The sequence below is a fragment of the Massilia sp. GER05 genome (assembly GCF_052056005.1).
GTDB classification, from domain to species: Bacteria; Pseudomonadota; Gammaproteobacteria; order Burkholderiales; family Burkholderiaceae_D; genus Telluria; species Telluria orientalis.
Window position 1 is genome coordinate 4,753,386 of sequence record NZ_CP178858.1, and the last position, 230,686, is coordinate 4,984,071.

Genomic DNA, 230,686 nt, shown 5'->3' on the forward strand with positions numbered 1-230,686 from the left:
GGAACCACCCGGCGAGTTGATGTACAGCGAGATGTCCTTGTCCGGATTCTCGCTTTCCAGGAACAGCAGCTGGGCCACGATGAGGTTGGCCATCTGGTCGTTGACAGGGCCGACCAGGAAAATGACGCGCTCCTTCAGCAGGCGCGAGTAGATGTCGTAGGCGCGCTCGCCGCGGCCGCTCTGCTCGATCACCATCGGCACGAGGCCGAGGGCTTGGGTATCCAATGCCGGATTACGATTCATACCTGTCAATTCCTTTGTAAAAGTTACGAAGCCGCACTATCTCAGACTTCTCTCAAGAACGTCGTACGGCTTCATCAAGGAAGTTAAGCCTGTGCAGCGCTTCCCATCAGCTCGTCAAAGGCGATGTCCTTGGTCGTCACCTTTGCCTTGCCGAGCACATAGTTAACGACGTTTTCTTCCAATACAAGAGCTTCCACTTCGCCCAGGCGACGACGGTCGCTGTAGTAGTACTTCAGGACTTCCTTCGGATCTTCGTAGCTCTGCGAGAAGTCTTCGATCTGGGCCTTCACCTGCTCTTGCGTGGCTTGCAGGTTGTTCTCCGAGACCAGCTGCGACAGGATCAGGCCCAGGCGCACGCGGCGCTCGGCCTTGGTGGCGAACAGGTCGGCCGGGAATGGCAGGCTCTGCACGTCCATGCCGCGCTGGGCCATGTCCTGGCGGGTCTGCTCGGCCAGGCGCTGCGAATCCTGCTCGATCATGACCTTCGGCACGTCCATTTCGGTGTGCTTGACCAGGGCGTCCATCACGGCTTCCTTGTTGCGGGCCTTGATGCGGGCGTTGACTTCACGCTCCAGGTTGACCTTGATGTCTTCGCGCATTTTCTCGATGCTGCCATCTTCGATGCCCAGCGTCTTGGCGAACTCGGCGTCGACTTCCGGCAGGTGCGCCCATTCCAGCTTCTTCAGCGTGATGGTGAACTCGGCGGTTTTACCGGCCACGTCCTTGCCATGGTAGTCTTCCGGGAAGGCCAGCGGGAAGGTCTTCGACTCGCCCACTTTCAGGCCGACGGTCGCGGCTTCGAATTCCGGCAGCATGCGGCCTTCGCCCAGCACGAATGCATAGTCTTCGGCTTTGCCGCCCGGGAATTCAACGCCGTCGATGACGCCGACGAAGTCGACGGTCACGCGGTCGCCGTTCGCTGCGACCGGCTCGCCGCCATCACCGTGCTCACCGGCTTCGCCCTTGGTGTGGTAGTGCACGCGCTGCTTGCGCAGGATGTCGATGGTCTTGTCGATCTCGGCATCGGTCACGTCGGTCTTGACGGTCTCGATCTCGATCCCCTCCAGGCCCGGCAGCGACACTTCCGGATAGACTTCGAAGGTCGCGTCGAAGGCCAGCATGCCTTCCGGTGCGTCCTGCTTCGGCTCGATTTTCGGCATGCCGGCAACGCGCAGCTGCGCTTCGTCCGCGGCACTGCTGAACGCCTGACCGACTTTGTCGTTCAGCACGTCGGACTCGATCTGGTAGCCGTACTGCGCAGCGACCATCTTCAGCGGCACCTTGCCCGGACGGAAGCCCGGAGCACGAGCGGTCTTGGCCTGCTTCTTGAGGCGCTTTTCAACTTCCGTACGTACGTCGCTCAGCGGAAAAGAGATCGTCAAGCGACGCTCGAGTTTACCCAGGTTTTCGACTGCAGTTGCCATTGTAAAAATCGTCCAAAAAAATAATTGTTCGTGGTGCGAGGAAGGGGACTCGAACCCCTACACCATTGCTGGCGTCAGGACCTAAACCTGGTGCGTCTACCAATTTCGCCATCCTCGCGCAGGATTGCTGATCTTGCCACAAAAACAAAGGGCGCCCGACAATGAAACCGGCCGCCCTGAATCCAATGTCTAGGGGCTACAACTTCAACCCGATATTTTACTGGATTTTCTGACACCATTGGGCAGATTTTAAATCGTATCAAATCGCCCGATATTTCAAGGATTTACGACCGCCTCCCGGGTGTGCACCGGCCGCTTTACCCGGAACCATGCGGCATACAGCGCCGGCAGGAACAACAGCGTGAGCGCCGTGGCGACCAATAATCCGCCCATGATCGCGATCGCCATCGGGCCCCAGAACACGGAACGGGACAGCGGGATCATCGCCAGCGCCGCCGCGGCGGCCGTCAGCAGGATCGGCCGGCACCGCCGCACCGCGCTTTCCACGATCGCTTCCCACGCCGGGTGCCCGGCCGCGATGTCCTTTTCGATCTGGTCGACGAGGATCACGGAATTGCGCACCACCATGCCGAACAGCGCGATCACGCCAAGGTTGGCCACGAAGCCGAACGGCGCATTGAACAGCAGCAGCCCCATCGCGGCACCCGCGATGCCCAGCGGCCCGGTGAGGAAGACCATCACGGACCGCGAGAAGCTGTGCAGCTGCAGCATCAGCAGGGTGAACACGATGAACAGCACCAGCGGGACGTTCGCCGAGATCGAGTCTTCCGCCGTCGAACTGTTCGCGGCCGCGCCTTCCAGCTTGATCCGGTAGCCGGCCGGCAGCTTCGCGCGCAGCGCGTCCAGTTTCGCATTGACCTGGTCGGACACGGTCGGTCCCTGCACGCCTTCGACGACGTCCGACTGGACCATGATCGCCCACTCGCGCCCGTAGCGCTGCACGACACCCGGTTCCCACACGAATTCGATGCGCGCCAGCTGCGACAGCGGCACGGCCCTGCCGGACGGCGTCGGCACGTTCGTGTTGGCGAGCACGGACATGTTCGAGCGCTCGTCCAGCGGCTGGCGCACGACGATGTCGATCAGTCGGTTGCTTTCCCGGAACTGGCCCACCGTCGTTCCCGACAGGAGGGTCGCGATCGTGCGGCGCACGGTCTGCGACGTGACGCCCAGCGCGCGCATCTTGTCCTGGTCCAGTTCCAGCCGCAGCACTTTCACGGACTCGTTCCAGTTGTCGTTCACGCCCACCGTGTTCGGGTTGGCGATCATGATCTCCTTCACCTGGTCGGCGACCTTGCGCACGACGCCGATGTCCGGCCCCATCACCTGGAACTGCACCGGGTACGGCACCGGCGGCCCGTTCGGCAGCAGTTTGACGCGGCCGCGCACTTCGGGGAAGTCCGACTTGAACCTGTCCTCGATCTTGCGCTTGAGGGCATCGCGCTGATGGACGTTCTTCGGCAGCACGACGAATTGCGACACGTTCGACGCCGGGAAGATCTGGTCCAGCGGCAGGTAGAAGCGCGGGCTGCCCGTGCCGATGTACGACGTCACGCTGTCCGTCTCCGGCTGCGCGCGGGCAAAGGCTTCGAATTTCTTGGCCAGCGCCTCGTTGACGGCGAAGCTCGTCCCTTCCGGCGCCCACATCTCGACCATCAGTTCGGGGCGGCTCGAATCGGGGAAGAACTGCTTCTCGATGAACTTGAAGCCGAACACGCCCAGGAAGAACACGGCGAGCGACAGCACGATCGTCGTCTTGCGCCATTCCACGCAGCGGTCGACGAGACGGCGGAAGCGCTGGTACATCGGCGTGTCGAACACGTCGTGGTGCCCGTCGCCGTGAGGTTTTACCCGCAGGAGGATGAAACCGATGTAGGGCGTGAACGTGACGGCGACGACCCACGACACGAGCAGCGCGATCGCGTTCACGGAAAACATCGAGAACGTGTACTCGCCGGCCGCCGATTTCGCGAGGCCGATCGGCAGGAAGCCGGCCGCCGTGATCAGCGTGCCGGTCAGCATGGGGAACGCGGTCGACGTGTACGCGAACGTGGCCGCGTCGAAGCGCGACATGCCCTCGTCCATCTTCCGCACCATCATCTCCACGGCGATGATGGCGTCGTCCACGAGCAGGCCCAGCGCGATGATCAGCGCACCCAGCGAGATCTTGTGCAGCGAAATGTCGAACACGCGCATGAACAGGAACGTAATGGCCAGCACGAGGGGAATCGTCAGCGCGACGACGAGGCCGGGGCGCACGTCGAGGCGCAGCTTCGGCTTCGTGTGCAGGCCGAGCGCGACGAACGACACGACCAGAACGACGACGACGGCCTCGATCAGGCTGTGCATGAATTCGCTGACGGACGCCGTGACGGCGGCGGGCTGGTTCGACACGCGCTCCAGTTCGATGCCGACGGGGAGCTGGCTGCGGATGCGTTCGACCGTCTGTTCCAGGCCCTTGCCCAGCTCGATGATATTGCCGCCCTTCTCCATCGACACGCCCAGGCCGATCACGTCCTTGCCGTTGAAGCGCATCTTGTCGTGCGGCGGATCCTCGTACGCGCGCTCGACTCTTGCGAAATCGCCGAGGCGGAACGTCGTGTTCCCCGCGCGCAGGCTCAGGTCCTCGAGCTGCTTGACGGTCTTCAGGCCGCCGGTAACGCGCACCTGCAGGTTTTCCAGCGGCGTCACGAGCACGCCGGCCGACTCGATGCCGTTCTGCGTGGCGATCTGGTTCACGATCTGCTCGAACGGGATGCCCAGCTGCGCGAACTTCTGCTGCGAGAACAGGATGTTGACTTTTTCCTGCTGCACGCCGAACTGCTCGACCTTCGACACGAGCGGCACGGCGAGCAGCTGCTGGCGCACGAAATCGGCGTAGTCGCGCATCTCGGCATAGGTAAATCCGTCGCCCGACAGCGCGAAGATGGAGCCGTACGTGTCGCCGAATTCGTCGTTGAAGAACGGCCCGATCACGCCGGGCGGCAGGGTCCCCGCGATGTCGCCGACTTTCTTGCGCACCTGGTACCACACGCCCTGCACCTCCGCCGGCGGCGTGGATTCCTTCAGTTCGATGATGATCGTCGTCTCGCCCGGCTTGGAAAAGCTGCGCAGCTTGTCGATGTGCGGCGTCTCCTGCAGCTTCTGTTCGAGCTTGTCCGCCACCTGCTGGGCCATCTGCACGGACGTGGCGCCGGGCCAGTACGCGGTCATGACCATCACGCGGAAGGTGAACGGCGGGTCCTCGTCCTGGCCCAGTTCGCCGTAGCTGATGATGCCGCCGATGAGCAGCGCGGCGATCAGGTAGCGGGTCAGCGGGATGTTTTCCAGCGCCCAGCGCGACAGGTTGAAGCCTCTCATTTCAAAACCTCCTGAGGGCCCCCGACCGGTGAAACCTCCTGAGGGCCCCCGACCGGTGCCCCCCGGGCACCGGTCGCTTCCGCCTCCGCATCGCCGCGGCGCGCGACGTCCGCGGTCAGCACCTTCACTTTCTGGCCTGGCTTCAGCAGATGCACGCCGGCCGTGACGACCGTCTGGCCCGGCTTCACGCCGCCCGCGAGCACCACGTCGTTGCCGGACACGCCGCCGACCTGCACGGGCACGAGGTGTACGGCGCCGTTCTCGATTACCCACACCGACGTCGCGCCCTTGTTCTGGTACAGCGCGGACAGCGGCACCTTGATCGCGGTACCCGTGTTCGCATGCGCCAGCTGGACGACGGCGGTCATGCCGAGGCGGATGTCTTCCTGCGCCGGGATCGCCACTTTCACGGTGTACGTGCGCGTGGCGGGATCGGCCACCGGCGCCACTTCGCGGATCTTGCCCGGAATGCCGCGGTCCGGATCCGCCCACAGCCGGACCTTTACCGTGCTCACCTTGCGCAGCTCGTCGACCTGGTCTTCCGGCACGCCGATCACCACTTCCTTCTCGTCCGTCCGCGCCACGCGCACGACCGGGGTGCCGGCCTGCACGACCTGGCCCACTTCCGCATCGATGCCCGTCACGACGCCGTCCGTGTCGGAAACGAGGTTCGCATAACCCGTCTGGTTGGCCTGCTCGCTCGACGCGGCGCGCGCCGCCTCCACGTTCGCCTGCGCCGAGCGTGCGGCCGCCACTTTCTGGTCGAGCACCGCCTGGCTGACGAAGCTCTGGCCGCGCAGGTCCTGGTAGCGCTTCAGGTCCGCGCGCGCCAGCTCGTACGTCGTTTGCGCCGCGCGCAGGTTCGCCTGGGCCTGGGCCTGCCCGAGCCGGAGGTCCTGCGGATCGAGCTGCATCAGCACCTGGCCGCGCTTGACGACCGTGCCCACGTCCACCTTGCGGGCGCTGATCTTGCCCCCGACGCGGAAACCGAGGCGGGATTCGTAACGGGGCCGGACGTCGCCGGAAAACTCCGCCGACGAACCGACCGTGCCCGTCGCGAGCGTGAGGGCACGCACGGGGCGTACGTCTTCGGCGGGGGTGTCGTTACGGGAGCAGCCTGCCAGCGATACGGCGGCCAGGACCAGGGTCAAAGGAACGGCGAACGAAAAAGCACGCATTGTTTTCCTCATGGTGGCCCGGCCGGGACGGCGAGGCACTGTCGTGGATTTAGCCTAGCAATTATAATCATGCAATTATCGCCAGTAAATGACTTTAGAGTCAGCAATCTACAGAGTCGCATGGCCGTCGACCATTACGAAAACTTCCCTGTCGCGTCGATCCTCCTCCCCCGCCGCCTCGTGCCCGCGGTGGAGGCGATCTATGCGTTCGCCCGCAGCGCCGACGACCTCGCCGACGAGGGCGACGCCACCCCGGCCGAACGCCTGGCCGCCCTGCAGGCGTACGAGGCGGCGCTGGACGCCATCGCGGCCGGCAAGCCCCCGGCCGAGCCCATGTTCCAGCGCCTCGCCGCCGTGCTGGCGGAATACAGGCTGCCCCTGCAGCCGCTGCGCGACCTGCTCTCGGCCTTCAAGCAGGACGTCGTCACGACGCGCTACCCGGATTTCCCGCACCTGCTGGATTACTGCCGGCGCTCCGCCGATCCGGTCGGGCGCCTGATGCTGGGGCTGTACGGCGTGGACGACGCGACGAGCCTGCGCGAGTCGGACGCCGTCTGCACGTCGCTCCAGTTGATCAACTTCTGGCAGGACGTCGCCATCGACATCGCCAAGGGCCGCATTTACCTGCCCCTGGACGATCTCGTTCGCTTCGGCGTGACCCAGGACGTCATCGAGGAGGGCCGCATGAACCCCGCCTGGCGTGCGCTGATGCGCTTCGAGGTGGACCGGGCGCGCGCACTGATGCTGGAAGGCGCGCCGCTCGCCACCCGCCTGCCGGGCCGCATCGGCTGGGAGTTGCGCATGGTCGTCCAGGGCGGCATGCGCATCCTGGAAGCGATCGAACGCGTGGATTACGACGTGTTCCGGCGCCGTCCGCGCCTGAAACGCCTCGACTGGCTCACGGTAGGCTGGCGCGCACTACGTATGTAACGCCTCATCGGCTAAGATAGCGGACTTGCTCCGCGCAATAACAACCTAATTATGTCCCCCGACGAATACTGCCAACAAAAGACCGCGCAAAGCGGCTCCAGCTTCTACTACAGCTTCCTGTTCCTGCCGCCCGAGCGGCGCCGGGCGATCACGGCGCTGTACGCGTTCTGCCGGGAAGTCGACGACACGGTCGACGAAGCCACCGACCAGTCGGTCGCGCGCATCAAGCTGGCATGGTGGCGCAACGAGGTCGCGCAGATGTATTCGGGCACGCCCACGCATCCCGTGATGCTGGCGCTGAAGCCGCACATCCAGCCGTACGACCTGAAACAGGAACACCTGCAGGCCATCATCGACGGCATGGAAATGGACCTCGACCAGTCGCGCTACCTCGACTACCCGAACCTGAAGAAATACTGCTGGCACGTGGCGGGCGTCGTCGGGATCCTGTCGGCCAGCATCTTCGGGGTGACCAATCCGCAGACCTTGAAGTACGCGGAGACGCTGGGTCTCGCGTTCCAGCTCACGAACATCATCCGCGACGTGGGCGAGGATGCGCGCAAGGGCCGCATCTACCTGCCGGTCAACGAACTGCAGCAGTTTGGCGTGACGGCGGCCGACCTGCTGAACGCGCGCCACAGCGAGAAGTTCGAAGCGCTGATGACATTCCAGGCCGCCCGCGCGCAACAGCTGTACGACGACGCGTTCGCGCTGCTGCCGCAGGAAGACCGGCGCGCGCAGCGCCCCGGCCTCATGATGGCCGCCATCTACCGCACGCTGCTCGACGAGATCGAGCGCGACGGCTTCCACGTCCTCACCCAGAAGATCTCCCTGACGCCGCTGCGCAAGCTGTGGCTCGCGTGGAAGACGTATGTCCGCGGCTGAGAAACGGCAGGTCGCGGTCGTCGGCGGCGGCTGGGCGGGATGCGCGGCGGCCGTCGCGCTGCTGGACGCGGGCTGCGGCGTCACCCTGTTCGAAGCCGCGCGCACGCTGGGCGGCCGCGCCCGCGCGATCGAGACGAACGGGCGCCTGCTCGACAACGGCCAGCACATCATGCTGGGCGCCTATGCGGATACGTTGCGCCTGATGCGCCGCGTGGGCGTCGACCCGAAACAGGCGTTGTTGCGGCTGCCGCTGCAGATGCGCTACCCGGCGGGCGGCGACGGCATGGACTTCGTCGCCCCGCGCCTGCCCGCGCCCCTGCACATGCTCGTCGCGCTGCTGCGCGCCCGTGGCCTGGACCGCGCCGACAAGCTGGCCCTCGCCCGCTTCACGACGACCGCGCGCTGGATGGGCTGGCAGTTGCACAACGACTGCAGCGTGGCGGAACTCCTGGTCCGCTACGACCAGACCGAACGCCTGAATCGCCTGATGTGGCGCCCGCTGTGCCTGGCGGCGCTGAACACGCCGCCGGAACGCGCGTCCGCCCAGGTCTTCCTGGCCGTGCTGCGCGACAGCCTTGGCGCAAAGCGCGCCGCGTCCGACATGCTGATTCCGCGCGTGCTGCTCGACGCCCTGTTCCCGCAAGCGGCGCGCCGCTACCTGGAAAGCCGCGGCGCCGCCGTGCACACGGGCCGCCGCATCGATGCGCTGGGCCCCGACGGCGGCACGTGGAGCGTGCACGCGGGCGCCGACGTGCAGACGTTCGACGCCGTCGTGCTGGCGGCCCCGCCGTGGCAGGCGGCGGCACTGCTGCGGCCTCTCGACGGCACCGCCGGCATCGTCTCCCGACTCGATGCGCTGGCCTATGAACCGATCGCCACCGTGTACCTGCAATACGCGGCCGGGGTCCGCCTGCCGCTGCCGTTCTGCGCGCTGGCCGACGCGCCGCATGACAACCGCTGGGGCCAGTTCGTGTTCGACCGCGGCCAGCTCGATCCCGGCCAGGACGGTCTGTTGGCCGTCGTGGTCAGCGGCGCGGATCCGGCCGGAGACATGGGCCAGGATGCGCTGGCGGCAAGCGTGGCCGCCCAACTGGCCGCTGCATTCGCGCAGCCGGGCCTCGCGACGCCGCAGTGGAGCCGCGTGATCACGGAAAAGCGCGCCACGTTCGCGTGTTCCCCCGCGCTGGACCGCCCGGCCAACGCCACGGACTTGCCCGGCCTCGCGCTGGCGGGCGACTACACGGCCTGCGACTATCCGGCCACGCTGGAGGCGGCGGTGCGCAGCGGGGTGGCCGCAGCCAATGTCATCACAGGAGTCGGACGATGAGCGGCCAGAAGCCCGCGGCCTCGAGACCGTCATCCCCGCGCAGGCGGAGGTCCAGGTTCTGCGTCCAGGGCCGACGAAATCGGGTTCCCGCCGGCGCGGGAACGACGCGCTGGGGCAGCCGGTCATCCCGCCTGATCGCACCCTGCCCCGCATTTTCCGCAGCCTGTCGCACCCCGGTGGCGCACGCCGTCCCGGATCCGTACAGTAGCAACATCGAAACGAGTGTTAGCGGAAATGCAAATGAACATCCATCTCGGCGTACGTACCCTTGCCCTGCTGGCCGTCGTGGCGGCCGCGACGATCGCCCTGGTGCACGCGGGCGAGGCCCCCGATCCGGCACTGAACGCCATGCTGTTGCTTGGCCGAAATTAATACCGCCCTGCCAGGAGTAACGATGGGCAAACTGGAATACCTCGAGGCGCTCAAGCGGGCCATGCTGGGCCTGCCACCCGACGTCCAGGCCAGGACACTGGCCTATTACGAGCAGCGCTTCGTCGACGGCGTCGCCGCCGGACGGGGCGAGCCGGACGTGGCGCGCGAGCTCGACGATCCGACGAAGATCGCCATGACCCTGCGCGCGAGCGCCCACCTGAACGCGTTCGCGGAGAAGAAGAACCCGGCGAACGGGTTCGCCGAGAAGACGAACCCGGCCAACGTGCTGCGCGTCGCCATATCCGCCGTCGGCCTGGCCATCTTCAATTTGTTCATGATCGTGCCCGCGATGGTCTACTCGGCGCTGCTGTTCGCCCTGTACGTGTGCGCGCTGACGTTCTACCTGGCCGGCATCGCGACGACGGCGAGCGGCCTGGCCGGCGCCAACGAACTCGTACTGGACTGGCCGAGCCGCTTCGTCACCATCGACGACGACGGGCGCGGGCGCCAGATGCGCATCGAGATCGGCAGCCACGGCATCAACGTCACGCAGGAACGCCCGCAGGTCGCGGACCCGCTGCCGCCCGCCGGCCCGGACGCGGAAAGCGACCGGAGCAGCCGTCTCGAACGCTCGCGCGCCATGCGCAGCGCCGAGGCGCTCGCGGACAGCACGGTGCGCATCAGCACGGAGATGGACGCGGAATCGCGCACGACGCAGACGCTGTTCGGCTTCGGCCTCGTGCTGGGCGGGATCGCGCTGTTCCTGCTGTCCCTCGTGATCACGCGCTATACCTTCATCGGCCTGAAGCGCTACCTCCAGATGAACCGTTCCCTGCTCAAGGGGAGCTGAGCCACCATGTGCGCATTACTCAAAGTGGGCTTCACCCTGCTCCTCATCGCCTTCCTGCTGATCGGCGTCTCGTACAGCATGCTGCGCGCCCACGGTACGAATGGCCCATCGAACCCGGGCGGCCGCCTGCTCACCACCGAGCGCCGCACGCTAGCCCAGCCGGTTGCCAAGGTCGACCTGTCCGGCCCCGTCAACCTGACCCTGCGCCAGGGCCCGACGCCATCGCTGGAAGTGCGGGGCGAGCAGCGCCTGCTGGCCAACATCGACACGACCGTCGACGGCGACATGCTGCACATCGGCCCGCGCGGCATCCTGCTGCGCCACCGGACGCCGATCGAGGTGACGGTCACCCTGCCGTCGCTGGAATCCCTCAGCATCAACGGCAACGGCGAGCACACCGTGAGCGGCTTCGCGGGCGACCATCTCGACGTCGCGCTCGACGGTTCCGGCCGCATGCGCTTCAACGGCCGCTACCGCGAGATCATGGCCGCGATCCACGGCAGCGGAGACATGGAACTCACGGGCGGCACGAGCGACACGGTGGATGCCGCCGTCATCGGCAGCGGCCGCCTCACGCTCGTCGGTTCGACGCGCGCGCTGCACGCGGAGCTGCGCGGGTCCGGCGACCTGGATGCACGGCACCTGCGCGCCGACGAGGTCGACCTGGCGCAGCAGGGTTCCGGCGACAGCGCCGTGTATGCGCGCAAGCGCCTGCATGCGGACCTGACCGGCAGCGGCGACGCGCGCGTCTTCGGCAATCCGGACGAACGCTCCGTCAGCCGCAACGGCAGCGCGACGGTCAGCTTCGACGACAAGGATTGACGGCTGCCGGCGGCAGCGCGCCCCGGCGATCACGCCGCGCGCTGCCCCAGCGCGATCACCGCCGCGCCGCACAGGGCCAGGGCGACGCCCGCAATATCCGTCCACGTCGGCCGCAGGCCATCGACGAGCCACAGCCATCCGAGCGCCGTGGCGATGTACACCGCACCGTACATCGCGTAGACCCGGCCGGCCGCGGCGGGATGCAGCGTCAGCAACCACACGAACATGACGAGGCTCAGCGCCGCGGGCGCGAGCAGCCAGACGCCGCCCTTGCCCGTCCACCAGAGCAGCGGCAGATAGCAGCCGACCAGTTCCGCGATCGCGGTGGCAAAGTAGAGCCCGAACGTCCGGGCCAGACCCGACCCGGCCATCATGTCCCCAGCGCCGCGCCGGCGCGCGACCCGAGCCACTCCAGCGCCGCGCGTCCGGCCGCGCGCCCGCTGCCGAAGCAGGCCGTCAACAGATAGCCGCCGGTCGGCGCTTCCCAGTCGACCATCTCGCCCGCCGCGAACACGCCCGGCAGGCCGCGCAGCATGGCGCCGTCGAGCGCGCCGAAACGCACGCCGCCCGCGCTGCTGATCGCTTCATCGATCGGGCGCGGACGTTTCAGCACGAGCGGCAACGCCTTCAGCGCCCGCGCCAGCTTGACGGGGTCCGCGTAGTCGGCCTTGCCCAGGCACTCGTGCAGCAGCCCCGATTTCACGCCCTTGATGCCGAGACGGCTCTGCAGATGGCTGGACATCGAGCGCGTGCCGCGCGGCCGCGTCACCTCGTCCAGCACGCGCCGCGGGTCATGGTCGGGCAGCAGGTCCAGCAGCACGGTCGCCTGGCCATCCTGCGCGATGCGGTCGCGGATGCCTGCCGACAGCGCATACACGAGGCTGCCCTCGACGCCGGTCGCGGTGACGACGAACTGGCCCTTGCGGAACGGGCCGCCCGCCAGCGCCAGCGCGACGGTCGTCAGCGGCGCGCCCGCGTGACGCTGCGCGAAGTGTGCCGACCAGTCGGCGTCGAAGCCGCAATTGGCCGGCACGAGGGGCGCCACGTCCACGCCGCGCGCGGCCAGCAACGGCACCCATGCGCCGTCGGACCCGAGCCGCCCCCAGCTCGCGCCGCCCAGCGCCAGCACGGTCGCGGCGCCCGTCGTCCGCACGGCCGCCTCGCCATCGGGCGTGGCGAACATCAGGGCGCCATCGCGCCAACCCGTCCAGCGGTGGCGCATGTGGAACACGACGCCCGCCTCGCGCAGCCGGTGCAGCCACGCCCGCAGCAGCGGCGCGGCCTTCATGTCGGCCGGGAACACGCGGCCGGACGTCCCCACGAACGTGTCGACGCCAAGGCCGTGGATCCATTCGCGCAACTGCGCCGGCGGGAACGCGTCCAGCCACGGCTTCACCGCATCGGCGCGGGCGCCGTAGCGTCCGACGAACGCGTCGTAGGGCTCCGCATGCGTGATGTTCATGCCGCCCTTGCCGGCCAGGAGGAACTTGCGGCCGACGGACGGCATCGCATCGTACAGGTCCACGCGCACGCCGCCCGCGGACAACACCTCGGCCGCCATCAGGCCGGCGGGGCCGCCGCCGATGACGATGGCGCGATGGGGACGGGTTTCGGTGGGCTCGGACATGGCGGCGACAGTAGACAACGGAGGCGAGCATTGTAGTCGAACGGGGGACAAAAATGGATGTAAAGGAAGCTTGACATGGCCACGAACCCGTCCTACGATGTAAAGCATACTTTACACGAGGAGGTGTGTGATGCATGAGAAACGTGTCGGCCGGGCCTACCGCAGCGATCTGTTGACGGCCATCGCCGTGTATGTCGTGCTGCTGCTCGCGTCGATCCGGTACGGCCGGCCGCTGGACGACGGGGTGCTGCGCACTGCCGCCTTGCTGTCGCCGATGATCGGTTTCTGCCTGATGATCCGTGCCATCGCCCGCCACGTGGCCCGCATCGACGAATACCAGCGCATGCGCCTGCTGGAAAGCCTGGCGCTCGCGTTCGGAATCACCGGCGCGGTCACGTTCAGCTACGGCTTCCTCGAGACGGCGGGCTTCCCGAAGCTGTCGATGTTCAGCGTGTGGATGGTGATGGGCGTCAGCTGGGGTGTCGCGAGCACCATCCTGTCGCTGCGCGCCCGCCGGGCCGTCGAATCATGAAGAACGCCATCCGCGACCTGCGCGCGACGCGCGGCTGGAGCCAGGCGCACCTGGCCGAGCTGCTGGACGTCTCGCGCCAGACCGTCATCGCCATCGAGACGGGCCGCTACGACCCCAGCCTGCCGCTGGCCTTCGCGCTCGCGAAACTGTTCGAACAACCGATCGAATCCATTTTCTTCCCCGACCAGGAGACCGCATGAACCTCGTACGCAACCAAGCACTGTTCGCCGCCATCGTCGTCACGCTGTGCATGAGCGCCGGCCACCCGAGCCGCGCCGCCGATGCGGCGCCGGAGACCAACCGCTACGCCGCCACCATCGCGCCGGCCGAGCGCTTCGAAGTGGGCGGCGTGCTGGTCGAACGCCACGGCAAGGCGGGAAACGGCGGCCGCGCGCTGATCCTGATTCCGGGCCTCGCGAGCGGCAGCTGGGTGTGGCAGGACACGATCCGCGCCTTCGCGCCGGACCACGCCGTCTACGTCCTGACCCTGCCCGGCTTCGACGGCCGCCCGCCGGCCGGCCCCGCGCCGTTCGCGGCCGCGCGCGCCGCCGTCGAGGAACTGATCGCGAGCCGCCGGCTCGACAAGCCGGTCATCGTCGGCCACAGCCTGGGCGGCATCCTCGCGCTGGCGGTCGCCGAGGACAAGCCGTCCGCGGTCGGCGGCATCGTCAGCATCGACGGCCTGCCCGTGATGCCCGGCGCGGAAGACATGACGCCACCGCAGCGCGCGCAATTCGCCGAGCGGATGCGCGCCCAGGTCGGCAACCAGCCGCCGGCGCGGTTCGCGCAACAGCAGCAGGGTTATATGCGCACGATCGGCGTGATGGACATGGCCAAAGCGGATGCGCTGGCCGGGCTGACGGCGCGCAGCGATCCGGCGTCGGTCGGCACGTGGGCCGCCGACGTCGTGACCGTCGACCTGCGCCCCGGCCTCAAGGCGATCCAGGCCCCGGTGCTGACGATCGTGCCCTACCTGGACCTGGACAGCAGCCAGCAAGGCCTCACGCCCGCCGCCAAGGCCGACTACTACCGCGCGCTGATGGAAGGCACGCCGAAACTGCAGGTGGTGACGGTCGCGCCGGCGCGCCACTTCGCGATGTTCGACCAGCCGCACGCGGTCAACGCCGCGATCCGCACCTTCCTCGACACGCTGTAAGTGCGTGCGCCGCCGTCAAGGCCGCGCTGGCATCATGACCGTCATCGATATCGGGGAGACGGCAGGATGGAGATGACATGAGCTGGGACGACGTGTGGGGCACGGTACGCGAGGAATTCACCGACATCGGCGACGGCGCGAGCATCGTGCGCATCGTCGTCCGCCTGCTGGTGGCGGTGGTGCTCGGCGGGGTGCTGGGCTGGGAGCGCGAATCCGTCGGCGCGCCCGCGGGCCTGCGCACGCACATGCTCGTGTCGCTGGGCTCCGCGCTGTTCGTCCTGATCCCGCTGCAGGCCGGCATGAAGATGGAAGACCTGTCGCGCGTGCTGCAGGGCGTCACGGCGGGCATCGGCTTCCTCGGCGCCGGCGCGATCCTCAAGCAGCGCGACCGCAACGACGTGCGCGGTCTCACGACGGCCGCCAGCATCTGGCTGACGGCGGCACTCGGCGTCGCGGCGGGCATGGGCCGCGAAGCGACGGCGCTGCTGTCCACGCTGTTCGCCCTCGTCATCCTCGCCATCCTGCGGCGCTGGTCCAAGACCTGACGGTGTAAAGATTTCCCGGTTTGCCGCCGTCGGGTACAGTGCATGGCGGCGACGCCCGCGCATCCGCACGTCGCCCATCATACAAAAAGCCCAACCGGCCAAGGAGTCCCATGCATCCCGTTCACAAGACCGCCCTCCCCATCCTGCTGCTGCTCGGCGCCGGCGCCCATGCCGCGCCGCCCACGGACGCCACGCTGCCCGCGCGCCAGGCCGACGTCGACGCCATCGTGCGCGAGATCTCGCCGCAGCGCATCCACGCCTACGTCGAAAAACTCGTGAGCTTCGGCACGCGCCACACGATGTCCGAGACCGAATCGAACACGCGCGGCATCGGCGCCGCGCGGCGCTGGATCAAGGCCGAGCTGGAACGCTGCGGCGCCGGCAGGCTGGACGTGCAGTTCCAGAGCCACGTCCACCCCGTCGCCAACCGCATCACGCGCCCGACGGAGATCGTCAACGTGGTGGCCACGCTGCCCGGCACGCAGCCGGCGTCGAAGGACCGCTACTACGTCGTCAGCGGCCATTACGATTCGCGCGTGACCGACGTGATGAACACCACGGCCGACGCGCCGGGCGCGAACGACGACGCCTCGGGCACCGCCGCCGTCATCGAGATGGCGTGCGTGATGTCGCGCCACAAGTTCGACGCGTCGCTCGTATTCATGACCGTCGCGGCGGAAGAGCAAGGCCTGTACGGCTCCGGCGACTACGCGGCGAAGGCGAAAGCGGCCGGCATGAACATCGCGGGCATGCTGAACAACGACATCATCGGCAGCTCGCACGACGAGAACGGCAAGCTGGATAATGCGGAGGTGCGCCTGTTCGCGGAAGGCGTCCCGCCAGTGAAGGAGACGACGCCGGCGCTGCGCACCCTGCTCCAGACGGGCGGCGAGAACGACTCGATCACGCGCCAGCTCGCGCGCCACGTCAAGGAGACGGGCGAGCGCTATGTCCCGAACTTCAAGGTGAACATCATCTACCGGCGCGACCGCTACCTGCGCGGCGGCGACCACAGCCCGTTCCTCGACGCCGGCTACGCGGCCGTGCGCTTCACGGAACCGCACGAGGACTTCAACCACCAGCACCAGGACCTGCGCACGGAGAACGGCAAGAAGATCGGCGACCTCGTCGAATACGTCGATCCGGACTACGTGGCCCAGGTCGCGCGCGTGAACGCGGCCTCGCTCGCGTCGCTGGCGCTGGCGCCGGCCGCGCCGCAGGACGTCAAGGTGAAGACGGCGAACCTCGACAACGGCACGGACCTCGTGTGGCAGGCGAACACGGAACCCGACCTGGCCGGCTACCGCATCGTGTGGCGCGACACGACGGCGCCGCTGTGGCAGGGATCGAAGTTCGTCGGCAACGTGACGACGTACCGCGTCGACCTGTCCAAGGACAACCTGCTGTTCGGCGTGCAGGCCGTCGACAAGGACGGCAACGTGAGCCCGGCCACGTATCCGTTCCCCGCACGCTGATCCCCGCCCCATCATGCAGGGCGCATGACACGCCCCGCATGCCCTGTCAAAAAACGCCGCCGGCCGTCTGGCGACGGATGTCACATTCGCGGCGCCGCAGCACGCCGCACTTCAGATCCGGCGCACACCTCCTCGACTCTGCCGCGCGATACTGCGCCCTTGACGGCGCCCTTGTGCAGCCTGTGTTTATGCTGCGCCGCATGGTTTTTTGGCGCAATATTTTCTTGACAAGGCCACTGCTGAGCCTATTCTTATAGGCTACAAAAAATGTAAAAAGCTCGAACGATGTGCGCCCATGGCGGTCGTCAAGAGGCGTCCACGATTCGTAAGGTAGTCCGTAATATCATCTTGGAGGATGTGTATGTCGGTTATCACCCGTAGGACAATGCTGGTTGGAATTGCGGCCAGCCCGCTCTTGTTACACGCTGCATGGGCCCAGCCCACGAACCTCAAGATTTCCCATCAATTCCCCGGCGGCAGTGTCGCCGAAGGTGATTTCCGCGACCGCCTGTGCCGCATGTTCGCGGCCGAGACGGAGCGCCGGACCAAAGGCAAAGTCAAATTCTCGATCTACCCCCGCTCCACCCTGATGAAGAGCGATGCGCAGATCCCCGCCCTGGCCAAGGGCGCGCTGGACATCTCGCTGGTGCCGCTGTCGTACGCCGGCGCCGACCTCCCGGAAGTGAACATCGGCCTGATGCCCGGCCTCGTCACGTCGTATGAACAGGGCTATGCCTGGAAGAACGAAGAGATCGGCAAGGAATTCAATCGCGTACTGGCCGACAAGGGCCTGATCATGCTGAGCTGGATCTGGCAGGCCGGCGGCATGGCGTCGCGCGGCAAGCCGATCGTCGATCCGGAAGACGCGGCCGGCCTGAAGGTACGCGGCGGCTCGCCAGAAATGGACATGATCCTGAAGGAAGCCGGCGCCACCGTCGTGACGATGCCGTCGAACGACATCAAGGGCGCGATGGAAAAGGGCCAGCTCGACGCGGCCATGACGTCGTCGTCGTCGCTGATCTCGTTCCGCCTCGACGAAGTGAGCAAGTCCGTGACAACCGCGCGCGGCGGCACCTACTGGTTCATGCTGGAGCCGCTGCTGATGTCGCGTACCGCCTTCGAGCGCCTGCCGAAGGACCAGCAGGCCGTGCTGCTGTCGGTGGGCGCCGACCTGGAAGCGTTCGCGCGCAAGTCGGCCCAGCAGGACGATGCGGCCGTGGCCGCGCTGTTCCAGGGTGCCGGCGGGCGCACGGTGGACCTGAACCAGGACTCGCTGCGCAAATGGCAGGAGCTGGCACGCGCGACGGCGTGGCGCGACTACGGGGAGCGCAATGCGAATTGCGCGAAGCTGCTGGCGCTGGCGGAGAAGACGATCGTCTGAAGGGCCCCATAACCTGAAACCGTCGTTCCCGCGAAGGCGGGAACCCAAGTAAAGCGAGCAGTACTGCAAACCATGCGGCACCGCTACGTAATTGGGCCCCCGCCTGCGCGGGGGCGACGCTGATCTGGAGCAGGGTAACACACACCCGCGTGGCTTAGCCGCCCGTAACCGGCGGGAAGAACGCAACTTCCCCGCCTTCAAGCACCGGCGTCCCCGGCTCGCACATCACATGGTTGAACGCCATGCGCAGCGCGCGCTCGTGCGCGAGGGCCTCGGCCCATGTACCGCCGCGCGCGATCAGGAAGTCGCGCACGGCGCCCACGGTCGCCACACCTTCGGGCAGGTCGACCGACTCGCCCGACGTGCCCAGCGCTTCACGCACGCTGGCAAAGAATCGCAAATTGATCTTCATGACATCTCTCAGTACTGCAGCGCCGCGAACGGAATGAAGCGCACGATGTCGCCCTTCGCGATCGCCTGGCCCGGCGGGTTGTCGATCAGGCCGTCGGCCCATACCGTCGACGTCAGCACGCCGGAGCCCTGGTTCGGGAACAGGTCCAGCCCGCCGGCGTCGTTGATGCGGGCGCGCAGGAATTCGTTGCGGCGGTCCGGCTTCGTCCAGTCGAAATCCGCGCGCAGCGGGATCGCCTTCGGTGCGACGCCACCCGTGACGCCCTGCAGGCGCAGCACGAACGGCCGCACGAACAGCAGGAACGTGATGAAGCTCGACACTGGATTGCCCGGGAGGCCCAGGAAGAACGCGGCGCCTGATCCTTCGCGGTTCACTTCGCCGAATGCCAGCGGCTTGCCCGGCTTGACGGCGATCTGCCACATGTTCAGGCGCCCTTCCGCTTCCACGGCCGGCTTGATATGGTCTTCCTCGCCGACCGAGACGCCGCCCGACGTGATGATCAGGTCGTGCTCTGCGGCCGCGGCACGCAACGTGTCGCGCGTGGCCCGCAGCGAATCCGGCACGATGCCGTAGTCGCTGATCTCGCAGCCGAGGTTGTCCAGCAGCCCGCGCAAGGTAAAACGGTTCGAATTGTAGATGGCGCCCGGCGCCAGCGACTCGCCCGGCATCGCCAGCTCGTCGCCCGTGAAGAACACGGCCACGCGCACGCGCCGGCGCACGGGCAGGCGCGCGAGGCCGACGGAACTCGCCAACCCCAGCTCCTGGCTGCGCAGCCGCGTACCTGCCGGCAGGATCACGGAACCGGCGACGATGTCCTCGCCGGCGCGGCGGATCCATTCGCCCGATCGGGGCGCGTGCCTGATCGTGACCTGGTCGCCGCTCGCCTCGCACTGCTCCTGCATCACGACGGCATCCGCACCCTCCGGAATCAGCGCGCCCGTGAAGATGCGCGCCGCGGTGCCCGGCACCAAAGGCTGGCCGACGGTGCCGGCCGGGATGCGCTGGGCGATGCGCAACGTGGCCGACCCGCTGGCGCAATCGGCCGCGCGCACGGCATAGCCATCCATCTGCGTGTTGTCCGCGGACGGCACGTTCAAGCCCGACACCTGGTCGCAAGCGAGCACGCGGCCGTTGGCGGCAAGCGTGTCGACGTCCTCGACGCCGTCGACGGCACGCGCCGCCGCCAGCAGGACGTCCAGCGCCTCCCGCACCGGCATCAGCGGCTTGCGTGCAGGCTGGTTCACTTGTCCAGCCCCGTGTGCGCCGCGATGAACTGCTTCATCTCGGCGACGTTCGGCTGCATGACGACGAAGCGCTGCGGCAGCGACTCGATGTCCTGGAAGCCGGCCGGACGCGCGGCGTCGGTGCCCAGCGCTTCCAGGATCGTCTCGTTGAACTTGGCGGCCAGCGCCGTCTCCAGCACGATCATCGGCACGCCCGGCTCCACGTGTTCACGGGCGACCTTGATGCCGTCGGCCGTGTGCGTGTCGATGGTGATGCCGTAGTCGTCGAACACGTCGCGGATCGTCGCGAGACGGTCTTCGTGCGTCGAGCAGCCCGACTGGAAGCCATAGTTCGCGACCAGCTTGAACTCGTCGCCGTCGCTGCCCGGCGCCCCCGACAGGTCGAAGCCGCCGTGCGTGTCGACCTTGCGGAACAACGCGTGCGTGCGGTCCGCGTCGCGGCCGACGAGGTCGTACACGAAGCGCTCGAAGTTCGACGCCTTCGAGATGTCCATCGACGGGCTCGACGTGTGGTACGTCTCGGACGATTTACGGACGCGGTACACCCCGGTGCGGAAGAATTCGTCCAGCACGTTGTTCTCGTTCGTCGCGACGACCAGCTTCGCGATCGGCAGGCCCATCATGCGCGCGATGTGGCCGGCGCAGATATTGCCGAAGTTGCCCGACGGGACGGTGAACGACACTTTCTGGTCGTTCGACGTCGTCGCGCTCAGGTAACCGCGGAAGTAGTACACGACCTGCGCCACGACGCGGGCCCAGTTGATCGAGTTCACGGTGCCGATCTTCTGGCGGACCTTGAATTCGAGGTCGTTCGACACGGCCTTGACCATGTCCTGGCAATCGTCGAACACGCCTTCGACGGCGATATTGTGGATGTTCGGGTCCTGCAGGCTGAACATCTGGGCGGTCTGGAACGCGCTCATCTTCTTGTGCGGCGACAGCATGAACACGCGGATGCCGCGCTTGCCGCGCATCGCGTACTCGGCCGCGCTGCCCGTGTCGCCGGACGTGGCGCCGAAGATGTTCAGCTCGTCGCCGTTCTTCGCCAGCGCATATTCGAACAGATTGCCCAGCAGCTGCATCGCCATGTCCTTGAAGGCCAGCGTCGGGCCGTTCGACAGGCCCTGCAGAATCAAGGTGCGTTCCGGCGACTGTTCCAGCATGCGCAGCGGCGTGATCTGGCTGGCGGACTCGTCGGCGCGGGCGTTCCTGTAGACCTCGGGGGTGTACGTCTTGGCCGTGAGGGCCTTCAGGTCGGCGTCCGGAATATCGGTCGCGAACTTGCGCAGGATCTCGTACGCGAGTTCCGCGTAGGACAGCTTGCGCCAGGCGTCGAGCTCGGCGCCGGTCACCTGCGGATACTGTTCGGGCAGATACAGCCCGCCGTCCGGCGCCAGGCCGCCCAGCAGGATGTCGGAAAATTGTTGGGGATTACGTGCTGCGGACGCGCTCGTTGCGCGGGTGGACACATATTGCATACGGTAGAAAAGATCGGGGTTGGCTGGCGTTGGACAATTATTATAGTCCGGACGGGCAATATTGTCTTTTTACCGAATATTGTTTTGTTATTTCGGCCGATGATGGTGCGGTGCGGCGTGGTGGGCACATGGTGCCCACCCTACGACGGGCGAACGACACCGACGTCGAATAATCAGCAGGCGGCGTGATTCACCGTCACCACGTGGATCGCCAGGCCGCCCAGCGACGTTTCCTTGTACTTCGCCTGCATGTCGAATCCGGTCTGGCGCATCGTCTCGATGACGTCGTCCAGGCTGACGAAGTGCGTGCCGTCGCCCTTCATCGCCAGCGACGCCGCCGTGATCGCCTTGATCGCGCCCATGCCGTTGCGTTCGATGCACGGGATCTGGACGAGGCCGCCGATCGGGTCGCAGGTCATGCCCAGATGGTGTTCGATGCCGATCTCGGCCGCGTTTTCGATCTGGCCGTTGGTGCCGCCCAGCGCGGCGACGAGCCCCGCCGCCGCCATCGCGCACGCGACGCCGACCTCGCCCTGGCACCCGATCTCCGCGCCGGAGATGGAAGCGTTCTTCTTGCACAGCATGCCGATCGCGGCCGCCGTCAGCAGGAAGTCGTGGATGCCGCGCCGCGCATCGGTCGGACGGCAATCCTCGGCGTAGTAGCGCAACACGGCCGGGATGATGCCGGCCGCGCCGTTCGTCGGCGCCGTCACCACGCGGCCGCCGGCCGCGTTCTCTTCGTTGACGGCCATCGCGTACAGGCTGACCTGGTTGACGGCGTCGTGCGGCAGGTGGTTCGTCGCGTTGCGCGCCGCCTGCTCCTGGCGCCACAGCTTCGCCGCGCGGCGCTTGACGTTCAGCCCGCCCGGCAGTTCCCCTTCCGTGACGAGGCCGTGCTCGATGCAGCTGCGCATCACTGCCCAGATGCGGTCCAGGCCGGCATCGAGCGCGTCGTTGGTCATGCGCGCGCACTCGTTCGCGCGCAGCATGGCCGGGATCGTCAGGCCGTCGCGCTCGCCCTGCGCCAGCAGCTCGCGCATCGTCGAGAACGGGAACGGCACCGCGACCGTCTCGCGCGCCGCCTGCGTTTCGCCCGGGGCCGTGATGAAGCCGCCACCGACCGAATAATAGATGCGCTCGATGACGCTGCCGTCGGCCAGCTTCAGCACGAAGCGCATGCCGTTCGGGTGGTCCGGCAGCGTGGACTGCTTGTGCCACACGAGCCCCGTGCCGCGGGTGAACGGCACAGTCTTGGTGCCGAGCAGGTTCAGCACGCCGTCCAGTTCCGCTTCCGCGAGCTTGTCCTCGACGGTGTCCGGGTCGACGTCCTGCGGCGTCTCGCCCATCAGGCCGAGGATGACGGCCTTGTCGGTGGCGTGGCCGACGCCCGTCAGCGCCAGCGAGCCGTACAGGTGTGCTTCCACGCCCACGACATCGATGAGCGGGCCGCATTCGACGAGGAAGCGGCGCGCGGCCACCATCGGGCCGACGGTGTGCGAGCTGGATGGGCCGATGCCGATCTTGAACAGGTCAAATACGCTCATGTCCATGAGCTGTCTCCTTGTTGTGTAGCGGGCTGTTGGAACGTCTCGTGGACGCCGCCCTCAAAAAGCGTCATTCCCGCGGCAGCGGGAATCCATACTGAATCGGCAATGCCAGCTCAGCTCGGATTCCCGCCTTCGCGGGAATGACGGTGCATATGTTGTCCACTTATGGTGAATCCACACATGCGCATAGTGTACTCAAGCCGCCTTGCTCAACCCGACATCGACATTGGCCAGCATGTCCTCGACCATCTCGTCGACCTTGACGCGCGCCTTCCAGCCCCAGTCCGCGGTCGCGCGGCTATCGTCGAGGCTCTTCGGCCAGGAATCGGCGATCTGCTGGCGGCTGTCCGGCTGGTACGCGATGCGGAACGCCGGCAGTTTTTTCTGGATCGCGGCGGCCAGCTCGCGCGGGCTGAACGACACGCCGGCCACGTTGTACGAGGAACGGATGACGACCTGCTCCGCGGGGGCCTCCATCAGCTCGATGGTGGCGCGGATCGCGTCCGGCATGTAGATCATCGGCAGCGTCGTTTCCGGGCCGAGGAAGCATTCGTACGTCTCGCCGCGCAGGGCCGCGTGGAAGATGGCGATCGCGTAGTCCGTCGTGCCGCCGCCCGGGGGCGACTTGTAGCTGATGATGCCGGGGTAGCGGATGCTGCGCACGTCCACGCCATACTTCGCGTGGTAGTACTCGCACAGGCGCTCGCCGGCCAGCTTGCTGATGCCGTAGATCGACGTCGGATCCATGATCGTGGTCTGCGGCGTGGCTTCCGCCGGCGTATTCGGGCCGAACGCGGCGATCGACGACGGCCAGAACACCTTCAGCGGCTTGCCGGCGTCGCCCCGCTCGCGCGCGATCTCGAGGATGTTCAGCAGGCCGTCCATGTTCAGCGTCCACGCCTTCAACGGCGCCTTTTCGCCCGTGGCCGACAGCAGCGCCGCCAGCTGGTAGACCTGCGTGATGTCTTCGGCGGCGATCAGGCGGGCCACCCCGTCCTTGTCGAGCACGTCGACGCGGACGTAGCGCGCGGCGCCGTAGACGTTGTCCGTACCGATGTCCGCTGCGATCACGTTGGCCGCGCCGTGCTGCTGCGCGAGGGCGGTTACCAGTTCACTGCCGATCTGGCCGTTGGCGCCGATGACGAGGATGCGTTCCATGCTTGTTTTCCTTGCTCTTTTTGCGGCTTCGTGAGCCTGTTCCCGGCGCTTCGCTTCGTGGGCGGCGCATCCGGTCGATCGATGTTCCAGCGGCCGCGGTCAGGCGGCCTTGATGATGCCCAGTTCGCGGCCGGCCTGCTCGAAGGCGCCCAGCACCTTGTCGAGCTGTTCGCGGGTATGCGCGGCCGACAGCTGCACGCGCACGCGCGCCTGCCCCATCGGCACCACCGGGTAGAAGAAGCCCGACAGCAGCACGCCCAGTTCGAACATGCGGGCGGCGAATTTCTGCGCGACGGGCGCGTCGAACAGCATCACCGGCACCACGGGGTGCGTGCCCGGCTTGATGGTGAAGCCGATGCGCTCGATCTCGCGGCGGAAATAGGCCGTGTTCTCGTGCAGGCGGTCGCGCAGTTCGGTCGACTTGCCGATGCGGTCCAGCACCGCGAGCGACGCGCCCGCGATCATCGGCGCCAGCGTGTTCGAGAACAGGTACGGACGCGATTTCTGGCGCAAGGTCTCGATGACTTCCTTGCGGCCGGAGGTAAAACCGCCCATCGCGCCACCCAGCGCCTTGCCGAGGGTGCCCGTGATGATGTCGATCCTGCCGATCACGCCGCAGTGCTCGTGCGTGCCGCGGCCCGTCTTGCCCATGAAGCCGGACGCATGCGACTCGTCGATCATCGTCAGCGCGCCATATTTCTCGGCCAGCGCCACGATCCTGTCGAGCTGCGCGATCGTGCCGTCCATCGAGAACACGCCGTCCGTGACGATGATCTTGTGGCGCCTGCCGGCTTCCGTCGCGGCCTGCAGCTGCTTTTCCAGGTCGGCCATGTCGTTGTTGGCATAGCGGTAGCGCGCGGCCTTGCACAGCCGGATGCCGTCGATGATCGACGCGTGGTTCAGCGCATCCGAGATGATCGCGTCGTTCTCGTCGAACAGCGGCTCGAACACGCCGCCGTTGGCGTCGAACGCGGCGGCGTACAGGATCGTGTCTTCCGTGCCGAGGAAGTCCGACAGCTTCTTCTCGAGTTCCTTGTGCACCGTCTGCGTGCCGCAGATGAAACGCACGGACGACAGGCCGTAACCGTATTTCTGCAGCGCCGCTTCGGCGGCCTTCTGCGTCTCGACGTCGCCCGACAGGCCGAGGTAGTTGTTGGCGCACATATTGATCAGCGTGCGGCCATCGTCCGCGACCACTTCGGCGCCCTGGCGCGAGGCAAGCACGCGTTCGGGCTTGAACAGGCCCTCGGTCTTGAGCGTGTCGAGTTTCTGCTGGAGGCCGCTATAGAATGCTTGATCGCTCATGTTTCCTCGTCCTTGTCGGTTGGCGAATGGTATAGTGTGGATTCGTTCGATGTATGGAACTTGTTCTGTATTTCGAACAGAAATTCAATATATTGAATATTACTCCCAGCCATTGAACTTGGCAAGCAAGCTCCATGAACAACAATACCAGCGCTCCGCCCGAAGTCGGCGCCACCCTGCAGCGGCTGCGCCTCGCACGCGGCCTGACCCTGGAAGACCTGTCGCGCATCGCCGGCGTCTCCAAATCGATGCTGTCGCAGATCGAACGCGAAAAGGCCAACCCCACCATCGCCATCACGTGGCGCCTGGCCAATGCGCTCGGCGTGCAGATCGGCGAATTACTCTCCTCCGAAGTGCGCGCGGTCGACCTGATCCGTGTCGTCGACGCCCACGAAATCCCCACCTTGCCCGGCAGCCACGCGGGCTACTCCCTGCGCATCCTGGGACCGATGGACCTTGCCGGCAAGTATGAATGGTATGAATTGACCTTGCAGCCGGGCGGCGAACTGGCGTCGCAGGCCCATGATCCTGGTACCAACGAGCACTTGACCGTGGTAACTGGGACGGTGGAATTGGAGGTCGGGGCCGAGAAGCGAAAAATCAAGCACGGCGCGACGGCGCGTTATCCGGCCGACCAGAATCATGCCATCCGGAATGCCGGCAAGACGGAGGCGAAGGCATTGCTGGTGGTCGTACACCGCTAGCTGGGCGGCACTTCCGTTTCACTCAACACGCGAACCTCTCGTCAAAAGGTCGATCTTACGCTGTACATTTGCGCACGCCGTTCATATAACTCACAGCAACCGCCAGGCCGGGCTTTCCCAAGTCAATCTCGTCATTGATCCGCCGTCAACAGAACTCATCCGACTGCGTTCCCATCGACAACCGCCATTGCCGCCGACCGCCCGGCACGATGCGGGTTGCAGCCCGCGTGCCGTCCGTTTGCAGCATGGCAAAGACCAGAGAGGTTAGCCATGACCGACCAAGCTCGCGGCGATACCGTGATGTTGACCATCACAGGGCGTCAGCTTGAAACGAAACCGATGCCCGCAGCCTTCGTGCGCGTCATTCCCCGCGCCGCCGGTCCCGGACAGGAAGCCGACGACGAGCTGCTGCCACCGGGCCTGGAAACGGTGTGGGCAATCGACGTGAGTCCCGCCGCGCGCGACACCGAAGCGACGACGAAGACCTTCTCGGTAGCACCCGATCATATCGTCGTCCTGGAGTTGGCGGACGGGGGGACGCTCGTGGCCAACCCGGCCCGCCTGAAGGAGGCGCTGGACCGCGCCGGCGACAGCCAGTTGCAGAAACAGAAAGACAGCCAGCCCGACCTCGACAAGCTGGGCCCGGATACGAACGCGCAGCGCGGTGCGGTGGCCATGCTGAAGGGGTTGATCAGCAGGATCACGCTGCTCGCGGTGCCGGAGTCGGGTCACGACGACCTGCTGCGCGACGTCGCCGCCGGCGTCGGCATGGCCCAGGCCGGCGTGCCCTGGCTCGGCACCATGGCCCTGATGAAAGCCATCGAGGCGCGCCTTGACCGCCCTGGCCTGTGTCGCCTCGAATATGCGGGTGGCACACCGCACGACCTGGCGGAGTTGAAATTGACTCAAGCGAATCTGACGGGCCCTGGTTCCAAGCCATTGTCGCCGGACACGCACCTGCTCGTGTTTATCCATGGCACCGGATCGAGCACCGCAGGCAGTTTCGGCCACCTGTGCACCGCGGAACCGGACCTTTGGAAAAGCCTGGTCAATCGCTTTGGCGAACACATCTACGGCTTCGAACACCGGACGCTATCGCAAAGCCCGATCGAAAATGCACTCGACCTGGTCCGCGCCCTGCCGCACGGCGCCCAGGTCTCGCTGGTCTCGCACTCCCGCGGCGGCCTGGTCGCCGACTTGCTATGCCTGGCCGATTTCGGCGCCCAGATCGAAAACTATTGCTACCGGTTTCCTTCGCCGGGAACGCACGACGAGAAGTTGGGCAAGGCCATCCTGGATGGGTTGAAGGACGCCTACGGCGACCAACTCAAGATGCTGCTGAATCTCGCCGGCGAACTTCGCGACCGCAAGCTCGTGATTCGCAGGTATGCGCGCATCGCCAGCCCCGCCAACGGGACGCTGCTGGCCAGCGGTAACTTCGACGTGTTCCTGTCAAGCGTGCTGACCCTGCTCGGCGCCGTGCCCTTCCTCTATTCGAGCTTGCTGTACCGGGAGTTCCGGCGCGCCGTCATCGAAATCGCCAAGCGCCGCACTGACCCGCACATGGTGCCCGGCATCGAGGCCATGCTGCCGGATTCGCCCCTGACCCAGTTCCTGTGCGTGGCGCCGGTCCAACCCGGCATCCAGATGGCGGTCATCGCCGGCGACGCCGAGGGCGGCGACATGCTGAGCCGGCTGCGCGTCGCGCTCACCGACTTCGTCCTGTTCGACAAGGAAGACAACGACCTTGTGGTCGACACGCCCGCCATGCTGGCGGGGATCGCTCCCAGAGCCAACGCGCGCATATTGTTCGAACGGGGGAGCAACGTATCGCACTTCCGCTATTTCACCAACAGTTCCAGCCGCATCGCGGTGCGCGATTGGCTGCTGAGTCCCGACGTCGACAAGCTGGACCGTTTCATCACGCTGCCCGAACGCGAGGACTACGCCGCCGCCATGGCAAAGGCGACAAGCTGGCGGGGCCGCAGCGGCGCGGCGCGGCTGCCGATCGTCGTGGTCCTGCCGGACCTGATGGGATCGCACCTGAAGACCAGGCAGAATCACATCTGGTTCCCGCCCCTGCCAGGCGCGCGCGGGCTGGAACTGCTCGAGCTCCCCGATGCGAACTGCTACGACACCGAGGCGACGGACATATTCGACATCTTGTACGGCAACCTGTGCCGCCACCTCTCCGACAGTCACCAGGTGGAGCCGTTTCCTTATGACTGGCGGCTGTCGCCGGAAGACCTTGGAAAGCGGCTCGCCGCCTTTCTCGAGCGCTTCCGCGACAGCCAGGTTCCGGTGCGCTTCCTCGCCCACGGCATGGGCGGCCTCGTGGTGCGTGCCTGTGCCTGCCTGCCCGCACAAAACATCCTCCGCATACTCATGGAGCGCAAAGGTGCGCGCATCGTCATGCTCGGCACACCCAACCGCGGCACCCATGCGATAGTGGCCGACCTGCTGGGCAAAGGCGACGGCTTCCGCTCACTATGGCGGCTCGACGTCAACGGCCCCTCCCTCCGGAAGCTGCTGGACACCTTCGCGCGCTTTCCAGGTGTGCTCAGCCTGCTTCCTGCACGTGACTTCGCCGAAACCGTCGGCATGATACCGGGCAGCAGAGAACACGATTATTACGACGCACAGGAGTGGAAGCGCCTGGCCGGCCTCGTTTCCGACCGCTGGTTCGGCGCCGGATGCAGCGCCACGCCATCGCAGGCACTACTGGTCCAGGCCGCGTGGCTGTCCGACAAGAATGCCGAGCTGGAACGGGAGCGCGTCGGCAAGGCGCTCCCGACCGCGAGTTCGGATCCGACCACGATCTATGTGTTCGGCGTCGCACCCAGCACGCCTTGCGGCCTCGTGGAGCTTCCCGGACTTTCGCATCCGGGCATGATGGCGACCCCGTCCGGCGACGGCATCGTGACCTGGGAATCCGGCCGGTTGCCCGGCATCGACAGCTATTACTTCATGCCGGCCCGTCATGGCGACATGGCGGCAACGCAGGAGTACTTCCCGGCGCTTGCGGAACTGCTGAAAGCCGGCACGACCCGCCACCTGTCGCACGAACCGCCGCTGCGGACGATCGAGAAGATGGGTCCCGTCATGTACGACGCGGCGCCCCCGACCGCGGCCGACACCGAGGCGGTGCAGCGCTGCCTGCTCGGCGGCTCGCTGCGTAGCCGGCTGCCGGCCGCGCCGCCGCGCCGCCTGGACGTCAAGGTGCGTGCGATGGACCTGCGCTTCCTCTCCATGCCGATCATGGTCGGCCACTACGAACAGGATCCGATCTCCGGACCGGAAGCCCTGATCGACCGCGAACTCCTCGGTGGCGACCTGAGCAAGCGCTACAACCTCGGCCAGTACGCAGGCGCACGCGGTTCCGCGACCGTCGTGCTGCGCGGCGCGCGCGCCGGCGAGCGCGCGGCCCGCCTGAGCGGTGCGGTGGTCACCGGACTGGGGCGCTACGACGTCTCGCTCAGCGCCTCCGAGCTCACCGAATCGGTGCGCGTGGGCGCTCTGCGTTTCCTGCTGCAGGTAATGGATGTGCTGGGGAAGGATGAACGTGAGCTGGCGCTGAGCTCGCTGTTGATCGGCTTTAATTCCTCCGCCAACCTGTCCGCCGCGGCGTCGGTCGAGGCATTGGTCCGCGGCGTGGTGCTGGCCAACGCCCGCTTCCACGAGCGGACAGGTACCAACATCCACATCGCCACGCTCGATATCGTCGAACTGTACCTGGACACGGCCATCAGCGCCGTATACGCGTTGCGCGACTTGCGCGAACGTATGAAGCAGTTCGCCGCCAGCCACAACACGGAACTCGTGACCTGCGATGAGCTGGTCAGCGGCGAAGGGATGCGCCAGCGCCTGCACGATACGGCGGAGGCCAGCTACTGGCCGCGCATCATCGTCACGGACGCGGACCGGACCGAGGAAAATGCACTCGCCCCGCCGGCCCTCAAGCCGACAGAACAGGCAGAGGCGCCGATCGCCGATCGTCTCCGCTTCATGTACGTCGGCACCCGGGCGCGCGCCGAGACCATCGTCCAGCAGCGCCAGCCGAGCCTGATCGAGACGCTGGTCCGGCGCCAGATCGCGAGCCACAAATGGGACCCGGAGTTCGGTCGCATGCTGTATCAACTGATGGTGCCGCACGATTTCAAGGATGCGGCGCGCCAGCTCGACCGGCTGGTTCTCGTCGTCGACGGGTATACGGCCAACCTGCCATGGGAACTGATGCTGGCCGAGGAGCCGCCGCGCGAGCGCACCGGGGCCGAGCGCGAGAACATGCCGCTTGCGGTACGCGCGTCCGTCGTACGGCAGCTTGCCTCGCTGCGCTACCGGCCGCAGGTGGTGCAGGCGATGGCATACACCGCGTTGGTCATTGGCAATCCATCCGTGCGGGGCTTCCAGGACGGATTCGTCCCGACCGACGGTGACGCGGCCGCCTGGCAACCGGCGCCGCTCCCCGGCGCCCGCGACGAGGCACTGACGATCGCCCAGGTCTTGAAAAAACATAGTTATGAAGTACAGCAGCTCATTGGCTACGAGTCCGGCGTGGCGACCTTCACGGAGGACGCCGCCGTCACGGCGCGCGGCGGCCCGATGCGCCTCGGCCCACCCGTTCCGGAGGAGGCCGGCAACGATACCGACGCGGCCCATGTGCTGGCCGCGCTGTACCGGCAGCCGTGGCGCATCCTGCACATTTCCGGGCACGGCGTGTTCCGCATGCAGCACAAGGACGGGCGGCCGCGCAGCGGCGTGCTGCTATCGGACGGTTTGCTGATCACCGCGGCCGAAATCTCGGCGATGGAAGTGGTACCCGAACTGGTGTTTCTGAATTGCTGCCATACCGGGCAATTCGACGATGGACGCCAGAGCAACCGTCTGGCCGCCAGCATTGCCCGCGAACTCATCGAGATCGGGGTGCGTTGCGTGCTCGTGACGGGCTGGGCAGTCGACGACGCGTTGGCGCAGCGCTTCGGCACCTGCTTCTACAATCAGCTGCTAGGGCAACGTCAACAGTTCGGCGAAGCAGTCAAGGTCGCTCGTTACGAAGTCTGGGAGCGCAATCGGAACGATCTCACCTGGGGCGCGTTCCAGGCCTACGGCGATCCTGGCTGGACTGCGGAATCTACCACCGACAACACCGACGAACCGGTACTGCAGGATACCCCGTTCGTTGCGCTGGAAGAACTGTTGGAGGCCCTGGCGGATGCCCGGGTGCGCCTGGCGCACCAGCGCGATACGTACGCCGAGCAGGAAAGCGCCCTCATCGCGAAGCGGGTCGACATGCTCGTGGACAAGCGATGCCAGCCCAAATGGCGGGTGCGTCCCGAGTTGCATTCGGCCCTCGGCGCCACGAGGCGGGAGCTGAACCAGATCGAAGAGGCCTACGATGCCTTCCTGCGCGCGGCCCAACTTGAGGATCAATACGGCAAATTGTCGGTCCGTGACATCGAACAACTGGCGGAGGTCGAGGCCCAGTACGGCGAACAGTGCGCCGCGCGCGCGCTCCCGCCGGAGAACGGCAAAGGGCCGGACCAGGCGCAGTTGCGCAAGGCACTGGCGCGCAGCGACGCTTTGCTCCAGCGTGCGTTGGCACGCGTCGATTCGCTCGACCATTTGTCCGACATTGCCGTCGGGCCGGACGCCAACCGGGCCACACCGGCCGGGCCTGGCGTGGCACCGAATTGCCTGCGCCAGGCCTTGCGCGGCAGAATCCACCGCCGTATGGCCAGCGTGCAGGCGCGCCGGCTGCTGGCCCTGTCCGAAGACCGCACCCAGGAAATCGCAGATGCCGCGACCAGGATGGAAGAGCAGTTGCGCCTGGCCACCGACGCTTACCGGAAAGCCGAAGGCAAAACAGCCCTCGGCAATATTGCTCCCGACCTTGCCCTGAGCAGGCTGGCGCTGGAGGCGCTGGCCGGCCTGTACACCGCCGACAAGACGCAAGGCGCCGCCATCACGTTCGCCCGGCTGTGCGGCGCCTACGCCTGCGAGACCGATCCATCCACCGATACCGCGTCGACCCTGCTACGGGCCAAGGCCCTGCTGGTGGAGACCCTGATCACGGGCACCCTCGGGGATGACGGCGCCAGCGGCCAGGCCAGCTTCGACAACGTGCTGCTGGCCTATACCGACGCTACCCATGGCGTCGCGCTGAAACCGTCGGAGATGGATGTCATCGTGACCGACATCGAGGCGCTGGCGCGCCTGTACCGGGCTTTGAGCACGCGCCGCGAAGGCCCGGACGAAAGCTACAAGCGGATCGCCAGGACACGGGAACAGATCGCCGACAACCTCAGAAAGCTGGCGCTCAGGCTGCAGCCTTCGCGTATGCAGCGGGCGGAACGGCAGAGCGCGGCGAGCCTGACCCGGCCGGAAAGCGCGGAGGTCGCGAAAAGCTTCTGACGGCCCGGCAGGCGGGCACGGCGCCAAACAAAAACCCCCGCAGGCGGCGGGGGTTGTCGGGTGCTCCGGGGCACAGTGCCGCCACAGCGGGACGGCGGCGCAAGCGCGACTTACATCGGCGGCTGCAGGCCGTTCTGGTACGCGGCGCCGACGGTTTCGATGGCGCGGCGCATTTCCATGCAGAACGTGCGGAACATGCGGCTCAGTTTGCTGTCGCCGGCGGCGGTGTTGCGGGTCGAGATCGTGGTGTAGGCGTTCATGACAGCTCCGTTTTCAATATCGTTCGTTGATGATTGAAGTCTACGCCCACATCAGATATCAATCCAATTTCCTTTTCCGATTTCCGCAATAGGTTTTCGTGATGTCTCCCCGCTGTCATATTGCAGGCGCTGACAGCGGGGATCACGCAAACTTATATCTCCGCGCCGCCCGCGACGGTGGGCGACACCTCCACGTTGAGCGCCTTCGTCAGGAAGCCCCAACGGTCGGCCACTTCCTCGATCTGCTTGTTCGTCGGCTTGCCCGCGCCGTGGCCGGCTTTCGTGTCGATGCGGATGAGCACCGGATTCGGTCCGGCCTGCGCCGCCTGGCCCGTCGCGGCGAACTTGAAGCTGTGCGCCGGCACCACGCGGTCGTCATGGTCGGCCGTCGTGATCATCGTGGCCGGGTAGCATGTGCCCTGCTTGAGGTTGTGCAGCGGCGAATACTTCACCAACGCCTTGAACTCATCCGGGTTTTCCGACGAGCCATAGTCCGACGTCCAAGCCCAGCCGATCGTGAACTTGTGGAAGCGCAGCATGTCCATCACGCCCACCTGCGGGATCGCCGCCGCGAACAGCTCGGGCCGCTGCGTCATCGCCGCGCCCACGAGCAGGCCGCCGTTGCTGCCGCCGCCGATCGCGAGTTTCGCGGGCGACGTTACCTTGTTGGCAAGGTGCCATTCCGCCGCGCCGATGAAGTCGTCGAACACGTTCTGCTTCTTGAGCGTCGTGCCGGCCTCGTGCCACGCCTCGCCGTATTCGCCGCCGCGCAGGTTGGCGACAACGTAGACGCCGCCCATTTCCATCCACGCCAGGTTGGCCGGCGAGAAGGCCGGGGTCAGCGAAATATTGAAGCGGCCGTAGCCGTACAGATAGGTCGGACTGTTGCCGTCCAGCTTCAGTCCCTTTTTCGACACGATGAACATCGGCACGCACGTGCCGTCGCGGCTGGTGAAGAACTGCTGGCGCGTTTCGTAGTCGTTCGGGTCGAACTGGACCTTCGGCTGGCGGAACACGGTACTGGTGCCCTTCTTCATGTCCAGCCGGTAAATCGTCGTCGGTGTCGTGAAGCTGGTGAACGAGAAGAAGGTTTCCTTGTCGCCACGCTTGCCCGTGAAGCCCGCGACGCTGCCGATGCCCGGCAGCACCACCTCGCGCACCGGCTTGCCCTTCAGGTCCGTGATCCTGACCACACTGCGCACGTCGGCGAGGTATTGCGCGATCAAGCGGTCGCCGACGAGGTGCGCCGCCACGAGCGTCTGCTCGCCTTCCGGCACGATCGTCTTCCAGTTCGCCACCCGCGGCTTGCGGGTGTCGATCGCGACGATGCGCTGGCGCGGCGCATCGCGGTCCGTGCCGAAATAGGTGTCGGTCTGGTCGACTTTCTTCGCGACCGGATAGGTCAGCGGCGTGCCGCTGCCCTGGCAGGTCTGGCTGGTGGCCGGACCGGCGAGCGCCGCAGCGAGAGCGACGAAGGCGGCGACAAAGGTGGCATGTCTCATGTGCATGGTTGTTGCCGTTGTACGATGGGTAGTCGGCGGATGCCGCTGAGCATGATAGCGCGATTCTGCCGTCAGGACGACAACACCGCAGGGCTCACGCGGCACGCCGCTCCGGCCCCGCGTACGACCGGGCACTCTGCCACTGGCGCCGCATGTCGTCCGCGCTCGCGATCTGTTCCTCCGACAGGCGGCGCGCGACGATCGCCTTGTTCGCGCTGGCGGCCGGGTCGCCGGCGTCGGCCGCGAGCAGCATCCACATGTACGAGCGCACGGTATCGCGCGCGACGCCGCGGCCGCTGTTGTACATGCCGCCCAGGTTGTACTGGGCCAGCGCGTGGCCCTGTTCGGCGGCGAGCCGGTACCAGTGCACGGCCTGCGCGTCGTCCTGCGGCACGCCCTGGCCGTTCGCATACATGACGCCGAGATTGTTCTGGGCGCTCGCATCGCCCTGCTCGGCGGCGCGCCGGTACCAGGTCGCCGCCAGCGCCTCGTCGCGGCGCACGCCCTGGCCGTTCGCGTATATCACGCCGAGCGTGAACTGGGCCTTGGCGGCGCCCTGCTCGGCCGCGCGCCGGTACCAGTACAGCGCCTGCTCCGGATCACGCGCGACGCCGCGCCCGTACGCGTAGCGGTTGCCCAGGTTCACCTGGGCCAGCACGTGGCCCTGCTCGGCCGCAGCCAGCGTCCAGGCCAGCGCGGGGCCGCTCCAGCGCGCCCCATCGCCCGCCCCCGCGAGTGCCTCGGCGTCGGCCGCGCCCAGCAACTGGGCCAGGCTGAACTGCGCTTCCGCGTCGCCCTGCTCGGCGGCGCATTCGAGCCAGGCGCGCGCGCCCTGCGCGTCGGACGGCAACCCATGCCCCACCAGGTACGCGAGCCCCAGCAGGCGCTGCGCCGGCGCATGGCCGCGCGCGGCCGCGCGCCGAAACCAGTACAACGCCTCGGCCTCGCTGGGCGCCACGCCCTCGCCGCCGCGGTACATCAGCCCGAGGCAGACGGCGGCCTCGGTATCGTCCAGCAGCGCGGCCTTGCGGAACCACGCCATCGCGAGCGGCAGGCTGCGCGCCACGCCCGCGCCGTCCCGGTAGCACGTGCCGAGCAGCCGTTGGGCGCTGGGCAGGTCCTGCTCGGCCGCCTTGTAGTACCACGCGACGGCCTGGGCGGAGTCGCGCACGACGCCCCGCCCGGCCCGGTACAGGTCGCCCAGGTTCTGCTGCGCCGACGCGTCGCCCTGCGCGGCGGCGAGGCCGAACCAGTACGCCGCTTCATGGTCGGACTGCACCACGCCCCGCCCCAGGAAATACATGCTGCCCAGGTGGTTCTGGGCGAACGCGAGACGCTGGCGCGCGGCCCGCTCCAGCCACCGGCAGGCGGCGACGTCGTCCTGCGGGGCACCGTCGCCTTCCTTGTACATCATGCCCAGGTTGAACTGCGCATAGGCATCGCCACACGCGGCGGCGCGGGCGAACCAGGCGAGCGCGCCGGCGCGCGGGAGGGACTCGTGACTGTGCATGCGGTAGCTCCTGACGGACACGCGTTGAGGCCAAGAATTGCAAAAATTGTAATGACGAGATGCATTACGGATTTGACTTGCAACAACGTGAAGGGGATGGACGACGGCAAAAACGACGCCGGCGCGACGGCTCGGCCAGCGGGGACAGTGCCACGCGACGAAGCCCTACTGCATGCAGGAAATATAAGGCCGGATCAGGCCGTTGCGCGCCGCCCGGCCGCGTACACGCCCATGAACGCGCCGACCTTCGCGGCCGCCACGCGGTTTAGCGAGACGAGCAGGTCCGGGTCGACGCCCGCCAGCCCGTAGGCGTCGCCGAGGTGCCGGCCGATGTGCAGCAGCAGCTGGGCGGCCACTTCGGCGTCGGCCTCGGCCCGGTGGGCGTTGCCCTTGAACACGATGCCGAGCGCACGCGACAGCTGGCCCAGCTTGTAGCTCGCCATGCCGGGGAACACGCGGCGCGACAGCTTCAGCGAGCACACGAGCCCGGCATGCCGGCAACCGTGGCCCAGCAGCGCGCCCTCGGCCTTGAGGAATTTCTCGTCGAAGCTCGCGTTGTGCGCGGCCAGCACGTCGTCGCCGATGAAGTCGATGAGCGCGGGCACGACCTCGGCGGCCGGCGGCGCGCCGTCGACCATCGCCTGCGTGATGCCCGTCAGCTGGGTGATGAACGACGGCACGCGCACGCCGCAGTTCACGAGCGAGACGTAGCGCTCGACGATCCGGCCGTCCGCGATGCGCAGGGCCGCGACCTCGGTGATGCGGTCGCCGCCGTCGGGCGACAGGCCGGTGGTCTCGAAGTCGAGCATGACGATGGGGCGTTCGAACACGGTGATCCTTTCTTTGACCAGATCGCTTCAACCAAACTTCCGGGCGGCGTCGATCGCCAGCCCGGCGCCGATGCTGCCGAACAGGTCGCCTTCGACGCGGCGCGCGTCCGGGACGATCGCGGCGATCCGCTCGCGCAGGCTCGCCACGCCGCTGGAACCGCCCGTGAAGAACACGGTATCGACGCGCTCCGGCCCGATGCCCGCTTCGTCCAGCAGGCGCTGCACGGTCGCGCCGACGCTGTCGATCATGCCGGCGATCGCGTCCGTGAACAGGTCGCGGTGGACGCGCAGCAGTTCGGGCGGGGCGAGGCGGTCGAGGTCGAGCGCCACTTCGGGCGTGTCCGACAGGCCGATCTTCGCTTCTTCCACGCGCATCGCGAGCCAGTGGCCGGCGCGATCGTCGATCAGGCGCTGCAGGCGCTTGAGCTTGTCGGGCTCGGCCGCGTCGCGCACGAGGTCGGCGAGCTGCGCGACGCTCTTGCGCGTATAAGCCTGGTTGATCGTGTGCCACGTCGCCAGGTTGAAATAATAGCTCGACGGCACCGAAGCGCCGGACAACAGCGCGCTGCCATGACCCAGCAGCGGCATGACGGACGCGAGGCTCAGGTATTTGTCGAAGTCCGTGCCGCCGATGTGCACGCCGCCGGTGGCGAGGATGTCGTCGCGGCGGTCCAGGCGGTTCGCGCGATCCGGCCCCAGGCGCACGAGCGAGAAGTCGGACGTGCCGCCGCCGATGTCGGCGATCAGCACCAGCTCCTCGCGGTCGATGCGGGATTCGTAGTCGAACGCGGCCGCGATCGGTTCGTACTGGAAGCCGATCTCCGTAAAGCCCACGGAACGGGCGATGTCGGCCAGCGTGTCCTCGGCGAGGCGGTCCGCCTCCGGATCGTCGTCGACGAAGTACACGGGGCGGCCGAACACGGCACGGTCGAACCCGCGGCCCGCCTCGCACTCGGCGCGGCGCTTGACCTCGCCGATGAAATGCCCCAGCAGTTGACGGAACGGCAACGCGCGGCCCGCAACCTCCGTCTGGCCATCCATCAGGCTGGTGCCCAGCAGGCTCTTCAGCGACCGCATCAGGCGCCCGTCATAGCCTTCCAGATAGTCGGCCAGCGCGGCGCGGCCATAGCGTACCTGCTCGTCGTCGGCATTGAAGAACACGACGGACGGCAGGGTCGCCTTGCCGTCCTCGAGGGGCAGCAGCGTGGGTTGGCCGGGCCGCACCCAGCCGACGGTGGAATTGGACGTGCCGAAATCGACGCCGCAAGCGTTGGCCATGGAAGTCTCTCGATGAAAGGGGCGAGATGTTACCAGATTCCGGGCGCGGAACCAACGCCGGCCCGGCTTGTCTCATGCAAACGACGCCAAACGGAGCAGAGATGTCGACGACGGCAGGCAGTTCCGAGTACCCCCCCGGCAGCCATGCCGGCGGGCACGCCCACCCGCACGGGTGGCGCCGCTGGCTGTTCGCAACGAACCACAAGGACATCGGCACGCTGTACCTGTGGTTCTCCGTCACCATGTTCATGGTCGGCGGCGTGCTGGCCCTGCTGATCCGGCTGGAACTGTTCCAGCCCGGCCTGCAATTCTTCCAGCCGGAGCTGTACAACCAGTTCGTCACCATGCACGGCCTCGTGATGATCTTCGGCGCCATCATGCCCGCCTTCGTCGGGTTCGCGAACTGGATGATCCCGCTGCAGGTGGGCGCGGCCGACATGGCGTTCGCCCGCATGAACAATTTCTCGTTCTGGCTCCTGCCGCCCGCCGCGATCCTGCTCGTGGGCTCGTTCTTCGTCGCCGGCGGCGCCAACGCGGCCGGGTGGACCATGTACCCGCCCCTGTCGGTCCAGATGGGGCCGGGCATGGACATGACGATCTTCGCCGTGCACATGATGGGCGTGTCGTCCATCATGGGCGCCATCAACATCGTCACGACGATCCTGAACCTGCGCGCGCCCGGCATGTCGCTGATGAAGATGCCGATGTTCTGCTGGACGTGGCTGATCACCGCCTACCTGCTGATCGCCGTGATGCCGGTGCTCGCGACGGCCGTCACGATGATCCTCACCGACCGCCATTTCGGCACCACGTTCTTCAACGCGGCCGGTGCCGGGGACCCCGTCATGTACCAGCACATCTTCTGGTTCTTCGGCCACCCCGAGGTCTACATCATGATCCTGCCCGGCTTCGGCATCATCTCGCAGGTCATTCCCGCATTTTCGCGCAAGGCCCTGTTCGGCTATGCGTCGATGGTCTATGCGACGGCCGCCATCGCCATCATCTCGTTCATCGTGTGGGCGCACCACATGTTCACGACCGGCATGCCCGTCACGGGCCAGCTGTTCTTCATGTATGCGACGATGCTGGTCGCCGTCCCCACCGGCGTGAAGGTGTTCAACTGGGTGGCCACGATGTGGAAGGGGTCGCTCAGTTTCGAAACGCCGATGCTGTTCGCCGTCGGCTTCATCTGGGTCTTCACGATCGGCGGCTTCACGGGCCTCATCCTCTCCGTGGCGCCGATCGACGTCCAGGTGCAGGATACTTACTACGTGGTCGCGCACTTCCATTACGTGTTGGTGGCGGGGTCGCTGTTCGCCCTGTTCGCCGGCTATTACTACTGGGCGCCGAAATGGACCGGACACATGATCGACGAACGACGGGGGCGTTTTCACTTCTGGAATTCGCTCGTCTGGGTCAACGTGACGTTCTTCCCGATGCACTTCCTCGGGCTGGCGGGCATGCCGCGCCGCTACGCCGACTATCCCGTCCAGTTCACGGACTTCCACGCCATCACGTCCGTCGGCGCCCTGCTGTTCGGCCTGTCGCAGGTGTACTGGCTCTTTTGGGTCGTGATCCCGAACATCCGCGCCGGCGCGCCCGCACCGCCGAAGCCATGGGAAGGCGCGGAAGGCCTCGAATGGACCGTCCCCAGCCCGGCGCCCTTCCACACGTTCGAGACGCCGCCGCTCGTCAAGTGAACTCGGGAGTGCCTCCATGACGCGTGAATGGACATTGCGGCGCAATTGCTCCCTGTCCCCGCGCCAGGTCGCGCGCGCGTATGCCGTCCTGTGTCTCGGCTCGCTCGCCGTCGCGCTCGGCTTTCTCCTTCACGGCATCTGGTTCGTCCTCGCGTTTTCCCTGCTCGAGCTGGCACTCGTCGGGCTCGCCCTCCTCGTCTATGCGCGCCACGCGACGGACCACGAGCGCATCGCCCTGTCCGAGTCCGGCCTGCTCGTCACCTGCGTCCAAGCCGACCACCGGGAACTCGTGCGGCTCGATCCACTGTGGACCCGCGTCGTCGTGCCGGACGAACGCCGCCGCACGCTGATCCAGCTGGAATCGCGCGGCGTGAAGGTCGAGATCGGGCGCTTCGTGGACGATACGCGGCGCCGCCAGGTGGCGCGCGAACTGCGCCAGGCGCTGCGCAGCGTATCCGCGATGCGTTAGCGCAACGCTGTCAAAACGCGTTCCCGGCTGAAACGAAGCGCGCCGGGATACCCGTATTCCCACTCCTACGGACAGCTCTCTCGTCAACCTGATCCGTGTAAGCCGCGTCCGACAACCACACGGCGACGCGACCGATGTTTCTATTTTTTTATGTTTTGCATAATGCGGTATCCGCTTTGCCGCACCGCGTTGGTGCGCGCATCGCACAAGTTTCCCAGGAGAGAAGCACAACATGAGCGTTACCCAAGGATATGCAATCGTCGTGCACGGCGGCGCCGGAAGCCCGCGCGCGTACGACGACGGCTGCGAGCGCGCGGCGCAGCGGGCCGTCGAGGAGCTGGCCATCAGCGCCGACGCGCTCGAGGCCGCCATCGCGGCGGTCGTATCGATGGAAGACGACGGCCGCTTCAATGCCGGCAGCGGATCGGTCCTGTGCCTGGACGGCGCGACCGTCGAGATGGACGCCTCCATCATGGACACGCGCGGCCGCCTCGGCGCCGTCGCCTGCGTGCAGGGCGTCAAGAACCCCGTGCTGCTGGCGCGGGCCGTCGCCGAGACGCCGCACTGGCTGCTGGCCGGCGACGGCGCCGCCCGGTTCGCCGCCGCCATCGGCCACCCGACGCACACCACCATCTCCGACCACCAGCGACAAGCACACGAGAAAGTCGTGCGCGAACTGGCGGGCAGCGTGCCCGCCATGCCCGGGATCCCGGAAGAAGCGAAAGCCTTCCTGCGCTTCTGGAATTACCAGACGCCACTCGACCTGCCCGCGCATGCCGCATGCGACACGGTCGGCGCCGTCGTGCGCGGACCGGACGGCCACTTCGCCGTGGCGCTGTCCACCGGAGGCTCGGCGCCGTCGCTGCTGGGCCGCGTGGGCGACACGCCGATCATCGGCAGCGGCTTCTATGCCGGTCCGCAAGGCGCCGTCGCGGCCACCGGCATCGGCGAACAGATCGTGCGCCACCTGCTGGCCCGCACCGTCTATGGCTGGATCGAGGACGGCATGCCGCTCGAACAGGCCCTCAAGCGCGGCGTCGACCTGTTCGATCCAAAAGTGCCCGTCGGCCTGATCGCCGTCACCCGCACGGAAGCCGCGTCGCACAGCAACCAGGACATGCCCCACGCAAGGATAGTCGCACCATGACCGCACAGGACAAGAACGCCATCGCCCAGGCCGAACAGGCGGAACGGGTCGCCAAGAGCCACGGCCACCTCGTCATCATCGGCGGCGGCGAAGACAAGCAGAACGACATGGCGATCCTCAAGCGCTTCGTCGAGCTGTCCGGCGGGCCGGCCGCGAAGATCGTCGTCATCACGGCGGCGAGCAGCGTCGCGGAGAACATGTGGGAAACGTACGACCGCGCATTCGCGGACCTGGGTGTCACACGCCACTCGCACCTGCACCTGCAGAGCCGCCATGACGCGAACGACGAAACGCATATCCGCGACGTCGCCGACGCCGACGGGATCTTCATGACCGGCGGCGACCAGAAACGGCTGCTCGCGATCATCGGCGGCACGGCGCTGGACGCCGGGATGCACGCCGCGCTCAAGCTGCGCGGCGCCTGCATCGGCGGCACGAGCGCCGGCGCCTCCGCCATGTCCGGCCACATGCTGGCACAGGGCCGCGCCGAACTGCATCCCGAAAAGGGCTCCGTGAGCCTGGGCGCGGGCCTCGGCTTCCTGCACAAGGTCGTCATCGACCAGCATTTCTCCGAACGCCAGCGCCTGTCGCGGCTGTTGTCCGTCGTCGCCCAGAACCCGTATCTGCAGGGGATCGGGATCGACGAGGACACGGCCCTCGTCGTCGAGCGCGGCGTCGGCATCGAAGTGGTGGGCCAGGGCGCCGTCACCATCGTCGACGGCCGGACGATGTCGACGAACGTGGCGGAGATCGCGAACCACGAGACGCCGGAACTGATCGACGTCCGCCTCCACCTGCTGCCTGCCGGCAGCAAATACACACTACCCGGCGACGACGCAAAACGCATCCCGCCGCCATTGCTCGAGTTTTTGGAAAACATCACGAAACGGAATCCAATCACATGAACATCGTAGAACAACGCTTCCTGCGCGGCCCGAGCCTGTATGCCGCGGCGCCCTGCCTGCTCGCCGTGATCGACCTCGCCGCCCAGCAGAACGCGGCCGGCCTGGGCGCGCGCCTGCTCGCCCTGCTGCCCGCGATGCCGGCCGAAGCGGCGGCGCGCCTGTCGGACTGCCAGGCCGCGCACGAAGCGCTCGAACCCGTGGTGATGGAATTGCAGCGCCTCGCCGGCGCGGCCGGCACCTTCGGCATGACGAAGACCGATCCCGCCAGGCCGGGACAGGCCCGCGTCGTCTGCGGCTACACGGTGGAACAGGTGGCGGGCCAGGCGCTGCGCACGGCCGCGGCGCTGATCGATGCGTGCGCGAGCCACGTCCCGTTCGACCTGGACGCCGCGCTGGACGACCTGCGCGACACCGCGCACCGCCACGCCATCGGCACGAGCACCGCGGCCGTGCTGGCGGCCGCGCACCGGCGCGGCATCCCGAGCCTGCGCCTGACCGAGGAAGCGAATTTGTTCCAGCTGGGCTGGGGCAGCCGCCAGAAGCGCCTGCAGGCGACGATCACGGGCGCGACGAACCACGTGGCCGTCGGCATCGCCAGCGACAAGCAGCTGACGAAGACGCTGCTCGACCAGGCCGGCGTGCCCGTGCCGGCGGGTTCCACGGTCACCACGCTCGAACAGGCGCTGCGCGAGGCGCGCCGCATCAAGGGTCCGGTAACGGTGAAGCCGCTGGACGCGAACCAGGGCAAGGGCGTGACGGTCAACTGCGGGACGCAGGACGAGATCGCGCGTGCGTTCGAATTCGCCCGCAAGTACGGGCGCCACGTCATCGTCGAGGAATTCCTGCAGGGCCGCGACTACCGTGTGCTCGTCGCGGGCCGCAAGGTGGCCGCCGCGTCATGGCGCCGGCCGCCGCACGTGACCGGGGACGGCGTATCGACGGTGCGCGAACTGGTCGAGATCGAAAACCGCAACCCCGCGCGCGGCGACGGCCACACGAACATCCTCACGACGATCCCGCTGGACGACCTCGCGCTGCAGGTGCTGGCGAGCCAGGGTCATGACCTGGACTCGGTCCCCGCGGAAGGCAGCGTGGTCGACCTGCGCGGCAACGCCAACCTGTCCACCGGCGGCACTGCCGAGGACGTCACGGACCTGCTGCCGGAAGAAACGCGCGACATCTGCATCCGCGCCGCGCGCACGATCGGCCTGGACGTGGCCGGCATCGACATCGTCTGCCAGGACATCGCGCGCCCGCTGCGCGAACAGAAAGGCGGCATCATCGAAGTCAATGCGGCGCCGGGCATCCGCATGCACCAGTACCCGAGCCGCGGCACGCCGCGCGACGCGGGCGCCGCCATCGTCGAAGCGCTGTTCGGCGCGGACGACGGCCGCATTCCCGTCATCGCCGTGACGGGCACGAACGGCAAGACGACGACGAGCCTCATGATCGCGCACGCGACGCGCCTCGCGGGCCTGCGCACGGGCGTGACGACGACGGAAGGCGTGTACATCGACGGCGAACGGATCGTGAAAGGCGATTGCACGGGCTACCGCTCGGCGCGCACCGTCCTCGCATCGCCGGACGTCGACTTCGCCGTGCTGGAGACGGCGCGCGGCGGCATCCTGAAACGCGGCCTCGCGTTCGACCACTGCGACGTCGCCGTCGTGCTGAACGTATCGGCCGACCACCTGGGCCTGGACGGCATCGACACGGTCGAGGAACTCGCGCGCGTGAAATTCGTGATTGCCGAGCGCGCGCGCCGCGCCGTCGTGCTGAACGCGGAGGACGACCATTGCGTCGCGATGTCGTCCGAGCTGGCGCATGGCGTGGAAATCCTGTACTTCGCGCTCGACGCGGACAACCCTGTCCTGCTGCGCCACCTGGAAAACGGCGGCCGCGGCGTCTACCTGGAAGACAACATGATCGTGCTGGCGACCGGCACGCGCCACGACGCGCTGCTGGACGTGCGCACGATGCCCTGCACGATGAAAGGCGCGGCGCGCTACAACATCGCCAACGCGCTGGCCGCCGCCGCCGCACTCAGCGCGACGGGCTTCGGCAACATCGAGATCGCGGCCGGCCTGCGCACGTTCGTCTCCGACTGGAAGCACAACCCGCTGCGTTCGAACGTGTTCGACGTCGACGGCGTCACCGTCATCTTCGACTACGCCCACAACACGGCCGCCTATGCCGCATTGGCCGAGACGGCGCGCGCGCTGACGCCGGGCCGCCTCGTCGGCGTCGTCGCGGCGCCGGGCGACCGCCGCGACGAAGACCTCGTCGCCATCGGCGAGACGTGCGCGGCCGGCTTCGACGAGCTGGTCGTGTACGAGACGGAGAACCGCGGGCGCGCATCCGGCGAGGTGGCCGCGCTGCTCGTGCAGGGCGCGCGCCTCGGCAAGTACGAGACGGATCACCTGCAGGTGGAACTGAACGTGCACGAAGCGATCCGCGCTGGCCTCGCGCGCTGCGAGCCGGGCGACGTGCTGGTGTTCGGCTGCGGCTCGGCGCTGACCGAGCTGACGGAAGCGATCCGGCCGACATCGCCCGCGACGGCGAGCCGCATCGAAGCGGAAGCGGTATGAAAAAACGGGCCCGCGGGCCCGTATTTCGTCGTAGCGTGGGCACCCCGTGCCCACGCGCGACGGATGCGATTTGTCGACGTCACGCGTGGGCGGAGGCCGCCCAACCCACTCAGATCGCGCGGCGTACCAGCAATTCCTTGATCTTGCCGATGGCCTTGTTCGGGTTCAAACCCTTCGGGCACACGTCCGTGCAATTCATGATCGAGTGGCAGCGGAACAGGCGGTACGGGTCTTCCAGGTTGTCCAGGCGCTCGTTGGTCGCCTCGTCGCGCGAGTCGGCGATGAAGCGGTACGCCTGCAGCAGGCCGGCCGGACCGACGAACTTGTCCGGGTTCCACCAGAACGACGGGCACGACGTCGAGCAGCACGCGCACAGGATGCACTCGTACACGCCGTCCAGTTCTTCGCGCTCTTCCGGCGACTGCAGACGCTCTTTCTCCGGCGGGATCGAGTCGTTGATCAAATACGGCTTGATCGAGTGGTACTGCTTGAAGAAGTTGGTCATGTCCACGATCAGGTCGCGGATGACCGGCAAGCCCGGCAGCGGACGCAGCACGATCGGCTGCGTCAGCTCGTTCAGGTTCGTCGTGCAGGCCAGGCCGTTCTTGCCGTTGATGTTCATCGCGTCCGAACCGCACACGCCTTCGCGGCACGAGCGGCGCAGGGCCAGCGAGTCGTCGACGTCGGACTTGATGCGCTGCAGCGCGTCCAGCAGCATCTTGTCGGTGTCTTTCAGCTCGACGGTGACGTCTTGCATATAGGGCTTCGAATCCTTGTCCGGATCGTAGCGGTAAATCTTCAGGTGGACTGTGCGTGCCATGTGTTACCTCATATTCTTTAATCGTAGGGTGGGGGGCCCCCCCCGTGCCCACGTGACGCCAACGAGCCGCGAACGTCACGCGTGGGCGGGGGCCGCCCACCCTACCGGGACAAGTTCTTAGAACGTGCGGGGCTTCGGTTTGAACGTGTCGACGGTGAGCGGCTTGGTCACGACCGGCTTGTAGTCGAGACGGTTGCCTTCCGAGTAGAACAGGGTGTGTTTCATCCAGTTCACGTCGTCGCGCTGCTCGTAGTCGCTGTGGGCGTGGGCGCCGCGCGATTCCTTGCGCGCCGCGGCCGACACGACGGTCGCCTTGGCCACTTCGATCAGGTTGTCCAGCTCGATCGCTTCGATGCGCGCCGTGTTGAACACCTTCGACTTGTCCTTGAACGAGACGTGCTTGCGGCGCTCGTCCAGGGCCATGATTTCCTTGACGCCTTCGTCCATCAGCGCCTGGGTGCGGAACACGCCGCAGTGCTTCTGCATCGTCGCGCGGATCGCGTTGGCCACGTCCTGCACCTTCTCGCCGCCGGTCGAGTTTTCCAGGCGGTTCAGGCGGCCCAGCGCGTAGTCCGCGAAATCCTTCGGCAGCGCGCGGTTGCCCTGCTCCTTCAGGTTCTGCGCGACGATGTGGTTGCCGGCCGCGCGGCCGAACACGACGAGGTCGAGCAGCGAGTTCGTGCCCAGGCGGTTCGCGCCGTGCACCGACACGCACGAGCATTCGCCGATCGCGTACAGCCCATTGACGACCTTTTGCGAACCGGTGCCGTCAGGCGTGACGACCTGGCCGTGGATGTTGGTCGGGATGCCGCCCATCTGGTAGTGGATGGTCGGGACGACGGGAATCGGTTCCTTGGTCGCGTCGACGTTGGCGAACTTGTGGCCGATCTCGAGAATCGACGGCAGGCGCTTGCGGATCGTGTCCGCGCCGATGTGGCGCAGGTCCAGCAGCACGTGGTCCTTGTTCGGGCCCACGCCGCGGCCTTCCTTGATTTCCTGGTCCATCGAGCGCGAGACGAAGTCGCGCGGCGCCAGGTCTTTCAGGGTCGGCGCGTAGCGCTCCATGAAGCGTTCGCCGTTGCTGTTGATGAGGATACCGCCCTCGCCGCGCACGCCTTCCGTGATCAGCACGCCCGCGCCGGCCACGCCGGTCGGGTGGAACTGCCAGAACTCCATGTCCTGCAGCGGGATGCCGGCACGTGCCGCCATGCCGAGGCCGTCGCCGGTGTTGATGAAGGCGTTGGTCGACGCGGCGAAGATACGGCCCGCGCCGCCCGTGGCGAACACGGTCGTTTTCGCCTGCAGCATCATGACGTCGCCCGTTTCCATTTCGAGCGCGATCACGCCGAGGACGTCGCCGTCGGCGTTGCGGACCAGGTCCAGCGCCTGCCATTCGACGAAGAAGTGCGTGCGCGAGCGGACGTTACGTTGATACAGCGTGTGCAGCAGCGCGTGGCCGGTACGGTCGGCGGCGGCGCAGGCGCGCTGCACCGGCTTCTCGCCGAAGTTGGCGGTGTGGCCGCCGAACGGACGCTGGTAGATCGTGCCGTCCGGGTTGCGGTCGAACGGCATGCCGAAGTGTTCGAGCTCGTACACGACCTTCGGGGCTTCGCGGCACATGAATTCGATGGCGTCCTGGTCGCCCAGGTAGTCCGACCCCTTGACGGTGTCGAACATGTGCCAGTACCAGTCGTCCTCGCTCATGTTGCCGAGGGATGCGCCGATGCCGCCCTGCGCTGCCACCGTGTGCGAGCGGGTCGGGAACACTTTCGACAGCACGGCCACGTTCAGGCCCGCTTCGGACAGTTGCAGCGCCGCGCGCAGGCCGGAACCGCCGGCGCCGACGATGACGACGTCGAAATGGCGGACGGGGATGTTGGTGTTGATTGCTGCCACGATTACACGCTCCAGAGAATTTGCACAGTCCAGGCGGCGCAGGCGAGCAGCCAGAGCACCGTGGCGATCTGCAGGGTCAGGCGGATGCCGACCGGTTTGACGTAGTCCATCCAGATGTCACGGATGCCCACCCACACGTGGTAGAACAGGCCGAAGAACGTGACCATCGTGAAAAGCTTGAACCACTGGCGGGCGAACAGGCCGGCCCAGCCTTCGTACGTAAAATTCTGGCCGGTCAGGAACGAGACCAGCAGGATGACGGTGAAGATGACCATCACGATGGCGGTGACGCGCTGGGCCAGCCAGTCGCGCATGCCGTAGTGCGCGCCGACGACGAGGCGGCGCTGTCCGATATTCTTGGGGGTAGCCATGATTAAAACACTCCGAACAGTTTGAGGGCGACCAGCAGGGTCAGCGCCAGGGCGACGACGAGCACGTAACGCGCGGTGCGCTGCGCCGCGTCCTTGTCCAGGGCCATGTGGTTGTCCATGAACAGGTGGCGGATGCCGGCGCAGAAGTGGTGCAGGTAGCCCCAGGACAGGCCCAGGATGACGATCTTCGTGAACGGATGGCTGACGATCCCGGCGAAGTGCGCGAACGAGATCTCGGAACGGATGCTCTGCTCGAACAGGTAGAGCAGGAACGGCAGGAACAGGAACAGCACGAAGCCGCTGATACGGTGCAGGATCGACACGATGGCCGACGGCGGCTGCTTGTAGTTCATCGTGATGTCCGTAATGTTCACGTTACGGATCGGCTGCCTTCGCTCCTGCACTTTTTTTATCGCTTCTGACATTCCAGCACTCTTCCAAAATTTAAAGTTATGGGCCCGCCGGAACGCGTCCATGCGGCTCTCGCCGCAAAAAACTTGTCCGTGGGATACCTGTATTATCGCGAAATCTCACTATGCTGTCCAATATATGGATAATCTAGGATCCATACTTTTCACAGATACCGCATGGAACTCAGACATTTACGCTATTTCGTCGCCGTCGCCGAGGAAGGCAATATCACCCGCGCGGCGGAACGGCTCGGCATAGGCCAGCCGCCGCTGAGCCAGCAGATCCACGCGCTGGAGCGGGAGCTCGACGTGAAGCTGTTCCACCGCACCGGCCACGGCGTGGTGCCGACCGACGCCGGCAAGGCGCTGCTCGTCGACGCCAAGCGCCTGCTGGGCGACGTGGAGCACGCGACCTTGAACGCGCAGCGGGCCGGACGCGGTGAGACAGGCCATTTGCACCTCGGCTTCACCGCGTCCGCCGCGTTCCACCCGATCGTGCGCGCGCTGGTGCGCGAATTCCGCAATGCGTATCCCGGCGTCGGCCTCACGCTCACCGAAGGCACGACGGCGCACCTGCTGGCCCAGCTCGAGGAAGGCCGGATCGACCTGGCCTTCCTGCGCCCGGGCGTGCACTCGTTCGCCGGCGTCGTCCTGCAGGACATCGCGAGCGAGTCGATGAAGGCCGTGCTGCCGGTCACGCATCCACTCGCGCGGCGGGCGAGAATCCCCCTGTCCGCGCTGGCGCAGGAGCCGTTCGTGCTGATTCCCCGCGCGGCGAGCCCGATGCTGCACGACGAGATCGTGTCGGCCTGCCGCCACGCGGGGTTCGAACCGATGCCGGGCCAGCAGGCGCCGCAGCTGTCCACCGTCGTCAGCCTCGTCGCGGCGGAATTCGGCGTGTCGATCGTGCCGGCGTCCGTCAGCCAGTTCCACGCCGAAGGGGTGACGTACGTGGACATCGCGGATGCAAAAGTCCGCTCGAAGCTGGCGCTGGCGTCGCTCGAAGGGAATTCGTCGACGAAGGTGGGGAATTTTCTCGAGATCGCGCGCCAGGCGGCGACTCGGCCGAACGGGAGATAACGACATGTCGACAGAACCAGACCGCCCCTCACAATATCAACGCGGCCGCTTCGTGCTGGTGCACCAGGCGGTCGTCGTCGTGGCCACGATCGTCTCGGCGCCCGCGCTGGGCCTACTCGGCGCGGTCACCGTACTCGCGCCCCTCCTCAAGCTGCGCGGCGCCACGCGGCGCGACGCGAACACGGTGTTGATCAGCGTGGCGCTGGGCGTGGCGACGATGGCGCTCGTGTTCGGCGCCGGCGTGGCCATGCTTGCATACGGCCTCGGGCACGACCGCAACTGGAGCTGAGCGGCTTTACCCCACCTGCGCCGCGATCCGCGCCGCGCTTTCCGGGTCCGTCTGCCGGATCGCCTCGACGAACACGTCCAGCGACGACCCGCACGCGAACACGAGCACGTCCCCGCGGCGGCACAGCGACAAGCCGAGGCGGATCGCCTCGCCCACGTCCAGTTCGCGGTGCAGGGTATCCGTCTTGCCGACGACTTCCTCGGCGCCCTGCAGGATCAGGTCGACGGCGCCGCCGTAAGCGCGCCCGCGGCTCGACGATTCGTACACGACCAGTTCGTCGAAGCGCCCGGCGCACACGCGGCCAACTTCCAGCAGGTCGGCGTCGCGCCGGTCGCCCGGTGCCGTCACGATGCCCACCAGCTGGCCGGGCAGCAGCGAACGCGCCATCTCGGCCAGCGCGGCATACGCGGCCGGATTGTGGGCGTAATCGACGATGACCGTCACGCCGCGCACGTCGAACACGTTCGTGCGCAGCGGGTTCGTCTTGCCGTCGCTGACGAACGTCGACAGCCCCGTCGCGATCTGCAGGTTGCTGAAGCCGGCCGCCATCAGGCCCGCCGCCGCCGCGAGACCGTTGGCGATGTTGTAGCGCGCGCGGCCGCCCAGGGCGATCGGCATCGCTTCCACGCGCACCAGCTCCTGGTGGTAAGTGGCATCCGCCACGACGATCGAATTGTCCTGGAAGTAGACGGCGCGGCCGCCCTCTTCCAGGTGGCGCAGCAGCACGGGACTGTCCGCCTCCATCGCAAAGTACACGATCTCCACGTCCGGATGCACGCGGCGCGCCATCGCCACGCACAACGGGTCCTCGGCGTTCAGCACGACGGCGCGGCTGGCGGACAGCGGCACCACGGCCTTCACCTGCGCGAGGTCTTCGATCGTGTCGACGCCGTCCAGGCCCAGGTGGTCGGCCGACACGTTCAGCACCATGCCGATGTCGCAGCGGTCGAAGGCGAGGCCGCGTTTCAGGATGCCGCCGCGCGCCGTCTCCAGCACGGCGAACTCCACGTCCGGCGAGGCGAGCACCGTGCGCGCCGACCAGTAGCCCGTGCAATCGCCCTTCGTGACTTCCTTGCCGGCGATGTAGACGCCGTGCGTCGTCGTCACGCCCGTGACCTTGCCCGCGAGGCGCACCGTGTGCGCCATCAGCAAGGTGGTCGTCGTCTTGCCGTTCGTGCCCGTGCACGCGATGATCGGGATGCGCCCGTCCGACTCGCCCATCAGGCCCTGGACGATGGCGTCGCCCGCATCGCGCGGCGTGCCGCCGCTGGGATGCTGGTGCATGCGGATGCCGGGTGCCGCGTTGACTTCGATGACGGCGCCGCCCTGGTCCGCCAGCGGCTGGGCGATGTCGCGGCAGACGATGTCGATACCGGCCACGTCCAGGCCGATCTTCGCGGCCGCGCGCACGCACAGGCGGCGCGTGGATTCCGGCAGCAGGTCCGTCACATCTTCGGCCGTGCCGCCCGTGGACAGGTTCGCGTTCCCGCGCAAATACACCGTCGTGCCGGCGGCAGGCACGGTGTCCGGGACGAGGTCCTGGCGCCGCAGCAGGTCTTCCGCATGGGCGTCCAGCGCGATCTGCGTGAGGATGTTCGTGTGGCCCGCGCCGCGCGCCGGATTGCGGTTCTCGAGATCGACGAGTTCGCGCACCGTGTGCGTGCCGTCGCCCACGACGTGCGCGGGCCGCCGCAGCGACGCCGCCGCCACCTTGCCGCCCGCGACGAGCACGCGGTAGTCCGCGCCTTCGATGAAGCGTTCGACGATGATGTGGCGGCCGAACTTGCGCGCGTACGCGTAGGCCTGCTCGACTTCTTCATCCGTGCGGCACGCGACCGTGACGCCCTTGCCCTGGTTCGCGTCCAGCGGTTTTACGGTCACCGGCGCGTTCAGCTTATTTGCCATGTGATGGGCGACGCGCAGCGCGTCTTCGACAGTCGTCACCGTCTCGCCCTGCGGCACCGGCACGCCCGCCTCGTGCAACAGCTGCTTGGTGAGCTGCTTGTCGCTGGCGATGCGTACGGCGATGGTGCCCGTGTCGCCCGTGATCGTCGCCTGGATGCGCTTCTGCTTCACGCCCCAGCCCAGCTGGAACAGGTTCGCGTCTTCCGTGATGCGCGTGACGGGAATGCCTCGCTCCTGCGCGGCGGCCAGCACGGCGGCCGTGCTCGTGCCGATCGCGTAGTGCTCTGCGATCTCGCGCAACTCTTCCAGGCGCGGCGCCAGGTCGAATGCGTGGCCGTGCGCGAGCGTGTCGACGATGTCCACCGCCAGCGCGAACGCCGGCTGCGCGACCTTTTCGAGCTGGTAGGCGCAGACGATGCGGTACTGGCCCGGCTCGCCCGTCACGGGACGCGTGCGCCCGAACGCGACGGGCGCGCCCGCGAGGCATTGCAGGCCCAGGGTCACATGCTCGATCACGCGCGCGAGATACGTGCCTTCGCGCAGGCGCTGGGCGAAGCCGCCCGGCTGGCCCGTCGGAACGAGGTAGTCCGCGAGCGATGGCAACAGGGCCAGCAGCGCCTCGTTGAATTGCGGGAGGTCGCGGGTCGAGATGCCGTACAGATCGTCCAGGTCGAGCACGGACAGCAGGCAGGGGGTGGCGGCGTGGATGTTCGGTCCGCGCAAGAAGCGTTGTTCGAGTATGTGCACAGGAATCCCTTGTTTGTCGGTCGTCGCGGCGCGCGCGGGCGCGCCGCTGCGTTCATTTCAAGCGTCCAGCAGCTGCGAATACATCCGCGTGGCCATCAGGCCGATCGCCGTGTGGTGCACGGACGGCGACATCAGCTGCGCCAGCATGGCCATCGCCTCCGGCTTGCCGGCGGCCGCCGCCACGCGCTGTTCCAGCTGGTGCAGTTCGGAGTCGCCGCCGGTGCCCGCGGGGCGGCGGCGGATCAGGCCCCGCTCCGGATAACCGCTGCGCTGCGCATGCTGCGTGAGGCTGTCGAGCGTGCGCTGGCGTGCGCGGTGGCTCAGCACGCGGGTCGTGCGCGCGGCGGCGCTGGCGTCGCGCGGCGTCGTGATCCAGTCGCGCAGCACCTGCTGCTCGTAGCTCGAGAACACGCCGAACATCTCCGCCCGCTCGCCCTGGATCAGGCGCCAGAAGCGGCTCTGCTCCACGTCTTCGCCGCGCTGGATCCAGCCGGACTCCTCCAGCTTCGTGAGGAAGTCGGGGATCTGCTGCGGATCGCCGAGCCAGTCGTTGACGGAGCGGCCGGCCACGCGGCAGTAATCCGAGTGCATGTTCTTGCCGATGGCCGCCTTGGCGCCGAAGATCTCGACCAGTTCGGCTTCGAGGTCGAAGGCGCCGATGACGGAGGTCGTGCACGCGCCCAGGTCGTTCAGCCGGTAGCCGTCCAGCACGCGCCGGAAGAACGCGGCCGGGTCGCCCGACTGCGCCATCAGGTGGCGCAGCGCCTGCACGGCCTTGTGCGCGTGGCCGCTGCCGGCGTTGTCCACGGTGACGTGCAGCGTGAAGTAATACGGATCGATCCCGAGTTCGTTCAACTCGTACGACGTGATCAGCAAATGCAGCGGCAGTTGTTCGTAGCCGAGGTTGTAGCCCACCACTTCCGGCAGGAAGGCGTCGGCGTTGTACGCGAGCGCGAGCTGGATGGCGCCCTGCACGAAGTGGTCCGGCGGCAGCGTCTCCCAGTGTTCGCAGCCGTGCGCCGCGAGCAGGCGGCGGTACAGCGTGACGTGGTTCTTGTCCGGCACGCCGTCGCCCAGCTCTTCGAGATAGGTCTTGATCAGGGGGTGGAAGTCCGGATTCTCCCAGCGCGACAGGGTGCCGTACAGCCAGGCGCCGTCGACGAGCTTCGTGGGCGCGACGCCCTTCAGGAAGTACAGCGCATGCGACTTGTTCGTGAAATAGCGGCGCGGCGCGCCATTCTTGCGCGCGGCGAGGTATTCGCGGTACGCGATGCCGACCGATTCGGCACGGCCCTGGATCCAGCCCTGCAGCTGCCACACCGCATCCGGCAGTTCGCACGGTTCGGCGCGCGCGACTTCGATCTGTGCCGCGAGGAATGCGCGGGACGCCTCGAGGGCCGCGGCCGGGTTGTCCATCAGCGCGAAGTACAAATCCCTGGCGGACGATACCTGGACCGGGCGGGTGTCCCGGCCCGTCGCGCGGGCCGGGCTGTCGACGACAAAAGTGGAGGTCATAACAAATCTTTTGGTAAATGTTCTACCAAGATTATGCGGACCCGGCCAACTTGGCGTAATCGGTACGCTTCCCTCCAGAATGTCGGACAGGGATTACAAAAAATATATCGTTGCAGAATAAAAAAGCGGCGCCGCAGCGCCGCTTCATCAAAGTCACGCCGAATTACGGCTGCGTCACGCCACTCAGCAAGGAACGCGAACGGGCATAGCCGAAATACACCAGCAGGCCCAGCACCAGCCAGATGAGGAATGCCACCCACGTGATCGCGGACAGGAACGACATCAGCGCCAGGCAGAACACGACGGCGATGCCCGGCACGATGGGCACGCCCGGGCAGCGGAACGCGCGCTTCAGGTCCGGCCGCTTCTTGCGCAGGACGATGACGGCGACGGAGACGAGGCAGAACGCGGCCAGCGTGCCGATGTTGACGAGCTCGGCCAGCACGTTCAGCGGCACGAACGCGGCAATCAGGCCGAACAGGATGCCGACCACCCACGTCGCGAAGAACGGGGTGCCGAATTTCGGGTGCACGGTGGACAGCTTCGCCGGCAGCAGGCCGTCGCGCGACATCGCGTAGATGATGCGGGTCTGGCCATAGGCCATCACCAGGATCACGGTGGTCATGCCGAGGATCGCGCCCAGGTCGATCCAGCCGGCGAACCAGTTTTCGCCCGCGTGCTGCAGGGCCAGCGACACCGGGTGGTCGATGCCCTTGAACATCTGGAACGGGACGATGCCGGTCATGATGGCGGCGACGATCACGTACAGGATCGTGCAGATGGTCAGCGAGCCGATGATGCCGATCGGGAGGTCGCGTTCCGGACGCTTGACTTCCTCGGCGGCCGACGTGACGGCGTCGAAGCCGATGAACGCGAAGAACACGACGGCGGCGGCGCTCATGATGCCCGTGCCGCCGAACGGCGCGAACGGATGCCAGTTGGCCGGCGTGACGTGCTTGAAGCCGACGGCGATGAACAGCAGCACGACGATCATCTTGATGACGACCATGACGTTGTTGACGCGGGCCGATTCGCGCACGCCGTACGACAGCATCGCGGTCAGCACGAGCATGATGACCAGCGCCGGCAGGTTCATCACGCTGTGCACGCCCGGCACCGCGCCCGGGGCGGCGGACAGGATCTCGGGAATCGTGATGCCGAAGCCGCCCATCAGCGACTGGAAATAGCCGGACCAGCCGACGGCCACCGCCGACGTCGCCAGCCCGTATTCGAGCAGGAGGTCCCAGCCGATCATCCAGGCGACGAGTTCGCCGAGGACGACATAGCTGTAGGTATAGATCGAACCGGCGATCGGCACGGTCGACGCGAACTCCGCGTAGCACATGGCCGCGAAGCCGCACGCGATGGCGGCGACGATGAACGACACCGTCAACGCCGGACCGGCCGTCAATGCGCCGGTACCGGTCAGCACGAAGATACCGGTGCCGACGATCGCCCCGATGCCCATGAGGATGAGGTCGGTTGGCCCCAACACTTTCTTCAGCCCGCCCGGGGTACGGGAGGCTGCGACCATGTTGTCGAGATTCTTGGTTCTGAAAAGACTCACTGCTTTCTCCAATCGATAGTAGATAGATCCCGGTCCCTGATTGTTATGCGCGGCGGGCAGGCGATAACCTGCACATTCATCCGCCGAAGGGGGTCTCCTCCTGGGCTCGGGCCGCCGGGACTGGCATGCAAGAACAATGCCGGTCGCCAGCCTGGCGGCGTCACATTATCGCCATTCTGTTATCCAGAATCAAAGGAAATACTCAATATTTCAAGGTGTAGAAGCTGGGAAACCGCGAAAAACGGCCAGGAACGCCTAGCGCAACGTGCAAATGAGGAGTTCCGGATCGGCATTCAGCCGCAGCGGAATGCCGGAACAGCCGATGCCGCGGCTGACGATCAGCGGGCCGTTGCCGGGCACGTCGTAGCGGCCGTAGCAGAAATCGCGCGAGCACGGGCCGCTGGGATGGAACAGCGGCGCACCATCCGGGAGCGCGATCTGGCCGCCGTGGGTGTGGCCGGCGAAGGCGACGTCGAAGCGCTGGCCCTGCAGGCGGTACAAGCCGTCGGGGGAATGCGTGAGGTAGATCCGGACGGCGCCCGCGCCGGCGAACGTGGCGCCGGCCGACGGCGCCCCGGTCCACGGATCGTCGATGCCGCACACGCTGACGCCGCCGAACGGCGCCGGCAGCGCGACGTTGCGGTTCACGAGCACCTCGGCGCCGCCCGCGCGCAGCGCGTCCTCGATGATGCCGCGGCCGTTCCAGGTGTCGTGGTTGCCGATGACGGCATAGGTGCCCAGCGGGGCCCGCGCGCCCGCAATGAAGTCCGCCAGGACGGCCACGTTCTCCGCATCGAAACACACGTAGTCGCCGCCCAGCAGCATCACGTCCGGCGCTTCCGCGCGGATCGCGGCCAGCAGGTCGTCGAACACGGCGGGATGCGTCGTGGGGCCGGCGTGGAAATCGGACGCGAAACCGATGCGCAGCGGCTGCGCCAGCCGGCGTTCCGGGCCCAGCTCCACCTGCTGGCGCGTCACCCGTACCTTGCCCAGGCCGCCGAGCCGGTAGCTCATCCCGGCCACGAAGCCCCTCAGCAGGGCGGCATTCAGGACGCGTTCGAACGCATTGCGCAGAGGTTGCTCGTGCTTGTGACTGGACATAGGACCCGCACTTTACACCAACTGCGCCCCCGGTGAGGTAACATTGCCTTTTTGCCCAGGGCTACCATGCTGACACCCGACCAGTTCCTCGCCTTCCTCGCCGCCGCCATCCTGCTGACCCTGTCGCCGGGGCCGGACAACATGATGGTATTGAGCGTGGGCGTGGCGAAGGGCCGAGTGCGCGGCATCGCGTTCGGGCTCGGATGCGCGTTCGGGTGCCTGTCGCACACGCTGCTGGCCGTCGTGGGCGTGTCCGCCCTCATCGCCGCGTCGCCGCTGGCGTTCACGACGCTCAAGGTGTGCGGCGGCCTGTATCTCGCGTGGATGGGCTGGCACGCCATCCGCAGCCGCGGCGGCGCCCGCGTCGACACGGCGCATGCCGCCGCCGACCCGGCCCGCGCGCTGTTCTTCAAGGGGCTGGTGGCGAATGCGATCAATCCGAAGGTCGCCCTGTTCTTCCTGTCGTTCCTGCCCCAGTTCGTCGTTGCCCAGCGCGGCGACGCCAACCTGCAGACGGCGCTGCTGGGCCTCACGTTCACCCTGCAGGCCGTCGTCCTGTTCGGCCTGCTCGGCTTCTTTTCCGGCGCCATCGGCCAGTGGCTCGCGCGCCGCCCCAAAGCCGGCCAATGGCTCGACCGCATCGCCGGCACGATCTTCATCGCCCTCGGCCTGCGCCTGATCGTGGCGCGCTGACGGCATCCCTCGGATACATAGTCGCTTTTCGTTTTAACGTTCGTCATATATCGAACGGCGAATATCTTCGTTCACGCGGAGTCCCCCGTTTGCCATACTGGGCCGACTCTGCTGAAGGAGATCGACCATGCATCTGGCACTACACCCGGTTCCCGCATCGTCGGACGGCTACGCCCACCCGGCCCTGGCGTCCGACCCGTATGACCCCATTGCCGCCGCCCACGACCTGGCGGCGCGCGGGCGGCAGTGGATCCGCGCTTCCGGCCTGCTCGCCCTCCCGGTGCCGCGCGAATACGGCGGCCTCGGGGCGAGCTGGAAGACGATCGGCGAGGTCGTGCGCATCGTCGCACGTGCCGACGGCGCCCTCGCCCACCGGCTCGGCCTCCACCACCTCCAGATCGCCGGCATCCGCCTGACGGGCAACGCGCGCCAGCAGCGCCGCCTGCTGTTCGAGACCATCGAGCACGACGTGTTCTGGGGCGAGACCCTGAACCCGCTGGACCAACGCCTCGTCGCCCGGCCGACGGCGGGCGGCTACGTGCTGGACGGCGCCAAGGCTTGTGCAGCAAGTTCGGTCGGGTCAGACCGGCTCACCGTGTGCGCCTGGGACCCGCTCGCGCACGGCACGCTGGTCGCCGTGCTGCCCACGCAGCGGGATGGCGTCGCCGTCCACGCCGACTGGAACGCGTTCGGCCTGCGCCACGCCGCCAGCGGCACCGTGACGTTCACCGGCGTGCAGCTGACGGAAGACGACGTGCTGCAGCCGGCCGCCCGCGCAGCCACGCCGCGGGCGGCCTTGCGCGCGCAGGTGGCGCAGATGATCGTCGCGAACGTGTACGTCGGCCTCGCCGAGGGCGCGCTGGAGGCGGCGCGCGGCGAGGCGCAGCCGTGGTTCCAGATGCTTGTGCGACCCGCGCAGGTGCTGGCCGAAGGCGCCGCCGCGGCGCTGGACGACGCGTTCGCGCGCGGCCACCATCTGACGGGACGCGAACGGCGCCAGGTCGCGCTGGCGGCCGCGGAAGCGAAGGTCGTCGCGCACAAGACCGCGATCGGGATCGGCCGCCACGCCCTCGGCGGCACGCTGCCCGAACCCGCCGCATACCCGTGACGGAGCCGCCATGAGCATCATCCGTCTCGACCGCGTGCGCACATCCTTCGGTGCCGACCCCGTGCTGCGCGACGTATCGCTGCACGTGGCGGGCGGCGACGTCTTCGGCATCGCCGGCCAGAGCGGCGCCGGCAAGTCGACCCTCCTCCGCACGATCAACCTGCTGGCGAGCCCGGACAGCGGCGCCGTCATCGTCGCGGGCCGCGACCTGACGCGGCTGTCGAAACGCGACCTGCGCGCCGCGCGCCAGAACATCGGCATGATCTTCCAGCACGACAACCTGCTGCAGAACCTGACCGTGTTCGACAACGTCGCGTTCCCGCTGCGCCTGCACGGCATGCTGAATCCTCCGCGCCTGCGCCGGCGCGTGCAGGCGTGCCTGGAGCTCGTCGGCCTGGCGGCGCGGGCGGACGAGTATCCGGCACGCCTGTCCGGCGGCCAGAGACAGCGCGCGGCCATCGCCCGGGCGATCGCAAGCCAGCCCGAGGTCCTGCTGTGCGACGAGCCGACGTCCGCCCTCGATGCGGAAGCGACGCGGGCCCTGCTCGCGACCCTGCGCACCGTGAGTGCGGATCTCGGCGTCACGATCGTCATCGTCAGCCATGAACTGCCCGCCCTGGCGGCGCTGTGCAACCGCGTGGCGGTGATCGAACACGGCGTCGTCGCGGAAACGTTCGCCCCCGCCGACACGACGGCCCCGCGCGTCACACCCCTCGGCCGCGAACTCGCGTTCCACGCCACCGAAGCCGGTGCGCTGTTCCATCCAGGAGTCCTCCATGCTTGAGAGTCTCATCGACCTGTTGCCCGACCTGGCCGTCGCGCTGGGCCAGACCCTGGCCATGCTCGGTATCGGCGTGTGCGCCGCCGTGCTGTTCGGCGGCCCGCTCGGCGTCGTCCTGTTCGTCGTCGGCGCCGGCCAGTCGCTGCGCAACCGTCCCCTCGCGCTGCTGCTCGGGTGGACCGTGAACACGATCCGCTCGTTCCCGTTCATCATCCTGCTCGTCGCGCTCGTGCCGCTTACCCGGCTGATCGCCGGCAGTTCGATCGGGCCGCTCGCGGCCTCCGTGCCGCTGTCGATCGCCGCCGTCCCGTATTTCGCGCGCCTCGTCGAACAGACCCTGCGCGACGTGCCGCGCGGCGTGATCGAGGCGGCGCGGGCAATGGGCGCGTCCGAGCTGCAGATCGTCACCCGCGTGCTGCTGGTCGAAGCCCGCTCCGGCCTCGTGCTGGCGCTGACTGCCCTCGCGATCGGTTTTCTCTCGTACGCCGCGGCGGCCGGCGTCGTGGGCGGCGGCGGCATCGGCGACCTCGCCATCCGCTACGGCTACTACCGCTTCGAGACGGACATCATGGTGTTCACCGTCGTCGTGCTGGTCGCGCTCGTGCAGGTCATCCAGCTCACGGGCGACCGCTTCGCGCGGCGGCTGGACAAGCGCCAGGCGGGCTACGCGAGGACAGATTGACCCCGCCTCTCACGATAAATGGAAATTTCTGCATAGAAATTTGATTGCCGGCCACGTTTTTTGCTACATTGGCGGTTTTATCTCTTCGGGATGGCTGCCATTCCCGCTTGCGGCCGCGAATGCGCGAATCCACTCTGTTCAAGCACCTGACTTCCAGCTCGATCGTTACCGCCTGCTGCGTGCTCGGTCTGCTGTATTTCGGGCGCGACGTCCTCGAACCGCTCGCGCTGGCGGTCATCCTCAGCCTCGTGATCGCCCCGCTGATCCGCACGCTGCGGCGCATCGGCCTGGGCCAGGTACCGGCGACGATTCTGTCCGTGCTGATGGTGGGCACGTGCGTGGTCGGCCTGGGCATCGTCCTCGCGTTCCAGCTCGTCGCCGTGACGGGCGACCTGCCGAAATACCGTGCCGCGATCCGCACCAAGGTCGCGGCCGTGCGCGAGATGACGGAGCGGCCGTTCGCCCGCATCGAGGCCGAGATCAGCGCCGTGCAGCCGCAGGCGCAGCAGAGCGGCACCGTCAGCAGCCGGCGCGGCATGAGCACCGTGACCGTCAGCCCGACGCAGCCGCTGCCCGTCGAGATCCGCCAGCCGCGCCTGACGACGCGCGATTCGCTCGCGCGCCTGTTCGCGATGGCGTGGGGACCGCTGGGCGAAGCGGGCCTCGTGCTCGTGCTGCTCGTCTTCATCTCGCTCGAACACGAATCGCTGCGCGACCGCCTGATCCGGCTCGCCGGCCAGACCGAAATCAACCGCACGATCCGCACCCTGGGCGACGCGGCCCAAGGCGTGTCGCGCTTCTTCCTGTCGCAATTCACCGTCAACCTGACGTTCGGCACCCTCATCGGCGTGCTGCTGTGGCTGGCCGGCGTACCGCACGCGGGCCTGTGGGGCGCGCTGTCCGGCATGCTGCGCTTCGTGCCCTACCTGGGCGTGATGGCGGCGGGCGCCGTCATCGCCGTGTTCGTCGCCGCCATCGACCCCGGCTGGCAGCTGGCCCTGTCCTGCATCGCCCTGTTCGTCGCGCTGGAACTGTTCGTCGCGAACGTGGTCGAACCGAAGGTCTACGGCCACAGCTCTGGCCTGTCGCCGCTCGCCGTGATCGTCTCGGCCGTGTTCTGGGGCGCGATGTGGGGGCCGGTGGGCCTGCTGCTGTCGACGCCGCTGACCCTGTGCTTCGTCGTGGCGGGCCGCCACGTACGCGGGCTGGAACCGGTGACGATCCTGCTGGGCGACGCCCCCAACGTCTCGGGCGCCCAGCGTTTGTACCAGCGCCTGCTGACGGCCGACAGCGACACGATCGTGCGCGACGCCCACGCCTACCTGCGCCGCGCCAGCTTCGCGCGCTATTGCGACAAGGTGCTGCTGCCGGGCCTCGCCCTGGCCGGCGCCGACATGCGCGCGGGCCGCATCGACGCGGGCCAGATGGAAACCATGCGCGCCGCCATGGGCCGCGTGGCGGCGACCCTGAACCCGGAAGGCCGCACGCCCGCGCGCACGCGGCGCCGCCGCGACGTCTCGCTGCTCGACGCCAACCTGGGCGCCTACCTGCGCCAGATGCGCGAGACCCGCCAGGGCCGCTGGCAGGGCTCGCTGGACGTGCCCGCGCACTCCGTCGTGCTGTGCGCCGCGCTCGCGGCCGAACGGGACGAACTGCTCGCCGAGCTGCTCGTGTCGGCGCTGCGGGACGCCAACATCGATGCGCGCAGCACCCTGCTCGGCACGGCCGACCGGCCCGGTCCGGAAAAGGCGGAGCTCATCTCCACCGTGATCCTGCCGTACCCCGTCGAGGACCGGCTCGGGGACTGGCTGAACGCCGTCACGGAACTGCGCACCCACCTGCCGGATGCGCTGCTCGCCACCGTCAAGCTGCCGTTCGACCAGTCGCCCGTGCCGCAGCCGACGGTCGAGGAGCATGTCGACATCGTGTTGCGCTCGTTCGAGGAAGCGCTGGCGTTCGTGGCGCCGGAGCGGGCGCCGCGCGGGTGAGCGCGTCGAAGAAATCGCTACACCATTTCGTTCATTATCTGATGTGATATTTCCATATGGCAACTTGATGTATAGACGCCATGACGACATGTTCAACCTGAACAAGGCAATCGATAAATAGACGATTCGCTATGCCGGCAACGATGCCCATCGTTCCCGGCTCGGCATTTCTCGCTGCTCACTCCGCCTCATTGAGCTGGTGGAACGGCAACCGGACAAATTTCCTTCCCAATCGGATCTCATCTGGTACAGAATCGGCTGCTAGCACAAGCGCGGTCGGCCGATTCCGCCCGACACGATCGGCGCTGCCAAACATGGCGTTTTCCGGTGCCGAGGCGTAACGCCCACTTGCAATCCCTCTACTTCAACACCGGGTGGACGGGCACTCTTCTACGTGGTTATCGGACGAATCGCGAAACTGCTTTCAAAGAGTTGCCTTGTCGCTATAATGTTTCCAAACATCACTTTTGCGGGTCATGGCAGCGTCTACTCATCCTGATACGACTGGCACATCGAACGTCGTTCCCGGCTCCGGTCGTCCCGAACACTACGAACTGCGCGCCCGACTCGGCGAGGGCGGATTCGGCGTAGTCTACGAAGCATGGGACACTCGCCTGCACCGCAGCGTCGCGATCAAGACCATACGGCACGGCTCGATGGCAAGCGCGGACCTCGTGCGTGAAGCGCGCCTGGCCGCGTCGCTGCATCATCCCGCCTTCGTGAAGGTGCACGCCATTGAGGATGACGGCATTAGTCAATTCATCGTCATGGAACTGGTGCATGGCCGCACGCTGACACAGATTCTGCGGGGAGGCCCAGTCAATCTCGCGACTGCTCTCGATTGGGTAGGCCAGGTGGCGGAGGCGCTGCGCGACGCGCATGCATCCGGTCTCGTGCATGGCGATATCAAGCCGTCGAACCTGATGATCGAAGACGGTGGACGCGTGCGCATCCTCGACTTCGGTCTCGCGCTACGCCAGGACGCGCTGGCCACCGAGACCGTGTCGCTGGGCGAGGTCGCAGCTACCGGCCAGACCGATCCCCAGGGCACGATCGCCTACATGGCGCCCGAACGGCTGCAGGGCGCGACGCCCGATCCGCGCGCGGACGTATATGCGCTCGGCGTCATCCTGTACGAACTCGTCTGCGGCAAGCGGCCGTTCGCGGCCCTGCATGGGCTGGCACTTGCCGCTGTTCTCATCCAGACGTCGTCGGATGGGTGGGATTATCCGGACAGCCTCGATACGAGATTGATCGCATTGATACGGGCGATGACGGCGCGACAGCCCGAGCAGCGGGTAACAACCATGGATGAAGCACTGCGGCGCCTAAGAGAAAAGAGGGGCAAGCCCGGCTCGGCCAGCCCACAAGAAGAGCACACTCTTCAGCTCAAGAACCGCCTTTCCCGCCGTGCCGTGCACATTGGTATCGCCACAACGATCGGGTTCGCGATTGCAGGCGGGCTGTGGTGGCAGGTTGCACCCAGGCTCGGGATGCTCAGCGAAGCGCTGGCCCCCTATTCTGAAGCGGTGGAGATGGAACAGGGCCTGGCCGCACTCAAATTGCTGGATCTTCCTGGGAGCCTCGAGAACGCAGAAACGCATTTCAACCGGATCTTGAAACAGAGCCCTGATAGTGCTGCGGCAGTTGCCGGCTTATCGCTCGTCAGTATTATCCGCTATGGCGGTGATCGCCAGGATGAAACATGGTTGCGCAAGGCTGATGCCGGTGCGCAGCAGGCGTTGAAACTGAACGATCAATTAGCGCTCGGGTACATCGCCCAAGGCTGGGTGCGCGACTTTCAGGGCCGTCGGGATGACGCTGTCGCAAGCTACGATCGAGCACTTCGCCTCGATCCCTCCAACTTTTTCGCGTGGTGGGGTAAGATCGAAACGTTGCGCCACGCCCGGCGCTATGCAACTGCGGAATCCGCGATCACGGAAGCGATCCGCCAGTTTCCACGCGAACGTGTCTTCCTCGACGCGCTGGGTTCTGTGTACTACGAACAATCTAATCTTCCCGCCGCCGAAGAGGCATTTCGTCGCAGCATTGCGCTGCAGCCGGATGCGGTGAGATCCTATTCCAATCTGGCCGCCGTTTTGATGCGCCAGAATCGCTCTGACGAGACGTTGCGCGTACTTCAACAAGGTCTGCAAGTACGTCCGTGCGCCGATCTCTATGCAACCCTTGGCAACATCCTGTTTAAACGCGGCGACTACGTCGGTGCTGCCGGCGCGTTCGAAAATGCCGTCTCGCCGACCCGCGGCGCGCCGGGATCCTACCTGAACTGGGCCAACCTGGCTGACACTCTGCTGTGGATCCCTGGACGAGGCGACGAGGCACGTCAGGCATACGACAAGGCACGACGCCTGCTGGCCGAACGGCTCGAGCACTCCCCGAACGATGTGCTGCTCGTATCCCGCATGGGACTGTATGCGGCCCGCTCTGGCCACCAGGAAGAGGCGCGGACATTGATAACACGGGCGTTGTCACTGGCTCCCGCGAACGCCGACGCTCATTTCCGCGCCGGCCTCGCCTATGAACTGCTTGGTGACCGTAAGCAGGCGCTCGCGGCAATCACAGAAGCACTCCGCCTCGGCTATCCGGCAAAGTACGTCGAAGCGGAACCAGATCTACTGGCGCTACGCCGCGATCCCAATTACCACCCAGACTGATCGCCTCACAGTTCAAACGAAAGGAACACCATGCCCCAAAAAACCCATCAACTTGTGGTCACCTACGTCAAAGGCCAGACCACGGCCACCTGGAGCCTGGACGGCGTCCCGCATCACGATGGCGACGCGCTCAAGGTTCAGTCGGGCGACAAAATCACATTCCAGTTCGATGGGCCTGATGACATCGCTGAATGTGTGCTGATCAGCGGGAAGATGGAGACAAAATGCCATGGCGGGTCGCCGTTTACCGAAGGCAACCGCATCAACCTTAAGGCGAACTCGACTGTCGTTGTCGGTCAGCAACATGGTCTTTGGGGATTCACGGTATCGTTCTCGACTAGCAACAGTGACGGAACCAGTTCGTTCTATTTCCTTCCGGACCCGGAAGTGGACGTCGGCACGATGCCGCCGATGTGCGACTAATCGCGTCGTCTACGTTGGCGTCAGGCGATCCAGCGTCAGGCGCCGCACTTCCCGCCGCAACGACTCCGTCGGCGTCCTGAGCACTTCCGCGCAGCGCCCGACGTCGCCCGCGCACGCGGCCAATGCGCGTTCGATCTCATCGGCGGGAATCCGCTCCGCCCAGCGGATCTCGCGGTGGGCATCGAGCAGCTTGTACATCGTCGGCCGCGAGATGCCCAGGTCGCGCGCCGCGGCCTGGATGTTCCACTCGTTCGCCGCCATCGCCCGCAATACTTCGGCCTCCGTGATGTCCGACGGCTTGCGGCGCGGCGTCCCGGGCGCGGCGGCCGGCGCCGGTGGGACTTCCGGCGCGGGCGCCAGGCGCGCCGCGCTGCCGGCCGGGGCCGGCGTCAGGCGCACCAGTTGTTCGAGCTGCGGCGTGCCGCCGTGCTGGACCAGCAGCGCGGCGCGGCGCAACGTGTGGCCCAGCTGGCGGATGTTGCCGGGCCAGTCGTGGCACGCGATCTCCACCACCAGTTCCAGCGGCAGCACCGGCTGCGCGCCATGCGCCTGCAGCAGGTGCACGATCAGCACGCCGATGTCCTCGCGCCGCGCGCGCAGCGGCGGCAGTTGCAGCGCGAATCCTTCCAGCCGGCGCAACAGGGCCTGGTTGAATACGGCCGTGTCGAGGTCCTGGTCCGTCGCCGCGATCAGGCGCGCCGTCGTCTTGCGGTCCTGGCTCGCGCCCAGCGGGCGGAAATCGCCCCCTTCCAGCACGCGCAGCAGCATCGGCTGGACGCTGGCCGGCGCATTGCCGATCTCGTCGAGGAACAGGGTGCCGCCGTCCGCTTCCGCGAACAGGCCACGGCGCTCCTGCGCGCCCGTGTACGCGCCGCGCGCCGCGCCGAACAGCTCGGCCGCCGCCAACGATTCGTTCAGCGCCGCCATGTTGACGGCGACGAGCCGCGCCTGCGCGCGCTGGCCCAGCGCGTGGATCGCGCGCGCCGCGATTTCCTTACCGGTGCCCGTCTCGCCCAGCAGCAGCACGGGGATGTCGGTCGGCGCCACCATGCGGATCTGGTCGCGCAGCGCGATCGCCGCGGCGCCCACGCCCACGAGCCCCGGCACCGGGTTGTGCTTGGGCAGGCAGTCCATCCAGTGCAGGCACAGGACGACGGCGCGGCCGAGCGTCAGGACCTGGCCGCGCGCGACGTCGGCCGCGTCGAACCGGACCGGCCCCGTCGCGGCCCGCCCGTTCAGCTCGACCGGCATGCGGGTCGCCGGGAAATACACCACGACGCCCTCGCCATCGCCGCCGCGCACGATCCGCACGGGGTCGCGCGAGATCGTGCCGTGGCCCAGCGGCAGGCCGGCCTGGCCCGGACGATAGAACAGCGGCGCGTAGCGGTTCACTTCCAGCGTGCCGGGATCGCCGACGAACTGTTCGCCGATGCGCGCCGGGTCGGGATGCCAGAGGATCGTCAGCGCCAGCAGCGGCCGTCCGGGCATCCCCTGCGCGGACAGCTGCAACGTCTGGGTATATTCGGTGGAGTCAAGCATGCGCGGAACGTCGACGTTATCGCTTTACATGTAAAAAACATGGCAATTTTACACGCAGAAACATCCGATGGGCCGAAATCGGGCCCGTCTCCCCGGATTTCGCCATGGCACGGCGTTTGCAATATGAGTAGCGCCGCCATCGGGGCGGTGCCTTTTCCCGGACGTGCAATGACATTCAACCTCGCTTCCTCGCCCATCCAGCCCTTTGACGCCCGCGTCATGCTCGACGTGCACAGCCTGAAAGCCCTGCGCCAGCGCCGCAGCGGACGCGAGGCGTTGTCCGAACAGTTCCAGGAACGCAGACTCTGCCTCACCCGCGCCGCCATCAAGCGCGCCGAATCCGGCAGGCCCGTACCCTACCGCACCGTGCGCCACCTGGCCGCGTTCTACGGCATCGGCGTCGAGACCCTGATCGACCCGGAGCCGACCCGCCAGGCGCCGCGCGCGCGTCCCGTGCCGGACGCGGCGGACATCTCGGACGTCGAGCGCCTGCAATGCCGTGCAGTCATCGACGCGGTCCATGCCGGCGGCCGCGGGCGGATCATCGACGTGCAGGGTGTCGCCGGCGCCGGCAAATCGCCGCTGCTGTCCTTCGGCGTCCGCGACGCCCGGACGCGCGGCTACACCTGCGTCGTACTCGACGGCGGTCGCGCCCGCATCCCCGCCGTCCACACGGCCGCCGACCTGATGCTCGGCCTGCTCGGCCTTCAGGCCGGCGCCGGCACGGACGCCGTCCCGCTGGCCGACCTCGTGCGTAGCCGTTGCGCCGCGCTGGGTGTGGCGCCGGTCCACGTCGACGCGTGCGTCGGCCTGATCGACGCCCCGCCCGAGTGGCCCCTGCCGGCCACCCAGCTGCTGCAGACGGCCGCCCTGTGCGCGCTGGTCCAGCATCGCGCGGCGAACCAGCCGTTGCTTATCTCTATCGACGACCTCCAGTGCGCCGACTGGCAACTCGCGATGATCCTGAACGTGGTCGTGCCGACGACCCTCGATTACCCCGTCCTGTGGATGTTCGCTACCCGCCTGGAACCCGGTCCGATGCGGCGTCCGCTCGGCGTGCGCATGGACGCGCTCGCCCGCACCACCCTGCACCTGGCGCCGCCCGCCGTGCGCGCGGACCGCGCCGATGCGGGCGGCGTGCACCGCCTTGCCCGCACGGCCGGCCAGGACGCCGGCTAACCGCCGCCGATCCCCGCGTCCGGGCGGTCCACGTCCAGCACGTGGTCGCGGAAAATGTCCGGCAACATCTCCAGCACGAGCTCGCGGCCCAGCAGATCCGCACCGCGGACCGCGCGCGCGACCATGTCGATATCGATGGCCGCCAGCGCCGCCCGTGCCGACGGCGCATGGCTCAGGTGCCATGGTTCCGGGCACATCCCGCGGCGGCGGGTGCGGTACGGACGAAAGAAACCGAAGCGCGCCGCGTGCATGTCGAGCCAGGCATGCAGGCGTGCGTACACGCCGTCCGGTCCGGCCTCGTGCGGCAGCAGCTTCGTCCGGTAGCCGGGCGGGTGCGCGGCGCGGTCGAACACGTCGATGTCCGTGCCCCAGTGGCGCCGCGTCGCGCCCGGCAACCCGGTCCAGTCGAGGATCGCACGGACGATGTCCGGCGGCGCCAGCGCCCCGTGGTCGCGCGCACCGCCCGCGCAATCGTACAATGTCGCCTGCCCGGAAAATTTGCGGTTCCAGTTGCGGGCCTGGGCCTCGAACGGCCGCCACGACGCGATCGGCAGCATGTCGATACCGTCCTCCCCGGCCGCCGCGCGCATCGCGAGAAACGCCGCCGCGACCTCGGGCCGCGCGGCAAAACGGGGCTGTCCCGGCATCTGCCCGTAATGCTGGACATGCGTGCGTGCGCGTCCCGTCAGCGTGAACTCGTCGAACGGCACGCCGCCGGGCCCCTCACCGCCGGGCTCAACGGGTCTCGATCGCATCGACGCGGTCCGGATAATCCGCTTCGCGCAGCGCGAGCGCGCGGTCGCTGCTGGCGAGCACGGTACCGCCGGCGCGCACCGTCACGCGGCCCGGCGCCGGCGTGATCGTGATCGGATGGTCGGGACCGGGTGTCTTCATGGCTGTCGGCATGTTTTCTCCTGTCGTGGCCCCCTACGATCTCATGCCGCCCGGTCCCGTGCAAGTGCGTCCCGTCCGCTCCAGCCGCGGATCCGGATCAATCGCGGTCGTCCCGCCCCCCGCGCACGATGCGGATGTACAGCACGGCGTTCAGCGCCAGCACGGCCGCGGCCAGTCCCCATTGCATGCCGCTCGTGAGACCGGACGGATAGATGAGTCCGACAAGATAATGGTCGACGAAACCGCCCGCATAGCCCGCCGTCCCGGCCAGCATGCGCAGGTGATTCTCCAGCCCGGTCAGTGGGCACGCCGCGCCGGTGGCCTCGATCAGGATGCCCCAGGCGACGGCGGCCAGGTGCAGCGGCAGCAGCCGGCGCCAGCGCGCGACGAGTACGGCACCCGCGACGACGAACAGGATGAAGCCCAGGTGCAATAACAGCACCATGGCGGCGAACAATTGATAGACCATGGCCCATGATACCGACCGGCGCACGACTGATACATGTCAAGCCCGCACCCTGGGGTGCTCCTATTCTCCACCATCATCGCCGATCCGTTCGGCCGAACCGAGGAGAACATCATGATGCACGTGATGCCACGCACGACGCCGCCGCCTCGCGCGGGCCGGCGCCGGTCCGCCCTACGGCATGCCCTGCTGGGCGCCGCCGCCCTGCTCATGCTCGCCTTCGCATTGCCGGCCGCCACCGCGCAGGATGCCCAGCCGACCCGGTCCGCGACGGCGGCGGCGGGCCAGGCGGCGCACGGCACCGACAACGACTCCGCCACGCGGCGCCAGCAGGCCGCCGTCAAGCACGTCAGCGACGCCGTGGGCGTCGTCCATACGATGAGCAACGAGACCGGCATGGCGGCCCTGCTGGGTCGCGCGCGCGGCGTCTTCATCGTGCCCACCTATGGCCGCGCCGCGCTCGGCGTCGGGGGTGCCGGCGGCGCGGGCGTGCTGATGGCCCGGCGCGCGGATGGCACCTGGGGCAACCCGGTGTTCTTCGACACCGGCGGCCTCAGCATCGGACTCCAGGCCGGCGTGGAAGGCGGGCCGATCGCCCTGGTGCTGCTGAACCAGAAAGCCGTCGACAGTTTCCGCAACCGTAACAACTTCTCGCTCAGCGCCGACGCCGGGCTCACGGTCGTCAACTTCGCGCGCATGGCCCAGGGCTCGACGGCGGGCGACGTCGTCGCGTGGTCGGGCAGCAAGGGCCTGTTCGGCAACGCGGCCACGGTGGGCATCAACGACGTCCGCTACAACCAGCGCCTGACCGAGGCCTACTACGGCAAGCCGATGACGGCGCTGCAGGCGATCGACAGCAAGGAGACCAACGCCCAGGCCGACGCCCTGCGCAAGGTACTCGGCAGTCCGCCGACGCCGGCCGGAAGCAGCGGCAAGGCGGGCGGACGGTAGCGGCGCGTCCGGCCCGCGCGGGTTCCCAGGCCCGATCGCGGTGGCTGCGCCCAACGGCGCCCCACCGCGAACGGTCAGGCCGGCCGGCGCCGCACTGCCGCCAGCATGCAGCCGGTCAGCGCCACCAACAGCAGCGTGGACGGCTCCGGAACGGCGCGCACGGCTGTGAACGCATTGTCCGGCGTGATGGTCAGGCGCCCGTCCGGCGCCGCGTCCGGATGGAGGGCGATGCTGCCCAGGTCGCCGTCGACGCCGAGGTAGTGCGTGTCGTCGAACAGCGACCAGCTGAACGTGCTGCCGTCGGTGCCGTCGCCGAACAGGAAGCTGACGTCGAAGCCGACGTGGCCGCCGAGCTGGATCGCCTGGAACCAGTCACCGCCGCCCGCCTCGCTCGTGAACGTCAGCGCGCCCGGCGGTCCGCCTGCCACGGAACCGGTGCCGACGGGCATGCCCAGCAGGTCGGCCGCGAGATTGGTGACCGACGCGCTGGCCGGCGTCGCGCCGCCCACGCTGAGAAACGACATGCCCAGGTAGGCGGTACCCGAGCCCAGCGCCGACGTATCGATGTCGACGTGGTGGACCGGCACCGCCAGCGCCACGCCGGCGCACAGGTACATCCAGGTTGCGGCCAGCATCCGGGCCGCGCGGTGAGTGATGGACTGCATGGTGTGTCTCCTAGTATTGTGCCTTGAACAGTTGTGGGGTATAGGCGATGGTGGCCTTCGCCGGGTTAGAGAACGTCGTGGTCACGGTCGCCGTCTGGCCCGGCGCAAGTTCCGCTTCGTTCAGGGTGACGTAGGGCACGCCGTCCTTCACGCCCGTCGCGTTGTCGAGCGTGACGCCGCTCGTCAGGCCGGCGAGGCGGAACTGCAGCGGTCCCTTGAGCGCCGTACCGCCCGTGTTCGTGAACGTCACCGTGCCGGCGTACTTCTGCGTGAAGCGGTTCATCGTCAGGCCGGACCGCGCGATCCGGACGTTGCCCGTCAGGTCCACGGGCGCCAGCAGGTCATAGCGGGTGCCGTAGAAGTGGAACTCGCCATACGATGAAATGCCGGGATACGCCGGATCCGTCGGCGGGCCCGGGTGGTCGACGCGTGCCATGAAGTAACGGTACTGTTGCGTCTCCAGGCCGGGCAGCACGGGGATGACTTCCATCTCGAAGTTGCGGCCGCTCGTGTCCGTCGTCTCGCGGCTCGTGAGCAAGGTCCAGTTCACGTTGTCGTTCGACCCGTACACGTTGGCGCCCTGCGAACGGTTGCCGAACATGTAGCGGGCCTGGATGCCGAAGGCACCGACCGCCACGCGGTAGTTCTCGCCGAAGTCGATGGTGATCGGCGCGCGCAGGTCGCCGGAATAACTGTTGTAGTTATTGTCGACGAGCAGCGCCGGACGGTCCGCGCCGAAGCCGATCGTCGTCACCATGTTCTTGCTCCAGTCGAGGCTGCCGTCGGAGGCGACCTTCGGATTGACCAGCTCCAGCTTGCGCACGGCCGCCTGCACGGCCTTCAGCAGGGCCGGGAAATCGGCATCGGACACGGTCGCCATCTGCTGCTGCAGCGGCGCCAGCTCCGTCTTGAACGTGGCCAGCGACGGCGTGGTGTAGGCGGCAGCGGGATCGTAGCCGTCGAGCGCGGCCCGGAATGCGGACGCGCGGTCCGGCTGCACGTCCAGGCGCGCCGTCATCGTGCTGACGGCGACGCCGTCGGTCGCGGCGACGACGATGTCGTGCATGCCCACCTGGTCCGGCGCCGGCGTCCAGTCGAACGCGCCGCTGGACGTGTTCACCGTCGCCCCGGCCGGCAGCCGGACGGCCTCGTACGCGACGCTGTCCGCCGTGTTGGCGTCCGCCGCGGCATAGGTCGCGCGGTACGGCATGCCCTGCACGACGATTTCCGTGACGGGGAACACGGGCATGGCAAAGCGCGGCGGCGTCAGTTGCGTGGGCGCGGCCATGTTCACATAGTCGACGTCCACCGTCGCGCCCTCGGGGCCGGAGAACTTGAAGAACATGATGTTGTCGCCGAGCGCGCGGCTGCCGATGGCGGCAGCCGACGTGTCCGGCACGATGTAGCGCCATGCGCCGTGCGTGTCGGGGACCGTCATGACGGACCACGGACTGGCGTCGCGGCTGGCGCTCGCGGACAGCGTGACCGGTGCGCTGGTGCGCACCATGATGCCGACCGGCGCGTACTTCGAGCGGTCCGCGTATTGCACGTCGTGGAACACGATGGTGGCGCCGGCCGGCGTCACGCCCGCATGGCCGAAGGTGCGGTCGCCCTCGGTCTGCATCGCCCAGCCGCCGTCGAGGAAGATGGATTTGCGCTCCGTCTCCAGGATGCCCGCCGTACTGGCCGGCAGCTGCACGCCGGTGAGCGCCTGCGGCAAGGTGAAGATGGCGGTCGGGCCCATGTCCTTGTTGTTGGGCGTCGCCGGTCCCCACGGGATGGCCGGGCCGTTCGCATGCGCCGCCGCCGTCGCCAGGTAAGGCGCTTCGGCGTCGACGTCCACCCCTTCCACGTATTTGTACGTGTTGTAGATCTCCGCGATCGCGTCGACCTCGTACAGGCGGCCGCGATAGGCGGGCGAGATGCCGGACGTGCCGCCCGTCGTGTCGGCCCACGGCGTGTCGTAGCCGAGCATGTATTCGGCGTAGGCGTTCGCGCCACGCAGCAGGCGGTCGTCGCCGAACCGGTAGACGCTCACGGCGTCGCCGCCGGACGACGGTTTGCCGGTGAACGGATCGACCTTCGTGCCCTGCGCGGTCACGAGGCGCAGCAGGCCGCCGAGGATGTCGACGTTGTCGCCCGCGTGCGCGCCGTCGCGCGACATCTCCTGCACTTCGTAGAACGTCTTGCCCGTCTTGTTGAGCGGGTCGTCCGCGTCGATGCGCGCGATCGCCGACATGATCGCGCCGTTGATGTCCTGGCGCGTCGAGGTGGCGTTCACGGTGAGCCATTCGACCGACTCGTCGTAGCGCGCACGGTTGTCGGTGAAGATCGCGCCGGCGATCCGGCCGACGAGCGAATACTGTTGCTGGTTCCTGAACCGCTCGTTACTGGAGAAGAAGGTACGCTCCATCGGATCGACCAGGTTGTCCTTGAGCTTCTGCGTGTCGGTGTCGGTCCACGCGAGCGGGTAATCCGTATAGGTCGGATCGGCCGGCGTATAACGCATGATCTCCGCAGCCATCAGCATGCGCGACAGCGGCACCCCGTTGTGGATGTGCGCGTCCGGGAAATAGGCGTACCCGTTCGGGTTCATGTTGCTCCACGTGCGCAGGATGCGCATCGCGTTGCGCCGGTATTCGTTGCGGCCCGTGACGTAGTACAGGATCGCCTGCGTCAACGCGCCCTGCGAATCGTTGATCATGCGCGTTTGTGCCGTCGTACTGTTGTAGTTCGGCGTGTTCGGCGTATCGACCTTCGTGGCGTCGCGGTTCGTGGGCTGCAAGTTGATGTTCGCATAGTTGCAGCACACGGTCGCGAGGGTGTTGTAATACGATTTATAGGGCTCGACGTCGGCGCGGATCTGCTGGCGTACGTACTCCAGCTGCTCCGGCGTGAAGCCGAGTCCCGGATGGCGGAAGCCGGTACCGCTTACGACCGGCTGGACCATCGGCGTGGCGACGAAGGTCACGGCCCTGGCGCCGCTCCCCACGAGCACCAGCGCGGACGCCAGTGCCAATGCCACCATCTTTCCTTTTGCGTTGCCGCGCAACGCATTCCACCTCTGACGCGAATGGTTATACATGATTGTCCTTATATGTTTGCTAACCAGTTCAATGGATGCCACCGACGACGCTGCCTCCTCCTTCGACTGTTGTGTTATCGATAGCGCTGGCGATCGTAACACGAGCACAACGGAATGGATGAAGATTTGTTATCGTTACCTCCACGTGTTGCGTCCGCGACAAATGCCCCGCAGCCGGGAACGAAATCGGGACGCAACAAAATCTGTTGATCTCGACGACAAGGTTTGTTATCGTTAACTTGCGCTGTACGCTCGGGCATAGCCGGTTCATGCCGGTATGGCGATCTCCTTGCGGGTACGTTCCAGTCCCGTATTCGGCCCGCCTCGACTTCGTCGGGCGGGTCATTTTTTTTGCGCCGGCGCGCCTCCTGCGGGGTTTTACTTTTCGAAATACCCTGATATGATTGTTATCGATAACCGATATTCATCGCGAGGAGACCTCCGTGTTCGACAAGACGTATTACGCCACCCACCCCGACATGATGGCGGGCGCCAGCAACGAGCAGCTGCGCCAGCGCTACCTCATCGACCGGATGTTCGCGCCGGACGCCGTCACGCTGAACTATTGCCACGACGAGCGCTTCGTCATCGGCGGCGCGGCGCCCGTCGCCGGCCCACTGGCCCTGCCCACCCACACGGAGCCGCCTTCCGCGGCCGGCCAGCCCTTCCTGGCGCGGCGCGAGCTGGGCATCATCAACGTGGCGAGCGGCGCGGGCCGTGTCACCGTCGACGGCCAGGCGTTCGAGCTGGCGCCGCGCGACGGCCTGTACGTCCCGATGGGCAGCGGTGAAGTCGTCTTCGAATCGCTGGACGCGGCCAACCCCGCCCGCTTCTACCTCGCGTCGACGCCCGCGCACGTCCGCTGCGAACTCGTCAAGATCACGCACGCCCAGGCGATCCCGCTGGAGCGCGGCAGCGCCGCGACGTCGAACGAACGCACGATCTACCAGTACGTGATCCCGGGCGTCTGCAAGTCCGCCCAGCTGCTGCTGGGCCTCACGATCCTCAAGACGGGCAGCGTATGGAACACCATGCCGCCGCACGTCCACGAGCGCCGGTCGGAGGTGTATTTCTATTTCGACCTGCACGACGACCAGCGCGTGTTCCACTTCATGGGCGAACCCGATTCGGCGCGCCACATCGTCGTGGCCAACGAGCAGGCCGTCGTGTCGCCGCCGTGGTCGATCCACATGGGCTCCGGCACGGCCAACTATGCGTTCATCTGGGCGATGGGCGGCGAGAACCTGGACTACACGGACATGCAGGTCCTCGACATCTGCCAGCTGAAATAAGGAAGGGGCCCCCCATGCTCGACCTGTTCAACCTCGCCGGCCGCACGGCGCTCGTCACGGGCGCCAACACGGGCCTCGGCCAAGGCATCGCCCTCGCGCTGGCCGCGGCCGGCGCCGACATCGTCGCGGCCGGTCGCACTCCCGCCGACGACACGGCCACGCAAGTCCGCGCGCTCGGCCGCCGCTTCCTCGACGTGCACGCCGACCTGTCGTCCACGGCGCCCGTGCGCGACGTCGTCGCCGCCGCCGTCGGCCTGAACGGCCGGCTCGACATCGTCGTCAACAATGCCGGCATCATCCGCCGCGCCGACAGCCTCGACGTCGAGGAGGCGGACTGGGACGCCGTCATCGACACCAACCTGAAATCCGTCTTCTTCGTGTCCCAGGTCGCGGCGCGCCACATGGCGAAAAACGGCGGCGGCAAGATCGTCAACATCGCCTCGCTGCTGTCGTTCCAGGGCGGCATCCGCGTGCCGGCCTACACGGCGAGCAAGAGCGCCGTCGCGGGCCTCACGCGCGCGCTGGCCAACGAATGGGCCGCGCAAGGCATCAACGTCAACGCCATCGCGCCCGGCTACTTCGACACGAACAACACGGCGGCCCTGCGCGCGGACCCGGTGCGCGAGCCGGCCATCCTCGCGCGCATCCCGGCCGGCCGCTGGGGCCAGCCGGGCGACCTGGCCGGCGCCGCCGTGTTCCTGGCCAGCCGCGCCAGCGACTACGTCCACGGCATCGTCCTGCCGGTGGACGGCGGCTGGCTCGCCCGATGAGCGCCCGTCCCGACCTGGAGGGCCGCATCGTCTGCTTCGGCGAGATCCTGCTGCGCCTCGCCGCCCCGCCGGGCCGCATGCTGCTGCAGACGCCGGCGCTGGACGCGTGCGCGGGCGGCGCCGAGGCGAACGTCGCCGTCGCGCTCGCCCTGCTCGGCCACCGCACCGCGATGGTCAGCGTCCTGCCCGACAACTCCCTCGGCCGCGCCGCGCTCGACAGCCTGCGCGCGCACAGCGTGGACACGGCCGGCATCCGCCTGCGCCCCGGCCGCATGGGCCTGTACTTCATCACGCCGGATGCCGTCGCGCGTCCGTCCGAGATCATCTACGACCGCGCCGGCTCCGCATACGCGCTGGCCGATCCCGGCCTGTACGACTGGCCCGCGCTGCTGGACGGCGCGGGGTGGCTGCACGTGTCGGGCATCGCGCCGGCCGCCGGCGACGGCCCCGCCCAGGCCGTGCTCGCGGCGATGCGGGCGGCGCGCGCCGCGGGCGTGCGCGTCGCGTTCGACGGCACGGCGCAGCCGCCGCTGCCGGAGGCGATGCGCATGGCCGACGTGCTGTTCGCCGCTCCGCGCGACATCGCCCTCGTGCTCGACCGCCCCGAACTGGCGGATCCCGCGCGCGAGCGGGATGCGGTGCAAAGCGCGTTCGCCGCATTTCCCGACCTGGCCATGCTGGCCTGGACCGGCCGCGTGGCGCACCGGACGGACGAGCACGAACTGTCGGCCGTGCTGCACACGCGCACGAAGTCCGTGACCGGCGGCAGCTACCGGCTGTCCGGCACCGTCGACCATATCGGCACCGGCGACGCCTTCGCGGCCGGCGTCCTGCACGGACTCCAGTCCGGCATGGCGACGGCGGACGTGGCCGGGTTCGCGCTGGCCGCCGCTGCCATGAAACACGCGATCACAGGCGACTTCAACGCCGCACACACGGGAACGTCCGCATGACCGGCAGCTGGCGTCTTACCTGGGACCACGGCAGCGCGGACGTGCAGTCGCTAGGCGCGATGCTCGGCCCCCTGAGCCTGCGCATCGGCGACGAGCGGGAACTGGAGATCATGCACGTGGCCCCCTGGGCCGGCATGACGCGCGCCGGCACCCTGCCCGGCATCATGCGGCGCCTGCGCGGCGAGTGGCCCTGCCTGCCGTTCGGCTGCACGGAAGCGCCGCCGGGCCTGCCCGCCGGCTGGGGCACGCGCGCGCCCGAGGATGCGTGGGACCACGGCTTTGCGGCCAACCACCATTGGCGCTGCGTGTCGGCGACCGACACCCGCATCCGCCTGGCCATCGACTATCCCGCCGGCTCGCCGATCGAACACATCGAACGCGAGATCGCGGCCGACCCGCACGCGCCGGCCGTCGACATCACGTTGCGCGTATGGGCCCGCCGCGCGGCGCGCGTGCCCGCCGGCCTGCATCCGACGTTCCGCCTGCCGCCGGCACCGGGGCGCGTGCGCATCGTGCTCGGGCCGCACGACGGCATCCACAGTTATCCCGCCCAGCCGGCGGGCGCGGTGTCGCGGCTGCTGACCGACACGCGCTCCGCATCGCTGGACAGCCTGGCCGGCGTCGACGGCCCCATCGACCTCGCGCACCTGCCGTTCGCCGGGCCGGCCGAGGAACTGCTGCAGGTGCGCGCGATCGGCGGCCAGGACGGCGCCGCGCCGATCGCGCTGCACTACCTCGATTACGACGCCTGCGTCGGCCTGTGGTGGGACACGGCGCAGCTGCCCGACCTGCTGCTCTGGGTGAGCAACGGCGGCCGCATCCACTTCCCCTGGATGAGCAGCCATCTGGCGCTGGGCGCCGAACCCGTGAACAGCCTGTTCGACCTGGGCCGCGTCGCGACGGCGCCCGCGAACCATCCGCTGGCGGACCGCCTCGGGATCGCCATCGGTCCCGACGCGCCGTGGGAAACCCGGTACCGCATCGCCGCCTGGCCCCAACCGTCCCTCCCAACCCAACGATAGAGAACCGCGCCATGGCACCCGACTTCCGTTCTCCCGGCTTCCTGCTCGACCACATCGCCCATACGATGCGGTTTTATCACCCGCGCTGCATCGACCCGAACGGCGGTTTTTATCACTTCTTTCGCGACGACGGCACGGTGTACGACCGCGCGACGCGCCACCTCGTCAGCAGCACGCGCTTCGTCTTCAACTACGCGACGGCGTACTGCCGCGTCAAGCGCGCGGATCACCTCGCGGCCGTGCGCCACGGCGTCGCCTTCCTGCGCGACGTCCACCGCGACCCGCGCACGGGCGGCTACGCCTGGCAGCTCGCGTGGGACGCGGGCCGCAAGGAAGTCCTCGACGGCGACAACCACTGCTACGGCCTCGCCTTCGTCATGCTGGCGTATGCGCATGCGCTGCGCGCCGGTGTCGCGGAGGCGCGCGGCTACCTCGCCGAGACGTTCGACCTGATGGAGGCGCGCTTCTGGGAACCCGGACACGGGCTGTACGCGGACCAGGCGAGCGCCGACTGGTCCGTGCTCGACGCGTACCGCGGCCAGAACGCCAACATGCATTCGTGCGAAGCGATGCTGGCGGCGTACGAGGCGACGGGCGAGGTGCGCTACCTGCACCGCGCCGAGACGCTGGCCCGCAACATCACGCTGCGCCAGGCCGCCCTCGCGGACGGTTACGTGTGGGAACACTATCGCGCCGACTGGTCGGTGGACTGGGACTACAACCGCGACGACAAGACGAACATCTTCCGGCCCTGGGGCTACCAGCCCGGCCACCTGACGGAATGGGCGAAGCTGCTGCTGCTGCTCGAACGCCACCGCGCCCACCTGGCGGGCGACGCCGAATGGCTCGCGCCGCGCGCCATCCAACTGTTCGACGCCGCGCTGCTGCGCGCGTGGGACGCGGAGCACGGCGGCATCTGCTACGGCTACGCGCCGGACGGCAGCATCTGCGACGGCGACAAGTATTTCTGGGTGCAGGCCGAAAGCTTCGCGGCCGCCGCGCTGCTGGCCGTGCGCACCGGGAACCCGGCCTACTGGAACTGGTACGACCGCATCTGGGCGTACAGCTGGGCGCACTTCGTCGACCACGACCACGGCGCCTGGTACCGCATCCTCGGCCAGGACAACCGCAAGCTGACCAACGAGAAGAGCCCGGCCGGCAAGACGGACTATCACACGATGGGCGCCTGCTACGACGTGCTGCACGCGCTGGAGGCGAACCCATGACCGCGCTGCCCCGCTTCGTCGCGGCGGGCGAAGCGCTGACGGACCTGCTCGCGACGGGCCCCTGCACGTGGACGAGCCAGACCGGCGGCTCGACGTGGAACGTGGCGCGCGTCGTCGCCCGCCTCGGCATCCCGAGCGCGTTCGCGGGCGCCGTCAGCCGCGACGTGTTCGGCCTCGAACTCGCCGCCGCCAACGCGGCAGCGGGTCTCGACCAGCGCTTCCTGCAGCAGGTCGACCGCCCGCCATTGCTGGCCGTCGTGCACGAACGCCACCCGCCCCGCTACTTCTTCATCGGCACGGACAGCGCCGACCTGCACTTCGATCCGGACCATCTGCCGGCCGGGTGGCAGGACGGCGCCGCATGGGTCCACTTCGGCGGCATCAGCCTTGCGCGCGCGCCGCTCGCCGGCACGCTCGTCGCGCTGGCCAGCGGCTTGAAACTGCGCGGCGCGAAGATCAGCTACGACCCCAACTTCCGCGCGCTGATGGACGCGCGCTATGACGAGACGTTGCGCACGATGGTGGGCCTGGCGGACGTGGTCAAGGTGTCCGACGAGGACGTGCGCGGCCTGTTCCGCATCGACGATGCCGACGCGGCGTTCGCAACCCTGCGCGCCATGAATCCGGCCGCGACGTACCTGTTCACGCGCGGCGCCGACGGCGCCCTCCTCGTGCGACCCGACGGCACCTGGCGCGCCGCCGCACCTGCCGTGGACGTCGTCGACACGGTGGGCGCGGGCGACGCCAGCATCGGCGGCCTGCTGTACAGCCTCATGACGTGGCCGGAGCGGGCCGGCGGCAGCCATTTGCGCGTCGCCGTCGCAGCGGGTACCGCGGCCTGCCAGGCGGCCGGTGCGCAGCCGCCGGCGCTCGACGCCGTGCTCGCGCTGGCGGGTACCATCGTGGTCCGGCGCGAGGAGGGAAGCAATCTTGCCCTTGACTTCGCGGCGTCCCGCCAACAGTATTTCGGCAAGCAGTTATAACGATAACCAGGAGACACCATGGCAACGCGCACATCGCAATTCCGCTTCCTGTGCGGCTACGTCTACATCTACTTCTTCGCCCAGGCGATGAGCATCTCGCTGCTCGCCGTCTGGCTGGGGCAGACGCTCAAGCTGTCGGGGACCGAGGCGGGCATCGTCTTTGCCGCCAACGCCTTTGCCGCGATGTGTTCGCAGCCGATCTACGGCTTCGTGTCGGACCGCGTGGGCACCCGCCGCAACATCCTGTGGACGGTGGCCGCGCTCGTCGCCCTGTCCGGCCTGTTCTTCCCGTTCCTCTACGCGCCGCTGCTGAAGACGAACATCCTGCTGGGCGCCGTCGTGGGCGGGCTGTACCTCGGCATCACGTTCAATGCCGGCAGCTACGCGATCGAATCGTACGTGGACCGCATCGGCCGCCGCGACGGCTTCGAATACAGCCGCGTGAGGCTGTGGGGCTCGCTGGGCTTCGCCAGCGCCGCCGCGTTCAGTGGCCGCATCTACAACGTCGACCCGGGCATCAACTTCGCGCTCGCTTCGCTGGCGGGCGGCGTGATGCTCGCGCTGCTGGCCGTCACGCGTGGCGGCCCGGCCGAACCGGGCGTGCGCGGCAAGGACGGCGTCAAACTGGCTGACGCCGTCGCGCTGCTGCGCATGCCGGGCTTCTGGCGCTTCATGGTGTTCGTGCTGGGCGTGACGAACCTGTACCTCGTGTTCGACCAGCAGTTCTCACGTTATTTCGCGTCGCTGTTCCCGGACCCGAAGACGGGCGTCGCGATGTTCGGCTACCTGAACTCCGCGCAGATCTTCCTGGAGGCGGGCGGCCTGTTCCTCGCGCCGCTGCTCGTGCGCCGCATCGGCGCGAAGAACGGCCTGCTGCTGGCCGGTTCCATCATGCTCGTGCGGATCGCCGGTTCCGGCCTCGCCGTCGGTCCCGTCTCGATCTCGGCGATGAAGCTGCTGCACTCGGTGGAACTGCCGATCCTCGCCGTCTCGCTGTTCCGCTACATCGCGCGCCATTTCGACAACCGCCTCGCCTCGACCGTCTACATGGTCGGCGTGAGCTTCGGCCACTCGATCGGCATCTTCGCGCTGTCGTCGCTGGCCGGCATCGGCTACGACCGCATCGGTTTTTCCGCGACCTACCTGATCCTGGCGGGCCTCGGCCTCGTCTTCCTGATCCTGTCCGCCGTGTTCCTGCTGCCGACGCCGGCGGAAACGTCCGGCGAGCAGGCCGCGCCGCTCGCCGAACCTGCCAAATGATCCAACAAGGAGCAAGCATGACCCCACCTCTGAACGCGGCCGCACTGGAGCCGCTGAACACCGGCGCGCTGCCGGCCCACTGGAACCGCGCCATCGACAAGGCCGCCATCGACCGCGCGATCGCGCGCGCGCTGGACGCCGTCGACCGCAACCTGGCGCACTTCGGCGACGCCTTCCCGATGCCGTCGTCGAAGGGCGGCGTCTATGAGGCGATGGACAACACGGAATGGACGAACGGCTTCTGGACCGGCATGCTGTGGCTCGCGTACGAGCTGACGGGCGCCGCCCGCTACCGCGACGCGGGCCTGCGCCACGTGGCGAGCTTCCACGCGCGCCAGCGCGACCGCATCAACGTCAACCACCATGACCTCGGCTTCCTGTACAGCCTCTCGTGCGTGTCCGGCTACCAGCTGACGGGCGAACCGCTCGCGGCCGAAGCGGCACTGGGTGCCGCGCGCATGCTGCTGGAGCGCTACCTGCCGGGCGCCGGCATCATCCAGGCGTGGGGGGAATTGTCCGACCCGGCCCAGCGCGGCCGCATGATCATCGACTGCAACCTGAACCTGCCGCTGCTGTACTGGGCCAGCGATTTCACGGGCGACCCGGCGTTCCGCGCGGCGGCCGACCGCCACATCGAGGCGGCCGCGCGCCACATCGTGCGTCCCGACGGCTCCACGTTCCACACGTTCTTCTTCGACCCGGGCAGCGGCGCGCCGCTGCACGGCAAGACGCACCAGGGCTACGCGGACGATTCGTGCTGGGCGCGGGGCCAGGCGTGGGGCATCTCCGGCTTCCCGCTCGTGTACCGCCACAACGGCGACGGCCGCCTCGTCGACCTGGCGAAGGTGCTGGCCAACTACTACCTGAACCGCCTGCCGGCGGACGGCATCTGCTACTGGGATCTCGTGTTCACGTCCGGACCGGAGCCGCGCGACAGCTCGGGCGCCGCCATCGCCGCCTGCGGCCTGCTGGAACTGGCGCGCAACCTGCCGCTGGCCGATCCGCTGCGTCCGGCCTACGAACGCGCCGCGGCCGGCACCGTACTGACGCTCGCGGGCGATTACGCCGACACGAGCGGCACGCCGGGCGCGGGCCTCCTGAAGCACGGCGTGTACCACAAGCCGAACGGCGTCGGCGTGGACGAGGCCTGCATCTGGGGCGATTACTTCTACCTCGAGGCCCTCGTGCGGTTGACCCGCACGTGGCGCCCCTATTGGTAATTACTCGTGGGCTTCCGTCGATTCGCGCTCGACCAGCGTAAACGGCATCAGCCGGTGCTGCGGCATGTACGACTGGCCGGCGCGGCGCGCGCGGATGTGTTCCACCAGCAGGGCGACGGCGCTGCGCGCCATTTCCGTGATCGGCTGGTGGACCGTCGTGAGCTCGGGCCACACGGTCGTCGCGACGGGCGTGTCGTCGAAGCCGCAGACGGCAATGTCGTCCGGCACCTGCATGTGCAGCCCGTGCGCCACCGCGATGACGGCAGCCGCCATGTCGTCGTTACTGGCGAAGATCGCGGTCGGCCGCGTCGGCTGCGCCAGCAGTTCGCGCGCGGCGAGCAGGCCGGAACGGTAGGTGAACATGCCCTGCGCCACCCGCTCGGCGGGGACGTGGTGGCCGGCGTCGCGCATCGCGTCGATGAACGCCTGGTAGCGCAGCTGGGCCGGCGTGTGTTCCGGGTCGCCCTTGATGAAGCCGATGTCCGTGTGGCCCAGGGCCAGCAGGTGCCTGGTCATCGTCAGCGCGCCTTCGTAGTCGTCGATGCGCACGGCCGACATCTGCGGCGACGGCTTCGCGGTCGCGACCGCGACGGACGGAATGCCCATTTCGGCCAGCTGCTTGAGCGCGGCCTTGGAGTCGCACAGCGGCGGCGGCACGAGGATGCCGTCGGCGCCGTCCGCGATCAGGCGGTCGATCGCCTTGCGCTGGCTGCGCAGGTTGTCGCAGTTCTCGAGGATCAGGTGCGCGCCCGTCTGGCTGCACTCGCCCAGGGCCCCGACGAGGAAGGCGCTGAGGAACGCCGCGCTGGGATTGCTGTACAACAGGCCGACGCGCAGCGTACCGATGCGCGCCGCGCGCGCCGCCACGTTGACCTGGTAGTTCAGTTCCTGGATGGCGCGGTTGACCTTTTCGCGCGTCTTGTCGCTGACGCTGGCGTTGCCGTTGATGACGCGCGACACGGTCATCGCGGACACGCCGGCTTTCTGCGCCACGTCCCAGACGGTCGCACCGGCGGCCGGGCGATCGCCCTGCTTGGTTTCACTACCCATTGAATTATTGTCCTGTAGTCTGATGGCCTGGCTTTGTTATCGATTTCATTCCCGGCACACGATGTCACATGATACCGCCGCGCCAGGGGAAACGCCACTTCTGACAACGCGGCATGGCAGCCCGTCTTGCGGCTCATCATGCAGCAAGGATGCCTTGATTGCATCAATTCAACAATGCTACCATGAGATCGATAACAACCCCAAGCTTCACCGAATGAAGAAGGAGACTGTCTTGCCTGCCTCTCGCCTCACCATCGCCGTGCTGCTCGCCGCCGCGGCCGTCGCGGGTTGCCGTACCATGGCCGCGCCCGCCCAGCAGCAAGCGGCCGCGGGCCTCGCCGCCGCGCCCTGGAGCGCGGACCTCGGCGACGGCCGCTACCGCAACCCCATCCTGCATGCGGATTATTCCGATCCGGACGTGATCCGCGTCGGTAACACCTTCTACATGACGGCGTCCAGCTTCAACAATACGCCCGGCCTGCCGCTGCTGGAGTCCCCGGACCTGGTGAACTGGACGCTCGTCGGCCACGCCCTGCCCCGGCTGGAACCGGCCAACGTGTTCGACCGTCCGCAATACGGCAAGGGCGTGTGGGCGCCGACGCTGCGCTGGCACGACGGCCGCTTCTGGATCTTCTACCCCGACCCGGACTACGGCGTCTACGTGATGACGGCCGAGCATTTCGCGGGCCCGTGGACGCCGCCGCGGCTGCTCCTGGCCGGGCGCGGCATCATCGACCCCGCGCCGCTGTGGGACGACGACGGCAAGGCGTACCTGGTGCACGCGTGGGCGAAGAGCCGCTCCGGCATCAACAACGTGCTGACCTTGCGCCGCATGGATCCGCAGGCGACCCGCCTGCTGGACGAAGGCGGCAAGATCATCATCGACGGCGGCCGCTACCCCGGCTACCACACGGTCGAAGGGCCGAAGCTGTACAAGGCGAACGGCTATTACTACGTGTTCGCCCCCGCCGGTGGCGTCGAGATGGGCTGGCAGGCCGTGTTCCGTTCGCGCTCGATCGACGGACCGTACGAGGCGCGCCGCGTGATGGACCAGGGCGACACCCCGATCAACGGGCCGCACCAGGGCGCGTGGGTGGATGCCCCGGACGGCAAGGACTGGTTCGTGCACTTCCAGGACAAGGGGGCGTATGGCCGCGTCGTGCACCTGCAGCCGATGCGCTGGCAGGACGGCTGGCCGGTCATCGGCGCACCGGGCCGCACGCCGGGCGTCGGCGAACCCGTGAACACGTACGCGAAACCGGTGCAAGGCTTCGGCCCGGCGGCGCCGGCGACGAGCGATGCGTTCGACGGCCCCGCCCTCGGCCTGCAATGGCAATGGGGCGCGAATCCGGCGCCCGGCTGGTACTCGCTGACGGACAACCCCGGCCACCTGCGCCTGGCCACGCAGGTGGTGCCGGAAGCCGACGGCTTTGTACGCGCCGCGGGCGCGATCCTCACGCAGAAGGTGCCCGCGTCGCGCTTCGTCGTGGAGACCCGCGTGCGCCTCAAGGGTGCCGTCGACGGCGACCGGGCCGGCCTGATCGTCAACGCCATGCAGTATGGCTGGGTGGGCCTGCGCCGCAGCGGCGGAAAGACGGAACTCGTGCGCACCGTGTGCGGACCGTTCGGACCGCGCTGCCGCGAGGAGTCCACCGTCGTGCTGCCGGACGCGCCGGACGAGGTGGTCCTGCGCATGTCGATGTACGAAACGGCGTTCGTCGGCTTTTCGTACAGCGTGGACGGCCGCGCGTTCAAGCCGGCCGGCGATCCGTTCCCGGTCACGCGCGGCACGTGGGTGGGCGCGCAGGTGGGCCTGTTCAGCGTCGGTGCGCGGGCGCGCACGCAGCCGTCGTACCTCGAAGCCGATTATTTCAACGTGACTGCGCCGGGGCCCGGGCCGTACTGACCGGCCGCGTTCAGGCGCCAATACACGGCATAGCGCTGATGGTGCAGGTCGAACAGCGGCCGGACGACGATGCCGCTGGCCGGACCTGCATCCTTGAACCTGAACGCGGACGGATCGCCGGGGATCGGCGCGAGCCAATCGGCGGGATTGCCGGAGTTGCCGACGATATCCGGAACCGGCACGGCCGCGATCTTCAGCCAGGCATCCTTGTCGCCCACGTCGCTGGCGGGCATGTTGTCCCTGCCGAGTTCTCCGGCCAGCAAGACGGGACCATGGAACAGGGAGACCGTCGAGGCGTCGTCCATGGCGTGCTCCAGCCGCAGCCCCGCCGGCAGCGTCAGGTCGATCACGTCACCGGCCTTCCATTGCCGCCGCAACGCGATATAGGTTGAGGGCTGAGCGTCCACACCTTGCGGCTTGCCGTTGATCCTGACCGTGACCGGTCCGGCGACCCATGCGGGAACGCGCAGATTCACCGTGACGGCGCGGGCTCCCGGCTTCACCACCGTCAGGCGCACCGGGTCGCCGCGCGTGATGTCCCCTTGCTGCCGCAATACGATCCCGGCTTGCCGCCAACCGAGCTCGGACGGAATATACAGGTTCACCCAGAGCGTATCGTCCTTGTGGAAGTAAATGCCTTCGTTGTAGCGTGCGGTGTTTTCGATACCGGAGCCGGTACAGCAAAAGCTGCCGTTGAGATAGGTGCGAAAGTCCCCATGGAACGGCGTGAAATACGTCATCGCGCCGGAATCGGGCGCCACCGACGCCAGCACGTGGTTGTACAGCGCACGCTCGTAGTAGTCGGCAAGGTCCGCACGGCGGTTGCGCTCGAACAGCCTTGTCGTCAGCTTGAGCATGTTGTGGGTGTTGCACGTCTCGGCGGTCGTCGGCGGCAATACCTTCTGGTTGTCGATCGACGGGCCGGCCTCCACGCCGGGTTGGTCGAACCATTCGTTCACCGACGTGCCGCCGTTGGCGAACGAATGCCTGTGCACGACCAGCCGCCAGAAATTCTCGGACGCCTTCAGTTCCAGCGGGTCGCCATCGACGTTGGCGGCGTTGGCCAGGCCCACCACCTGCGCGATATGCGTATTGGCGTGCAAGCCGCCCAGCCGGTCCGCGCCGTCGGCAAGCGGGCCGACGAACCACGCGCGGTGGAACATGCGGGCGGTGTCGAGGTGCCGGGGATTCTTGTCGATCTTGTAGAGTTCCGTCAGCACGTCGCTCATCGCACCGAATTCGTTTTGCGGATTGCGGCTGCCGTCCGTGCGGAAGATCCGGTCGACCTGCGCGGCATCGAGCCGCGCGAGCCGTTTGCCGAAGTAGTCGGCCATCCGGGTGGCCACGTCGAGTGCCTGCCGGTTGCCGACATAGGCATGGGCGTCGATGAGGCCTGACATGATCTTCTGGATTGTGTAGTAAGGCACTCCGATGCCCCCGGCGTCGGTCCCGGGCTTGCCTTCGAGCTGGTCGAAGGCGGCCGTGGAAAACGCGGCCAGGTAGCCATCCTGATTCAGGCTCTTCTGACATGCCGCGAGCTCGGCCACGAGGTAGTCGACCCGGTCGCGAAACAGCAGGCTGCCGGTCGCCGCCGCCATGCGCGACGCGGCGGACAGATAGTGCCCGGTCATGTGCCCACGAAGGAATTCACTGTCCCAGCCGTCGTAACCCTTCTCGATGCCTGCTTTCTGGGGAAGTTTCGCCAACGCCCGGTAGTGGTAAAGCAGTTTGTCGGGATCATAGGACGCGAGCACCCCTGTGCGATGCAGCTCCTGCCGTACGTGGAACGGACTTCCCGGCAGCAGGCGCACCTGATTGGCCAGGAAAGCACGCGCCGCATCGACGGGCACGGGTGGCGCAAGCGGGCCAAGGTCGCGGGCGACACCATGCGCCGGGAATGCCGCGAGGGTGGCTTTGAGCATCGAACGGCGGGTGAAGGACATCGAACAGCCTTTCGTAAAAAAAACGCCGCCAGCAAACACCGGCGGCGGGGCGAAAGCGGGCACGCGGCCCGCGACGAGAGAGAGGATTACAGGTTGCCGAACTTGTAGCGCAAGCTGAAACCGAAGAATCGGCCGTTCTCGTAGTGCTGGCGTTCGATGCCGCTCTCGTTCCCGAGGCCGCCGACGTTACGATTGAGCGTCTTGTTCGTGATGTTCGACGCGATCAGCGACAGCGCCAGGTTGTCGGTCAGCTGGTAGTTGAACGAGCCGTCCAGGATACCGTAGGCATCGATGTAGCGGCCGTCGATCGGGTTCGGCGAGAAGCCGAACAGCACCGACGGAGAACGCCACGTGTAGACCAGGCGCGCGGACGCCTTGTTGTCCTCGTACAGGGCGCTCACGCTGTAGCTGTTCTTCGAGGCGAACGGTTGCGGCGTCGAGATGATGTTCGGCGCGGCCTTCGTGCCCACGTTGAACGGATTATCCGTCTTCACGTAGGTGTACGAACCGGACACGCCGAAGTTCTTCAGGATGCCGGGAGCGCTGTCGAAGAAGTACTGGCCCGACAGCTCGAGGCCGCGCGCATAACCCTTCTCGGAATTCAGCGTCTTCGACACCAACAGCTGGCCGCTCGGGCAACCGTTCGAGACGGCGCCGCTATAGCCCGTCGCGAGCGAGACGTTCTCGCAATTCTGGACGTCGTTGAAGAAGCCGTTGATTTCCTTGTCGAACACACCGGCTGCCAGGTAGTTCGTCTTGCTGAAGTAGCGCTCCAGCGAGAAGTCGAAGCTGTTCGCGGTCAGCGGACGCAGATCCGGGTTACCGATTTGCAGCGTACCCTGGGTCGAATTGACGGTGAGGGATGGATTGAGCTGGTCGAGTCCCGGACGGGTCATGCCGCGTCCGTAGCCGAAGCGCGCCAGGAAGTCTTTCGCCAGGTCGTAGGTCAGGTTGAACGAAGGTAGTGCGTTCGTGTAGGACGTCGTGCGGCGGTACGGTCCGATGGCCCCGGTGATCGGGTCCGCCACCTGCGCCACGAATTCGCCATTGGTGCGGACGACGCGCACGCCGACGTTACCCTTGAGACGGTCATCCAGCAGTGCGAACTCGCCCACGAGGTAGATCGCCTTGGTCTTCTCGTTCGTATAGCGGCGGGACAGGAGTTGTTCCGTCAGTCCGTTCTCCGGCAGGATCCCGGCTTTCGGGAAGGCGCCGCTCACCTGGTTGCCCAGCAGCTGGTCCGGGTTGTAGACGACGTAGCCGCCCGAATAGCCGGCCAGGCCGTCCATGAAGTTGGTCGGCGACGATTGCGTATGGCCGCCGGTCGCCGCCGAGATGCCGTTGCTGCCGTCGGCAGCCAGCGCGAGGCCGTCGCTCGTCAGCGGACGGCCGCCGAATGCGAAGTTGTTGTAACTGCTCGACTGGCGCGCGGCGCGGGTGCCGAACTTGAAGCGGCTGAAGAACCAGCCGTCGTCCAGCGAGTACGTACCATCCAGGGCCACGGCGCCGCCGGTGTCGTGGTAACTCTGGTGCGTGCCGTTGCTGTACGCCTGGTACATGAAGTTGGACGGATCGGACAGGTTCGGCCCGGTGAACGTCAACTGGTGCGGTGCGCCATCGCTGATCCGGTTGGCCGTCCAGTACAGGCCCGGATTGGACAGCAAGGTCACGGAGCGGTTGTCCTGGGTCTGGTCGGCCTTGATGAAGTTGATGTCGGCCTTCAGGAACAGGGCCGGCGTCGGGTGCCATTCGGCACCGGTCGCGGCGATCCACGTCGTGTACGGACGGTGCTCGTCGCCGCCGGTCGTGGTCATCCTCGTGTTCAGGAAATTGCCGCTGAGGAAACGCTTGGTGGCGAGGACGTCGTTGCTGCCGCCGTTGAGGTTGCCGTTGGCCAGCTGTTCGGTCAGGTTGAACGGCGCCGTCTGCAGGTTCTGGACGTTGTTGGCCTGGTTGTTGTTGTCCGACGAGTTCAGGCCGCGGTAGTTCTGGTGATACAGGTAATAGGTGTAGTTGCCGTCGACGTAGAAGCGCAGCGTGTTGTCGACGCGCCAGTCCGCAGCCAGGTTCAGGCCGCGCCGGGTACGCATGATCGTTTCCTGGAACACGTTATTGGTGAGCGCAGGCGCCGCCATCACGTTGCTGACCTGTTCCGGAGTCAGGCCCGCCAGGTTCGGCATGTAGGCGCCGGCGGTCGTCGACGTCGGCAGCGTCGGCACGCCGGCCAGGTACGAGACATCCGTGCGGCCGATGTACTGCGACATCGGCTTGGACGGGTCGTTCGTCGTGTTGGCGCCGGCCAGGGTCGCGTATTCGGCGCTGTCGGCACGGACGGCGCGCTTGTAGTTGGCCCCGCCGTTGGCAGGGTTGTTGTCCGAACGGCCGGTGCTCTGCTGGAACACGGCCGCCGCCATCACGCCGATGCGGCCGCCGCCCTGCAGGTTCCAGCGGTTGGCGATCATGCCGAACAGTTCCGGGTTGCCCTTCTTGGCCAGGTCGTTGTAGCGGCCGCCGATGTTCAGGGCGCCCGTCAGGCCCTTGAAGTCGCTCGGATTGCGGGTGCGGATGTTGACCAGGCCGCCGATCGCGCCTTCGATGTGTTCCGCCGACGGGTTCTTGTAGACGTCGATGCCGGCCACCATGCCGGGGATGGCGCCTTCCAGGTTGAATTCGCGGCTGCCGGCCGTGAAATAGGCGCGGCCGTTCACTTCCGACGCCGTCTGGCCGGACAGGCCGCGGATCGTCACGCCGGAGCCGGTGCCCACGGGCGATGCGCCCTCGCCGCCGTAGCGGTAGCCCTGCACGCCCGGGATGCGCGTCATGGTCTCGGTGACGTTCGGGTCCGGCAGCTTGCCGATGTCGTCGGCGGTGATCGAGTCCACGACTTCCATCGTGTCGCGCTTGATCGCCAGCGACGACTGCGCGCTGGCGCGGATGCCCGTCACGACGACGGTGTTGGCGTCCGCCTGCTGCGCCCAGGCGTGGCCTGCGAAGGCCTGGGCGAGCGCCACGGCGACGACCGACATCTTCGGTCCGAAATTGCGGTGATTGTGCTTCATTTGGTTCTCCTCTGTAATCCGATTTGGCATGGTTTTCCCCGGCTCTGTACGGCCGGCGTTTTAGGTATCGATAACAAATCTAGGTTGAATTATAGGCCGCGTCCTTCCTCGTGGTAATACCTTTGCGAAATATCATTGTTGATGTGGTATTTACACGACGCCGTCGCTTGACGGGCGGCCGGCGTCGTGATCCGGGACGCGAATGCCCCGGTTATCGATCACTGCTCCGCCACCCGCTGGGCACGCACGGGGGCGAGCACGAAGCGATAGCTGGCGGGTGCGAGCGGGATGCGGTACTTCACGTGCGGCCGCCCGTCCAGGCTCCAGCCGGTGTCGCCGCCCACGCCCGCCTGGGCCATGTCGACGAGCACCGAGCCGTCGCCATGCGGCGCGATCTCGGAACTCTTCCACGTGCCGCGCGGCCGCAGGTACAGGTCCTCGTACGGGAACGCGAGCGCATTGAACGCGCTCGGCGCATCAAAGTCCACGCGGATGCCGGTGCCGGCGCCGTCCTGCAGCTGGAACCAGCGCACGTCCGTCTTGTTGCCGCTTTCCTGCGGGCGGATGTAGCCGTGGTACTGGTCCGCCACCTTGCCGGCGTACAGGCCCAGCGCGGATCCGGTCTTGCGGTCCGCGTACGATTCGTACGGGCCACGGCCGTACCATGACAGCGCATCGAGCGCCGGCAGGCTGTCGAAGCGCAGGCCCAGGCGCAGCGGGTCCGGCAGGTCGTCGCGCAGCGGCGTGAAGCTGGCCTGCACGTCGACGCTGCCGTCGGCGCGCATGCGGTAGACGTTTTCCCAGTGCGCCGCGCCGGCGCCGAAGCTGAACAGCACGCGCACGCCATCGGCCGTCGCGGTCACGTCGCGCACCTTGCGCTGGTCGGTGAACGTCCGCCACACCCCGTGGCTCTTGTCCACGCCGGAGCCTTCGTCATTGTCCGTCAGGCCGCGCCAGAAGTTCGGCGAACCGCCCTTCAGGACCGTGCGGCCGGCCACCGCGTAGGTCACGAGTCCCGTGTCCGGCGCGACGCGCAGTACGGCGTCGGCGGCGCGCAGCTCCACCGCGCCGTCCGTGCGGACGGGCGGTACGGTGGCGAGCTGTTTCTGCGGGGCGCGCGGCGACGCCAGCACGAACTGCGACCAGCCGACGACGGCGCCCTGCTCCACGCCCGGCAGCGCCGCACGGCTCTTCGCCCGCACGGTCAGTACACGCTCGCCGCCGGGTGCGACATCGGGCAATGCCAGCGCCAGTTTCTGGCGGGCGCCGGCCGGCGTGGCCGCATCGGCCAGCGTGCCGCGGGCGACGACGACGCCGTCGCGCGCCAGCTCCCAGTCGAACGCGAGATGCGACAGGTCGCGGAAATCGTAGCGGTTCACGACCTCGATGCTGCCTGCTGCCGGGTCGCCTTCGAACACGACGGGCGAATAGACCTTCTGCAGTTCATAGTATTCCGGATCCGGCGTGCGGTCCGAGCGCACGACGCCGTCGCCGACGACGCTGTTGTCGCCCCGCTCCGGGTTCAGGTCGAAGCCGGACGCCCAGTACGTGCGGCCCTTGTCGTCCTTCGCGATGATGCTCTGGTCGACCCAGTCCCACACGAAGCCGCCCTGCAGCTTGCGGTGCGCGCGGATGACCTGCCAGTAGTCCTCCAGGTTGCCCAGCGAATTGCCCATCGCATGGGCGTATTCGCACTGGATCATCGGCTGGCGGAAGTTCGGGTCGAGCGCGTAGTCCGCCATCTTCTCGATGTCGTCGTACATGGGCGCGTAGATGTCGACGTAGGCGTTCGGCAGGTGTTCCTCGCCGATGGTGCCGTGGCCGAGGTAGCTGATCAAACGCGTCGGATCGTTCTTGCGGATCCACGCGGCCGCGTTCTCGAAGTTCGGCCCCGTGCCGGCCTCGTTCCCCAGCGACCAGAAAATGACCGACGGCGAATTCTTGTCGCGTTCCACCATGCGCGAGATGCGGTCCAGGTGCGCGATGCGCCAGTGCGGCTTGTAGCCCAGCTGGATCGCGGCGCGCTTGCGCGGGTCGCCCGCCTGGTCGCCCTTCTCCATGTAGCCGTGCGACTCGAGGTCGGCCTCGTCCATGATGTACAGGCCGTATTCGTCGGCCAGGTCGTACCAGCGCGGATCGTTCGGATAATGCGACGCTCGCACGGCGTTCACATTTGCCCGCTTCATCAGCTCGATGTCCTTGCGCATCGACGCCATCGACATCACGCGGTACGTATGGGGGTCGTGCTCGTGGCGGTTGACGCCCTTGATCATCACCCGCTTGCCGTTCACGCGCACTTCGCCGTCCGCGATCTCCACCGTGCGGAAGCCGATGCGGCGCGACGTCGCCGACACCAGCCGGCCCTGCGCATCCGTCACCTCCACGAGCAGCGTGTACAGGTTCGGCGTCTCGGCCGACCAGGGTTTCACGGCGGGGACCGCGCCGGCCAGGACGACCTTGCGGTCGCCACCCGGCGTGCCTTGCACGCGCAGCACTTCGCGCGTGCCGTCCAGCACCCGCGCCTCGACGTCGACCTTGGCCGGCGCGCCCGCCATCTCGGCGACGAGTTCGAAGCGGCCGTCGCGGTAATTGGCCTTGTCCAGCCCCGCCGTCACGCGGTAGTCGCGCAGCCGCGTCTTCGGTTCGGCATACACGTACACGCTGCGTTCGATGCCGTTGACGCGCCAGAAGTCCTGGTCTTCCAGGTACGAGCCGTCCGCCCAGCGATACAGTTCGATGGCGATCGTGTTGCGGCCCGGGTGCACGTAGCGGGTCAGGTCGAACTCGGAAGGCAGCTTGGAATCCTCGGAATAGCCGACCTTTTGGCCGTTGACCCACACGTAATAGGCCGCACCGGCCGCGCCGATCTGCAGGAACACGTCGCGGCCGTTCCACGCGGCGGGCACGTCGAACTCGCGGCGGTACGAGCCGACTTCGTTCAGGTCATGCGGGATGAACGGCTCGTTGGCGGGGAACGGATAGCGGATGTTCGTGAAGATCGGCTTGCCGTAGCCTTGCGTCTGCAGCATGCCGGGCACCTGGATCTGGCCCCACTTGCTCACGTCGTACGACAGCTTGTAGAAATCCTTCGGGCGCGTTTCCGGGGTCTTCGAGTACGCAAATTTCCAGGTGCCGTCCAGCGACAGGAAATACTGCGACGCGGCCTTGTCGCCGGCGAGCGCTTTCTCGCGCGATTCGAAATTGAAGAACGTCGCCTTCATCGGCTCGCGGTTGACCGCGACCACTTCCGGCTGCTCCCACTCGGCCGGTTTCGGCTGCGCGGCCAGCGCGGGCAAGGCGGCCGTCGCCAGCAGCACGGCCGCGATGATGTTCGTGGATTCCATGTCTCTCCTGTGTCGTTATTGTTATGGTCGTTGTCGTGTCAGCGGAAGCGCAGTCCGTCGACGAAGCCGTTCACCTCGAGCAGCCCCGCCTCGGGCGCGGTGAGGCGCTTGCCGCCCACGGTCACGTTCTCGATCGTCACGTTCTTGACCTTGCGCGTGGCATCGAGGCCCGTGATGGCGGATGCGCTCGGCGAACCCTTGCCCGTGTAATGGATGTTGCGCATGGTGACGTTCTCGATGCCCAGCCCAGGGCTCGTGTTGTACTTGGCCGTGTACGCGATCTTCAGGTTGAAGAGCTTGCCTTCCTCGATACGGTCGACGCGGATGTCCTCGAACACGACGTCGCGCACCAGGTTGTCGTCGCCCGCCATGATGCCCAGGGCGCCCTCGTATTCCGGGTCGTCCTCGTCATGGTCGAGGATATCGATGTTCGAGAAGCGCAGGCGCTCCAGCACCTCGCTCTGCGGGTGCGCCGGCGTCGGCGTATTGCCGTGGATGCCGATCATCACTGCGTGCGCGATGTCGGCCCACAGGGTCGTGTCGCGGACCTGCACGTCGCGCGTATTGCCCCAGATGTCCCAGCGGTGGTTGTAGAACGTCAGGCAGTCGTCCGACGTGCGCACGAAGCTGTCCGCGATCGTCACGCGCTCGCATGCGAAGTGGCCGATGCCGTCCGACCACTGGCCGGCCCCGATCGTGCGGATATTCGTCTCGGCGAGGTCCTGCGACATGATGCAGCGCATCGTGCCGTGCGGCTGGTTGATGGCGATCGGACCGTCGATCACGATGTTGCGCGAATTCCGGATGGTCGTCACGTCGGTGCCGTCGAACAGGCCGTCGCTGAACACTTGGACGTCCTCGACGCCCTCGATCACGAGCGGGCTTTTCAGGATGGCGGCGCCGTGGATGTATACCTTCGTGTGCGAGCGCAGGCGGAAGTCGCCCTTGTGGATGCCCGGTCCGAAGAACACGATGGGCTGCGTGAAGTCGGGCGCCGTGCCCATTCCGATGTCGTTCGATGCCAGGTTCGCGGGCACGGCCGGCATGTCGGCCCGGATCGCGTGCGTGAACACGTGCAGGTTGTGCAGGCGGTCGTCGTCGAATTCCACGCTCAGGTTCTCCGGACGGCGCAGCGTGAAATACACGACGCCGTCGCGCACAACCGGCTTGACGCCCTTCGCATCCGGGCGCACCGCCACTTTCGAAAACGTGCCGTTGTTCTTCTGGACCGCCACTTCCACCGTGCCGTCGAAGTTGAAGTAGACCATCGAGGCGTCCTGCGGCTTGTCCAGGTCGACCTTCACGTCGTACTCGTACAGGTCCTGCCACTGCCCGCCGGGCACGCGCACGCGCACCGTGTAGTCGTCGTTATGGTGGGTGTAGCGGATGGGATTCGGGAACGGGTGCACTTGCAGCCGGTTCTCGATGGCGTGGGCGGCATCGGCAGCGAGGCATCCCAGCAGGACGGCAAGCGGCGCGGCGCAGCGGCGCGCGAACGCACGTAACGTGAACAACGGATCGTCTCCTTTGCCCGTGGTGCGGTTCGTGCCGCCGCCGGGCTTGTCATTTGATTTGGTATCGATAACTTGGCCAGTTATATCACATCCTGGAACGATGTCAAGACCTCTCCGAGCTCCTGGCGCCCGACCTACGATACCGGCACATCATAACGGTGGCGGTGGCGCCGCAGGCATGCCTTTTTTATCGAAATGGATATGTTTTGGACATGGCAGCGGGGTTGATCCAGGTCGCGGTTAACGATAACAAAGCAGATGCATACGTGCTAGCATCGGCGCGGCAGTACGGCAGCACCTTCGATCGCAGTTCAACATTCGCCTGCATGGCATGGAGACTACCAATGAAAAAAATGGAACCGAACGACTGCAACGCCCCCGCCCTGACATCCGCCCTGACCCCGGCCGAAGCCCCCGACGCGGTGTCGCGCTCCCTGCTGGGACGCCGCGACTTCCTGATGGGACTCGGCGCCCTCGCGCTCGCCGGCTGCGGCGCGGGCGGCGGCGCCGAGGCACCGGCCACCCGCACGCTCGCCACCGGCACGATGAGCGGCACGGGTGCCGCCACCGCCTTCGTCCATCCGGGCCTGCTGCACACGCAGGCCGACTTCGACCGCATGAAGGCGAAGTACAACACGTCGCCCTGGTCGGGCAGCTGGAACCTGCTGGTCAATAATTCGCACGCCAGCCTGTCCTACACGCCGCACCCGCAGACCGTCGTGTACCGCGGCTACGACGGCGTCCATCCGGAAAACTATTCGACCCTGTTCAACGACGTGGCCGCCGCGTATGCGTGCGCCGTCCGCTGGAAGATCTCGGGCGACACGGCCTATGCGGACAAGGCCGTACAGATCATGAATGCGTGGTCGTCCACCCTCGCCTCGATCCAGGGCACGACGGACGCCGCCCTTGCCGCCGGCATCTACGGCTACGAATTCGCCAACGCGGGCGAGATCATGCGCACCTACACCGGTTGGGCCGCGGCGGATCTCGCAGCGTTCCAGAACATGATGAAGACCGTGTTCTATCCGATCAACCACGACTTCCTCATCCGCCATAACAACACCGACGTCACGCATTACTGGGCCAACTGGGACCTGTGCCAGATGGCGTCGATCCTCGCCATCGGCGTGCTGTGCGACGACCGGGGCCTGTTCGACGAAGCCGTCGCCTATTTCAAGTCGGGCGCGGGCAACGGGGCCGTCGCTCAGGCCGTGTACTACGTCCACCCGGGCTTCCTCGGCCAATGGCAGGAATCGGGACGCGACCAGGGCCACAACACGCTCGGCATCGCGCTGATGGGCGCGCTGTGCGAGATGGCCTGGAACCAGGGCGTGGACCTGTACGGCTACGACAACAACCGCTTCCTGATGGGCGCGGAATACGTGGCCAAGGCGAACCTGATCCAGTCCGGCACGACGTACTACACGGTGCCGTACGTCCCCTACAACAACGCCGACAACGTCAACCAGGGCGTCCTGTCGACGAACAGCCGGGGCAACGTGCGCCCCTGCTGGGCGCTGGTCTACAACCACTACGTGAACCGCAAGGGCCTCGCGGCGCCGTATTCGAAGATGTTCGCCCTGCAGATCCAGCCCGAAGGCGGCGGCGGCAACTACGGCTCGACGAGCGGCGGCTACGACCAGCTGGGCTACGGCACCCTCACCTGCACGCGCGACCCGATCTCCGCCGGCGTGCCGCCCAGCGGCCTGAAAGCGCGGACCCCGGCGGGCGGCGTGGAATTGTCGTGGTGGGGCAGCGCCTACGCGACGAGCTACAAGGTCAAGCGCGCCACGTCGACGAGCGGTCCCTGGACCACCATCGCGAGCGGCATCACCGACCTGCTGACGTACACCGACAATCCGGGCGCGGGCACCTGGTACTACGTCGTTTCCGCCATCACGCCGGCGGGCGAGACGGCCGATTCGAACCGCGCCACCGCCAAGGTCGGCAAGACGCTGCACACGTACCTGGCGTGTAACGACGGCACCGGGACGACCGTGTCCGACGCCAGCGGCCAGGGTCACGCGGGCACGCTGACGGGCAGCGCAACGTGGGGCACCGGCAAATCGGGCAGCGCGCCGGCGCTGAACGGCAGCACGGATTACGTGAGCCTGCCCGCGAACCTGGTCACGGACCTCACCGATTTCACGGTGGCCTGCTGGGTATATTGGAACACGTCACGGAATTGGGAACGCATCTTCGACTTCGGCTCGGGCACGGGCCGCTACATGTTCCTGACGCCGCGCTCCGGCAGCGGTGTCGTGCGCTTCGCCATCACCGTCGACGGCGGCAAGGGCGAACAGGCCGTGACGGGAACGGCCGCGCTGCCGACCGCGCAGTGGGTGCACGTGGCCGTCACCCTGTCGGGACAGCTGGCCACCCTGTACGTGAACGGCACCGCGGTCGGCACCAATAGCGCGGAATTCCTGCCGCCGTGGCAGCTGGGCGGCACGACCCGGAACTGGATCGGCCGCTCGCAGTATGCGGGCGACCCATATTTCAACGGCCGCATCGACGAGTTCCGCATCTATCGCGGCGCGCTGGCGGCGGCCGACATCGCCGCGCTGATCGCCGCCAGCTGACCTTCCAGCCCGTCACACCCGGCGCCGGCGCGCGAGCGCCAGCGCCGACAACCCGATCGCCGCCAGCCAGTATCCCGCCGGTTCGGGCACCGCCGTCACGGCGGGATCCGACAGCGTGCCGGCGATCGTCCCCTGCCCTTGCGCGTCCAGCGCCGGCGTCCACGTGAAATCGGCCAGCGCGCCCGTGAACGGATCATAGTGGCCAAGCGGCGCGAACGTGTCGTCGAACGCCGCCACGACGAAATGCGACACATAGCTCGTCAGCGGATCCGGCGCGCCCGCGAAGGTCAGGTCGAACGACAGGATCCCGCCGAAGTCCACGGCGTGGAACAGGTCGTTCGACGTATCGTTGCGGAACAGGTAGCCGCCCGCGACGGGCGTCACGCCCCACGAATCGATGAACGCCGTGCTGTCGAAGCCCACCATGTTGCTGACCAGCGCGGTGGCCAGCGGCACGCCGCTGCTGGCGGACAGCTGCATGTCGACGTAGCCCGTGGCGGCGCCGAACGTCGACGTGTCGATCGCGACGTGGATCATTTCGGCCGACGCGGTGCCGGCGCTCGCCGCCAGCATCAGCGCGAGGGCGGAAACAAGGGATTTGAATCGGATGATCATGGCTGTCCTCAGAAATGGGGTTGGTACAGCGCCGGCACGTAGCCGATCGCGACACGGTTCGGATTGGTGAACGTCAGCGGCACGGTGAGCGTCGCGCCCGGATTCAGCGGCCCCGCGACGGCGACGTACGGTACGCCCCCCGTCGTGCCGCCCGCGTTGTCGAGCGTGACGCCGCTTGTCAGGCCGTTCAGCGCGAGCCACAACGGCCCCGCCAGCGGGGTCGTGCCGGTGTTCGTGACGGTCACACCGCCCACGTATTTGCCGGTCATGCGGTTCAGGGTCGCGCCCTGCTGGGTCATCCTGACGCTCGCGCCGACGTCCACCGGCGCGACGTTCACGGCCAGCGTGTGCTGCGCCTCGGTGTTGCCGGCCGCGTCGACGCTCCAGTAGGCGACCGTGTGGCTGCCGGTCGTGTTCAATGACACCGTCGTTCCGGTCTGCTGCGCGCCGCCGTCCACCGTGTAATACGTCGCCTTCACGCTGCCGCCCGTATCCGTGGCCGACAGCGTGACCGTCACGTTCGTCGCAGGTGTCGCGCTCGTGCTCGCGGTCGTCACGGGCGGCGCCGTGTCGGCGCCATGCAGCGAACCATGCAGGCGCACTTCGGACAGGTTGCCGTACCAGGTGCCGCCGTTATAGATACGGATGTAGCGGTACGGCGTCGGGCTGGCGACGGGGAACGATTGCCACTCGAGCGTCGACACGGCTGGCGTGGTCAACGTCGTCCACGTCGTGTTGTCGTTCGAGCCCTGGATCACGGTGCCCTTGATGCGCGCATAGTTGTTGTCCTGGCGCGGTGCCAGTTCCACGCCCGTCAGGTTCACCTGGTTGCCGGCCTTGAAGTCGAAGATCACATACGCGCCCACGCCCGAGTTGTTGCTGCCGGTGCGGAAGTCCGAGATCGAACCCAGGTTGGCGTCGAACAGGCTCGTGACGACGGCCTGCGTGGTGGCGGCCGGGCGGTTGACCGTGGAATCGATCAGGGTGGCGACGGTCGGCACGTTACGGATCGTGTCCGCCTCGTCCACCAGCGTCAGGCCCGTATTGTCGGTCGTGGCCGTGCTCGTGAAGCCGGGCTGGCCGTTGGCCTGGGTGTAGCCGATGGCGAAAGTGACCGCACCCGCCGCCACGCCCTGGGGCAAGGTCGCCGTGGCCGTGAAGTTGATGTTGTCGGTCGTCGTCACCGTGGCGGGCACGCCCTGGATCGTGACGCCGACGCCGCTGATCGCCTCCTTCGCCGTGAACGCCAGCTTGACGGCATTCCCGGGCACGATGCGCGTGCGCAGCGCCTGCGCGGAACTCATCGACACGGTCGCGATCTTGTTCGACGATTCGGCGACGCCGTACAGGCGCAGTTCTTCCATGTTCCCGTACCAGTTATTACCGTTGATGACGCGGATGTAGCGGTAAGGCTGCGGGTTCGCCACGGTCAGGGTCTGCCAGTCGGCCGTGTTCCCGGCCGCGTTGGAGAGTGTCGTCCACGCCGCGTTGTCGTTCGAGCCCTGCACGACGGTGCCGTTGATGCGCGACGAGTACTGGTCCTGGCGGCCGATCACTTCCGCGCGCTGGATCGTGGCCTTGCCGCCTTCCTTGAAGTCGAACATCACCCAGCCGCCGTAGCCGCTGCCGTTGACGCGGAAGTCCGTCCCGGTACCGAGATTGCCGTCGAACAGGGTGTTCACCGTCGCCAGCAGGTCGGTCGGGTTGCGGCCGCTGGAATCCCGCAGGCTCGTGATGGCCAGCAGGTTGCCCAGGTAGTTCGTCTGGTCCGCGATGAACAGCGACGAGCTGTCGGTCGTGAACAGCACGGGTTCCGCGTCGGCGCCGGCCCCGGTCTTGTAATTCAGGGTGAACTTGACGGTGCCCGGCTGCGCGTCGCCCGGCATGACGGCGCTGGCCGTGTAGTTCACGTTGTCGGCCGTCGTCACCTGGGCCGGGACGCCCTGGATCGTCGCGGCCACGGCGTTGATCGGCGCCGTCGCCTGGAAGTTCAGCTTGACCGTATTGCCCGGCACGATGCGCTTCCTGAGCGCCTGGTCGGACCCGATCGACACGGAGGACAGCAGGTTGACCGTCTCATGGCGCGTGCCGAAGATCCGGAATTCGCCCATCTCGAACATGGAGCTCGACGGCTGGATCATCTGCACCTTCAGGAAGCGGTACTGCTGGTCCTTGAGGTCGTCGCTGACGGCCAGGGTCTGCATGTCCTCCGTCACGACGGTCATGCCCGGCGTCAGGCGGACCCAGTTCTCGTTGTCGTTCGAACCGTAGGCGACGACGCCGCCGCCCCGCTCGGGGAAGGACGTACGCGCCTGGATGCCGAAGGCGGTGGCGTTGACTTTGTAGCCCGGGCCGAAGTCGAAGTAATAGGTGAGGTTCCGGGCCAGGTAATAACCGACGAACGAATCGGGCGTGCCGTCCAGCGCATTCGGCACCTGCGTGCCGAAGGTGGACGAGACGAACATGTTCGCGTAGTTCATGCTGCCGTCGGCCAGCAGCGGCGTCAGCTCGGACAGCCCTTTCAACGCCGTCTGCAGCGCGCCCAGCTTCTGGTAGAACTGGTCGTCGGTCGCCGTCGACACCGCATTCGTCGCGTCGGCATACGCCGCGTTGTAGGCGGCCAGGCTCGGGGTCGTGTACAGCGTGTCGGGCTTGTACCCGGCCGTCACAGCGGCGATGGCGGACTGGCGGTCCGCGCCGACGACGACCTGCACGGCCTTCGACGTGACGACCGTGCCGTCGGTCGTCGTGACGATGAAGCTGAAGGTGCCGGCCTGCGTGGGCACCCATGCGAACGCGCCCGTCTGCGTGTCGAACTGGGCGCCGGGCGGCAGGTGGTCGATCGTGTACGTCAGGACGTCGGTGGCCGTGGCGTCCGTCGCCGCGAAGCTGTACGACACGGTCGCCGTGGAGCCGGCGTTCGTGTACAGGCTCAGGTCCGCGTCGCCGCTCGTGAACACGGGCGGCGTGATCGAGGCGCCCGGGTTGACGTTGATGTGGTCGATGTCGACCGTCGTGCCGGCGCCCTTGACGGTGAGGGGCAGGTAGTCGCCGAGGCCCTGGTACTGGCCGAATGCATAGCTCACATAGCGCCACTGGCCCTGCGTGTCCGGCAGCAGGATGGTGTCGCCGAACGCGTCCACCGATGCTTCGCCGTTGGTCCGCACGCGGAATGCCACGCTGCGCGTCCCGTTGCCGTAACCGATGACGGCCAGCCTGCTGCCCGCTCCCGTGGCCGCGACGCGAATGAACGACGCGGTGTCGTCCTGCATGGCGGTCCCGAAGCCGTCCAGCGACGTGAAACGGTCCTCCACTTCGCGCACCGGATCGACGATGGGCTTGACCAGGAATTGCGTGCCCTCGCTTTCCGCAGCGGGCGGCATGAAGAGCCAGAAGTCGCCGCCGCCGTCCACGCCGTCCCAGTTGTAGACCGTGCGGTCGGCGAACATGCGGGTATAGTTGGGTGCGCGCTGGTTCATGTCCAGCCCGCGCGTGTACTTGTAATAGTAGTACGGCTCCCACGTATTCTGCGTGAGGCGGCCCCGGTAGCCCCCCTGCAGCGTCTTGTAAACGACGGTCGGCACGCCGTTGGCGTCCGTGTGCGCGGCCGTCGGCACCCAGGGCGTGTCGTAGCCCAGCATGAAGCCGGCGAAATACTCCGTGGCGTCGAGGATGCGGTCGTTCAGGAATTCGTACGGCCCGACGGCATCCGGCGCCGCCGATGGCGTGCCGTTGACGGGGTCGATCTTCTGGTTCTGCGACATCAGCAGGCGCGCAAGGATACTCATGTTCGTGACGTCGCCGGCGCCGTGCGCCTGGTCGCGTCCCATTTCCACGTGCTCCACCATCGGCGTCACGGCTTCGCCGGTCAGGTCGTTCTTCGTCACGAGACGGAACAGCTGCTTGATGGCCCCGTTCTGGCCCTGGTCGACGGCCGTCCTGTTGATCGTGAACCACTCGACGCCCTCGTTCCAGCGGGCCCGGTTGCCCGTGAAGATATAGCCGGACATGGACCCCAGCAGCGCGTACAGGTGCTGGTTCATGAAGTGATCAGGGCTGTGGTTGAACGTTTCCGTGACGGGCACGATCAGGTTGTTCGTCAGGTTCACCGTGTCCTGGTCGGTCCAGGCCAGCGCCGCCGTCTGGCACGTCGTGGTGCGCATGATGTCGGCCGCCGCCATCATCCGGCTCATGGGAATGCCCGTGTGGATGTGCGCGTCCGTGTAATACACGTACTGGGTGGGATCCATCTGCGCCCAGATGCGGATCAGGCGCATCGCGTTGGCGCGGTAGGTCTCGTCGCCCGTCACGTAGTACAGGATGGACTGGGTGTACGCGGACAGCGCGTCCGCGATGAATTTCGATTCCACGCCCTGGCTGTTGAACGCCACCACCGCCGGCTTCGTCGGATCCGCGCTGCTCTGGTTTTTCGATGCCACCGTCTTCGATGCCGCGCCGGACAACAGCATCATGTTGAAATAGGTGTTCCAGGGCTCCTTCTGCGCCTGCACTTCCGTGCGCAGGTTCTCCAGCACTTCCTTCGTGAGGCCGACGCCGGGATGTTTGAAGCCGTTCGCGTCGGTGAACTCGTTGATGGCGGGCTGGTAGCTCGTGAGGATGGTCTGGATCGTGTCGGCCGCGACGGCGTCGTGCGCGGCGGGCAGCAGGCTCGCGACGGCGAGCGACACCGCCAGCGCCGCTGCCCGCAACATGGGCGTGCGGGTACGGGATTTACGCATTGTAGTCTCCTGTTCGGTATTGTTTTTTCGGGATCCCCGACAACGCGGATGTTATCGATACCCCGCGAGAAGTCTAGCATGCGTAAACCGGTATAAAACCTGTCATTCCGAAATATTTGTGATCGATATCAGATTCGGTATCAGTCCGGCACGACCGCTGTCGCCTCGATTTCCACGCGGGCGCGGTCCTCGACCAGCGCACCCACTTCGACGGCCGTCATGGTCGGATAATGGACGCCGACGATCTCGCGATAGACGGCGCCGAGGGCACTGCCGGCGGCCAGGTATTCGCGCCGGTCGACCACGTACCACGTCATGCGTACGATGTGTTCCGGTCGCGCCCCCGCCTCGCGCAACACCTCGACGATGTTACGCAGCGCCTGTCCGGCCTGCGCCGTGAAATCGTCGCTGTCGAACTGCCCGTCCGCGTTCCAGCCGATCATCCCGCTCACGAACACGAGCCGGCCGCGCGCCGCGATGCCGTTCGCGTACCCGCGCGGGCGCGGCCAGCCGGGTGGTTGCAGTATCTCCATCATGGTTCTTCCTTTGCCGCGCGCAGCAGTTCGCGCGCGATGATCAGCATGAACGGCGCCAACAATCATGCGCTGTACTACTGGGATATCGCCTGCAAGAACCAGAGCAACTGCAACGGCGCGGATTCCTATGGCGGCTATGCCGGCTTCGTCCTGAAGTTCTGAGCACTGTCCACAACGCGGCGTCACGCCGAGAACCGGTCACGCCGCGACAAAGGCGTGGCCGGCCTTTCTACCTGATCGATACCACCATGATGTCATTCCACCAGCTCGTCGCCCTCGCGCTGCGCCTGATGGCGATCTGGCTCGTTCTTGCCGCGACACAGATCGCCTTGCTCGCGTATGCGATGCGCGGCGCCGCTCGCTACGGCGGCGAGTCAGCTTGCGCGCCCAGCAATTCAGTAACACATCCCTTGGAAGCGTGCAGCGGGAATTCCGGGTCGTGCTCGACATCGTCGACGCAATCAACCACACCCGCACTGCGCGTGCCTGGTTGACACAGGCCGCGTTGGCTGAAGCCAAGGGCGACGCGTCGACGTCGGACATAAACGTCCAGACGGCCGCTGCAAAAATGGAACTGTCGAAGGCAAGTGCCGCACGCTACCTGGCTTTGCCCAAGACCAATGCCGAGCAACGCTTGGCGCAGGATTTCGGGAATACATACACGCGTTACGTCGACGAGGGTGTGACTCCACTCATCGATGCCCTGCGTCGACACGATCTCCCAGCATATTACGCGGTATTGGCCGCCAGGACGCCAGTCCTGGACCGCGGCTTCGGGAAAGCGCTGCAATATCGGGAGCAGCAGTCACGAACTCTCAACGAGCGGATCAAGCGAAGTTTTCTTGTCGACCCGGTCGTCCTCGCCGGCCTTGCCGTCGCCTACCTCGTCGTCGTGTTGTGGCGATTCTCGAGGCGTACGCTGTCGCTGCCCCTTGAAGAGATGGCGACAGCGCTGGGCAATTTCGCCGATAAGCGATTTGCGCCCAGTTTGCCGCCGCTCCCGACATACGCCCCATCCGAAGTCGCCACGATGCGAAATAGCCTGACCGTCATGCAAGCCGAAATGAGCAGGACTGTTGGATCGATACGGGACAACGCCGAGAGCCTTCGCATCGCCGCAATGGAAATCTCCCAAGGCACGCACGATCTCGCGCAGCGCACCGAATCCCAGGCACACCAACTCCAGGCGAGTACTGCGGCGTTGCACGGCATGACGGCGCGAATACGTACCACCTCCGACGCTTCCGATGCCGCGCTGAACGCCTCGCTGGATGCCGCACGCGCCGCGAACGACGGCGGGCAGAATGTCGCTCGTGTCGTACTGACGATGGAATCCATCCAGGACGCCAGCCAACGCATCGGCATCATCGTGTCTACAATCGATTCGCTGGCGTTTCAGACCAATATCCTCGCCCTGAACGCAGCCGTGGAAGCGGCGAAAGAGATCGGGCAGCTCATCGAGGACACGTTGTCCCGCGTGGCATCCGGGTCCAGGCACGCAGCACAGGCAGGCGAGATCAGTCGAACGCTGGTCGACAAAGTGCACTCGGCGGCACGCTCGATGGAAGGCGTGAGGAATTCGATCGTGGCTTAGTCAAGCGACATCGAAAACATAGGCGACGCGATGACACAGCTTGACCTGATGACCCAGCAGAATGCGGCGATGACGGAAGACAGCGCGGCTGCATCGGAAAGCCTCAAGATGCTTTCCACTTCACTCGCTGCTTGCATGGCCGAGTTCACCACGCTACGCGGGCAAATTCAACCTGCAAGAGACCATCCCGCACCTGAATACAAAAACAAGTCTGTTCAATGACCAATTGGACGGCCCGCGCCTGCTGGCCGCGGGCACGCCCCTGTCAGTACGACACGTAGCCATCCCGTGGAAACGGCTTCTGGCTGTATGCCTTTTGCTGCGTCCACTCCTGCGCCGGGCTGGTCCAATAAGAGTCGTTCTCGGGCAATCCGAGCGCGAGGAAGCTCTCGGTGGCGATGTACATGCTGCCGCTGTTCGAATACACGTCGGCGATGCCTGGCTGGTGTCCCGTGAACCCCAGCGTGAGAAAACCCTTCGCCGAAAAATTGCTTGGGTGCGCCCAAGTGGCCTGATGGATGGACTGCAACGCAGCCCTTACCTGGCCTTCAGGCAGCGATGCCGGCAGCTGCTTGCGCCATGCCAGAAGCGCCAGCACCTGGAATGCGCCCGTCCGGTAGGTCGCCGACCGGCCGATCGGGGGAAACGTACCGATCGGGGAAACGAAGCGCTCGAGATGTTCGCCGAGACGCTGCGCGCGCTTGACCGCGAGGGCCAGCTTTTCCCCGGCGTTGCCGCGCACCTGCGCGTGATGGCGGCTGGCCTGTTCGAGGACCATGATCAGCATCGGGTAGATGACGAAGGAATCGTAGTAATCGAAGTGGAAATGCTCCCCGTCCTTGATCCATCCATCGCCGACATACCACTCTTCGACCTTGTCGATGGCGGTGTTCAGGCGCAGCGGATCGTGCGCTTCGCCGATGCTGAGCAGGAATGCTTCGTTCATCGCTGCGAACAGCAACCAGTTGGTGTACAGCGGCAGGATGCGCCGCAAGTCCTTGACCCTCGCGATGATCCGCTCCTTCGTCGTACGGTCGAGCGGATCCCAGAGGGCGCGTGGAGCACGCATCAGCGCGCTGGTGAAATAGGCCGAATCGACCAGCACCTGGAAGTTGTCGCCCCAGGCCAGGTAGTCGGGACTCTTCGGATCGACGGCATGCACGAAGCTCTGCAGCGCGAGTTCGCGCAGATGCTTGCGCACGCGTCCTTCGGCGCTTGCGTCGTCCGGCAAGGCGAGCCAGGGGGCGCATCCGGACATCAGCCGGCCGAAGCACTCAAGGTAACCGACGTTCCTGTCGCGGCCGTCCCAGACGGGACTCAGTTCCATGTCGAACTCGCGCTTCAGGGCGCCCCGCGCCATGCTGGACAAGACCGGCTCGGCGATCTTTTGCAGCAGGGCTGCCAGATAGGCCCGGTCCTGGCCCGGGCGCGGGGCGGGATCCGGCGCCTGCGCCAGCGCGCCGGCCGGCAATGCGCCGCCCAGCATGCTCAATCCGCCGCCGGCGACGAGCGTCCCGAAAAAATTCCGTCGTTGCATATTGTCTCCTGTATCTGCGCCGTCATGCCGGCGTTATTGGTCGTGCAGCCTGGACATCTCGGCCGCCGCGAGCAGCACGGCGCCGACACCGAAATTCGCGGTCGAAGCGCGGTCGACGACCTGCCCCGGAATCGCACGGTCGCCGATCGGCTGGACATAGCCGACCGTGCCGTCCGGTTGAACGGCGACCCTGGCGATGTAATGCCAGCCCTTGATGGCCGCGGGGAGATAGGTGGCGCGGTCGAGCAGGCCGTTGTTGACGCCCCAGAGCAGGCCATAGGTGAAGAACGCGGTGCCGCTCGTTTCCGGACCGGGTGCATGCGCGGGATCGATCAGGCTGCGCGTCCAGTAGCCGTCCGCCTGCTGCGTGCTTTTCAATGCGGCGGCCAGCGCCTTGAACTTGCCTTCGAACTCCGGTCGCAGCGCGCTGTCCGCGGGCAGGTCCGCCAGCACCCTGGCAAGGCCGGCAAAGACCCAACCATTACCCCGCGACCAGAAATCCTTCTTGCCGTTTACGCTCCTGTGTTTCGGATAGACGTAGCGCGCATCGCGGTAGTACAAGCCCGACTCGGCGTCGAACATGATGCTGTTCGTGTATTGAAAATACGCGTTCAACTTGTCCAGGTAGCGCGCGTCGCCCGTCAGCATGTACATCTTCGTCATCACCGGCATCACCATGTACAGGCCGTCGACCCACCACCAGTAGTCGTTGCGCGCGGTGCCGATCTGGTATCCCATCACCTCGCGGGCCCTGGCGACCTTGCGCGGATCCTTGTCGAGCGCATACAAATCAAGATAGGTCTGGAAACAGATCTGCCAGTCCCCGAACAGCACGTGGTCATCGGTTTCGCCGTACGTGTGCTTCCACTCGGCCTTGTTGTCGGACCTGGCGCCCTGCCACTGGTTGGCTTCCGCCCACCGCTCGGAGTAGCGGCGGTAGGCCTCGTTGCCGGTGGCCTGGTAGGCGGCGATGTTCCCGGTGTGATAGGCGGCGACGTCCCAGAACGCTCGTTCCGTCGCCGGCGTCGTTGCCTGCCAATGGTCGTTCACCCTGGCGATCACGGCCAGGGCTTCCGAGCGCAGCGCGGGGATGGAAGGCACCGTTGCACTGGCGGACGCCTGCACGCTGTCCGGTCCGTGGCCCGCCACGGACGCACAGCCTGACAGGATGGCCAGCGAGCCGGCAAAGATTGACATGAGTACTTTCTTTTTCAAAATCTATTCCTTGATGTGATGCGCCGTGAAGCGGCCGCGCCGACAGCCGCTTCACATGGGTGGTGTTGGAAGAAGCGACGTCAGAACTTGCCGCGAATGCCGACCTGGAACGTACGGCCGTCATACAGCAGGTTGTCGGTCCGGGCGTGGTCGTTACCGTAGTTGGGGCGGCCCATCATGTCCTTGTAATAGACGTAGCTCAGGTCGTTGGTCAGGTTCATGCCGTCCAGGCGAAGCTCGAGATTCTCCGTGATCTTGTAGGAGATCGACGCATCGACGAAACGGCGACCGGCGACCCACGGCGCTTGCCCGTTCAACGCCACGTTGATGCCGGGCTGGCTGCGCGCGAGGATGTTGCCGTCGCGGTAGTTATACGAAGTACGCAGCGCCCATGGACCCTTTTCGTAGTAAGCGGTGAGGTTGTAGGAATAGCGCGGCACTTCCCATACGGTCTGCTTCGTGCCGTCCGGGTTGACCCAGTCCGGCACCGGCCACTTGACGCGCGTATAGCTCGCCATCGCGCCCAATCCGTTGAAGGGCTCGGGCAGGAACGTGAACGCCTGCTGGTAAGCCAGCTCGATGCCGCTGACATTCTGCTTGGCCATGTTCACGTAGCTCGACACCGTGATCGGCAGGTTTGGATCCGGATGATTCGTACCGGGCATCCACAGGTTCGTGCCGAGTGCGGTGTCGGGCAGGCCGAGGGAACTGAACGGCACGACGGTGCGCTGCGCCTGCGTCAGGTCCTTCATCTTCTTGAAGAAGTAGCCCACGCTGACCAGGCTGCCCTTCTGGAAGTACCATTCACCAGTCAGGTCCACCTGGTCGGAAAGCTGTGGCTTCAGGTTCGCGTTGCCCGACGTCGCGTTGGGTTCGAACTGGTTCGGGATCGTCGTGTTGGCGGCGATGAGGGACAGCGCGGCCCGCGTGATGGTGCGGCCGACCGACGCGCGCAGGATCACGTCGTCGCGCAAGTCATACGCGGCCGACAGGCTCGGGAGCACGTTCGCGTAGCTGCTTTCCCGATGGTTCGGCACGTACTTCCGCGTACCGTTCTCGGTCACCTGCGTGTAGTTGTCGATCTGCGTCCTGGTACGCGCGTAACGCACGCCGGCATTCAGGCGCAGTTCGCGGCCGAACAGTTCGCCGGTGAAGTCCGACTGGACGAACAGCGACGTGACGGCTTCGTTCGTCTTGAAGCTGGACGCAAGGTCAGGCGGCGTACCCAGCTTCGCGCGACCCGGTTGCAGGACGTCCTCGATGAACCCGCGATCGAAGTGCGCGAACGAGGTCGGGAACGTGGCCGGGGCATCGGGCGCGAAATGTTGCAGCGGGGATCCCTGGACCATATAGGACGTGATCGAATTGCCCAGCGAATTCACCGAGCCGCCGATCGGCAGCCGCATCGTCTGGCCGAGTGCCGTGCCGTTGTAGCGGCCGACCTCCTTGCCGGACGAGACGTACGAGACGCCCGCTTTCAGCTTGCCGGTCCAGCCGCCCCACAGGTCGTAATCCCAGTCGACGGCCGTCTTCAAATGCTCGCCGGTGTCATACTCGTCCACGTAGTTGTACGTGATGATCGGATCCTTGTAGATGGACTTGTCGTTATAGTCGACTCCCGTCGCGGCCAGCACCGGATACACATTGTCCTGCGACGAGTCGAGCGTGCTCGTCACGCCATAGATGTTCGTGTAGATGCGGTTGTTGGTGAAGTATGCCTTGCTGCTGGAACGTCCCCCGCTGGCGGTGACTTTCAGCCGCGGCGAGAACGTGTATTTGGCATTGATCGAGCCCAGCCCGAAATTGGTCTTCGAGTCGTAGATGTAGTTCTCGTTGATGTACGACGTGTTCGCGAACGTGCCCTGCAGGATGTTATTCTGATCAACGAAGACGTTGAGCGGCACCAGGCCGTTGTGTCCGGGCAGACCGGATGGAAGGCTGGTGTTGGTCGTGCGCGAATTCCGGATGGCGACGCCGAACGTGTACTCGTCGCGCATGTCGCTCAGGCGCGAGAACAGGCCGTCCAGGCTGACGTCGAGAGGACCGTTCTTGTACTGCAGCGACGTGACGAGGCCGTCGCGCTTGCGCTTGTTGAGCGCGCCGTACACGCGGTGAAAGCGCGGCAGCAGGGCATTGTCGACCTGGTCGCGCGTCAGCCCGCCGAGATTGGCGCGCGGGTCGTTGTAGTCCAGGTCGTAATTGAACGGCAGGGAAAAACCGGCCGGCGCGTTATTGCGGCCTTGTGCCGGGCTCAGGTAGCCGCCGGTCGACTGGAAGCCCGACCTCATGTTGGTGCTCCCGCTGTGGGCGAACCCTACCAGCGCGCCAATATTTCCCCACGTGTTGCTGAGAATGAGCGAATAGCGCGGGTCGGTCTTGTCGGACGCAGAGTTGTACGAGGCCGAGGCGGCATAACGGATCGTGCGTCCCTTCTTGTCGAAAGGCCGGGGCGTTTGCAGGTCGACGATACCGCCGATGCCTCCCTCCTCCAGATCCGCCATCGGGCTCTTGTAGAAATCGACCCGGCCGAACAGGTCGGACGCGAACACGTCGTAATTGAAGTCGCGTACCGCCGCACCCGCATTGCTCGACGACGTCGTGTGGACGGGCGCGCCGTTGATCGTCGTCACCGAGTACTGGGGTCCCAGGCCACGGATGTTGATGCGCTGGCCTTCGTTGGACGCACCGTCCCGGATGACGTACACGCCGGGAATACGCTGCAGGGATTCGGCCACGTTCGCCTCGGGGAACTTGCCGATGTCCTCGGCGACGATCGAATCGCGCACGCCGATCGCCTGCTGCTTCAGGCTCAGGGCACGCTCCAGGCTGGAGCGGAAGCCCGTTACCGTCACGACCTGGGTTTCTTCCTTTGGCTTGTGCGCGGTGTCGGTGGTCGACGCGTCCTGGGCGAGGACCAGCGGTGTGTATGCAGCGGCGAGCGCCAGGGCGACCGCCCTGGAAAGTTGGGTTTGCTTCACTGTTGTCTCCTGTTTTTATTTCGCTTTGCATTCAGCGGCAGTGGCTGCCGCTGAGTCACGAGCAATCATTGCTTTCTGACACTGACAACGTTATCAGAAATATTTACGAGATTACAGCGCGACCACCATATTGCGGAGACAGGAACAGGAATGAGTTTCACTCTAAAGCGAGCGAATTAGTTATCACTAACGGGATAAATATTATCGGTAAACGTTGTCAGATCGAGACAGCCGGACACCGATGGCGTGGCCGGGCATGAGGGCCTCAAGTGAGCTTCGCGGGCCGGATGCGTTGCGGCGCCTTCCCGGTAGAGTCCCGCACCACCAGGCGTGTCGGCAGTTCGATGCGGGAGGGGCTGCGGCCACGATCGCCGATATAAGCGAGGACCTCGTCGACGGCGCGCGCGCCGATCTCGTCCAGCGGCTGGCGTATGGTGGTCAGCGGCGGCGTCACCGTGGATGCGGCGGGAATGTCGTCGAAGCCGGCAATCGACACGTCCGCGGGAACCTTGAGACCAAGTTCTTCGGCCGCCTTGAAAGCGCCCAGGGCCATCTCGTCGTTGGCGCAAAAGATGGCGGTCGGGCGATTCGGCAACGCGAGCAGCGTGCGGGCGCCTTCCCGGCCGCCGCCGAACAGGAAGTCGCCGGGAACGATGTAGTCGGCGTCGACAGGCAATCCGGCGTCGCGCAGGGCTTGCTCATATCCGCGTTGACGCTCGCGGCTCTGGCCCGTATGCAGCGCCCCTTCCACGAATGCGATCCGGCGATGCCCCAACCCGATCAGATGATTGACGAGGTCGTACGCCCCGCTGTAGTTGGCGCCACTCACCACGGGAAGCGCAACCGGGCGGGCACAAAAGTTGACGAGCACCGCCGGCATCTGTCCCGCTTCCAGCTTGCGCATCAACGAGTGCGTACCGCTCGGGAGCAGCCAGATGATGCCGTCGCACAGCTTGAGCATCATCTCGACACTCGTGGTGCGACCGTCGTCGTAGATGGCAACGTTGACGACGACCAGTTCATAGCCGCGACGGTGCGCCTGCTCCTCGATGCTGACGAGGAGTTCATGAAAGACCATGGAACGAAAGCCCAGCAGGAACACGCCCAGGAGCCTCGACTGCGAACCGCGCATGGTTTGGGCGACAACGTCCGGCGTGTAGTTCAGTTCGCTGGCAGCGGCAAGCACTTTCTCGCGGGTCGCCTTGGCGACGTGAATCGTGCCGCGTAACGCGCGCGAGGCGGTAATGACCGACACGCCTGCCCGTGCAGCAACTTCATTCAACGTCGCGATTTTCGTCATGATCGATCAGGGTGGCCAAATGACGAAGGATAGCATTTCGGTGTCGCTCGCCAAAGTGCTGGCCTCGCCCGGCGGCCTGGCTCCGATGCGCTCTTGCACCGCCTGGAGCAGGCCCGGGCCCCTGAACGACTTGCGAATCGCCACCGCAACCGATAACGTTGTCTGACAAACACAACGGAGATATCATGAAAATTCATTCATTTCTTTTCGCGAGCTTGGTTGCCACCACCCATTGCTTGGCATCGGCCAGCGAACGGTTGATCATCGACGTCGCTCACGACCTCGACGCGGCCCGGCCTTCCGAGACGATCGCAATTCCCTGGCCGGCAGTCAACAAGGCATTGCCGGGGGCGCTGTTACAGCACATTGCCGTTACCGATGCGGCGGGCCATGTCCTGCCCTGTCAGGTAACGAACATTCATCCGGAGGCCAAGGATCCGGGCAATGCGGGCATCGCGAAGGGCTGGACATGTATGGCGTCGGCACGACGGTCGGCGCCGGCGGTACCGGTGGTGAAGACACAGCCGCCGGCAAACAGTCACGCGCTGGCGCAATGGGTTACCCAACGCGGCCATGGCGACTTCGGCACCGCGATCACCATGCCGGGCGCCACCGCTGTGGCGTACGCCGAAGACCGGGACAACGCGCTTATTCTTGCTACGGCCGCGTCGGGAAAGCCATTACGCTATTACCTTGGCGCAGCGGCCGGCTGGTGGAAGAACGTCCATGACCAGGCGGACTGGCACCGCAAGGTCGACGCCAAGGCTGCGCGGATTGCGGCACCGATCGGCGTCACGCTCTCGACCGCAAACCAAAACACGGCAACGGATCCGCCCGCCGAGCTTCACATGGAGCGGACGTTGATGCCAACCATGATGCGGCGGCCCGAGTAAGCATAGTCCAGCAGGTTGGGCGTGCCGTCGGCAAACGGCGCAAAGGGGCCCTGGCTGGTCGACGTGATCGCGTTGCCAAGGTTTCGGCCTTCGATGAAGACGTCGACGTTCGGCCGGACCCGGTACGAGATCTTGCCGTCGATAAAGCGGGTACCGTCGCGGAAGTTCGGCGAGCCCGGGTTATACGGCAAGACATTGGTGATGCCGCCCGCCGCGCTCGGATAGTTGGCCATGCCGGGCTGGCCGCAACCGGCGACACAGTTGAAGAACGATGCCACGGCCTGCACCGCGACGCGTGCCGACAGCCTGCCGTCGTCGTACCACAGCGCGGCGTTGTACGAGTACCTGGATTCGCGCGCGGGCGGCAGCGGCGCGCCGGTCAGCAGATCCACGAGGCTCAGGCTCGAGGCGACCGAGCGCAATCTCGTGTAATTGCCGTCGAACCCGGTATGGCGCAGCATCCACGGCAGGAACGTGAACGCGGTCCTGGCGCCCAGCTCGAGCCCCTTGCGCGTGGTCGCGACGCCGTTCGAATAGGTCGAGTAATTGAAAGGGATACCCGATAATGCCGCACCGGTGCCCGGATCGACCATCGCCGAACCGCCGAACAACATCCCTTTGCCGACGCCCTGGGGAAGCGCGGGACCGGTCTTGCCTTCCTGCCTGAACGCCGCGACGGAGAACATCGTGTCCTTGTTCGGATAGTATTCGAGCGACAGGTCCTGGTTGACGTTCCTTTGTGCCTGCAGCGCCGGGTTCCCGATGGTGCCGCTGCACGTCTGGGGCAGCCCGGCGTCGGCGACGCGTTCGTCATAGGTACAGGTCCCGGCCGGAAGCAGCTGTGCCACGGAGGGACGTGCCACGGCCCTGGCGTGTCCGTAGCGTACGACGGCCTTGTCCGGAACGACCCACAGCGCCAGGTTATAAATCGGCAGGAAGTCGTGCGTCCTGCCGTCGACCGCCGTGTTTTGCGAATACGTACTGCTGACCGTGCCGCCCGCGGCATTCGGATTGGCCGGGTCATAGCCGGCAGTCTTGGCGATCGACGTGAAATTCATCGTGCCGATGCCATGCACCCTGGTCAGGATGTAGCGGTAACCCATGTTCCCTTCCAGCTCCCAGCCGAAAGGGAACGCGACCGAGGTGAACGGGATGTGGTCGACACCGAAGTCGCCCATCACATAGAACGCCGCCGAACGCTCGGTCAGCCTTTGCACCGGCTGGTCGTATCGTTTGCCGTCGCTGCCCATGCATTGCTTGAGGCAGTCGAAGTTCAGGTTCGGCACGCCCGCGAGCGCGAACACCTTGTCGACGTCGATCCGGGTCCAGTTGTCCGGCAGGCCGGCCGGGCGCCCGGTGGCGCCGCTGAACAGCCGGGTCGGCGTCGCCTTGCCAATGAGCGATTGCCCGATGATGTCCTGGAACTGCCCGACAGTCATCACGTTCTGCCCTTGCAGGGCGCTGCGCGGATCGGAACTCTGGCCATCACCGTACTTGCAGGCGTTACCGCCCGGCGCCAGCGAGCCGGCCGTGTCCTGGCAGCCGACGAAGGTGCCGCGCAGCAGGGCCGACGGGACGATCACGGGCGGTACATAGCCGGGTTTCCCATACGTGCCCGTGGGCGTCCTGACGACCCAGCCGCGGCTGTTCCCGGCATACGGGTCCCAGGCGTCGTTGCCGGTGTCGCGCAGGTTGAGGCCGGTCTTGAAACGCTTGAAGAACGGGATCGATTCGGGCGTCGCCCAGGTCAGGTCAAGCTTGGCGGTCCGTTCGCTGGTGGCGCGGATGGTCGGCAACCAGTACGTCTCCGGCGCCTGCGTCAGCAGTGGCTGCTGCGCGGCCGTGTAGGCCGGCACGTACGTCGTGTTGTACGCCCCGATCGGGACCGCGCCCGTTGCCGAGCCCGGGAACGCCGTCGCATACTGGGCCGGGTTCGCCTGGTCTAACGTGCTGCCTGCCGGCAGCGTGTATCCCCACAACCCGTTCGGCAGGACGTGCATGGTCACGGGGCCGTAGGCGTTGTCGAAGCTGGTGCGTTTCTGTCCGCGCGTCATGCCCGAACGGGCATCGCCGACGAAAAATTCGACGGCCATGGCGCCGTTCCTGTAGGTGCCGCCCAGCTGCAGGTAGCGTGTGGTGATCCGCGCCACGTCGTGCAACTGGTCGGTCGTGGCGGTGCCGTCGCTGATCGTGTACTGCGTGACGTGGTGATTGCCGTCGACGGTGACGGAGGCCGGATTCACATTGGCGACCGTGCCCGCGAGGACGTTGTAGCCCGACGTGCTGGGCTGTTCGTACCGGTAGTAGCCGGAACCCGGCACCGCGCTGCGCGTCATGGTGGCCGGGCTGTCGCTGTAGGTCGGGCCGGCATACGTCGGGCTGTACGAACTGGCCTGGTTGAGCTGAAGATTTCCCAGGCTGTAGGTGAGCTGGCTGATGTCGTCGTTGCGACGGTTATAGCTCCCTTTTGCGTACAGGGACAACCTGTCGTTCACCTTGAAGTCGGCACGCAGATCGAGGTTGCGGCGCCTGTCCACTTCGCGCTTGACGAAGTAGCGCACGTTCGAGGGCGTGTAGTCGTTCCATTGGTTCAGGCAACTGATCAGTTCGTTGCCTCGCTGGAGCACCGCCTGGCCGCGCATGGCCGCCGACGTGATGCCGGTCGTCTGGACCTTCGTGAGCGCCGGGAAAGCGGCGTAGCAATCGGCTTTCGTCTGCGCCGCCGCCGAGCGGCTCACCAGGTCGAGCGGTGTTGCCGAATCCAGGTAGCCCCCACCCGCGAGCGGCGCGCGCAGGAAAGGCGTCGTGGCCGCGGCGTCCGCCGTGTTGACCGTGCCCGGCTGGTAGGTAAAGGTCTTCCGGGGCGATTGATCGAAGTCGAGCAGGCGAAAGTAACCCTGCTGCGCAGACTGCGCGACCTGGGCCGCATGGGCTTCGTTGTCGAGCGTGGTCGACGTCGCGTTCAGCAGCAGGCCAAGGCGGCCGTCGAGGTATTGGTGGGCAAGGATGACGTTCGCGTCCGGCGCCCATTTCCTGTTCAGCGCGCTTTGCGAGGCCGCCGTGCGAATCGACACGAACGGCTTCCTGAAATCCAGTGCGGTGCGCGTCTTGATCACGACACTGCCACCCAATGAACCTTCGGTCATGTCGGCCGTCGAGCCCTTGACCACGTCTACACTCTTGATCAGGTCGGCGGACAGCTGGCGGAATTCCACGCCGCGGCCGCCGCCGCCGCCGTTCATGTCGATGCCCCCTGCGGACTGCACGCCCTGCCCGTCCAGTTCCACGCGGGTGAGGTTGGCTTCATTGCCGCGCACGGAGACGCTGACGCCTTCGCCGAAGGTGCCGCGGTCCAGGGCGACACCCGACATGCGCGAGATCGCCGCGCCGACGTTACGGTCAGGCAGCGAGCCGACGTCCTCGGCCACGATCGAGTCGATCAGGGTGGCAGCCCCCTTCTTGCGCTCGATGCCCGATTGTTGCGAGGCCCTGGTGGCGACGATCGCTACCTGGTACGGTTCGCCGACCGCAGTGCTGGCGGATGCCGGCTGCGCGTGTCGAGCCGCTTTCGCCGGGTCATGACCGACGGGTGCGCACGTTGAGGGGCGGTCCCTGCGCGCCTTCCCTGCGGCCACGATGAATACGGCACCGCCGGCGGTGACCCTGCTGTCGAGCCCAGTCCCGGCCAGGAGCGCCGGCAGCGCGTCGGCTACCAGGAAGCTGCCCCGCACCGGATTCGTGCAGATGCCGTTCAGGACGTCCTCGGACGCCAGGACGTTGATACCTCCCTGTTTCGCGAACAGGTTGATGGTGCTCGTGGCCGGTCCAGCGGGAATATCGAAGTCCTTTTTGGCGTCCTGGGCGCGGCCTGTAGCAGGACATGCTGCCGTACCCGCGACAAGGAAGACCGAGGCCAGGAGACCGCCATGACATCCGCGCATCACGGGTGTTTTGCACCGATGACGATGCGCTCGGCACTGACCTCGACCGGGACGTTCAGGTAGGCGCCGATATCCTTCGCAAATTGTTCGGGCGCGTCGATCCGGTACTGTCCAAATATACGTTCGCTTTCCAGTGCCCGATCGGCAATGACGATCTGCCTGGCGCTATAGCGATTGAAGTCGGCGACCGCCTCGCCGAGGGTCTGTCGCGTGAACTGGAGATTCCCGTCCCGCCAGGCCAGTTTCCTTTGTATTTCCTCGGGCTGCCTGGTAACGGTAATCCGCGCAGCATTGTAAGGAAGAAAACTACGCTCGCCGGCACCAAGACGTGCCCGGGCCCGGCCGGTCCATACCTCGACGGTTCCTTCCGTGACAAGCACTTCGGCACCATTCGGGAAGCGCCGGACACCGAATGCGGTGCCGACGGCGCGCACTTCCACGCCGGCCGCCGCCACGACGAAAGGCTTGTGCTTGTCCTTGGCCACCTCGAACCACGCTTCCCCCTTGACCAGGTCGACCTGGCGTCGCGCGGTCGTGAACCTGACTTCCAGCTTGCTGTCGGAATTCAGGTTGGCAATCGAGGTATCGGCCAATGCGACCCGCCTGAATTCGCCTGTGGATGTTGCCAGCGTCGTGACGCTATCGCGAGATTGCAGCGACACGCCCACGCCGAGTATGGCGACCCCGGCCGCCAAAGCGCCGTATTTGAGCCACGTGCGGCGGCTGGCCTTCGCGCTCCCGTACCCGTCCGACCGCAGCCCGTAACGGTCTTCCCCCGGGTGGACATCTTGATCCGACACGGCCTGCGAGATCGCGTTATCGATCACCAGCGCACGGACATACGCCCCCTTGTGACGGGTATCCGCTTCCAGCCACGCATCGAGAGCCGCCCGCTCGTCCGCGTCGAGCTCGCGTTCCGACTGCTTCCGCAGCCACGCGAGGGCCTGGTTATCGATCGCTGACATTGGCTTTCCTTCCCCGGTGGATCTTGCGAGGCTGCGCGGTCGCCGGGATGCAATCCACGCCCTGCCTTTTCATCATCTCGGAGATCAGTTCCATCGCCTTGGTGGACTCATATTCGACCGCTTTCTCGGTGACACCCAGCGAATCCGCGGTCTCCTTCTGGGACAAGCCATAGATCCGCCGCGCACGAAATACCGCCCGGCATCGATCGGGCAGCTTGCCGATCAGTCCCATCACCCAGCGCAGTTCGGCGCGGCCAAACGCGGTTCGCTCGGGGCCCGGACTGTCGTCCCACAGCTCCAGGTCGCCCAGGTTCGACATGACTTCGATGTCGACGACGGCGTCGCGCCGAAGCCGGTCGGTGACGAGGTTCTTCGCCATCTGGACAATATAGCCGCGGGGGTCGTTCACGTGCGCGACGTCGTCCATCTGCATCACCTTGCAGTACACCTCCTGGATCACGTCGTCCACGTCCGCAGCACCGGCACACACGCGCCGCAAGCGGAGACGCAGCTCCGCTTCGAACGGCAGCAGGTGCACGGTAAGCCAGTTGATAGTGTCTTTGTTCATTTCTTTTTATCGCCCCAAACAGTATGGACGAACGGCGCGGAATTTTCCCTAAAAAAAATTGAAGATAGTTCATGGAAGCTGTCCAGATTGTCGTTTCCAGGCCAAAACCGGTCTGTCCAGTTGCGAACACCTATTGAAACTGCAATGATCGCCAACAGACCAATTACAGATGTGGTCGGACCAAAGAATATTTTTGGATAGACCAGAATAAAGCTCATGGAGACTACGATGAAGCATGCCAACCACCCCGCAACGCCCCGACTTGCACTGAGTACGTTCACGCTGGCCGTGCTGACCCTCATGCACCAGGCCCAGGCCCAGCAGGCGGACACACCGATGGAAAAGGTGACCGTCACGGGTTCCTCGATCAAGCGGATCGCCACCGAGAGCGCGCTGCCGCTCACGGTCTACAAGGCCGAGGAATTGCAGGCCCAGGGCTTGACCACGATGTCCGAAGTGGCGACCTCGCTGGTGACGGCTTCGACCAACGAACCGGTCGGCGGCGGCAGCAGCGGCACAATGATCAACATGCGCGGCCTGAACACCAACCGCACGCTGGTCCTTCTCAACGGCCGGCGCCTGCCGAACGAGGCGAGCGGTGCCAGTTCGGTCAACGTGGACGTGATCCCGATGAGCGCCATCGAGCGCGTCGAGGTGCTGCGCGACGGTGCTTCCTCGATCTACGGCACCGACGCGATCGCCGGCGTGGTCAACTTCATCACCAGGCGCGGCTACGACGGCGTCAAGCTGACCGGCAGCTATGTCGACCCTGAGCGCCACGGCGGCGGGCAGCAGCCGCGCCTGGCTATCCTTGCCGGCAAGGGCGACCTGCAGAAGGACGGCTGGAACGTGTACGCCGCCTTCGACACGCAAAGGCGCTATTCGCTGATGCAGAAGGACCGCCCCAATATCTGGAATCCGGACGCCATCGTCGCGCTGGGCGGGACGGCGTTCACGACCAACACCTCGGGTTCGTCGTCGGCGCCGGCTAACTTTACGGTCTACAACAACGGCAAGGCGACGAGCACCACTGGCAACCCGTACTGGTCGAGCGGCTGCGCCAGCAACTACGACGCGAGGTACAGCCTGGCGTCGACGAGGGCGAAGAACACCACGTGCATCCTCGACCCGACCCTGTACCCGCAACTGCTGCCGGACGCGATGCAGACCACGCTGCTCACCAAGGCGTCGCTGCGCCATGGCCAGGACGGCCTGCTGACCGTCGAGATGCTCAACACCGAGTCGTATATCGACGCGACGCTGCCTCCGCAGATCGTCGGCGCGCAGACGGCATACTCCGTGCTGACGCCCACCTTGCGCAAGCCGCTGTTCATCACCAACTCCAGCAAGTGGTACCCGGGCGGCACCGGCGGCGTGCCGACCGTCGCCGGCGTCACGGGACAGGACCTGGCCCTGACCTGGAGCCTGGACGAAGCCGGCGCCGCCGTCACCGACGGCCGCCAACGCACCAACCGGATCGTCGTCAACGACGAGGGCGTCGTCGCGGGCTGGGACTACCGCGTCGGCCTGAACGTTTCGCAAAGCCGCGCAACCGTCAGCTGGAAGAACGGGTTCTTTTCCACGCCCGGTCTTTACCAGGGCGTGGCGAACGGCGTCCTGAACCCGTTCGGCAAGCAGGACGCGGACGGCATGGCCTACCTGGACAGCATCAGCATGGACGGCCAGACCTACCGCAGCGGACGCGTACGCTTCTATGGCACCGACTTCAACCTGTCCCGGTCCGTGTCCGATCTTTCCGGCGGCCCGCTGACGCTGGCCGTGGGCGGCGACCTGCACCGCGACACCTGGAACAGCGACGTCGGCATGAACGCCGAGGAGGTGGTCTACAAAGTGTCCGGCAACCCCGGCACGCATCCATCCGGCGGACGCACCGTCGGCGCCCTGTATGCGGAGATCGACGCCCCGATCACGAAGAGCCTGGACTTGACCGCCGCGGTGCGCGCCGACCATTTCAGCGATTTCGGCAACACCGTCAACCCGAAGATCAGCCTGCGCTGGGAGGCGAGCAAGAAAATCATGCTGCGCACCACCGCCAGCACGGGCTTCCGTGCCCCTACCCTGCCCGAGCTGTACGGCGCGGCACGCCAACTGGTGCCATCGACCCATCGCTGGGACGACCCGCTGCTGTGCCCAGGTCCCACGCCGTCGGTCGCGGCCACCGGCACGCCCAATCCGGCCTATGCCAACCTCGGCCTAGATCCGGCGACCGTCTGCAACACCCAGCTGACCACCCTGACGGGCGCCAATCCCGACCTCCAACCGGAAAAGTCGAAGACCTTCACCGCCGGCATCGTGTTCGAACCGGTCAAGAATGCGGTGGTCTCGTTCGACTTCTGGGATGTCCGCATGAAGGGCACGATCGCGCAAATGACCGAGGATACGATCTTCAGCAATGTGCAGAAGTACGCCAACCTCTTCGTGCGCAACCCGGACGGCACGCTCAGGTACATCGACGTCTCGCGCATGAACCTGGGCGGCCTGCATACGCAAGGTATCGACACCACGTTCAGCTACACGGTTCCGACCGCAAGACTCGGCAAGTTCGGCATCGCCCTGGACGGCACCTACGTACGCAAATACGAGACCCAGTCCGATTCGGGCGGGGCCTGGGTGGATGCGGTGGGCCAGCCGGGTGCACTCGCGACCGGCTCCACGTCGGCCAATACCTACGTCTTCCGCTGGAAGTCGAACCTGCGCCTGTCCTGGTCTTACCGCGGATTCGGGACCCAGCTGACCCAGCAGTACACCTCGCACTACATCGACACCAACGCCTTGCCCAGCCAGCAGCCGGGCCAGCCGTACTACCACGTGATCTCGTCGTACAAGCTGTACAACCTGAGCACCCACTACAAGTTCAGCAAGCACCTGACGGTCAGCTTCGGTATCAACAACCTGTTCGACGTCGACCCGCCGCTGTCGAACCAGCGCATCTCGTCGCGCGTGGTGTTCGCCCAGAACGTCGCCAAGCCGATCGGCCGTACCTGGCTGACGCGCGCGGAATACACGTTCTGATCGATGAATCGAATGACGGCCCGCGGGGGCTGTCTCCTTTGCCCAGGCCGGATGTTCCTGCCTGGGATTTTTTCGCCGACCATATGACACACCTCCCTCATCCGACTGCGGCACGCCCGTTCGCCAGGACGCGTCCTTTCGCACGCGCCGCCACGGTCGCTGCATGCCTGTTCTGGTGCGCGCTGCCCGGTCGGGCCGAACCGCAGGCGTCCCAGCCCGGCGTCGAGCTTCGCTACGATTTCACGAGCCGTCCCGCAACGGACGCGATCGCAGTCCAGGCCAGGCCCGGCAACGATGTCCCGCTGTATGACGCCGCCACCGGCTACGGCTTCGTCGGCGCGACGGGGGCGCTACCGGCCCGTCCCGTCCACACGGCGTCCATCCGGCGCACGGCCGCCGGCTATGTCGTCACGGAACCCGCGCTCGATCCGAACGCAGGCACCGATCATTACAACAACTTCGGCATGGCCTTCCGCATCAAGACGGGGCCCGGCGCGTTCGCGATCCGCGTGAAGACCACATCGGACGCGGCCGACACGACGGTTGCCGTGACCGGCATGCAAGCCAGCCGCCTGTCCCAGCCGGTCTTCTGGGACGCCGCGGGCCGGCTGCCGAACAAGACCATGGCGGTGGCGCAGGGACGCGACTGGACCTACCGCTACGTGAACGGCCGCGGCGCCATCGACATCGAGATCGAACCGAAGAAGGCCGGCGTGCCGGTCGGGCTCTCGGAAATCGTGTTGAGTCCGATCCCGCCGCAGGCGCGCCCCGCCGGCGTACTGCCCGCCATCTACACGCTGGGCGATTCCACGGTCAAGTCGTACACCTTCGACGAGGCCCCGATGAGCGGCTGGGGCCAGGTCATCGGCCGGCTGTTCGATTCGACCAGGGTTCGGGTCGTGAACTACTCGATGGGCGGACGTTCGTTCCGCAGCGCCTACGCGGAAGGCCGGCTGAACGACCTGCTGCTGACCGGGTACGCCGGCGACGTCGTCATGATCCAGTTCGGGCACAACGACGAGAGCCTCGATGAGACGCGCCGCTTCGGCCGCGGCGCCACCGAGGCGATGTACGAGGAAATGATCCGCGAGGTCTACGTGCCCGCCATCCGCGCACGCGGCATGGTGCCGGTCTTCGTCACGCCGATGTCGCGCGTGAACGGCGCACAAAAGCCGGGTCAGCCCTACGTCGATTCCTTCGACAAGCGCCGCTTTCCGGACCTGATGCGGAAGCTCGGCGCCGAACTGGACGTCCCGGTCGTCGACCTGAACGCGCGCAGCGTCGAGTACTACAACGCCACCGGCCAGCAGGCCATTACCGCGATGGTGATGTCGATCGAAGCCGGGGAGACGCCGGGCAAGACCAACGACGGCAGCTATGCCAACGGTCATCCCGCCAACAAGATCGACGGCACGCATTTCAAGGAAACGCTCGCCAAACAGTATGCGCGCATGGTGGTGACCGAACTGGCCCGCCTCGCCGGTGACGGCAACCCGGGCGATCCGGTGGCCGGCCGCATGGTGGCCCAGCTTCGTCCCGAGGTGCGCCGGGCGATCGCGGTGAACGACTGGTCGCCGGTCTACCCGGAAATCGCGGCCGACATCACGGACGGCGACGGCGCCTACTATCGCAACCAGATCGAGAAACTGCTGCAATTGGGCGCGCTCCACAAGGATGCGCAGGGCCGCTTCCATCCCGAGGCGCCGATGCGAACGAGCGAGTTCCGCGAGGCGCTGGCGATGCTGATGCGCTTGCCCGCCGGGCTGCTTTCCGCCTACGCGGACGGTCCGCTGTCGCGCGAAGTCATGGGGGCCATCCTGGACGATGCCTACCACGCGACGTTCGCGGCCAAGCCCGCCTACATGACCGACTACAACGGCAAGACCCTCCTTCCCGGCAGCCCGGGCTACGACCCGAACCTGGACACCGGCGCACGCGGCGCCATGTACTACCCGCTCGTGCGCTGGACCCAAGTGGTGGACACGGGCGACGCCGCGCCGGTCTACGCGGACAAGCTGCGCGACGCCTACGAGCTGGGGCTGATCCGGTCGGAAGCCGGGATCGCCCGCGGGCGCATGGTCAACGGCCGGCTGCTCGAACCGCGGGCCGGGGTGACAAGGGTCAAGGCGGCCAAGGTCCTGTATTTCATGTGGGTTCTCGCACAAGCGCCGAAGGAGGAAAACCAACGGCGCTGAAGTGTCGGGCACGACCGGTCGGCCAGGCGGCACGAACCGGTTGTTACTGTCCGGCGTCCTTAAGCACTATCAACTGCTCTGACAACAACAAGTGGAGACAAAGGAAGATGAAGCGCTTATTCATTCGTTTAGGCGGCACGCTGACGCTGTCCGCCGGCCTGATCGCCTGTGGCGGCGGAAGCGGGGTTGGTTCGACGTCGGCGTCCCCCAGGCTCCTCGCGACGGCGGAGTCGTCCGTTACGCCGACCGCGGCCAGCCCCGTCATTCATATGCTGGGCGATTCGACGATGACGATGTACACGCAGGATCGCCGTCCGCAAATGGGCTGGGGCGAAGCAATGCCGCAGTTTTTCGATTCGACAGTCAAGGTCAACAATTGGGCCCTCGGTGGCCGCAGTTCGAGAAGTTTTTACTACGAAGCCACGCGCTGGCCCGCCATCCTCCCGAAAATCAGTGCAGGCGACTATGTCATCGTCCAGTTCGCTCACAACGATCAAAAATCGGGCTCGGATTACGCCACGTACGGCACGTACGCCTTCTGCAGCGATGGGACCATGGATGGCGAGGCATGCGTGGGCCGCCCGGACAAGGTCGACCCAACGGTCGACATCTCGGAACACTCGTATTACCAGTGGCTGAAAAAATATGTCCAGCAGATTCGAGCAAGAGGCGCCAATCCAATCCTGATATCCCCCATCGTGCGCAAATACTTCAGCGGCACGACGATTACGCCGACTGGACAGCACAATGTCGGCGTGATCGGTGGAGAAACCTATGCTCGCGGAGATTATGTCGCCGCAATGAAAGCAGTGGCGGCCAAGTACTCCGTTCCTTTCGTCGATATCACTGCCGAGACCAGGAAGATCGTGGAAAGCTACGGCGACGCGGCGGCGACGGCAAACCTCTATATTGCGGCGGACAGCACTCACCCGCAGGTCTTGTTTGCCAATCTGATCGCCAAGCGCGCGGTCGAGGGGATGAAGAAGCTCGCCATTCTGAATGACCATATGGTACCGGTCACCTCGCTCATCGCCAGCCCTGGCACTCTGGACTACGCCACACGCTACGTGGGCATGCCGACGACAAAAAGCGTGACGCTGTCCGCATTCGACCTGGACCCCGCGGCGGGAACGGTCACCGTGACGGCCCCGACGAATTTTTCCCTATCGCTGGATAACGTCAACTGGACACAGAGTGTCGGCATCCCTTTTGCAAACGGAGCATTCATTCAACCGCTGGCGGTCCGGTTCACGCCGGGTGAAGCGAAGAGCTACGGCGGCAATGTCAGCTTTACCGTGGGTAACGTGCCTCTGAATACGACGCTGGCTGTCCAGGGAACCGGTATTTCCGCCGCCGGCGGCATCCCCTCGTATGCCAGCTGGTTTACCGCCGGCACCTCGCTCTCGCCGGTTACCGATGGGCTTGTCACCGGCAGCAATGCCAGCGTGAGCGGGCTCGTTGCGCAGTCATCGAAGGTGATTGCGGTCGATGGCCAGGACACGACGGTTGCCCGTTACGTGGCCGATTCGCCGGTACGCAATGACCGCCAGTTCCTGCAATTCGCCGTCTCGCCCGGAAATGGCACTTTTACGGTCGACACGATTTCCACCTACCTGACCAGCAGCGGTGGATCGACGGTGGTCGCCGATATCGAATACTCGCTGAATTCGGATTTCTCGGGTTCGACCAGGCTGAATACTGCACCCTTGAAGTTCGTGAAGGACACGTTCACGGCGAGGCTCGTCTACCCCGTCGTTGTCCAGGTACCGGCCGGGCGCACATTGTATGTCCGGGTATTCCCGTGGAATACGGCCGGCACCCTGGGAAAAATGCTGGCCATTTACGGCGTCAAAGTGTCGGGGAGTGCAAAGAACCCGGAGCCGACGTTTGTCGACGGCACATCCGGTTTCTCGTTGCTGCGCTCGGGCCTGACATGGAACCGGATCACCAATAAATATACGGCATCCATCACGCTGACCAATACGAGCGGAACCACGCTCACGGGTCCGTTTCAGCTGGCATTCAACCACCTCACCGCCGGCGTCACGCTCGACAACGCCAGCGGCACGCACGACGGCGTCTCTTACATCACCGCTGCCGCCGCTGCGCTCGCGCCCGGCGCATCGCTTACCGTGCCGGTCACCTATAGCAACCCGAACAAGGTCGCCATCGCTTACACGAATTCGATTTATATCGGCAATTTCTAAATCCGGAAAGACTCAATCATGCGTAATGTAAAAACGTTCGTTCCGCAATGCCTGTTCGCATGGGCGCTGTTTGCACATGGCGCTGCGCAGGCAGTCCCGCGCTACCACGTCACCGTGAACACCGCTGCCCATACCGGCCAGGCGCTGATGGATTTCACCTTCCTGGCAAATGCGGGGGCGACGCCGGCGACTGCCGTGCTGAACCACTTCGTCGGCGCGTTCGGCCCGGAGTTCGATCGCTCCACCGGGGTGACCGGCCTCGTGCCAGGGCAGGTCGCACTCGGCAATCAAGGCGGAGGAAGCTATTTCACCCAGTGGGTCAGCCTCGGAGGACTGTTCAGCTTCGATGTGCAGTTCGATGGCGACTTTGCGAGCACCGTCAATGTCGATGCGTCGCAGTTCAACGCCACCTTGTATAGCAGCGGCTTCGGCAGCTACATCGGCGGAGCCGGCAGTTTCGCCGCATTCGAATTGCTACCGCTTTCCAATGGCTCGCCCGGTCAGGTGCTGGTCTCCTCACCCAACGGCATGGGGACAGTGAGCGCCATTCCCGAACCGTCGGGATTGTTTTTGAGCGGATTGGCCGTGCTGGGCCTGGTTCGACGGCACAAGCGTCGCCGCGCGGCGGCATCGCGACATGCCCCGTCAACCGGTCACGACATCTAAATCGGAGCGTCCATGAAAACAATCATTCTGAAGACCCTGGTATTGGCAACCCTCGCCGCCGGGCAGGCCTACGCGGCGCCCATTTCCCTGGACAAGACTGCCAGCATCACCGCGAGGTATAACGGCAACGCCGCGGATATTGTCGGACTCGATCATGATTTCCAGGTCGAAGCCGGCAGCAATACGACCACCCTTGACCCCAGCAACACCGGCGTCGAATTCCTGACCGCCGACGCCTTGTTCGGATTCGATTTCTCGACAACCGGCCTGCTGACCGTCTACAACAACCTGCCGGCCGCCAGCAATGCCGACTACCGGCTGACCTTCGATTTCGGCAGCGGCCTGGCGCACCCGATCGCCAGCTTCACCCTCGTCGACGGCAGCGGCCTGGTGAGCGGCGTGCCGGGCCTGACGATCCTGGGCGACCACGGGATCGGGTTGGATTTGAGCGGACTCGTCTGGACCGACGGCTTCGGCCAGTTCAGCGCCCAGCTCGGCACCACCGCGGTGCCCGAACCGGCCAGCGCGGCCCTGTTGCTGGCCGGCGCGACCGGGCTGGCAGCTGCCCGCCGCAAGCGCACATCACGTGCCTGATCGACGACCGTCCCCTTCAAGGAGAATCGAATGCGATACCTGAACGTCAAGGCGGCGCTGCGCGCGACCGCCCTGCTTGCGGGCGCCCTGTGCGCGGCAGGCAATATGGCGACCATTGCACATGGCGCCACGACCGACCCTGCCCGTGCGACCGCGCCTCCAGATGGCTGGGCCAGCCAGGGCGGAGGCACCACGGCCGGCGCCGGCGCCACCGCCGACCAGATCTATACCGTCACCAACCGAGCCCAGCTGCTGGCAGCGATCGCCAACGGCGGCACGACGCCGAAGATCATCAAGCTGGCCGGCACAGTCGACATGACCGAGGGCAAGCCATACACCTCGACCTTCGACCAGGCGGCGCGCGGCGCCATCCGCCTCAAGAGCAATACGACGCTGATCGGCGACGGCGCGAGCGCCGGGCTCGTCAACGGCCACATCATCCTGTCGAACGTCAGCCAGATCATCATCCGCAACCTGAAGATCCAGAATCCGTGCGACGTCGGGCCGATCTGGGATCCGACCGACGGATCGACAGGCAACTGGAACGCGGCCTATGACGCGATCGGCATCTCGGGCTCGGATCACGTGTGGATCGACCACAACTCGTTCACCGACGCGCCGGTCACGGACAACTTCCTGCCGATCGAGAACGGCCACGTGAAGCAGTGCCACGACGGCGCCGTCGACATCACCAACGCGTCCGACTACGTGACGGTGTCGTACAACGTGTTCGGCGAGCACGACAAGAACAACCTGGTCGGCTCCAGTCCTACCGCCACGGCGGACGAAGGCAAGCTGCGCGTCACCTTCAGCAACAACGTGTTCCGCGCGATCCAGTCGCGTGCGCCGCGCGTGCGTTTCGGCCAGGTCCACCTCTTCAACAACTACTACGTGGGCAGCAAGACGGCCGACGTGTACAAGAACAGCTATAGCGTGGGCCCCGGCGCGAACGCGAAGATCCTGTCGAACGCGAACGTGTTCGAGATCGCGGGCGCGAGCGGCTGCGACAGCGTGGTCAGGAATCCGGGCGACGCCACGGCCGGCACCTTCAAGGACACCGGCTCGCTGCTGAACGGCGCGGCACTGGGCGCGTGTGCGGTGTCGAACGCGACGACGTGGACGCCGCCGTATGCCTACACACTCCGCCCCGCCGCGCTGGTCAAGGCGAATGCGCTGGCGCAGGCCGGTGGCGGCAAGCTGACGACGGCGATCACCGGCACCGGCAAAGTCACCGTCGACACGGGCCCCGTCCTGAACTGCCCCACGTCCGGCCTCTACTTCTGCGACGACTTCCAGAACGATACGGCCGACAAATGGGACCTGAAGCCGGTAGCGGGACCGAACGGCAGCTTCAGCGTCGTTCCGGAAGCAGCCGGCAGCGCCAGCAAGGTGTTGCAGTACACGGCCGCCACGACCGGCGGCGTGCTGGCCCTGGTCAAGCCTGGCGCATTCACCGGCGTCGCGTCCGCGGACTACTACCTGGAGGCGCGCATCCGCCCGATGACCAACGGCGCCACCAGCACCAAGCAGCTCTACCTGATCACCCGCTACGTCGATGCCGGGAACTGGTATGGCGCCGGCCTGAACGTGCAAAGCAGCACCACCAGCACGCAGGTCGAGATCGCCAAGATGCTGAACGGCTCGCTGAGTCGCGTGGTCCAGGCAAGGTCGCCGATTGCCATGGACGCCCAGTTCTATACCGTGCGTTTCGAGCTGATCGGCAGCAAGCTCACCGTCTACCTGGACGGCAAGAACATGGGCTCGGTGACCGATGCGTCGTTCACGCAGCGTGGCCTGATCGGCCTGTACACGACCAACAAGTCGTTCCAGATCGACGACGTGCACGTGGGCGACCCGCGCATGAAACCGGTGCAGCTGACCCTGAACCCATCGGCCCCGACCTATACGGCGGAAGCGGGGGATGCGCCGACACGCATCACCGTCACCGCCGTCGCCGCCGATGGAGCAGCCGACAGCTTCGCCGTCAGCTCCAGCAATCCGGGCGTGGTCAGCGCGGTCGCCAGCGGGAATACCGTCACGCTGACGCCGCTGTCCGCCGGCAACGCCAGCATCGTCTTCACCAGCGGTTCCGAATCCACGCTCACCCGTACCGTCACGGCCAACGTGGCGCCGCAATTCGTCCAGCCAACCCAGACTTACCGGCTCCAGGGCGCAAGTGCTCCGGCCGCACGGGCCAGCGCCGCCAACATCGATACCGTGCTCAAGCTCACCTTCGACAGTCCGCCGACGCTGGGCACGAACGGCAGCATCCGCGTCTTCCGCATGGCCGACGATAGCCTGGTGGACGTGATCCGCACTCGCGGGGAGACGGACGCGATCGGCTATGCCGGGCAGACCGTCGTTCGGCGCGTGAACACGACGCCGATCCGGATCGACGGCAATACGGCGACGATCGCACTGCACAGCGGCAAGCTGGACTACGGGACCGACTATTACGTCGCCATTGCAGACGGCGTGTTCACCAATACCACGCTGGGTGGCACGCCTTTCGTCGGCATTGGCAAGCTGGGCGGCTGGTCGTTCACCACGAAGGCGGCCGCACCGACCGCCAGCACAGTCACGGTCGATGACGACGACGATGCAGCGGATTTCCGCACGGTGCAGGGCGCGCTGAACTACGCGATGCAGAAGTTCTCGAAAACGGCGCCGGTGACGGTCAACGTGAAAAACGGCACGTACGATGAATTGCTGTTCTTGAAGGGCAAGGACAACGTGACGATCAAGGGCGAAAGCCGCGACGGCGTCCTGGTCCGCTACACCAATAACGACAGCCTGAATCCGGGCACCGGGGCGAGCCAGCCGCCGACCACGACCGGTTCCCCGGCCGGCGGGCGTGCGGTGATGCTGATCGAGTCTTCGGACATGCTGGTGCTCGACAATCTCAGTCTGAAGAACACGACCATTCTCTCGCCGTCGATCTCGGGCCAGGCGGAAACGCTGTACTTCAACAGCGACACGCGCCTGGTGGCGAAGAACGCCAGCTTCTACAGCGAGCAGGACACGCTGAACCTGAAGGGCTGGGCATGGTTCTACAATGCCCTGGTGGCCGGTAACGTCGACTTCATCTGGGGCGGCAGCCACGCAGCCCTGTTCGAGAACAGCGAGATCCGCAGCGTCGGCATCAGTACCAGCGCGACCGGCGGCGGCTATGTGCTGCAGGCCCGCGTGCCGTCCGCCAGCGACATCGGTTACGTGTTCCTCAACAGCACGCTGACCCATGGCCCGGGCCCCGGCCCCAATCACGGCGACATGCCGGCGGGTGCCACCTACCTGGCGCGCAGCCCGGGCGGCACCGCGTCCTGGGACAACATCGCCTTCATCAACTGCAAGATGGATACGCACATCGCAGCCGCCGGGTGGGCCGGGCTGGGCGTGAACGGCCAGCCTGCGCCGAACCCGACCGTGCCAAACGCCAGTTCCGGCTGGCGCGAGTACGGCAGCACGACACTGGCCGGCACACCGATCGACCTGCGCATGCGCGTAGGTGGCTACACGCTCAGCGATGCCGACGTTGCGGACAGGTTCGCAACCCGCGCAAAGGTATTCTCAGCCTACGGCGACGGTGTGGGCTGGAATCCGCAGCCGTAAGCGCACGCGAGACTTGGGAGCGCCCCGCACGTTCGCGGGGCATTCTTCTTGCGACGCTGTACAAGGACGCTGTGGTCCGACCGGTTCCGTCAAGCGGCTCGACACGCGGCGCATGTAGTCGCGTTCGCGCCATAAACCAATGGGGGATTCAGACCATCTTCGACAGTTGTGAAGCGTGCCGCAGACATAGACCAGCGCCACAGCGCCGATCCATAGAAATGCTGGAGGCGAGGACGGGAGTCGAACCCGTCTGGCGCGACTGGAGCGCAAGCAAGGACCAGCCAGCTGCGCCTGGGCGGCGCGGACGATGTCCTGCGGCTACACGTTACGCTGCCAGAAATGGTTCTGGATAGGTTGGCCAGCCCCTCGCACGTTGTCTCGCCAACCCGGAATCGCGGCAACAATACTAATGTGGCGTGTGCCGCACTAGCGACCGCGGCTCTCGAATACCACCTTCCCGCACCAGTAAGTCGACACCATGACCGCATCATTTTCGACTGACTTGGAACTCAGTGAATAAAACAATTGATATGGACTAAGATATTGTTGAACCGCTGTTGAATTGCAGCGTCAAATTGATGAATGAAAGGAATGGCGCCCAGTATACGGAAGACACACCAACCGCAGTCGCAGTGGAAACTCCAAGCATTGCCTGAGTTCGGCATCTGTCCTCCGACCATAATAAATCCAAAGCCTCTCGCAATCTGACATCTTTCCGAGTTTTTTCAAGGACTTCTGTCGAGAAGCAGAGTCAATTTCAATAGCCAGAATTATCTTCGAGTCGCGCAGCCACGCGACATCTATAAATCCGCGGTACTCTCCCTCCATTTCCGGCACTTCGAATTCCGCCTCCCCCACGCAGCCAAAGTCTGCCGCGAGCGCGACTAACATTCGTTGATAGTTACGATGGAATTCCATTTTCGAACGAGCATGTGCTTTGATGGTGTCGTAACAGGCCTCCACTCGCCGCACCAGACCGTCAAGATCAATCGATTCCATTTTCCGCGTTGGTCTCTTTGTTAATTTTCGCTCGAGTCATTCGATTTCACGGCGGCCAGTTCAGCCATCGTCATGTCGTTAACATGTTTGTATGCACCCTCGATCGGCGGAACACCAATCAGGCGGGCCATTGAATATTAACTGGAACTCTCACGGCGAGGGCCACCACCCAGCACATCTCCGACAAGGCCAATGACCGCCGAGCCGTCGTCCACAACTGCCCAGGCCGCCAGCGGGAACACGATGGGCTTGCCGCTCACTTCGTCCTTGGACACAAAGTGCCACCCATCGGCCGGTGAGGTTTGTTTGTACATTGCCTTCATCCCTTCCAAAAATATCGGAGCTGTTGCCATAGCTTGTTGAGGTCCCTCATTAACGTCGTGTTGCACTCGACTTCTCAGACGTTGATGCCCGGTTAGTCGAAGACCAGTTCACGAGAGAGTGTTTCGGTACATTTCGCAGCGTCAATTATCACTTGAGCGCCCTCGACGCGCGCTGCGCGAGCCGGTGCGAATGTTGACACCGTTGTGAGTCTCGTGGCGCTGAATTGCCTTGATGAGAGCCGAACCAGATCCGTAAGATCAACGGGAATCAAACTGACCTATCAAGTACGTACAACCGAATTCCAATTCGCCGCCATCCATTAAAATCACTTTTGCCTTATCGTCTCTTAATCCGGCAATATCGTCCAATAGAGAAAAGCCTCTCGCATCACGAAGCGCGGACTTCTGATGAACCAAGCCGCTTGAGTTAGAAGGTGGCGGAAGTTGGCATTCAAAATTGCATGACGTGAGTGATCCCCGATCTAATGGCGATTGCCCGGGGTTTGATTTACGTTGCCTGATCTCCGTCAAGCAAACCCCTTCGTTTGATTGCCAGCTACTAGGCTTGCGTGCAGACTTCCTCGAAACAATGGCTCTCAGTTATTCAGCAGCCAGACTACAAAATGACAGGGAAGGCAATCTCATGAGCGCTAGATGGCTTGGGTCGTCCCATTTCGCTTCACCAGGCAACGTATGCGTCGTGCTGGCATATTCAGCAGGCGGGGCAGCAATGATGAACACGTGGCTATTCATGGTTCACGCAAGCCTGCTTGCATACCTTCTGATGACGATACTCTTGCTCTCCCCTGCCCTATTATCGATGCTACGCATCCGACGGGCAAAATCTGAAGGCGGGGACGCCCTCCTCGTACACGTCAAAACGGACACCGGAATTTCCAACATTGGCTGGCCAATCGTGCTGCTGATGACTGGAAGCAGCCTCGGTCTCCTGATCGTACTGGGAAGTACTGTACTGCTCGGGGTTTTCGCCATTGGCTGCAGCATGGTCCCCTGGTACCGCATTCGTCTTTGTCGGGAACGCCCTGTTTGGGCCGGCCTGATCATGTGCGGCGGCGGTGCAATCGTAATCGCCATCTACCGCCACTATGTCGGATTTATGTTCCTGCCTCTCGCGGCCTGGATCCTTGGCGTGGCCGCCCTGAGCGTTCTCCTCGGATCGACACCCAAAAAACTTCCAGGGAAACAGTCCGAGCAGGCAGACCCCGTACCGGCCGAACCCTGACCAGGCAGATTCTGTTTGCCTTGGCACATGGACACACGTCACCCAACCGCATCGGCTCCACGCGTCGATGCGGCCGGGCATTGATAACACAAGGACTGACGAGGAACGAATGCCATCGAAGCGCAATACATCCTTGCGGTCGCCGGGTTGGCACGGCAGCGGGATGCCATCGAAGTCTCCGCGCATGTGTCCACCGCGCTATCGGCAAGGTGGCGCGTTCGCCATCATGGCGATGCCGCTCCTTCTCCTGATGATCGGAATTTGTGCGTTGGCGCTGGACCTTGGACAAATCTATAACCGCAAGGTGGACCTCAACGGGTTTGCCAAGAATATTGCCTTGGCGGCGGCACATGAGCTGAACGGCACCTCGGCCGGCATCGCTGCAGCACGGGCAAAGGCAAAGGAAACGGCGGAGAGTCTGAAGTACCAACACTTCAATCGCGGAACCTCGTTCGCATGGAACGACGCGGCCCTCACCTTCAGCACCGATTCTTCGCGCACGGGAACGTGGGTCGACGGTTCATCCCCGTCGGGTTTGTACTTCGCCAAGGTCGACACGTCTGCGCTCGACCCTGCAGCGGGCCAGGTCAACACATTTCTCATCTGGATACTCCCGTCGTCGCAGAGAACGGTACAACTCAGCGACAGCGCCATTGCAGGACGCAAGCAGATTTCGGTCACGCCAATCGGGGTATGCGCGATGGACTCGACCCCCGCCGTCGCGCGCACGAACACGGGCACCCCGGCCACCGAACTGGTCGAATACGGTTTCCGCCGCGGCATCAGCTACGATCTCATGCAACTCAACCCGAACGGAACCTCGCCGGTCCGCTACCTCATCAATCCTGTCATCGCGCCGGGCGTCTCCAGTTCGACATTCGACACTTCGCTGATCGGACCATTCATATGCACGGGAGCCATGTGGGTGCCGCGGCTTTCGGGCGGCGCGGTGCGCGTGTCCCCCTTGCCTTCGACTTCGCCTCTGGCCGACCTCTCCGCGCAACTCAACACGCGTTTCGACGACTTCAGCAGCCTGCAATGCGGCCCGTACGGCGCGCCGCCGGATTACAACATCAAGGCATATGCCTACGGAACGACTGGCGGTGCGCCCTGGATGGTCCCGACGACGGGAAGCGCGGCGGCCATGTCCACAACCGCTCGCGACAAGCTCGAGACGATCGCCGACCTTCCCGCTGCCCCAGCGGGCACCACAGCGGGATCCTACGGACCATTGTGGACGTTCGCGAAGGCGGCCAAGTATCCATCCTACGTGTCGCTAGGGAGTCCCGAACCTGCCACGGGCTACTCGACCTTTTCGACGAGCGACTGGACGAACCTTTATAAGCTTGGCCCAACTGCATCCGGCTACCCTTCGAGCTCGACGCCATATGCAGCCACGGGTGGCGCGAACTATCGTGCGCCGAGCGCAGCGAACCGGAACATCTCAACATCGCAACGTCGCGTCCTGAACATCCCCCTGCTTTCATGCCCCGTGCCGGCCGGCTCGAACGTACCGGCGACCGTCCTCGGAATCGGCAAGTTCTTCATGACCGTTCCGGCGACCGCGAACTCCCTGATCGCCGAGTTTGCGGGAACGCTCGCGGAACAGTCGATATCCAGCCAAGTGGAGATTTACCCATGACGACGTCGCCCGCAAAGCGGGTGTCCCCGAAGACGCGCCAGCGCGGCGTCGCTGCCGTCGAGGCGGCCTTGATCGTGCCGATCTTCGTGGTCCTGCTCACAGTCCCGATCTACTATGCACGATGCTTCTGGCACTACACCGTCGCGCAGAAGGCGGCACAGGATGCGGCGCGCTACCTTTCGCAGGTATCGGCTGCGGAGATGAAGGCACCGGCGTTGGCGCAGGCAGCCGGCAACATTGCTTTGCAGATAGCGCAAAAGGAAATGACGGAATTGGCGCCGGGTTCCGCGATGGGTGTCCCCGTCGTCCAGTGCGACTATCTGCCGTGCGGCACCGTCATCGGCACCCCCCCGGCCACCGTCCGTGTCTACGTCACGTTCAGCATGTACGACGACATTTTTGGTGTCATCGATGCGGGCAGATTCGGCCTTGTCGTCACCGCAGATATTTCCATGCGCTATGTCGGCAACTGACCGGAGAATCGACATCATGGACCGATCATTGCAACGCCACGTGGTACGTCCACTCACTTCCCAAGGGGGCACGGCTGCGGTCGAGTTCGCGATAGTTGCTCTCTTTTTTTCATGCTTGTATTTGGCATCCTCGAACTTGCACGCATCATGTATGTCTTCAATACCTTGCAAGAGGTGACACGACGTGCCGCCGCCGCCGCGGTCAACGTCTATCCGACCGATGCTGCGGCACTCGCCAGCCTGAAACAGGACGCCGTCTTCCGGAGTTCTCCAGGGGAACTGCCCCTGGCGCCGCCGATTACCGACAGCTACGTGCGCATCGAATACCTGGCGTACGACCTGTCCGTAATTCCAACAAGCTCCCTGCCAAGCTGTGCCGCCACCAACCAGCAAATCTGCATGGCGAACCCGCGTTCCGGAAGCTGCATCCATTTCGTGCAGGTTCAGGTCTGCGATCCGGGCGATACCAGCACCTGCGTCGCTGCACAATCACAGGCGGTGTTCCCGCTAGTAAATTTGCCGATACTCCTACCCAAGGCACCGACAATTTCCCCAGTCGAAACCTTAGGCTACAAGCAGGGCGTACCGCCTTGCCCACCGTGACCGATCGGTGATCAAGGCAGCCGGGCCACACTTGGCAAATCGTGCTTAACGTGGACCCGTCAGTCAACACACTTAGCCGGCTAATTTAAGCTGTGTCCGCTTCCACCTCAGCAGCTGTCGGCGCTGCCCCGTACTGCTATCTTTTTCCAGCTCCTGGTCGGCGCCACCGGTTCGTGCCCGGCGCCATGCGCGACCGGCCGGCAACGCTGTCGGCCATCGTCGAAGTCGACGAGACGTATCGGCTCGAATCGCAGAAGGGGGCACGGAATCTCGCGCGGCCGCCGCGAAAGCGGGGTGGCGTGGCCAAGCGGCGGGGTATCAACCGGGAACACGATTGCCTGCTCGTCGCGCGCGACCGCAGTGGCCGTACGCTCGATTTTCATACGGGGCGCGGCCAGGTGACGGTGGCGCAATTACATGAGTGCCTCAAACCCGTGCCGCCGGACGACGTCCTCTTGATCACCGACGGCGCCATCGTCTATCGGCATTTCGCGCAGCAGGCCCGCATCACGCATGAAGCGGTGAACGTGAAAGCGGGGCATCCGGGCGCGCGGCGCGATTCACATTCAAAACGTGAATAGCTGGCACAGCCGCTTCAAGACCTGGCTGGTGCGGTTTCGCGGCGTGGCGAGCCGCTACCTGATCCATGACTCGGGCTGGCAGCGCGTCCTGGACGATCGCCGGCTCACGAAGCCGGCCCATCTGCTGTGCGCTGCGGTCCAGCTCGGCTAGGCGAGCGGGTTACCGAATTATCGCGAACACAGCCATATTTTTTCGTCGCGCTTTCAGGCACAAGGCGGGGCGTCCCCAGGCAAGGGCCGCACTCCTTCATCACACAACCGCCGCATCTACGCCACGCCGCCTTGACCACAAGAGCTTCGCGGTCTTTCGCCCGCAAGAGTGCGCCCATGCTGGGCGCACAAACGAAAAAAGCCAGCTTATCGCTGGCTTTCTTTTTGGTTCCGCTCCCCCAAATTCCCAAAGTTGTTTTGCTCAACTCGCTGTTGGAATCTACGTGTTTGACTCGAAACCTGAAATTCTGGTGGGCGGTGCAAGTTTCGAACTTGCGACCCCAGCAGTGTGAATGCTGTGCTCTACCCCTGAGCTAACCGCCCTACTTTTTACTGCTTTGCTGCGATTGCGTCGCTGCAATGACGAGCAGTATAGGGGGACTTTTGCGTTTTGTCACCCCTGCGGAGAATATTTTCTCCAAACACATTCTCCCTTCACGCCTTTGTCGAGTGCGGCAAGGACGTTCTCATGCTCGGCGAGCTCGTCGGCAGCAGCCGGCAGCACGAGGATCTCGCCCAGCGGGCCGGCTTCCAGCACGATGCCGCCGCCGCCCGTCTCGACCTCGACGTCCATCGACAGCGTATTCTGGCCGCGCGTCATCGCCAGGTAGACGTCGGCCAGCAGCTCCGAGTCCAGCAGTGCGCCGTGCAGCTTGCGGTGCGCGTTCGAGATGCCGTAGCGGTCGCACAGCGCGTCCAGCGAGTTGCGCTTGCCGGGGTGAAGTTCCTTGGCATGGACGAGCGTATCGATCACGTTCGAGCAGTGTTCGACGAACGGCGGCAGGCCCATGCGCTCGAACTCATGGTTCAGGAACGCAAGGTCGAACGGCGCGTTATGGATGATGATCTCGGCGCCCTGCACGAATTCGCGCAGTTCGTGGGCGATCTCGTGGAACTTCGGCTTATCGCTGAGGAACTCGGTCGTCAGGCCGTGGACCGCCAGTGCCGCTTCGTCCGAGTCGCGCTCGGGGTTGATGTAGCGGTGGAAGTTATTGCCGGTCAGCTTGCGGTTGAAGATCTCGACGCAGCCGACCTCGATGATGCGGTCGCCGGTGCGCGGATTCAGGCCTGTGGTTTCGGTATCGAGGACGATTTGGCGCATGCGCGTGGAAACTCAAAAAAGCGTGGAAAGAACCGGTAAGTATAACAAAATCAGCGCAATATCAACGCTTTAGCGAAGCCGCACCCATGTTGGCGAGAGCGTCGGCGCGCTCGTTGCCGGGGTGGCCGTTGTGGCCGCGCACCCAGCGCCATTCGACGGCGTGCTGCTGCTGGGCGGCGTCCAGCGCTTTCCACAGGTCGTCGTTCTTGACGGGTTCCTTCGCCGACGTCTTCCAGCCGCGCGCCTTCCAGCCGTGGATCCATTCCGAGATCCCCTTTTGCACGTACTGGCTGTCCGTGTGCAGGACGACCTCGCACGGGCGGTTGAGGACGGTCAGCGCCTCGATCACGGCGCGCAGTTCCATGCGGTTGTTCGTCGTGTTCGGCTCGCCGCCGAAGATTTCCTTTTCATGGCCGCCATCGGCCACGAGCAGCGCGCCCCAGCCGCCGGTGCCCGGATTTCCCTTGCAGGCGCCGTCGGTAAAAATCTCAACTTTGGTCATGCTGCGCTTCTTCCTTATGTCTTACTTGTGATGTTCGTTGCGGTTCGTCGCCGGCACCGCCTGCGGCGCCTTGCTCGTCTTTTTATTCCAGGCCGGACCGATGATGCGCATGCCCTTCACGCGCTTGATCGCGTGGACCATGTACACGGCCCCGAGATACGGCCACCAGCGCTGCCCCGCCCCTTCGATGAAGGCGAAGCGGTTGAGCCATTGCGCGGTCCGGAACGGCGGCGCGTAGCAGCCGAAATGGCTGCGCGTGACGCCGAGATTCAACAATTTTAACCAGTCTTTCAGGCGGGGCATAGAGATGAACTCCCCCGCGGCCGGCAGGTAGTCGCTGCTCGTGATGCGCCCCATCCCCTGGCGCACGCCCCACAGGCTGGCCGGGTTGAAGCCGCAGATGATCACCTGGCCTTCCGGGATCAGCACGCGCTCGACTTCGCGCAGCACCTGGTGCGGCTCGGCCGCGAATTCCAGCACGTGCGGCAGCACGACGAGGTCCAGGCTTTGCGACGCGAACGGCAGGTCGGCGAAGTCCAGCGCGACGGCGATCTGCTTGCCGGTGGCGGCATAGACCAGTTCGTTGGCCGTCGACGTGCGCGTCGCCGCCTGCCATTTGTTGGGCATGCGGTTGGCGGCCAGCGCGTCGATCTGCGGCACGCCGATCTGGACCGCGTTGAAGCCGAAAATATCGACCGTCAGCTCGTCCAGGCACGCCTGCTCCCAGGCGCGCACGTACGCGCCCGCCGGCGATTGCAGCCAGCGGTCGAGCGCTATAATGGATTTTTCGGATGCCGCGCTGTCCATGCCCAACCTTTATCGTTACCCATATGATTCCCGTGCCCACTGAGCTGGCTGTCCTGACCGTGCCAGCGTTCAAGGATAACTATCTTTGGCTCATCCATGACGGCGTGCATGCGGCAGTGGTCGACCCCGGCGATGCCGAACCGATCCTCGCGGCCCTGCAGGCGAATGGCCTGACCCTGACCGCCATTCTACTCACCCATCACCATGCTGACCACATCGGCGGCGTGACGCGCTTGCTCGACCACAGCAACGTGCCCGTCTTCGGTCCGCGCAACGATGGCATCGCCGTCGTGAACCACCCGGTGGGCGAAGGCGACACGGTCGAGGTGCCGGGCCTCGCGCTCGAACTGGCCGTGCTCGACGTCCCCGGCCACACGAAGGGCCACATCGCATACATGCGCCAGGATGCGGGCGCGCACTGGCTGTTCTGCGGCGACACCTTGTTCGGCGGCGGCTGCGGCCGCCTGTTCGAAGGCACGCCGGCGCAGATGATGGCCTCGCTCGCGAAGCTGGCCGCCCTCCCCGACGATACGCTGGTGTACTGCGCCCACGAATATACACTGTCGAACCTGCGTTTCGCCGAAGCGCTGGAACCGGGCAACCGCGCGCTGCAGCTGCGTATCGCCAACGACAGCCAGCTGCGCGGCACGCACCTGCCCACGATCCCGTCCACGATCGCGATCGAAAAGGCGACGAACCCCTTCCTGCGCACGCGCGAGCCCGCCATCATCGGCAGCCTGACGGCGGCCGGCCGTCTCGCGCCCGGCGCCGACCAGGTGACCGTATTCGCCGCGCTGCGCGAATGGAAGAACGTTTTTTGACGACGGTCCGCTGCTACGCGGATCCCATCAGCCCGTATGCGTGGCTGGCCCTGTCCGATCTCGCGCGGATCGAGGCCGCGGGCGCGCGCGTCGTGGTGGTCCCCGTGCTGTTCGCGGGCCTGCTGGACGCCCACGGCACCGTCGGGCCGGCCGAAATCGATGCGAAGCGCCGCTACATGGCGCGCGACGTGATGCGCGAAGCGGCGCGCCGCGGCCTGCCCTTCGCCGGTCCGCCCGGCCACCCGTTCAATCCGCTGGCCGCCCTGCGCATGTGCACGGCCATCGACGATGACGCGCATCGGCGCACGTTGTTCGTCGCGTTGACGCGTGCGGCGTGGGAACGGGGCGAGGACCTGATGGATGCGGCGACGCTGGTCCGACTGGCGGACGATGCCGGGCTGGATGGCGCCGGACTGTTCGCGGCGGCGCAGGGGCCGGCCGTGAAGCAGGCGCTGGCCGGTGCGACCGCGCAGGCCATCGGCGAGGGCGTGTTCGGCGTACCGACGTTCCAGGTCGATGGAGAACTGTTCTGGGGTGCGGACCGGATCGATGCCCTGCTCTGGCATGTGCAGGGCAGCGGCATCGATGAGGACGCGTTGCGCGCGTTTCTCGGCAGGGCGCCGCGCGCGCAACGTCAACGTTGACGACTCAGATTTCTTCGTACAGCGGCAGCGTCAGGAACTCGGCGAATTCTTCCGAGGTCGACATCTGTTCGAAGATCTGCGCGGCGCGGTCGTAGGTCGGGCTGTCGCCGTTCGGAGCGGCCGCCTTCGCGTTGGCCAACTCCTGCGGGATCATCGCGCGCACCATCTCGGCGGTGACCTTGCGGCCGTCTTCCAGCACACCCTTCGGCGAGCGGATCCATTGCCACACCTGCGAACGGCTGATCTCGGCCGTGGCCGCGTCTTCCATCAGGTTGTGAATCGGCACGCAGCCGTTGCCGGCCAGCCAGGCGCCCAGGTAGTGGATGCCCACGTTGATGTTGTAGCGCAGGCCCGCTTCCGTGATCGGGGTCTCCGGACGGAAGTCCAGCAGATCCTTGGCCGTCACCTCGACGTCCGGACGCTGCTTGTCGATCTGGTTCGGGCGGTCGCCCAGCACCTTCTTGAACTCGGTCATCGCCAGTTCGACGAGGCCCGGGTGCGCGACCCAGCCGCCGTCGTAGCCGTCGGTCGCGTCGCGAGCCTTGTCGTTGCGCACGCCGCCCATCGCAACTTCGTTCTTTTCCGGATCGTTCTTGATCGGGATCAGCGCCGACATGCCGCCGATCGCCGGGGCGTTCCGCTTGTGGCAGGTCTTCAGCAGCAGCAGCGCGTAGGCGCGCATGAACGGCGCCGTCATCGTGACCTTCGGACGGTCGGCCAGGCAGAAGTCCTTGTCCAGCTTGAACTTCTTGATGCACGAGAAGATGTAGTCCCAACGGCCCGCGTTCAGGCCGGCGCTGTGCTCGCGCAGTTCGTACAGGATCTCGTCCATCTCGAAGGCGGCGACGATCGTCTCGATCAGCACGGTCGCCTTGATGGTGCCCTGCGACAGGCCCAGTTCGTTCTGGGTCATGACGAAGATGTCGTTCCACAGGCGCGCTTCCAGGTGCGATTCCATCTTCGGCAGATAGAAGTACGGACCGGCGCCGCGGGCCAGCTGTTCCTTCGCGTTGTGCACCATGAACAGGGCGAAGTCGAAGATGCCGCCCGAGATGCGCTTGCCGTCGACGAGGACGTGTTTTTCGTCCAGGTGCCAGCCGCGTGGACGGACGACCAGCGTCGCGACCTTGTCGTTCAGCTTGTATTGCTTGCCGTTCTGCTCCAGCGAGATCGTCTTGCGCACGGCGTCGCGCATATTGATCTGGCCGGTGATCTGGTTGTCCCAGTTCGGGGTGTTGGAGTCTTCGAAGTCGGTCATGTAGCTGTCCGCGCCCGAGTTCAGCGCATTGATGACCATCTTGCGCTCGACCGGGCCCGTGATTTCCACGCGGCGGCATTCCAGCGCCTTCGGGATCGGCGCGATCTTCCAGTCGCCATTGCGGATGTGCGCCGTCTCGGGCAGGAAGTCCGGACGCTCGCCGGCGTCCAGGCGTTTCGCGCGCTCGACGCGGGCGGCCAGCAGCTGCTGGCGGCGCGGTTCGAATTCGCGGCTCAGTTTCGCTACCAGCGCGAGCGCTTCCGGCGTCAGGATCTGTTCATAGCCGGGCTTGATCTCGGCCCGGATTTCCATTCCGGCTGGGGTGGCGATGGTCATTGCGTTCTCCTGTTCTAGTATGAAATGTGGACAGTGCCGATGTTCCTGGCACAAGCCAGCTTGGCGTTTGATATTGCTTCCAGTATATTCACTATTAATCGCCTAAACGAGACAAAAAATATATTCATTTATGCTTTTTTGTCACAAGTGACGAACAGAATCGAGGCATTCCTTTGGACCATTTCCGTCAGATATCTACCTTTGTCGAAGTCATTGCCCGCGGCAGCCTGTCCGCGGCCGCGCGCGCGGAGGGCATCGCGCCGGCCATGATCGGCCGCCGCCTGGACGCACTCGAGGCGCGCCTGGGCGTGAAACTCTTACAGCGTACCACGCGCAAGCTGGCGCTGACGGACGAAGGGGCGGTGTTCCTTGAGGATTGCCAGCGCATCCTTGCCGAGCTCGAAGAAGCGGAAGCGGCCGTGTCGGAACGGAGCGCGCGCGCCACGGGGCATCTCGTCGTGTCCGCCCCCGCCGGCTTCGGGCGCCAGCACGTGGCCCCGCTGGTCCCCTCCTTCCTGGCCGAACACCGCGAAGTGAGCGTGAACCTGAACCTGTCCGACCGCGTCGTCGACGTCATCGGCGAAGGCGTCGACATCGCGATCCGCATCGCGAGCCTGACGGACTCGAACCTCGTCGGCGTGAAGCTCGCGGACAATCACCGCGTCGTCGTCGCGACGCCCGGCTATTTGAAGCGCCATGGGACGCCGCAGACGCTGGCCGACCTATCGAAGCACAATTGCCTGGCAATCAGCAGCCAAGGCAGCCAGCGGGGCTGGACGTTCCGCGACCACGGCAAGATCGTCACGATGAAGGTGGGCGGCAATATGGTGTGCAACGACGGCGCCGTGCTGCACGACTGGGCGATGGCCGGGCGCGGGCTGGCCTGGCGGTCGATGTGGGAAGTGAGTTCGGAAATCGAAGCGGGCCTGCTGGTGCCCGTGCTGGAACAGTTCGCGGCGCCGGGCAACGATATCTATGCCGTATTCGCGCAACGCCGTCACTTGCCGCTGCGCATCAGAGTATTCGTGGACTTTCTGCGCCACGCGTATTCTCAGCCGGATTACTGGCGCAAACCGGGCTGACCGGCATGAAACGATAGGGCAAAAAAAAATCCTCGGAAGCTCCGAGGATTTTTTGTCATCAATTCAGCAGATTACAGCGGCTGAATGTTCGATGCTTGTTTGCCTTTCGGACCGGAGGTCACGTCGAACGAGACGCGTTGGTTCTCCTGCAGGGACTTGAAGCCCTGGCTCTGAATCGCCGAGAAGTGCGCGAACAGATCTTCGCCGCCTTCGTCCGGGGTGATGAACCCGAAGCCTTTGGAGTCATTGAACCATTTAACGATGCCAGTTGCCATTACAATTTCCTATTTCAGTTGAAGTGGACCGAAGTCCGTTTACGATCGTTTGAAGAAGCAAGAAACAAATGACAGACTAACTGCACTGCTACCGCGAATCCAACGATCCCTAATTATACCGAATAAACCCGCATGTACACGGTTTTCGCAAAATAAAACCGGGATCCGTGACAATTCCTGAAGCCAACCTTTTTACGGATCCCATTTGCGTCGGCAGTACGCAAAATATAGGGCATGGATGCGGATAAAGTTTGTCCTAAATCAAACGATTTCGGGACAGGTGCTTTGTTGTGGCGCTATATAGAAGACTCGTCGTTCGGGTATGCGGCCTTCGGATCGACGCTGCCCCACGCGATGAACACATCCAGTTCGGACAGCCACGCTTCCCACTCCTCCGGGGCGACGGCGTCGAATGTCGTCAGCACGCGCAGGCGCTGTTCCAGCATGCGTGCCTGCTGCCCGAGGATGCGGAAGCCGAATGTGGCGGACGAGCCGGCCAGCGTATGCAGCACCGCGTGCATCTGCTCGATGAGCGCGGCGGGCGGCCGTTTCGGCTCGAAGGCGTTGCGTGCGGCCGACAGGCGGCCGAGCGTTTGCGGCAGGCTCGCCTCGAATTTATCGTTCAGCTCCGCGAGGCGCGCGAAGAATTCGGCATCCGCACTCGAACTCATTTCGTGCCACTCATTTCGTACCAAATATACGATCGCCCGCATCACCAAGGCCGGGCACGATGTAGGCGTGGTCGTTCAGGTTGCTGTCGAGCGAAGCCACGTACAGCTTCACGTCCGGATGGGCCTTGTGGAACACTTCCACGCCTTCCGGCGCCGCGACGAGGGCCAGGAAGATGATCTGGTCGCCCGTCACCCCGCGCTTCTTGAGCACGTCGACGGCGTACACGGCCGAGTTGCCCGTCGCGACCATCGGATCGCACAGGATGAACGTGCGCTCGGTCGTGTCCGGCAGGCGCACGAGGTATTCGACGGGCAGGTGCGTGTCCGGGTCACGGAACACGCCGATGTGGCCGACGCGGGCCGACGGCACCAGTTCCAGCAGGCCGTCGCTCATGCCGACGCCGGCACGCAGGATCGGCACGATGGCCAGCTTCTTGCCCGCGATGACGGGGGCGTCGATCGTCATCAGCGGCGTGTCGATCTGGCGCGTCGTCAGCGGCAGGTCGCGCGTGATCTCGTAACCCATCAGCAACGTGATTTCCCGCAGCAGTTCGCGGAACGTGCGCGTGGACGTGCCGCGGTCGCGCATGTGCGACAGCTTATGCTGGATCAGGGGATGGTTCAGGATGAACAGGTTCGGGAAGCGCGGATCTTGTTTCATTTATGCATGGCCGGCGCTTGTGGCAGCGGCGTGGTTATCTGGTAAATGGCCAGCATTATCCCAGTTTGTCCCGTCATTTGTCGAAGTTTTATCGGGGCTTATTCCACCAGTGCCCGGACGAGGATCGCGTCGCAGTCGACCCCGCCCGGCAGCCGGCCGAACGCGCCGCCGACGTCCACGGCGATGCGCGACGCCACGAACGCGTCGGCGACGCATGCCGGTGCATGGCGCAGCAGCAGCCCCGCCTGCACGGCCACGACCAGGTGTTCCGCGAGGCGGCGCGCGCCGAATTCGTCGGCCGCGAGCGTGGCGAGGCCGTCCAGCAGGCGCGCGCAATACGCGTCGAAGCGGCTGTCGCGGCCGGAGGCGAGCGCCAGTTCCGCCGCCAGCGCGTCGCGCGTCTCCGGGCCCTTGGAAAACGCCCGCAGCACGTCGAGGCACATCACGTTGCCGGAGCCTTCCCAGATCGAATTGACGGGGAATTCCCGGTACAGGCGCGCCAGCGGGCCGTCCTCGACATAGCCGTTGCCGCCCATGACTTCCATCGCCTCGGCGCCGAACGCGGGGCCGCGCTTGCACAGCCAGTATTTGCCGGCCGGCGTCAGGATGCGGCCCAGCAGCGCCTCGCGCGCGTCGGCGGCGCCATCCGGGCCCGGGTCGAAGCAGCGCGCCAGCCGCAGCGCGAACGCGGTCGCCGCTTCCGATTCCAGCGCCAGGTCGGCCAGCACGTTCTGCATCAGCGGCTGGTCGGCGAGCTTGCGCCCGAACGCGCTGCGCGCGCGCGCATGGTGCAGCGCGTGGCACAGGGCGGCCCGCATGATGCCGGCCGAGCCGAGCACGCAATCGAGGCGCGTGTGGCTGCCCATTTCGAGGATCGTCGGGATGCCCCTCCCCTCCTTGCCGATCAGCCAGCCTGCGGCGTCGCAGAACTCGACTTCGGACGACGCGTTCGACTTGTTGCCGAGCTTGTTCTTCAGGCGCTGCAGGCGGATGGCGTTGCGCGTCCCGTCCGGCAGGAAGCGCGGTACGAAGAAACACGACAGACCCGCACTGCCGCCCTCGTCCGTCTGCGCCAGCACGAGATGGGCGTCCGATTGCGGGGCCGAGAAAAACCATTTGTGGCCGACGAGGCTCCACGCGTCGCGCCAGTCGGCGCCGAAGCGGGTCTCAGCCACGGACGGGCTCATGCGCGTCGCCCGCGTCGTGTTGGCGCGCACGTCGGTGCCGCCCTGTTTTTCCGTCATGCCCATGCCGATCAAGGCGCCCCGCTTCCGCCCGATCGGCAGCGAGCGCGGGTCGTAGGTGCGCGACAGGATCTTCGGCAGCCAGTGCGCCGCGATGCCCGGGTGCTGGCGCAATGCCGGAACCGACGCATACGTCATCGTCACGGGACATTGCGAGCCGTTCTCGACCTGGCCGAACAGCAGATAGGCGGCCGCACGCGCGACCTGGGCGCCGGGCCGCGGCGCTTCCCACGGCAGCGAGTGGGCGCCGTTTTCGATCAGCAGGCGCATCAGCTCATGCCAGGCAGGGTGGAATTCAACCTCGTCCACGCGATGCCCGCCGCGGTCGAAATTGACGAGGCGCGGCGGGTTGTCGTTCGCCAGCCGGCCCAGGTCCAGGACGGCGGCTGCGCCGAGTTCCCGGCCCAGCCGCCCAAGTTCGCCCTCCGCCCAGCCGGCGCCTTCGCGCACCAGGCCTTCGCGCAGCGCGGGGTCGCAGGCGAACAAGTCGACGTCACCGAACGGCGGCGCCTGGTTGAAAACCTCGTGGGTGTCGAATCGGTTCATGGCGTCCCTCCGGGAATGGCCGAGTTGTTGCAGCTGAGCATCATACGAACGGCGCAAAAGTTTCTACTTTGCACTGTATCGGCGACAATAACCCTTCAAGCCCACCGCCGGGTTATCGGTTAGACAACAAGGCTAGCCCAAAGCCGCGTGCGGGGCAAGCGGCACCGATTCGGTGCCGGCACTGCGACGTGTCAAGCAGCGGCAGAAAGTGACACGGCATTGTGCTTTTTGGTGCCGGCTGGAATCTTTCGGTGATACATTGCTTGTTGTTTTGGTACACTCCAGCATTAAAGGCAGTTCCTGCCTAGATTTGAAAGCAGATATTTCGACAATGCGCGCCAGTTCACCCGCAGTACCGAACGATCCGCGTCATGCGGCCCCGGCGGCGAGCCCGGACGGCTACATGGAGGCGGTGGGCGACGTTGCGTTCCGCCTCGACCCTTCCGGCCTGATCCGCCATGCAAGCCAGCGCGCCCAGCGTACGTTCGGCGCGCAGACGCTGGCCGGCGCGGTATTGACGACACTGGCCATCGAAGTCGACCAGGCCGCCCTGCGCAACGCCCTTGTCGATGCCGGCACGGCCAGCGATCCGATACTCGTCGAAGTGCGCCTGCGCTGCGCCGGCAAGGACGCCTGGTTCGAATTGCGCATCGGCCAGCTCCCGGGCAGCCATGAATTGCTGGCCGTCGGCCGCGACATGTCGGCCCAGCGCGCGACCGAACAACGGCTGCGCCACATGGCCACGCACGACGCGCTGACGGAACTCCCGAACCGCCTGCTGCTGTCCGACCGCATCCGCATGGTGATCGCCAATGCGCGCCGCTCGGGCCAGGGCTTCTGCGTCGCCACGATCGGCCTGGACGGTTTTAAAAAAGTCAACGACGGCCTCGGCCACCCGGTCGGCGACGCCGTGCTGCGCCAGGCCGCGATCCGCCTGCGCAAGACCTTGCGCGACAGCGACACGCTGGCCCGCGTCGGCGGCGACGAGTTCGTTGCCGTCCTGCCCGGCACGTTCACGCCGGACCAGATCAAGCTCGTGAGCGGCCGCCTGCTGGCCGCGCTGCAATCGCCGTTCGAGGTCGACGGGCATACCGTGTACCTGGGCGCCTCCGTCGGCGTGTCGATCTATCCCGACCACGCCGAGGACGAGATCCGCCTGATCGCCCTCGCCGACGCCGCCATGGGCCGCGCCAAGGAAACGGGCAAGGGCCGCGCAGTCGTCTACAGCGTGCGCGAGAACGGCATGCCGCAGCACGACATCTCGCTCGAAGCCGCAATGTTCCAGGCCGTGCGCGAAGGTGAATTCCTGCTGTACTACCAGCCGATCGTGTCCAGCCGCACGCGCCAGATCGAAGGCTTCGAAACCTTGATGCGCTGGAAGCATCCGACCCTCGGCATGGTGCCGCCCGTGCGCTTCATCCCTATCGCCGAGACCAATGGCCTCATCAACCTGCTCGGCGCCTGGGCGCTGAAGGCGGCACTGGTGCAGCTGCGCCAGTTCGAGGAAGTGGCCAAGCGCGACCTGTACATCTCGGTCAACATCAGCCCGCGCCAGTTCCGCAACGACCGCTTCCTGAACGTGCTGGACGACGCCCTCGGCTTTTCCGGCGCGTCCGGCGACAAGCTCGTGCTCGAGATCACGGAAGGCACGCTGATGGTCGATCCGGCGCACGCGGAGGCGATCCTGACCAGGATGGCCGAACGCAACGCCCGCATCGCGATCGACGACTTCGGCACCGGCTATTCGAGCCTCGCCTACCTGAAACGCTTCCCGATCTCGGTGCTGAAAATCGACCGCGCCTTCATCAAGGACCTGCCCACCTCGACCAAGGACGCGGCGATCTGCAACGCCGTGCTCGACCTGGCCAAGCACCTCGACCTGTCGGTCGTGGCCGAAGGCGTCGAGACCGAAGAACAACTGACCTACGTCGAGTCGCGCGGATGCGACTACGTACAAGGCTACCTGACCGGGAAGCCGATGCCGGCCCACGTGGCCATGGCCGCGCTCAAGGAAAACCTGTACACGGAACTGCTGCCGGACGAATTACGGGCGGGCCTCACATGAACCAGACTGCTACCATCGAACGATCGCCGAAAGCCGACGCCACCCTCGCCCTGCTGTGGGAGCGGATCCGGCGGCGCGGCGACATGCCCGGCTTCACCAGGGCCATCAACGCCATCCTCGCGTCCATGCGCGGCGAGGACGAGCGCGACTTTTCCATGACCCAGACGGTGCTGTCCGACCCCGTGCTCACCCAGAAGGTGCTGCGCCTGGCGAACAGCGGCATGTACTCGGCCTTCGGCCAGCGCATCAACACCGTCTCCAAGGCCATCCTCGTGCTGGGCACGGAAGCCATCGGCCACCTGGCGCTGGGCCTGAAACTGATCGAGGAACTCAGTAAATCCACGCCGGATTCGCTGCAGGCCCACATCGAGATGGAAAAGGCCGTGCTGGCCGGGATGGTGGCGCACCAGGTCGCGGCCGAAGCGGCCACGCGCGATCCGGAAGAAGCCGTCGTGTGCTCGATCCTCCATTCGCTGGGCCGGATGATGGTCACGTTCTACCTGCCCGAGCACTGGACCCTGATGCAGCAGGCGGCAGGCGCCGGCGACATCGACCCGATCGCCATCGCGCAACTGGGCCTGTCGCTCGAACAGATCGGCCGCGCCACCGCCGAACACTGGGGCCTGCCGCGCAACCTGATCGCCGGCATGCGCCGCGTGGAGCCGGGCTTGCGCGGCGCCGACTTTGGCCACGACGACTGGCTCGCCGCCCTTGGCACGATGGCGTCGCAATGCGCCGACAGCTTGTGGCACAACGACGAAGCGGGCGCCGAACAGGTGAAACTGCTGGCCGCCAGCTTCGCGCCGCTGATCGGCATCGAGCCCGACAACATCGTCGGCGCCATCGAAAAGGCGAAGGTCGAAGCGGCCGCGGACCTGTCGATCGCGCCGCTCGCGAATCCGCCCGAGAAGCGCGCCCGCACCGCCGCCGTCACGCGCATGCGCGAGGCCGGCAACAAGATCCTGCTCAGCGGCGTGGCCGACATGCGCGATGGCGCCGCGACCGCGACGCCGGGCCAGATGGTGGCGATGGCGATCGAGACGGCGTACCACGGCCTGTCGTTCACGCGCGCGTTCGGCTTCCTGCGCAACCGCCGCGACGGCCGCTACACGGCCAAGATCGGCCTGGGCGACAACGCCAAGACACTCGTGCCCAAGCTGTCGTTCGACGATACGTACGAACCGAACGTGTTCTTTGCCTCCCTCGGCAGCGACCGCGTGATATTCATCGAGAACGCGCGCGATCCAAAATTCTCGAGCAAGCTGCCGGGCTGGTGGAAAGGCACGCTGTCCGAGGCACGCTGCTTCGTCGTCATCCCGCTGTGCACGCGCGGCGAGCCGGTCGGCTTCATCTACGGCGACTGGGACGACCGCTTCCCGTCCGTCTACCTGAGCCAGACGGAGTTTTCGCTGCTGAACGAATTGCGCGCGCTCGTCGTGACGAGCGTGGAGCGGCGGCAGCCGGTGGAAGCGGTGGCGAGCCGGGCCTGAACGTCGTCCCTGCGAAGGTACGGACCCACCTTGCGAGCGGCGCCGCAGCGCGACGAACCTGGGTTCCCGCCTTCGCGGGAACGACGTGTCAACTGCTCCGGTATTTAACGCAGGCGCGGCGTATCCACGTGCACGTCGCCGCACTGGGCGCGGTTCATCAGGGCGTGATCGATCAACACCAGCGCCAGCATCGCCTCCGCGATCGGCGTCGCGCGGATGCCCACGCACGGGTCGTGGCGGCCGAACGTCTCGACCGTCACCGGATTGCCCTGCTTGTCGATCGAGCGGCGCGGCGTGCGGATCGACGACGTCGGCTTGATGGCGATGGACACGGCGATGTCCTGGCCCGTCGAGATCCCGCCCAGCACACCGCCGGCATTGTTGCCCACGAAGCCTTCCGGGGTCAGTTCGTCGCCGTGTTCCGAACCCTTCTGCGCGACCGAGTGGAAACCGGCGCCGATCTCCACGCCCTTCACCGCATTGATGCCCATCATGGCGTAGGCGATGTCGGCGTCGAGCTTGTCATAGATCGGCTGGCCGAGACCCACCGGGACGTTCTTCGCCACCACGTCGATGCGGGCGCCGATGGAATCGCCCGCGCGGCGCAGTTCATCCATTGCCGCTTCCATGCGCGCGATCAGGTCGGCGTCGGACGTCGCGGCGAAGAACGGGTTGGCGTGCACGTGCTTGAAATCCTCGAACGGCACGGGAATGTCGCCCAGCTGGCTCATGCAGCCCATGAACTCGGTGCCGTACTTCTCGCGCAGCCACTTCTTGGCGATGGCCCCGGCGCCGACGACGGGCGCGGTCAGGCGCGCGGACGAGCGGCCGCCGCCGCGCGGGTCGCGCACACCGTACTTGTGCCAGTAGGTGTAGTCCGCGTGGCCGGGGCGGAACATCTCGACGATGTTGCCGTAGTCCTTGCTGCGCTGGTCCGTGTTCTCGATCAGCAGCGCGATCGGCGTGCCCGTCGTCACGCCTTCGTAGACCCCGGACAGGATCTTCACCTGGTCCGCTTCCTGCCGTTGCGTCACGTGGCGCGACGTGCCCGGCTTGCGACGGTCCAGCTCGGGCTGGATATCGGCTTCGGACAACGTCAGTCCCGGCGGACAGCCGTCGATCACGCAGCCGATTGCGGGACCGTGCGATTCGCCGAAAGTGGTTACGGAAAACAGCTTGCCAAATGTGTTGCCGGACATGGAATCTCGTTGGGTTGTGCGAATGGAATGGAAGATTCTACCAGCATGGACAAAGGACCGGTGAATTGACTAGTTGCATCAATAAAAATGTTTCCACATGGAACTTTTTTGCCTGAATGGATAGCATTGCAGATATACTGATTCACAACTATCGAGCTTAACCTGGAGACGCAGCAATGCCCGCACCGAACACGCCTCCGGGCGCCGCACAGGACGATGACCTGGTGTTCGCAGACGAGACGCCGGCAGACCCAGCTGTGAAGGACGGCGGCGCGTGGCGCGTGCTGATCGTCGACGACGACGCCGACGTCCATTCGACGACCACGTTCGCGCTCGGTGCGCTCGAGATGCACGGGCGGCCGCTGGCATTCCTGCATGCGTATTCCGGCGCCGAAGCGATGGACGTACTGGCCCGCGAACACGACATCGCCGTGATCCTGCTCGACGTCGTGATGGAACAGGCCGACGCGGGGCTGCACCTCGTGCGCCACGTGCGCGACACGCTCGGCCGCCACGAGGTGCGCATCATCCTGCGCACGGGCCAGCCCGGCTATGCGCCCGAGATGGACGCGATCCGCGGCTACGACATCAACGATTACCGCACCAAGTCGGAACTCACCCGCGCGAAACTCTACACGAGCGTGGCCGCCGCGATCCGCGCCTACGAGCAGATCCGCGCGCTCGAAGACAGCCGCACGGGCCTCGCCGAAGTCGTGCGCGCCAATACGGAATTGATGGCCCTGCACACCGTCGGCGAGATGACGCTCGGCATCCTGCGCGAAGTGGCCGCCCTCGCCGGCCAGCCGGCGGACGGCGTGCTGTGCGCCTGCCCGCCGGGCACGGGCAACGTCGGCTGGCAGGTGCTCGCCAGTTGCGGGCCCAGCACGGATCTCGCGCGCGACGGCATGCTGGCGCCGGGCGGCCGGGGCCCGGCCGCCGCCATCGCGCGCGCGCTGGCCGAACGGCGCAACCGGTACGAACCCGACCACCTCGCCCTTTACTTTTGCGGCAAGTCGCACCGCCATTTCGCCGCGTGGCTGAAGTTGGCGCATCCGCTGGACGCCCTGCGCCGCGGCCTCGTCGACGTCTTCACGAGCAGCATCGCCGTCGGCCTGGACAACGTCGCGCTGATGACCGCCCTGCACCGCGCGGCGTTCTACGACGGCCTCACGAGCCTGCCGAACCGGACCCGCCTCGTCGAACTCATCGACGACAGCCTGCAGTCGCGCGCCGACGCCACCCTGTGCCTCGTCGACATCGACCAGTTCGCCGAAACGAACGACGCCCTCGGCCACCAGTTCGGCGACGCGCTGCTCGGCGCCGTGGCGCAGCGCCTGCGCACGCGCCTGGATGCGCGGGTGGCACTGGCCCGCATCGGCGGCGACATCTTCTGCCTGCTGGGCGAGGCCGGCCTGATCGATCCGGCCGCCGTGCAAGACCAGTTCGCGGCGCCGTTCTCGATCGAAGGCCAGGACGTGCAGGTGTCCGCCACGCTGGGCCTCGTGCGCCTGCTGGAGCATGACGGCAGCGCGGCCGATGCGCTGAAGGATGCCGACATCGCGCTGAAGCGCGCGAAGACCCAGCGGCGCGGCGGCCACTTCTATTTTTCGCGCGGCATGGGCGTGGAGATCCGCGAACGGGTGCGCCTGATGCACGCGCTGCGCAGCGGCTTCGCGCGCGGCGAACTGTTCCTCGCTTATCAACCCCAGGTCGAACTGGCCGCGCGCCGCGCGTTCGGCGCCGAGGCGCTGCTACGCTGGCGCACGGAAGACGGCCGCTTCGTCCCGCCCGACCGCTTCATTCCGATCGCGGAATACTCGGGCCTGATCATCGACATCGGCGCGTGGGTGCTGCGCGAAGCCTGCGCGGAACTCGTGCGCGTGCGCGCGGCGGGCCACCTCGACTTCACGATGTCGATCAACGTCTCGCAAGTCCAGTTCCGCCATCCGCATTTCATCGACATGCTGCGCCAGGCGCTGCTCGATACGGGCGCGCCGCCGCAGCGTGTCGAGCTGGAGATCACGGAATCGATGGCGATGGAAGAACCCGATCTGCTGATCGAACGCCTCGCCGAAATCAAGCGCACCGGCGTGTCGATCGCCATCGACGATTTCGGCACGGGCTTCTCGTCCCTCTCCTACCTGCAGCGCCTGTGCGTGGACCGGCTCAAGATCGACCGCGCGTTCGTGACCGAGATTACGGACGCGGCACGGGGCAGCAGCATCGCGGAGATGGTCATCGAGCTGGGCCGCAGCCTGGGCCTGTCGATCATCGCCGAAGGTGTGGAGGACGAGGTGCAGGCGCAGATCCTGCAGGCGCTCGGTTGCCCGCTCGCGCAGGGCTATCTGTTCGCGCGCCCGCTCGCGCCCGCGGCACTCATCGAGTGGCTGGGCAGCGACGCGCTCACGCGCGCCGCGTAATCACCGACGACCGGTCAATCCTCGGCCATCTGCTCGGCAGGCCAGTCGCGAATATAGGCCTTGAGCATGCGGTTCTCGAAGCTCTGCGCCTCGAGCACGGCCTTCGCGACGTCGTAGAACGAGATCACGCCCAGCAGCGTGCGCGCGTTCATGACGGGCAGGTAGCGCGCGTGCTTTTCCAGCATGATGCGGCGCACTTCGTTGACTTCGGTGTCCGGGGTGACGGTGATCGGGCTGTCGTCCATGTGCTTGCGCACGGTGCCCGCGGGTTCGAGCGAACCGCCGTGCGCGTGCAAGGCCTTGATGACCTCGCGGAAGGTCAGCATGCCGACCAGGTCGCCATATTCCATCACGACGAGCGAGCCGATGTCGCGCTCGGCCATGGTGGCGGCGGCGTTGGCCAGGTCGGTGTCCGGCGACACGGTGTAGAGAATGTCGCCCTTGACCTGCAGGATTTCCGATACCTTCATTTGGACCCCCTTGATTGGAGATGCGTGCTGCGTTGTGTATTTCATAAATTTGACTCTAGCCTAAGCTCCCCAAAAAATCCACCTTTTTGCCTTGCAACCGTGCACTCTGCACCATCTTGATGATTAAATGTAACGGTTAGCGCTATCGGATGCTAGCATGCGCCGTCTTCGTTTTCAGGATGAACCCCATGAGCGGTCCCCGCTACCCCGGCTTCAGCACGCTGGCGCTGCACGTCGCCGCCGCCACGCCGTCACCCGACCCGGCCGTCGCCACGCTCGAGGAGCGCGCCGCCGCCCTCGAAGGCGGTGTCGCGGGCATCGCGACGGCCAGCGGCCGGGCCGCGCTGCATCTCGCGCTGGCCACGCTGGCAGGCAACGGCCACCACGTGGTCGCCGCGGACAACCTGCATGACGACGCGCGCGCCCTCCTCGCACACGGCCTGCGCCGCTTCGGCGTGACGACGACGTTCGTCGATCCGCAGGCTCCCGACGGGTGGCGCGCGGCCATCCGGCCCGAAACGCGGGTGCTCGTCGGCACGGCCCTCGGGCTGGAGGGCACCGTTCTCGACATCCCGCGCGTGGCCGCCATCGCGCACGACCACGACCTGCCGCTGCTGGTCGACGCGACGCTCGCCACGCCATGGCTGCTGACCGTGTTCGACCATGGCGCCGACCTCGTGGTCCATGGTGCCGCCTTGCTCGCGGGACAAGCGGACGCGCCTGGCGGCCTGCTCGTCGACGGCGGCACGTTCGACTGGCATGTCGCGCACACGCGCACGGGCCGCTACGCCGACCTGTGCGAACCGAATCCCGCCTGCGACGGCCGCGTGTTCGCCGAAGAGTCGACGGTCGGCGCCTTCGCCCTGTGTGCGCGCCACGTCGGCCTGCGCGCTTTCGGCACCGCGCCGGGCGCGCACGATGCGGCCGCGATCCTGCGGGGACTCGAGACCCTGGGCATGCGCATGGACCGCCACGTCGCCGGCGCCCGCAGGGTCGCGGCGACGCTCGCAGGTCACCCGGCCGTCGCCAACGTCGCCTATGCGGAACATGCACTGCTGCCGCGCGGCGCCGGCGCCGTCGTCCCGTTCACGCTGCGGGGCGGCCCGGCCGCGGCCGGCCGCTTCCTCGATGCGCTGAAGGTCTTCGGCCGGGAGGATGCCATCGGCGGCCCCCGCTCGCACGCCACCGGCGCGGGCGCGGGCACCGTGCGCCTCTACGTCGGCCTGGAAGACCCGGACGACCTGGAGGGCGACCTCGCCCGCGCCCTGAAACTGGCGCAGAAAGGAGCCTGACATGCTGCTCGACGTGAACGGCAAGACCGCCTACGCCTACGCCGCCGGCAGCGCGCCTGGCCCGGAGGCCATCGTGTTCATCCACGGCGCCCAGAACGACCATTCCGTCTGGACGGCCCAGGCGCGCACCCTCGCGCACCAGGGCCACCGCGTGCTGGCCGTCGACCTGCCCGGCCACGGCCGCAGCGCCGGCCCCGCGCTGGCGGCGGTCGAGGAGATGGCCGCGTGGCTGCTCGACCTGCTCGATGCTGCCGGTGTCGGCAAGGCCGTGCTGGCCGGCCACAGCATGGGGTCGCTGATCGCCCTCGAAGCGGCGTCCCGCGCGCCCGCCCGCGTGCGTGCGCTGGCCCTCGTGGGCAGCACGTGGCCGATGAAGGTGTCGGACGCGCTACTGCAGACGGCGCGCACGAACGAACCGGGCGCCATCGACATGGTCAACCTGTGGTCGCACGCGGCCATCGCGCCGGCCGCGCCCAGCCGGCCGCAAGGTGTCTGGCTGGCGGGCGCGTCGCGCCGGCTGATGCAGCGCCTGTCGCAACTCAACCCGGATCAGCTGTTCCACACGGACTTCGTCGCGTGCAATACGTACGCGAACGGGGGCGCGGCCGCGCAGGCCATCGCGTGCCCGACCCTGTTCGTGCAGGGCCGGCGCGACGCGATGACGCCGCCCCGTTCGGCGCAAGGGCTCGTGGCCACGATCCCGCATGCGCGCGTCGTCGCGCTCGATTGCGGGCATGCGCTGATGACGGAACAGCCCGATGCGGTGAGCGCCGCGCTGGCGGACTTCGTGCGCGGCCTGGATTGATCTACACTGGACGGCAGGGAGACAACCGGGAGAGCAGCATGGCCGCCGTCCGCTACGACAGTTTCGCGCAGTTCTATCCCTGGTACCTGACCCAGCACGAGAACCGGATGTGCCGGCGCGCCCACTTCCTCGGCACGTCGTCGGCCATCGCGGGCATTGCGCAATACATCGACAGCCTGAATCCGTGGTGGCTCGTCGTCGCCGTCGTGACGGGCTATGGCGGCGCCTGGATCGGGCACTTCTTTTTCGAAAAGAACCGTCCGGCCACGTTCGGCTACCCGTGGTATTCGTTCCGCGCGGACTGGGTGATGTATTGGGAGATGCTGACGGGCAAGCTCAGCTGGTGACCTGTTCGAAATGCTCCGCCAGCGTCTCGTCCAGCCCCCGCTCGACGGACGCCTCGACCTGGCGGGCGAGCGCAGCCGTGTCCAGCGCCAGCGGCGACTGCGCGTCGTCGGCCGGCGGTCCGGCCTCGCTCTTGACGCCGCCGAACACGAACAGCCGGTAGACGTCCGCGAGCCTGACGAGGCGCGGATCGGCGAGCAAGACCCAGCAATCGGTCCCGGCCCGCGCACCTCCGCCTTTTCCCATCCTCCAGCGCAGTGGTACCTGCTCCTCGACGTGCACGCGCCCGACCCAGCCGGCCGCCACCATCCGCTCCAGCAGCTCCGTCATCTCGTCGTAGCCGATCCGCGTGCACGTACGGATCTGCGCACTCGACACCATCGCGGTCCCCGTCAGGCGCGCCCCGCCATGCAGCACCTTCAGCACGGCCATCGCATCGACGAAGGCGCCGCCGGGCACGGGTTCGTACCACCAGCGTTCGTACTTGACGATGGGCAGCGCGGCCGTCAGCAGCGCGCCGACCAGCGTGATCATCCACGACAGGTACATCCAGACGAGGAACAGCGGCAGCGCGGCCAACGCGCCATAGATGATGGCGTAGGTGGGGAATTGCCGGATGAAGATGGCGAACACGCGTTTCGCCACCTCGAACGCGATGGCGGCGACGAGGCCGCCCCACATGGCATCGCGCCAGTCGACGTCGCGGTTCGGCACCGTCATGTACAGCAGCACGTAGGCGCCCGTCGTCAGCGCGACCGACACGAGGGTATAGAACACGGCGCCCAGGAACGGCACGAGGCTCATCAGCCCGTTGGTGGCGGAAAACAGTTGCGACGTCAACGTGAGCGACAGGCCGAACGCGAGCGGCCCCAGGGTGACGAGCGCCCAGTACACGAGCACCCGCTGCACGACCGGACGGGGGCGGCGCACCTTCCAGATCTGGTTGAACGCCCGCTCGATCGTGCCGATCAGCGCGACGGTCGTGAACACGAGGGCGATACCGCCGACGGCCGACAGCCCCGTCGCCTTGCTGGCGAACTGCGTGAGGTTCGACGTGATCGTGTTGGCGATCGCCTTTGGCATCAGCATCTGGACGAAGTAATTGTCCAGCGCCGTGCGCAGCTTGCCGAACATCGGAAACGTGGTGAAGATGGCCAGCACGATCGTCAGCAGCGGGACGATCGCGAGCGTGGTCGTGAACGTGAGGCTGCCCGCCACCTGCGGCAGCTTTTCCTCGGTCAGGCGGCGGCGCGCGAAGCGCACGAGGTCGCGCGCCTCGTTCCATGTCAGTCCGCGCACCCGGTCGACGCCCGTGTTGATCATCTCGGTCGTGCTGCGGGAAAGATTGGTGACGGTCTTGGAAAGCATCGAAAAAGCGCCGACGGCGAGCGTGTCATCTTGTAAAGCGCCCTATAATACCAACGATGAACCCAACCAATCGGATTATCCTCGTGTTGTATTACTCGCGTCATGGAAAGACGCGCCGGCTGGCCGAACTGATCGGCCAGGGCATCGACAGCGTGCCGGGCATGGAAGCGCGGTTGCGGACTGTTCCCGCGGTGTCGACGGTGGCCGAAGCGACGGAACCCGACATCCCGCGTGCCGGCGCGCCCTACGTGGAGCTCGAGGATCTGGCGGAGTGTGCCGGACTGGCGCTGGGTTCGCCTACGCGGTTCGGCAATATGGCGGCGCCCATGAAATATTTTCTCGACGGTACTTCCGCGCAGTGGCTGTCCGGCACGCTGGCCGGCAAGCCGGCCGCGGTCTTCACGTCGACGGGCAGCCTGCACGGCGGCCAGGAATCGACCCTGCTGTCGATGATGATCCCGCTGCTGCACCACGGCATGATGGTGATGGGCCTGCCCTACACCGAGCCGGAACTGATGACCACCGCGAGCGGCGGCAGTCCCTACGGCGCGACCCACTGGTCGGGCGTGGACGGCAACCGCCCGGTGACGGAAGACGAGAAGCGGCTCGCGATCGCGCTCGGCCGGCGCCTCGCGATCGCCAGCCGCAAACTGCAGGGGACGGAGTAAGCGATGCAAACGCAAAGGGTATTTCATACGGGCGCGGTGACGAGTCTCGTCATCCTGTTCGCCTGGCTGCTGGTCTGGGAGATCGTCGTCGCGCCCCTCCACCCGGGCGGCTCGCTGCTGGCGCTGAAGGCCCTGCCGCTGCTGCTGCCGCTGCGCGGCGTCCTCAAGCGCGACCTGTACACGCTGCAGTGGTCGTCGATGGTCATCCTGATCTACTTCGTCGAAGGCATCGTGCGCGCCTGGAGCGACAAGACGGAAATCTCGCGCATGATGGCGCTGGGCGAAGCGCTGCTCGTCGTCTCGTACTTCCTGTTCGCCCTGCTGTACCTCCGCCCGTACAAGAAGCAGGCGCAGAAGCTGGCCAAGGAATTGCTCGACAAGGTCAAAGTACCGCATGACTGATGCTCATCGCTGATCACCTTATCGAGCGCTGCGCCGGCATCGTCGGCGCGGCCAACGTCCTCGTCGACGAGCACGACACCGCCCCCTATCTGACCGACTGGCGCGGCCGCTTCACGGGCCGTGCCCGCGCGGTCGTGCGCCCCGCCAGCACGGCGGAAGTGGCCGCCGTCGTCCGCCTGTGCGCGGAACTGCGCGTCCCGATCGTGCCGCAGGGCGGCCGCACCGGCCTCGTGCTGGGCAGCGTGCCGGATGCGGCGGGCGACGCCATCGTGCTGTCGCTGCGGCGCCTGAACCGCATCCGCACCGTCGATACGTTCAACCGCACGATGACGGTGGAAGCCGGCTGCATCCTGCAGGACATCCAGCAGGCGGCCAGCGAACACGGCATGCTGTTCCCGCTGTCGCTGGCGGCCGAAGGCAGCTGCACCATCGGGGGCAATTTGTCGACCAATGCGGGCGGCACGGGCGTCCTGCGCTACGGGAACACGCGCGAACTGTGCCTGGGCCTGGAAGTCGTCACGGCGCAGGGCGAGGTGTGGGATGCCCTACGCGGCCTGCGCAAGGACAACACCGGCTACGACCTGCGCGACCTGTACGTGGGCGCGGAAGGCACGCTCGGCGTCATCACGGCGGCCGTACTGAAACTGTTCCCGCAGCCGAAGGCGGCGATCACGGCGCTCGTCGCGCTGGCCACGCCGCGCGACGCGCTGGCGCTGCTGAAGCTCGTCGAAGGCGAATGCGGGCCGACCTTGACGGGCTATGAATTGATGAGCGACGTCAGCCTGCGCCTCGTCGCCAGCCACTTCCCCGACCTGCCGCAGCCGTTCCCGGAACGCTATCCGCAATACGCGCTGCTGGAACTGTCGAGCCACGAGTCCGAGGCGCACGGCGTGGCGCTGCTGGAGCGCGCGATCGAACGGGCGCTGGAAGACGGGCTCGCGCAGGACGCCGTCGTCGCGACGTCGATCGCCCAGTCGCGCGCGCTGTGGGCCATCCGCGAGCACATCCCGCTCGCGCAGGCGGCGGCCGGCAAGAACATCAAGCACGACATCTCCGTGCCGATCTCGCGCATCGCCGACTTCATCGAGACGACGGATGCGCAACTGGAAGCGGACTATCCCGGTGTGCAGGTGGTCTGCTTCGGCCACCTGGGCGACGGCAACCTGCACTACAACGTCGCGCCGCCGGAAGACATCCGCCACGACGATTTCCTCGCCGAGCAGGGCCCCATCAACCGCATCGTGCACGACAGCGTGGCGGCGCATGGCGGGTCGATCTCGGCCGAGCACGGGATCGGCGCGTTGAAGCGCGACGAGCTCCCGCGCTACAAGTCGCCGGTCGAGCTGCAGCTGATGCGTGCGATCAAGGCCGCGCTCGACCCGCTGGGCATCATGAACCCCGGTAAAATCCTGTGACCCGGAGACCTTCATGATGCGTTTTCTTCCCCTGCTGGCGGCCTGCCTGTTGACCAGCGCCCTCGCCGATCCCGTCTACAAGTGCACGCACGACGGCAAGACGGGTTACTCGGATCGCCCGTGCGCCCACGGCAAATCGGTCGAACTGCCGGCGCCGGCGGGCATCCGCCCGGACGGCGCGGAATCGGTGCCGACGCGCGACGCGCGCACGCTCCTCCAACTGGAAAAGCTGCGCATCGCGCGCGCGCAGGAACAGGAACGCAGCGACAAGGCCGACGCGCGCCGGGCCAGGGCCGCCGCCACGCACCGCAAGCAGTGCGCGCGGCTGAACCTGCGCAAGCGCTGGGCCGAGGAAGACGTCGCCCGGCTGACCGGCCGCGCCAGGGTGGCCGCGCTGCGCCGGTCGAAACGGGCGACGGAAGCGCTGGCGGTGGAATGTCCGGCGTGATCTTCGGCGTCAACCCGTTGTCGCGCTGGCTGCTGTTCGGCGAGTGGCGCGCGCACCCGATGCGCGCGGTGCTGGCCGTCGTCGCCATCGCGGTCGGCGTCGCGATGGGCTTCGCCATCCACCTGATCAATGCGGCGGCATTCAATGAATTCAACGCGGCCGTGCACAGCCTGTCCGGCCAGGCCGACGTCCAGGTCACGGGACGCGAAGCCTTGTTCGACGAAGGCATCTATCCGCGCCTGGCCACGCACGAAGGGGTCGCCCTCGCCTCGCCCGTGCTGGAAGTCGACGCCGCCCGGGCCGATGGACAGGGGGCGCTGAAGATCGTCGGCCTCGACGCCTTCCGCGCCGGCTATATCGCCCCCGACCTGATGGGCGTGCCGGATGCGTCCCACCCGTACGACGTCCTCGCGGACGACGCCGTGTTCCTGTCGCCGGCCGCGCAGGCGTGGCTGGGCAAGGCGCGCGGCGCCAGCATCGTGGTCCGCGCCGGCACGCGGGACCTGGCGCTGCGCGTGGCGGGGCCGATCCTGCGCGCGCGCAGCGGCCAGCGCCTCGGCGTGATGGACATCGGCGCGCTGCAGTGGCGTTTTCACCTCACCGGCAAGCTGTCGCGCATCGACCTGAAACTGCGCGACGGCGTCGACCGCGCCACGTTCGGGCGCGCGCTGGCGGCGGAGCTGGAGCGCGATTATCCCGGCCGCTTCACGGTCGGCCGGCCCGGCGATGCCAACCAGGAAAGCCGCAGCAATAACCTCAGCCGCGCGTACCGGGTGAACCTGACGGTGCTGGCGCTGGTCGCCCTGTTCACCGGCGCATTCCTCGTGTTTTCCACGCAGGCGCTGTCCGTGCTGCGCCGGCGCGGGCAGTTCGCGCTGCTGCGCGTGCTCGGCCTGGAACGGCGTGCGCTGCTGCGCCAGGTGCTGCTGGAAGGCGCGACCCTGGGCGTGCTCGGCGCCCTGCTCGGCATCGCGGCGGGCTATGGGCTCGCGGCGGCCGCGTTGTCCCTGTTCGGCGGCGACCTCGGTGCCGGCTACTTCCCCGGCGTGAAGCCGCGCGTGCAATTCGCGCCGGGCGCCGCCCTCGTCTACTTCGGCCTGGGCCTCGGCGTCGCGCTGCTCGGCTGCGCGGCACCCGCGCTGGAAGCGGCCCGTGCCCGTCCCGCCATCGCGCTCAAGTCCGGCAACGACGAGACGGCGCTGGAGCGCCTCAACCGCATCTGGCCCGCCCTGATCTGCCTGCTGCTCGCCGGCGCCTGCGCGTTCGCGCCGCCCGTATTCGGGTTGCCGCTGTTCGGCTATTGCGCCGTCGCCCTGCTGCTCATCGGCGGCATCGGCCTGATGCCGCGGCTGGCCGCCTCCGCGTTCCGGCTGCTGGACCGCGCGCTGCGCCGCCGCGAAGACCACTCGCCCGTACTGGCACTCACAATGGCGCGCCTCGCCAACGCGCCGGGCCAGGCCTCGATCGCGCTGGGCGGCGTACTGGCAAGCTTCAGCCTGATGGTCGCGATGGGCATCATGGTCGCGAGCTTCCGCGTCTCCGTCGACGACTGGATCCTGCACATCCTGCCGGCCGACCTGTACGTGCGCAGCAGCGCCGGCGGCAACACGGGCGGCTTCGGCGCGCCGGAACAGGCGGCGCTGGCCGGCGTGCCCGGTGTCGCGCGCACCGCGTTCCTGCGCACGCGGCCGTTGTCGCTCGACCCGGCCCGCCCGAACATCGTGCTCGTCGCGCGCGATATCGAAGCGAACGATCCGGGACGGATGCTGGCCCTCGTCGGCGACTCCGCCCCGGTCCCCGCCGGCGCCCGTCCCGTATGGGTGTCGGAAGCGATGACGGACCTGTACCGCGTGAAGGCCGGCCAGACGCTGGACCTGCCGCTGGGCGGCCGGCCGCGGCCCTTCTTCATCGCCGGCGTCTGGCGCGACTATGCCAACCAGACCGGCTCCGTCGTCGTGCGCCTGGATGACTATCGCGCGCTGACGGGCGACACGACCGTCACCGATGCCGCACTGTGGGCCGCGCCCGGCGCCGATGTCGCGCACGTCGAGGCCGCGCTCCGCAAACTGCCGTTCGGCGCGGCACTCCAACTGGCACGGCCCGGCGACATCCGCGCCATGAGTTTGCGAATCTTCGACCGCAGCTTCGCCGTGACCTATTTGCTGGAAGCGATCGCGATCGCCATCGGCCTCTCGGGCGTGGCCGCGACATTTTCCGCGCAGACGCTGGCGCGCGCGAAGGAATTCGGCATGCTGCGCCACGTGGGCGTCACGCGCCGGCAGGTGCTGGGCATCCTCGCCGTCGAGGGCGGCGCGTTGACGGCGCTCGGCGTCGTCACGGGCTTCGTGCTCGGCCTCGTCATCAGCCTGATCCTCGTCTACGTGGTGAATCCACAGTCGTTCCACTGGACGATGCAGTTGCACCTGCCGTGGCCCCTGCTGGGCAGTGTCGCGGGCGTGCTGGTGGCGGCGTCCGTCGCGACGGCGCTCGTGTCGGGCCGCTACGCATTGTCCGGCGGGCCGGTGCGCGCCGTGCGGGAGGACTGGTGATGAGCATATTCCGCACCCTGCTGCTGTGGCTCGTCGCGACGTGCGTCCACGCGGCACCGCCCGCGCCTGCACCCATTTTTGCGCCCGTCACGCCGGGACGTACGCTGACGTTCCCGGCCGACTACGGCGCCCATCCGGACTACCGGACGGAATGGTGGTACGCGACCGGCTGGCTCAAGACGCCCGACGGCAAGCCGCTCGGCTTCCAGGTCACGTTCTTCCGCAGCCGCACGGAGACGGATCCGGCCAACCCGAGCGCGTTCGCACCGAAGCAGCTGATCATCGGCCACGCGGCGCTGTCCGATCCGGCGCTCGGCCACCTCGTGCACGACCAGAGAAGCGCGCGCGCCGGCTTCGGGCTCGCCTACGCCGACACGGGCACGACGGACGTAAAACTCGACGACTGGAGCATGCGGCGCGAACCGGACGGCCGCTACCGCGTCGTCGTGCGTTCCGGCGAGCTGTCGTTCACGTTGCGGCTCACGCCCACGCAACCGGTGCTGCTGCAGGGCGAGGCCGGCTTTTCGCAAAAGGGGCCAAAGGCCGGCCACGCCAGCTATTACTATAGCGAGCCGCATCTGCAGGTCGACGGCGACGTCGTTCACGCGGGCCGCAGGCAGGCCGTGACGGGCACCGCATGGCTCGACCACGAATGGTCCAGCCAGGTGCTCGACACAAATGCCGCGGGCTGGGACTGGACCGGCTTGAACCTCGACGACGGCGGCGCGCTGATGGCCTTCCGGATCCGCGCCAGGGATGGTAGTACACTGTGGGCCCACGCAACCTGGCGCGACGGCGCCGGCAAGGTGACGCAATACGGTCCGGACCAGGTCCGCTTCATGCCGCAACGGAGCTGGACCTCGCCCCGCACGAACGCCGCCTACCCGGTGGCGACGCTCCTCGCCACAGGGACGACGCAATGGCAGATCGAGCCGCTGCAGCCGGACCAGGAACTGGATTCGCGCCGGTCGACCGGCGCCGTGTACTGGGAAGGCGCCGTCACCGTGCAGCGCGACGGCCGGGCCGCCGGAAGGGGCTACCTCGAACTGACCGGCTATGTATCAGCCATGAAGCTATAAGCGGCCATGACGCCGTAAGCACCCGGAAGAATACGAACGACGAACAACGAAGACGACATGACCAACGGTTCCACCAGCGCCACCCCAACCAACGACACCACCTCGCGCAAGGGCGCCCTCGCCGCATTGAAAGGCCTGCTGCCCTTCCTGCGGCCGTACCGCCGCCAGTTCCTGTTCGCCGGCATCGCCCTGCTCGTCGCGGCCAGCGCCACGCTGGCGATTCCCGCAGCCTTCAAGCAGATGATCGACCACGGCTTCGGCGCGAAGGGGGGTGCGTCGAATGCCGCCAGCGTCAACGCCACGTTCCTCGCGCTGTTCGGCGTGGCGGCCGTGCTCGCGGTCGCGACGGCCGCGCGCTACTACACGGTGTCGTGGCTCGGCGAGCGCGTGACGGCGGACATCCGCAGCGCCGTCTACCGCCACGTCGTCGAACAGAGTCCCGAATTCTTCGAGACGACGCGCACCGGCGAGGTGCTGTCCCGCCTGACGACCGACACCACGCTGATCCAGACCGTCGTCGGCACGAGCATCTCGCTCGCGCTGCGCAACACCTTACTGTTCATCGGCGGCCTAGCGATGCTGTTCGTGACGAGCGCAAAGCTCACGTCCATCATCCTCGGCCTGCTGGTGCTGGTCGTCGTGCCGATCGTGCTGTTCGGCCGGCGCGTGCGCAAGCTGTCGCGCGATTCGCAGGACCGCATCGCCGACGCGTCGGCCATCGCCGGCGAGATCCTCAACGCCATGCCCACCGTGCAGGCCTTTACCCACGAGAAGATCGAAGCCCGGCGGTTCGGCGCGTCCGTCGAAGGCGCGTTCGCGACGGCGATGCGGCGCATCCGCGCCCGCGCCGTCCTCACGATGCTCGCGATCGCACTGGTCTTCGGCGCCATCGTGTTCGTGCTGTGGCTGGGTGCGCACGCCGTCCTGGAAGGCGCCATGACGGGCGGCGACCTGGGCCAGTTCATCCTGTACGCGTCGATCGTGTCCGGCGCCATCGGCGCGCTGTCCGAAGTGATGGGCGAGGCCCAGCGTGCGGCCGGCGCCACCGAGCGCCTGCTGGAACTTCTGGCCGTCCGCTCCGACATCCGCAACCCCGCGCACCCGACGCCGCTGCCGAACCGCACGGCCGGCGGCGCCGCCCTGAATCTCGCGAACGTCCAGTTCTCTTACCCGTCGCGGCCCGAGACGGCGGCGCTGGACCACGTGAGCCTCGATGTAAAACCCGGCGAGACGGTGGCCGTCGTCGGCCCGTCCGGCGCCGGCAAGACCACGTTGTTCCAGCTGCTGCTGCGCTTCTACGACCCGCAGGCGGGCTCGATCCGCCTCGACGGCGTGGACATCCGCGACCTCGACCTGCACGTGCTGCGCGGCGCCATCGGCATCGTCCCGCAGGATACCGTGATCTTCTCCGCGAACGCGCTGGAAAACATCCGCTACGGCCGCGCCGACGCGACGGACGAAGAAGTGATCGCCGCCGCGAAGCTGGCCGCGGCCCACGAATTCATCGAACGCCTGCCGCAGGGCTACCAGTCCTACCTGGGCGAGCGCGGCGTGCGCCTGTCGGGCGGCCAGCGCCAGCGCATCGCCATCGCGCGGGCGCTGCTCAAGAATCCCCCGCTGCTGCTGCTGGACGAAGCGACGAGCGCCCTCGACGCGGAGTCGGAACGCCTCGTGCAGCGCGCGCTGGAAGCGGCGATGGTCGGCCGCACGACGCTCATCATCGCGCACCGCCTGGCCACCGTGCAGCGGGCCGACCGCATCATCGTGATGGAGGACGGGCGCATCGTCGAGACGGGCACGCATGCATCGCTGGTCGCGCTCGGCGGCATCTACGCGAACCTGGCGGCTTTACAGTTCCATAACGTGCAAGTCGAACATTGAGTTAGCGGGGCGACAACGCCGAGCGTCTTTACGTAACGATTCATGCCGTCCCGGCACGATTTTGTTGCATGAACACGTCGAAAAGACGACACAATTTTGTTTCCTAGGGGATACCTGACGTACCATATCGCAACGTCAGCTCATCCCCTATCTTCATGAACAAGAAATCGTTCAGCGTCGCGAACCTGACGGTCGGATCAAAGATCACGGCCTTCTCGTTCGCCCTCGTCGCCGTCATCCTCGCCGGCCTCGTCTTCACCATCACCTGGACGACGTCGTCGATGCTGCATGCCCGCGCGATCGCCAACGTCAACTCCGAGCTGCAGAGCGTCGTCAACGCCGTCGAAATGTTCGACAACGTGATGAAGAGCCAGGCCACGAGCTTCGGCCGCATCTTCGCCACGGATTTCGAAGGCGAGTTCGCGCTGGACCCTGACGCGGTCGTTGCCGTCGGCGACAAGCAGGTGCCGACGCTGACAGCGAACGGCAAGCCCCTGAACCTCGACTTCACGTTGCCCGACCGCTTCACGCACCAGACCGGCGGCAACGCGACGATCTTCGTGGCGAGCGGCGACGACTTCGTGCGCATCAGCACGTCGGTCAAGAAAGAAAACGGCGACCGCGCCGTCGGCACGATCCTCGCCCACGAGAGCCCCGCGTATGCCGCGATCCGCGCCGGTAAACCCTACGTCGGCCTGGTGAAGCTGTTCGGCAAGCAGTTCATGACGGACTACGAACCGGTGCGCGACGCGTCCGGCAAGGTGATCGGCATCCTGTACGTCGGCCTCGACGTCGACGCCAACATCGCCGCGCTGCGCGACCGCATCAGGAAGATGAAGGTGGGCGACACGGGCTATTACTACGTGCTCGACGCGACGCCCGGCAAGACCTACGGCGACCTGATCGTCCACCCCGTCAAGGAAGGCAAGAACATCCTCGCCAGCAAGGATGCGGGCGGCCGCGAATTCATCCGGGAGATGCTGGAAACGAAGCACGGCCTGATCCAGTACCCGTGGCAGAACGCCGAAGCGGGCGAGACGAGCCCGCGCACGAAAGTCGCCGCCTACACGCTGTTCAAGGACTGGAACTGGATGATCGCGGGCGGCACGTACGAGGACGAGATCACCACGGAAGCGGCGAGCCTGCGCAACCGCTACATCGTCATCGGCCTCGTGGCGCTGGCGATCTTCGCGGCGATCCTGCACACCGTGATGAAGCGCACCGTCACCCGGCCGCTCGTACGGGCCCGCGACGCCGCCGTCCGCATCGCCGAGGGCGACCTCACCGTGCGCATCCCCGTCGACCGCAGCGACGAGATCGGCCTGCTGGCCGACGCCATGAACGACATCAGCGGCAGCCTGTCGACCGTCGTCGGCCAGGTGCGCAACGGCGCCGAGCAGATCGCCAACGCATCCGGCGAAATCTCGAGCGGCAACCTGGACCTGTGCTCGCGCACCGAGCAGCAGGCCGCCAACCTGGCGTCCACCGTGAATTCGATGCAGGACCTGACGGAGACCGTGCGCCGCAACGCCGGCGATGCCCACGAAGCGAACCAGCTCGCGGTGAACACGTCGATGGTGGCGCAGGAAGGCGGCCGCATGGTGCGCGAAGTGATCGACACGATGGACACGATCAAGGCCTCGTCCGGCAAGATCGGCGACATCATCGGCGTCATCGACGGCATCGCGTTCCAGACCAATATCCTCGCCCTCAACGCCGCCGTGGAAGCCGCGCGCGCCGGCGAACAGGGCCGCGGCTTCGCCGTCGTGGCGACCGAGGTGCGCAACCTCGCCCAGCGCAGTGCCGCCGCGGCGAAGGAGATCAAGGGCCTGATCGTCGCGTCGACGACGGAAGTGGATACGGGCAGCCGCATCGTGCAGGAAGCGGGCGTCACGATGAACGAAGTGCTGGCCAGCGCCGAGAAGGTCACCGCCATCATGGCCCGCATCAGCACGGCCAATGCGGCGCAGAGCACCGGCATCGAGCACATCAACCGCTCGATCGGCGAGATGGACCAGGTCACCCAGCAGAACGCTACCCTCGTCGAGGAAGCCAGCGCGGCCGCCCAGGCCATGCAGGAACAGGCCGGCCAGCTGGCGCGCTCGGTACGGTTGTTCAAGCTGGACCAGCAGCAGGACACGAAGCGCCTCGCGCTCGCGCAGTACTAACTCAAACCACCGTCGTCCCCGCCTTCGCGGGGATGACGATGTAGCGACGACCGTCGCCCTTTCACCTCTATCCTCTTCGGTGTAGAGTAACGTCATCTACACCGGAGCCCCCCTTGACCGACACCGAACTGCTCGCCCGCTGCACCACCGTCTTCCCCGGCCACCGCGCCCGCACCCCGGCGGAGATGTTCGCCGCCATGGCCGCCTGGTGCGACGCCAACGGCATCGCCCACGACACCTACGGCGACGGCGCCCTGATCCAGGGCTTCGAGGCCCGCGTGGCCGAAGTTCTCGGCTTCGAGGCCGCCGTGTTCTGCATCAGCGGCACGCTCACGCAGGTAACGGCCTTGCGCCTCGCCGCCGACGCGCGCGGACGCGCACCGGTGGCGCTGCATCCGACCGCCCACATCTTCGTCCACGAACGTTCCAACTACCAGTTGCTGGGCCATTTCGACGCGCTGCGCACGGGCGACCCGTATCGTCCATGGACCGCCGCCGACATCACGGGCATCCCCGACCGCCTGTCCGCCGTCGCGCTCGAGATCCCGATGCGCGAGATCGGCGGCCAGTTGTCGGCGTGGGACGACCTGCAGGCCATCAAGGCGCACTGCCGCGCGCGCGGCATCCACCTGCACATGGACGGCGCGCGCCTGTGGGAAGCGGCGGCCGGCTATGGCCGCCCGGTGGCCGAGGTCGCGGCCGGCTTCGACACCGTCTACACGTCGCTGTACAAGGGCATCGGCGGCCTCGGTGGCGCCATGCTGGCCGGCAGCCGCGAATTCGTCGCGCAGGCGGCCGAATGGTTCAAGCGCCAGGGCGGCAACGTGATCCACCGCTCGCCGTACGTGGTCGCGGCCGCGATGCAGTTCGAGCAGCGACTGGCCGCGATGCCCGCGTACTTCGAGCGCACGCGCTTCCTGTTCGACGTGCTGCGCGACCACCCGGTGCTGCGCGCGAACCCCGCCCGGCCGCAAGCCAACATGCTGCACGTGCACCTGCCCGTGAGCCGCGAGCGCGCGCTGGAGATCCGCCGCGAACTGGCGCGCGACCACGGCATCTGGCCGTTCAACCGCGTCAATCACGGCGTGCTGCCGGACACCTCGTTCTTCGAACTGTACGTGGGCGACAATCTGGTCGACACGCCCGACGGCCGCGTGCGCGAAGCCGTGGCGCTGCTGGCGGCGGCGGTGGAGCGCGGCATCGGTTAAAATGCGCGGGTTTTCAACCTTTCCTCGATCCCACCGATGCGCCAATACCACGACCTGATGCGCCATGTGCTGGACCATGGCACGGTCAAGACCGACCGCACCGGCACCGGCACCCGTTCCGTGTTCGGCCACCAGATGCGCTTCGACCTGCAGGACGGCTTCCCGCTCGTCACCACGAAGAAGCTGCACCTGCGCTCGATCATCCATGAACTGATCTGGTTCCTCGCCGGCTCCACCAACATCGCGTACCTGAAGGAAAACGGCGTCTCGATCTGGGACGAGTGGGCGGACGCGAACGGCGACCTCGGTCCCATCTACGGTTACCAGTGGCGCAGCTGGCCGACGCCCGCGGGCGAGCACATCGACCAGATCACGCAGGTCATGGACCAGATCAGGAATAATCCGGATTCGCGCCGCATGATCGTATCGGCCTGGAACGTGGCCGACGTGCCGAAGATGAAGCTGCCGCCGTGCCACGCGCTGTTCCAGTTTTATGTCGCGGACGGCAAGCTGTCGTGCCAGCTGTACCAGCGCAGTGCCGACATCTTCCTCGGCGTCCCGTTTCTTTGCCACATGCCCTGACTGTACCCATAGATAAAACTATTTATAATCAAGTACTTGCGCACCCACCATCTATAGGTACAGTACCTATACTAGCGTCAGAATTTGTGTTACGCTATACAACGTTCGAGTTCGGATAATCCGGATGAATCTGGGCGCCCCGCCGGCATAGCGAGGCAGGCATCTCAACAAGCCATGAAAGACCACATACGATGGACAAGCAATACCTTAGCCTGCTGCGCGACGTACTTGACAACGGGGTCCATAAAGGCGATCGAACGGGCACCGGCACCCTGTCGGTCTTCGGTCGCATGTATCGACACGATCTGAGCGACGGCTTTCCGTTGCTCACGACCAAGAAACTTCATATTAAGTCCATCCTGCACGAACTCCTGTGGTTCCTGCGGGGCGATACAAACATCAAGTACCTAAACGATAATGGCGTTTCAATCTGGAATGAGTGGGCAACTCCGGAAGGCGAACTCGGTCCAGTCTACGGTGCACAATGGCGGTTTTGGAAAGGCCCGAACGGAGAAACCTACGATCAGATTGCAGCCTTAATCGATGGCATAAAAAAGCGTCCTGACAGTCGGCGTCATATTATCAATGCTTGGAATGTCGCATATTTGCCTGACGAGTCAAAAGCACCTGAACTCAATGCGCTTGAAGGCAAAATGGCTTTGCCGCCCTGCCACATCATGTATCAATTCTACGTTGCTAATGGGCGCCTTTCGACGCATCTAACGCAACGCTCAGGTGATTTGTACTTGGGCATCCCGTTCAACTGTACGAGCGTATCATTCCTTACTCATATGATTGCACAACAGTGCGACCTTGAAGTGGAGGAAATTATCCATTCGATCGGAGATTTGCATCTCTATTCCAATCACTTAGAGCAGGCACGCCTACAACTTACCCGCGAGCCACGACCATTGCCAAAACTTGTAATCAAGCGCAAGCCAGCCTCGATTTTCGATTACAAGTTCGAGGATTTCGAAGTTATAAATTACGACCCGCATCCGCACATTCCTGCTCCGATCGCTAAGTGATTCGCATCTGAATTCGACTTCGCAGGAACTTAGCGAAACGTCGACGCACCAGTAAAGTTTGCATGGGCTCGTTATAATGCGTCGACTCAGGCCGATTGTTCTCGCTGGGCAATATTACTGATTCGTTAGCGGCGACACTGGAATGAAACCTGCAGACCCTGACCTGACCCACCCTTACTTAGTCGTGCAGACGAAGGTACGAGACAAACCTGTTTCGCATGATTATTCTTCGTTTGCGAACCGACTCGGGCCCAACTTCGTTGAGAAGATTTGCGCCCTGGCCAAGCACGAGTTCGCCATGGCGCAATCAAAGGGCTACACGACCGAGTATTGCGTAGAGGCGTATGTTTCACATCTGCAGTTAGTCTTCACCACCATAGAGTCTGTTCTGAATAAAAAGAACATTGCCACTGCCAACGCTATGGAGATAGCCGACTGGAACGAATTCACCACTCGGTTAATTAGCCGTATCGAAAGCGACCAAACAAAATCCGACGTAAGAAAAAAACAGCTCAAGAGTCGCTACCTTGGAACGCTAACACGATATGCCAAGGCGGGCTTGATCCCCATGCGTTTTGATCCAAAGGTTCTGTCGAAAGATGGGCCGCACCATGTTTTGCAGACTACCCCTTGGAAGGGGGGGAATGCGGTCACGTACGACTACACCGATATCGCCGACATAATCGGAAGGGATTTTTTGGAATCCGCTTGTACTCTTGTAAAGAATTTGCGACAAACGGCAGGCGTAGAAGAAAGAACTTGGCTCGCCAATTATGCTAGTCGCTTTGATCATTTTATCCGAAGCCTCCATGCTTTTTTTGTCGAAGAAGGCTATGTGTCGGCTCAAGCGCTCAGTGAAGAAGACTGGCGGCTATTTGTGGAGCGGCTCGGGAATCTAATTCTTGCGGATCAAATTTCGGATCGGACAGGAGACTTACTCTCGCCGAAGACGAAGGATCGACATCGCCTATGTACGAACAATCTGATGGCGCATATGGCAGTTGCAGGCTTACTCCCGAAGAAATTCGAAATAGTTTCTCCCAAGGGACGAAAGCGAGCTGCGTCAGGAACCGCAAACGTTACCCGGAAAGCCGATCCCGATGAAGGAGCGGAGGCGGTGTCCTTATCTCCTTTCGCTTTTTTGATTGAAAAACACAAAAGGAAAATGCCGTATGACTACGGGACATTCCAACCTCTAGCTCGATATTTTTTACTAAGGGCAATACCTATACTCTATAGGCTTTATGGGGCCGGCTCAGAAGCGCTAGCGAAAGACTACCACCACGTCTTCACCTCGCTTCTGCTCTTCCTTGAGCAACATAAACAGAGCGGCTTCGAAGCGGAATTTTTCTCAACTCTTGCCACAGATGAATACACAAGTCTAGATTCCACGCGGTGGGAAAAGATGCTTTATGAGTGGCGGGACCACCTTATTAATTCTAGCACGGCGAAGCACGTACTAGACATCACAAAGCACATGAAGATACAGGCAATGAATCGGCTATGGGCTGCACTTGCCGATAGCCTACTGGTGCCTGCCGTGAAACTAAAGGGAATAAAAGGGGCAAAGTCGACATTAAAAACGAAGAATCGACCCTCGCTCGCGCAGCTCAGCTCCGCGAAAACTGCACTGTTAGACGAAAGCGCAATAGAACTACATGCCGCAACACATAAGATCAGCCAATATTTCGACGAGAGCGATAAGGAAGAAGCGCGTGAATTTATCAATGCTCTTTGCGCAAATTTACCTCCCGCCAAAGTACGAGCGTTAACTTTAGACGCCTTGGTTGTGGAGATTGCGCGGCTTAACGCAAACCGCCTGGAGGCGATTCGTCGTTGCGCAGAGAAAGACTTTCTTCATTGGCTCGAACATTGGAATAAGGGACAGCATGCACTGGCGAAGGCGTCACATTCGCCAGAAGAAATGGTAGATTTGCTGGACCGACCGGAGCGATCAGTTTCAGAGCGCAGTCGCAATAGGACGAGGCTCATATCAGGCAAGACGGATTGCCATTTAGGCAACGCTCTGAATCTCTTAATCGGAGCACTAGGCGGCAATGCCAATGGTATCAGTGGCCGATACCATCATATTAAAAGACAGTGGGGTGGCAACGAAGCCCTACATGCATATCTTCATCCTCATAAGCGAGCAACGGTCGCGTTGTGGACCATCATTCTCATAGATACGGGAGCGAACTGTGAGGTGGTGCGTGAGATGCCGCATGCGTGTCTTCGAAAAGCGGAAGATCCCAACCACATGATCGTGTCTTTCGGATTGAAAGCGCGGGCCGGATATAAGCGCATTAATGACTGTCTTCCGATTCAACCTCAGCCTGGCCACGAGCTCTCGGCCGTACAGGCTATTCAGCATTACGAAATCATGTCTTCCCGCAACCGCAAGATTGCGAATGGGGAAGTAGCAGAGCTACTATTCCTTGACACACGCCAGAACGATATTATTGGGATTACAGAATTTCGGGCACGGGACGATTTTAAAGAATTTCTACAGGATCATGCTGAGCTAAGAGATCTTCCTATACGCCCATCGTTCATAAGACCATCGTATTTGCTAAAGGTGCAGCATGAAGATCCAGCAGTAAGTACAGAGTCCGCTCAGGCGATTGCGGACCACGTGTTATCTTCAACAACAGGTAATAACTACACGCATCGAACGCATACGAAGCTCGTTTATGTTCAGAAAGTACGCGAATTCACCCGACTATTTCAATCTGTAATTATTGCTTCGATCGAAGGTGCCGCGGAGAAACTTGGTATTTCCCCAGAGGAGGCGGAAGCGCTATTTTCAGACGCTGCGAGATCAGGCCTCGGGATAGCATGTTTGAATCCAAAGGCGGGTGTCCAACCTGGCACACGTAGAGGGGAGAGTTGCACGAGACTCGACGCGTGCCCAAACTGCGAAATGCGCTACCTTGTTGGGACTGTAGATAACATAACCGATTTGATCCTTTTCGAGGAATATCTGAAGTCCCAGGAAGCCGAGGCTACGAAAGCGCATCCAGAAGCCTGGGAGACACGGTGGCTTCCGTGGCTTGCATTGGCAGAAGTAGCGCTTGCCAAGTTCGCACTAGGCGACACTGCGTCTGCATTTTTACAGGCGACAGAAAAGGCAAACGCTCGTCGTCCTACTTATAGACCATTCAAGTTATTCTAGCCATGGTGCATGCACAGTTGGTTCAATCAAGAGCGGTTGACAGCACTATACCGCCTATTCTCCACACCGATAAGGGCTATTCACCAGAATGGATGTTGATTGGCCCTTACAGCGCCCATGATTGGACAGTTCGGAATATTGGCAATAAGCCTCCCAGGGTGCTGACATTCAACGTGAAGATACCTAATGGAGGAGTTCTTTCTGACTACCCCAATCTCTACGAATCGATTAAACGCATCGCGTACGGCGTCCGCACTGGCCCCCTCGCCGAAGTCGAAAGTGCAGATGTTCAAGCAACAATCGTAAGCAACCTGACCACACTCGCGTGTTGGATGATAAGCCGCGGCATCAAGCGTTTCTCCGATCTCACTAAGGCTGACCGCGAGGAATACGCCTGTGCTGCGGTCTATGGTGTCCACAATGTCTTAAATACTGAATCGATTTTGGAACGACACCTTGAGAATCTAATTGCAGAAGCAAACTTTCAGGCTGATGACGATCTTGAAACGCGTCGGTGGAAAGCAATGCGTGTTTTCCCCGTACGAAAAAAAACAAACCAAAGTATCAACTCTGCAGTTCTCGACAGGATGGCTATTCTCAGCGATGCAGGGCTCGGCACATTTGCGGCAAACGGCCGGTCTGGTGTCCTAATAACGCTTTTAGACGAAACCGAAGCACTGTGCATGCTATACCAGCCAGGTTTCATAAAAGCAAGAACAAAGAAATCGCAGAGCAAAGAAGTGAATAATAACCCGGAACCTGAATTTTTAGGGAAGGGAAACGCGAATAACAGCGTCGATTCAGTGATCATCGATCGGGACACTTCCAGCAACCAATACATTGACCAAGCCGGAGCAACTAAAACGGACAATCGGAGAGTACCACGTCAGGGTAAGGCCAATACCTTAAGTGAAATAAGGCAACCGGATCAAACAGAGGCGGCGCTAGCGCAATCGAAGGACGATTATGACGACAAGCCCGTATCCGAAGAACACCTTCGTCGATTTCTCATGTCGTTCCAATACCTTTACGATCACCGACGGTATCTGGAAGATGCATTAACCAGCGCTCCGTTCTTTTCGACATCTGCGCGAGCCGAAGCACAGAAACTCGGCCGGGAAGTCGGTCGTACCGGAACTATTCCAGTCGCGCAAGCAACATGTCTTATTGAGCGGTCTGTACGGTGGGTTCTCGACTATGCTCCGACCCTGCTAGCGTTATACAGCCACGCTGAGATCGTATATGAGGCGGACCCGGGTCGCGCTGCCGTTAAATATGCTGAGCATCTAGACTCGTTTCGAACTTGGCCGACGGGTCCCGCCAGTCCGTTTCCTATAGTACCGACTCGGATTAGCGACACCGGAGAATCCTCGAACGAACAAACCCGTGCCGAATCGCTGCGTGATGGGATGAGTCTCCACTCTGCCATTCTATTTTTAATGACTGCCTGCGCCGTAGTTATCGCTGCCTTTAGTGCAAGGCGCGCCTCGGAGATTATAGGTCTCAAAGCAGGTTGTGTTCATATTGATGACTCTGGTCAACCTTGGCTTGAATGCTTCATCCATAAGACTTTGAAGACCGAATCACGTATTCCAGTTCCAGAGGTAGTGGTGGCTGCCGTAAACGTTCTTGAAAAATTGAGCGAGCGAGCCAGGCGGCTCACTGGTGAATCCTATGTCTTCCAGTACAATGTCCCAGGATCCGATAGAACCTACGGAATAAGCGAGATGAATTTTCCGGTTTTTCGCCTAGCCGAAAATTTGCGCAAATTCGGATATTTCGTAGACGTTCCTCGACTGGAAGATGGCACACCATGGACGTTCAAGCCGCATCAGTTCCGGCGATTCTTCGCGATTCTTTATATCTGGATTTACGATAAGGGCGATTGGGGCGCATTGCAGTATCATCTCAGACACTTCACCAGTGAAATGACCCGTCGCTACGCCTCGGAGAACGAAATCGGGCAAATCATCGCTCAAGTCGACAAGGAGCACACCGCAAACATTCTTGCCAGCGCGGCCTTAGGATTGACTTATATCGGCGGTTCGGAAGGCACGCGATTAAAACAAGTTGCACAACGACTTCATGCTCAGATGGCAAAACATACAGATGTTGTTTCACCTCGCAAGTACAAGCAGAAACTTGAGCGGCTAGTCGAGCGTACGGGCGTCTCATTGACAGGATTCCCTTGGGGCTACTGTGTGCTTCGAAAGGCAAACAAGAAGCGTCACTGTAACTGCACGAATTCCTCGGAACCGGATCACGGTCAAGCCAGCGAAATTACCTGCACCGGCTGCGCGTTTAACATGGTAACGCAATCTGCGCAGAGCTCCTTGATTAACGCCATCAAGTTTCATCAAGAGACTGCCGAATCTGAAGACTCTCCGGCAATCCTCCGCGAAGCCAGCCGGGCGATTCATCAGAAGCTTATTGCTGCCTTGGCCGAAACGCAATGCCCTTTACCACAGGGAGACCCTGATGACTAACACGAATGATGCCGGTACACCGCGAGCAAATAAACCAGCCATTGCGTTGAAGCGGCGGAACGACGCAATCAAGAAGTATGTTTTCAAACTTAATAAATTAGAGGAACTACTGGACACCAATGCTATTGAGTCGATTCCAAAGAATATGCGCCCCGCGACATTTGTCGCATGGATAGACGAGACACTTGGCATCGAAAGGTTTTCCAGAAACGCCCTCTACGAAACAGATGTGGAATACACTGCACTTCACGAGAAAATGGAACATCTTCTCGAACGATTGGCAAAGAAAAGGCAAAGTAAATCTAAAAAAGAAAGCGAGATCAGCAATTTGCGTGAACAACTCAAAACGGCAGAAAGGAGGATTCAATCCTATGTGGATGATTATACTGCCGCGAGAGCTGAGCTACAGGAGAAGGATAAGGAAATAGCTCGTCTTCTGCTCCAACTTAGTAGGATGAAGGACTACGACCAAAAGGTGACACCACTTCGGGCTGCTCGACGTTCACACGACGATAGCGATCGACATTAACTATGGAATGTCGTCTTGAATACACTAGCGATCGGTTTGTCTATGCTGATAGACCCTATCCTGGCATACCCCTGCTCGTGGACTCTCGGTTTAATTTCGTGGCGCCGGTGTGTGACTACTTACGCAACCTCGTTATACACGAACAACTTGAGACCAGTTCAGTCAAGACCTACGCGCAATATATTCAGCTTTTCTGGAACTACTTGGAAGGAGAAGGAGCGAACTACGCTGAGGTAACAGATAAGCAACTTCTTACATGGTTGAACCAACAGAGAAATCGCGATAATAAGATTTATGTGGCCACAGCTCGATGCGACGCAATTTTCGACATGTACTGTTGGCTTGAAGTAAACGGATATGTAAAAGACATCGTACGCATACCCGGGCATAACGATGGGCAAAATTTCGAACCGCTGCTATCCAGTAAGCGTGCTCGTCCTGGCAAATTTCGTCCTTCACGATTTGGGGTGGTTTCAGGTGTCCGTCCGAGGGCGAATGACGCCAATAGTGTTCAGCCTACTCCCACCAATGAAGACCTAACAAAATTGTATATTGCAGCCGATAATCCGAAGAACCCAAGCCTGACGGACCGCAACCATCTGCTTATCGATTGGTACGGCCAAACGGGCGTTCGTCGGATCGAGGCCCAGAATTTGACTGTCGATCAAATTCCAGAGTGGTCTGTAATTGATGATCTACGCCGAGACGGGTATATCTGCGAATTGCGTATCGTTAAGACCAAGGGTGGTAAGCCAAGACATATAGGCGTGCTACCAAGCTTATTGGAACGAACTCGGGAGTGGATAGAGGGCCCACGAGCAGATATCGTCGAGCGATTCAGGAGAAAAAGCTCGACCTATAAGGAGCCAAAAGAAATTTTTATTTCGGCAAAGACCGGTGCAGCCTTGACGTTGACAACCATGAGCAACCTATTTACTGCATTTTTCGGAAAAGCTAAAGTCGAGGGACATGGACATCGGATTCGCGCTCACTACCTCACCAATCTCCTCCACTCCGAAATAGACGCTGCGACAGCTCTTTTGATTTCAAACGGCGGAACGTTTAAAGATATTGATTGGGAACTTATTATAAGAAAAGTCGCAGAACGTGCCGGACATCGGAACGTAGATAGTATAAGAGACTACGTCACCATCCTAAAGAAAAGATATCAAAGACTTTCCGGACATGACGATTTGGTAACGATCGATCAGATGCTGAAGGCAAAGAAGCAAGAACTCGCATTGGTTGAACACCGGATTTCGAACGGGAAAACAGAACTTGAGGCGCTAACAAAATTGGGGGCAAAAACTGATAGTAGTACGAGATAAATCATACAACGAATAAGGCGAAGCCCGGCGTTTTTATTCCGTACCCTACCCATGCTTCTGAGACTCAGGAAATCTAAAAATGGCAGTGGATTACGGTCAGCAACGAGTCGCTCCCAGATGATCATCGCCCGGAAGCCATAAGGTCTACCTCGACACAATCGCGGTCGGAGGCAGGATCCTTTCAGCAGACACTTGGAACTGACGTCGTCCTTGGGGGGGTAAAGTCATCAATGTTTGCCGAGGTGATCGACAGCCTTCCCCCGGTTCACACCTCCTTGAACTCCTCGACGTTGGGCGCCGCCGACGGTCCGGGACGGTGTCCACTCAAGGTCGCGTGAGGCTACTTGCTACGCTTAGGCAAATCTGTTGGGATGGGGGATAGCGCATCTCCGGTACAAGGAATACGGTCTTTGATAATAGGAGATTATCAAAGACCGTAAACGGCTTCCCAGCGTCCTACAAGATGACAATACTTCTATAATGTCAAATCTCCTCAGGCATCGCCGCCAAGCGTCGCCGTATAACTTGCGTCAGCCGACAAATTCTCCGGATGCCAGCTGCTAACTCTTCCGAAGACAGCAAATACTTGGCAACAGGAAAAATTTCCTGTTGCCGGGATCGCTAAGTATTCGCTAAGTGTTTCTCCATACCATCGCAAGCCAGATGCTCATCATATCCTCCGTCTCGCTACGCTTTAGTGTGCACATGACGTCGAAGAAAATTCCGGGCGACGTGCGCCGACTCGTGTTGTTCGCAATTCCTTCAGTGCCATACCTAGAAGCCGGCCTACATTCGGGATCTGGAAGCAAATAAATAAGAAAGAGGTAGGAACCTGCCGGTCCCGTTTGCCCAAGGCTCAGGTTTTTAGATGGCTTCGACCGGCAGCAGAAGCTCGGCCTGTGCCGACCTGTGGCATCGCCCATTCGGATGTTGGTAAGCGGCTTAGTGTGCTTTGGTTTGCGTTTTCTGAGCTGCTCCCCATTAATAAGGCTTAGCGCGCAATTCCCGTTTTCCCTATTCGCCTCGGGTTGCCCGGCTGCATCACCGCCGTCACCGTGACCTTGACGCTGTGCTCCTGTTCGAACGCAGCGGCGGCCTCCTTCATCGCAGGGCCGGTCTGCCGGGGCCGTACACAAGGACGGCCTGTTGCGCGCACGCCAAGCCCGCACTCAGCGCCAGCAGTGCACCGGCGAAGCCGAGGCGGCCAGCATTCAAGGAAGGATTTGATTGCATCGAGAATCCCTTATTAGTGTGGCGTTAATAAAGAGAGCATGGTTGGTATCACACCGCCAGCAGCCTGATCAGTACGAAGCTGACCGCGCCCAGCCCCAGCAGCGACAGCACGACCACCGACGTCACCTTGCCGCCGGCCCGCAACACCGCGCGAGCGTCGACGCCCAGCCCCAGCGCGGCCATCGACATGATGGTGAAGAAGTTCGCAGCCTCGTGCGCCGGCACCAGGGCTGCCTCCGGAATCCAGCCCGCGGAACGTGCAGCCAGCAGCAACAGGAAGCCGACGATGAACCAGGGCACCAGGTGCGACAGGCGAAGACGCGCATTGCCGCTGCCGCCACGGCGTCCAATCATCGACAGCACCAGCACCACCGGGCCGAGCATCAGGACGCGCACCAGCTTCACCAGAGTGCCGATATGTACGCTCGCGGCCGATACCGAAGCGGTTGCGGCCAGCACCTGCGGCACGGCGTACACGGTCAGGCCGGCGAACACGCCATACTCGACCGGGGTGAAGGACAGCAAGCCGACCAAGAACGGCAAGCCCAGCACCACCACCACGCCCAGCACCGCCGTAAAGGCGATCGACGCCGCCACGTCCTTGCCGTCGGCGTCGATCACCGGGGCCACCGCGGCAATCGCGGAATTGCCGCAAATCGAATTGCCGCAGGCGATCAGCATTGCCATCTTCTTCGGCAGGCCGAGCCCGCGCCCGATGAAATAACTGAGCACGATAGCGATCACGACGACGCCGGCGATGCCGACGATCAGTCCCAGGCCGTTTTCCAGCAACGCACCGGCGCTGACCGAGGCGCCCAGCAGGACGACCGCAATCTCCAGCAGCAGCTTGGCGCCAACGTGAATACCGGACTCGAAGCGTGGGTGAAGCCGATGCAGGGTGCGCACGCCGGTGCCGAGCAAGATTGCCAGTACCAGACTTTCGAGCCAGGCGCGGCCGAAAACCCGGGTTTCAGCAGCCTCGAGGGCATAGGCTGCAAGCGTCACCGCGCCGCACAGCAGCAGGCCAGGGACAACGGGAAGGAAAGCGTTCGGCTCGTTCTTCATGATTTTTTCTCATATGTATATACGTTGACCGAGTTATTCTCAGCCAACACAAACATTCGGTCCATCTTATAATTTGAGACGAACCATTCGAATTGAATGAACAATGACCCTGGAACAGCTTCGCATCTTCGTGGAAGTCGCACAACGCCAGCACCTGACGCAGGCCGCCGCCGCCCTTCACCTGACGCCATCGGCGGTGAGTGCCTCGGTCAAGACGCTCGAAGACCGTTACGGCACGGCCCTCTTCCACCGCGTCGGCCGGCGTATCGAAACCAGCGAGGCCGGCCGCATCTTCCTGGACGAAGCCAGGCGCACGCTGGCCAGCGCTCGCGCGGCCGAGGCCACGCTCACCGAGCTGGGCGAGCTGCGGCGCGGGTCGCTGTCCATCCACGCCAGCCAGACCATCGCCAGCTACTGGCTACCGGCGCTGCTGGTGCGCTTTCGCCAGGCCTATCCGGCGATTGATCTACGGCTCGAAGTCGACAATACGGAGAACGTTGCGCAGGCAGTGCTCCAGGGCATGGCCGACCTCGGCTTCGTCGAAGGCGCGATCGACGAACCGGCGCTGGCGAGAGAGGTCGTAGGCAACGACAGGATGGTCGTGGTGGTCGCGCCTGGCCATCCGTGGGCACGCGGGCAGCCGTTGGAAGCGGCCGACTTGCTGGGTGCGCAATGGATTTTGCGCGAAGCCGGTTCGGGCACGCGCTCGGCCTTCGAAGCGGCACTCGACGCGGCCGGGATCCAGGCGGACGCGCTGCGGGTCGACATTGGCCTGCCGTCGAACGAAGCGGTGCGCAGCGCGGTGATGGCCGGGCCGTACGCCACTGCCGTGTCCGAGCTGGTGGTGGCTTCGCACCTGCAGGCTGGTCTACTGGCGCAAGCGAGCTTCGACCTGCCGGCACGCAGTTTTTCGATGCTGCGCCATCCTGAACGCCACCGCAGCCGCGCGGCCGCCGCATTCGAGGAGCTGGTGCGTGCCCATCCGGCCTGAAAAAATAATTGCGTTCACGTGGAATAAAGCACGGCCAGATGCGTTCACCCAGGTAAGAACAATTTTTTCCGAAGTCCTACCAGGGAGTTGTCATGAATACCAAGTACCTGATCATCCTGCTGGCCGGCAGCGCCGGCCTCACCACAAGCGCCCTGGCCGGCCCGGCCCTCGATGCAGCCCACGCGCATTTCGCCGCAATCGGCGCAGGAGACCGCACGGCCATCATGCGCGACTATGCCGACAACGCCCGCCTCACCTGGGTCGGCGGTCCGCTCGACGGCAGCTACGACGGTCCGGCGGCCATCGGCGCCGTATGGGACAAGTTCACCGCCGCCGCCGGACCGGCACGCGTCAACGTCATGGGGGCCGCCGAGTCGGCGAACCCGAAAGGCGTAACGGTGGTGGCCGCCGTCCATTTCGAAGGCAAGGTTCAGGTCAAGGCGCGCTATGTGCTGACCTACCGTGACGGCAAGCTGGTCAATGAGACCTGGCAGGTCGATCCCAAGCTGGCCGCTGGCGCTCACTGAAACAGGACGACGATGAGCTTCGTGCCTGACGATGCCGCCAACCACCTGCTGGCCTACGTGCCGCGCCTGCGCCGCTACGCGCGTGCGCTGGTCGGCGACCGCGCCGCCGCCGAGGACCTGGTCCAGGACACGGTCGAACGCGGCTGGGCAGGCTTGCGGAGCTGGCAGCGCGGCACCGACATGCGCGCCTGGTTATTCTCGATCATGCATAACCTGCGGGTCGACCAGGGCCGTCGCGGGACGCTGCAGACCGAGCCGCTGGACGATGAGACGCCGGTGACGGCAATGCACGGGCACGAATCGATCGGCCTCGAGCTGCGCGACCTCGACACCGCCCTGCGTCTGCTGTCAGAGGAACACCGCGCGGTCCTGCTGCTGGTCGGGCTCGAGGAAATGCGTTACGAGGACGTCGCGAGCTCGCTGGGGATCCCTGTCGGGACCGTGATGTCGCGCCTGTCGCGCGCACGCGAAAAACTGCGCGCGCTGATGGAGGGCCGTGCTTCCGTCGTTCCATTGAAAGTCGTCAAATGAACATCCTGCCCGTTACCGAAGCTGACCTGCACGCCTATGTCGACGGCAGACTGCCGCCAGCCAGGCGCGCCGAGGTCGAAGCTTATCTGGCCGCACGTCCGGAAGAAGCAACGAGGATTCAGGCCTACGCCTCTCAAAACGATGGCCTGCACGCCCTGTTCGATGCCGTGCTCGACGAGCCGGTGCCTCTGCGGATGGCCGCGCCAACGCGTCGGCGGAGCAGCTGGCGCGACGGCTGGCAGTGGAGCCTGGCCGCCGGGCTGGCGATCGCCCTCATCAGCGGCGGCGCCGGCTGGGGCCTGCGCGGGGCAGCGGACCACGACCTGCGCCTGGCGCAGTCCGACATGAGCCTGGCCTATCCGCAACAGGCCGCCTCCGGGCTTGCGCACCAGGCCGCGGTCGCCCACGTGGTCTACAGTCCGGAGGTGCGGCGGCCGGTGGAAGTCGGCGCCGACCAGGAAGACCAGCTGGTCGCCTGGCTGTCCAAGCGTTTGGGCAGCAAGATCCATCCGCCGCGCCTGGGCAAGCTCGGCTATGAATTGATCGGCGGGCGCCTGCTGCCCGGCGCCAGCGGGCCGGTGGCGCAATTCATGTACCACGACAGTGCCGGCCAGCGCCTGACCCTGTACGTGTCGACCGAGCAGGCACACAACAAGGACACGGGTTTCCGCTTTGCGAAGGAAGGCCCCGTGAACGTCTTTTACTGGATCGACGGCAAGTTCGGATATGCGCTCTCGGCCGGCATCGACAAGGGTCAACTGGCGCGCGTCGCCAGCGCCGTATACGAACAACTGGAGGGACCGGTTTGAAAAACCAGTATTTGATTGTTGCCTGCTTCTTGAGCGCCGCCTGCGCCGCCCAGGACATGCCGCATGCGCACGGGCGTGCAACTGCAGGCAGCGCGCCGCCCGCAGCTTTCGTCGCCAGCAGCGCCAAACCGTATGCCGCGCTGGCCGCGGACGCCATGGCCGTCATGGACGACGGCATGCGGCGCGCACCCATGACCGGGGAGCCTGGACACGACTTCGTCACCATGATGATCCCACACCACCAGGGCGCGATCGACATGGCGAAGGCCATCCTCGTGCACAGCACCGACCCAGAACTACGCAACCTGGCGCAGGGCATCATCGCCGAGCAGCAGAATGAAATCAACGTGATGCAGGCCTGGCTGCGAGGTCACCACGGCGGCGCAGCCACCACTACTCACCACAAGGACTCCCATGCACACCACTAAATCGCTCTGCGGCATTGCCCTGGCCGCTGCCCTCTCCGCCACCCTTGCGCCCGCCCACGCCCTCCCCGGCGCGCAGGACCGCGTCTATACCGCTGACCAGAACAGCAACACCGTCTCGGTCATCGATCCGTCCACGAATACCCTGCTGGGCCAGATCCGCCTCGGCAACCAGCGCCCGGACGTGCTCTCGCCGCTGTACAAGGGTGAAGTGAACGTGCACGGCCTGGGCTTTTCGCCCGACCACAAGACCCTGATCGCGATCGCTAACGGCTCGAATTCGGTCACCTTCATCGACACCGCCACCAACAAGGTCAAAGGCGTGACCTACATCGGCCGCTCGCCGCACGAGGGCTTCTTCACGGCCGACGGACGCGAGGTCTGGGTGGTGGTGCGCGGCGAAGACTATATCTCGGTGATCGACCCGGCCACCTTCAAGGAAAAGCGCCGCATCCAGACGACCGGCGGACCCGGCATGGTGATGTTCCATCCGAACGGCAAGCTCGCCTTCGTGGTGTCGAGCTTCAACCCTACCGTCGACGTCGTCGACGTCAAGTCGCACAAGGTCGTCAAGCACATTCCGGTGACCAGCCCGTTCTCGCCCTTCCTGCAATTCACACCGGACTTCAAGGAAGTGTGGATGACCCACAAGGACGTCGGCAAGGTCACCCGCATCGACACCGCGACGCTGGCGGTGAAGGGCGTCATCGACACCGGCTTCATCACCAACCACCTGGCCTTCGCGAAGACCGCCGACAGCGTGCGCGCCTATGTGACCATCGGCGGCGAGAACATGGTCAAGGTCTACAGTACCGGCGATTCGCCGGCGCCGGTGGCAAGCATTCCGACCGGCGCCCTGCCGCACGGCGTCTGGAGTTCGGACGACGGCAGCCGCGTCTACGTGGGCCTGGAGAATGGCGATGGCGTGGATGTCATCGACACTGCCGCCAACAAAGTCGTGGCCCACGCGCCGGTCGGGCAGGCGCCGCAGGCCCTGGTCTACGTGTCGCATGTCGTGCCGGCCGGCGCCGGCGCCGCCAACCTGGTCCAGCGCGCCAACACCGAGCCGGTGAACATCGCGCTCAAGCCGGCCGCCGGCGAGGCTAAGGGCTTCGTGGTGGCGCGCAACCTCGGCCTGACGGATGCGTTCGAGGTGTCGCTCTACAAGCTCAAGCCAGACACGGTGTACAGCGTGTATGCCAGCGGCCAGGCGGCGCCGGTCGCCAGCTTCAAGACCAACCCCAAGGGCATGGCCAACGGCACTGCCATCGGCCCGATGCGCGAAGTGGCGGGCAGCCTGTCGGGCAAGCAGGCCACGGCCAGCCGCATCCTCGTCATGGAGGGTGATGCGCCCGCGAATCCTGCCAAGGCGGCGTTGACGAGCGTACAATAACTCGGCAAGCCGTGGCACAGGTAGTCCAACCGTAAGAACGGAGACCAGCATGACCAAGCTTCCCCCGGCACCGGCACGCCGAACCTTCCTGCGCCAGGCCGGCGCCCTCGGCGCCGCCGGCGCCTTCGGCAGCCCGGTACTGAACGCACTGGCCGCCGAGTCCGGCCACGTGACCCTGCCCTTCGCCAACGGCGCGCGCCCGCTGGTGGCTTATCCGCAAAAGCGCCCGCTGATCCTGCTGACCGCGCGCCCGCCCCAGCTCGAGACGCCCTTTGGCGTCTTCAACGACAGCGTGATCACACCCAACGACGCTTTCTTCGTACGCTACCACTGGGCCGGGATCCCCACCTCGATCGACCTGCAGACCTATCGCCTGCGCGTTGGCGGCAACGTCAACACGCCGCTCGAACTGTCTCTGGCCGACCTGAAGCAACTGGCCGACGGCGTCGAACTGGTCGCCGTCAACCAGTGTTCGGGCAATAGCCGCGGGTTCTCGACGCCGCGGGTGAACGGCGGCCAGCTGGCCAATGGCGCGATGGGCAATGCGCGCTGGACAGGGGCCCCCCTGAGCAAGGTGCTGGAAAAGGCCGGCGTCAAGGCCGGATCGCTCCAGGTGGCCTTCAATGGCCTGGACAAGCCGCCGGTAGGCGACGGCCCGGACTTCATGAAGGCGCTCGACGTCGACCACGCTCTCGATGGCGAAGTCATGCTGGCCTGGCAGATGAACGGCGCCGACCTACCGGTCATGAATGGCTATCCGCTGCGCTTGGTGGTGCCCGGCTACTACGGCACCTACTGGGTGAAGCACCTGTCCGACATTACGGTGATGGACAAGGTGTTCGACGGTTTCTGGATGAGCACCGCCTATCGCATCCCGGCCAACGCCTGCGCATGCACCGAACCCGGCAAGTCGGCCGCGAAGACGGTGCCGATCGGCCGCTTCAACGTGCGCTCCTTCATCACGAGCCTGACCGACGGCGCCCAGCTAGCGCGCGGGCGCCAGACCGTCGTGCGGGGCATCGCCTTCGATGGCGGCTACGGCGTTACCGACGTGGCCTTCTCCAGCGATGCCGGTAAGACCTGGCAAGCGGCCCAGCTGGGCAAGGACCTGGGCCGTTACTCTTTCCGCGAATGGAGTACGGTCTTCACCCCGTCGCGCAAGGGCGAGCACGTGCTGCTGGTGCGCGCCACCAACCGTATCGGCCAGGGCCAGCCGTCTACCGCCCTGTGGAATCCGCCCGGCTACATGCGCAATGTCGTCGAATCCGTGCGCGTGGTCGCGGTATGAGGAACCAGTCGATGAAACCATTCCTGCTGTCCCTGCTGGTGGCCGCGGCTCCCGCGCTCGCCACCGAGATTCAGCTGCCGCCGGAAACGGCCCAGTTCAAGCCCAGCAGCCAGCCCGGCTACGCGCTGGTGCAGCGCAACTGCATGACCTGCCATTCGGTCGACTATCCGCAGACCCAGCCGCCGACTTCGCCGCGCAGCTACTGGGAAGCGACGGTCAAGAAGATGAAGCACCCCTACGGCGCGCAGTTCGACGATGCCGACATCCCGGCCATGGTGGACTACCTGACCAAGACCTACGGTGCCGAGCAGGGCAGCGCAGGCGCGCCGGCCATCGTACCTGCAGCGGCGAACAATCCTGCGGCTGCGCGCCTGGCATCCATTCCCGTACCCGCGAGAACGGGCGTGGCTTTGGCCGATGCCAAAGCGCTGCTCGCGGCCAACAACTGCCTCTCCTGCCACGCGGTCGACAAGACCGTCGTCGGCCCGGCCTACAAGGCGGTCGCGGCAAAGTATGCGCATGCCACGGACGCCGAAGCGACGGTAGCGAAGAACATCCGCGCCGGCGGCGCCGGCAAGTGGGGCCCGGTGCCGATGCCGCCTTACGGGCAGCTGAGCGAGGAGCAGGCTCGCAGCCTCGCGCGCTACGTGCTGTCGCAGTAAGCCCATGGCCATGATGCGGCTGCCTGCGCGGTGGCCGCTGCGTCCGGCGGCGATGCGGACAACACGGAACGCCGGAGGATCAAGGCTTGTTCGTCGCGGCGATCCGCGGTTCTGCGCTTCCTGGAAAATTGGTGCTATCATCGACCTCTGCTTTTGGAGATGGCATTCCTCCTGTAACCGCTCACCCCGAGCTGATGATGCCTACTTATTCCTGGTCAGGAAGAAGTAGGCACGCTCCTTCATGCCTGGCCAGGTTCATTCACCTGATTTCTGGCTTACATGAAGACATTCCGACAACCCGAACAAATCGATCTGCTGCCCTATATGGGCAAGTGGCTGGCACTTGCGTTACTAGTGGCGGCGCTGGCCGGTTCCGCATCTGCCTTTTTCCTGTTTGCGCTCGAACGCGCAACCTCCATTCGCGAAACGCACCCCTGGCTCATCTGGCTGCTGCCGCTCGCCGGCTTTGCGGTTGGATTGGCTTATCACGCCTTCGGCAAGCGCGTCGAAGCCGGTAACAATCTGCTGATCGACGAAATCCACGACCCGAAAAACACCATCCCGTTTCGCATGACGCCGCTCGTGCTCGGGGGCACCGTCATCTCCCACCTGTTCGGCGCCTCGGTCGGCCGTGAAGGCACCGCGGTCCAGATGGGTGGCTCGCTGGCCGATCAGCTGGCGCACCACTTCAAGGTGGACGCCCAAACCCGGCGCTTGTTGATCATGGCCGGCATCAGCGCCGGCTTCGCCTCGGTATTCGGTACGCCCCTGGCCGGCGCTATCTTCGGGCTCGAGGTCCTGGCCATCGGCCGAATGCGCTATGACGCCATCCTGCCATGTGTGGTCGCAGCGGTGATCGCCGACCAGGTCGGCCTGTCGTGGGGTGTGCACCACACCCACTACGCGGCAGGCGCCATTCCGCCATTGACCGGCAGCGGATTGCTGGCGACGCTTTGCGCCGGCGTCTTGTTCGGCTTGGCCGGCATGGTGTTCGCCAACGCCACCCACAAGCTGTCCGATTTCGTGAAGGCTCGCGTGCGCTACGCGCCGCTGCGCCCCCTGCTCGGCGGCCTGCTGGTCGCGCTGGCCGTCACGGTACTGGGCACCCAGCGCTACATCGGTCTCGGTATTCCGGTGATCCTCGAATCCTTTGCGCATCAACTCCCGGCCAGCGACTTCATCGGCAAGCTGGTCTTTACCGTCGTCTCGCTTGGATCGGGCTTCAAGGGTGGTGAAGTGACGCCACTGTTCTTCATTGGTGCGACGCTCGGCAATGCCCTCGCCCCGCTGTTGCACCTGCCGTTCGCGACCCTGGCCGCGGTCGGATTCGTGGCCGTGTTTGCGGGCGCGGCAAATACGCCGCTCGCATCGACCGTGATGGCCATTGAACTGTTCGGCGCGGAGATCGCCCCCTATGCCGCGCTCGGCTGCGTCGTCAGCTACCTGTTCTCGGGCCACACGGGAATTTATCGCGCGCAGCGCGTTGGACATGCGAAACCTCATCGCGACCTGCCGGAAGGCATCCGGCTTTCGGAAACATCGGCCTATCGCCCCGCCCACCCCACCGCCACTACGGCGGAGGAATGAAGAAAATGATTGACCAGACCATGAACGAACACTGCGCACTCCGTCTCTATTTTCCCACCTCCGCCAAGGCTCGCCGCACGCGTTTCTGGCATCGGCTCGGCGCACCCAGCCTGTCGCACCATTTGCTCATGGACGGTGGCGGAAACTGGGTCCGGACATTATTCCCATAATGTTGATTTACGCGGGTTGCCGCACAAGCATAAAGCTTCCCTATCTGCAGCCATGTTCACCGGGCTAGGCCTCCATCGTGCGAACCGGAGATTATCAAAGACCGTGGATCGGATTTTGGCTCCCTCTAAGCGACAGTATCTGAGTGCCGTTCGACGCCAACCTAACTTGTCTCGAACTCGATGCTGGCCGCAAGCGCGGGTCAAAGTTCCGGATTGCTCGTCTCATGCGAAGTGTGCAGAACATGCAGCGTAAACGAGGGACAGGAAACTGGACCATGCTGGAGGAGGCTGCGAAAACGCGACCTGCGCCTGATCATCGGCGGGATCGCCTTGCCGAACGAAGCCAGCGTGGGGGCTGCACGAAAAGCTGGGCTTTCGGAAGGCCCGCCAATTCACGGAGGTCGGCTTGAAGTTCGGGCGCTGGATCGATATTGGCTACTGGGAGCTCAAGTTCGGGAAGTGAGCGTGATGTGGGTACAGGCCCCTTTACGCTACAGCGCCCCGATAGCCTGTTGCAACTGCTTCAGCCGAGCCGGATTGACGCAGTAGCAGACCCTCTGCACATCGGACGAGCCCTCGATCAGCCCTGCTTCCTTCAGGATCGAGACATGCTGGGAAATCGTCGACGGCGCCAGCGGCAATACATCCGTCAGCTTCCCGAAGTAGCATTCGCCATAATCGATCAGGTGGCGGAGCAGCTGGATACGTGCAGGATGCGCGAGTGCCTTGCACATGCGTGCCAGGTCATCGGCATCGATGTCGGTATCACGCACGCGAGGAGTAGTTGGGGGACAGCAGGACTTTGACATAGATTTGTTCGTTGTTTGGCGAACGCAGAATAGACCTCAGGAGATACCTTTGTCAAAAGCTTCGGCGTACTGCCCCGGTGGTTCAGTGGCCACCGCTCGAAGGTAGAAGGCAAGCGAAGCGACAGACATGGCGAGCAGCGCGAACAGCAGTATCAAAGGACCGCTGTCGTAACGCAAGATTGCTGCCGCAGCGAGCGGCCCGGCCGCCTTCGAGAGGAGCGACGGACCTGCCATCGCGCCGGAGATTGCGCCGTAGTTCTCGCGGCCGAACAGCGCCTGAGGGACCGAGCCACGCACGATTGTTAGGATGCCGTTACTCAACCCGTACAGCACGCAGAAAGAAGCCGCCGCCCAGGCCTGCGAACCAAACAGCACGAGGACGAGCAAGGCCGCAGGGAGCATGGAGAACGTCAGCTTGCCGACCGTTTGTGGCGGCGTATTCCGCCCGAGCGTCATCTCCCCAATACGGCCCGCAACCTGCATCGGACCGATCAGCGTGGCCAGCATGACCGCCAGCGCCGCGGATTCGCCCAGGTGCCCGAGTAATGGGATCAGGTGGACCGACATGGCCGAGAAAATGAATGCATTGGCCGAGAATGCCAGTGCCAGCATCCAGAACGCCTGGTGCCGCAAAGCTTCCGCCAGGGTGTGACTCCGGGGCGCACCGACTGGATCCCTCAACTTGCTGCGGGCCGTATCGGCGCCCAGCCAGAGATGCAGCGGCACGCAGATCAGAAGCTGTATGGCCCCATACCAGAGGTAGGTGTCGCGCCAGCCGAGCATCGTATGCAGTTTGGCGGTCAATGGCCAGAACACCGTGCTGGCAAAACCTCCGAACAGCGTCAAGGTCGAAATCGCTTTTCTGGAGCCAATCTCGAGCTTGCGGTTGATCGTGGCAAAGGCGGCTTCGTAGAGCGTGAGCGCCATCGCCACGCCTATGAGCGTCCAGGCGACATAGTAGGATACGACACCGGTGCAGTGGCTGAGTCCAACCAGCCCAAGAGTACACAGGACCGAACCGGTCGCCATCACGTAGCGCCCGCCGTAGCGGTCCAGCAGGATGCCGACCGGCGTCGAGGCCAGTCCCGCAACGAGCAAGGCCCAGGAAAAGGCGCCGAACACTAGTTCCGGCGCGAGCGCCAGGTCACGCTCGATGTCGGGCGCCACGATGGAGAAGGCATAGTAAAGGGATCCCCACGAAACGATTTGGGTGACGGCGAGGATGCCGATGGTCTTCGATGGCTGTTGCACGCGAGGCTCCAGGTTGGCGCCGCCGGCTGGCACCGGCGGCAGTTCATTCAATCAGGCGCAGCAGCTGATCCTGGCCGGCGCACTGCAGCCGCAAGCGCCGGACGGCGACGGCGCCGGAACGCAGCAGCTCGCGGCCTGCGCCGCCGGCACACCGCAGCAGGAAGCGGCCGACTCGGATGCAGCATCTTCGTAGGCCAGCCGCGTATTGCACACGCCCGTTTCCGGCAGGTCGAGCTGCACGTCGTCGGTCGCAGCCATATCGCCGACAAGCGCTGCGACCACGGAGCGCACCTGCTCGTACCCGGTCGCCATCAAGAAATTGGGGGCGCGGCCATAGCTCTTCGCACCGACGGCGTAGTAGCCGGGTTCCGGGTGGGCCAGCTCGTTATGTCCGTGCGGACGGACGGTGCCGCAGCTGTGCTCGTTCGGATCGATCAGGGGCGCCAGCGCATCGGTGCTTTCGAGCCATGGGTCATGGCGCACGCGCAGTTCGCGCGTCAGCGCGAGGTCGGGCCGCGCCCCGGCCGCGCAGATAATCCGGTCGACCCCGTCGATCACCGGCGCGGCGCGGCCGAGCGGCTCTCCGGTCACGCGGATCCGGCCGTCGACTTCTTCCAGTTGCTCGATCCGGAAGTTCTGGCGCAATTCCAGTCCACCGGAGTCGCGCAGGGCCTTCAGGCGCAGCCCGAGCTGGCCGCGTGCCTGCAAGCCATCGGCTTCGCCGCCGCCGAACACCCGGGTCATGTTGCTGCCGCGGGTTGCCCACACGATGCTGGTCTTCGGATAATCCTCGGCTAGTTGCGCGAGCGCGAGCAGGCTTCCGGCTGCGGAGTGCCCGGCTCCGACGACAAGCACTCGCCGGCCCGCGAAGCGTTCGCGCGCGCCTCTAAGGACATCAGGCATGCCATAGTCGATGCGCGCCGCCAGTGCCGCTTCGCCATGTGCAGGGATGCCATCGGCACCTAGGGGATTCTGCTGCGACCAGGTGCCGGTAGCGTCAATCACGGCACTGGCCAGGTACTGCCGATTCCCTTCCGCCGTTTCAGTGCGGATCAGGAAGGGTGCGGCCTCGCGGCCCTTGGTCTTTACCTTGTCGAAACCGACGCGCGTGATGGCAATGACGCGCTGCCCGAGCAGCAGGTTGGCTGCAATTACGGGCGCCGCTGCGAGCGGAGCGAGGTAAGCGTCGAGTAATTCGCCGGCTGTCGGCAGCCCGTCGTCCGGCGGCGAAGTCCAACCGTGCTGCTGCAGAAGGCGGCGGGCCGCCTTGTCGACGTTGTATTGCCAGGGCGAGAACAGGCGCACGTGGCGGTAGGTGGACAGGTTGGCGCCTACCTTGGAACCAGCTTCGAGAATAAGCGGTGTCAGGCCCCGCTCGATCAGGTGCGCAGCCGCTGCAAGGCCTACGGGACCTGCTCCAAGCACCGCCACCGGCAGTTGTTGTTCTTCGTTGCTATTCATTCTTGTTCTCCTCGTCTAGTCAGGCAAAGTTCTGTTGGTCCGCAGCCAAACCTCGGCATTTCCTATTTCATCGAATTACGAATGCAGGGACCCAGCGATAGACCCGGCCGCGCTTGAACCGCTCATTCGTTAATCGACGAATATAGAATATCGTCGTTGTCATCAACCGGTCAAGATATTTCGATATATTTGGAAGTGTCGTATCAACCAACCGAACAGGTCGAGACCGCCATGACTGACAACAGAGTTTTCAACGTACTATTTCTTTGCACCGGCAACTCCTCGCGCAGCATTATTGCCGAGGCCATTCTCAACGCGACCAGCGCGGGCCAGTTTCGCGCCTACAGCGCAGGAAGCCATCCAGGCAGCTCGGTGCATCCCTTTGCGATCGAGCAGATTGAACGGCTCGGCTTCCCCGTCGACGGCCTGCGCAGCAAGAGCTGGGATGAGTACGCAGTTGCCGATGCTCCGCATATGGACTTCGTGATCACGGTATGCGACAAGGCCGCTGGCGAGGCGTGTCCCCGCTGGCCAGGGCACCCGATCACGGCGCATTGGAGCTTCGAAGATCCTGCTGCATTCGTGGGAAGCGACCAGGAGCAGCGCCAGGTCTTTGCCCGGACATGCCGCGAGATCAAGAATCGTCTCGACATCTTTTCCATGCTTCCATTTGCGACGCTGTCGCGCCTGGCTATCCAGAAGGAACTGATCGCCATTGGTCGTTCGGACGTGCCGCTTCCGTGAGGGCTTGCCGCACAGGCATCAGTTCCACTATACTGGAAATATCACATATTTAGACGAGATCATGGACACGAAACCCGCACTTGCCGCGCTTGCCGCCCTCGCCCAGGAATCAAGGCTGGCAACCTTTCGCTTGCTCGTGCAGGCTGGCCCTGCAGGACTTTCCGCAACCAAGATTGCCGAGGCACTCGGCACGCCTCCCTCATCGCTGTCCTTTCATCTGAAAGAACTTACCCACGCCAACCTGGTGATTCCGCGCCAGGAAGGCCGTTTCATCATTTACGCAGCGAACTTCGACACGATGAATCAGCTGCTGGGCTTCCTGACCGAGAACTGCTGTGGCGGCAATCCTTGTTCGCCAACGAATGGCTCGGGATGTGAGCCCATCGCTTCCAGCCAAACAAGCTAATTTCTGCGCTTATTTCCTCTCAACCTAAGGTCTACCGTGAACGTACTTTTTCTTTGCACCGGCAATTCGTGCCGCTCGCTCATCAGTGAAGCCGTCTTCAATCATCTGGCTCCAACTGGCTGGCACGCCATCAGCGCAGGCAGCCAACCGACCGGCAAGTTGAACGACAAGGCGCTCGCCCTGCTCGCCAGCAAAGGCATTTCCACCGAGGGCTACTACAGCAAGTCCTGGGACAATTTGCCCGTCACCCCTGACCTCGTGGTCACGGTGTGCGCCAGCGCTGCCGGTGAAGCCTGCCCGGCCTACCTCGGCCCCGTGCTTCGTACGCATTGGGGTGTCGAAGACCCGAGCCACGTCGTCGGCACCGAAGAGGAAATCAACGCCGCCTTCGAGAAGGCCTACGCGATCCTCCGCGCCCGTATTGAAGCCTTCCTCGCCCTGCCGCTTGAGGAATTGAATTCCGACCGCGCGAGGTTCAAGACCGAACTCGACCGCATCGGCCATATCGGCGCCTGAACGCCACCTTCCGTTACGTCGGCCGGGCCATTGTCCGGCCCATCCATGTGCCAGTCGCTCCCTGAAAGACTTCCGTGCTGATCGCTTTTCTCATCTTCCTGATAACCCTCACCTTCGTCATCTGGCAGCCGCGCGGCCTCGGTATCGGCTGGAGCGCCGCCGCGGGCGCAGCCGTGGCCCTGCTCGCCGGCGTCATCCACGTCAGTGACATTCCCACCGTCTGGCACATTGTCTGGAATGCCACCGGTGCGTTCGTGGCCGTGATCATCATTAGCCTCCTGCTCGACAAGGCAGGCTTCTTCGAGTGGGCGGCCCTGCACGTGGCGCGTTGGGGTGGCGGTAGCGGCCGGCGCCTGTTTGTGCTTCTTGTCTTGCTGGGTGCGGCCGTGGCCGCGCTGTTCGCCAACGATGGCGCGGCGCTGATCCTGACGCCCATCGTCATCGCCATGCTGGTAGCTTTACGGTTTTCGCCGAAAGCCACGCTCGCTTTCGTGATGGCTGCCGGCTTCATCGCCGATACCGCCAGCCTGCCGCTGGTCGTGTCGAATCTCGTGAATATCGTCTCAGCCGACTATTTCAATATCGGCTTCGCGCGCTACGCCGCGGTGATGGTCCCGGTGAACCTGGTGTCGGTAGCCGCGACGCTTGCCGCGCTGGTTTGGTTCTTCCGCAAGGACATCCCCGCCGACTACGACCTGGCGCAGCTGAAACGCCCCGAGGAGGCCATCCACGACCGCGCCACCTTCGTCACCGGCTGGTGGGTGCTGGGCATGCTGCTGATCGGCTTCTTTTGGCTTGGCGATGCCGGCATCCCGATCAGCGCCGTGGCCGCGGTTGGCGCAGTGCTGCTGCTGGCTGTCGCTGCGCGCGGGCACCGGATCTCGACCCGCGAGGTGCTGCGCGGCGCCCCATGGCAGGTCGTCGTGTTCTCGCTAGGGATGTACCTGGTGGTCTATGGACTGCGCAATGCCGGGTTGACGGACTATCTGACTGCCCTGCTCAACCGCTGCGCCGAGCATGGCGTGTGGGGCGCAGCGCTCGGCACCGGCTTCATTACTGCCATCCTGTCGTCGATCATGAATAATATGCCGACCGTGCTGGTGGGTGCGCTGGCAATCGACGCCACTACCGCACAGGGCGTGGTGCGCGAAGCGATGGTGTACGCGAACGTGATCGGCGCCGACCTCGGGCCGAAGATCACGCCGATCGGCAGCCTGGCCACGCTGTTGTGGCTGCACGTGCTGTCGGCGAAGAATATCCAAATCTCCTGGGGCTACTACTTCCGGATCGGTATTCTCCTGACCTTGCCGATCCTGCTGGTGACGCTGAGCGCGCTTGCCCTGCGCCTGAGCTGAAAGTGAATCAAATGAGCAAAATCCCGAACCTCCCCAACATCAAGCCCGAGCTGCTGGACCTGCCCACGCTCGCGAAGCTCGAACCGGCCGGCCCGATGGACCACCCGCCGCGCATCCTGATGCTGTACGGGTCCCTGCGCGAACGGTCCTTCAGCCGCTTCCTCACCTACGAAGCGGCGCGCATCCTGGAGCAATTTGGCGCAGAGGTGAAGATCTTCGATCCCATGGAACTGCCGATGGTCGGCAGCGTGCCGGAGACGCATCCGAAGGTGGTCGAGCTGCGCGAACTGTGCCTGTGGTCCGAAGGCCAGGTCTGGTGCAGTCCGGAGCGCCATGGCGCGATCACGGCGGTGATGAAGAACCAGATCGACTGGATCCCGCTGGAGATGGGCGCGATCCGGCCGAGCCAGGGCCGCACCCTGGCGGTGATGCAGGTCTGCGGCGGTTCGCAGTCGTTCAACGTGGTGAACACCCTGCGCCTGCTGGGGCGCTGGATGCGCATGTTCACGATACCGAACCAGTCCTCGGTGCCGATGGCCTACAAGGAGTTCGACGACGAGGGGCGGATGCGGCCGTCGGCCTACTACGACCGGCTCGTCGACGTGATGGAAGAGCTCTTCAAGATCACGTTGCTGATGCGCGGACGAACAGATTATCTGACCGACCGCTACAGCGAGCGGAACGAGCGTGCGCTCAAGGCAATCAACCGGCAAATCGAAAAGCTGTAACACAATCTGCACCTCGGCTGCGGCTGAGCTGCAGGTGCTACGTCCTGAAATCTGTTCAGGAGAGGCTGGCGTCGGGAAAGTGGTCGGCAGGCAGCCCGACCGGGACTTAACCGCCGCAAGCCCCTCTGCGGTTACCATATGGGCGTCGAGATGACCGTACAAGGGCGAACATGACCTGGATAGTAACGAAATACCTGATCACGGCTGCCATGGTCGTGGCTGTTTCGGAATTCGCAAAACGCAGCGACAAACTGGGAGCACTGATTGCCGCCCTCCCCATGGTGACGGTGTTGACGCTAATCTGGCTGCATGTGGAGAAGCAACCGGAATCCAAGGTGGCAAACCACGCTTGGTACACCTTCTGGTACGTCGTGCCGACGCTGCCCATGTTCCTCGTGTTCCCCGCCCTCCTCGCCCGGCTCGGATTCTGGCCCGCGCTGGCCGTTTGTGTCGTCCTCACCATTGCCTGCTTCGCGTTGTTTGCGCTGGTCGTCAAGCGCTTCGGCATCACACTCATGTAGCGGGATAGAGGAATATGGATCGGTGGGTACTCTACGGCTTCATTTCGATGGCATTCGCGGGCTTCACCTCTGTCATCGCAAAGCTGGGACTGACCGGCATTTCAGGGGATTTGGGACTGGCCATTCGCACCTGCTTCGTATTTGTATTTGTGCTGATGTTCGCTGCGGTAGTCGTGCCGGTATCGCAGCTTGAAGCGCTCTCGTGGAAGAACTTCCTCTGGCTCGGCCTATCCGGCGTCACGACGGCCGCATCCTGGGTGTTCTACTACAAGGCAATCAAGCTCGGAGATGTCTCGACGGTCGCTCTGATCGATAAAGGGAGCGTGATCGTCTCCCTCTTCCTGGCTTGGCTGATTCTGCAGGAGGCAATCACGTTGCCCAAACTGATCGGGGGAAGCTGCATTGCCCTTGGTTTATTGATAATCGCACGCGCTTAGGGCCGGAGAGGCCAACGAAACGCCGCCTCACCGATCCTGGTTACATCAGCTGTCGACCGACACGACGAATCGTGCTTGTGCCGCACGTCGACGCAATACCATCCCCGTAATCGCGGGTAGCACGAACAGCGTAAGCACGGTCGAAGTGATCAGCCCGCCGATGACAACCGTTGCCAGCGGCTTCTGCACTTCGGCGCCGGTCCCGGTCGCGATTGCCATCGGCACGAAGCCGAGCGACGCCACCAGTGCCGTCATCAGCACCGGACGCACCCGCTCCATCGCCCCTTCCACCACGGCAGTCGCCGCGTCCAGGCCGTCCGCCAGGCGTTTGTTGATCGCAGAGATCAGCACCAGGCCATTGAGCACCGCGACGCCCGATACCGCAATGAAGCCGACCGACGCGGAAATCGAGAACGGAATCCCGCGCAACGCGAGCGCGAACACGCCCCCTGCCAGGGCCAGCGGCACCGCGGTCAGTACCGTGGCGGTCAGCACCGCATTGCCGATCGCCAGATACAGCACGGCGGAGATCAGCACGAAACATGCCGGCACGATGATCGCCAGGCGCTTCGTTGCCGCCTCCAGGTTCTGGAACTGCCCGCCCCACGCGATCCACGATCCCGGCGCCAGTTTCACGTCGCGGGCCAGCTGCGCCTGCGCGTCCTTCACGTAGCTCCCCAGGTCGCGGCCCGACACATTGGCCTCGACGTAGATGCGCCGCTTGCCGTTGTCGCGGCTGACTTCATTGAGCCCCTGCGTGAACCGGAACTGCACCAGCTGTCGCAGCGGTACCGAAGCGCGCGGCTGGCCTTCCGCGCCGGGCAGCATGACCGGCAAGGCGCCCAGTTCGTCGAGGTTGTTGCGGATCGCGCCCGGCAGGCGCACCACGACGTCGAAGCGACGGTCGCCCTCGAAGATCTGGCCGGCGGCCCGCCCCGCCAGCGCGGTCGACACGGTGTCCGCCACTTCCTTGATGGTGAGTCCATAGCGCGCGATGGCAGCGCGGTCGAAGGCGATGTCGAAGGTCGGGAAGCCTTCGGTCTGCGCCACGCGCACGTCCGCTGCGCCCGGGATCTTGCGCAGGACCGCCGCGACCTGTTTCGCGCTGACCGCCAGCTGGTCCAGGTCGTCGCCGTAAATCTTTACGGCCACGTCGCTGCGCACACCGCCGATCAGTTCGTTGAATCGCATTTCGATCGGCTGCGTCACGTCGTAGTTGTTGCCGACCAGGCTGGCCGTCTTGGCGCGGATCCGTTCGATCACCTGTTCTTTGGTGGTGACGCCAGCCGGCCACTCGCTCTTCGGCTTCAGGATGATGTAGTTATCCGATGCGTTTGGTGGCATCGGATCGGCGGCAAGGCTGGCGGTGCCGGCCTTCGAATACACAGTCTTCACCTCGGGCAGCGTCAACACCGCGCGCTCGAGCGGCAGGTCGAGCGCGACCGACTGGTCGATCGAGGTCGAAGGAATGCGCACCGACGACAGGTTCAGGTTCTGTTCGTCCAGGGTCGGCATGAACTCGCGTCCAACGAAGCTGAACACCACGCCCGCCAGTACCAGCACAGCGGCACCGGCGCCAATGAATGGAAGCGGACGCGCCACCGCCAGGCGCAGCCACGGCGCGTAGCGGCTCTTGGTTGCGGCGATCACGCGAACCTCCTTTTCTGCCACCGGCTTGCGCATCAGCACCGCGATCAATGCCGGCACGAAGGTCAGCGAGAGCACAAAGGCCGAGGCCAGCGCGAGCATCAGGGTGATCACCATCGGCGAGAACATCTTGCCCTCCACGCCCTGGAACGTCAGGCACGGCAGGAACACGAGGAAGATCACGAGCTGGCCGTAGACCGTCGGGCGCAACATTTCGCGCGACGACGCCACTACCTCGTCCAGCCGCTCTCTCAGATGCAGCGTGCGCCCTTCGCGGTGCTGGCGCTCGGCCAGCCGGCGCAGCGTATTTTCGACGATGATGACGGCACCGTCGATGATCAGGCCGAAGTCGAGCGCGCCAAGACTCATCAGATTGCCGGAAATACCGAGCGCGTTCATGCCGATTGCGCTCAGCAGGAGCGACAGCGGAATGACAAGGACGGCAATCATGGCGGCGCGCCAGTTGCCGAGCAGTGCGAAAAGAATGACGCTGACGAGCAGCGCGCCTTCCGCGAGGTTCTTCCCGACGGTCTCGATCGTGGCCATCACCAGTTGCGAGCGGTCCAGCGTCGGAACGATCCTGACCCCCGCCGGCAAGGTCTTGCCGATCTCCTCCAGTTTGATGCCAACGGCATGCGCGACAGTCCGACTGTTGGCACCCACGAGCATGAGGGCGCTGCCCACCACCGTCTCGACGCCGTCGCGGCTGGCCGCGCCGGTGCGCAGCTCTCCACCGATACCGACCTTGGCAACCTGCCCGAGGGTGACCGGCACGCCATTGCGGGTAGCAAGCACGGCGCGGGTGATGTCGTCGAGCGTGTGCATGCGGCCGTCAGCGCGTACCAGGTAGGACTCGCCCGACCGGCGAATATAGTTGGCGCCGACTGAGACATTCGCCTCTTCCAGCGTACGTGCCAGGTCGGCATAGGCGACGCCGAAGGCCGCAAGCTTGGCGGAATCCGGCTCGACCACGTATTGCTTGACGTAGCCGCCAAGCGAGTCGACGTCGGCAAGCCCCGGCGTTGTGCGCAGCTGGGGACGAATGATCCAGTCCTGTACGGTGCGCAGGTAGGCCAGCCGCGCCACCTCGTCCGTCAGGCGTTCGCCTTCCTGGGTCAGAAAGCTGCCATCCGTCTGCCAGCCGGGCTTGCCGTCATGGCGGGGAGCACCCTTGCCTTCCGGATGGGTGTACTCGATGCTGTAATGGAACACCTCACCCAGGCCCGTCGAGACCGGCCCCATCTGCGGCACCGCACCGTCCGGCAAATCGGGTTGCGCGCGCGCCAGGCGTTCGGACACTTGCTGCCGCATGAAGTACAGGTCGGCGCTTTCCTTGAAGACCGCGGTCACCTGTGAAAAGCCGTTGCGCGAGAACGAGCGCACGCTTTCGACGCCGTTCAGGCCCGAAAGCGCGGTCTCGATTGAAAAGGTCACCCGCTTTTCAATTTCGATCGGTGTGAGTGTCGGCACCACCGTATTGATCTGTACCTGCTTGTTGGTGATATCGGGCGTCACGTCGATGGGCAAGAGGTTCAGCTGCCAGGCGCCAATGGCGCCGATCACCGCGGTCAGGAAAAGGATCAGCCAGCGCGAGCGGACCGAGCCAGTCAATATGCTGTCGATCATCATTCCGCCTCTGCACTCTTGATCATGTCGGCCTTGATCAGGAAGGCATTCTGCGTGGCGACGGGCGTTCCGGCCTCGACGCCGGCGAGAATCTGCGCCGTGCCGCCGCTGCGGATGCCGACCCGCACCTGCTGGGCGCGAAATCCTTCTTTGGTACGCACGAACAGCACGTCTCGGCCGTCTATGTTCTGGACGGCGTCTTCCGGCACGACCAGGCCCGCGCCCCCATTTTTCATGTGCAGCCGAACCTGGACGCCTTCACCGACGACCAGCCCGGATGCAGGCACTGCCGGCACCACGATGACGGTCGCGCTACGGGCGCTGCCGCTGACGGTCGGCGTAACGGCGCGCACGGTTGCCTCCACCGGCGTCCCGCCAGCGGTAACGATGCTTGCCTTGTCGCCAGCAGCGACGCGACCGATGTCCGCCGCGCCTACCGACACTTCGACCCGGACCTGGCCGGCGCCGGCAACACGGAACAGTTCCGTCTGCGGCTGGACGAAGCCGCCCAGCGTCGTCGATTGCGCGGTCAGCATGCCCGAGATCGGGCTCACCACGGCGATCGACCTGCCGTCGCCGTTCACGCGCGCGGCGCGCGCGACCGATGCCGCACGCTGCGCATCCGCTTGCGCAACGGCCAGCTGCGCCTGCGCCGTCTCCAATTCCTGACGCGGCGTGACGCCCTGCCCGAACAGGCTCGATTCACGCTGGTATTCCTTGCGGGCCAGATCCAGCTTGGCCGCCGTTGCGTTACGCTCGGCCGCCATCGCGGCCGCGTCCTGGCTTTCGACTTCGGCCAGCGTCTCGCCGGCACGTACCTTGTCGCCGAGCTGACGCGTGATGCGCGTGACATTGCCGGCCGCGCGCGCCATTACCACGGCTTCGCTGTTCGGTTGTGCGGTCACCGCGCCCGGCGCCAGGAGCTCGGCCGTGACGCTGCCGGGCGCGACCGGTTCCACGGAAATCTTTGCAGCGGCCAGATACTCTGCCGGGATCGGTACGACGATGTCCGCGCCGGCCTTGGCGTTTGCCTGGGCCTGCGGAGCTGCCGCGGCGGCCGCAGGCCGATTCCTGCCCGTCAGCCAATATGCCCCGCCAAAGCCCAGTGCCGCGGCGATCGCCACCAGTACGATGACCTGGAACCAGTTAGCAGGTCGTGATTTTTGTTCCATCATGGGGATACTCCAAATACGTTGCGGCCTTCGGCCATTGACAGGGTCGCAAGGGCCCGCACACGGGCGAGCTGCGCGTCGATCGTCTGTAGCCGGGCATCGTTCGCGGCACGGCGAACGGTGAGCAGTTCGAGCAGCGAGGTCTTGCCGGCCTCGTAACCGATGCGCGCCAGGCGGTAGGCCTCGGCCGCGGCGGTTTCGCCTTGTTCCGCTGCCTGCAGCTGCCGGCGCGCCGCCGCGACCTGGATCAGCGCCGAGCGGTGCGCGGCGGCCGTCTCGAGCCGGGCTGCCTGCAGGCGCTGCGCTGCGCTTGCGGCTCGCTCACGGGCTGCGTCGGCGCCATACTTGTTACGGTCGAACAATGGAATCGATGCGGAGATCCCGACAGTCGCGGACTTGTCGCTCGACCAGGCATATTTGCGCATGCCCACCGTGACGCCAACGTCCGGCAGCCACCTGTTCTGTTCGGCGCGGGCCTGGGCGCTGGCCGCCGCAAGGTCCGCAGCCGCGCTGGCAAGCAGCGGAGCATCGGCGGCCTGCCATTGCGCATTTGGCTGGATCAGTGCAGCCTTGATCAGGAAGGGCTGGCCGATGCGGGTGTAGGGTTCGGCGGCGCCGGCCAGGGCCGACAAGCGTTCCAGCGCGTCCGCCGCGGCCGCCGAGGCGACTTCAAGCGATGCCTCGGCAGCGGAGGTGTTGGCCTGGGCCTGGGCCAGCCGCAGCTGCGCCTCGCGGCCGGCGGTGACGAGCGCATGTGCCGCGCGGAGGTCGTCCCTCGCGCGCTGCAATTCGGCCACGGCGACCTCCCTGCGCAACTGCATCGCCTCGGCCGTCGCGTAGGCCATGGCCAACTCGCCGGCGTAGGCGAGCCGCGCGACGCGTTCGCGTGCGCCGACGGCAGCCGAACCGCGCTCTTCGGCTTCGATCCGTGCCGAGCGCTTGGCGCCGATTTCAAATACTTGCGTCAGCGAATACGTATCCTGGCGCTGGTTCTGGCCGCTGCTGCGCGGCGCGCCGATGTCCTCGGCCGTGACGCCGAGCGTCGGGTTTGGCCAGGCATGCGCCTGCCTGGCCTGGGCACTGGCGGCACGCACGTTGGCCGCGCTTTCCAGCAATCGTGGCGCGTTGGCCTGCGCCTGCCGCAGCAAGGCATCGAATGCCGGCGCATCTTCCGCATGCGCCAGCGCGCAGGCTGCGCTCAGCGCGACAACGAGTGCCAGCGTCCGCAATGGCGTTGGCGAAGCCGGATACCCATGTGTTCGACGGACGAGCGCGCCCGGCCGTCTCAAGACTATTTGCATAACTACCCCTGAAAAATTAGCAGATGTGAAATTGCGCGGGACGGCTTTTCTCGAATGGTGAGCCGTCCCGCGATTCAGGCGGTGTAGCGTGGCGGGCGCAGCGGATGAAGCGGAATGTGATCCGAATAAGATTCGCACCGGATATCCGGTGCGATGCGTGTGATCGTGACCTGAGCCAGCTGCACGTCCATCGGCAGCGGCATGAATGACGCGCATTGATGCTCGAAGTCGGTCAGGTGCTGTATCGACTGCGGCGAACCATCGTCATGGGGCGAGCCATGCGCGTCATGGTGATGGGCAACGTGCTCCTCATGTTCAATCAGGTGCTTGGCGAACACCTGCGTGCCGTACCCTCCTCCCAACAAGTGTGCGAGACCGCGCTCCATCGCAGCGAAGGCCTGCAAGGGAAGCAGTACGAGCATGATGATCACGAGCACATTCTTCATGGGGTAAGGCGGACCTACGCTGACGCAACAAGGCAACACATTAGTATATTCACCCAAAAAAATAACTTCAACGTGCCGGTTCCTAGCACTCAGTACACAACCGGCCATCCCGCTTCCGTCCTCGGCACGCTGCGCGTATCGGTTGAAGCCGTAGCACGCAGCTTCTGATATTATACCCCCTTACCCTATATTCCGAGGTGATCAGTTGTCGCACACCAGCCGAGAAAAAGCGAAATTACTCGCCCGCGTCCGCCGCATTCGCGGCCAGGTCGAGGCGATCGAACGCGCGTTGGAGTCCGAAGCGGGCTGCGCCGAAGTCCTGCACTTGCTGGCGGCCAGCCGTGGGGCCATGAACGGCTTGATGGCGGAAGTGATCGAGGATCACGTCCGGGAACACGTTGCCGCAGGCGAGCTGACCGAAGCCGCGCGCACCGAAGGCGCAGACGAACTTCTCGAAGTGATTCGAGCTTATTTGAAGTAGGCATCCATGGCCGTCAAATCACCCTGTGTCGAGCTATGCCAGTTCGACGGCAAGACCGGCTTCTGCACCGGATGCCTGCGCACGCTTGTCGAGGCGCGCGAGTGGAAGAAAATGACCGATCACCGCAGGCACCAGATCATCAACGAACGCGCACGGCGCGAGAAAAAACTGGCCGGGCGATAGTGCAGCCGGGAGAGGAAACCCAATGCAAGACTTGACTCATCACCACGGTGTCGACGAGCTGACACACGACCATATCTTCGACCAGGGCAGCAACGCGGCCGAGCGCGGCACGCGCCTGGTCATGTGGATCACCGCGGCCATGATGGTGGTGGAGATCGCCGCCGGCTGGTGGTTCAATTCGATGGCCCTGCTGGCGGACGGGTGGCACATGAGCTCCCATGCGCTGGCGATCGGCCTGAGCGCATTCGCCTACTCCGCTGCACGCAAGTATGCGAAGGATCCGCGCTTCACCTTCGGTACCTGGAAGATCGAAATCCTCGCAGGCTACACGAGCGCCGTCTTCCTGCTCGGGATCGCGGCATTGATGGCGTTCAGCTCGATCGAGCGCATCTACATGCCTGAACCAATCCATTATCGAGAGGCGATCATCATCGCCGTGATCGGCCTGGTCGTGAACGTTATTTGTGCGATGATACTTGGCCATGCGCACCACGATCACGGCCATGGGCAGCACCACCAGGGACATGATCACGGCCATGGGCACGACGACGGACATGGTCACCACGACCTGAACCTGAAGTCCGCCTACATCCATGTCATTGCAGACGCGGCGACATCGGTGCTGGCGATCGGCGCGTTGGCCGGCGGCTGGGCGTTTGGTTGGTCCTGGCTTGATCCGATGATGGGTATCGTCGGTGCGGTGCTCGTCGCAGTTTGGGCAAAGAGCCTCATCGTTCAGACTGGAACAGTCTTGCTCGACCGTGAAATGGACGCGCCGGTCGTCGAGGAAATTCGCGAAGTCGTGGCAAGCGCGTCGACTGCCGGCTACACCAAGCTGGTCGATTTGCACGTCTGGCGCGTTGGCAAGCAGTTCTATTCCTGTGCCCTGAGTCTGGTGACGAATGATCCGGCCCTGACGCCAGCCAAGGTCCGGGAGCAACTAGCAATTCACGAAGAAATCGTACACGCGACGATCGAGGTACATTACCGGTCCGGCAACCCAGCATGAGTCGGTCCAAGCGATAACACCAGCATCAGCCCCTGGACCAGCCGGAGACGATGTCGGCCATGCCGCACAACGCGATCGCCGCGCCGGTCCAGTCCAGGGCCGACAGCTTGACGCCATCGACCACCCGCAACCAGACAAGGGCTGTGGCGACGTACACGCCGCCGTAAGCCGCATACACCCGGCCGCTGGCCGCTGGATGCAAGGTCAGCAGCCACACGAAGAGGGCCAGGCTTGCCGCGGCCGGCAACAGTAGCCACACCGGGCCGCTCTTACGCAGCCATAAATAAGGCAGAAAACAGCCGACGATTTCCGCAACCGCCGTGGCAATGAACAACAGGCCGGTCTTCCAGATCATTTTTTCTTTCTTTTCTTTCGTCTACCAGAACCCGTCTTCTTTACATACCCGTGCCCGGCCGAGGTAGCAGAATTCTGTTGGTAACAATTTAACGCGGAGACCAAGGGACAGGTAAGCTTGTCAGCTTGAGCGTGCATTCACAGATGAGCTTTGACAACGCCGCTTCCTTCCTCATGAGGTCCGCCAAGCGGGTCAGAATCTAGAATTTAAATTCAAGCGTTTCTACTGAACTTGTGGCGATTCACCCTCATAATTTTTAGGTTGCAAAGCACGTTCTACAAGCTCAATCAGAATGTGGATGACCTTAATATGAAGTTCTTGTACACGGTCAGCGTATTGGCCCGCGCTGGTGCAAATGCAAATATCGGCATGTGCTTCCAATTTCGACTGGGAGCGTCCGGTCAGACCAATCACCTTCATCCCTTTAGCTTTCGCCGCTTGGGCCGCAAGAACTACTGAAGGACTATTACCGCTCGTACTGATGGCAAAAAGAATATCTTCCGCACTACCGTTACCTTGGACGAAACGAGCGAATACGTGGTCATAGCCGTAATCGTTGGCAACGCAGCTGATATAGCTCGGATCACTGATCGCTACTGCCGCCATTGCAGGACGATCGTCACGAAATCGCCCGGATAACTCTTCCGCCAAATGCATGGCGTCGCACATGGAGCCACCATTTCCACACGAAATCACGCGGTGCCCCCTTTCCAACGCGTGGACTAGAAGGCTTGCGCTGGCTTCGATATTGCCCAGTTGCGTACTGTTATTGATGAGACGGTCTAGCGCATCGCGTGCCTCGACAAGATTGCCCTTGATGTAGTCGATCATTGCTTTTTCCTCGGTGTTCGATGTTGACGATGCCATTCGCTTGACCGTGCTTCGCGGTCGAATCGAACTAATCTTTGCTCGCGTTGGCCGGATGTCTCCGTGAATTCTGCCAACCAGTGGTTCGATAGAAGATCGTGGCAACCTCATATCAGCATGTCGATGATAAATAGAAGGATGAAGCCCAGAAAAAACATTGCAGTCTGCACCGGTGTCTCGATTTCCTCGTGAGCCTCGACCAGCAATTCCTCAGTCACTAAATACAGCAACGCGGCGACGCCAAAAGCGAGCATGGCGTCTACATAGACCGGCGTGACGGAACTTAATAGAATTGCACCGGCTGCAGCACCAATCAGTAGTGCGACAACAAGCATTGCCGTCGTTCGGATGATTACTGAGCGGGCCTTTCCTGCACTGCGAAGGGAAGTCGCGCAGGAGACGCCAAGGAAAAGCAGCTCGAGTACCAGGCCCACCGTCAGCAGCAATCCCTGTTTTGCTCCGGCTGCAAAGGATAAGCCAATCAGTGTGCCGTCGAGGCCGACATCCACGCCCATGGCTGTAACCAGGCCGCGTGTACTACGCTCACCTTCCGCCTTTTCCGCTCGGTCGCCAATCCATTTCAGCGTCAGCATCAATGCCACACCAAGCGAAAAGCCGATCAAGGTGGGCCACGGCATCCGGCGATGCATCAGATCGGGGAGTAGTTCTACTGCGAGAACACTGAACACCGTGCCGGCGGCAAAATGCTGAACACCACTGCGCAAGCCGGCACCGGGCTCACGTATGGCTGCGATGACAGCGCCGACCACTATGGCGACAGCCGGAAACGCTGCATATGTCAACACTTTCAATAACAGCCCAGTCATGACGGAACCTTTGGTGATTCAGACGACTTCGTTCCAGGAAAATTGCCGGCATCCCGCTCGGCACGTGCCGTGGGTTGCTGCCCATCGGTTACTTTAGGCGTTCCTGGATAGGCCAGCAGGCGCAGCGCATTGATCACAACAAGCAAGGTCGAGCCCTCGTGAAACAGAACTGCGGTACCGATGTTAAGGCCGAGAATCGTCGCCGGGATCAATACCGCAACAACACCAAGGCTCACCCAAAGGTTTTGTTTGATCACCCGTTTGGTCCGCCTCGAGAGCCCAACGGCAAATGGCAACTGGCTGAGGTCGTCGCCCATGAGTGCGACGTCGGCCGCCTCAAGCGCGACGTCCGAACCGGCTGCGCCCATGGCGATGCCGACAGTCGCGTTGGCCATTGCCGGGGCGTCGTTGACGCCATCACCAACCATCGCAACCTTGCCATGGCGCTCACGCAAGGCTTTAATGGTTTCGACTTTTTGCTCAGGCATCAGGTCGCCTTTAGCCTCGGTCAGGCCAACCGTACGTGCTACCGCATCGGCGACCTGCTGGTTATCACCCGAGATCATCACCAGCCGTTCAATTCCCAGCTCACGTAGCTGCGCCATCACCGCCGTCGCGGCCGGGCGCGGCGTATCCATCACGCCGATCACGCCGAGGAATCGCTCCCCTTTTCGTACAACCATCGTGGTCCGCCCGGACTTGACCAAGCTGCCATTGGCGTCGACAAGCTCGGACGGCATCTTCATGCCGTCCATCTCGCCGAAGAACACTGGCTTGGCGATGAAGGTCTGCTCGCCATCAATCATCGCCTGGACGCCCCGTCCAGTGATGCTGCGAACGTCTTCGGCCTGCGCAACCTGAACACCCGGCTGTAAGCGCTTCTGTCCACCCTCGACCAGCGCCGTAGCCAAGGGATGGTCGCTATGTGATTCGACGGCCACGACGACGGATAGCAACTCGGCTTCGCTCACACCGCCAGCTGTCGTCACATCGGTGAGCTTGGGACGCCCCTCGGTGAGGGTACCGGTCTTGTCGAACGCGATCGAACTGAGACTGCCGAGATTTTCAAGAGGGCCGCCGCCCTTCACCAGGACACCGCTGCGCCCAGCTCTCGCGACTCCGGACAGAACGGCGCTCGGCACAGATATCGCGAGCGCACATGGACTGGCCGCCACCAGCACCGCCATCGCCCGGTAAAAGCTGTCCGAAAATGATTCGTCGATCACGAGAAATGCAAGCATCAGCAGCGCTACCAGCGCGAGGATGACGGGGACGAAAATGCGTTCGAACTTGTCCGTAAACTGCTGGGTGGGCGAGCGCTGGGCTTCGGCCTCTGCAACCATTTGGACGACCCGCGCCATGGTCGACTGTGATGCAAGGCGCGCCACCATCACTTCGATCGCGCCAGCGCCGTTGATGGTGCCGGCGAACACCCTGTTACTTGCGTCTACGCGTTCGAATGCAGCGATTGCCGCCTGTCCATCCTTGACGGCGACTTTATCGACCGGAACGCTTTCACCCGTTACCGGGGCCTGATTCACGCTGGATGTTCCCTTTACCACGACGCCATCGGCCGGCAGCCGTTCGTTTGGTTTTACCAGCACGACGTCCCCCGGCTTGAGGGTTTCGACTGGAACCTCCTCGGTGCCGTCGCCGCGCTTGACCAACGCTTTTTCGGGAGCAAGCTCAGCCAACGCCTCTATCGCGCGGCGCGCGCGCCCCATGGCGAAGTGTTCCAGCGAGTGGCCGAGGCTGAACAGGAAGAGCAGCAGGCCGCCTTCAGCCCATTTACCCAGGGCGGCAGCGCCGACTGCCGCTACCAGCATCAGCGTATCGATTTCGAAGCGGCGCTCACGGATGTTCTCGATGGCTTCTTTCGCGGTAAAAAAGCCGCCGCAGAGGTAGGCCCCGATATACAGTGCTAGCGATACCCAGTCGGGCGCAGATCCGCTCCGCTCGACCAGCCAGCCGGCCAGGACGAAGATGCCAGCAAGGACAGCAAAAATTAATTCGGTATGTTCGCCAAATATCCCACCGTGGGAATGCGCATGTCCCTCATGGGCATCCTGATCACCATGAGCATGTGCCTTCCCTTCCTTTTCGTCATGCTCATGATCGTGGCCGGCATGGTCGCCATGCTCGTGTTGATGGCCGCGATGCGTGGACAGGTCGGTGGCGCCAGGCGATTCAGTGACTTTCTCGACAGGCGCATCGTCATTAGCCAGCGCTGCGCCGAGCGACCGTATCTGTCCTTCCAACTCCTTCTGCGTGATTGCAGAGCGCTCGTATTCGATACGGATGGCTCCGGACGGAGATACTTCTGCTTCCAATACACCCGAGGTCCGGCGTAGCCGAGCAGCGAATACCCTGGCACTCCGGGCATGCAGCGGCACTGGCGTGCGACCAATGTAATGCGCAAATTGTTCCGTCAAGCGTGCTCCAATCGCCCTCACCAGTTCGCGTAATCTCGACACGTTGATCACTGCGGGATCGTAATGCAGACAGAGTACAGGTCGTGCGTCCTCAAGCGTTTTCATATGAACGCGCTCGACTCCGGGCCGGCCCTCAAGCAGACCGATCAGCCGGTCAATGCACGGGTCGTTCGGATCGTCTACCGCTGGAAGTACCAGCGGTAGTTCCAGTCGTACTCGTTCGGCAGTTTTCATATCGTCACCTTTCGTCGATGCCAGCAGTATGCAATTCAGCTACTGCCCGGTCCGTGCAGAAGCGCACTGAAGCGCACGCATGAAGTTGGTTCGTCTTACTTTCTTTTTTTCTTGCGCGCTGGCCCTAGCTTTGCGCGGCTGGCGCCGCCTTTCGACCCGCGCTTATTGCGGCGTTCGATCCAAAAAAAGAAAATCAGCAACGCGAGGACGCCGCACAGTGCAACTGCAAACGCAATAAGAATTGTCAGGCCATGAAAATCCGCGTGCGCATCCATATCGTGTTTCCTCTGCAGGTTCAACTGGTTGCCATGAACCTTAGTTCAATCAAAAGTGGCGCTTTGGATGCGGCCTCTCGTTCGGACCTTTAACACGTACGCCGCCAGCAAGAGCCCGCAGCGTACGCTCCGTCTTCCTCTACACCGGCACCCGAACCGGCTCCGACTTGATGTCCGCCACGTCATCGTTTCGGTGCGTCAGCCGGTACAACAGTGGCAGCACCAGCAGCGTCAGCGCGGTCGACGACAGGATGCCTCCAATCACAACGGTAGCCAGCGGACGCTGCACCTCGGCCCCCGTGCCGGTGGCCAGAGCCATCGGCACGAAACCCAGCGACGCAACCAGGGCCGTCATCAATACGGGCCTGAGCCTGGTCAGCGCACCGTGGCGAATCGCCTCTTCCAGCGCAATGCCGCCCTCTCGCAGCGACCGGATGAACGAGATCATCACCAGGCCGTTGAGCACCGCGACGCCAGACAAGGCGATGAAGCCGACTGCCGCCGAAATGGACATTGGTATGCCACGCAATGTCAACGCAAGGACGCCGCCGGTCAGCGCGAACGGAATGCCCGTAAATACCAGCAACCCGTCCTTGACGTTGTTGAACATGACGAAGAGAAGCGTGAAGACCAAGAAAAGGGCCAGCGGCACGACAACCTGCAGGCGGCGCGTCGCCGACTGCAGCTGCTCGAACGTACCGCCCCAGGTCGTCCAGTAGCCGGACGGGATCTTCACGTTCTTTAGAATTGCGGCCTCTGCCTCCGGCACAAAACTGCCGATGTCGCGGCCTTGCACGTTCGCGCTGACGACCACCCGGCGCTTGCCGTTTTCGCGGCTGATCTGGTTCGGCCCCGGTGCAAACGACAGCGTGGCGACCTCACCGAGCGGGATGAAGGAAGCCGTGCCGTCGGGTGAACTTGGCGGACGCGAGATCGGCAGCCGCTTGAGCGCATTCAGGTCGGCGCGTAGCGTTTCCGGCAGGCGAACCGTGATGTCGAAGCGACGGTCGCCCTCGAACACGGTACCGGCTTCACGGCCTCCCGTGGCAATCGCAAGCGTTTCCTGGACATCGTTGATGTTCAGGCCGTACCTGGCCGTCTTCGAGCGATCGATCTGGACGGTCAGCATCGGCAGACCACCGGTCTGCTCGACCTTGACTTCGGTTGCGCCCGGCACGCGCCCGAGCACCTCGGCGATCCGCTGCCCCGTGTCGGCCAGCACATCCATGTCGTCGCCGAACACCTTGATGGCCACGTCGCTGCGAACGCCCGAGATCAGCTCATTGAAGCGAAGCTGAATCGGCTGCGAGAATTCATAGCCATTGCCTGGATACTTCTCGGCCTCTTCCTTGATGGCCGCAATCAGCTCGCTGCGGCTTTTCTTTGGCGCCGGCCACTTGTCTTCGGGCTTGAGCATGACGTAGCCGTCCGAAATGTTCTGGGGCATCGGGTCCGATGCGATCTCCGCCGTACCTGTTCGGGCGAAGACCCGGTCGATCTCCGGGAACTTCGCTTTCAGCCCGGCCTCGAGGCGCTTCTGCATGTCCAGCGACTGTGTGAGGCTGGTCGCCGGAATGCGTAGCGACTGAAGGGCGATATCGCCTTCGTTCAAGCTCGGCACGAACTCGCTACCCAGGCGCGCCGCCAGCAAACCCGACAGCACTACCAGGACGATCGCGCTTGTGACGACCAGCGCGCCGTTGCCCAGCACCCTCTCGAGCATTGGCGCGTAGCCCTGGCGCGCCCAACCCATCAGCCGGTTCTCCTTCTCGGCTACGCGCTTGCCGATGAAGAGCGCGACCGCGGCAGGAACGAAGGTGATCGACAGGATCATCGCCCCTAGCAGCGCCGCCACGACTGCGAAGGCCATCGGGTGGAACATCTTGCCTTCCACGCCGGACAGCGCAAAGATCGGCAGGTAGACGACCATGATGATCAGCTGTCCGAACAATAGTGGACGGCGCGACTCGCCGGCGGCCGCGAACACCTCATGGAAGCGCTCTTGCAGCGTCAATTCTCGACGGCGGTGTTCCTGGGCGTGGGCCAGGCGCCGTACGCAGTTCTCAACGATGACCACGGCGCCATCGATGATGATGCCGAAGTCCAGCGCGCCAAGGCTCATCAGGTTCGCGCTCACCTTGTACGTGACCATGCCGGTAAAGGTGAACAGCATCGCCAATGGAATGACCATCGCGGTAATCAGCGCCGCGCGGAAGTTGCCGAGGAAAAGGAATAGGATGACGATGACCAGCACCGCTCCCTCAAGCAGATTTTTCTTCACCGTCGCGATGGCCTTGTCGACGAGCACGGTCCGGTCATATACCGGCACTGCGTGAACGCCTGCCGGCAATGTGCGATTAACCTGCACCATCTTGTTCGCAACCGCCTGCGCCACAACCCGGCTGTTTTCGCCGATCAGCATGAACACCGTGCCCAGCACGACTTCCCTACCGTTCTCGGTCGCGGCACCGGTGCGCAGCTCAGCGCCGAGGCCCACCTCAGCGACGTCGCGCACACGGATCGGCACGCCGCGGACGTTGTTCAGTATCGTGTTGCGAATGTCGTCGAGGGTACGCACCTGCCCGGGCGCGCGGATCAGGAGCTGTTCGCCGTTCCGTTCGATATAGCCGGCGCCGACGTTGCCGTTGTTCTGCTCGATGGCCGCGACGACGTCCTTGAGCGTCAGGCCATAGGAGCTCAGCTTCGCAGGGTCCGGCGTGATGTGATACTCCTTGGCGAATCCGCCAATGGAATTGATCTCGGTAACGCCGGGCACCTGGCGTAGCTGCGGCTTGATGATCCAGTCCTGGACTTCGCGCAGGTCGGTCGGTGTGTACGGCGTGCCGTCCGGCTTCTTCGCGCCCGGTTCGCTTTCGACCGTCCACAGATAAATTTCGCCCAGGCCGGTCGAGATTGGCCCCATCATCGGCGAAGCACCCTGCGGAAGATTTTCCCTGGCCTCCTGGATGCGCTGGTTGACCAGCTGACGGGCAAAGTAGATGTCGGTGCCGTCTTTGAAAATCACGGTCACCTGGGACAGGCCATAGCGTGAGAGCGAGCGCGTTTGTTCCAGGCCCGGCAGGCCGGCCATCACGGTTTCGATCGGGAAAGTGACGCGTTGCTCGACCTCGAGCGGCGAATAACCGGACGCCGAGGTGTTGATCTGGACCTGGACGTTGGTGATATCAGGCACTGCGTCGATGGGCAGCTTCTGGTAACTGTAGACGCCGATTGCGGCCATGCCGAACACAGCCAGCATGACAAGCCATCGGTGCTCGATGGCGAAGCGAATAATTCGATCAAACATGGGGCAGCCTCCTGTCAGTCTTCATGCTCGGCGCTGCCCTTGCCCTGCTCAGCTTTCAATACGAAGCTGCCGGTCGTGGCATACACAGCCCCGGGTTCCAGCCCGGAGACGATCTCGACAAACTTGCCATCGCTGGCGCCCAAGCTCACGTTTTTCTCCTGGAAGCCCTGGGGAACACGCACAAAGACGATGGATTTGCCATTCTCCGTTTGGACTGCGTCGGAGACGACCGCAACGGGAACCTCACGCGCTCCGCGTGTCATATTGACGTTGACGAAGAGCCCCGGGCGCCAGGCCAGCTTGGGGTTAGGCAGAACCACGCGGGCATTTGCTGAGCGGGTTTCCTCGCCCAGAAGCGCGCCCACATAGCTGACCTTGCCGGTTGCCGACGAGTCCGATGCAGTCGATTTCACGGTGGCAGTCTCGCCAACGCGGATCGCTTCCAGATCCTTTGCCGTCACCACGATGTTGACCCACACCGTGGAGAGGTCGGACAGCAGGAAGACATTGGTGTCCTCCTTGAACATTTCGCCCTGCGTGATGTGCTTTTCCACGACCACGCCGTCGAAGGGAGCCCGCAGGACATACCGGTTCAGCGGGCCACCCGAACTACTGGCGCCCAGCGCGGTGAGTTTCGAGTTCGCCGTCTGGGCAGCGATTTCCGCTTCGCGATAAGCCTGTTGGGCCTGCAGGTAATCCTGCTCGGCCGAGATCTTGTCCAACCACAGCTTCTTTTCGCGCTCGTAGGTCACCTTCGCCAGGCCGAGGCGCTTTTGCGCCGCCAGCGCGGTGCTGCGCAGATCGGCAAGCTCGGGGCTCGAGATCACGGCCAGTACCTGGCCCTTCCTGACGGTCTGCCCGAGGTCGGCAGAAACGGACTCGGCCACACCTGCCACCCGAGGCACCACGTGGGCCGTCCGGTCTTCATTGAAACGTACTTCGCCAGGCAACTGGACGACGTTGCCGATAGTCGCAGGCGCCGCCCTGACGGTGGCAATGCCGGCGGTACGAATCTGCTGCTCGGACAGCACGATCAGGCCGTTGCCGGCTTCCGCGCGCTCCCCTCCCTTTTCTTCTTTCGAAGCGCCGGCCTGTTCGCTATGCGCTTCCTGCACGCCTTCGGTCTGTCCGTCTTTTTTCCAGAAAATGATGGCGGCGCCGAGCAGAATGCCGACGAGTACGACGCCCAGAATGGACTTCCGGGACTTTTTATCGATATTGAACTTCATGTTGAGATTCCTGTGAAATTACTTGCTCTGGTCCGGCCTGAGCTGGACATAGCGCCCGAGGTCGGCTACCGAGCGGTAGCGATCGGACAGCGCTCGCAAATATTGGGCACGCGTCTGGAACAGGGTCCGCTGGGCATCGAGCACATCGAGGAAGCTGAATTTGCCGGCCTCGAAGCCTGTTACCGCGGCGTCATATGTAGTTTGCGCGACCGGGAGGATGTCGGCCGTGATGCTGGCGATTTCCTGCTGCGCCAACTGGGCACGCTGATAGGCCTCGCTCAACGCCTGGCCCACACGCAGGCGTTCGGCATCGAGATCGCTGCGCGCTTTGTCGGTGCGGCGCAGCGCGGCCAGCATGTTGCCCTGATTACGGTTGAACAGCGGCAAAGGGACCGAAACGCCGAGGACCGCCTGGTTATGGCCGATCTGCTCATCGCGCTTGCTACCCACGGTGACCGTGACATCCGGTACACGCTGCGCGCGTTCAAGCCGTACCTGGGCCTCTTCCCGCTCGACTTGGTTCCGGGCCCGGCGCAGTTGCGGCCCTGCTTCGAGCTGCCGGCGCAGCGCGTCCAAAGGCGGTAACGCCTGGACATCACTAGCTGGCCGCTCCAGCGACAGCGGCCCTGCGTCGGTGCTGCCCCAGAGCGCGCCGAGCCGCTGCTTGGCCAGGTTTAGCTCGGACGACGCTTGCGCCAGTTCGAGCCGCGCACCCGCTTCCGCAACCCTCGATCGGGATTCTTCAATGGGTGAGATGCGGCCCGCAGTGACGCGCTTGGACGCCGCCAGCGTGGCCTTTTCGGCGACCTGCACCGATGCCCGTGCCAGCTCCAGGCGTTCCTGGGCAATGAGCGCTTCGAAATAGGCGGTGGTGACATCGGCACGTAACTGCGCCAGCGTAACCGCGACGTCCTGAAGAGCCACCTGCCGCTCACGCTCCGCCACATCGACGCGCGCCGAGCGTTTGCCGCCCAATTCGAGGCGCTGGTTGATCTGAACGGTTTGTGTCCGGTTGGTGCGATCCATACCCTCGCGTAGAACGGAGAGCTCAGGATTGGCGATGAGACCGGCCTGTGACTTGGAGGCGTCCGCAATCGCGACACTTTGCGTTGCAGAACGCAGTGTCGGGTTCGACGCCAAAGCCAAGCGTATTGCCTCCTCCAGGTTGATGACTGTCGCCGTGGTCGACGGCGCCGGTGCATACGGGCGCGCGCTTACTGAAATTGTTTGCTGATCACTTTGCTGTACAGCAGCTGCGAGCAACGGCATGGATAATGCCGCTGCTCCCAACATGATGAATCTTGGTCGCATGGATAACTCCGAAAATGAAAACGAAGGTCATCCGGCGGTGGCATAGCAGGACTTGGGCTGCACTGAGCGCCCGAAGTCAATCTGCCAAATCAGGAAAAATATGGCTCCGCCGGATCTACGCGGCGGAATTCCATTGAGGCCGTTCAGGCGGCGAAGTGTAGATGGTGGACAGCGGGACAATATCCGTGTCCGGAGCAGCGCTAGCCCATTGCAGATACAGCGGGGCATGCCACGTATCGATCGCAACCGTGGCGTGATGACACGATGCGCAGTGGGTGTGTACGGCGAATTTTTTCACTACGGACGAAGTATCTTTGGCAGCGACCGGAAACTCGTCACCGTCCTCGACGTGCTGGTGATGGCCGAAGTGCTGCGCGGCGCGGCCCGTCTCGTGCATGCAATACGCAGCCACCGTCGTCCAGCTGAACTGGAGAGCGACAATGGCTGCAATGATGTACACGAAGCGACGGGTCATGGGCGGAATATAGCATGGCCCGACGATGGCCTGCCAGACAATGCGCGCGCCGCCGCGACGTGTCGCCCTGTGTCGCATCTGATTATGCTCCCTTGGCCGAGCCTGCAGCCTGACGGAACCGCAGCAGCCTGAGCTCGAACGTGATCGTCGAAACGTGGTGACGCTCAGCAGGTAACACGACCGAGTCCGACGGAAGGTAAAGAACATGTCCGAACACAGAGGCTGGGCAGTGAGGCTCTGCCAGGGCCGATCTGTCGTCGTCGGCTACGAATATGGCTTCAGCAGCGACGGCGCCGGCCTGCCCGACGCTGTGATGGGTAACGCCCGCGGGTGTCGTCACGCAACACTTGTCCGCCGCTGCCAGGGCAACCTGGAGCGGATAGACAAGAAGAAGGAGGATGATGACCCAGCGGCGCATTGATAGTCTTATGACGTTGAAGTGCTCAAGCCGCGCAGTTCGGCACGGGCACGCCCAATGATGTCGCGTGCTCCCGAAAGGCCGAGCACGGCCATGATACTGGCAACCGCGATATCGGGCCAACCAGCTTTGGTGCCGAAGACCCCGATGGCGGCCAGCAGCACAGCCAGGTTGGCGATCATGTCATTACGGGTGCAAAGCCAGACCGAGCGCATGTTGGCGTCTCCATTACGGAAGGCGTACAGCAGGAACGCGACCGCACCGTTTGCGACAAGAGCCACGATGCCGATTACGCCCATGGTTTCTGCTTCCGGCACGTGGCTGCCCAGGCCAATCCAGAGTGCACGCGCCAACACGAGCACGCCGAACGCGCCCATGACGATGCCTTTGACGTAGGCCGCGCGCGAACGCCAGATCGTGGCCATCCCGAGCACGAACAAGGAGACAGCATAATTGCCGGCATCCGCCAGGAAGTCAGCCGAGTCCGCCATCAGGGCAACAGAGCCTGATTTCACGCTGCTTACCAGCTCGACGCCGAACATCATGAAGTTGATGAGCAACGCGATCCAGAGAACCTTGCGATAGCGGTGGTCCGGTGGCGGCGATTGGGAACTGCACGATCCAGAACAGCAAGACGACATGGAAACCTCCAAAGCCAATGACCGTATTAAAATCCCTCTAGCTACTACAAGGTCAAGTGGAGAGTTACATGAATATGCGAATTGGTGAGCTGGCGAAACTGACGGGATGTCAGCCCGAAACTATACGGTTCTATGAGCAAAAAGGACTGCTGCCACCGCCGCTCAGGTCCCAGGCAAACTATCGGATGTATGATGCCGCCCATGTCGAGCGCCTGCACTTCATCAGGCGCTGCCGCTCCTTGGGAATGTCGCTGGATGAAGTGCAGACCCTGCTCGGCTTTCAGAATCAGCCGGATCAGCCGTGCGGCGGCGTGAATGACCTGGTCGACCGACATATTATCTCGATTGATCGGCATATTGCCGAGCTGCAAGCTCTGCACGCTCAGCTTTCCGAGCTGCGGCAGACATGCGACTCGGCTCGCCCTGCGGGACAGTGCAAAATCCTGAAGCAGCTCAGCGATACAACCCCACCGTTACCAGCGAATGAATCCATCATCTAGCCGAGGGAACTGCCGAAACCGCAGCAGCCCCCCCGATGGACGCCACATATAAAGCTCCTCCTCTAGCTCCGCCGATTCTTCCGTACCGGACGAGTCAGCTTTCGCTGACCTCCGTCCTTGCGAGGTTTGCACTTATCGCTCCATCGAAGCCATGCAAGGAAAAATAGCACCGCGACCAGAACGCAAGCAGATACAACGAACGCAAGAAGAATTGTCAGGCTGTCGAAATCTTCTGGCGCATGCATTTGTAGCCATTTTCCCTATTTTGCCTTGCGCGACGACCAATGGAAGTGCGTGACTGCCCAGGTGTCGCCTATTTTCTCGAGCACTGCGGTCTCGGTTCCAAACAAACGAACCGCCGAACCTTTATACGTGCCTTGCGTCTCGGTTTCCTGAATGACGACGGCCATGTCGCCAGCAATCCGCTCGCTTCCCTTTATCACCTTCCGGCTTGTGTTCTTTGCGAATGCGACATCGGCGGGAAGATGGTGCCCTGCGTACTCGTCCTTGGACTGCTCGACATGACCACTCTCGAAGATCTGGACTGCGGGACTGAGTAGCGACAGCGCCCTTGCGGTATCACCGCTGGCGACCGCTGCATGGTATTCCCCAACGACCTCGGTCGGACTGGCGGCGAAGACGGAAAGTGATGTCGCGGCAAAAAAGGCGAGGCAGAACAGTCGGCGCATCGAGGCTCCTTATAGACCGAAATTACAAGCCTGACATTACACCAGAGATGGGTAAGCACCTCAAATTTTTTTTCGACAGTCCTACCTCGATACTTTGTCGTCATGGCCGGCAACTGGATTCCCAATCACGTCCGAACTGCACGAACACGTGCAAATAGCTGCATCTTCAGCCACTGACGCACACGCGGCGTGTTCGACTCAAAAGGCAGATAGAACAGGTAAGCGCCGCCAACAAGCACCAGATACATTCCGGCGTACATGAGGTAATGGGACAGCCGGTAGGGCGAGAGCTGGCCGAGACCCAACATTGACCCGAGCAGATGCCCCATCAACAGGATCAGTGGCACGTGCAGCACGTACAAGGTGAATGAAAAATTCGCGAAGAACCGTCCGGTCCGGTCCAGCCAGTCCAGCTTGGGCCCCAGGCGGCGCTTGAACTGCATGCTCGACAGGAATAGTACGAACAGCAGGCTGAAAACTAGATACTGCGGAAAGCCTTCCGGCGTGATGTCGGTTTTACCCTTCAGCCGGATGACGACGGCGCTGCCGACGAACAGGAACAGCAAGGTCCAGCGCCATAGCGGGCCCGCCTCGATCTTCACCCGTGAGAACGCAGCGCCTAACAGCCATATCGAAAAATAAATTAAGATGCTGCCGTGCACCAACTGGAAGATGGCGCCGATCGCCAACACCGCCGCGGCCCGCGTCGCGATTGTCCTGCCGCGAAATACCAGCACTAGAAGCGGGAACAGCACGTAGTACCAGGTTTCATTCGCCAGGCTCCATAATGGGAAGTTGCCGCCGAATGGAGGAACGACAATTGTCTGCAGCCCGATCATGTTCCCGAAAAACGTGCTCATCGAGTACAGCTCGGACGTCGAATACGACACGTGCGCCGTATCGAGGGCACCAACGGCAGCACCTGCAAGCAACACGGCCAGGAAAGTCGGCACAAGCACGACCCACAGCCGTGAGACCCTGTCGATGGTGTAATTCTGGAACGCCCGATCCGAGTCCAGTTTGTTGAGAAAGCTTCCGCCGACCAGCCAGCCACTGAGCACGAAAAAGACGATCACGGCCAGGTAAGCGAAACCGGCGCCGAACGCCAGGCCCTGAAACAACAACGGCGGGCTCGTTACTGTACCGAAGCCGGGATACATCTGGGCACGCAGATGTGCTGCGGCCACCACTAGCGCTGCGAGTCCCCTCAACAGGGAGATCAACATCGAGTGCCAACAGTCTTCCTGCAGATTCGTCTTTTCAAGAATGGTGATTTTAGGCATGACAGCCTCGCTATTTGTGAAAAACCCGAATAATGATATAACCCAGCCATTGTTGATGTCCTGACTAGCCCCAAGTGCAGGTGACACTTACGGGACATCGCTAAGGTCAGGGATTCCGAGCCGCTAAAAAGCTGTGCCTTGATGCATTCTCTTGATTTGCGGTACCATGCTTGGACGATGCGCACGATCTTTCGCCTTCTGCTGTGGCTTTCAATCACGGTGCTGTCCCTGCAGGGCGGCGCTGCGATGGCGGTCGGGCAGCCTGAACAGGCCGTGCACGAACCGGTGGTCATGCCCGGCCACCAACACCATCGGGCCGCCGTGCAAGCAGACGGCGAGCACTGCACCGAGGCTGGCTCGAAGACAATGGTTTCGTCGCACGCCAAGTGCGCCGCTTGCGCAAGTTGCTGCGTTGGCGCCGCCGCGCCTCCTGCACTACTGCCGACCTTTCACGCACCGCCGTTCTCTTCTTCGCTGCACGCGCTCGCGGAGGCCGCGATGACCTCCTTCGTCCCTCCCGCCCTCGAGCGACCACCACGCCTCGAGCTCGTTTGATTTTCCGGGCGCGCTGACGGCGCGCATCCGGGCTGCCTGGTGCGGCCCTCATCAACACGATACAAACCATGAAATTTTCAGACCTGCTGCTGTTCGCAGCTGGCGTGTCGCTGCTCGCTTGCGCGCAAGCGCAGCAGACCTTGGCGTCCGCCGCCGACGCGAATGCGCCTGTCGCGCCCCTGCAGTACCAATCCGTCTTCGGCGATGTCGCCGCGTCGAAGGAAGCGCCGCAACCACCCGATAAACGCTGGGCGCGCGCTAACCGCGTCGTCCTCGGCGAGGAAGCAGAAGCTCCCATATCGGGCGAACAGTCCACTGCTGGCGTATCCCAGAAGGTCTCCACGCAGGAACCGATGCACGGCAAGCACGAACACAAAGGAGCGCACCAGTGAACTCACCTGTACGACCTGGCCTGCGCCGATTGGCCGTAGCACTCAGCGCCGCGCTGCTAGCAGGCTGCGCGAGCTTTTCCCAGGATGGCGGACTCGATGATGTCGCCCGGATGACGCAGGAACGCATCGCCCAGCCGGCACCGTTGAAGCGGGACCGGGACTCGCGGGCCGAAGTGACCGCCCTGCTCTCCAAGCCCCTCACTGCCGACGCCGCGGTGCGCATTGCGCTGCTCAACAACCAGGGCCTGCAGGCATCCCTGGCCGAGCTCGCGATCGCCGAAGCGGACTTCGTCCAGGCTGGGCGTTTGCCGAACCCGGGCTTCAGCTTTGGCCGGGTTCGCGGCGGCGGCGAGACCGAAATCGACCGGGGTCTGTCCTTCGACCTAGCGGCGCTCGTGACCCTGCCGGCCCGCACGCGCATCGAACGCCGCCGCTTCGAACAAGCCAAGCTGCAGGCGGCAATGCAGGCCGTGAACCTGGCGGCCGACACGCGCAAGGCGTACTACTCAGCCGTGGCCGCAGCGCAGGCGTCGGCCTTCGCGGACAAGGTACGCGTATCGGCCGAGGCGGCCGCCGAGCTTGCCGCGCGCATGCGCGCCACAGGCAACTGGAGCACTCTCGACACCGCGCGTGAGCGCGCCTTCTACCAGGACGCGTTGACCCAGCAGGCCCAAGCCCGCCTGCAGGCCTCGACCGCACGCGAGGAACTGGTCCGCCTGCTGGGCCTGTGGGGCCCTTCCCTCGCATTCACCCTGCCGGACCGGCTGCCCGATCTGCCCGCCCAGCCAGACCAGCCGGCCAATGCCGAAGCGACCGCGCTATCACAGCGCCTCGACGTCCTCATCGCGCGTCAGGATGCGCAGGCGACGGCACAGGCGCTCGGCATGACCAAGACGACTGGCTTCATCAATGTGTTCGATGCGGGTTACGCCAACAAGAGCACGACCGGCGCGCCCCGCGAGAACGGCTACGAAGTTTCGCTCGAGTTGCCGCTGTTCGACTGGGGCGGCGCGCGCGTCGCGCGGGCACAGGCAACGTACATGCAGGCGGTCCACCGTACCGGCGACATCGCCGTGAAAGCGCGCTCCGAAGTGCGCCAGGCCTATGCGAGCTATCGCACTGCCTACGATATCGCCCGCCACTATCGCGACGAGGTCGTCCCTCTTCGCAAGCAGATCGCCGATGAAGTGCTGCTCCGCTACAACGGCATGCTGGCCAGCACCTTCGAACTGCTTGCCGAATCGCGCGAACAGCTTGCGGCCGTCAACGCCTCCATCGCAGCGCAGCGCGATTTCTGGATCGCCGACACCAATCTTCAGACCGCCATGAATGCAGGCGGCAAAACCGATGCAAGGACAGCACAATGATTTCCCGTCGAGATTTTTTCAAAGGCGCCGGCGCCGTCGCGGTAAGCAGTGCCGCGGTCAGCCGTGTGGGCGCAGCATCGCTGCCCGAAGCGATGGTAATGAACAATGCAAAAACCCATGTGCCGCCTCCGCCCGCCACCGGGCGTCCGTTCAACCCGGTCGTAACCCTGAACGGCTGGTCCCTGCCCTGGCGGATGAACAACGGCGTAAAGGAATTCCACCTGATTGCCGAACCGGTGGTGCGCGAGTTCGCTCCCGGCATGAAGGTCAACTTGTGGGGCTACAACGGCCAGTCCCCGGGCCCGACCATCGAGGTCGTCGAGGGTGACCGGGTGCGTATTTTCGTCACCAACAAGCTGCCTGAGCAAACCAGCGTGCACTGGCATGGTCAACGCCTGCCGAACGGCATGGACGGCGTGACCGGCCTCACCCAGCCGGGCATCCCACCAGGCAAGACCTTCGTCTACGAATTCGTGGCGCGGCGCCCGGGCACCTTCATGTACCACCCGCACGCCGACGAGATGACCCAGATGGCGATGGGCATGATGGGCTTCTGGGTGACGCACCCGAAGGACATCGCGCGGTTTGCCGTCGACCGCGACTTCGTGTTCCTGCTCAGCGCCTATGACATCGAACCGGGCAGCTATACGCCGAAGGTCAACACCATGCTGGACTTTAACCTCTGGACGTTCAACAGCCGGGTCTTCCCGGGGATCGACGCGATGCCGGTACGCCAGGGCGACCGTGTGCGCATCCGTGTCGGCAACCTGACTATGACCAACCACCCGATCCATCTTCACGGCCATGAGTTCGAGGTGACCGGCACCGATGGAGGCTGGACGCCGCCCGGCTCGCGCTGGCCGGAGGTGACGACGGACGTCGCCGTCGGCCAGATGCGGGCAATCGAGTTCATCGCCACTGACCCGGGCGACTGGGCATTCCACTGCCACAAGTCACACCACACGATGAATGCGATGGGCCATAACGTGCCGACGCTGATCGGCGTAGATCACCGCGGCATCGCCGAAAAGATCAGCAAGATCGTGCCGGACTACATGGTCATGGGCGAAAAGGGAGGGTCGATGGGTGGCATGGAAATGCCAATCCCGGAGAACACCCTGCCGATGATGACAGGTGACGGGCCGTTCGGCGGCGTCGAGATGGGCGGCATGTTCACCGTGCTGAAGGTGCGCAAGGACCAGAAGCGTGGCGACTACTCTGACCCGGGCTGGTACAAGCATCCGGCGGGTACGGTCGCCTACGAATGGACTGGTCAGTTGCCTGAGCCTGTACGCAGCAGCGACGCCGGACGCAGCCTGATGCCGTCCACCAGCAAGCCCGACGTCGAGCTGCAGGTGCGCAAACCCATGGGACACATGGATCACTAATTCGTCAGGGCTGCACGCACGGGCGGTGTTCGAATCTGCGAGACGCCGCCCTGCCTGAGAGCGATTCTTACTTGTTCTGGTGCTTTTGCAGCCAGGCGTCGAACTTCTGGATGTCCTTCTGTTGCGACGCGATGATTTTCTTCGCCTCCTTGACCATCTCCGGGTTTTTTCCGGATTCCACTTCGGCCTTGGCCATGTCGATGCCGGCCTGATGGTGGGCCCGCATCATCATCGCAAAGTCGTGGTCCGTGTCGCCGGACATCTGCATATCGCCCATCTTCTTCTGGTTCTCTTGCATTGCCATGTGCATCTTCATGGACCCGTCCGACCCGCCCGACTTCATCTGGTCGTGCATGCCGGAACTCGATTGCGCCAGGACCGAACCGGATCCGGCGAAAGCAAACACGGCGGCAAGGGCCGCATGCGCAAACGGCCGGGTGAGAGGGCTCTTGGCGAATAAGGCATTGGTTTTCATCTTTTCTCCATTGGGTGAAAGTAGTGTTCTACACAGCAGGCGTATCAATGCGCACCTGCGCCCATGCCTGCCGGCTGAGCCTTGCTCATCGAGCCCATCCGGCGGCACTCGGCCGCGCACCGGCGGCAGGCATCCGCACACGCCTGGCAATGCTGCATCTGGTGCTTGCCGCATTCCTCGGCGCACATGTCGCACACCTCGGCACATGCTTGGCAGATGGCCGATGCCGCTTCGCCGCCACGCGCCATCACGGACGCAGCCAGCCGACACAGTTGGGCACAGTCGATATCAAGCGCGATGCAGCGCGCCATCATCTTCACGTCCTCTTCCTGCAAGCAGGCAGCGGCGCACATGTCGCAAGCGTCGGCGCAGTCGTTACAGGCCTCGATACAGGATTCGAATTGCTGGTTTTGCATGATAATCTCCTTTGAAAAATATCGACGAACTCCCTTTCAGAACCGCCCTCTTCCAGATCTGCAGGGTTGACGAAGCCACCCTGCATCGTTATCAGAACCAGATACGCACGCCTGCAACGATCTGCGTATTCTTGTTTCGTTCTCTCCTCTCCCGTGCATAGTCGGCGGTGTCGCCGAAATTGCGCGCCCAGGTCACGCCGACATACGGGGCGAACTGGCGCCGGATCTCGTAGCGCAGGCGCAGGCCAAGTTCGAGATCGGACAGCCCGCTGCCCACGCCTCTGGCCGGATCGGCGCGGCTGTACAGGTTGGCCTCGACTTCGGGTTCCAGGATCAGCTGCTGCGTGAACAGCAGTTCGTAGCGCACGTTGAAACGGGCGGCAAGCCTTCCACCGGACCAGTAGGCGGTCGCTTCCGTATCGAACCAGTATGGCGCCAGGCCGCGCACGCCGAAGGCCAGCCAGTTGCGCGAATCACCGCCCCCGCTGTCGTGGCGTACGCCGAGCTGGGTACTCCAGAACGTCGCGAAGGTGCGATCCCACAAGGCTTCCGTGCGCAGGGACTGCAAGTGCCCTCCGCGCCGCTCACCCTCGGCCTTGAACCAGGCCTTGTTGTAGTCGTTCCCGTACCACGCGTCGGCGTCGAGGTTCTGGCCGTGTTCGCCGTCACCCTTCGCGTATTCGAACTTGTCGAGCAGGATCCGGCCGAAGCGCATCTCGTCGTTCATCTCGTTGCCAGGCAGGCGCGCGAAGCTCGTGCCTTCAGCATAGGCGTCCGGATCGCGTGCGTCGGGCGGTGGACTGCCGCCCTGCATCGGGCCCATCTTCATGTCGTGGCCCATTCCACCCATTCCGTCCATGCCGCCCATCGCTTGTCCCATGCTGTGGTCCATGCTTGGTTTGCCCTGTTGCGGCGCAGGCTTTGCGCCCTGCACTTGGCCGTCACCCGCATGATTCATCTGCGAATGATCCATCCCGGACTGGTCCATCTGCGATTTTTCCATCTGGGTATGGTCCATATGAGAATGATCCATCTGGGAGTGGTCCATTCCTTCCATCGTTTTGGACCGGCCCGTGCCGGATGCCTGGCCGGTGCCGCCCTCCTTCGGCGGCTCGGTCGTCTGAGCCGATGCCGCGTCCGCAGCCACGAGGCCAAAGATCAGCAGCGCGACCGCTGCACCGGTTTTCGTCGTTGCGGTTTTCATGAGACGACCACCTCCCTGAACATGCCTGCTTCCATGTGATAAAGAAGATGGCAGTGGTAAGCCCAATGGCCTGGGGCGTCGGCCGTCACCCGGTAAGTGACGCGCTGGGCCGGCTGCACGTTGATCGTGTGCTTGCGGACCAGGAACTCCCCGCTTGGCGACTCGAGCTCGCTCCACATGCCATGCAGGTGGATCGGGTGGTTCATCATGGTGTCGTTCACCAGCACGATGCGTAGCCGCTCGCCGTGCCTGAAGTGGACGGGCTTGGACTCCGAAAACTTCTGGCCATCGAAAGACCACATGAAGCGCTCCATGTTGCCGGTCAGGTGCAGTTCGATCTCGCGGGTCGGCTCACGGTCATCGACCGGTCCGCCGATCGTGTGGAGGTCGGCATAGGTCAGCACGCGCCTCCCGTTGTTGCGCAGATTGACACCGGGGTCGTCGAGATTGGTGCGAGGCATGTCGACGTGCATGTCGACACCCGGGCCATACTCGGTGCGGGCGTGGGTGACTTTCGGAGGCGTGCCCTGGGCCATTGGCATCGCGTGACCGCCGCCATGGCCAGCGTGCTGCATCGGCATCTGCATCTGCCCGTGGCCCTCGCCCATCCCGCCGTGGGACATGCCCGGCATGTTATGCATGCCCTCCATCGAGTGCATGTCGTGCGGCGCCTTCCCTTCCTTGCCCGGCGCCTGGTCCATGCCCGACATGCCGCCCATGCTCCCCATTGCCATCGCGCCCATCATGTCCTGCATGGCCAGCCATTGGGGCGGATCCATCTCGGGCACCGGGGCAGACATGCCCGCGCGCGGCGCGAGCGTCGCGCGCACGAAGCCGGAACGTCCGATCGACTGCGCGAAGATGGTGTAGGCCTGGTCGCCGGTTGGCTCGACCAGCACGTCATAGGTTTCGGCAACGGAAATCCGGAATTCATCGACCGGCACCGGCTCGACATCCTGTCCGTCCGCGGCGATCACCGTCATCTTCAGGCCCGGAATGCGAACGTCGAAGATCGTCGTCGCCGAGCCGTTGATGAAGCGCAGCCTGACTTTCTCACCCGGACGGAACAAGGCGGTCCAGTTCCTGTCCGCAGGCGTACCATTGATCAGGTAGGCCATCCTCACGCCCAGGTTGCGACTGGCGGTCACGTCGCTGAAGTCGGTCGGCAGCATGCGCATCTGGTTCCACATCTTGCGCTTGTCGAGCGCGGCCCCGAGGCCGTTCTTCCGTATGTCGCTCAAGAACTGGCCGACGGTCGGCTGGTTGGTGTTGAAGAAGTCGCTCGTTTTCTTGAGCTTGGCGAAGACCTTGGCGGGATCGCCATCGACCCAGTCCGACAGCATGACGACATAGTCACGGTCCGCCTTCACCCGTTCGCCGTTCTTCGGCTCGATCACGATCGAACCGGCCAGGCCGCTCTGTTCCTGAAACTCGGAATGGCTGTGGTACCAGTAGGTCCCGCACTGCTTGACCTGGAAGCGATATGTGAAGGTCTGGCCCGGAGGAATTCCGGTGAAACTGATGCCGGGCACGCCGTCCATCTCCGCCGGCACCAGGATGCCGTGCCAGTGAATGGAACTCGTGACCGGCAGCCGATTGGTCACGCGCAGCGTCACGGTGTCGCCCTCGCGCCAGTACAGGACCGGCCCAGGAACCTGGCCGTTGACCGCGGTGGCGACCTGGGGTGCGCCGGTGAAGTTGACCGGTGCCGGCATGATCTCGAGGTCGAATTCGGTGCCGCGCAAGATCGGCTGCGCGGACTGACCGGCTGCCAGCAGTCTGGCTGGCACCAGCCCGGCGAGAGCGGCGGCTCCAGCGCCCTGCAGGAGCCGCCGCCGCCACCGGTTCACGGCGCTCCCCTCAAAAACACGTTGCTGCATGAAGTATTCCCCTAGATGAAGTGGTGAAACAATTGCCGCAGTACGGACCCGCGTCGCGCACACAGGCGCACTCGCAACAAACCTCGCTGCGCACCTGCAACTACTTGGCGAATGCGGCCTGCGCGCACTCCCAAAGCGTGCGGGCTCCGCGCGTGTTTCGTCGATATCGAAATTCGAATGAAGATGGATGGCTGGTAGGCGTCGATCGATGGCATGTCGCGTGCATCCCGCATGCGCGACGTCTCCGACGGATGCCGAGAGAGCGTTCAGCCAATCTGGGAAGTCAAGCGCGTGGCGGTCGCTCTATGCGGGATGGGATCCAGCCCGTGAAGGAGGAGATTGGGGAAACGGAGTTAGTTGCAAACTGCTCTGCAGGAAACCCAGCAACCGCGAACGGCGGGGGCGCCGAGGCGCCGATATAACCGGCACTGCACGCCCGGCAGGAAGAATGCTTTTGGTGGGCGCCACTATCGCAGGGCATGTCATGATCTGCGACGACGCTGGCGTGCGCTTGTGCGGTCGACTGGGTCATCGACAACGCCATCTCATGCTCGTCGCAGTCATCCATGACCGCAGCTTCCGGGCTTGCCGACGTAGTATGCGCCATTCTGCATGGCGATGTGATCGTGGCGGCGATGCCCTGCATGGGCAGCGACACGATCAGTATCCATAGCATGAGGACTCGAACGAATGGGCGCATGTAAATCAATCTAGCACATGCAAAAATGACATGTCCGCACGATACGGCACCGCAACGTTCGAAGCTTACCTACCGATGGGATTGCCGATACATTCGCATATGCTAGAATCGACGTGTGAAAGCCATCCTGAAAGTCTTGATCGTCTGGATGACGTTGCTGGCGGTGCCGCTCCAAGGCTTCGCTTCCGCGACGATGTCCTTTTGTGTGCCGCCAGTGGCGGCACAGGACAGTCACGACCACGAATCGATGGCCGACGACGCCGACATGTCCAGTGCTCACGCCCATGACGAGCACGCGGGTTCGGATATGCAGGCCGATCATCATCCCGCGTCTCATCATCAGGCCGGCAAGTGTGCCACCTGTTCGACATGCAGCGCCTGTTTGTCGATGGCACCGTCGTTCGTTGCCGTGCTACCGGCAACTGCTTCTTCGTCAACAACCATTCCCTTTGACCGGCATCTCTTGCCATCGGTCTACCTTGCGCTTCTAGAGCGACCTCCACGCGTCTGACCTTTCACACTGCTGAACGTTTCGTTCCTGCCAAGGCACGGACATACCTGGCTACGTCTTCGTCGCCGGCACCTCAGCGTGCACAGCCCTTCTTTATCTGTAACTAAAACGGACCGCGTCAGGCCGGCAAGCGCCGTCGCGCGTCCACTGCAATTGAATTTTGACTGTTTTGGAGCTTCAAATGATTCGTTTTTCTTCCCTGTTCAGCACCCTCCTCGTTTCCGCCGGCCTTGCACTGGCAGCGGCCAATGCATCGGCACAGATGCAGATGCAGGACCACAGCCAGCACCACGCCGTGCCTGCCGCTTCGCAGGATGATGCGAATGCGCTGACCGATGGTGAGGTCAAGAAAATCGACAAAGACACCGGCAAGCTGACGGTGCAACATGGCCCGCTGACCAATCTCAACATGCCTGGTATGACCATGTCCTTCAAGGTGCAGGATCCAGCGATGCTCGACCAGGTGAAAGCTGGAGACAAAATCCGGCTGCGTGTCGAACGCATCAACGGCGCCTTCACGGTGACCAAACTGGAAGCGGCCAACTGAAGCTGCAGGCGTTCTGTCGGCGCTGCGGGCAGAACGCCGCACATCCATACCTCGACCTAACCACCGAATCAGGAATAAAAACATGTCCATCAAACACATCCTTGCCTTGGCCACTTTCGCTTTCGCAAGCACCGTAACTTCGGCCGCATTCGCACACGCCAAACTGCAATCGTCGGACCCTCAGACCGGCAGTACACTCGGCGATGCACCGAAGCAGGTGCGCCTCAAGTTCAACGAGGCGCTCGAGCCTGCGTTCAGCAAAATCAAAGTGATGGGACCCCAAAATAACGAAATCCCAGTCACCGCGACCACCGTCGACAAGGCGGATCCCACCGTCATGACGGCGCCGCTCCCGCCGCTGTCCTCGGGCGAGTATCACATCCAGTGGTCGACGATGACCCACGACGGTCACAAGGCAAAGGGCGAAGTCACGTTCAAGGTCAAGTGATGGGGCTGGAGCTGCAAACTGTCCAGCACCTTGTCACTGCCCTCCTGA

190 protein-coding genes, 2 tRNA genes, 4 pseudogenes and 1 riboswitch (2 of these 197 only partly in view) are annotated in these 230,686 nt (G+C 64.8%); of the genes and pseudogenes, 110 read left to right on the forward strand and 86 right to left on the reverse strand.

Annotated elements, in window-relative coordinates:
- The 5 genes from clpP to ACL58G_RS21110 form a co-directional block, all read right to left on the reverse strand.
- On the reverse strand, positions 1–243 hold the 5' portion of the coding sequence (gene clpP, locus ACL58G_RS21090) for an ATP-dependent Clp endopeptidase proteolytic subunit ClpP (protein ID WP_166861694.1). Its footprint begins 375 nt before the window's first position; 243 of the gene's 618 nt are visible here — the first part of the coding sequence; it begins with the start codon at positions 241–243; its stop codon lies beyond the left edge, outside the window.
- Between the two features lie 83 nt (positions 244–326).
- Entirely contained in the window at positions 327–1,667 is a 1,341-nt protein-coding gene (gene tig, locus ACL58G_RS21095; RefSeq protein WP_413388542.1) for a trigger factor, read from the reverse strand.
- A gap of 31 nt (positions 1,668–1,698) precedes the next feature.
- Positions 1,699–1,785 (reverse strand) — tRNA-Leu (locus ACL58G_RS21100).
- A 158-nt stretch (positions 1,786–1,943) separates the two neighbouring features.
- A complete protein-coding gene (locus ACL58G_RS21105; protein WP_440963042.1) occupies positions 1,944–5,048 on the reverse strand; it encodes an efflux RND transporter permease subunit in 3,105 nt (1,034 codons plus the stop codon).
- Positions 5,045–6,226 (reverse strand): efflux RND transporter periplasmic adaptor subunit, encoded by a 1,182-nt coding sequence (locus tag ACL58G_RS21110; RefSeq protein WP_440963043.1) that lies wholly within the window; start codon positions 6,224–6,226, stop codon positions 5,045–5,047. Before ACL58G_RS21110 ends, ACL58G_RS21105 begins: the two co-directional genes overlap by 4 nt.
- 120 nt (positions 6,227–6,346) lie before the next feature.
- Here ACL58G_RS21110 and hpnC point away from each other — a divergent pair, with 120 nt between their 5' ends.
- From hpnC to ACL58G_RS21140, 6 genes are all read left to right on the forward strand, one after another.
- Positions 6,347–7,156, forward strand: coding sequence for a squalene synthase HpnC (gene hpnC, locus ACL58G_RS21115; protein WP_440963044.1), 810 nt, complete (start codon positions 6,347–6,349; stop codon positions 7,154–7,156).
- Positions 7,157–7,207: 51 nt separating this feature from the next.
- Positions 7,208–8,041, forward strand: coding sequence for a presqualene diphosphate synthase HpnD (gene hpnD, locus ACL58G_RS21120; protein WP_413339138.1), 834 nt, complete (start codon positions 7,208–7,210; stop codon positions 8,039–8,041).
- Complete coding sequence (hpnE, locus tag ACL58G_RS21125; RefSeq protein WP_413388539.1) at positions 8,028–9,368, forward strand: hydroxysqualene dehydroxylase HpnE; 1,341 nt, start codon at positions 8,028–8,030, stop codon at positions 9,366–9,368. Before hpnD ends, hpnE begins: the two co-directional genes overlap by 14 nt.
- A gap of 240 nt (positions 9,369–9,608) precedes the next feature.
- The gene (locus tag ACL58G_RS21130; RefSeq protein WP_413388538.1) at positions 9,609–9,740 is read left to right on the forward strand and encodes a hypothetical protein; all 132 of its coding nucleotides are present in this window, start codon (positions 9,609–9,611) and stop codon (positions 9,738–9,740) included.
- Between the two features lie 22 nt (positions 9,741–9,762).
- The gene (locus ACL58G_RS21135; protein ID WP_413388537.1) at positions 9,763–10,590 is read left to right on the forward strand and encodes a DUF1700 domain-containing protein; all 828 of its coding nucleotides are present in this window, start codon (positions 9,763–9,765) and stop codon (positions 10,588–10,590) included.
- 6 nt (positions 10,591–10,596) lie between these two features.
- Positions 10,597–11,412, forward strand: coding sequence for a head GIN domain-containing protein (locus tag ACL58G_RS21140; RefSeq protein ID WP_440963045.1), 816 nt, complete (start codon positions 10,597–10,599; stop codon positions 11,410–11,412).
- A gap of 29 nt (positions 11,413–11,441) precedes the next feature.
- Here ACL58G_RS21140 and ACL58G_RS21145 read toward each other — a convergent pair whose 3' ends face one another.
- A complete protein-coding gene (locus ACL58G_RS21145) occupies positions 11,442–11,786 on the reverse strand; it encodes a YnfA family protein (RefSeq protein WP_413388535.1) in 345 nt (114 codons plus the stop codon).
- Complete coding sequence (locus tag ACL58G_RS21150; RefSeq protein ID WP_440963046.1) at positions 11,783–13,039, reverse strand: TIGR03862 family flavoprotein; 1,257 nt, start codon at positions 13,037–13,039, stop codon at positions 11,783–11,785. The genes ACL58G_RS21145 and ACL58G_RS21150 overlap by 4 nt, the downstream gene beginning before the upstream one ends.
- 130 nt (positions 13,040–13,169) lie before the next feature.
- On the opposite strand from ACL58G_RS21150, the gene ACL58G_RS21155 reads away from it, so the two are divergent.
- From ACL58G_RS21155 to dctP, 6 genes are all read left to right on the forward strand, one after another.
- On the forward strand, positions 13,170–13,571 hold the full coding sequence (locus ACL58G_RS21155) for a hypothetical protein (RefSeq protein WP_413346030.1): 402 nt from the start codon (positions 13,170–13,172) through the stop codon (positions 13,569–13,571).
- Complete coding sequence (locus ACL58G_RS21160) at positions 13,568–13,771, forward strand: helix-turn-helix transcriptional regulator (protein WP_440963047.1); 204 nt, start codon at positions 13,568–13,570, stop codon at positions 13,769–13,771. The genes ACL58G_RS21155 and ACL58G_RS21160 overlap by 4 nt, the downstream gene beginning before the upstream one ends.
- The gene (locus ACL58G_RS21165) at positions 13,768–14,727 is read left to right on the forward strand and encodes an alpha/beta fold hydrolase (RefSeq protein ID WP_413388532.1); all 960 of its coding nucleotides are present in this window, start codon (positions 13,768–13,770) and stop codon (positions 14,725–14,727) included. Before ACL58G_RS21160 ends, ACL58G_RS21165 begins: the two co-directional genes overlap by 4 nt.
- Before the next feature lie 77 nt (positions 14,728–14,804).
- Positions 14,805–15,272 carry an MgtC/SapB family protein gene (locus tag ACL58G_RS21170; protein ID WP_056129476.1) on the forward strand — a complete coding sequence of 156 codons (468 nt, stop codon included), beginning with the start codon at positions 14,805–14,807 and terminating at the stop codon, positions 15,270–15,272.
- Positions 15,273–15,382: 110 nt separating this feature from the next.
- Positions 15,383–16,747: a M28 family peptidase gene (locus tag ACL58G_RS21175; RefSeq protein WP_440963048.1), complete on the forward strand. Its 1,365-nt coding sequence runs from the start codon at positions 15,383–15,385 to the stop codon at positions 16,745–16,747.
- A gap of 361 nt (positions 16,748–17,108) precedes the next feature.
- Positions 17,109–18,128, forward strand: coding sequence for a TRAP transporter substrate-binding protein DctP (gene dctP / locus ACL58G_RS21180; RefSeq protein WP_440963049.1), 1,020 nt, complete (start codon positions 17,109–17,111; stop codon positions 18,126–18,128).
- Positions 18,129–18,282: 154 nt separating this feature from the next.
- Here the strand turns inward: dctP and moaD are convergent, their stop codons facing one another.
- The 6 genes from moaD to ACL58G_RS21210 all read right to left on the reverse strand — a co-directional run bounded on the left by moaD (position 18,283) and on the right by ACL58G_RS21210 (position 25,272).
- The gene (moaD, locus tag ACL58G_RS21185; protein ID WP_413388529.1) at positions 18,283–18,540 is read right to left on the reverse strand and encodes a molybdopterin converting factor subunit 1; all 258 of its coding nucleotides are present in this window, start codon (positions 18,538–18,540) and stop codon (positions 18,283–18,285) included.
- A gap of 8 nt (positions 18,541–18,548) precedes the next feature.
- Complete coding sequence (locus ACL58G_RS21190; RefSeq protein WP_440968080.1) at positions 18,549–19,757, reverse strand: molybdopterin molybdotransferase MoeA; 1,209 nt, start codon at positions 19,755–19,757, stop codon at positions 18,549–18,551.
- A 23-nt stretch (positions 19,758–19,780) separates the two neighbouring features.
- Positions 19,781–21,262, reverse strand: coding sequence for a threonine synthase (thrC, locus tag ACL58G_RS21195; RefSeq protein WP_440963050.1), 1,482 nt, complete (start codon positions 21,260–21,262; stop codon positions 19,781–19,783).
- 173 nt (positions 21,263–21,435) lie between these two features.
- A complete protein-coding gene (locus tag ACL58G_RS21200) occupies positions 21,436–22,812 on the reverse strand; it encodes an L-serine ammonia-lyase (protein WP_440963051.1) in 1,377 nt (458 codons plus the stop codon).
- 192 nt (positions 22,813–23,004) lie between these two features.
- Complete coding sequence (locus ACL58G_RS21205; protein WP_413388526.1) at positions 23,005–23,967, reverse strand: NAD-dependent epimerase/dehydratase family protein; 963 nt, start codon at positions 23,965–23,967, stop codon at positions 23,005–23,007.
- A gap of 99 nt (positions 23,968–24,066) precedes the next feature.
- Positions 24,067–25,272, reverse strand: coding sequence for a glycine C-acetyltransferase (locus ACL58G_RS21210; RefSeq protein ID WP_440963052.1), 1,206 nt, complete (start codon positions 25,270–25,272; stop codon positions 24,067–24,069).
- A gap of 134 nt (positions 25,273–25,406) precedes the next feature.
- Between ACL58G_RS21210 and ACL58G_RS21215 the strand changes: the two genes are divergently transcribed.
- Together ACL58G_RS21215 and ACL58G_RS21220 are read left to right on the forward strand one after the other, a co-directional pair.
- Positions 25,407–25,976: a helix-turn-helix domain-containing protein gene (locus tag ACL58G_RS21215; RefSeq protein WP_056129496.1), complete on the forward strand. Its 570-nt coding sequence runs from the start codon at positions 25,407–25,409 to the stop codon at positions 25,974–25,976.
- A gap of 270 nt (positions 25,977–26,246) precedes the next feature.
- Entirely contained in the window at positions 26,247–32,387 is a 6,141-nt protein-coding gene (locus tag ACL58G_RS21220) for a CHAT domain-containing protein (RefSeq protein ID WP_440963053.1), read from the forward strand.
- 110 nt (positions 32,388–32,497) lie between these two features.
- Here ACL58G_RS21220 and ACL58G_RS21225 read toward each other — a convergent pair whose 3' ends face one another.
- The 5 genes and pseudogenes from ACL58G_RS21225 to ACL58G_RS21245 form a co-directional block, all read right to left on the reverse strand.
- On the reverse strand, positions 32,498–32,647 hold the full coding sequence (locus ACL58G_RS21225; protein ID WP_413388523.1) for a hypothetical protein: 150 nt from the start codon (positions 32,645–32,647) through the stop codon (positions 32,498–32,500).
- A 152-nt stretch (positions 32,648–32,799) separates the two neighbouring features.
- A pseudogene (locus ACL58G_RS21230) lies at positions 32,800–34,011 on the reverse strand (prolyl oligopeptidase family serine peptidase); the annotation flags it as partial.
- A 232-nt stretch (positions 34,012–34,243) separates the two neighbouring features.
- Positions 34,244–35,659, reverse strand: a complete 1,416-nt coding sequence (locus ACL58G_RS21235; RefSeq protein WP_440963054.1) for a tetratricopeptide repeat protein — start codon at positions 35,657–35,659, stop codon at positions 34,244–34,246.
- A gap of 194 nt (positions 35,660–35,853) precedes the next feature.
- Positions 35,854–36,489 (reverse strand): 3'-5' exonuclease, encoded by a 636-nt coding sequence (locus ACL58G_RS21240; RefSeq protein ID WP_440963055.1) that lies wholly within the window; start codon positions 36,487–36,489, stop codon positions 35,854–35,856.
- 27 nt (positions 36,490–36,516) lie between these two features.
- Positions 36,517–37,767 (reverse strand): Hsp70 family protein, encoded by a 1,251-nt coding sequence (locus ACL58G_RS21245; RefSeq protein ID WP_440963056.1) that lies wholly within the window; start codon positions 37,765–37,767, stop codon positions 36,517–36,519.
- Between the two features lie 101 nt (positions 37,768–37,868).
- On the opposite strand from ACL58G_RS21245, the gene ctaD reads away from it, so the two are divergent.
- The 5 genes from ctaD to cphA (ACL58G_RS21270) all read left to right on the forward strand — a co-directional run bounded on the left by ctaD (position 37,869) and on the right by cphA (ACL58G_RS21270) (position 44,576).
- Entirely contained in the window at positions 37,869–39,467 is a 1,599-nt protein-coding gene (ctaD, locus tag ACL58G_RS21250; RefSeq protein ID WP_440963057.1) for a cytochrome c oxidase subunit I, read from the forward strand.
- Positions 39,468–39,483: 16 nt separating this feature from the next.
- The gene (locus ACL58G_RS21255; RefSeq protein ID WP_440963058.1) at positions 39,484–39,936 is read left to right on the forward strand and encodes a DUF2244 domain-containing protein; all 453 of its coding nucleotides are present in this window, start codon (positions 39,484–39,486) and stop codon (positions 39,934–39,936) included.
- Between the two features lie 232 nt (positions 39,937–40,168).
- Positions 40,169–41,083, forward strand: a complete 915-nt coding sequence (locus tag ACL58G_RS21260; protein ID WP_413388517.1) for an isoaspartyl peptidase/L-asparaginase — start codon at positions 40,169–40,171, stop codon at positions 41,081–41,083.
- Entirely contained in the window at positions 41,080–41,988 is a 909-nt protein-coding gene (locus ACL58G_RS21265; protein WP_440963059.1) for a cyanophycinase, read from the forward strand. The genes ACL58G_RS21260 and ACL58G_RS21265 overlap by 4 nt, the downstream gene beginning before the upstream one ends.
- A complete protein-coding gene (gene cphA / locus ACL58G_RS21270) occupies positions 41,985–44,576 on the forward strand; it encodes a cyanophycin synthetase (protein WP_440963060.1) in 2,592 nt (863 codons plus the stop codon). The genes ACL58G_RS21265 and cphA (ACL58G_RS21270) overlap by 4 nt, the downstream gene beginning before the upstream one ends.
- 109 nt (positions 44,577–44,685) lie before the next feature.
- Here cphA (ACL58G_RS21270) and ACL58G_RS21275 read toward each other — a convergent pair whose 3' ends face one another.
- The 4 genes from ACL58G_RS21275 to sdhC form a co-directional block, all read right to left on the reverse strand.
- A complete protein-coding gene (locus tag ACL58G_RS21275; RefSeq protein ID WP_056132068.1) occupies positions 44,686–45,396 on the reverse strand; it encodes a succinate dehydrogenase iron-sulfur subunit in 711 nt (236 codons plus the stop codon).
- A gap of 117 nt (positions 45,397–45,513) precedes the next feature.
- Positions 45,514–47,292 (reverse strand): succinate dehydrogenase flavoprotein subunit, encoded by a 1,779-nt coding sequence (gene sdhA, locus ACL58G_RS21280; protein ID WP_413383971.1) that lies wholly within the window; start codon positions 47,290–47,292, stop codon positions 45,514–45,516.
- Between the two features lie 2 nt (positions 47,293–47,294).
- Positions 47,295–47,663, reverse strand: coding sequence for a succinate dehydrogenase, hydrophobic membrane anchor protein (sdhD, locus tag ACL58G_RS21285; protein ID WP_036240800.1), 369 nt, complete (start codon positions 47,661–47,663; stop codon positions 47,295–47,297).
- 2 nt (positions 47,664–47,665) lie between these two features.
- Positions 47,666–48,088, reverse strand: coding sequence for a succinate dehydrogenase, cytochrome b556 subunit (gene sdhC / locus ACL58G_RS21290; RefSeq protein ID WP_413388514.1), 423 nt, complete (start codon positions 48,086–48,088; stop codon positions 47,666–47,668).
- A gap of 162 nt (positions 48,089–48,250) precedes the next feature.
- On the opposite strand from sdhC, the gene ACL58G_RS21295 reads away from it, so the two are divergent.
- Both ACL58G_RS21295 and ACL58G_RS21300 read left to right on the forward strand, forming a co-directional pair.
- The gene (locus ACL58G_RS21295) at positions 48,251–49,153 is read left to right on the forward strand and encodes a LysR family transcriptional regulator (RefSeq protein WP_413380400.1); all 903 of its coding nucleotides are present in this window, start codon (positions 48,251–48,253) and stop codon (positions 49,151–49,153) included.
- 4 nt (positions 49,154–49,157) lie between these two features.
- Positions 49,158–49,442, forward strand: a complete 285-nt coding sequence (locus tag ACL58G_RS21300) for a hypothetical protein (RefSeq protein ID WP_440963061.1) — start codon at positions 49,158–49,160, stop codon at positions 49,440–49,442.
- A 6-nt stretch (positions 49,443–49,448) separates the two neighbouring features.
- Here ACL58G_RS21300 and cphA (ACL58G_RS21305) read toward each other — a convergent pair whose 3' ends face one another.
- The 4 genes from cphA (ACL58G_RS21305) to ACL58G_RS21320 all read right to left on the reverse strand — a co-directional run bounded on the left by cphA (ACL58G_RS21305) (position 49,449) and on the right by ACL58G_RS21320 (position 56,277).
- A complete protein-coding gene (gene cphA / locus ACL58G_RS21305) occupies positions 49,449–52,094 on the reverse strand; it encodes a cyanophycin synthetase (protein ID WP_440963062.1) in 2,646 nt (881 codons plus the stop codon).
- A gap of 57 nt (positions 52,095–52,151) precedes the next feature.
- On the reverse strand, positions 52,152–53,609 hold the full coding sequence (locus ACL58G_RS21310; RefSeq protein WP_413380406.1) for an iron-containing redox enzyme family protein: 1,458 nt from the start codon (positions 53,607–53,609) through the stop codon (positions 52,152–52,154).
- A 163-nt stretch (positions 53,610–53,772) separates the two neighbouring features.
- Positions 53,773–55,176: an amino acid permease gene (locus ACL58G_RS21315; RefSeq protein ID WP_413380408.1), complete on the reverse strand. Its 1,404-nt coding sequence runs from the start codon at positions 55,174–55,176 to the stop codon at positions 53,773–53,775.
- A gap of 255 nt (positions 55,177–55,431) precedes the next feature.
- The gene (locus ACL58G_RS21320; RefSeq protein ID WP_413380410.1) at positions 55,432–56,277 is read right to left on the reverse strand and encodes a metallophosphoesterase; all 846 of its coding nucleotides are present in this window, start codon (positions 56,275–56,277) and stop codon (positions 55,432–55,434) included.
- Between the two features lie 66 nt (positions 56,278–56,343).
- On the opposite strand from ACL58G_RS21320, the gene ACL58G_RS21325 reads away from it, so the two are divergent.
- From ACL58G_RS21325 to ACL58G_RS21355, 7 genes are all read left to right on the forward strand, one after another.
- Complete coding sequence (locus ACL58G_RS21325; protein ID WP_413380412.1) at positions 56,344–56,970, forward strand: LysE family translocator; 627 nt, start codon at positions 56,344–56,346, stop codon at positions 56,968–56,970.
- 127 nt (positions 56,971–57,097) lie between these two features.
- Positions 57,098–58,078 carry an acyl-CoA dehydrogenase family protein gene (locus ACL58G_RS21330; protein WP_440963063.1) on the forward strand — a complete coding sequence of 327 codons (981 nt, stop codon included), beginning with the start codon at positions 57,098–57,100 and terminating at the stop codon, positions 58,076–58,078.
- 10 nt (positions 58,079–58,088) lie between these two features.
- Positions 58,089–58,862, forward strand: a complete 774-nt coding sequence (locus tag ACL58G_RS21335; protein ID WP_440963064.1) for an ATP-binding cassette domain-containing protein — start codon at positions 58,089–58,091, stop codon at positions 58,860–58,862.
- Complete coding sequence (locus tag ACL58G_RS21340; protein WP_440963065.1) at positions 58,855–59,541, forward strand: methionine ABC transporter permease; 687 nt, start codon at positions 58,855–58,857, stop codon at positions 59,539–59,541. The genes ACL58G_RS21335 and ACL58G_RS21340 overlap by 8 nt, the downstream gene beginning before the upstream one ends.
- A 119-nt stretch (positions 59,542–59,660) precedes the next feature.
- On the forward strand, positions 59,661–61,529 hold the full coding sequence (locus ACL58G_RS21345) for an AI-2E family transporter (protein WP_440963066.1): 1,869 nt from the start codon (positions 59,661–59,663) through the stop codon (positions 61,527–61,529).
- Positions 61,530–62,005: 476 nt separating this feature from the next.
- A complete protein-coding gene (locus ACL58G_RS21350) occupies positions 62,006–64,204 on the forward strand; it encodes a protein kinase domain-containing protein (protein WP_413380423.1) in 2,199 nt (732 codons plus the stop codon).
- Between the two features lie 30 nt (positions 64,205–64,234).
- Positions 64,235–64,627: a hypothetical protein gene (locus ACL58G_RS21355; protein WP_413380425.1), complete on the forward strand. Its 393-nt coding sequence runs from the start codon at positions 64,235–64,237 to the stop codon at positions 64,625–64,627.
- A 9-nt stretch (positions 64,628–64,636) separates the two neighbouring features.
- Here the strand turns inward: ACL58G_RS21355 and ACL58G_RS21360 are convergent, their stop codons facing one another.
- A complete protein-coding gene (locus ACL58G_RS21360; RefSeq protein ID WP_440963067.1) occupies positions 64,637–66,166 on the reverse strand; it encodes a sigma 54-interacting transcriptional regulator in 1,530 nt (509 codons plus the stop codon).
- A 168-nt stretch (positions 66,167–66,334) separates the two neighbouring features.
- Between ACL58G_RS21360 and ACL58G_RS21365 the strand changes: the two genes are divergently transcribed.
- A complete protein-coding gene (locus ACL58G_RS21365) occupies positions 66,335–67,345 on the forward strand; it encodes a hypothetical protein (RefSeq protein ID WP_413380429.1) in 1,011 nt (336 codons plus the stop codon).
- Here ACL58G_RS21365 and ACL58G_RS21370 read toward each other — a convergent pair.
- The 3 genes and pseudogenes from ACL58G_RS21370 to ACL58G_RS21380 form a co-directional block, all read right to left on the reverse strand.
- Positions 67,342–68,100 carry a M15 family metallopeptidase gene (locus ACL58G_RS21370; protein ID WP_413380430.1) on the reverse strand — a complete coding sequence of 253 codons (759 nt, stop codon included), beginning with the start codon at positions 68,098–68,100 and terminating at the stop codon, positions 67,342–67,344. The two genes, ACL58G_RS21365 and ACL58G_RS21370, sit on opposite strands and share 4 nt — an antisense overlap.
- Before the next feature lie 10 nt (positions 68,101–68,110).
- Positions 68,111–68,239 (reverse strand): annotated as a pseudogene (locus tag ACL58G_RS21375) (DUF427 domain-containing protein); the annotation flags it as partial.
- A 97-nt stretch (positions 68,240–68,336) separates the two neighbouring features.
- On the reverse strand, positions 68,337–68,708 hold the full coding sequence (locus ACL58G_RS21380; RefSeq protein WP_413345985.1) for a DUF2784 domain-containing protein: 372 nt from the start codon (positions 68,706–68,708) through the stop codon (positions 68,337–68,339).
- 111 nt (positions 68,709–68,819) lie between these two features.
- Between ACL58G_RS21380 and ACL58G_RS21385 the strand changes: the two genes are divergently transcribed.
- Positions 68,820–69,656: a lipid-binding SYLF domain-containing protein gene (locus ACL58G_RS21385; RefSeq protein WP_440963068.1), complete on the forward strand. Its 837-nt coding sequence runs from the start codon at positions 68,820–68,822 to the stop codon at positions 69,654–69,656.
- A 74-nt stretch (positions 69,657–69,730) separates the two neighbouring features.
- Here ACL58G_RS21385 and ACL58G_RS21390 read toward each other — a convergent pair whose 3' ends face one another.
- Complete coding sequence (locus ACL58G_RS21390; RefSeq protein ID WP_440963069.1) at positions 69,731–70,321, reverse strand: NF038129 family PEP-CTERM protein; 591 nt, start codon at positions 70,319–70,321, stop codon at positions 69,731–69,733.
- Positions 70,322–70,331: 10 nt separating this feature from the next.
- On the reverse strand, positions 70,332–73,349 hold the full coding sequence (locus ACL58G_RS21395) for a putative Ig domain-containing protein (RefSeq protein ID WP_440963070.1): 3,018 nt from the start codon (positions 73,347–73,349) through the stop codon (positions 70,332–70,334).
- 500 nt (positions 73,350–73,849) lie between these two features.
- Here ACL58G_RS21395 and kduI point away from each other — a divergent pair, with 500 nt between their 5' ends.
- The 8 genes from kduI to ACL58G_RS21435 are packed head-to-tail and all read left to right on the forward strand — an operon-like array spanning position 73,850 to position 82,132.
- A complete protein-coding gene (kduI, locus tag ACL58G_RS21400) occupies positions 73,850–74,698 on the forward strand; it encodes a 5-dehydro-4-deoxy-D-glucuronate isomerase (protein ID WP_440963071.1) in 849 nt (282 codons plus the stop codon).
- A gap of 14 nt (positions 74,699–74,712) precedes the next feature.
- Positions 74,713–75,468 carry a 2-dehydro-3-deoxy-D-gluconate 5-dehydrogenase KduD gene (gene kduD / locus ACL58G_RS21405; protein WP_413388506.1) on the forward strand — a complete coding sequence of 252 codons (756 nt, stop codon included), beginning with the start codon at positions 74,713–74,715 and terminating at the stop codon, positions 75,466–75,468.
- Positions 75,465–76,421 carry a sugar kinase gene (locus ACL58G_RS21410; RefSeq protein ID WP_440963072.1) on the forward strand — a complete coding sequence of 319 codons (957 nt, stop codon included), beginning with the start codon at positions 75,465–75,467 and terminating at the stop codon, positions 76,419–76,421. Before kduD ends, ACL58G_RS21410 begins: the two co-directional genes overlap by 4 nt.
- The gene (locus ACL58G_RS21415; RefSeq protein WP_440963073.1) at positions 76,418–77,443 is read left to right on the forward strand and encodes a hypothetical protein; all 1,026 of its coding nucleotides are present in this window, start codon (positions 76,418–76,420) and stop codon (positions 77,441–77,443) included. Before ACL58G_RS21410 ends, ACL58G_RS21415 begins: the two co-directional genes overlap by 4 nt.
- An 11-nt stretch (positions 77,444–77,454) precedes the next feature.
- The gene (locus ACL58G_RS21420; RefSeq protein ID WP_440963074.1) at positions 77,455–78,669 is read left to right on the forward strand and encodes an AGE family epimerase/isomerase; all 1,215 of its coding nucleotides are present in this window, start codon (positions 77,455–77,457) and stop codon (positions 78,667–78,669) included.
- Entirely contained in the window at positions 78,666–79,652 is a 987-nt protein-coding gene (locus tag ACL58G_RS21425) for a carbohydrate kinase family protein (protein ID WP_413388501.1), read from the forward strand. The genes ACL58G_RS21420 and ACL58G_RS21425 overlap by 4 nt, the downstream gene beginning before the upstream one ends.
- An 18-nt stretch (positions 79,653–79,670) precedes the next feature.
- Positions 79,671–80,912 carry an oligosaccharide MFS transporter gene (locus ACL58G_RS21430; protein WP_440963075.1) on the forward strand — a complete coding sequence of 414 codons (1,242 nt, stop codon included), beginning with the start codon at positions 79,671–79,673 and terminating at the stop codon, positions 80,910–80,912.
- 17 nt (positions 80,913–80,929) lie between these two features.
- Positions 80,930–82,132, forward strand: coding sequence for a glycoside hydrolase family 88 protein (locus ACL58G_RS21435; RefSeq protein ID WP_440963076.1), 1,203 nt, complete (start codon positions 80,930–80,932; stop codon positions 82,130–82,132).
- Here ACL58G_RS21435 and ACL58G_RS21440 read toward each other — a convergent pair whose 3' ends face one another.
- Positions 82,133–83,182, reverse strand: coding sequence for a LacI family DNA-binding transcriptional regulator (locus tag ACL58G_RS21440; protein ID WP_440963077.1), 1,050 nt, complete (start codon positions 83,180–83,182; stop codon positions 82,133–82,135).
- Between the two features lie 232 nt (positions 83,183–83,414).
- On the opposite strand from ACL58G_RS21440, the gene ACL58G_RS21445 reads away from it, so the two are divergent.
- Complete coding sequence (locus tag ACL58G_RS21445) at positions 83,415–85,088, forward strand: glycoside hydrolase family 43 protein (RefSeq protein ID WP_440963078.1); 1,674 nt, start codon at positions 83,415–83,417, stop codon at positions 85,086–85,088.
- On the opposite strand, the gene ACL58G_RS21450 is transcribed toward ACL58G_RS21445, so the two are convergent.
- The 4 genes from ACL58G_RS21450 to ACL58G_RS21465 form a co-directional block, all read right to left on the reverse strand.
- On the reverse strand, positions 85,049–87,031 hold the full coding sequence (locus tag ACL58G_RS21450) for a beta-L-arabinofuranosidase domain-containing protein (protein WP_440963079.1): 1,983 nt from the start codon (positions 87,029–87,031) through the stop codon (positions 85,049–85,051). The genes ACL58G_RS21445 and ACL58G_RS21450 overlap by 40 nt on opposite strands.
- Before the next feature lie 86 nt (positions 87,032–87,117).
- Complete coding sequence (locus ACL58G_RS21455) at positions 87,118–90,090, reverse strand: TonB-dependent receptor (RefSeq protein ID WP_440963080.1); 2,973 nt, start codon at positions 90,088–90,090, stop codon at positions 87,118–87,120.
- Positions 90,091–90,308: 218 nt separating this feature from the next.
- Positions 90,309–93,434, reverse strand: coding sequence for a glycoside hydrolase family 2 TIM barrel-domain containing protein (locus ACL58G_RS21460; RefSeq protein ID WP_440963081.1), 3,126 nt, complete (start codon positions 93,432–93,434; stop codon positions 90,309–90,311).
- Between the two features lie 38 nt (positions 93,435–93,472).
- Positions 93,473–94,948 carry a hypothetical protein gene (locus ACL58G_RS21465; RefSeq protein ID WP_440963082.1) on the reverse strand — a complete coding sequence of 492 codons (1,476 nt, stop codon included), beginning with the start codon at positions 94,946–94,948 and terminating at the stop codon, positions 93,473–93,475.
- Positions 94,949–95,406: 458 nt separating this feature from the next.
- Here ACL58G_RS21465 and ACL58G_RS21470 point away from each other — a divergent pair, with 458 nt between their 5' ends.
- Entirely contained in the window at positions 95,407–97,533 is a 2,127-nt protein-coding gene (locus ACL58G_RS21470) for a LamG-like jellyroll fold domain-containing protein (protein WP_440968081.1), read from the forward strand.
- A gap of 12 nt (positions 97,534–97,545) precedes the next feature.
- Here the strand turns inward: ACL58G_RS21470 and ACL58G_RS21475 are convergent, their stop codons facing one another.
- The 3 genes from ACL58G_RS21475 to ACL58G_RS21485 all read right to left on the reverse strand — a co-directional run bounded on the left by ACL58G_RS21475 (position 97,546) and on the right by ACL58G_RS21485 (position 103,420).
- Positions 97,546–98,148: an NF038129 family PEP-CTERM protein gene (locus ACL58G_RS21475; protein ID WP_440963083.1), complete on the reverse strand. Its 603-nt coding sequence runs from the start codon at positions 98,146–98,148 to the stop codon at positions 97,546–97,548.
- A gap of 8 nt (positions 98,149–98,156) precedes the next feature.
- A complete protein-coding gene (locus ACL58G_RS21480; protein ID WP_440963084.1) occupies positions 98,157–102,887 on the reverse strand; it encodes a discoidin domain-containing protein in 4,731 nt (1,576 codons plus the stop codon).
- A 140-nt stretch (positions 102,888–103,027) separates the two neighbouring features.
- The gene (locus ACL58G_RS21485; RefSeq protein ID WP_440968083.1) at positions 103,028–103,420 is read right to left on the reverse strand and encodes a RidA family protein; all 393 of its coding nucleotides are present in this window, start codon (positions 103,418–103,420) and stop codon (positions 103,028–103,030) included.
- A gap of 39 nt (positions 103,421–103,459) precedes the next feature.
- Here ACL58G_RS21485 and ACL58G_RS21490 point away from each other — a divergent pair, with 39 nt between their 5' ends.
- The 3 genes from ACL58G_RS21490 (at position 103,460) to ACL58G_RS21500 (ending at position 105,239) form a co-directional block, all read left to right on the forward strand.
- Positions 103,460–103,585 carry a hypothetical protein gene (locus ACL58G_RS21490; RefSeq protein ID WP_440963085.1) on the forward strand — a complete coding sequence of 42 codons (126 nt, stop codon included), beginning with the start codon at positions 103,460–103,462 and terminating at the stop codon, positions 103,583–103,585.
- Between the two features lie 277 nt (positions 103,586–103,862).
- Complete coding sequence (locus ACL58G_RS21495) at positions 103,863–105,017, forward strand: methyl-accepting chemotaxis protein (RefSeq protein WP_440963086.1); 1,155 nt, start codon at positions 103,863–103,865, stop codon at positions 105,015–105,017.
- 30 nt (positions 105,018–105,047) lie between these two features.
- The gene (locus tag ACL58G_RS21500) at positions 105,048–105,239 is read left to right on the forward strand and encodes a hypothetical protein (RefSeq protein ID WP_440963087.1); all 192 of its coding nucleotides are present in this window, start codon (positions 105,048–105,050) and stop codon (positions 105,237–105,239) included.
- Between the two features lie 43 nt (positions 105,240–105,282).
- On the opposite strand, the gene ACL58G_RS21505 is transcribed toward ACL58G_RS21500, so the two are convergent.
- The 4 genes from ACL58G_RS21505 to ACL58G_RS21520 all read right to left on the reverse strand — a co-directional run bounded on the left by ACL58G_RS21505 (position 105,283) and on the right by ACL58G_RS21520 (position 112,047).
- Entirely contained in the window at positions 105,283–106,554 is a 1,272-nt protein-coding gene (locus ACL58G_RS21505; RefSeq protein ID WP_440963088.1) for a DUF2264 domain-containing protein, read from the reverse strand.
- A gap of 33 nt (positions 106,555–106,587) precedes the next feature.
- Complete coding sequence (locus tag ACL58G_RS21510; RefSeq protein WP_440963089.1) at positions 106,588–107,751, reverse strand: glycoside hydrolase family 88/105 protein; 1,164 nt, start codon at positions 107,749–107,751, stop codon at positions 106,588–106,590.
- A 98-nt stretch (positions 107,752–107,849) separates the two neighbouring features.
- Complete coding sequence (locus ACL58G_RS21515) at positions 107,850–110,747, reverse strand: TonB-dependent receptor (RefSeq protein ID WP_440963090.1); 2,898 nt, start codon at positions 110,745–110,747, stop codon at positions 107,850–107,852.
- Between the two features lie 265 nt (positions 110,748–111,012).
- Positions 111,013–112,047, reverse strand: coding sequence for a LacI family DNA-binding transcriptional regulator (locus ACL58G_RS21520; RefSeq protein WP_440963091.1), 1,035 nt, complete (start codon positions 112,045–112,047; stop codon positions 111,013–111,015).
- A gap of 185 nt (positions 112,048–112,232) precedes the next feature.
- Between ACL58G_RS21520 and ACL58G_RS21525 the strand changes: the two genes are divergently transcribed.
- A complete protein-coding gene (locus tag ACL58G_RS21525; RefSeq protein ID WP_440963092.1) occupies positions 112,233–112,940 on the forward strand; it encodes a DUF4861 family protein in 708 nt (235 codons plus the stop codon).
- Here ACL58G_RS21525 and ACL58G_RS21530 read toward each other — a convergent pair.
- The 4 genes from ACL58G_RS21530 to ACL58G_RS21545 are packed head-to-tail and all read right to left on the reverse strand — an operon-like array spanning position 112,892 to position 118,632.
- Positions 112,892–116,881, reverse strand: a complete 3,990-nt coding sequence (locus ACL58G_RS21530; RefSeq protein ID WP_440968085.1) for a TonB-dependent receptor — start codon at positions 116,879–116,881, stop codon at positions 112,892–112,894. The two genes, ACL58G_RS21525 and ACL58G_RS21530, sit on opposite strands and share 49 nt — an antisense overlap.
- Positions 116,881–117,846, reverse strand: coding sequence for a FecR family protein (locus tag ACL58G_RS21535; protein ID WP_413388463.1), 966 nt, complete (start codon positions 117,844–117,846; stop codon positions 116,881–116,883). Before ACL58G_RS21535 ends, ACL58G_RS21530 begins: the two co-directional genes overlap by 1 nt.
- Entirely contained in the window at positions 117,830–118,414 is a 585-nt protein-coding gene (locus ACL58G_RS21540; protein ID WP_440963093.1) for an RNA polymerase sigma factor, read from the reverse strand. The genes ACL58G_RS21535 and ACL58G_RS21540 overlap by 17 nt, the downstream gene beginning before the upstream one ends.
- Positions 118,411–118,632 carry a hypothetical protein gene (locus tag ACL58G_RS21545; RefSeq protein WP_440963094.1) on the reverse strand — a complete coding sequence of 74 codons (222 nt, stop codon included), beginning with the start codon at positions 118,630–118,632 and terminating at the stop codon, positions 118,411–118,413. Before ACL58G_RS21545 ends, ACL58G_RS21540 begins: the two co-directional genes overlap by 4 nt.
- Before the next feature lie 10 nt (positions 118,633–118,642).
- Here ACL58G_RS21545 and ACL58G_RS21550 point away from each other — a divergent pair, with 10 nt between their 5' ends.
- The 6 genes from ACL58G_RS21550 (at position 118,643) to ACL58G_RS21575 (ending at position 130,718) form a co-directional block, all read left to right on the forward strand.
- Positions 118,643–121,447, forward strand: a complete 2,805-nt coding sequence (locus ACL58G_RS21550; protein ID WP_440963095.1) for a TonB-dependent receptor domain-containing protein — start codon at positions 118,643–118,645, stop codon at positions 121,445–121,447.
- A gap of 83 nt (positions 121,448–121,530) precedes the next feature.
- Positions 121,531–123,642 carry a GDSL-type esterase/lipase family protein gene (locus tag ACL58G_RS21555; RefSeq protein WP_440963096.1) on the forward strand — a complete coding sequence of 704 codons (2,112 nt, stop codon included), beginning with the start codon at positions 121,531–121,533 and terminating at the stop codon, positions 123,640–123,642.
- 107 nt (positions 123,643–123,749) lie between these two features.
- Positions 123,750–125,849 carry a GDSL-type esterase/lipase family protein gene (locus ACL58G_RS21560; RefSeq protein WP_440963097.1) on the forward strand — a complete coding sequence of 700 codons (2,100 nt, stop codon included), beginning with the start codon at positions 123,750–123,752 and terminating at the stop codon, positions 125,847–125,849.
- A gap of 18 nt (positions 125,850–125,867) precedes the next feature.
- Positions 125,868–126,515 (forward strand): NF038129 family PEP-CTERM protein, encoded by a 648-nt coding sequence (locus ACL58G_RS21565; RefSeq protein WP_440963098.1) that lies wholly within the window; start codon positions 125,868–125,870, stop codon positions 126,513–126,515.
- 12 nt (positions 126,516–126,527) lie between these two features.
- Positions 126,528–127,109, forward strand: coding sequence for a PEP-CTERM sorting domain-containing protein (locus ACL58G_RS21570; protein WP_440963099.1), 582 nt, complete (start codon positions 126,528–126,530; stop codon positions 127,107–127,109).
- A gap of 30 nt (positions 127,110–127,139) precedes the next feature.
- Positions 127,140–130,718 carry a pectinesterase family protein gene (locus tag ACL58G_RS21575; RefSeq protein ID WP_440963100.1) on the forward strand — a complete coding sequence of 1,193 codons (3,579 nt, stop codon included), beginning with the start codon at positions 127,140–127,142 and terminating at the stop codon, positions 130,716–130,718.
- Between the two features lie 570 nt (positions 130,719–131,288).
- Here the strand turns inward: ACL58G_RS21575 and ACL58G_RS21580 are convergent.
- Positions 131,289–131,717, reverse strand: a complete 429-nt coding sequence (locus ACL58G_RS21580; RefSeq protein WP_440963101.1) for a hypothetical protein — start codon at positions 131,715–131,717, stop codon at positions 131,289–131,291.
- A 137-nt stretch (positions 131,718–131,854) separates the two neighbouring features.
- Positions 131,855–132,031: a hypothetical protein gene (locus tag ACL58G_RS21585; protein ID WP_440963102.1), complete on the reverse strand. Its 177-nt coding sequence runs from the start codon at positions 132,029–132,031 to the stop codon at positions 131,855–131,857.
- A 739-nt stretch (positions 132,032–132,770) separates the two neighbouring features.
- Between ACL58G_RS21585 and ACL58G_RS21590 the strand changes: the two genes are divergently transcribed.
- The 6 genes from ACL58G_RS21590 to ACL58G_RS21615 all read left to right on the forward strand — a co-directional run bounded on the left by ACL58G_RS21590 (position 132,771) and on the right by ACL58G_RS21615 (position 136,733).
- Complete coding sequence (locus tag ACL58G_RS21590; protein ID WP_440963103.1) at positions 132,771–133,283, forward strand: hypothetical protein; 513 nt, start codon at positions 132,771–132,773, stop codon at positions 133,281–133,283.
- A 109-nt stretch (positions 133,284–133,392) separates the two neighbouring features.
- Entirely contained in the window at positions 133,393–134,925 is a 1,533-nt protein-coding gene (locus ACL58G_RS21595; protein WP_440963104.1) for a pilus assembly protein TadG-related protein, read from the forward strand.
- Positions 134,922–135,398, forward strand: a complete 477-nt coding sequence (locus tag ACL58G_RS21600; RefSeq protein ID WP_440963105.1) for a TadE/TadG family type IV pilus assembly protein — start codon at positions 134,922–134,924, stop codon at positions 135,396–135,398. The genes ACL58G_RS21595 and ACL58G_RS21600 overlap by 4 nt, the downstream gene beginning before the upstream one ends.
- Before the next feature lie 111 nt (positions 135,399–135,509).
- Positions 135,510–136,001 (forward strand): pilus assembly protein, encoded by a 492-nt coding sequence (locus ACL58G_RS21605; protein ID WP_440963106.1) that lies wholly within the window; start codon positions 135,510–135,512, stop codon positions 135,999–136,001.
- A 185-nt stretch (positions 136,002–136,186) separates the two neighbouring features.
- Entirely contained in the window at positions 136,187–136,582 is a 396-nt protein-coding gene (locus ACL58G_RS21610) for a hypothetical protein (RefSeq protein ID WP_440963107.1), read from the forward strand.
- Positions 136,575–136,733 (forward strand): hypothetical protein, encoded by a 159-nt coding sequence (locus tag ACL58G_RS21615; protein WP_413388445.1) that lies wholly within the window; start codon positions 136,575–136,577, stop codon positions 136,731–136,733. Before ACL58G_RS21610 ends, ACL58G_RS21615 begins: the two co-directional genes overlap by 8 nt.
- Positions 136,734–137,041: 308 nt before the next feature.
- Here the strand turns inward: ACL58G_RS21615 and ACL58G_RS21620 are convergent.
- From ACL58G_RS21620 to ACL58G_RS21635, 4 genes are all read right to left on the reverse strand, one after another.
- Positions 137,042–137,116, reverse strand: a tRNA-Val gene (locus ACL58G_RS21620).
- Between the two features lie 70 nt (positions 137,117–137,186).
- Positions 137,187–137,894 carry a DNA polymerase III subunit epsilon gene (dnaQ, locus tag ACL58G_RS21625; RefSeq protein ID WP_413388444.1) on the reverse strand — a complete coding sequence of 236 codons (708 nt, stop codon included), beginning with the start codon at positions 137,892–137,894 and terminating at the stop codon, positions 137,187–137,189.
- Positions 137,895–137,955: 61 nt separating this feature from the next.
- Positions 137,956–138,396: a ribonuclease HI gene (gene rnhA / locus ACL58G_RS21630; RefSeq protein WP_413340681.1), complete on the reverse strand. Its 441-nt coding sequence runs from the start codon at positions 138,394–138,396 to the stop codon at positions 137,956–137,958.
- Positions 138,397–138,417: 21 nt separating this feature from the next.
- Positions 138,418–139,203, reverse strand: coding sequence for a class I SAM-dependent methyltransferase (locus tag ACL58G_RS21635; protein WP_413388443.1), 786 nt, complete (start codon positions 139,201–139,203; stop codon positions 138,418–138,420).
- Positions 139,204–139,226: 23 nt separating this feature from the next.
- Between ACL58G_RS21635 and gloB the strand changes: the two genes are divergently transcribed.
- Together gloB and ACL58G_RS21645 are read left to right on the forward strand one after the other, a co-directional pair.
- A complete protein-coding gene (gloB, locus tag ACL58G_RS21640) occupies positions 139,227–140,024 on the forward strand; it encodes a hydroxyacylglutathione hydrolase (RefSeq protein ID WP_440963108.1) in 798 nt (265 codons plus the stop codon).
- Positions 140,021–140,668, forward strand: a complete 648-nt coding sequence (locus ACL58G_RS21645) for a 2-hydroxychromene-2-carboxylate isomerase (RefSeq protein WP_440963109.1) — start codon at positions 140,021–140,023, stop codon at positions 140,666–140,668. The genes gloB and ACL58G_RS21645 overlap by 4 nt, the downstream gene beginning before the upstream one ends.
- A 4-nt stretch (positions 140,669–140,672) precedes the next feature.
- Here ACL58G_RS21645 and aceB read toward each other — a convergent pair whose 3' ends face one another.
- The gene (gene aceB, locus ACL58G_RS21650) at positions 140,673–142,262 is read right to left on the reverse strand and encodes a malate synthase A (RefSeq protein ID WP_440963110.1); all 1,590 of its coding nucleotides are present in this window, start codon (positions 142,260–142,262) and stop codon (positions 140,673–140,675) included.
- 173 nt (positions 142,263–142,435) lie between these two features.
- Between aceB and ACL58G_RS21655 the strand changes: the two genes are divergently transcribed.
- The gene (locus tag ACL58G_RS21655) at positions 142,436–143,344 is read left to right on the forward strand and encodes a LysR family transcriptional regulator (protein WP_413340690.1); all 909 of its coding nucleotides are present in this window, start codon (positions 142,436–142,438) and stop codon (positions 143,342–143,344) included.
- A 71-nt stretch (positions 143,345–143,415) separates the two neighbouring features.
- On the opposite strand, the gene ACL58G_RS21660 is transcribed toward ACL58G_RS21655, so the two are convergent.
- The 4 genes from ACL58G_RS21660 to ACL58G_RS21675 form a co-directional block, all read right to left on the reverse strand.
- Entirely contained in the window at positions 143,416–143,619 is a 204-nt protein-coding gene (locus ACL58G_RS21660; RefSeq protein WP_036166698.1) for a cold-shock protein, read from the reverse strand.
- 296 nt (positions 143,620–143,915) lie between these two features.
- Positions 143,916–144,290: an Hpt domain-containing protein gene (locus tag ACL58G_RS21665; RefSeq protein WP_440963111.1), complete on the reverse strand. Its 375-nt coding sequence runs from the start codon at positions 144,288–144,290 to the stop codon at positions 143,916–143,918.
- A gap of 10 nt (positions 144,291–144,300) precedes the next feature.
- Positions 144,301–144,951, reverse strand: a complete 651-nt coding sequence (upp, locus tag ACL58G_RS21670) for a uracil phosphoribosyltransferase (RefSeq protein ID WP_440963112.1) — start codon at positions 144,949–144,951, stop codon at positions 144,301–144,303.
- Between the two features lie 98 nt (positions 144,952–145,049).
- A complete protein-coding gene (locus ACL58G_RS21675) occupies positions 145,050–146,741 on the reverse strand; it encodes an isovaleryl-CoA dehydrogenase (protein ID WP_440963113.1) in 1,692 nt (563 codons plus the stop codon).
- Between the two features lie 331 nt (positions 146,742–147,072).
- Between ACL58G_RS21675 and ACL58G_RS21680 the strand changes: the two genes are divergently transcribed.
- A complete protein-coding gene (locus ACL58G_RS21680) occupies positions 147,073–148,806 on the forward strand; it encodes a putative bifunctional diguanylate cyclase/phosphodiesterase (protein WP_440963114.1) in 1,734 nt (577 codons plus the stop codon).
- Entirely contained in the window at positions 148,803–150,296 is a 1,494-nt protein-coding gene (locus ACL58G_RS21685) for an HDOD domain-containing protein (protein WP_440963115.1), read from the forward strand. The genes ACL58G_RS21680 and ACL58G_RS21685 overlap by 4 nt, the downstream gene beginning before the upstream one ends.
- A gap of 104 nt (positions 150,297–150,400) precedes the next feature.
- On the opposite strand, the gene aroC is transcribed toward ACL58G_RS21685, so the two are convergent.
- On the reverse strand, positions 150,401–151,495 hold the full coding sequence (gene aroC, locus ACL58G_RS21690) for a chorismate synthase (protein ID WP_413342909.1): 1,095 nt from the start codon (positions 151,493–151,495) through the stop codon (positions 150,401–150,403).
- Positions 151,496–151,671: 176 nt separating this feature from the next.
- Between aroC and ACL58G_RS21695 the strand changes: the two genes are divergently transcribed.
- Entirely contained in the window at positions 151,672–153,915 is a 2,244-nt protein-coding gene (locus tag ACL58G_RS21695) for a GGDEF/EAL domain-containing response regulator (RefSeq protein ID WP_440963116.1), read from the forward strand.
- A gap of 14 nt (positions 153,916–153,929) precedes the next feature.
- On the opposite strand, the gene ACL58G_RS21700 is transcribed toward ACL58G_RS21695, so the two are convergent.
- A complete protein-coding gene (locus tag ACL58G_RS21700) occupies positions 153,930–154,385 on the reverse strand; it encodes a CBS domain-containing protein (protein WP_036231747.1) in 456 nt (151 codons plus the stop codon).
- 188 nt (positions 154,386–154,573) lie between these two features.
- Here ACL58G_RS21700 and ACL58G_RS21705 point away from each other — a divergent pair, with 188 nt between their 5' ends.
- The 3 genes from ACL58G_RS21705 to ACL58G_RS21715 are packed head-to-tail and all read left to right on the forward strand — an operon-like array spanning position 154,574 to position 156,829.
- Positions 154,574–155,677 (forward strand): PLP-dependent transferase, encoded by a 1,104-nt coding sequence (locus ACL58G_RS21705; protein WP_440963117.1) that lies wholly within the window; start codon positions 154,574–154,576, stop codon positions 155,675–155,677.
- A gap of 1 nt (position 155,678) precedes the next feature.
- The gene (locus tag ACL58G_RS21710; protein ID WP_440963118.1) at positions 155,679–156,482 is read left to right on the forward strand and encodes an alpha/beta fold hydrolase; all 804 of its coding nucleotides are present in this window, start codon (positions 155,679–155,681) and stop codon (positions 156,480–156,482) included.
- A 38-nt stretch (positions 156,483–156,520) separates the two neighbouring features.
- Positions 156,521–156,829 (forward strand): Mpo1-like protein, encoded by a 309-nt coding sequence (locus ACL58G_RS21715; RefSeq protein WP_440963119.1) that lies wholly within the window; start codon positions 156,521–156,523, stop codon positions 156,827–156,829.
- On the opposite strand, the gene ACL58G_RS21720 is transcribed toward ACL58G_RS21715, so the two are convergent.
- The gene (locus ACL58G_RS21720; RefSeq protein WP_440963120.1) at positions 156,819–158,195 is read right to left on the reverse strand and encodes a YihY family inner membrane protein; all 1,377 of its coding nucleotides are present in this window, start codon (positions 158,193–158,195) and stop codon (positions 156,819–156,821) included. The genes ACL58G_RS21715 and ACL58G_RS21720 overlap by 11 nt on opposite strands.
- 56 nt (positions 158,196–158,251) lie before the next feature.
- Between ACL58G_RS21720 and wrbA the strand changes: the two genes are divergently transcribed.
- The 15 genes and pseudogenes from wrbA (at position 158,252) to ACL58G_RS21795 (ending at position 179,138) form a co-directional block, all read left to right on the forward strand.
- Positions 158,252–158,863 (forward strand): NAD(P)H:quinone oxidoreductase, encoded by a 612-nt coding sequence (gene wrbA / locus ACL58G_RS21725; protein WP_413344782.1) that lies wholly within the window; start codon positions 158,252–158,254, stop codon positions 158,861–158,863.
- Between the two features lie 3 nt (positions 158,864–158,866).
- The gene (locus ACL58G_RS21730) at positions 158,867–159,265 is read left to right on the forward strand and encodes a DUF2069 domain-containing protein (protein ID WP_413344780.1); all 399 of its coding nucleotides are present in this window, start codon (positions 158,867–158,869) and stop codon (positions 159,263–159,265) included.
- Entirely contained in the window at positions 159,265–160,680 is a 1,416-nt protein-coding gene (locus tag ACL58G_RS21735) for an FAD-binding oxidoreductase (protein ID WP_440963121.1), read from the forward strand. The genes ACL58G_RS21730 and ACL58G_RS21735 overlap by 1 nt, the downstream gene beginning before the upstream one ends.
- A 13-nt stretch (positions 160,681–160,693) precedes the next feature.
- Positions 160,694–161,128, forward strand: a complete 435-nt coding sequence (locus ACL58G_RS21740) for a DUF4124 domain-containing protein (protein WP_413388427.1) — start codon at positions 160,694–160,696, stop codon at positions 161,126–161,128.
- Positions 161,116–163,677: an FtsX-like permease family protein gene (locus ACL58G_RS21745; protein WP_440963122.1), complete on the forward strand. Its 2,562-nt coding sequence runs from the start codon at positions 161,116–161,118 to the stop codon at positions 163,675–163,677. Before ACL58G_RS21740 ends, ACL58G_RS21745 begins: the two co-directional genes overlap by 13 nt.
- Positions 163,677–164,756, forward strand: coding sequence for a lipocalin-like domain-containing protein (locus ACL58G_RS21750; RefSeq protein ID WP_440963123.1), 1,080 nt, complete (start codon positions 163,677–163,679; stop codon positions 164,754–164,756). Before ACL58G_RS21745 ends, ACL58G_RS21750 begins: the two co-directional genes overlap by 1 nt.
- 57 nt (positions 164,757–164,813) lie before the next feature.
- Positions 164,814–166,637 carry an ABC transporter transmembrane domain-containing protein gene (locus ACL58G_RS21755; RefSeq protein WP_413340143.1) on the forward strand — a complete coding sequence of 608 codons (1,824 nt, stop codon included), beginning with the start codon at positions 164,814–164,816 and terminating at the stop codon, positions 166,635–166,637.
- Between the two features lie 155 nt (positions 166,638–166,792).
- Positions 166,793–168,805, forward strand: a complete 2,013-nt coding sequence (locus ACL58G_RS21760) for a methyl-accepting chemotaxis protein (protein WP_440963124.1) — start codon at positions 166,793–166,795, stop codon at positions 168,803–168,805.
- A 113-nt stretch (positions 168,806–168,918) separates the two neighbouring features.
- Positions 168,919–170,013, forward strand: a complete 1,095-nt coding sequence (locus tag ACL58G_RS21765; protein WP_440963125.1) for a threonine aldolase family protein — start codon at positions 168,919–168,921, stop codon at positions 170,011–170,013.
- Between the two features lie 36 nt (positions 170,014–170,049).
- Positions 170,050–170,577: pseudogene (locus ACL58G_RS21770) on the forward strand (thymidylate synthase); the annotation flags it as partial.
- Between the two features lie 209 nt (positions 170,578–170,786).
- Positions 170,787–171,623 (forward strand): thymidylate synthase, encoded by an 837-nt coding sequence (locus ACL58G_RS21775; protein WP_440963126.1) that lies wholly within the window; start codon positions 170,787–170,789, stop codon positions 171,621–171,623.
- A 142-nt stretch (positions 171,624–171,765) separates the two neighbouring features.
- On the forward strand, positions 171,766–174,795 hold the full coding sequence (locus ACL58G_RS21780; protein ID WP_440963127.1) for a hypothetical protein: 3,030 nt from the start codon (positions 171,766–171,768) through the stop codon (positions 174,793–174,795).
- A 2-nt stretch (positions 174,796–174,797) separates the two neighbouring features.
- Positions 174,798–177,281 (forward strand): hypothetical protein, encoded by a 2,484-nt coding sequence (locus tag ACL58G_RS21785; protein WP_440963128.1) that lies wholly within the window; start codon positions 174,798–174,800, stop codon positions 177,279–177,281.
- Complete coding sequence (locus tag ACL58G_RS21790; RefSeq protein ID WP_440963129.1) at positions 177,274–177,810, forward strand: hypothetical protein; 537 nt, start codon at positions 177,274–177,276, stop codon at positions 177,808–177,810. The genes ACL58G_RS21785 and ACL58G_RS21790 overlap by 8 nt, the downstream gene beginning before the upstream one ends.
- Before the next feature lie 203 nt (positions 177,811–178,013).
- Positions 178,014–179,138, forward strand: coding sequence for a hypothetical protein (locus ACL58G_RS21795; RefSeq protein WP_440963130.1), 1,125 nt, complete (start codon positions 178,014–178,016; stop codon positions 179,136–179,138).
- Positions 179,139–180,419: 1,281 nt separating this feature from the next.
- Here the strand turns inward: ACL58G_RS21795 and ACL58G_RS21800 are convergent.
- On the reverse strand, positions 180,420–181,436 hold the full coding sequence (locus ACL58G_RS21800) for a YeiH family protein (protein WP_440963131.1): 1,017 nt from the start codon (positions 181,434–181,436) through the stop codon (positions 180,420–180,422).
- Between the two features lie 103 nt (positions 181,437–181,539).
- On the opposite strand from ACL58G_RS21800, the gene ACL58G_RS21805 reads away from it, so the two are divergent.
- The 10 genes and pseudogenes from ACL58G_RS21805 to ACL58G_RS21850 all read left to right on the forward strand — a co-directional run.
- On the forward strand, positions 181,540–182,427 hold the full coding sequence (locus ACL58G_RS21805; protein ID WP_440963132.1) for a LysR substrate-binding domain-containing protein: 888 nt from the start codon (positions 181,540–181,542) through the stop codon (positions 182,425–182,427).
- Positions 182,428–182,519: 92 nt separating this feature from the next.
- Positions 182,520–182,954: a nuclear transport factor 2 family protein gene (locus tag ACL58G_RS21810; RefSeq protein ID WP_440963133.1), complete on the forward strand. Its 435-nt coding sequence runs from the start codon at positions 182,520–182,522 to the stop codon at positions 182,952–182,954.
- A gap of 12 nt (positions 182,955–182,966) precedes the next feature.
- Complete coding sequence (locus ACL58G_RS21815) at positions 182,967–183,485, forward strand: RNA polymerase sigma factor (RefSeq protein ID WP_440963134.1); 519 nt, start codon at positions 182,967–182,969, stop codon at positions 183,483–183,485.
- Complete coding sequence (locus tag ACL58G_RS21820; RefSeq protein ID WP_440963135.1) at positions 183,482–184,294, forward strand: anti-sigma factor family protein; 813 nt, start codon at positions 183,482–183,484, stop codon at positions 184,292–184,294. The genes ACL58G_RS21815 and ACL58G_RS21820 overlap by 4 nt, the downstream gene beginning before the upstream one ends.
- Positions 184,295–184,350: 56 nt before the next feature.
- Complete coding sequence (locus tag ACL58G_RS21825; protein WP_440968087.1) at positions 184,351–184,722, forward strand: DUF305 domain-containing protein; 372 nt, start codon at positions 184,351–184,353, stop codon at positions 184,720–184,722.
- A complete protein-coding gene (locus ACL58G_RS21830; protein WP_440963136.1) occupies positions 184,709–186,112 on the forward strand; it encodes a YVTN family beta-propeller repeat protein in 1,404 nt (467 codons plus the stop codon). Before ACL58G_RS21825 ends, ACL58G_RS21830 begins: the two co-directional genes overlap by 14 nt.
- Positions 186,113–186,161: 49 nt before the next feature.
- Complete coding sequence (gene sorA / locus ACL58G_RS21835) at positions 186,162–187,400, forward strand: SorA family sulfite dehydrogenase catalytic subunit (RefSeq protein WP_440963137.1); 1,239 nt, start codon at positions 186,162–186,164, stop codon at positions 187,398–187,400.
- Positions 187,397–188,062 (forward strand): SorB family sulfite dehydrogenase c-type cytochrome subunit, encoded by a 666-nt coding sequence (gene sorB / locus ACL58G_RS21840; RefSeq protein ID WP_440963138.1) that lies wholly within the window; start codon positions 187,397–187,399, stop codon positions 188,060–188,062. Before sorA ends, sorB begins: the two co-directional genes overlap by 4 nt.
- Positions 188,063–188,208: 146 nt before the next feature.
- Positions 188,209–188,273, forward strand: a riboswitch (Fluoride riboswitch).
- 68 nt (positions 188,274–188,341) lie between these two features.
- Positions 188,342–189,649 (forward strand): voltage-gated chloride channel family protein, encoded by a 1,308-nt coding sequence (locus ACL58G_RS21845; protein WP_440963139.1) that lies wholly within the window; start codon positions 188,342–188,344, stop codon positions 189,647–189,649.
- Positions 189,650–190,128: 479 nt separating this feature from the next.
- A pseudogene (locus tag ACL58G_RS21850) lies at positions 190,129–190,282 on the forward strand (N-acetyltransferase family protein); the annotation flags it as partial.
- A 28-nt stretch (positions 190,283–190,310) separates the two neighbouring features.
- On the opposite strand, the gene ACL58G_RS21855 reads toward ACL58G_RS21850, so the two are convergent.
- From ACL58G_RS21855 to ACL58G_RS21865, 3 genes are all read right to left on the reverse strand, one after another.
- The gene (locus ACL58G_RS21855; protein ID WP_440963140.1) at positions 190,311–190,592 is read right to left on the reverse strand and encodes an ArsR/SmtB family transcription factor; all 282 of its coding nucleotides are present in this window, start codon (positions 190,590–190,592) and stop codon (positions 190,311–190,313) included.
- Positions 190,593–190,664: 72 nt separating this feature from the next.
- On the reverse strand, positions 190,665–191,879 hold the full coding sequence (locus ACL58G_RS21860) for an MFS transporter (RefSeq protein WP_440963141.1): 1,215 nt from the start codon (positions 191,877–191,879) through the stop codon (positions 190,665–190,667).
- A gap of 51 nt (positions 191,880–191,930) precedes the next feature.
- On the reverse strand, positions 191,931–193,340 hold the full coding sequence (locus tag ACL58G_RS21865; RefSeq protein ID WP_440963142.1) for an NAD(P)-binding protein: 1,410 nt from the start codon (positions 193,338–193,340) through the stop codon (positions 191,931–191,933).
- A gap of 231 nt (positions 193,341–193,571) precedes the next feature.
- Between ACL58G_RS21865 and ACL58G_RS21870 the strand changes: the two genes are divergently transcribed.
- From ACL58G_RS21870 to ACL58G_RS21900, 7 genes are all read left to right on the forward strand, one after another.
- On the forward strand, positions 193,572–194,084 hold the full coding sequence (locus tag ACL58G_RS21870) for an arsenate reductase ArsC (RefSeq protein ID WP_440963143.1): 513 nt from the start codon (positions 193,572–193,574) through the stop codon (positions 194,082–194,084).
- Between the two features lie 61 nt (positions 194,085–194,145).
- Positions 194,146–194,490 (forward strand): ArsR/SmtB family transcription factor, encoded by a 345-nt coding sequence (locus tag ACL58G_RS21875; protein WP_075796165.1) that lies wholly within the window; start codon positions 194,146–194,148, stop codon positions 194,488–194,490.
- A 36-nt stretch (positions 194,491–194,526) separates the two neighbouring features.
- Positions 194,527–195,006 carry an arsenate reductase ArsC gene (locus tag ACL58G_RS21880; protein WP_440963144.1) on the forward strand — a complete coding sequence of 160 codons (480 nt, stop codon included), beginning with the start codon at positions 194,527–194,529 and terminating at the stop codon, positions 195,004–195,006.
- A gap of 74 nt (positions 195,007–195,080) precedes the next feature.
- Positions 195,081–196,361 (forward strand): arsenic transporter, encoded by a 1,281-nt coding sequence (locus tag ACL58G_RS21885; protein ID WP_440963145.1) that lies wholly within the window; start codon positions 195,081–195,083, stop codon positions 196,359–196,361.
- Between the two features lie 11 nt (positions 196,362–196,372).
- Positions 196,373–197,089: an arsenical resistance protein ArsH gene (gene arsH, locus ACL58G_RS21890; RefSeq protein ID WP_440963146.1), complete on the forward strand. Its 717-nt coding sequence runs from the start codon at positions 196,373–196,375 to the stop codon at positions 197,087–197,089.
- 170 nt (positions 197,090–197,259) lie between these two features.
- Entirely contained in the window at positions 197,260–197,610 is a 351-nt protein-coding gene (locus tag ACL58G_RS21895) for a DUF3147 family protein (RefSeq protein WP_440963147.1), read from the forward strand.
- 14 nt (positions 197,611–197,624) lie between these two features.
- Positions 197,625–198,047: an EamA family transporter gene (locus tag ACL58G_RS21900; RefSeq protein WP_440963148.1), complete on the forward strand. Its 423-nt coding sequence runs from the start codon at positions 197,625–197,627 to the stop codon at positions 198,045–198,047.
- Between the two features lie 45 nt (positions 198,048–198,092).
- On the opposite strand, the gene ACL58G_RS21905 is transcribed toward ACL58G_RS21900, so the two are convergent.
- From ACL58G_RS21905 to ACL58G_RS21920, 4 genes are all read right to left on the reverse strand, one after another.
- The gene (locus ACL58G_RS21905) at positions 198,093–201,320 is read right to left on the reverse strand and encodes a CusA/CzcA family heavy metal efflux RND transporter (protein ID WP_440968089.1); all 3,228 of its coding nucleotides are present in this window, start codon (positions 201,318–201,320) and stop codon (positions 198,093–198,095) included.
- Entirely contained in the window at positions 201,320–202,495 is a 1,176-nt protein-coding gene (locus ACL58G_RS21910; protein ID WP_440963149.1) for an efflux RND transporter periplasmic adaptor subunit, read from the reverse strand. The genes ACL58G_RS21905 and ACL58G_RS21910 overlap by 1 nt, the downstream gene beginning before the upstream one ends.
- Positions 202,492–203,721, reverse strand: coding sequence for a TolC family protein (locus tag ACL58G_RS21915; protein ID WP_440963150.1), 1,230 nt, complete (start codon positions 203,719–203,721; stop codon positions 202,492–202,494). The genes ACL58G_RS21910 and ACL58G_RS21915 overlap by 4 nt, the downstream gene beginning before the upstream one ends.
- A 146-nt stretch (positions 203,722–203,867) precedes the next feature.
- The gene (locus ACL58G_RS21920) at positions 203,868–204,239 is read right to left on the reverse strand and encodes a hypothetical protein (protein ID WP_440963151.1); all 372 of its coding nucleotides are present in this window, start codon (positions 204,237–204,239) and stop codon (positions 203,868–203,870) included.
- A gap of 205 nt (positions 204,240–204,444) precedes the next feature.
- Between ACL58G_RS21920 and ACL58G_RS21925 the strand changes: the two genes are divergently transcribed.
- Genes ACL58G_RS21925 through dmeF form a run of 3 tightly spaced genes read left to right on the forward strand, consistent with a single transcriptional unit; the run spans position 204,445 to position 205,912 of the window.
- Positions 204,445–204,720, forward strand: a complete 276-nt coding sequence (locus ACL58G_RS21925; RefSeq protein WP_440963152.1) for a metal/formaldehyde-sensitive transcriptional repressor — start codon at positions 204,445–204,447, stop codon at positions 204,718–204,720.
- A 6-nt stretch (positions 204,721–204,726) separates the two neighbouring features.
- A complete protein-coding gene (locus ACL58G_RS21930; protein ID WP_440963153.1) occupies positions 204,727–204,903 on the forward strand; it encodes a DUF1289 domain-containing protein in 177 nt (58 codons plus the stop codon).
- 22 nt (positions 204,904–204,925) lie between these two features.
- Positions 204,926–205,912, forward strand: coding sequence for a CDF family Co(II)/Ni(II) efflux transporter DmeF (gene dmeF, locus ACL58G_RS21935; protein WP_440963154.1), 987 nt, complete (start codon positions 204,926–204,928; stop codon positions 205,910–205,912).
- A gap of 25 nt (positions 205,913–205,937) precedes the next feature.
- On the opposite strand, the gene ACL58G_RS21940 is transcribed toward dmeF, so the two are convergent.
- From ACL58G_RS21940 to ACL58G_RS21980, 9 genes are all read right to left on the reverse strand, one after another.
- Positions 205,938–206,267 (reverse strand): YnfA family protein, encoded by a 330-nt coding sequence (locus tag ACL58G_RS21940; protein ID WP_440963155.1) that lies wholly within the window; start codon positions 206,265–206,267, stop codon positions 205,938–205,940.
- Positions 206,268–206,489: 222 nt separating this feature from the next.
- Positions 206,490–207,098, reverse strand: coding sequence for an SIS domain-containing protein (locus tag ACL58G_RS21945; RefSeq protein WP_440963156.1), 609 nt, complete (start codon positions 207,096–207,098; stop codon positions 206,490–206,492).
- A 143-nt stretch (positions 207,099–207,241) separates the two neighbouring features.
- The gene (locus ACL58G_RS21950) at positions 207,242–207,961 is read right to left on the reverse strand and encodes a ZIP family metal transporter (RefSeq protein WP_440963157.1); all 720 of its coding nucleotides are present in this window, start codon (positions 207,959–207,961) and stop codon (positions 207,242–207,244) included.
- Entirely contained in the window at positions 207,958–210,627 is a 2,670-nt protein-coding gene (locus ACL58G_RS21955; protein ID WP_440963158.1) for a heavy metal translocating P-type ATPase, read from the reverse strand. The genes ACL58G_RS21950 and ACL58G_RS21955 overlap by 4 nt, the downstream gene beginning before the upstream one ends.
- A 95-nt stretch (positions 210,628–210,722) precedes the next feature.
- A complete protein-coding gene (locus tag ACL58G_RS21960; RefSeq protein ID WP_440963159.1) occupies positions 210,723–210,902 on the reverse strand; it encodes a hypothetical protein in 180 nt (59 codons plus the stop codon).
- Between the two features lie 139 nt (positions 210,903–211,041).
- Positions 211,042–214,209, reverse strand: coding sequence for a CusA/CzcA family heavy metal efflux RND transporter (locus ACL58G_RS21965; protein WP_440963160.1), 3,168 nt, complete (start codon positions 214,207–214,209; stop codon positions 211,042–211,044).
- A 14-nt stretch (positions 214,210–214,223) separates the two neighbouring features.
- On the reverse strand, positions 214,224–215,438 hold the full coding sequence (locus ACL58G_RS21970; RefSeq protein WP_440963161.1) for an efflux RND transporter periplasmic adaptor subunit: 1,215 nt from the start codon (positions 215,436–215,438) through the stop codon (positions 214,224–214,226).
- Positions 215,439–215,456: 18 nt separating this feature from the next.
- A complete protein-coding gene (locus ACL58G_RS21975) occupies positions 215,457–216,749 on the reverse strand; it encodes a TolC family protein (protein WP_440963162.1) in 1,293 nt (430 codons plus the stop codon).
- A gap of 115 nt (positions 216,750–216,864) precedes the next feature.
- Positions 216,865–217,224: a hypothetical protein gene (locus ACL58G_RS21980; RefSeq protein ID WP_440963163.1), complete on the reverse strand. Its 360-nt coding sequence runs from the start codon at positions 217,222–217,224 to the stop codon at positions 216,865–216,867.
- A gap of 205 nt (positions 217,225–217,429) precedes the next feature.
- Here ACL58G_RS21980 and ACL58G_RS21985 point away from each other — a divergent pair, with 205 nt between their 5' ends.
- Entirely contained in the window at positions 217,430–217,645 is a 216-nt protein-coding gene (locus ACL58G_RS21985) for a hypothetical protein (RefSeq protein ID WP_440963164.1), read from the forward strand.
- Positions 217,646–217,650: 5 nt separating this feature from the next.
- Here the strand turns inward: ACL58G_RS21985 and ACL58G_RS21990 are convergent, their stop codons facing one another.
- On the reverse strand, positions 217,651–218,202 hold the full coding sequence (locus ACL58G_RS21990; protein WP_440963165.1) for a cation transporter: 552 nt from the start codon (positions 218,200–218,202) through the stop codon (positions 217,651–217,653).
- Between the two features lie 149 nt (positions 218,203–218,351).
- Between ACL58G_RS21990 and cadR the strand changes: the two genes are divergently transcribed.
- Positions 218,352–218,783 carry a Cd(II)/Pb(II)-responsive transcriptional regulator gene (cadR, locus tag ACL58G_RS21995; RefSeq protein WP_440963166.1) on the forward strand — a complete coding sequence of 144 codons (432 nt, stop codon included), beginning with the start codon at positions 218,352–218,354 and terminating at the stop codon, positions 218,781–218,783.
- 260 nt (positions 218,784–219,043) lie between these two features.
- On the opposite strand, the gene ACL58G_RS22000 is transcribed toward cadR, so the two are convergent.
- Together ACL58G_RS22000 and ACL58G_RS22005 are read right to left on the reverse strand one after the other, a co-directional pair.
- A complete protein-coding gene (locus tag ACL58G_RS22000; RefSeq protein WP_440963167.1) occupies positions 219,044–219,472 on the reverse strand; it encodes a nuclear transport factor 2 family protein in 429 nt (142 codons plus the stop codon).
- 125 nt (positions 219,473–219,597) lie between these two features.
- Positions 219,598–220,755, reverse strand: coding sequence for an acyltransferase family protein (locus ACL58G_RS22005; RefSeq protein WP_440963168.1), 1,158 nt, complete (start codon positions 220,753–220,755; stop codon positions 219,598–219,600).
- 177 nt (positions 220,756–220,932) lie between these two features.
- On the opposite strand from ACL58G_RS22005, the gene ACL58G_RS22010 reads away from it, so the two are divergent.
- The 4 genes from ACL58G_RS22010 to ACL58G_RS22025 all read left to right on the forward strand — a co-directional run bounded on the left by ACL58G_RS22010 (position 220,933) and on the right by ACL58G_RS22025 (position 224,457).
- Positions 220,933–221,310 carry a hypothetical protein gene (locus ACL58G_RS22010; protein WP_440963169.1) on the forward strand — a complete coding sequence of 126 codons (378 nt, stop codon included), beginning with the start codon at positions 220,933–220,935 and terminating at the stop codon, positions 221,308–221,310.
- Between the two features lie 68 nt (positions 221,311–221,378).
- Entirely contained in the window at positions 221,379–221,702 is a 324-nt protein-coding gene (locus ACL58G_RS22015) for a hypothetical protein (RefSeq protein WP_440963170.1), read from the forward strand.
- A 110-nt stretch (positions 221,703–221,812) separates the two neighbouring features.
- Entirely contained in the window at positions 221,813–223,069 is a 1,257-nt protein-coding gene (locus tag ACL58G_RS22020; RefSeq protein ID WP_440963171.1) for a TolC family protein, read from the forward strand.
- Positions 223,066–224,457, forward strand: a complete 1,392-nt coding sequence (locus ACL58G_RS22025; protein ID WP_440963172.1) for a multicopper oxidase family protein — start codon at positions 223,066–223,068, stop codon at positions 224,455–224,457. Before ACL58G_RS22020 ends, ACL58G_RS22025 begins: the two co-directional genes overlap by 4 nt.
- Positions 224,458–224,524: 67 nt before the next feature.
- Here the strand turns inward: ACL58G_RS22025 and ACL58G_RS22030 are convergent, their stop codons facing one another.
- The 4 genes from ACL58G_RS22030 to ACL58G_RS22045 form a co-directional block, all read right to left on the reverse strand.
- Positions 224,525–224,932, reverse strand: a complete 408-nt coding sequence (locus ACL58G_RS22030) for a DUF305 domain-containing protein (protein WP_440963173.1) — start codon at positions 224,930–224,932, stop codon at positions 224,525–224,527.
- Positions 224,933–224,976: 44 nt separating this feature from the next.
- Complete coding sequence (locus tag ACL58G_RS22035) at positions 224,977–225,348, reverse strand: four-helix bundle copper-binding protein (RefSeq protein WP_440963174.1); 372 nt, start codon at positions 225,346–225,348, stop codon at positions 224,977–224,979.
- Positions 225,349–225,439: 91 nt separating this feature from the next.
- On the reverse strand, positions 225,440–226,552 hold the full coding sequence (locus tag ACL58G_RS22040; protein ID WP_440963175.1) for a copper resistance protein B: 1,113 nt from the start codon (positions 226,550–226,552) through the stop codon (positions 225,440–225,442).
- Positions 226,549–228,432 carry a copper resistance system multicopper oxidase gene (locus ACL58G_RS22045; RefSeq protein WP_440963176.1) on the reverse strand — a complete coding sequence of 628 codons (1,884 nt, stop codon included), beginning with the start codon at positions 228,430–228,432 and terminating at the stop codon, positions 226,549–226,551. Before ACL58G_RS22045 ends, ACL58G_RS22040 begins: the two co-directional genes overlap by 4 nt.
- Positions 228,433–229,247: 815 nt before the next feature.
- Between ACL58G_RS22045 and ACL58G_RS22050 the strand changes: the two genes are divergently transcribed.
- The 4 genes from ACL58G_RS22050 to ACL58G_RS22065 all read left to right on the forward strand — a co-directional run.
- A complete protein-coding gene (locus tag ACL58G_RS22050) occupies positions 229,248–229,643 on the forward strand; it encodes a DUF2946 family protein (protein ID WP_440963177.1) in 396 nt (131 codons plus the stop codon).
- 181 nt (positions 229,644–229,824) lie between these two features.
- Positions 229,825–230,190 carry a copper-binding protein gene (locus ACL58G_RS22055; protein ID WP_440963178.1) on the forward strand — a complete coding sequence of 122 codons (366 nt, stop codon included), beginning with the start codon at positions 229,825–229,827 and terminating at the stop codon, positions 230,188–230,190.
- Positions 230,191–230,272: 82 nt separating this feature from the next.
- Positions 230,273–230,638: a copper homeostasis periplasmic binding protein CopC gene (copC, locus tag ACL58G_RS22060; protein WP_440963179.1), complete on the forward strand. Its 366-nt coding sequence runs from the start codon at positions 230,273–230,275 to the stop codon at positions 230,636–230,638.
- Positions 230,638–230,686: the beginning of a copper resistance D family protein gene (locus ACL58G_RS22065; protein ID WP_440963180.1), read on the forward strand. Its footprint extends 890 nt past the window's final position; the window shows 49 of its 939 coding nt (coding positions 1–49); the start codon lies at positions 230,638–230,640; its stop codon lies off the right edge, out of view. Before copC ends, ACL58G_RS22065 begins: the two co-directional genes overlap by 1 nt.

Coding starts and splice junctions, on each gene's coding strand:
- ACL58G_RS21945 (WP_440963156.1), bottom strand. CDS start 207,098: ATGATCGACTACATCAAGGGCAATCTTGTCGAGGCACGCGATGCGCTA.
- hpnD (WP_413339138.1), top strand. CDS start 7,208: ATGTCCCCCGACGAATACTGCCAACAAAAGACCGCGCAAAGCGGCTCC.
- ACL58G_RS21245 (WP_440963056.1), bottom strand. CDS start 37,767: ATGGCCAACGCTTGCGGCGTCGATTTCGGCACGTCCAATTCCACCGTC.
- thrC (WP_440963050.1), bottom strand. CDS start 21,262: ATGCAATATGTGTCCACCCGCGCAACGAGCGCGTCCGCAGCACGTAAT.
- ACL58G_RS21490 (WP_440963085.1), top strand. CDS start 103,460: ATGATCAGCATGAACGGCGCCAACAATCATGCGCTGTACTACTGGGAT.
- ACL58G_RS21775 (WP_440963126.1), top strand. CDS start 170,787: ATGGACAAGCAATACCTTAGCCTGCTGCGCGACGTACTTGACAACGGG.
- ACL58G_RS21700 (WP_036231747.1), bottom strand. CDS start 154,385: ATGAAGGTATCGGAAATCCTGCAGGTCAAGGGCGACATTCTCTACACC.
- ACL58G_RS21155 (WP_413346030.1), top strand. CDS start 13,170: ATGCATGAGAAACGTGTCGGCCGGGCCTACCGCAGCGATCTGTTGACG.
- wrbA (WP_413344782.1), top strand. CDS start 158,252: ATGAACCCAACCAATCGGATTATCCTCGTGTTGTATTACTCGCGTCAT.
- ACL58G_RS21825 (WP_440968087.1), top strand. CDS start 184,351: ATGCCGCATGCGCACGGGCGTGCAACTGCAGGCAGCGCGCCGCCCGCA.
- ACL58G_RS22015 (WP_440963170.1), top strand. CDS start 221,379: ATGAAATTTTCAGACCTGCTGCTGTTCGCAGCTGGCGTGTCGCTGCTC.
- ACL58G_RS21920 (WP_440963151.1), bottom strand. CDS start 204,239: ATGAAGAATGTGCTCGTGATCATCATGCTCGTACTGCTTCCCTTGCAG.
- ACL58G_RS21345 (WP_440963066.1), top strand. CDS start 59,661: ATGCGCGAATCCACTCTGTTCAAGCACCTGACTTCCAGCTCGATCGTT.
- cphA (WP_440963060.1), top strand. CDS start 41,985: ATGAACATCGTAGAACAACGCTTCCTGCGCGGCCCGAGCCTGTATGCC.
- copC (WP_440963179.1), top strand. CDS start 230,273: ATGTCCATCAAACACATCCTTGCCTTGGCCACTTTCGCTTTCGCAAGC.
- ACL58G_RS21255 (WP_440963058.1), top strand. CDS start 39,484: ATGACGCGTGAATGGACATTGCGGCGCAATTGCTCCCTGTCCCCGCGC.
- ACL58G_RS22045 (WP_440963176.1), bottom strand. CDS start 228,432: ATGCAGCAACGTGTTTTTGAGGGGAGCGCCGTGAACCGGTGGCGGCGG.
- ACL58G_RS22020 (WP_440963171.1), top strand. CDS start 221,813: ATGACGCAGGAACGCATCGCCCAGCCGGCACCGTTGAAGCGGGACCGG.
- ACL58G_RS21470 (WP_440968081.1), top strand. CDS start 95,407: ATGGGACTCGGCGCCCTCGCGCTCGCCGGCTGCGGCGCGGGCGGCGGC.
- ACL58G_RS21130 (WP_413388538.1), top strand. CDS start 9,609: ATGAACATCCATCTCGGCGTACGTACCCTTGCCCTGCTGGCCGTCGTG.
- ACL58G_RS21590 (WP_440963103.1), top strand. CDS start 132,771: ATGATGAACACGTGGCTATTCATGGTTCACGCAAGCCTGCTTGCATAC.
- ACL58G_RS21665 (WP_440963111.1), bottom strand. CDS start 144,290: ATGAGTTCGAGTGCGGATGCCGAATTCTTCGCGCGCCTCGCGGAGCTG.
- ACL58G_RS21905 (WP_440968089.1), bottom strand. CDS start 201,320: ATGATCGACAGCATATTGACTGGCTCGGTCCGCTCGCGCTGGCTGATC.
- ACL58G_RS22025 (WP_440963172.1), top strand. CDS start 223,066: ATGATTTCCCGTCGAGATTTTTTCAAAGGCGCCGGCGCCGTCGCGGTA.
- ACL58G_RS21225 (WP_413388523.1), bottom strand. CDS start 32,647: ATGAACGCCTACACCACGATCTCGACCCGCAACACCGCCGCCGGCGAC.
- ACL58G_RS22055 (WP_440963178.1), top strand. CDS start 229,825: ATGATTCGTTTTTCTTCCCTGTTCAGCACCCTCCTCGTTTCCGCCGGC.
- sorB (WP_440963138.1), top strand. CDS start 187,397: ATGAGGAACCAGTCGATGAAACCATTCCTGCTGTCCCTGCTGGTGGCC.
- ACL58G_RS21440 (WP_440963077.1), bottom strand. CDS start 83,182: ATGGGTAGTGAAACCAAGCAGGGCGATCGCCCGGCCGCCGGTGCGACC.
- ACL58G_RS21330 (WP_440963063.1), top strand. CDS start 57,098: ATGCATCTGGCACTACACCCGGTTCCCGCATCGTCGGACGGCTACGCC.
- ACL58G_RS21520 (WP_440963091.1), bottom strand. CDS start 112,047: ATGACGAAAATCGCGACGTTGAATGAAGTTGCTGCACGGGCAGGCGTG.
- dnaQ (WP_413388444.1), bottom strand. CDS start 137,894: ATGCGCCAAATCGTCCTCGATACCGAAACCACAGGCCTGAATCCGCGC.
- ACL58G_RS21940 (WP_440963155.1), bottom strand. CDS start 206,267: ATGATCTGGAAGACCGGCCTGTTGTTCATTGCCACGGCGGTTGCGGAA.
- ACL58G_RS21145 (WP_413388535.1), bottom strand. CDS start 11,786: ATGATGGCCGGGTCGGGTCTGGCCCGGACGTTCGGGCTCTACTTTGCC.
- kduD (WP_413388506.1), top strand. CDS start 74,713: ATGCTCGACCTGTTCAACCTCGCCGGCCGCACGGCGCTCGTCACGGGC.
- ACL58G_RS21530 (WP_440968085.1), bottom strand. CDS start 116,881: ATGCGCGGATGTCATGGCGGTCTCCTGGCCTCGGTCTTCCTTGTCGCG.
- ACL58G_RS22040 (WP_440963175.1), bottom strand. CDS start 226,552: ATGAAAACCGCAACGACGAAAACCGGTGCAGCGGTCGCGCTGCTGATC.
- ACL58G_RS21425 (WP_413388501.1), top strand. CDS start 78,666: ATGACCGCGCTGCCCCGCTTCGTCGCGGCGGGCGAAGCGCTGACGGAC.
- ACL58G_RS21355 (WP_413380425.1), top strand. CDS start 64,235: ATGCCCCAAAAAACCCATCAACTTGTGGTCACCTACGTCAAAGGCCAG.
- ACL58G_RS21810 (WP_440963133.1), top strand. CDS start 182,520: ATGAATACCAAGTACCTGATCATCCTGCTGGCCGGCAGCGCCGGCCTC.
- ACL58G_RS21555 (WP_440963096.1), top strand. CDS start 121,531: ATGACACACCTCCCTCATCCGACTGCGGCACGCCCGTTCGCCAGGACG.
- ACL58G_RS21300 (WP_440963061.1), top strand. CDS start 49,158: ATGTCGACAGAACCAGACCGCCCCTCACAATATCAACGCGGCCGCTTC.
- ACL58G_RS21420 (WP_440963074.1), top strand. CDS start 77,455: ATGGCACCCGACTTCCGTTCTCCCGGCTTCCTGCTCGACCACATCGCC.
- ACL58G_RS21455 (WP_440963080.1), bottom strand. CDS start 90,090: ATGAAGCACAATCACCGCAATTTCGGACCGAAGATGTCGGTCGTCGCC.
- ACL58G_RS21635 (WP_413388443.1), bottom strand. CDS start 139,203: ATGGACAGCGCGGCATCCGAAAAATCCATTATAGCGCTCGACCGCTGG.
- ACL58G_RS21605 (WP_440963106.1), top strand. CDS start 135,510: ATGCTTGTATTTGGCATCCTCGAACTTGCACGCATCATGTATGTCTTC.
- ACL58G_RS21175 (WP_440963048.1), top strand. CDS start 15,383: ATGCATCCCGTTCACAAGACCGCCCTCCCCATCCTGCTGCTGCTCGGC.
- ACL58G_RS21340 (WP_440963065.1), top strand. CDS start 58,855: ATGCTTGAGAGTCTCATCGACCTGTTGCCCGACCTGGCCGTCGCGCTG.
- dctP (WP_440963049.1), top strand. CDS start 17,109: ATGTCGGTTATCACCCGTAGGACAATGCTGGTTGGAATTGCGGCCAGC.
- ACL58G_RS21910 (WP_440963149.1), bottom strand. CDS start 202,495: ATGATGGAACAAAAATCACGACCTGCTAACTGGTTCCAGGTCATCGTA.
- ACL58G_RS22010 (WP_440963169.1), top strand. CDS start 220,933: ATGCGCACGATCTTTCGCCTTCTGCTGTGGCTTTCAATCACGGTGCTG.
- ACL58G_RS21580 (WP_440963101.1), bottom strand. CDS start 131,717: ATGGAATCGATTGATCTTGACGGTCTGGTGCGGCGAGTGGAGGCCTGT.
- ACL58G_RS21275 (WP_056132068.1), bottom strand. CDS start 45,396: ATGGCACGCACAGTCCACCTGAAGATTTACCGCTACGATCCGGACAAG.
- ACL58G_RS21710 (WP_440963118.1), top strand. CDS start 155,679: ATGCTGCTCGACGTGAACGGCAAGACCGCCTACGCCTACGCCGCCGGC.
- ACL58G_RS21500 (WP_440963087.1), top strand. CDS start 105,048: ATGACACAGCTTGACCTGATGACCCAGCAGAATGCGGCGATGACGGAA.
- ACL58G_RS21220 (WP_440963053.1), top strand. CDS start 26,247: ATGACCGACCAAGCTCGCGGCGATACCGTGATGTTGACCATCACAGGG.
- ACL58G_RS21730 (WP_413344780.1), top strand. CDS start 158,867: ATGCAAACGCAAAGGGTATTTCATACGGGCGCGGTGACGAGTCTCGTC.
- dmeF (WP_440963154.1), top strand. CDS start 204,926: ATGCAAGACTTGACTCATCACCACGGTGTCGACGAGCTGACACACGAC.
- ACL58G_RS21805 (WP_440963132.1), top strand. CDS start 181,540: ATGACCCTGGAACAGCTTCGCATCTTCGTGGAAGTCGCACAACGCCAG.
- ACL58G_RS21660 (WP_036166698.1), bottom strand. CDS start 143,619: ATGGCAACTGGCATCGTTAAATGGTTCAATGACTCCAAAGGCTTCGGG.
- ACL58G_RS21380 (WP_413345985.1), bottom strand. CDS start 68,708: ATGGTCTATCAATTGTTCGCCGCCATGGTGCTGTTATTGCACCTGGGC.
- ACL58G_RS21680 (WP_440963114.1), top strand. CDS start 147,073: ATGCGCGCCAGTTCACCCGCAGTACCGAACGATCCGCGTCATGCGGCC.
- ACL58G_RS21720 (WP_440963120.1), bottom strand. CDS start 158,195: ATGCTTTCCAAGACCGTCACCAATCTTTCCCGCAGCACGACCGAGATG.
- ACL58G_RS21415 (WP_440963073.1), top strand. CDS start 76,418: ATGACCGGCAGCTGGCGTCTTACCTGGGACCACGGCAGCGCGGACGTG.
- hpnE (WP_413388539.1), top strand. CDS start 8,028: ATGTCCGCGGCTGAGAAACGGCAGGTCGCGGTCGTCGGCGGCGGCTGG.
- ACL58G_RS21830 (WP_440963136.1), top strand. CDS start 184,709: ATGCACACCACTAAATCGCTCTGCGGCATTGCCCTGGCCGCTGCCCTC.
- ACL58G_RS22000 (WP_440963167.1), bottom strand. CDS start 219,472: ATGCGCCGACTGTTCTGCCTCGCCTTTTTTGCCGCGACATCACTTTCC.
- ACL58G_RS21930 (WP_440963153.1), top strand. CDS start 204,727: ATGGCCGTCAAATCACCCTGTGTCGAGCTATGCCAGTTCGACGGCAAG.
- ACL58G_RS21460 (WP_440963081.1), bottom strand. CDS start 93,434: ATGGAATCCACGAACATCATCGCGGCCGTGCTGCTGGCGACGGCCGCC.
- ACL58G_RS21715 (WP_440963119.1), top strand. CDS start 156,521: ATGGCCGCCGTCCGCTACGACAGTTTCGCGCAGTTCTATCCCTGGTAC.
- ACL58G_RS21430 (WP_440963075.1), top strand. CDS start 79,671: ATGGCAACGCGCACATCGCAATTCCGCTTCCTGTGCGGCTACGTCTAC.
- ACL58G_RS21215 (WP_056129496.1), top strand. CDS start 25,407: ATGAACAACAATACCAGCGCTCCGCCCGAAGTCGGCGCCACCCTGCAG.
- ACL58G_RS21485 (WP_440968083.1), bottom strand. CDS start 103,420: ATGGAGATACTGCAACCACCCGGCTGGCCGCGCCCGCGCGGGTACGCG.
- ACL58G_RS21545 (WP_440963094.1), bottom strand. CDS start 118,632: ATGAGCTTTATTCTGGTCTATCCAAAAATATTCTTTGGTCCGACCACA.
- ACL58G_RS21595 (WP_440963104.1), top strand. CDS start 133,393: ATGCCATCGAAGCGCAATACATCCTTGCGGTCGCCGGGTTGGCACGGC.
- ACL58G_RS21750 (WP_440963123.1), top strand. CDS start 163,677: ATGAGCATATTCCGCACCCTGCTGCTGTGGCTCGTCGCGACGTGCGTC.
- upp (WP_440963112.1), bottom strand. CDS start 144,951: ATGAAACAAGATCCGCGCTTCCCGAACCTGTTCATCCTGAACCATCCC.
- moaD (WP_413388529.1), bottom strand. CDS start 18,540: ATGAAGATCAATTTGCGATTCTTTGCCAGCGTGCGTGAAGCGCTGGGC.
- ACL58G_RS21570 (WP_440963099.1), top strand. CDS start 126,528: ATGAAAACAATCATTCTGAAGACCCTGGTATTGGCAACCCTCGCCGCC.
- ACL58G_RS21325 (WP_413380412.1), top strand. CDS start 56,344: ATGCTGACACCCGACCAGTTCCTCGCCTTCCTCGCCGCCGCCATCCTG.
- ACL58G_RS21975 (WP_440963162.1), bottom strand. CDS start 216,749: ATGCGACCAAGATTCATCATGTTGGGAGCAGCGGCATTATCCATGCCG.
- ACL58G_RS21575 (WP_440963100.1), top strand. CDS start 127,140: ATGCGATACCTGAACGTCAAGGCGGCGCTGCGCGCGACCGCCCTGCTT.
- tig (WP_413388542.1), bottom strand. CDS start 1,667: ATGGCAACTGCAGTCGAAAACCTGGGTAAACTCGAGCGTCGCTTGACG.
- ACL58G_RS21265 (WP_440963059.1), top strand. CDS start 41,080: ATGACCGCACAGGACAAGAACGCCATCGCCCAGGCCGAACAGGCGGAA.
- ACL58G_RS21695 (WP_440963116.1), top strand. CDS start 151,672: ATGCCCGCACCGAACACGCCTCCGGGCGCCGCACAGGACGATGACCTG.
- ACL58G_RS21140 (WP_440963045.1), top strand. CDS start 10,597: ATGTGCGCATTACTCAAAGTGGGCTTCACCCTGCTCCTCATCGCCTTC.
- ACL58G_RS21815 (WP_440963134.1), top strand. CDS start 182,967: ATGAGCTTCGTGCCTGACGATGCCGCCAACCACCTGCTGGCCTACGTG.
- ACL58G_RS21105 (WP_440963042.1), bottom strand. CDS start 5,048: ATGAGAGGCTTCAACCTGTCGCGCTGGGCGCTGGAAAACATCCCGCTG.
- ACL58G_RS21565 (WP_440963098.1), top strand. CDS start 125,868: ATGCGTAATGTAAAAACGTTCGTTCCGCAATGCCTGTTCGCATGGGCG.
- arsH (WP_440963146.1), top strand. CDS start 196,373: ATGAGCAAAATCCCGAACCTCCCCAACATCAAGCCCGAGCTGCTGGAC.
- ACL58G_RS21450 (WP_440963079.1), bottom strand. CDS start 87,031: ATGTCCTTCACCCGCCGTTCGATGCTCAAAGCCACCCTCGCGGCATTC.
- ACL58G_RS21895 (WP_440963147.1), top strand. CDS start 197,260: ATGACCTGGATAGTAACGAAATACCTGATCACGGCTGCCATGGTCGTG.
- ACL58G_RS21870 (WP_440963143.1), top strand. CDS start 193,572: ATGACTGACAACAGAGTTTTCAACGTACTATTTCTTTGCACCGGCAAC.
- ACL58G_RS21435 (WP_440963076.1), top strand. CDS start 80,930: ATGACCCCACCTCTGAACGCGGCCGCACTGGAGCCGCTGAACACCGGC.
- ACL58G_RS21390 (WP_440963069.1), bottom strand. CDS start 70,321: ATGCAGTCCATCACTCACCGCGCGGCCCGGATGCTGGCCGCAACCTGG.
- ACL58G_RS21135 (WP_413388537.1), top strand. CDS start 9,763: ATGGGCAAACTGGAATACCTCGAGGCGCTCAAGCGGGCCATGCTGGGC.
- ACL58G_RS21480 (WP_440963084.1), bottom strand. CDS start 102,887: ATGCGTAAATCCCGTACCCGCACGCCCATGTTGCGGGCAGCGGCGCTG.
- ACL58G_RS21350 (WP_413380423.1), top strand. CDS start 62,006: ATGGCAGCGTCTACTCATCCTGATACGACTGGCACATCGAACGTCGTT.
- ACL58G_RS21820 (WP_440963135.1), top strand. CDS start 183,482: ATGAACATCCTGCCCGTTACCGAAGCTGACCTGCACGCCTATGTCGAC.
- ACL58G_RS21950 (WP_440963157.1), bottom strand. CDS start 207,961: ATGACTGGGCTGTTATTGAAAGTGTTGACATATGCAGCGTTTCCGGCT.
- ACL58G_RS21385 (WP_440963068.1), top strand. CDS start 68,820: ATGATGCACGTGATGCCACGCACGACGCCGCCGCCTCGCGCGGGCCGG.
- ACL58G_RS21110 (WP_440963043.1), bottom strand. CDS start 6,226: ATGCGTGCTTTTTCGTTCGCCGTTCCTTTGACCCTGGTCCTGGCCGCC.
- ACL58G_RS21540 (WP_440963093.1), bottom strand. CDS start 118,414: ATGAACAAAGACACTATCAACTGGCTTACCGTGCACCTGCTGCCGTTC.
- ACL58G_RS21320 (WP_413380410.1), bottom strand. CDS start 56,277: ATGTCCAGTCACAAGCACGAGCAACCTCTGCGCAATGCGTTCGAACGC.
- ACL58G_RS21790 (WP_440963129.1), top strand. CDS start 177,274: ATGACTAACACGAATGATGCCGGTACACCGCGAGCAAATAAACCAGCC.
- cadR (WP_440963166.1), top strand. CDS start 218,352: ATGAATATGCGAATTGGTGAGCTGGCGAAACTGACGGGATGTCAGCCC.
- ACL58G_RS21960 (WP_440963159.1), bottom strand. CDS start 210,902: ATGGATGCGCACGCGGATTTTCATGGCCTGACAATTCTTATTGCGTTT.
- ACL58G_RS21785 (WP_440963128.1), top strand. CDS start 174,798: ATGGTGCATGCACAGTTGGTTCAATCAAGAGCGGTTGACAGCACTATA.
- ACL58G_RS21260 (WP_413388517.1), top strand. CDS start 40,169: ATGAGCGTTACCCAAGGATATGCAATCGTCGTGCACGGCGGCGCCGGA.
- ACL58G_RS21735 (WP_440963121.1), top strand. CDS start 159,265: ATGCTCATCGCTGATCACCTTATCGAGCGCTGCGCCGGCATCGTCGGC.
- ACL58G_RS21755 (WP_413340143.1), top strand. CDS start 164,814: ATGACCAACGGTTCCACCAGCGCCACCCCAACCAACGACACCACCTCG.
- ACL58G_RS21875 (WP_075796165.1), top strand. CDS start 194,146: ATGGACACGAAACCCGCACTTGCCGCGCTTGCCGCCCTCGCCCAGGAA.
- ACL58G_RS21675 (WP_440963113.1), bottom strand. CDS start 146,741: ATGAACCGATTCGACACCCACGAGGTTTTCAACCAGGCGCCGCCGTTC.
- ACL58G_RS21900 (WP_440963148.1), top strand. CDS start 197,625: ATGGATCGGTGGGTACTCTACGGCTTCATTTCGATGGCATTCGCGGGC.
- ACL58G_RS21740 (WP_413388427.1), top strand. CDS start 160,694: ATGATGCGTTTTCTTCCCCTGCTGGCGGCCTGCCTGTTGACCAGCGCC.
- ACL58G_RS21845 (WP_440963139.1), top strand. CDS start 188,342: ATGAAGACATTCCGACAACCCGAACAAATCGATCTGCTGCCCTATATG.
- sorA (WP_440963137.1), top strand. CDS start 186,162: ATGACCAAGCTTCCCCCGGCACCGGCACGCCGAACCTTCCTGCGCCAG.
- ctaD (WP_440963057.1), top strand. CDS start 37,869: ATGTCGACGACGGCAGGCAGTTCCGAGTACCCCCCCGGCAGCCATGCC.
- gloB (WP_440963108.1), top strand. CDS start 139,227: ATGATTCCCGTGCCCACTGAGCTGGCTGTCCTGACCGTGCCAGCGTTC.
- ACL58G_RS22030 (WP_440963173.1), bottom strand. CDS start 224,932: ATGAAAACCAATGCCTTATTCGCCAAGAGCCCTCTCACCCGGCCGTTT.
- ACL58G_RS21170 (WP_056129476.1), top strand. CDS start 14,805: ATGAGCTGGGACGACGTGTGGGGCACGGTACGCGAGGAATTCACCGAC.
- ACL58G_RS21165 (WP_413388532.1), top strand. CDS start 13,768: ATGAACCTCGTACGCAACCAAGCACTGTTCGCCGCCATCGTCGTCACG.
- ACL58G_RS21745 (WP_440963122.1), top strand. CDS start 161,116: ATGTCCGGCGTGATCTTCGGCGTCAACCCGTTGTCGCGCTGGCTGCTG.
- ACL58G_RS21310 (WP_413380406.1), bottom strand. CDS start 53,609: ATGACCTCCACTTTTGTCGTCGACAGCCCGGCCCGCGCGACGGGCCGG.
- ACL58G_RS21685 (WP_440963115.1), top strand. CDS start 148,803: ATGAACCAGACTGCTACCATCGAACGATCGCCGAAAGCCGACGCCACC.
- ACL58G_RS21150 (WP_440963046.1), bottom strand. CDS start 13,039: ATGTCCGAGCCCACCGAAACCCGTCCCCATCGCGCCATCGTCATCGGC.
- ACL58G_RS21535 (WP_413388463.1), bottom strand. CDS start 117,846: ATGTCAGCGATCGATAACCAGGCCCTCGCGTGGCTGCGGAAGCAGTCG.
- ACL58G_RS21780 (WP_440963127.1), top strand. CDS start 171,766: ATGAAACCTGCAGACCCTGACCTGACCCACCCTTACTTAGTCGTGCAG.
- ACL58G_RS21205 (WP_413388526.1), bottom strand. CDS start 23,967: ATGGAACGCATCCTCGTCATCGGCGCCAACGGCCAGATCGGCAGTGAA.
- aceB (WP_440963110.1), bottom strand. CDS start 142,262: ATGACCATCGCCACCCCAGCCGGAATGGAAATCCGGGCCGAGATCAAG.
- ACL58G_RS21600 (WP_440963105.1), top strand. CDS start 134,922: ATGACGACGTCGCCCGCAAAGCGGGTGTCCCCGAAGACGCGCCAGCGC.
- ACL58G_RS21525 (WP_440963092.1), top strand. CDS start 112,233: ATGAAAATTCATTCATTTCTTTTCGCGAGCTTGGTTGCCACCACCCAT.
- sdhD (WP_036240800.1), bottom strand. CDS start 47,663: ATGGCTACCCCCAAGAATATCGGACAGCGCCGCCTCGTCGTCGGCGCG.
- ACL58G_RS21335 (WP_440963064.1), top strand. CDS start 58,089: ATGAGCATCATCCGTCTCGACCGCGTGCGCACATCCTTCGGTGCCGAC.
- ACL58G_RS21560 (WP_440963097.1), top strand. CDS start 123,750: ATGAAGCGCTTATTCATTCGTTTAGGCGGCACGCTGACGCTGTCCGCC.
- ACL58G_RS21410 (WP_440963072.1), top strand. CDS start 75,465: ATGAGCGCCCGTCCCGACCTGGAGGGCCGCATCGTCTGCTTCGGCGAG.
- ACL58G_RS21985 (WP_440963164.1), top strand. CDS start 217,430: ATGTCCGAACACAGAGGCTGGGCAGTGAGGCTCTGCCAGGGCCGATCT.
- aroC (WP_413342909.1), bottom strand. CDS start 151,495: ATGTCCGGCAACACATTTGGCAAGCTGTTTTCCGTAACCACTTTCGGC.
- ACL58G_RS22005 (WP_440963168.1), bottom strand. CDS start 220,755: ATGCCTAAAATCACCATTCTTGAAAAGACGAATCTGCAGGAAGACTGT.
- ACL58G_RS21705 (WP_440963117.1), top strand. CDS start 154,574: ATGAGCGGTCCCCGCTACCCCGGCTTCAGCACGCTGGCGCTGCACGTC.
- ACL58G_RS21550 (WP_440963095.1), top strand. CDS start 118,643: ATGAAGCATGCCAACCACCCCGCAACGCCCCGACTTGCACTGAGTACG.
- hpnC (WP_440963044.1), top strand. CDS start 6,347: ATGGCCGTCGACCATTACGAAAACTTCCCTGTCGCGTCGATCCTCCTC.
- ACL58G_RS21965 (WP_440963160.1), bottom strand. CDS start 214,209: ATGTTTGATCGAATTATTCGCTTCGCCATCGAGCACCGATGGCTTGTC.
- ACL58G_RS21980 (WP_440963163.1), bottom strand. CDS start 217,224: ATGACCCGTCGCTTCGTGTACATCATTGCAGCCATTGTCGCTCTCCAG.
- ACL58G_RS21190 (WP_440968080.1), bottom strand. CDS start 19,757: ATGCCGGTGCGGGAGGCGCTGGACGTCCTGCTGGCGGCGGCGCGTGCC.
- ACL58G_RS21760 (WP_440963124.1), top strand. CDS start 166,793: ATGAACAAGAAATCGTTCAGCGTCGCGAACCTGACGGTCGGATCAAAG.
- ACL58G_RS21475 (WP_440963083.1), bottom strand. CDS start 98,148: ATGATCATCCGATTCAAATCCCTTGTTTCCGCCCTCGCGCTGATGCTG.
- ACL58G_RS21865 (WP_440963142.1), bottom strand. CDS start 193,340: ATGAATAGCAACGAAGAACAACAACTGCCGGTGGCGGTGCTTGGAGCA.
- ACL58G_RS21970 (WP_440963161.1), bottom strand. CDS start 215,438: ATGAAGTTCAATATCGATAAAAAGTCCCGGAAGTCCATTCTGGGCGTC.
- rnhA (WP_413340681.1), bottom strand. CDS start 138,396: ATGACCAAAGTTGAGATTTTTACCGACGGCGCCTGCAAGGGAAATCCG.
- ACL58G_RS21235 (WP_440963054.1), bottom strand. CDS start 35,659: ATGCACAGTCACGAGTCCCTCCCGCGCGCCGGCGCGCTCGCCTGGTTC.
- ACL58G_RS21395 (WP_440963070.1), bottom strand. CDS start 73,349: ATGGTGGCATTGGCACTGGCGTCCGCGCTGGTGCTCGTGGGGAGCGGC.
- ACL58G_RS22035 (WP_440963174.1), bottom strand. CDS start 225,348: ATGCAAAACCAGCAATTCGAATCCTGTATCGAGGCCTGTAACGACTGC.
- ACL58G_RS21370 (WP_413380430.1), bottom strand. CDS start 68,100: ATGCGATCGAGACCCGTTGAGCCCGGCGGTGAGGGGCCCGGCGGCGTG.
- ACL58G_RS21610 (WP_440963107.1), top strand. CDS start 136,187: ATGCGCGACCGGCCGGCAACGCTGTCGGCCATCGTCGAAGTCGACGAG.
- ACL58G_RS21360 (WP_440963067.1), bottom strand. CDS start 66,166: ATGCTTGACTCCACCGAATATACCCAGACGTTGCAGCTGTCCGCGCAG.
- ACL58G_RS21585 (WP_440963102.1), bottom strand. CDS start 132,031: ATGTACAAACAAACCTCACCGGCCGATGGGTGGCACTTTGTGTCCAAG.
- ACL58G_RS21505 (WP_440963088.1), bottom strand. CDS start 106,554: ATGCAACGACGGAATTTTTTCGGGACGCTCGTCGCCGGCGGCGGATTG.
- ACL58G_RS21210 (WP_440963052.1), bottom strand. CDS start 25,272: ATGAGCGATCAAGCATTCTATAGCGGCCTCCAGCAGAAACTCGACACG.
- ACL58G_RS21955 (WP_440963158.1), bottom strand. CDS start 210,627: ATGAAAACTGCCGAACGAGTACGACTGGAACTACCGCTGGTACTTCCA.
- ACL58G_RS21800 (WP_440963131.1), bottom strand. CDS start 181,436: ATGAAGAACGAGCCGAACGCTTTCCTTCCCGTTGTCCCTGGCCTGCTG.
- ACL58G_RS21510 (WP_440963089.1), bottom strand. CDS start 107,751: ATGTCAATCTTTGCCGGCTCGCTGGCCATCCTGTCAGGCTGTGCGTCC.
- ACL58G_RS21365 (WP_413380429.1), top strand. CDS start 66,335: ATGACATTCAACCTCGCTTCCTCGCCCATCCAGCCCTTTGACGCCCGC.
- ACL58G_RS21200 (WP_440963051.1), bottom strand. CDS start 22,812: ATGGACATGAGCGTATTTGACCTGTTCAAGATCGGCATCGGCCCATCC.
- ACL58G_RS21295 (WP_413380400.1), top strand. CDS start 48,251: ATGGAACTCAGACATTTACGCTATTTCGTCGCCGTCGCCGAGGAAGGC.
- ACL58G_RS21160 (WP_440963047.1), top strand. CDS start 13,568: ATGAAGAACGCCATCCGCGACCTGCGCGCGACGCGCGGCTGGAGCCAG.
- sdhC (WP_413388514.1), bottom strand. CDS start 48,088: ATGTCAGAAGCGATAAAAAAAGTGCAGGAGCGAAGGCAGCCGATCCGT.